This is a genomic window from Patescibacteria group bacterium (assembly GCA_004297735.1).
Taxonomy (GTDB): Bacteria; Patescibacteriota; Saccharimonadia; order UBA4664; family SCTI01; genus SCTI01.
Window position 1 is genome coordinate 115344 of record SCTI01000002.1, and the last position, 230686, is coordinate 346029.

Genomic DNA, 230686 nt, shown 5'->3' on the forward strand with positions numbered 1-230686 from the left:
CCGGGCGACGAGTCTTGGTTTTAATCTCACCCTTACCGTCCAGGGGCCGCCCCAGCGGATCAACCACTCGACCCAACAACGCCTTGCCGGCCGGAACTGTTAGCAGTTGATTGGTTGAGGTAACCCTCGCCCCCGCCATAATCGCTTGATCATCGCCAAGTACCACCGCGCCAACCTGATCCTGCAACAGGTTGAGCACCAAAGCCTGGACGCTGCCGGCAGCGGTCTCAATTTCAACCACCTCGCCCATCCGCTGGCTGCTCAGGCCTTCGTAGCTCACCACGCCATCACCCACCTTGAGCACTCGCCCCTCCGCCTTAAGCTCGGCCGGCGCCGAAAGTCCCTTAGCCGAATCAATAAGAGCCTGTTTGACCGCTGAAACATCGATTTTGGGGGTAGATTTTTGGGTATTAGCCATGGATTGCTCCTAGTTTAGTTAGTTTATGTTGCACGGTATCACGCACGACGTGATCACCCACACGTGCCTCAAAGCCACCAATCAGCTCCGGTTTAACCTGGTTGGTGTAGCTGTAGTGGCTGAGCCCAGCCTGCTTAGCTAGAGCGGCCGCAATCTGGTCAAGCTCGGCAGGAGCCAGCTCGTGAGCGGTGGTAATGGCAATCTCGGCCGTCTGATGCCGGCGAATAATCTCTTGCTCAATCGCCTGGACTAGCGAATCAACCTGATTACTGTAACCATTATCGGCCGCCAATTGCATGGTAGCCGCCGCCAGCCCCTCCAGCGGCTGATGCTCCAACTGGTCTACAAACTGCGCCGCTAGCGCTCGCTTTGATAGTTTTGGTGTCACTACTTGGCCGCTCCGGTTAATGCTTTTTTAACACTAGCCGCATCAGCCTTAGGACTGATCTCGCCACGAGTGACCTCGGTGGTAGCGGTGGCAACCACCTCACCCATCTCTCTAAGCAGCTCAGCCTGCGCCTTAGCCTGCTGGGAGGCCAAATGGCGCTCACCTTGGGCGACGGCCGCCTGAGCGTTCCCACGAGCCTCCGCAACGATCTGCTTGGCCTCATGCTCGGCTTCCAAGCGGGCGTCGGCAATCAACTGCTTAGCCTCGGTCTTGGCAGCCGCCAGCACCTTGTCGCGCTCATCCTGAGCCTGGGCCGCCTCAAGCTTGGCCTGCTGAGCCTGCTGCAAACTAGCTTCAATTGCCTTACGGCGCTTTTCGAGCAGGTTGATGATTGGCGGAAAGGCATACTTTTGCAGCACCCAGTACAGGATGGCAAAGTTGATCAACTGGAAGACCAGCGCCCCCAGGTTAATCCCTAGTGCGCCCAGTCCCCCGGTACTTTCGGCTGCAAACATGAACTGCATCTTAAATTATTTTCTCCTTAAACCCCTTCATCCCTACAAGAACAGGATGATGAAAGCGAACAGCAAGGCAAAGATGGCTAGAGCCTCGGTAAAGGCAATACCCAAAATCATGGTCTGCTGTACCTTGCTTTGCGATTCTGGGTTACGACCGATCGCCTCGACTGCCTTAGCGGCGATTAAGCCAATGCCGATACCCGGTCCAATCGCGCCGATGGCGATGGTTAGGCCGGCGGCTAGGTTCTTCATACTTTCTGCGTCCATTATTTTCTCCTTTAATCGTTCTTTAATGAGCTGCTTCGTGGCTGGTCGACATTGCAATAAACACCATCGTCAGCATCGTGAATACCAGTGCTTGAATAAAGCCAACAAAAATCTCGAGCCCCCAAAATGGCGTGGGTCCGAGTAGCGGCAGGAGCGCCGAAATCACGATCAGAAGCACCTCTCCTGCAAAGATATTACCAAATAATCGGAAAGAGAACGAGATCACCCGGGTAGATTCTAGAATAATCTCCTGTACACCCAGAATATTCATCATCGGATTACTCGAAAAGTACCGTCGTAGGTTGCCAATGACGCCAAGCTCCCTAATCGCGTAAACCTGGGTCAAAATCACCGAGATCAGAGCCAAGGCAATGGTGGCGCTGAGGTCGGCCGTGACCGCCCGGAACAAAGGCACCTCACCAATGGTAATGGTGTTAAAACCAGGAAGTTGGGCAAACCAGTTGTTGCCCAAAATAAATAGAAAGATTGTGGCCAAGAACGGAAAGTACTGGAGGGCTCGTTGGCGACTGCCAAACACTCCCACCATCTGGTCAAGCAGGGTTTCAATCAAGGCCTCAATCGCCCCGGCAAAGCCACCAGCTGGGTGCAGCTTAATCTGGCGGGCGGCGTACACCATGCCCCCTCCTATCAGGACCGTGGTGATCACCGCGGTCAACATAGAGTTGGTAACCACAAAAGAACCGATATGCGCTATCGGTTCAGGTGCCAAACTTACATGCATTTCGGCGGCCATATGGACTCCATTACCTGGTGATTATAGCAGCTACTTGCTGTCGATGGAATATGTAGATACAATGTAGATACAATTTACATAGGTCGAGTTAAGAATTATTTAATGTCGGGGTGCTAGCATGAGATCTCAGATAACTAAATGGGGCAACAGTATGGCGGTACGCATACCAAAAGAAATCCTAGAGCAAACTGGGATCAAGGCACAGCAAACGGTCGATATCCGGGCTCAGGAGGGCGCAATCGTGATTGAACCTGCACTAAGTCGCGAGGAGCAGCTTAAACAACTGGTTGAGCAGATTACTCCTGAAAACAGGCATGAGCTGATTGACTGGGGCGAGGATGTAGGTGGGGAGATTTTGGAGCCATATGAAGGCGAAATACCAAAGTTTGACTAGAGGCGATGTCGTTTGGGCCAACTTAAGCCCTTCCAAGGGCTCGGAGCAGCGTGGGCTCAGACCGGTTATCATACTAACACCTACGATATATCATGCCAAAAGCGGCATAATTGTGGTTTGCCCAGTAACTTCTCGGAGTAAAGGGTACCCATTTGAGGTCCCGCTCCCCCTATCAGGCACAGTTAGGGGCGTGGCTCTGTGCGATCAGATAAGAAGCATTCATGTTACCTCAAGGGTGAAGGGATTTGCCGGTCAGGTATCGAGTAGAACCCTGGCTGAGATCGAAGAAAAGCTCAAAATATTATTGCAGTTTAGCTAGGACTGAGTTCTTTAGTATTCTACTGCTATAATCACCCCATGACTAAAGTATCGGTTGAGTACGCTCACATATACACGAATCAACAGATTGCTGAGGAGCATCAAGTATCGCTCCAGGTTTTGAGCGGGGTTACTCAGGAGCTAGAAAATGCGGGTAAGAGTAGTTCTCTGGTGGTTCTGGTTGATGACTACTCCTTCCCCGATCCATCATTCGACTATAGCAAGTTCTCTGAATGGCTTGAGACACAGGGCTTTAAACCTGATTTATTGTTTCGAGAGAGCCAACTGATACCTGTATGCGACGAGGTGCTTTCGCTCGTTAACGACACGCAATTGAAGACTCAGATCAATGACTACATTAGGGCTAAAAAGTACCCTTGTTCATTATTTATTGCAGCGTGGTACCTACTTCGCCTTGGCAAGATTCAATCTCAGCTCTACCCTGTAGCACTACAATCGGATGAGCTGATTAATATCCTTCCCGAGAGCTTTAAGCCATTTGAAGATAAGGGGCTGGAAATTATCAAGGCTACCAAGTTTGCTAATGCCGCAGACTCTATAAGTTATAAGTTCTTGCCCGGCCGACTTATTGCAGTTTAAATGACTTGAGCGCCTCGACCGGGGTGTCGAAGCGCTCTCTGTGGCTTAGATGGCGGCGACTCACTCGGAGTAACTACTCTCCGTTTATCGAGCCGTCATAACCGTGAAGAGACACGATTGCGTAGCCATGATCACGGTTGGTGTTGCAGGTGTCGGTAGCAGCAGCGAGAGCCGCTACTAGGCCGAGAGCCCCGGCCCCGATGAGGCCAATCATCCTCCAGGGGTGCCCCCAGATGGCACCGGTCAGACGACCAAGGATGATCATGGGCGCCACCCCGCCCCGTCTTCCTCGATGTCGACCCAGAGAAGCTCATCAGACCCCTTTGAACCGATCACCGCAACCAGGCCAATGGCCCCGAACAAGGCGGCCACGGCGGCGGCCAGCTTGCGCTTCTTGTGCGTCATGACCTGCTCTCCTCCCGGTAGGGAACGACGTTGTACTGGCGCGGCCTGATGCGATCGTGAATTGAGTATGCGATGAGAGGAGCGATGAAGTAGGCCGCTACAGCCATCAACCCCAGCTTTACTACTCTACCCATCACCTACCTCCGATCTAGTAGCCGTCGGCGTGATCGCGCTCGATCGCCCGTGAAGCAAAATGAGCTCCGATGAAGCCAAACACTGCCGCAATCAAGGCAGAGGCTATCACGATTCCGGCGCAAACGAGGACAATGTCGGTCGTACTCAGGTTTGGCACAGCACCTCCCAGGGTGAGAATTTGCTTATGCTGGGTAGAATTTAACCATAAGCCAGGAGCCAAAGCAACAAAAAACCACCCTTGGGGTGGTTTCAGCGTTGAAATCAAAGTAGTGCAGTGTAAGGGCCATACAGTTCACCCATCGTTGTGCTGATCTAGTCAGCGAGGTCTCTCATAAAGAGAGATCGACCTAGAAGTATCGCAGCCGATATCAAGAGCACGTCTTGCGACAGCTCAATTAACATCGGTCTGGCCGTAGGTCATGCCTACGGAACATGTTGCCATGTCATTCTCCCTAGAAAGGAGGTGATCCATCCGCACCTTCCGGTACGGATACCTTGTTACGACTTCACCCCAATTACTGGATTTGCCTTAGGGCCTAGCAAAGTAGGCACGTCGGGCACTCCCAACTTTCGTGGTGTGACGGGCGGTGTGTACAAGCTCGGGGAACGTATTCAACGCGGTGTGCTGACCCGCGTTTACTAGCAATTCCAACTTCATGCAGGCGAGTTGCAGCCTGCAATCCGAACTGGGACCGGTTTTTTGGGATTAGCTCCCCCTCGCGGGTTGGCGACCCGTTGTACCGGCCATTGTATCACGTGTGTAGCCCGAGGCATAAGGGCCATGCTGACCTGACGTCATCCCCACCTTCCTCCCGGTTGGCCCGGGCGGTCTCGTATGAAACATACAACATACGACAAGGGTTGCGCTCGTTGCGGGACTTAACCCAACATCTCACGACACGAGCTGACGACGGCCATGCAGCACCTGTCACCAATCCAGCCGAACTGACTCCAGTCTTTCGATAGGATGCGATTGGGATGTCAAGCCTCGGATAAGGTTCTTCGCGTATCGTCGAATTAAACCACATGATCCACTGCTTGTGCCGAGCCCCGTCAATTCCTTTGAGTTTTAAGCTTGCGCTCGTACTCCCCAGGCGGCATATTTAACGCGTTAGCTACTTAGCACAGAGGGTCGATACTCCATACTAATAATATGCATCGTTTACGGCGTGGACTACCAGGGTATCTAATCCTGTTCGCTCCCCACGCTTTCGTACCTTAGCGTCAGGTGGTGCCCAGCAAGCTGCCTTCGCCATTGGTGTTCCTACCGATCTCTACGCATTTCACTGCTACACCGGTAATTCCACTTGCCTCTGCACTCCTCTAGGTATCCAGTATGCAATACAGTCCATATGGTTGAGCCACAGGATTTCGCATTGCACTTAAACACCCGCCTACGTACGCTTTACGCCCAGTAATTCCGGATAACGCTTGGACCCTACGTATTACCGCGGCTGCTGGCACGTAGTTAGCCGGTCCTTATTCCTGAAGTACCGTCATAATCTTCCTTCAGAAAAGCAGTTTACAACCCGAAGGCCGTCATCCTGCACGCGGCGTTGCTCCGTCAGACTTTCGTCCATTGCGGAAGATTCCTTACTGCTGCCTCCCGTAGGAGTCTGGGCCGTATCTCAGTCCCAGTGTGGCTGGTCATCCTCTCGAACCAGCTAAGCATCGTCGCCTTGGTAGGCCATTACCCTACCAACTAGCTAATGCTGCGCAAGCCCCTCCCAAAGCGCCCGAAGGCTTTAATCATAAATGATCACATGTGGTATTAGCTACCCTTTCGGGCAGTTATTCCTCACTTTGGGGCAGGTACTAACGTGTTACTCACCCGTCCGCCACTAACTCTTAGTGAAACCAAGCCCTAAAAGGATAGAGATTGATTTCATTAAGAGTCCGTTCGACTTGCATGTATTAGGCACGCCGCCAGCGTTCATCCTGAGCCAGGATCAAACTCTCCAAATAGTTGATACTCCGAAGAGTATCTGGTTGTTTGAACCCGCTGCTAACTGTTGTTAACTTTGGTTATTCTCAAAAGTGAACTGATGGTTTTCGTTTACACTGCACTACTTTAGATTTCAACTTGCAGCGTCAGGCGTATGGAGCTGGTGCCACCCAAAGCGCGTGCACGCTTTGGCAGACAAAAAATAGCCGACCCTTGGGCCGCTATCTAAGTGAGCTTCACACTTTCAAGACGTTAAGCCCAATTCTACTGGAGTGTTGCAATTGTGTCAACAGGTAAGACGTGGTTTAAGACTGGGGTTGGTTCTGATCTGGTGAGCCGGCAGACGACTGCTGCTCATCGAGACGATCAAGCGGACTGTGGTGCGGAATAATGGTTGGTGCCACCGCACCATCTTCGAATGGAGCTTTTAGCTCGGTATTTGCGACCTCAATGTGGTGCTGCCCTGGCGGCTGATAGGCCTGCGGGTCGTTTGCTGGGGGCTGAACGGCCGATGCGGCGGCCGGATTATTGGTTGGATTACTGGTTGGGGTTGCCGACACTGGCGCGGCCGCCTCGGGAGTAACACCAGCCGTCATATAACTTGAGGCGTCATAGCCACTCGATTGGCTGCGGCGGCGAATGAACCAAATACCACCCGCAATTAGCAGTAGCAGTACCACTACTAGGCTGATTATCATCGGCAGCAAGTTGCTTTGCTTAACGCCGGCTACCAGTATGGTTTGAGCGGTGTCGGACTCAAAGCTAAAGCCACCGGCATCTTGGTTGTAGGCAGTATCGCTCTTTTGCCACTGATTGTCCTTGTAGCCATACAGCACCGGCTTAAGCTGACCCATAGCGTCCTTGTCTACATTAATGGTGTACTTAACCGGCTGCTTAAAGGTTTCGATGGTGTCACCGTTGGACTTTTTACAGATCAGCTTATAGGGTGAAGATTTGGCCTCGGTCCCCTTTGGCAGAGCCACCTCAATCTCTTTGTCTTCAATAATGCGACAGTCGGCCTCCTCTTCGAGGGCTCCAGCCGGGATAACCACCGCCACGGCAGCGTTTTCGCTTGAAATAGTGGTTTCCTCGTCGGTCTTGGCGTTAGGCTGGAACTGACCGGTCGCAATCTCGCCGTCAACGCTCGCGCTGGCGTTGATGGCGGCATCGTAGGCAATAACTCGGTAGTAGTAGGTCTTAGAGTAATCGGCGCCAGTGTCGGTATAGGTTGTGTCGGTAACGTTGTCGTTAAGCATGTCCCAGGCGGTCTTATCGGTAGAGCGCTCAACGCTGTAACGTGATACCCCTATATTATCGGTTGCGGCGGTCCAACTTAAAGCCACCATGCCAGATGAAGGCGAGGTGATTTTTAGATCGGTTGGTGGATTCGGTGGAGTTGAATCAGTTTGGCTCGCAGCCGGGGTCGAAGCAGCCGGGGCGGCGGCGGGAGCGCTGGAGCGAGCCGCTGAGCTCGAGGCGACCTTGGGCTTGGCCGCCGGTGCTGAAGCTGGTTTTGGTGCTGCGGCAGCTGGTGCTGGTACAGGGCAGCCGCCGTTACTGGACGGCCCCGACTGAGTTGGACAGCGATCATCTTTGTCTGACACATTATCATTGTCAGCATCAGGATAGCGAACGTAAAACTCTAGATTATTGGTGACGCCGGCGGTTATGCTTACCGGAATATTGGACTTGATCGGACTATTCGGAGCCACCTCCATACCAGCTGGAAGATTGGTAAACTGGTTAAAGAAAACGTTGAACTTCGTACAGTAGTCAATACAACCAAAACCGCCGAGCTGCCCATTGCCATTACCGTCAAAAGGCATCCACCCACCGGTTACTCCGCGTCCACTATCTTCAAAAATGCTTACATAAATATAGGTACCACTTGAAGGTGGAGCTTTTTTTTGACCGCCCGATACGTCATACATCCTCACGATCATTCCGGTGGGGTTATTGTAGGCAAATGATCCTCGCAGCCACAGATAGCCCAGGCCGGCCGACAAGACAATTAGCAGCATTGCAACTACAGCGCTAAACCTCCGGCTGCGGATTAGCTTAGCGGCGCGCTTCTTTTTAGGATGCTTTTTGACCATATTAAGGCCATTATACGATAAAAACGCTTATGCTGTAAGTGATATTTTAACGGCGTTTTTTGGCGCGGGCCTTAGCGGCGCGCCGCTTTTTATTTGGCCCCTCAAACCAGATATCCTTACTGTCCTTGTCGCTAAGTTCGGCTAGCTGCAAAGGAACGTGTGGGCCATAGCTGTATGCCAGTAAAGCAAAGGTTGCCAGCGAGACGATTAGCAGCAAGCTTGGCCACAACAACCAGTTGGCTCCGGCAATGTTTTGCGAGATTAAGAAGACCAGCCCAAAACCAATAGCTGCAAAAACCAAGGCTGCCCAGAATCCTAGATGAATTGCCTGAACAATAGCCGGAACCCGACGATACCGGCGAATCACATAAAAGCGGGCCACAAAGGCCGCCACCACGAATACGGTCGACACCAGCAGTACGGCATACTCAACCATTTGGCCAACTGGTGTTGTAACAAAATCAACGACTCCACCTAGCTGATTGGCGTTAAACAACGCGGCAAACAGCAATCCAATAATCGCTCCGGCCATTACTTCGAGCGGCTTATGCCCCAGGATTTCGCGCAGCTTGTGCGGTGGGTGCTTAACCGGCACATTCCCTTCGTTCAATCCGTCGAGAATGGCGTTAATGGCTGCCGCTTGTTCGCCGGTAGAGCGCCTCACGCCAAAAGAGTCGTACATCACGATGGCAGCGAAGATGGCCGAAAGCCCAAAGATGGCTGACTGCGGTCCATCAATCAAAAAGGCGGTAAAAGCCAGCGAGCTGACCACGGCTGAATGTACGCTGGGCATACCACCGGAGGCATAAAGGTAACGAAAATCGATGCGCCCCTGCCCGGCGGCTACTAAAAACTTGAGCACCTGCGTAATCATCCAAACCAGTAGCGGGATGACTATGTAGGGGTTATACAGGTTCATCGCCGTTCTCCTTGGCGGGCAGTGTTGCCCCGTCGGAATCGGTGCTGCCAACCGCATCGGCATCCAGTTGAACCTCGCTGATCAAGGCGATTGAGGCCACCTTGTCGCCTTCTTTGAGGCGCATTATGCGAACGCCCTGTGTTGATCGGCCAATCAGCGATACGTCCTTAAGGGCCATTCGAATAACCTGTCCTTGGGTTGAAACAATCACCATATCATCTTTGTCGCTTTGAATCGCTCGCACATCCAGAGTCTTGCCGGTCTTATCGCTAACCACCCCGGCGCGAATACCAACCCCACCGCGAGCGTGCGTGGTGAACTGATCAACCTTGGTTCGCTTACCGTAGCCGTTCTCCATTACCACCAGCAGCTGCATGCCGGGCTGAACCACGTCCATACCTACCACACTGTCGCCGCTGCGCAAACGGATACCGCGTACGCCGCGTGTAGCTCGGCCCATCGGTCGGGCATCGGTCTCTTTAAAGCGTATAGCCTGAGCCAAGGCGGTCGACATCACAATCTCGTCGCTGCCGCTGGTCTGCTTGACCCAGCGCAGCTCGTCGCCGGCATCGAGCTTAATGGCAATCAAGCCGTTAGCGCGGACGTTGGCATAGTCGGTTAAGGGCGTCTTTTTGACGGTTCCGTGCAAAGTTGCCATAAACAAGTACTTGCCGGCGGTATCCTTGTTAAAGGTGTTGAGTGAGGTCACCTTTTCGTCTGGACCCAGCTGTAACAGGTTGACGATCGCCTGGCCTTTGGCGGTGCGGCTAGCAGCTGGAATCTCATAGCCCTTCAGTCGGAAGACGCGACCCTTGTTGGTGAAGAACAGCACCATATCGTGGTTATAGGTAAGAACTAGGTGTTCAACCACATCCTCTTCTTTGGTGGTCATACCCATGATGCCCTTGCCGCCACGGCCCTGGCTGCGATAGGTGTTGGCCGGGATTCGCTTAATGTAGTTACCCTGCGTTAAGGTGATGATAACCTGCTCGTTTGGCACCAGCTCCTCTTCGCTAAACTTGCCTAGCTCTTGGTCGATAATCTGGGTTCGGCGCTTGTCGCCAAACTTTTCTTTGAGTTCACTTAGCTCTTCTTTAATAATGCGCAGAATCTCTTTTTCGTCGGCCAAGATGGCTTCGAGTTTAGCAATTAGGTCGCGCAAGAAGGCTAAGCGATCTTCAATCTCTTGGCGCTCAAGGCCGGTTAAACGACCAAGCTGCATCGAGATGATAGCTTTAGCTTGAATGGTGGTAAGTTTGAACTTCTTAACCAGGTTCTTGCCGGCCTCTTCGCGGTTTTTGCTAGCGCGGATGGTGGCGATTACCTCATCAATGTGGTCGAGGGCGATCTTGAGTCCCTCTAAGATGTGGGCCTCGTCTTTGGCCTTACGCAGCTCAAACTCGGTGCGACGTCGAACCACTTGCTGGCGGTGTTTTACAAACTCACGCAGCATCATCTCAAGCGTCATGACACGCGGCTGAATTCCGTCAACCAACGCCAACATATTCACATGGAATGAGGTCTGCATTGGTGTCAGCTTATATAGCTGGTTAAGAATCTTTTTAGGATAGCTGTCCTTTTTAAGCTCAATCACCACCCGAATACCCTTGCGGTTGGACTCATCGCGTAGATCGGCAATCCCTACCACCCGCTTGTCCTTGTGGAGTTCAGCAATCTTGGCTACTAATGATGATTTATTAACCGCGTATGGGATCTCGGTAATTACAATCTGCTGGTTACCCTTTTTATCCTCCTCAACCTCGGCCACCGCTCGGACCACGATCGAGCCCTTGCCGGTTCCGTAGGCCTGACGAATTGCGGCGGTACCGTAAATAACGCCACCGGTTGGAAAGTCCGGACCCTTAATGTACTGCATTAGGTCGTCAACGGTAGCCTCGGGATTGTCGATCAAATGAGCAATGCCGTCGGCAAGCTCAGACAGATTATGCGGCGGAATGTTGGTAGCCATACCAACCGCAATACCCATCTGGCCGTTCAGCAACAGGTTTGGAATCTTAGCCGGGAGCACTACCGGCTCTTTTTCGTTGCCATCGTAGTTAGGGCGGAAATCAACCGTCTCTTTTTCGATATCAAACAGCATCTCGGCGGCAATGCGAGTCATGCGAGCCTCGGTATAACGCATGGCGGCCGGTGGATCGCCGTCAATTGAGCCGTAGTTACCCTGGCCGTCTACCAATGGGTAGCGCGAGCTGAACTCCTGAGCCAAACGCACCATGGCGTCGTAAATGGCGCTATCGCCATGAGGGTGGTACTTACCCATTACATCACCAACCACGTTGGCACTCTTACGGTAGCGAGCCGACGGGCGCAGACCGGTGTTGTTCATTGAATACAGAATGCGGCGATGAACCGGCTTTAATCCATCGCGGACATCGGGCAGCGCGCGCGACACAATCACGCTCATGGCGTAATCGAGGTAACGATTCTCCATGACGTCTTCAATTGAGGTAGCCTCTAGGGTGCCGGCGGTGGAGTCGCGCTCAATCTCCATAAGCGCGTTGGCTTGATCGACAGACTCAGCGGTAACCTCTTCTGGAGTAACTTCTTCGGGGGTTTCTTCAATTGGTGACTGGTTTTCTTCGGGGTTCATCTTTAAATATCCAGGTTAACAACATCTTTGGCGTGAGTTTGAATGAAGTTCTTGCGCAACAACACCTCTTCGCCCATCAACTTATTAAAGATGGCATCGGCTTTTTCGGCGTCGGTAATACTAACCTTCATGAGCACCCGGTTGGCCGGGTCCATAGTGGTCTCCCACAGCTGATCGGCATTCATCTCGCCCAAACCCTTGTAGCGAGAGCTGGTTGCACCGAGCTCTTTGATTTTGGCGCCAATGGCATCAATCATTTCTGGCTCTTCCTCTTCAGCCTCTGGAGCGGTGGCACCCGGAACAATATCGGCTCCTGGCTCATCGGCTTCATCCTCGGCCGGAGCGGGTTTTGGCTCGTCCTTGATCTTGCCACTACGCTTAGCCTCAAGTAGCTGGTCAACCAGCTCCTCTCGCTCCTCGTCGCTAAAGACGTAGTGCTTTTTGCGGCCAAGCTGTACTAGGTGTAGAGGCGGTTTAGCGATAAAGAGGTGTCCTCTTTGAATAACTTCCGGCATATTACGGAAGAAAAAGGTCAACAGCAGGGTTGAAATATGAGCGCCATCAACATCGGCATCGGTCATAATCACGATACGTCCATACCGCAGCTTACTTATGTCGAACTGGTCACCAATGCTGGTGCCCATGGCGACAATTAAGTTCTTGATCTCATTATTACTAAGCATCTTATCGAGACGAGCGCGCTCAACGTTGAGAATTTTACCACGGAGCGGCAAAATCGCCTGGAACTCCGAGTCACGACCGTTCTTGGCTGAGCCGCCGGCCGAGTCGCCCTCAACAATAAACAGCTCACTGCGCATGCGATCCTTGGTACGACAGTCGGCCAGCTTGTCGGCCATCGAGATGCTGTCGAGCGCACCCTTACGCATAACGGTGTCGCGGGCGGCCCGGGCGGCCAGTCGAGCGCGGGCGCTAAGAGTCGCCTTGCCCACAATCTTCTTACCCTCATTGGGGTTTTCTTCCATGTAGTAGTTGAACCACTCGCTCATCACCTGCTCAACCACACCGCGGACCTCGGGTGAACCCAGCTTATCTTTGGTCTGGCCCTCAAACTGCGGATCCGGCAATTTTACGCTAATAACGGCGGTAATGCCTTCGCGAATGTCCTCACCGGTCAGGCTATCTTCTTTTTCTTTAAGCAAACCGTTCTTACGGGCATACTCATTAACCACCCGGGTTAATGCCCGGCGGAAGCCCTCTTGGTGCGATCCGCCACCAGGAGTTGGGATGTTGTTGGCAAAGGTCTTAACGTTATCGGTAAAGCCTTCGGTGTACTGAATTGCCAGCTCAACCGTAACCTCACCCACCTGCTTTTCCACGTAAAATGGCGGCTGGTTGAGCACGGTTTTGTCTTTATTAAGATGCTCTACGTAACTGCGAATCCCGCCCTCAAAGTAGTAGCCGTAACGCTCACCGGTGGCTTCGTTGTGGGCCTTTAAATGAATACCCTTGGTTAGATAGGCTTGGTGACGCAAGTAATCGAGAACGGTCTGATAATTAAACTCGGTGGTTTCAAAGATGCTGCCATCTGGCCAGAACGTAATGGTGGTACCGGTATCGGTTGAAGTGCCAACCACCTTAACCGGCGCCAAAGGCTTACCTACCTCATATTCCTGACGATACAGCTTGCCGTTAAGGCGAACCTCGGCAATCAGCTTGGTTGAAAGCGCGTTTGCCACGCTGACACCCACACCGTGCAGACCACCAGAAACCTTGTAGCCGGAATTTTCGCCACCAAACTTACCACCAGCGTGCAGCACGGTCAGAACGGTCTCGAGGCCGCTCTTGCCGGTGGTCTTTTGAGTGTCAACCGGGATACCACGGCCGTAGTCCTTAACGCTAACACCGCCGTCGGCCAACATGGTTACCTCAACCGTGTCGCCGTAGCCGGCCATGGCTTCGTCGATTGAGTTGTTGATGATTTCCCAAATTAAGTGGTGAAGTCCGGCCGGGCCGGTGCCACCAATATACATACCGGGTCGCTTACGGACTGGATCAAGACCTTCGAGAACCTGAATCTGATCGGCACCGTACTGCTTCTGCTCTTTTGCCATGTAAACCTAATAAACTCCTACGACGTAAATCAAAAAGAAAGGCGTTTTCGCCACCTCACCTGCTTCTTATTCAGTATAACCGTTTTGGCTCCTGGGGGCAACTCCACCTCTTCGAGAAGGTGTTGGCTTATCTTGGGCGGCTCCGTTGGTGGCTCCTGCATTCGCTACTACGCTCGTTTCGGAGGCACCAACTGCGCCTAGAATAGAGACTAAGGACGCAGCAACTGCCTCCGAAACGAACGTAGTAGTGAGTGAAGGAGCCAGTTGCGGAGTCTTTAATAAAAGGCTGAATTGGTTGCCTTAACCATAAGCAAAATGGTTTAATAGATTATGAGAAACCGGTGTGATGTTTAAAAGTATTGTTGCTAACCTCAGTCTTCACCCTGCTGCCACCGGGCGGCTAACTTACTATTGGCGGCGCTTGCGCAAAGAGCAAGTCACCCGCCAGCTATCTGTGGTCCTGGCTATATTGCTGATGGGTGTACAGGTTGCTACGATCATAGCGCCACCGGATGCGGCCACCGCGGCATCCTCAAACGACATTATTAATGGCGGGATTAACACCAGTCACCCCCAACAGACACTGCTTTCAATTTATGACGGCAGCGGCGAGCTACAGGCACTATTTAATAACTACGGTATCACCCGTAACGATATCTCAAACACCCACCATGGCACACTTAACTCAAGCAATCAAAGCTTTAAATCGTTTGGGCGCAACCCCCACTCCAAGCAAGACAAAAAGGTGGTTATTGGCAGCCACACCTACTACGCCCGCCCGCTAAGCAGCTGGGGTAGCGATGTCACCTATAAGGTACTAGAGGGCCAAAGGGCGGTAGATGGTCGTTACTTTGCCATCATGATTAAGTGTGGCAACCTGGTGCTAACCGACCTGACACCCAAACCAATCACCCAGATTCAAAAGGGCTCCAGCTTTAGTAATGTCCCTCAGCCCAAGCCGACCACCTTTACTCAAACCCCTACACCAGCACCTGCGCCAACGCCGGTTACCCCAACCGTGGTCACTCCCACGCCCACCCCTACTCCAACACCCGTAACCCCGACACCTACCCCGGTTACACCCGTGGAGAACCCCAACATCCAGCAAGCCAAAACCGCCAAGCTAACCTCGGCGGCCGATGGCTCAACCCGTAACGCCCACGGCGCCACCGCCAACGCCGGCGATAGCATCGAATACACCCTGGTTACCACCAACACCGGTACCGGCGCCGCTAAGGACTACGTTGTCACCGAAAATGTACGCGACATCCTGGAGTATGCCGATATCACCGAGCTGCGCGGCGGCACCTTAACCGACGGTATTTTACAGTGGCCTAAAACCACCATTGCCGGCAGCGCCGCCTACAGCGTTAGCTTTGTAGCCCGAGTTAAAAACCCAGTACCAGCGCGCCCAACCGCCGCATCCGACCCTCAGTCGTACGACCTCCAGATGGACAACGTCTACGGCAACGTTGTTAGTACCGGCATCACCACCCCGCCAGCCAAGCAGGTTGAGGTAGCCGCTGCCACCCTGCCAGCCACCGGCCCAGGTGAAAGTTCGCTTATTGTCATGATCGTACTGGCCATGCTGGTGTTCTTTTACGCCCGTAACCGTCAGCTCATTACCGAGGCGGCGATCTTACGGGGTGACGCTACCGGCCAAGATCCGCAGAACCTGCATCATCGCCACAGGAGGCATTCATAATGGAACGACTTAATAATTCCGCCGAACAGAACCTTAACTCAACCGAGATCGAACAAGCTGCCGCCGAGCGGCTCAAGAACCTCGAGCGATCAGCCGAACGCATTACCGGGCCCGAAGACGGCGTTGAGGCCGCTCGCGAAAAACTACGGCAGGCCGAACGGCAGAGCGCCCAGACCGAGCGTGCCAGTATTCAAGAAGACCGCCCCAAGGCTCAGCCGATTAGCCTCGAAGCCAACTACCGCCACACCATGACTACGCTGCAGCATCGCCTCAAGCCAGCTAGCCGGACCTTTAGTAAGGTAATTCACTCCCCTGTGGTCGAGCGGACCAGCGAGGTGGTTGGCTCAACCATTGCTCGCCCATCGGTTACGGTCGGAGCTACCGGCGGAGCACTAATCTTTAGCACCACTCTTTATTTGTACGCCCGCTACTACGGCTTTACGCTTAAGGGCTCCGAGATCTGGATCGGACTGTTGGTTGGCGGCGTTATTGGCCTGGTGGCTGAGTTTAGCTTACGGCTACTACGCGGCCGCCGCAGCTCTTAGTTTTATTACGATTCAAGCTTTACTGATGCCAGGTCTATGGCTCGATCTTATCCCTGGATGACATTACCGTCATCATCAACGTAGATCTCGCCTGGCTGCAACTTCGGCTTACTGGGTGAATCAGGAGCTGGTACTGCTACTGGTGGTACTGGGGCTGAAGCGGCTTCCGGCGCTGGATTCATCTTGACTGGCTCCGGTGGCACAACCGGACCGGCCTTTACGGCCTGATGATCGGGGTGAACGATATTTTCGAGCTGCTGGTTGACGGTTGAAGCAATAGTGTCGGTAGCCGATGGTTTATCTGATTGTGGTGGCGGTGGCGTTGCAGCTAGAGCTGGCGACACAACATCACCTGGAGTCGGGCTAGGAGGTGTTGGCAGTACGATGCGCGGAGTCTGGCCGGCCTGCTCCTCGGTTGCAAGCGACTCTAGCTTGGCATTGGCGTGCTTAGACCGAGCCGGGGCCGCCGCGTCCTTATAGCGAGATGATTTGTTGGCGTGCTTACTGGACTTTGAATCAGCATGCGACCGTGGCTTATCGCTATGCGCCGGCTTAGCGGTTGATTTAGGTTGATCATGAGCTGGCTTTGGATGAGATTTAGCGGCCGGTTGCTGATGCTGGCGCTCACTCTTTGGCGTAGAACCCTTTTGATGGTGACTGCGGATCTCTTCTGTATCTGAGGGCTGTTCGCCATCAGCTAACCTGTGACTGCGATGGGTGGCGATCATGGTTTTAGCCGACTGTGACGCATCTGCCTTTGGTGGCTGTGGCTTAGGTTGAGGCGCGACTTCTTGAGGCTTGGGTTGTGGTGTCGGCGGCGCTGGCGGTGCTGCAACCGGAGTGACCGGTGCGGTAGCCGGAGCTACTGGAGCTGGCTGTGCTACCGGAGTTGGGGCTGGGGCTGGCATCTGAGCTACTGGAGACTGGCTATCAGTAACACCGTCACGCTCCTCCGCTTCAATCAAAAGCGGTGAGGCGGATTGTGATGCGCTAGTCTTACCATCGGTCTCGTGGGCCTCTATCAGCACCGGCTGTGGTACCGGCTTCGGCTTGGCCGCCTCAACCCCCACCACATCGGCAATGGAGGCGCTGTCGCCACTTGAAGTATTCTTTTGTTGCTCATAATCCGGGTTGATCGACTTAATATCCGGTGCTGGAGTCGGAACAGGAGCGGGAGCGGTCGGCTGAGCAACTGGAGTTGGTACCGGTAGCTCAGGTGGTGGGGCTGATGTGACTGCTGAAGTTGGAGCGGCCATAGCCGGATCAACCCTATCCCCGAGCTTAGGCAGGGCTGGGGCCGGCGTAGGAGATGGAGTTGGCTGGGCAACTGGAGGAACCGGTGCTACGGCGGCTTGGGGAGCGGGCGTTGGAGCGGCCTGAGGCGCTGTTGGGGTGGCAGGGGCTGGCTGGGGCGTGGCTGCCGCCTTGGGCCGGGGCTGATTTTGGAGCCGGGCAAAGATATCGGCCTCCACCACACCGCGCGGAACGCCAAACTTGGCGGCACTTAACTGCTTAACCGCCAGCAGCATCTCAGCATGCGGCTCTCCCAGTGGCGGTAGCGCGGTCATACTAAACGGTTGCGACGGCAATCCGCCCACCATCAATCTCATAACGGCGTTAAAGTTGGGCAGGTTGACCAGGTCGTGAACATCAAACACCGGCTCGAACTGCTTTACCAAAAACTCGGCATCCTCTGGCCCGGTACGGTAGCTTAGCATGGTGCCAACGTTACCAAATACCGCCTCGCGAATCTCGTCGGTTAGCTGGCCAATAAACTGGTTGGCCACAATTAGATTGAGTCGATACTTACGCGCTTCGCTCAGGATGCTTGCAAAGCTATCGGTGGCAAAGTTCTGAAACTCATCAACGTATAGCGAGAAATCAACACGATCGGCCTCAGGGATGGCGGCTCGGCTCATCGCCGCCTGCTGTATCTTCATTACGAATAGCATACCCAGGAGCTTGGAGTTCATCTCCCCCACCTGACCCTTACTTAAGTTGACTATCAGGATCTTACGCTGGTCCATGATCTCGCGGATGTTAAAGGCAGAATGAGTCTGGCCGACAATATTGCGCATCATTTCGTTGGTCTGGAAAGCCCCAAACTTACTGACAAACCAGCCTAACATCTCACTCTTATGATAGTCGCTAGTCTGGCCCATCTCCTTAGTCCAGAACTCCATCACGGTTGGGTCATTGAGATACTTAAACTTATTCTTTAAATAGGTGGTGTCGGTAAACACCTTTGGCAACTCAATAAAGGTGGCGCCATCCGGGTCGGCCATTAAGGTGAGAGCGGCGTTGCGGAACCAGTGCTCAAACCGCGGCCCCATGATCCCGGTGTGACCTGGGTCGTACAGTTTGTACAACATATTAATAGCTTCATTGACGATAAAGTCTTTTTGGTCAGGGCTGGAGAACTCAAACAAGTTGATCCCGAGCGGATGCTCAAGATCGGCCGGGTTGAAGTAGACAATGTCCTCGGCCCGCTCCTTTGGAACCATACTAATCAGCTTTTCGGCGGCATCACCATGAGGGTCAATAAAGGCAAAGCCATTGCCCGCCAACATATCTTGGACCATCAGGTTTTCTAGAATGGTGGTCTTACCGGTACCGGTTTGACCAACAATGTACATGTGTCGGCGGCGATCCTCTAGGTCGAGATGTATCTCTTTTTTGGTGCCGCGGTAAAAGTTATAACCCAACAACAGACCCTTGCTTGGCATATTAGCTGGGCCATCAACTTGCTTTGAGTGCTGCCGCTCCACCTGAGTAGTGGAGTTGAACTGTGAGTCCGGTAGATGGAACAGGGTGGCCAACTCGGGAGAGCTTAGAATGTTGTTCGATACCTCTGGTGGGAAAAAGCGAAAGATAAAGGCGGTTACCAGTCCCTGGATGTCACGCGCCTCTAAAAACTGGAAGCCATTACTTCCAGGTGCCTCAAACAGCGCAAATGCGGTGGTAATACCCCGCAACAGGCTCTGCGAACGATCATAGCTTGGCGACGACACCAAGACGCGTACCAGTATTTCGAATCCGGGGTGACGAACCTTCTCTTCCACCGCCTGCATCATGGTCTCTTCGAGCTTGCTTAGCTCGTACTGAGCCTTCTCTTTATGCTGCTGCTCGGGGGCCTTAACCGCTGCCATGGCTAAATCCTTAGGTGTAAAGCCAAGTCCGGTGGAATCTTTTTGATGACGCTTACTTGCAACTAGCTTCTTTGAGGCCTTAACCCAGCCGGGTTTAGCCGGTCGCAACATGATCTGGATTGCCGCTCCATCACCAAGTTGTAATTTTGACAACGTGTTAACTAGCGCTTCCATTGGATCGCGCTCCATCTGGTCGTAAAGCGCAATTGGATACGAAAACTTATGGCGCAGAGTCAACTCACCCCCTACCGTGCCGGTCAGCTTACCCTGAGGGCTGAAGATATTATGATCCTCAACCTCCTCCACTCTCGCACCCGGGTAAGCGGTAAAGATGGCCTGCTCAACGGTACTTACTAAAGCCACCGGAACCGCCACAAAGTAGTGAATCAAGCCGTTAGAGGCAATGATTTCAAAAGCAATGTGACGTTGGCCATAAAAGCTGCTGCTAAAGCCTTGCCTAGCGGTGCCAGCAATCAAGTCATATAGGGTTTGAGACTCCGAAATACGCTCGCGCATCATGTCCCTGGCATCACGGTTGGTTTGCTCCTCGTCACGAGGCGGCGGCAAATGGATTAGCAGCGGCACCATCTTGAGGCCCCGCTCAATCCCCTTGGCTCGGCGCAGTACACGACGGTAAGCAAAAAAGGCAATTGCCCCCAGAACTAGGGCGAACATAACAAAGATAACCAGCAGTAAATAAACGCCGTTCATGCTGTACCTACATCACCCTCCACCTTACCTACTTCGAGTCCGGCTTTTTAACCTCGTGACCATACCGCTTTTTGAGGTAGTCGGCCTGGAGCGCCTCAACCGCCTCTTCCTCGGTGTAGGGATCTTGCTTGGTCTGCTCTACAATCCGGTTGGCCTGATCAACCCACTCCTTTTCGATAACGTCGACGTCTCCCGCGACAGCAGGCGCGCCAGCTACAGGGGTGGCCGGGCCGGCTGGGGGTTGAGCTGACGGCTGACCTCCCTGGTTGCCATTGGTAGCACCATTAACATCCGGCAGGACCGGGCGAGCTACTGGGTCGGTTGGACCACCGGTTGGCGCCTGCGGAGCGCGTTCGGGCGCAATTGGCTGCGGTGCAGCCTCGCTAGCGGCCGGAGCCGGCTGCTCGGGGTTTGGCGGAGTTGGTAAATTGGGGTTTTGATTCGGTTGCATCGGAGTATCCTCTTGGCTACAGTATAACACTTATGTATATCTGTGGGGAGCGCAATTTTGATGACGGCAAACGGTCGCCTACTTGTGCACCCACACCGGCGTGCCAACATCGGCCCAGCCGTACAAAAAGGCGGCGGTTGCCAGCGGCAAGTTGACGCAGCCGTGTGAGCCACCGTAATAATAATCGGAGCCGCCAAAGTTAGAGCGCCAACTAGCATCGTGCAGCCCATAGTTGCCACTAAATGGCATCCAGTACTGCACAAACACGTTGTAGTTATAGCCGATGGCGTAGCCGTTAAGATTACGGTTGGTTTGTTTGGCTTGAATCGAAAACAGCCCGGTTACGGTAGGGTAACCAGCCCCGGCCGCTCCACTGGTAACCGGCGACTCGTAAACAACCTGCTTGTCCTGATACACCCACAGATGCTGGCGACTCAAGTTGATCTCGATGTAACGTCCATAATCCAGCGTAACCACGCGATTATACTCGGTCTGGAAGGCCACCTTTTTAGTTGGCGCCTCGACCGTTAGCGGTTGGCGCGCGCCCAAAGTAGCAGCAATCTGGTTGGCCAGGCTATCTTGATCGAGCTGCGTACCCTCCTGGCCGGCGCGCTCCTCGCTCGACTGGCCGTTCTCCACCCTTACCTTACGATTAACCGGATCAACATTGATCTGCTTGGATAGGGATTGCAGGTAGCTAATAATACCGTCGCGGTTGGGCTTGGCTAGCAGACCCGGCGGCTGATCGGCAGCCGACTTATCGTAGGTGACCCAGGAGCTCATTTGGGCCGGTGTTGGCCGGAACTGTCGACCCTGGTAGGTCACAACCACCGGAACCGCCAGCAGCTGCTTGGTTTGCTCAATAGCTGGCTGTAGATGATTGGACCGGATTCGGGCTTGCTGGGTTTGAGCCGTCAGAACCTCGGTTTTGGCATCGAGATTCTGAGCCTGGTGCTGAATGGCAGCCTCAACCTGGTCCGCCGACAACGACTGACCGGGCTTATCTGGCTGAACTTTGGGTACGCCATTTTCAATGGTAATAGCGGCATCGATGGCTGGCTGACCGGTGCCAACCACCACCTTATCGATAAAAGCCTTTTGCACCACCGCATCGGTGCCAAAAGCCAGCTTGAGGTCACGGCCATTAAAGGTTTGAGCCAGACCAAGTGCAGTTAAAGGCTGGTCACGGCCCTGCAAAAAAGCGTCGTCCAAAGTGGTATTAAGATCGTACTGCACTCCAACATCAGCCGGAGGAAGTTTGTATGGCTGGCCGGCAATCACTAGATTGACTCGGTATCCGTCTACCTTGTTCGCCAGAGCCTGGCGGGCCTGCGACCGAGTTAAACCACCGACCTCGAGACCGGCCACCTTAACGCCAGGATAAATCTTGCCAGCATACCAGGAGCTGAGCGCTAGTTGAGCCGCCACGACAACAAAGAAGAGCGCCCCGCCAACCAGCCATGCGAGCTGAATCCACCTCGACTGCGGCCGACCAAAGGCGGCCTCAAGACCCGGTACCGACTTCGGCTCCGGGTTAGCAAACAGGGGCGCAGGGTTTTTGCGACGCAACGACTCCAGAATCTGGCTCCACCAATATCCCTTGTATTATACCGCTTACGCTTTGGGCTGGCCAGAGCGATTTTACCGGGATTTTACGGAAGTAAGGCGGCTCGGCCCTACCGCAGTTGGGCGTTAAACCGCTTTTTTAAGCGATTCTGAACGTTCTCTACCTCCGCCGCCACCTCAGCTTCGGTCAGGGTGCGATCGTCGCGCACCAGCTGAATACGCAGAGTTAACGACTTTTTGTCTGCCGGCAGGTCACTACCATAGTAGTCGCCGACAAAGCTAATGCGAGCATCCTTAAGCCCGGACTCTACCTCATCCTTGACCTGCTGCCAGGTAATATCACGATCAAGCAGCAGCGTCACATCACGCTCTACGCTCTGAAACCGACTCTGCATCCGATAAGTTTTGGTTTGAGCCTGAGCTACCACCGTATCCCAGCTGAGCTCCATGTAGCCTACCTCGCCCTTCAACTTGTACTGCTGCACTAGACTCGGATGAAGTTGACCAATCAGACCGGCCAACTTGCCATTAACCATGACCTCGCCCGACCGAGTTGGATGCGCAATATGCTTATCGTAAACCTTTGGCCGAACCACAACCGCAACATTGAACTCGCGCGCTAAACGGTCGAGCGCCGCCTTAACGCTAGCGTAGCCACCAGTCGGCCCAACCGTCATAACACCTAGCACCTGGGTCTCGGTTGGCAGCTTACCCTCACCTTGCTTAAAGTAGGCCTTTGAAATCTCAAAAATACCGTAACTTTTAGCGTAGGTTCGATTGCGCGCCATGGTGTTGAGATGGCTTGGCAGCAGGGTTTCGCGCAAGTAGGCCTGCTCGCTACTGAGCGGGTTCTGCAGCTTTAAAAAGTCCTTGGCATCCCAGCCCAGGCGCGCAATATCATCCTTGCTAATAAACGAGTAGGTCACCACCTCAAACAAGCCCAAAGATAGCAGTACCGCCTTAGCCTGCCACAGCTGGTTCCAGCGATTATCAAAGCTGGCTTTAGCGGGCCGCCAAGCCGGGATGGTAGCCGGCAGCTTATCGTAGCCGACCAGCTTGATCACCTCCTCGGCCAGATCCTCCTCCATGGTTACATCTGGCCGCCACCATGGTACCGATACGCTAACCGCGCCTTTAGTGCCTTCTTTTGCGCCAAAAAGCAGCTTAGCTAGTTCGGTGGTGACTTCCTTGGGCTTGAGGTTAAGACCCAGAAACGAGTTGATCCGCTCGGGGCTGGCTGTGACTACGGTTTGGGTCGGTTGCTGTTCGATAATATCGACTGGCTCACCTACCACTTCGGCATCGACCAGCTCACTCAGGAGCTTAACGGCAGCGTTTAGAGCGCGCGGCTGCAAATCAACTGGAATACCACGCTCAAACCGAGCTGAGGCATCGGTTCTTAGGCCGTGGCGAATGGCGGTCTTGCGCAAGCTGGCCGGATGGAAGCTGGCCGCCTCCAGCAGGATCTCGGTGGTACTGTCGTCGATTTCAGAGTTGCCTCCACCCATCACTCCGGCAATACCAATCACCTTTTTGGTGTCAGCGATCACGATATCGGCTGAGTCAAGCTTGCGCTCCGTGCTATCAAGGGTCGTTAGTGTCTCGCCCTTCTTAGCCAAACGAACCTGAATGTCACCTTCGACCTTGCTGGCATCAAAGGCATGCAGCGGCTGACCGTACTCCAGCATGATGCAGTTGGTGGCATCAACAATTGGGCTAATTGAGCGCACACCCGCCGCCTGGAGGTGCTGCACCAGCCACTGCGGTGAACGCTTATCGGTCTTAACCTTAAGGCGAACCAGCATAAACCGGTTGGCCAGCCCCGTCTTGGCGATTGAGGCACCCTTAGTGGTTGAACTCTTTAATTGTTCAGGGTATTCCAGCTTCAATTTTTGGTCGGTTTGAGCGGCAACCTCACGCGCCACACCAATCACACTGTTGAGGTCCCAGCGATTAGCAGCGGTTTTTACATCAATCACATCATGTTGCTGAATAATGTTGTTAATTTTACTACTAATCTTGATGTTTGCTGGCAAAACCATGATGCCGGAGTGGTCGGAGCTCAGGCCCAGCTCAGACTCACTACAAATCATGCCGTGTGAGTGCACCCCTCTCAGCACCGCTTGCTCTATCTTGGTCCCATCAGGTAGTACCGCTCCGACCTGGGCTACCGGAACCAGCTGCTCCTCTTGAATATTGGGAGCGCCACAAACAATGCTTAGTGTAGATTTTCCTACATCAACCTGCGCCAGCTTTAACTTATTGGCGTTCGGGTGCGGCTCAAGATCTACAACCTTACCGACCACAATCTTGTCATCAAATGGCTTAGCTAGCAGCACCGCTTCAACCTCGACACCGGCTAGTTCCATGGCGTCAGCCAAGGCCTGCGTTTTAAGTGACTTGGTTAAAAACTTGTTAACCCACTCGGCTGAAAGCTTCATTAAAAATGCTCCAAGAAGTTAAGGTTTGGGCGCCAGAACTCGCGCACATCCGGCACGTCATGCTTAATGGCAGCAATTCGCTCCGGGCCAAAACCAAAGGCAAAGCCGCTGTACTTGGTTGCATCAATGCCAACATTGCGCAGCACTTGGGGGTGAACCATACCGGCGCCACCCAGCTCTAGCCAACCGGTGCCACTACAAGTCTTACAGCCCTTACCAGCACAAATAACACAGGTCGCGTCCATCTCGACACCCGGCTCCACGTACGGGAAGTAGTTGGGGCGCAGGCGGACCTGAGTGTTCTCGCCCAGCAGTCCCTGCATCATGGCCATAAGTGTACCCTTAAGATCGGCCAAGGTGATTCCCTCATCAACCACCAACCCCTCAATCTGGTGGAACATCCAGACGTGGCGAGCGTCCTCATCCTCGTTGCGATAAACCTTACCTGGTGACACCACTCTAATTGGGGGTTTATTATCCTCCATAAAACGGATTTGCAGGTTAGAGGTATGGGTTCGCGGCAGGTTCCCACCCTCCAAATAAAAGGTGTCCTGCATGTCGCGGGCCGGATGACCCTCGGGAATGTTGAGCGCCTCAAAGTTGTACCACTCGGTTTCGATCTCTGGGCCATCAATCACCTGAAAGCCCATCTGCCAAAACACTTTCACTGCATCATCAATTAAGCTTAGTACCGGATGAGCATGACCCCACTCGTTCGGCTTATCAACCGGAGCGGTCACGTCAACGGTAATGTTCTTAGCCTCAGCGTCAATCTGAGCGCGCTCAAGGTCTTGCTTGGCCGCGTTTAGCGCCGCCTCAATCTGCTGGCGCACCTCATTAGCATCGGCGCCGGCCTGCTTGCGCTGCTCTAGTGGGAGCGATCCAACCTCGCGTAATGTTTGCGTTACAACACCTTGTCTACCGAGGTACTTTACCCGAGTAGCTTCAAGCTCTTGAGCGCTTGTTGCTTTTTTTACATCGGCAATAATTGCCTTAATATCAAGCTTTTTCATCGCTTTGCCACCATGTAAAACTCAATCAAGATAACAAACAGCGCCAGCAACAGAACATCTCGTATACTGAGCTGCTGCAAACTGCTCAAGCCCAGCAAAACTACCACGTAACCACCTAGCAGTAAGCCACGACGGACTGAGTTGGTAATTAACTGGTTTTTACTAGCTTTGGGGCGCAGTTTGCGCTCTGCCACAAAAGCTGCCACGGCAATCCAGCTAGCGAGGCCCACTAGCAGCGCTACAAACCATAGTGTAACCCCAAAAGGTCCGATTGCTGCCGGAGTGGTCGCTATTAAAACTAAGCCGCAGATAGCTAATGCGCCTGCTCCGGTTACCGATGCTGTTCCAATGTAGCCCTTGGCCACGCTTACCTCTCAATCTTTGATACCAATTATGGCAAAAAGACCACCAGTAAGCAATTATGTTAAACTGACCGCAAGTGAGAGCACCCCACAACCAAGAGGAGTCGTTATGGCGCGTCCGAAGAATGTACTCAACGAGGTCGAAGATCTAGACAGGATGCTTGAGGAAAACCAGGCTCGTCGAGCTAAGCTGGTCAAGCAGGTCATTGCGGGTGAAGCAACGCTCGGTGATCCTTTGAGCGACTTCGTCACCCGCCGACTTGAGGATTACAACGCCCAGATCATCAACCGCTACTTCTACCTACAAGAGCAGTTGGCGGCGCATCAGGGCGAGCTGGTTTTGATATGTCGCTGCTGGACTGAAGAGGTCACCACGCTACACGGTGGCCCCATCGACGGCAACCAGTCATACACCCACGTTCATACCGATCTAGTGATCGGCATCATCAAGGGCAAGCGACTGCGTATCGTGGAGGATTCGTTAAGGCTTGGGTTGGCGCGATATGTCGCTCGGATGCCAGCGCCCAGATTCAATGATGCTGGATCGGTCAAATGGGAGCTTTTCCAGGGGAGTCTTAACCTCAACCTGGCCTCACACGGCGTAAGAGCTCAGAGTTGGCTGACCAGAAATGAGTGGGATTGGTCTCTTCCGCTTGATGAGAAAATCAACACCGCTGGATTTCGCGGCAACAGCATGTTCCCCCAAATGAGCACCTTCCCAGAGCAACCGCTCAAGCTGAGCATCGCTATCGGTGACGAAGCGGTTGACGCCTGGCTCGAAGAGCACAATGCTCTTATGCGAACCACCGGTCTGCAGCTTGAAACTGCCTTTGGGCTTCTCAAGCGGCCGTTCCCGCCCAATATGGCTGAGGTGCTCGAAAGACGAGCTGAGCGTCAGGGCTACTAAACGACCCCTCAGGGCTTCCCTAACGGAGGCCCTGAAACCGTAATTATTAAATTTTGGCACGAAAAAGCACCCGGCACGGGTGCTTTGATAAATGCAACGTGTCGGGGCGACTAGGATCCGCCCAAAAGTATTACTTAGTTGGCGCCTGTCGCCCCGTTAGTAACCTTATGCTCTGAGTTAAGTTTTGGAGCACAAAGAAACTATTGTACTGATTGTCGTGGTAAGGAAAACTACGACAAAAGGTGCAATCACTACCATCTTTGTGGTATCTGAGATAGCTTCTGACCACGACGACATGATCGCGACCAAAACCTATCTCAGATCCGGCAAAGTGTTACCAACGATGTAACTCTTCTCAAACAGTAGGACCAGTCCGGAATTAGAAAGCAAGGGGGATACTCCTAAGTCCGGGCTGGTCCCACCGTGGATGGTGTGACAAAAAACGAGGTGCAATTGGTTTTCAAGGTTTGTCGGTCCAATAGTTCCGACTTGATCCAAGTCTAGCATAAGCACAATAAAAAAGTCAACACTTACTCAAGAAAAATCTGTAGTAACTTTTACAACTTACACTTCTCTATCTGTAAAAATATCTAGGTTTTAGAGCAAGCCGAGGGTCGACTTAACCTGGGAGAGTTTTTCTTCGGCGATCACGGCGGCCCTTTGCCGGCCGGTTTCTAAAATAGCCAATAATTGCTCGGTATCGCTCATTAACTCGTCATGACGCCGCTGGATTGGCTCTATGTGTTCAACCACCGCGTCAGCGAGACCGCTCTTAAAGTCGCCATAGCCCTTGCCGGCGTACTCCTGCTCAATCGCGGACACCTTGCGGCCAGTAATGGCCGAGTAAATTTCGAGCAGGTTGGTGATGGCCGGCTTGCTCTCACCCCCCTTTACCTCGCTGCCAGAGTCGGTCACCGCTCGCTTAATCTTGGTGCGCATCTCCTCAGGCGAGTCGGTTAGCAAAATGTTGCCCGACTGATCATCGTCGCTCTTACTCATCTTGCGGCTTGGATCCTGTAGGTTCATGATGCGCGCGCCAGCCACCGGCTTGGTAGCTTTTGGTAGCACAAAGGTTTCGCCGTACAGGTTGTTAAAACGCTGAGCGATATCGCGGGCCAGCTCAACGTGCTGAGTCTGGTCGTCACCAACCGGCACCTCGTTGGCGTCATACAACAGAATATCGGCGGCCATCAGCGCTGGATAGGTAAACATACCGACGAGCTGACCTTCGGCTCCACCCTTCTTGGACTTATCCTTAAATTGGGTCTGCCGATTCAGCTCACCCATGGTTACGTAGTTGTTAAAAATCCAGGCAAGCTCACTGTGGGCTGGGATCTGCGACTGGACGTACAGCGTTACCTTGGCTGGATCCAAGCCAGCGGCAATAAACCAGGCCGCGTTCGACAGCGTGTTGGTACGCAACTCGGTTGGGTCAGGGCGGCCAACCAAGCTATGCAGGGTGGGGATGAAAAAGAAGTACTCGGTGTCCTGTGGCGAGCCAGCGTCAGCTGGCTGCAGCGCCACCCACGGCTTGAGGGCGCCAAGATAATTACCAAGTGTCAGATCGCTATTTGCACGGATGCCAGAAAGAATGCGCTTCATAAGCCAATATTAGTCGTTTGTGTCGGGCTTGTCGACCAGAACCGGTTCAATTGCCGGCGTGGTCTCGGCGATCTTAACCACATCTTTATCAACCTTAGCCAGCTCTTTGTAGGCGGTGTTGTAGTGATTCACGGTGGTGCCAAGCGAGCCACCAAGCTTTTGCATGTAGGTCTCATGCGCTATGAGGTGCTTTCCAAGCTGCCCAACGTGCTTTTGGATATCCTTTGCCTTTTCTTCGATCTCTAAGCTTCTGAGGCCCTGTAGAACGGTCTGGAGGTAGGCCATGAACGAGGTTGGCGACACAATGATCACCCGCTTGTCGCGGAAGGCATACTCAATCAAGTCGCGCGCGTTGGTCTGCAGCGTACCAACTTTGTTAATCAGCAGATCATAATATACCGCCTCACTCGGGATGAACATGAAGGCAAAGTCCATGGTGTCTTCGTCCGGACGGATATACTTACTGGTTTCATCAATGCGCAGTTTCAGATCGCTCTTGATCGCCTTGATCAGCGCATCCTGGCGCGCCTTATCCTTCTCCTCAACCAAGCGGTTGTAGTTTTCCAGGCTGAACTTGGAGTCGACCGGCAGTAGCTTGCCGCGATCCAACTTAATCACCGCGTCAACAGTCTCACCGTCCTTAAAGCGGTGTTGCAGGGTGAACCGCTCCGGCGACAGCACGTTTTCAAGCACACTCTGCAAAAAGTACTCGCCCAGCACACCGCGCTGCTTGGGGTTCTGGAGGGTGTTTTGAAGCAGCTTGAGCTCGTCGGTGATGTTGAGTACTTGCTTATTACTCTCCTTGAGTTGAGTCAGGTCACGCGTCACCTCGCCAATCAGCTTACTGCTGGCCGCGAACTGCTGACGCACCGCCGACTGCATGGCGTCGTTCGACTTATCCAGACGCTCGTCCATGCGATCAGTCAGCTTGGCCAGCTGCTCCTGCAGGAGTATGAAGCTTTGATCCGGCTTCTGCTCCTCTGCCTTGGGCTTGCGCTGAGTCACCACAAATGCGGCCGATCCAATCACCGCCACCGCTACTATTACCGCTGCTACTATCAGTTCCATGTCATTAAGTGTACGGTATTCGTTCGGTTATGTCACGATTTTTGAACTGGAATTTTTACCATTGCCAGCGCAATCCGGCGGGTGGATAATGCAGGTATTCCCGACCAAAGGAGCACCTTTTGAGTGAACCGATCTGCACCAACTGCGGCGCCTACGACCCGAACATCTTCAACGCCCCTTGCCCTAACTGCGGACAGGAGCCAGAAGACCAGCGGGCCGAGGTTCTGATTCAGCCCCCTCCTACATCAGAGCCCACCCCAGCCGCAAAGTCTCCGCCCAAACCCAAACCCGCCAATTCGCGGCGGCGAAATCCCGGCTGGATCGCAAATGGCTCTCGTAGGGCAGCCTCAGCTCGAGGCCCGACCCGAGGTGAACGAGGCAGCGACCCGTCCACCCAGTAACACCCCATTGCATCTTGCATTGGGGTGTTCAGCTCTTATCTAGCCATCAATAACTCAATGCGGTATCATTCATCTGTTGTCGGGGTGTGGCGCAGTTGGCTAGCGCGCAGCATTCGGGTTGCTGAGGTCGGAGGTTCAAGTCCTCTCACCCCGACCAGCACTTATAATTCTGTCAAAACTGATTGACTTTTAATGCTTCTTATGGTAACATTCGGGAATATTCAGCGGTGTTGTTTATCTGTTGAATAAGCAAAGCGGCCCCGGCCGCACAACCACAACTGGAGGTAGCCGCCATCATGGCACGCTTCAAGATCGCCGTCCGACTTCTGGATGGCGAGCAGCAGCTCCCGGATCCCCTCGGTGGGAACGAGCTCACGCGTCGCGTGAGGCCGAACAGCTCAGCCGACCTCACCGAGATGGAGAAGATGGGCCTCACCGGGATCAGCGAGGCTGAGGCTCGGAAGCTGTTCTTCTCGCAGGTGACCACGACAACCGGCATCGGCTGGATCGAACGGCTCCCCGGGATCCAGCTACTCGGCTCGCGTCAGCTGACGCCGGCATAGCAGTACAACCTCCCACCCACTTTGGGGCCCGTGTTCACGGAAAGAACGCGGGCCCCCTTCACGTTTATATACCTGAAGCCTATCTGGCTTAATAATTCTTTAATATCAGCTTGATACTATCCAAAAGTCTGGTGAGTTCGTAGCAGGGGGCTACGGCTGGTGCCGCGGGCTGGCCCGCGATCTAGCCCTGTCGGGTTCGATTCCCGATAGCTCCACCAGACATCAAAAAAACAGCAGCGAAAGCTGCTGTTTTTGGTACCAATCCCCCACGTTGCATGAGCAACCCGAGGTCCGCGAACCATTGGTATGATAATACTAGCCTATCCTAACCCCTTTTTCAACCAACAAACCAGAAGGGCTTGGGAATGCCGCGCCGAATCCGGCGGCGGGGTTTTGGTGGCGCAAAATTGCGTCGAACTATCTCTGGCCAGTTGGCTTTTAGCCACTTTTGCTGATCAAGGTAGAGCTGCTCTAAGCCGCGCTCAGCATACTCTTTACGCACCACCCCTCCAGCATGCGGATGCTTGTGTAACTGGTCTAAGGGCGAGTTAAAACCGTGTGAGTAATGAATTAGTTCATGCACCAAGGTCGACTCAACCACAAAGCTGGGTATGGTTGGATCACGAAAAAGACCGTTCATAGTTATGATGGTGACGTTTGGTTCTTTGGGATCGAGTCGGATTGAACCTAGTTGGCGCTTAGCCCGTTTACCAAAAACAATCCTCACAATATTGGCTTGAGGCACTTCGCTAAAATAGCGGTCCCAGGTGTCATCGAGCAGCTGCTGCAGCCATATTTCGTCTCTAACTTCAATATTGTTGTAATTATTACCTATCTGTTGAGTCACGAATTATCGGCCTCTTCAGCTTCGCCAACGCCGTAGTAACGGATTGCGGCGCATTCATGAACATTGGATGGGTTGGGGGCGAACTGCCGCTGGCGAATAGCGGCGGAAAGCTTAATAAGCTTATCGCGATGGTTGTTTAGTATGGTACTGGACAGCTCGGCCACGCCTTCGGTCTGGGTCATTACGTAATCTAGCGCTACCGAGCTAGGGGCCTCCCCCGTCATTTGCTGGTAGGCCACCGCGTAAGTGCGCAGCTGGAAGTTATTTTTAGCCGACTTAGCCAGCTTTTCGGCGTCATTTTTGCGGCCGGTCTTAAAGTCGCGCAACTGAACGCCTGCTGAGGTCTTGAAATAAGCATCGATCCGCCCCTTAAGCCGAAGCTTGGCTTCCGGTATCTCCAGCTTGATTGGTAGCTCTGAGCCGAGGATTACTCGATCGCTCTCTTGGCGCTCCCGAGTAAAGAAGTGCTTGATGGCGGCCTGGGCTTGCTGGCGAGCCTGCTCCGACTGAGCCTGGCTACCGTAACCACGGTCGCTCCATAGCTCATCGAGGCGCGCCAACAGGTCGGCTAGCGGCACCTCCTCGCCCTTTAGCTTACCCTGGTACCAAGCTTGAATCACCGTATGAACCGCTGTCCCCAGGGCTAGCTGCGGGCCATAAGGAGCACGAATACCCAACACCTTTTCGAGGTAAAAATCGTATGGGCAAAAGTCGTAACCGCCCAGATCGTTAACACCGAGCTCCAACCAGCCATCGTCGGTCTCAAACGGCAACTTATCCGGGGCTTGATGCTGTAATGGGTAAAAGCGCTGTAATTTTGACATCGCCGTTTTTGCGCTTTTTGATGGGTTTTTCTCGGACTGAGCTATAGCCGGCTTCTGTCCCAATAACTCCTCAATAAAAGGGCTGATCGTCTGCCTGGTACCACTCGCGGTCTGGGTGGCGGAACTCAAAATTAGCTGCTGCTTGGCCCTGGTTACCGCCACGTACATCAGGCGGCGCAGCTCGTGCTCAGGTGGCAGCTCGGTGGCCGGGGTTAAAGCCTCCGGTATTACCCAGCCCCTGCCGCGACTAGGCGACCAGTTGCGTTGAGTGCAGCCAATTAAGTAAACGGTGTCAAACTCCAACCCCTTTGAGGCATGTACGGTTAGCAGCTGCACTCCTCCCTCCTCGCCAAGCGGCTCGGCCACCTCAATCGATGGCGGCTTAGGGAAGGTACCTAAATAGCCCTTAAGGGTAGGATCGGTTGCCACCGTTTCGTAATCCTGCATTTGCTCGAGTAAGCGACCTAAGTCCTCAAATACCCGAACCATTCGGGGTGAATCTTCGGCGCGCTTAATCCAGGTATCAGAAACACCTGTTTTAAAGATTAAGGTGTAAGCCAGTTGGCTAACCGGAACGCTGCGCGCCAACTGCCGCCACTCCTCCAGGTCATCTAACACCTTTTTGGCATCATCTTGATCGCTAGCCACCAGCGCTGCTTCGACCGTGGTCATCTGTTCACGGCTATCGCTTAACAGCTCTCGGTAGCGACCGGCCGTCCAGCCAAAATGATCTCCCATCAAGACATGCCCAATACTGTCATCCTCGGCCTTAAGACCCACCCACTGCAACAGATACCACAACTGGTTAAGTTCTGGCTGCTCAAAGATATTAACCTGGGTCGATAAGGCGAATGGCAGCTGGCGCTGGCGCAAGCTCTTAGCCAACTGCTTTAAGGGGGCGTGCGTTGCCGACAGAACCGCTATACCACCTGGACTCTCGCCGGCGGTGACCCTAGCTTGAATTGCCTCAGTTACACCCGCCAGCTCCTCGCTCGCCGAAGAGTACGGCTTAAACTCTACCTGGCTACCCTCAAACTGCCCCTTAAGCTGTTTTTTAAGATGCAGCTTGGCCTCGAGACGTTCGGGGTTGTTGTGCTGAATTAAGCGATAGGCGCCATCTAGAATTTCCTGCCCAGATCGGTAGTTATCGGTTAAAACTAGTGGCTGCTTGACCTTAAAGTGATCGACAAAGCTTAAAATGTTATCGATCTGAGCGCCGCGGAATCCATAAATTGCTTGATCATCGTCACCGACCGCAAACAGATTACCGGTTGGGCCAATGAAGCTGCGCAGCAACTCATCTTGCAAGGTGTTGGTGTCCTGGTATTCGTCTACCAGTACGTACTTGTACTCCTTCGAGAGACGTGCGGCCAGGTTTGGTCTTTGTTGTAATATATTCAACGGTATTTGCAGCTGATCATTATAGTCAAAGGTGCCGGTCTCTGCTTTGATCTGCTCATACAGTGAATAAAGCTTAGCTAAGTCCTGCTGTTCGGCCACATCCTGAGCGTGCATATCGCCTGGATCTTTGGTTAGTTTTTCAGCATACGCAGCATAATCACTCGGAGAGATGCCAGCGTTTTGGAGCATACCCATGTGCTCAACCAAGCCTTCAAGAAACTCAAAGATGTTGGCATGTGGTCCGTAGTATGACAGCTCAACCCGATCAATATGCTGCTGCAGTAAAAGAGCTTTCTGGGTGGTGTTGATTAAGCCACCCCGGACCGATCGGCCAATGTGATTGGCGTAGCGACCCAGCAGCTCCGAGCCAAAAGCGTGAAAGGTCATCACCGCCACCTGATAGGACCGCCAGCCAATTAAGTCGTAGAGACGTTCGGCCATTTCGCGAGCGGCCTTTTCGGTAAATGTTAGGGCCAGAATCTGGCCCGGACTGGCCTTTCCCTGCTCGATAAGGTAAGCAATCCGTGAAGTGATCACGTGAGTCTTGCCGGTACCAGCACCGGCTACAATCAAAGCTGGCCCCTCGCCATGCTCTACCGCCTGGCGCTGAACCGGGTTAAACGACCCAATATCCATATGAGTATTATACAGGGTCCGACCCAACTAGAGGTCGGACCCGTCAAAAGGTTGGACCTCTACCCCATCTTCTTGATTGGAGTGATGCCCAGTAGCTGGAAATAACGCTCCATAAAGGTGACGTAAACCTGGATTAGGGCCAAGCGTTGGGCGGCTTGCTCGGGGGCTAGATCGATGATCTTTTGGCTCTCATATAGTTCGTGGAACAGCTGAGCCACCTCTACCCCGTAAAAGCTGAGCCGGTGCACCCCGTAGTCGCCGACTATCTCTTGGAGCAGCTGTGGCAATCGAGTTAACTGGCGAATGAGAGCGGTTTCACTTGGGGTAAGATCGGTCATCTGCTCAGGCTTAAGTGGCTGCAGATCCCTCTGGGAAGCTTGCTCTAAGATTGAGTTGGCCCGCGCGTAAGAATACATTAGATAATACATCGGGTTCTTCTGGGACTGCTCCTTCGCCAGATCCAGATCAAGGTCCATCGGCGCATTATAAGAACGCATTAAGAAGAAGAAGCGTAGTACATCTGATGGGACCTGGTCGAGCAGCTCATCGATGGTGACATAGGTACCGGCCCGCTTACTCACCTTGAACTCTTTACCGTCCTTAATAAGCCTTACCAGCTGGAACAGAATAATCTTAAGCTCACCGGTCGCCCCCAACAGCTTGAGACCATGCTGCAGCGAAGGAACTTGAGCGGCGTGATCCGACCCCCACAGGTTAATCAAGGTGTCAAAGCCGCGCTCAAACTTATTCATATGGTAGGCCAGGTCGGCTGCCAAATAGGTGTAACCGCCGTCCGACTTCTGTAAAACTCGGTCGCCACTATCTTCGGCGGCCTCTTTTAGCCAGATCGCGCCATCTTTTTCGATCGCCTGCCCATTTTCAACCAACCCATCGACCAAGGCTTTTACCTTGCCGGTCTTGTGTAGGTTGTACAGCTCCGAAAACCAGTTATCAAAGTTGATCCCCATTCTGGCGACGGTCGCCTTAATTTGATCAACGATACAGCCGATTACCCCTAGCTCATCAATGTGACGATTGGTCAGCTCCTCTATCTGTTGATCGCTCAAGCTGGCCGGATTAGCATGCTGTTGTTGAATTAACACCACCACCTTATCGGCCCACTCCTCAATGTATTCGCCGCGATAGCCGCGAATATGATCGGTGGGCTTATGGGTTAAGCGCTCTAACACCACCGCATAAATGCTGCTGCGCACCAGTTTAATCTGATTACCGGCATCATTAAGGTAATACTCCCGCTCAACCTGGTAGCCGGCACTGGTAAGCACATTAGCCAGCACATCACCATTGTAGCCTCCGCGACCATTGCCAAGCGTCATCGGACCGGTCGGGTTGGCCGAGATAAACTCAACCTGAACCTTGTGGCCCTTGCCGACCTGACTTGAGCCGTAATCTGGAGTGATGGCGGCGGCCTGCTCAATCCAGTAGGCCGGAGTTAAGTTTAGGTTAATGAATCCCCCGGCAGCCTTGGCGCTGGCCACGGCAGGATGCTTAATCTTGAGCGCCAGCTGCTCGGCTATCTGGTTAGGAGCCTGCTTGAGCTGACCGGCTAATTTAAAAGCCACATTGGTGGCCAGCTGACCATGCTCAATATCGGGATAGCTTAGTTCTACCTTTACATCTGATACATCAAAGGCGTCCTTGATGGTCGCCTCGATTGCAGACTGGATTTCGTTGATTGACATAAGGCCATTATACCAATCTGATTCCAGATGTATAATAGGGTTATGAAACAGCTCGCCCAAAATCGACGCGGCCGCTACGATTACAGCATTGATGAGACTCTCACCGCTGGATTGGTTTTGAACGGCCCAGAGGTTAAGAGTGCCAAGCTTGGCCAGATTAGCCTAAAAGGCAGCTTTGTCACCTTAAAAGATGGCGAGGCCTGGCTTCATGGTGCCTATTTTACGCCATACGCGCCGGCTGCGGGCCTTAAACTCGATCCAGAGCGGTCACGCAAGCTATTACTACATAAAAAGCAGCTAGAAGAGCTTAAAACCGGTCGCGAGCAAGGAATTCAACCGGTACCACTGGCCTTAATTGAGCAAAAAGGGCTGGTTAAGCTCGTGGTTGGCCTGGGCCGCGGTAAAAAACGGTACGATAAACGCGAGACCATTAAAAAGCGCGAGCAAGACCGTGAGGCCGGACGCGCTATGCGCCAGCGCACCAAAGCGTCTTAAAACTAGCGGCTGACTTTGGGCGGAGCGTTGGCTGAGCGTTGGCCGGCAACGTCGGGCGTCGTCGGGCCGAGCGCAAACGGTCGCGAACGATGAACGCGCTTTAACGATCGTAGCGGCAACCGCCCGACAATAACTGCGGGCCGTTTTTAGTCATTGTCGCGGGTGCATTTTGGCGGCGACGCGGGCGGCTAGACGGCCTGGCCGGTCATTAAAATTAACAATAAGCATAACTTTTTTCATAAAAATCGAAAAAATGTATTGACAGAGGTTTTACACCTACGTTAATCTGTATTTAGGTACTTGAACAAAATCAGTACTCAAAACCAAAACCCACTCAAACACACGAAAATAACGGCTTTCCCAAGCCGTTATTTTTATGCTTACAAATTGTTATGGATATATTAAATGCGCGCTGGCCCAACCGCCTAGTCGGCGACGTGGAGGTCAGCGGCGTCAAGCGTGACGCTAGCACCGGGCTGAATTTGGCCACTCAAAATGCGCTGAGCAATTGTGTTCTCAACCGCCCGCTGGACCATCCGCCGCATTGGCCGGGCGCCCAGTCGTGGGTCGTAACCGCGGTCGACCAGCCAGTCAATCGCGGCGGCCGTTAGGCTCACCGAAATTTTTTGAGCGGCTAATGTGGCGTTAACGCCGCGCAGCATTAGCTCAACCACCTGCCTCAACTCGGCCTTATTTAATGGGCGGAACAAAACGATCTCATCAAAGCGGTTCAATAGCTCCGGGCGGAACTGGTGCGATTCAATGAGACCGCTAACAATTTCATCCTCAAACTCTACCAGCTCCTGGCCAGCCTCAATCTTCTGTCGGATCACATCGGCGGCGGCATTAGAGGTAGAGATGATAATAGCGTCCTTAAATGAGGCCTCCCTACCCTGTGTGTCGGTTAAACGACCCTCATCCAGCAGCTGTAGCAACAGGTTAAGCACATCTGGGTGCGCCTTTTCTATCTCATCAAACAAGACCACACTAAAAGGTTGGTGGCGAATATCGCCGATCAGGCTACTACCGGTGCGACTACCGGCACCAGGAGCCAGCAGACGGTCGGTATCCTTGGGCTGCTGGTACTCGCTCATATCCACCCGAATAATCTGGTTTTGGCCACCAAAGTAGACGTCGGCCAAGGCACGGGCCAGCTCGGTCTTACCAACTCCGGTTGGACCCAGGAACAAAAAGCTGCCAACCGGGCGGTTTTGATTACGTACACCGGCACGGGCCCGGCGTAGAGCATCGGACACCACCGTCACCGCTCGGCTCTGGTTAACCATGCGCTTATGAATCTCATCCTCCAGGTTGAGTAGCTGCTGCTTCTCGGGAGTCTCAGCCGCGGTTATCTTGGCGCCGGTCATCGTCTCAACCGCCTGCTGAACCGAGGTTTGGGTAATGAAGCCCTGCTGAGTGTAGTGCGAAGCGCTCTCGATTAAACTAATGCCCTTACCAGGGAAGGCCGACTCCGGCAGATAGCGGTCGGCCAAGCTGTAAGCCTCCTTGATGGCCTGGTAGGTTGTAACTAGGTTGGGGGCGGCCTCAATCGAGTTGGCGGCGTCGGCCATCACCTGCAGGCTGTCTTCGGGTGAAGGGGCCGGCACGGTTACTCGCTGGATACTAGCGGCCAGACCAGCGCTCGCAGCCGACAGGTGCTGCCAATCTGATGGCGCCATGGTCATAATGATCTTGAGTGGCGACTGCTGCAGCACCGGCAACAACACTTGCGACAGATCAACCGCACCGGTGCCGCTACCAAAGAACAGCTGGGCTTCATCTAGGAATAAAATGATGTTACGGGCATGCGCTGCCTCGGCCAGCAGTCGCATTACCACCTCCTCGATCTGACCACCGGCCGATAGCAGTAATGAGGCGTTGAGTTTTAAGATGTAGTTGTACTGTAACGACTTGGCTCTGTCCCCCTTTAGAATGCGTTCGGCCAACGAATAAACCAGTGCGGTTTTACCGGCTCCGGCGTCCCCGATCAGTGCCACATTGGCGCGATTGCCAGATAGCAGCTCAACCAACTGATCAACCACCGGCTCGTGAATCTGAGGTAGATGGCGGTAGGCGCCACTTTCAACCTGTTGGCTGAGGTTTTGGGCGTACTGGTTGAGTAGCGGCGTGTAGCCGCTAGCCCAGTCGCGCCCAACGCCACCAAATACCGGCCGGTTTTCAAGAGCCTTTAACTGTAGTTTAAGCCGGTGCTGCCACTGCAACACCGCTATAACATCCTCCTTGCCTAACTTGACGGCTTGAAGTGCCGCATCTAGCCCCGGAGCATTAATTAAGATTGCCGCCACCACTACCGCCCCATCTATCTCGGAGATATTGTACTGTTTGGCGGTTGCAACCACCTGATCCCAAGGATCATACGGATTTTGTTGTAGTATCTGCAACGTTATATCTTTAGGCAAACCAAGTCTCAGCAGAATGAATGATCCTTCCCAGGTAGAAGCAGCTGATGTAAAAGCTACATCGGATGTTGCTGGCCACGGCAGCTGCGACAGTAGTTGCGCTTCAATTAACTGGTCGAGAGTAACCGCTGGGCTATCGAGAGAGCCGGTGGTTGGCAGGTTACGCAACTGCCACCGATTCCATAACTGCGCCATCAAAACCAGCAACGCCAATCCTAGGGCGGTCCAGCCGAGTTGACTGCCCTGTTGCAGTGCGAACAGCCAGGCGGTTACCAATACGATAATTACGCCCCATAACACCGGTGCGCCCCACGAACCAAGTCGACGGCGCAAGCGAGCTTGCTTGATTCGACGACCAGACCGGTTGTAGTTCATCTGGCTCATCCGACAATCCCCCACACAATGCTAGCTAGGGCTAGCAACGGCATTAAGGGCCACAGCACTAGTACCAGCAAGGTGGCTAGTGATACCAGCGAAATAACAATAAAAGCGGTGAACAATACCAGTACTCGAACACTAAATCCCACCATTCGAGAAATCAGGTTATCAAAACCGGCCCGAATGCCCGAGCCAAAGCTACCATCGCGATAACTTATAATCTGGCGCCAAGGAGAAAACAAAGTTTGCAGTAAGATCGGAACCGAAAACACCGCAATCAGCCGGCTCATAAATCGCCGACTCCTAGATAGCAGCTGCCGCCACCCATCTTGATACCACCAAAGACACACCTCTATCGCAAGCATAAGCATATTTTACCACCGCTGTGGTCTATCTGGTAGTGCCGAGAGCTATCGCGTCGACGAGGAGCCGCTACCGGTACTACTGGAGCCAGTACTGCTGCTACCCGAGACGGTCGCGGCGTAGTCGGAGCCTAGAATCACCACCACATCACCCGGCTTAATCGCGCTGGCGGGTAGTCCTAGCGCCTCGGGCGTGGTTGGCTCGACCTTGAGCTGATGCTTGAGGTAGTCAACGGTCTTTGGCTTCTTGCCGCCGCTGTAGTCAATGATCTGCGTGGTGGTGTAGTCCCGCTTAAGAGCGTTAGTGATTGTTTCGAGGCCCAGTGGATATCCCTTGGTTTTAAGCTGATCCTGTAGCTTGCCAGCCAAGCCGGTAGTGGTGGTGCCATTTTCTATCACCACCCGACTGTGTTCAGCCCAGATCGGGCCCATGGTGAAGATGCTTTTTACGAACAACTGGATGTCGTCAAAGTCGCCGCTAGCCGGGACTAGGTCGCTAGAGTTATTGGATGAGATTAAGAAGCCGTCTGGGTCGAGATTGAACACCACATTTGTGATGCGCGACTGGTCCAACCCATCGGTCAACTCACGCAGTCGCATTAAGTTATTTATGCTGAGGTCGGTTTCAATATTCTTACCTGCAGCACCGACCAGCTTGCCTAAAGCTACCGGGTTAGCCAGGGTCCCAGCCGAGGTAGCCTTGTCGCGAATGGCCTGCATCACTTGCTGCTGGCGCTCGGCCCGACCAAAGTCGTTACCGCAGGTACCCTTGCGGCATCGAACATACTTAAGTGCGGTGTTGCCATCAAGCTTCTGGCGTCCGGCGGCCAAACGGAAGCCACAGCTGCGATACTGGTTTTTATCGCAGGGGTATTCGGGATCGTAGAGATTCTGCTTGTTATCGACCTCAACGCCACCAACCGCATCAACTACGTCTTTGAGACCGGTAAAGTTGGCTTTAACGTAATAGTGAATTGGTACGCCAAAGCTGTCTTCGTAGGTCTGCTTGGCTACCTTTAGCCCGCCTTGAGCGTAAGCGTTGTTAATTTTACTTTCACCATAATCAGGTATGTCGACACGTAAATCGCGCGGAATGCCAATCATGGCAACGGTGTGGTTGCGGGTATCTACACTGAGAATAATGTTGGTATCGCTAAGCTTTTCGCCGGCATGACCAGGATCGCCAACACCAAGCATCATGATGTTGACGCGGCCATCGCTCTCCCCCTTTAGCTTGCCAAAACCAAATGGATTAACCGAAACCTTTGATAGGTTGAATACCAAATAGGCCGCTACTGCAGCACCAATTACCACCGCCACTATTGCCAATCGCTTGAGCCATTTAACGTAACGGCGCGGTGGCTTGGGGCGCGGCGAACTTTCTAATTCATCCTGGTAAATAATGATATCGTCGTTCACTGAGAGCTTTCCAATGCCCCACATTGTAGCACTGAGCGGGCCGCCTCTGCCATAGCAAAATGCTTATGGTATGATAAGGAGGTAAAGTGGCGACAGTAATGACGCTTAAACCAAAAATTAAACCCATACATCCTCAAAAATTATCACCTATTATCTGGAGTGGCCTGCCTTTGGTGATGGCGGTGGTGTTTGGTTTGGCTTTAAGCCCTACTAACCCCACCGGTCCAACCGCTCCGATCGCCTCTCAAGCTGGAACGGTCACTCACCCTAGCGACAACTCAGGCGCAACGCCAAAGACGAACGGCGCCCTGACCTCAAGCACTAATGCAAGCGCCTCGGCGCTAAAGGCAGCTGCGCCTCAACCGGCGTCTAACCTGCCGCTAGCCGCTAAACAACCGGCGCCCCAACCCGGCAATAAGGGCTACACCGAGTATCCCTACTCAATGCTTGGAACCACCAACGACACTCTACTGAGCAACCAATGGCACCTTAACACCATTCAGGCCACCTCGGCCTGGGATCGCTGGACCGGCTCAAGTTCGGTCACCATTGCAATTATCGATACCGGTTTCGCCCTTAATCATGAGGACTTATCGGCCAAGTGGAAGCTCAACAGCGCGGAAATGGGCACCACCGCCAGTCAAGGGCCAGCGCCAAACTGCACCAGCCGCGGCTTAAGCTTGGATAAGCGCTGCAACAACGTTGATGACGACGGCAACGGCTACACCGATGACTGGCGCGGCTGGGACTTTGTAGCGGGCGATAACGACCCGCAGGCCGGCTCGACCAACTCGGTTGGCGCCGGAGTTAGCCATGGTAGTTTTGTGGCCGCATTGGCCGCCGCGGCCAGCAACAACGGTCGGGGCGTGGCAGGCGTTGATCGTAGCGCCCAGATTTTGCCGCTCCAGGCGCTTGACGACAATGGCAACGGATACACCAGCACGGTAGCCGAGGCAATTACTTACGCTGCCGATCAGGGGGCCGACGTCATCAACCTCAGCCTGGGCAGTGCCTACAGCGACAGCTACCTGCGCAGTCAGATTGATTACGCTCAAAGCCTGGGTGTGGCAGTGGTAGCGGCCGCTGGCAACGATGGCTGCCAAGAGTGCTTGAGTTACCCCGCGAACTTCCCCGAAGTGATTGCGGTTGGCGCCACCACCTCGAGCGATACCTTGGCCAGTTTTTCGAGCTGGGGTGCCAATCTTGATCTGGTCGCCCCTGGCGGGAGTGGCCTGTGCTCGGTGGCCTGGTCAGCCAGCAACCAAACCAGTGGCTATAGCTGTGGCGGTCAGGGAACCTCTTTCTCCTCTCCGCTAGTGACCGGTACGGTTGGGCTGATTATGGGCAGGCAGCCCGGGATATCGCTTAGCAGCATCCTCACGGCCCTCCAGAATGGCAGCGACAAGGTCGCGGCCATGAACGGAGTCTTAACCTCTACCCGCTACGGCTACGGCCGCCTGAACGTCTACCGCAGCCTGCAGCAGTTGGCGCAGCCGGTCAGCGTGGGAGGCCTGGGCGGCAACAAGGACAGCTCAACCCCAATTTCGCTATCAAGCAACCAGGATGTCGTAACCTTATGTCGCGGCACAGTTGGCAACTGCCGCCTGCGCTTTACCGGCCCACTCGGGCAGGTGGTGCTATCCCCGGCAGCTAACCTCAACTTCTGGGGCGACACCGCCATCCAGTGGCAGCCGGCCGACTTTAGCCTTACCGCTGGGACCTGGACCATGGAGCCGGCCTGGGCCGACGGAACCGCCAGCGGCTATCCTGGGGCGACCCTGGTTATATCACCTTAAACCACTCTCCCTCTACCATCCCACTTATGTTAATCTAGGAGCATGAGTGAGAGTACCGGCGCATCGCGCGCCCAAGACGAACAGTTAGCCGCCGCCTTTGCCGCCAAAAGTGGTATTCCCTACCAAGAAACCACCGACTTAACCGCGGTTATTGATCTGGGTGGTCAGCTGGATCTGGCCACGCTGCAGCAGTATCGCGTGGCACCTCTCCATCACTACAACGACCACAGTCTAGAACTGGGTATTACCGACCAGACCGACCGCAGCCGCCTCCCAGAGCTGCAAAACAAACTGCCTCACGTCCAGATGACCTTTAAAACCATCTCGCACAGCGGCTACAACTACATTCTCAACCACACCTACTACCTGCTGTTCGAAAAGGAGCGCAATGGCGACTTTAAGGCCTTTGGCAAGCGCCTGGCCGCCGCCGCGCCCAAGCAAGCATTTTCGCTGATTGCCCAGATGGCCTACTGGCTGGATGCATCCGATATTCACATTGAGCCGCAAGCTAACCAAACCCGAATTCGATTCCGGTTGGATGGCATTCTCCATCCGATTACCGACGTCGACACCAAAGCCTATGAGATTTTTTTGAGCGACTTACAGACTCGAGCCGAGATAACCTGGGGCTCGGATGAGCCTCAAAGCGGTCGAATCAGTCTGCGCTTAATGGATAACCAGGCCCTCTACTCCGACGTCAACATGCGAATTGAAACGGTTCCCACCTTCCATGGCGAGGAAATTGTGGTGCGCATCTTTAACGACCAAACCCGCGATCTAACGCTCGAGCATCTGGGCTTTAGTGATGAGCAGCTGCGCAAACTGTATGCGGTCACCGAACATCCCAGCGGCATGGTATTAACGGTTGGACCGACCGGATCAGGTAAGACCTCCACCCTTTACGCCATCATCAATCACCTCAATAACCCTGAGGTTAAGATAATCACGCTTGAGGATCCGGTTGAGTACGACCTGCCTGGAATCAGCCAGATTCAGGTGAACACCGACGACAAGGAGTCGTTTGCCGGAAAACTACGCGCCGTAATGCGTGAGGATCCCAATGTAGTAATGATCGGTGAAATCCGTGACATCGACACCGCTAAAACCGCCCTACAAGCGGCCTTAACCGGTCACTTGGTACTGTCGACCTTCCATGCCACCAACGCGTCGGCGGCAATCAGCCGTATGCTCGACATGATTGGCCAGAATCCGCTGTTTGCTAGTGCTATTCGAATGATTATTGCCCAGAGATTGGCGCGCCGTATCTGTCCTCACTGTGTTGTAGAAGCTACAGCGACTAAAGAACAGCTAGACTTCTTAACCAAATCGGTTGAACAAATTAGCCCTGAACGTCGTCCAAAACTGCCTAAGACCCTCAAGCTCAAGCACGGCAAGGGCTGCCCCGAGTGTCACGGTATCGGCTATAAGGGCCGAGTCGCGGTTGTTGAGATGATGTCGATCACCCCCGAAATTGAAAAGCTGATGATGCAACCTAAAACCACTACAGCGCAGGATATTGAAGCGGTAGCGGTACGGAGCGGCATGGCCACCCTACTAGAGGATGGTGTAACCAAGGCCCTAGCCGGCGAAACCACGGTTGAGGAGATTGTGCGGTTAAGCGAGGCTTAGCTAGCCAAGTATCTGGCTGAGTTATAGATGTACCGTAAGATTTTAATCTCCTGATTAAGTCGGTGCCTGCCAGATTCGGTGATGGTGAAATATCTTCCCTCTGACTTAATATAATCCTGCTGCTTAAGACGATTTATGATGTACCAGGTGTGAGAGCCGACTAGGTGGATTGATCCGCCAGAGTAGTCCTCGATTAATCCTATTAGACTATAGGAGTTAATTACATGTTTATTTGAAAGTGCCAACGTCATTAAGGTGTTTGGCGTCATCGGACTAAACTGCTTGCGCCGGTTTTGATAGTGATTTAATCGAGTCATTTTCCCCTTACCCTTCCCGATCCTGCGTTATATCTTGGCTGAGCAAAACACTCTAATTTAGGTAGTAAATTTTTTTACCCCCTAAATTAGAGTTAATCTTGCACTAAAAGGATCAGCCTACTTATGCTAGCAACTTAAGATTAATAAATTCTGAGCCAATATAACTACGCCAATAAATAAGTCCGTTGCGCGGCCCGAGGAGTATTTACCTCGAGCCGCCGTTTCGTCTATACGCGTGTGAGCGGCTTTCGCCTGGATTCTGGCCCGCCTTGGGGTGAGGGCGCTTGATCGCGCGGATCGGAGTCGTCACCACCATCGTTGCCTGGAACCCAGGTGCCATGGCACCTGGGGCAGCTGTGCAAGTCAAAGCCATGTGCGTCAGGCCTCATTCTGGTGCCGCAGTCCAGGCAGAGCTTGCGACCCAAAAGAAGTGAGAAGACGTAAAAAGACCCCATGACGGTCAGGAAGACCAGGCCGGCGATGGTTAAAACCACCATATACACCAGGATCGACTCACCCCACTGGTTAAGCAGGCTGGTCAGATCGAAGTCGTAGCTTTCCTCCCTAGGCATGATGCTGATTCCGCCGAAACGGGATGACGCTGAACAAACCGAGAAAGACCACGGTCACTGCCACGGCCGTCATCATGAAGGCCGCCTCGTGAGTCGCGATCTGGGTGTAGACCCAGTGCAGCACATCGGCCACGTTGTACCACAGCTGATGCAGCCAGTCGTCACCCGGAGGCTGGGCCAGCGGATCGGGCTGTGCGCCGATGCTGTCGCCATTGCTGGCAATTGAGCTTTCGTCGCTGTAACTCTCAAAACCTGTAGCTACAATGAACATCTCACTCACTCCTCGTGAAACGCTTGTAAACAGAAACGACCCATCAAGGTCGCATTAGTTATAACATAATAGTTATTATAAATCTACCTAGGTTGAGCTTTTTGGTAATGACTGGTCATAATCGCTGGGCTAATCAAAATCCCGATCGCACCCAGTACAAACGCCAATATGAGCACTGCCTGAGTAGGCAGTATAAAAGTAGCTGCAAAAAGCGTGCTAAACAAAAACAACGAGCCCAGATCGTTCATCGCGTTAAACGCCGCCACAAAGCTCACCGTGTTGTTTGAGCGGGCGTGGCGGTACAGCGTTGCCTGAAATGGAATCATGTTAAAGGTATTAACAACCCCATCAACCAGGTTAATCGCGGTGGCACTAATTGAATCGGCTGCCCCAATTCTGCCCAAGTGCATTACCGAGGTGCCGACCGAGCCACTCCAGATTGTAGCCCGCGGGTGTCGCTGCGACAGCTTTGATGCAACCTGATTGGCGATCACAATTGCCAAAAAAGATACCGTAGTAATAAAACCAACCTTGGCGTAGCCACCGACAAACAAAAATATGGCAAACGGCCAAACAATCTTAGCCACCCGAGCATCGATCGCCCGACCAAAGCTGCCTACCGCATCGCGTGCCATCTGCTTCCAGGGTAGGTCGAGCATCGAAAAGCGCTGGCGCGTAAATGGCTCACTGCTAAATGACAGTGGAATTAAGCTCGCCGATACCAGAACAATTGCCAGCAGCAGCGACACTTGCAAACCAAACAGACTAGCAATAATGCCGCCAATAAGAGGCCCTAGTGTTGTAACGGTTACAATAAGTTGAGATATGATACTAACCTGGGAGCTAACCTTTTTCTCCTCATATGACCGAGCAAAGTAGGTCATAAAGGCTAAAAAGTGGAACACGTTTAGAACCGCGTCAGCTGCTGGAATCAACCAAAATACCTGGGCGTTACCAGCCAGCATGGTTAGTAAAACCAGCGTCACAATTGTGGCCACCACAGCAATCACAAAGCCATGCTTGGGGCCATATCGCGCAATGTAGCGCCCAGCTATTGGCTGCAACATAATGCGAATTACAAAATCAACCACAAAGAGTAACAAGATTGTTCGGATGCTGTAACCCAGATTGTACAGATAGATCGGCACGAAGATACTAACCAAGCTGAGGCCTAGCCCGTTGATTCCAACTGACCAATAAATCTCCCTTACCGGCCGCAGTTGGTGATGGTGCCGGATGTGCTGATCGACGATTGAATGCATTACTCTTATGGTAACAGATTAGAAGGCCACATTGACAGTAGCTCACGGGGTCATTTCGCTTTTATAAGTCCATGCTGCGGCCCGGTGGCATGAATCCACCAGGCCGCCCCTCTCTTCCTCTCCGCTAGATAAACCGCACCCCATAGCCGCAAAAGACGACCGGGTACCGGTTGATCTTGACTAGATCTCCCTGCAGAGAGCTCAGCAGCTTTACCGCCAGTCCTGTGGCAAACTCTTGGCGCAGCCAGATATCAGGTAGCACCATCGCAACTTCTCCGTTATTAAAGAAGTAGTCGTTGTACTGCTGAACACCCGGGCAGACCTGAACGTTCAGAACCTGCTGCAGTCGGTCGAGAACATTCCCCCAGTCGGCCCCCAGTACTGATGGCTCATCCCAAGCCTGAAGCCTCTGCATCGCTAGCGACTGGAACTGGGTCAGAAAGCGACCGACAAGAGCGCCCTCAAGGCTCTCGATATAGGCCAGATAGCGGTCAACCTGTTCACGGTCGGCCAGATCGCTTGGAGGCTGGTGGTACCGATAGTGCGGATGAAAGTTCAACACCAGCCAGGTCCCCCGCTGAACATTGACCCCAACGTGAGGCTGTGGATCGAAAGCGGGCGCGTCCTTCTGCAGAATCATTTCCAGCCTTGGCTGGCGCAGCCATGCAGTCAGCTCGGTTCGAGACTGGTCGATACGCTCTTGAGCAATCACCGTGAGCTCACTTTCGTTCGAAGATGTAAGGGCCAACCTCCGCCCTGGTTCAGGTTAGTTGTATCACACCTGCTTGATCGAGTCGAACTTTGTGATTGAAAAATAAGGCTATTCTTGCTAACCTAAACAGTACAAATGGGTTTCGACCTCACCCCTGCTCCGGCAGGGGTAAAATATTTTACAGGCCAATTATTTTAGATAAACCCGAGCGTACTCTACTTATGTCATTTACAGAAACAGATCCAAGCTTACTTAATAACCGGCTTGAGTCATAGCTTCGCATCTGCGACATAAGCGCACTTACTTCCTCCCCCGCCAAAGTAATTCCTGAGTAGTATTTGCCCTCTTTTAATTTTGTAGAAAGTGGAACTCCGTAGAATAAAGATTTATTAAACTTTCTCAGCACTAATACTGGGCGCGCAAAATTCCGCCCCTTACCGTCTTCTTCATCCCCAACATTGAGACCTATGGCCACCCACCACACCTCTCGCTCGTAAAAATAGAGTTGTTGAGTTTTTTGTTGTAACTGATGCTTTTTTATGTGCCAATGCCGGTAATCTTTCATGCTCGTGAGCATAGCAAACAAACATTAACGTTTCATAAACTCTATAAGTCCTGGTGGAGCTGCGGGGAATCGCACCCCGGTCCGAAAGCTCAAACACTACTCCTCTACACGTTTAGACCGCTTTAAAAGCTTGGGTGATGGTCTTAAAACGGACCAAACAACCATCACGGCAGCCAAGTATCTTAGCGTTTAGCGTTAGGCACCACTAAACGAGCGGCCAGAAAAGTTGACACCGGTAGAATCCCTATCTGGCGTCGAGTACCGATGGCGTTACGTGGTTAGGCGTAAGCTGGTGCGAGGGTCGGAACGCTAAAAGCGCTCTTTACTCGCGAAACAAGGCTGTTGAGACTTGTTGTTGATGGATTTAACGCATGCCTGCGACGTGCCAAGTAGTGTGTGAAGGTTCTTTCGTCGAAGCTGATCAGCCCCAGGCCCCCTATTATACCAAAATCTCACAGTATTTAGGAGGGTTCATTAGTGGATGATTCGTGGGTACGCTCAATGCTAAGCCCTAGTTCAGCCAGTAGCATTAAAAGCATTAAGGGAGGACATTGTATGGCAGAGCAAGACCAACCTAAAATCGACCGCACACCGGAGCAGGACGAGATCCCGGGACAAGACCAAAAAAATCGGACGTGGAGCGAAATACCGGAGCCAGCCGGTGACGCACCACCAGGCGGGCAAAGCTTTGGTGAGCGCCTGGGCGATAACGCTCCAACCGAGGAGAATCTGGCTGAGGCAATGGCAGCCGATCAAGACCCAGAAGATGAGGAGCTTACGGCCTAGAGCGCCAAACCAACTTGTTAAATCTGAGTCGCTATAACCAACTGGAGTCTTAAACGGCTCCAGTTTTGTTTTGCGGCTTGGATCGCTTAAGTCGTATTGCCGCCAACCAGCTACTAATCAGCATGGCGATGGCGTAGGCAAACAAGATAACCCCCATGATGGTAATGACCTTGGTTACCGAAATCAGGTCGGCCAAAATTCCGGTTACAAACACCGGTATGGTACTGGAAATGTTAATTAGCATCTGCAGCGAGCTAAACACCTTGCCGCGGTTATGATCATCGGTGGTTTCCTGCAGTAAGGTTTGAGCGGTGGCATTAATGATTGAGTTCATCGCCCCTAGCACCAACATGATTCCGCCCACAATTAACCCGATGTTAACCAAATCAACCAACGGCTCACCGTGGTAGGTGCGATACAGCTGACCGCTCAAGCCCAGCAGGGTTAATACCAGTCCGGACATGAACAAGCTGGCTTCGATAATCTGGCGGCGGCCGGCTACTTTATTCAAGAAACCTAAGCAAATCACACCCACCAACATACCAACTCCAACCGGAATGATGATAAAGTGGCTGGCTTGCTGCAGCGGAACCTTAAACAGTGCCAACGACAGCGCCGGCGCCAAGGTAATCAACACAAACACAATCCCCTGCGTAATTGCCATCTGCGACAGGGCAAATGATCGGTCGGGGTGAGCGCGAATAATCTGCCAGTTTTCCTTGAGCTGGCGGAACAGGTGGAGACGTGGTAGTTTTGTTGTTTTTTTATCAACTTTATACCTGGGGAGCCAGGCGGTAAGCAAAGTCGCCAAGCCGAACATGATGGCGGTAACGTAGTAAGCTCCGTGGTCGCCAAAGGCAGCCACAGCCGGACCTGAAGCGGAGTAACCCACCATAAACGAGCCATACAGGCTGAACACAAAAAGTGAGTTGGCGGCGAGCAGGTTTTGCTTTGGCACGGTTCTAGGTATGGTAGCAGCTTCGGCTGGCATAAAGAACTGCCCCACCACCGCAATCACAAAGGTTAACACGAGGATCCAGATCAGATTATTGGCGGCCGGGATGTAAAGCAGCACCAAAACGGTGCGCAGCGCGTTGGTTGCCACCAGCACCTTCTTGCGGTCCCAGTAGTCAACGTAAGCCCCAGCGACCGGAGCCGATAGAATCGCCGGTACCGCAAACGACAGCACCAGCAGACTCACCGACAGGTTAGCAAAACGGGTTTGCTGGGTCAGATTGTAGACCAAAATAATAAGAGCAAAGTTAAGTAGATTGGCCGCTACCTGAGACAGGATTTGGGCCAACCACAACTTGGTAAAGTTGCGATGACGAATGGTCTGTATATACTCCACCAAACTATTATAGCTTAATTAGCACTAGCGAAACTGCTTGAAGTTGGTAGACCCGGGTCGGCCACTGGCCAGGCGCAAAAAGTTCTTGATGTGATACCAGGTAAACCCAAGAATACCCTGCCCCTTTACCCGCCGCGCCGAGGTATAAACCTTAACCGCTGGGTCATAAACGATTCGCCCCTGTCGCTGCAAGCGATAACCCAGCTCAACATCCTCGCCAGTTATTAACTTTCGATTAAATCCTCCGGTCTTACGGTAAGCGCTAGCACGACAAGCAAAGTTCATGCCATTTAAATTCGGGCGTCGAATCAGTAGCGAAAAGCGTAAAAACAGGGAAAACAAGCTGCGCGAAGCTAAGCGAGCGATCCAAGGACCATCGCTCAGGTAAACCGGTCCGAACACTGCCGCCACCGCTGGGTCGGCAAAAACCCGCTGCACCGCTTCGATATAGGTTGGAGGCAAGACGCTATCGGCATCGGTGGAGACAATAATATCCCCCTTGGCTACCTCAAAGCCCTGATCCCGCGCGGTCGCCACTCCCTGCCCCTGAGCCACCTTGGTGTAGCCATAGCTCATAATCAGTTGGGGCGTGGTGTCGGTGCTCTTGTCGACCGCGATAACCTCTAGCGGCGGCGCCGTTTGAGCATCAATCGAGGCCGCCAAATCAGGCAGATATTTCTCTTCGTTTAAGGTTGGAACCACAATCGATACGGTTGGGGCGGTTTTCAAGACGGGTCTCCGGAGCTACAATACTGGTAGTATATCAACAGATACCCCGCAATTCTATGAACATTGGCCTATTTAGCGACTCCTACCTTCCCAGCCTCGATGGCATCAGCTATTCGATCGAGGCTTTTAGGGTTGAACTAGAAAAGCGCGGTCACACCGTTACCGTGTTCGCGCCGTCACCGAGCATTCGCTATAAAGAAAAGTCGCCCAACATTGTGCGATTCCCGGCAGTAAAGGGCCTGTTTTATGATGACTATCTGACCAGCATGTTCTTCCCGCCCGAAGCTTTACTGCGGATTAAACGTAAAAAGTTGGATATCGTCCACTTTCATACCCCTAGCCAAATTGGCCTGCTGGGCGCCTACTACGCCCTCCGTAGCCATACCCCGCTCATTAGCACCTACCACACCGATCTGTACGAGTATGTTAGCCACTACCCCCAGGTGCTACCTGGCACCATCGCCCTGTCGCTAATGTCGCCCATGATTACCGGCGGAGGCCTGAGCGACTTCCGCAAGGCCATAAGCAGCATTAAGCCAGAACGCAACATTGATAAATGGAATAAGAAGATTGTTATGCGCGGCATTACTGCGCTGCATAACCGCTGCGACTACGTGATAGCGCCGTCGCGTAAGATTCGCACCCAGCTCGAAGGCTGGGGCACCACCGCCCCAATTCGAATTCTACCGAGTGGCGTCGACCCAATCCCCACCACCGCACGCGCCACCAGCCTGTTCCGCAGTAAGTGGGGGCTCAACCCGGATCAGCCGGTTATCTTGTTTGTCGGGCGGCTGGGTAAAGAAAAAAACATTGAGCTGTTAATCGAAGCCTACGGGCAGGTCCGCAAGCAGCTACCAGAAGCAAAGCTGGTGATTGTGGGGCGACATGAACACCAAAAGGCGCTTCAAGCCTATTCCACCAAACACAATCTAGATGATGGCGTTATCTTTACCGGCCATATTGAGCATGATCGCCTGGGAGCGGCCTACGCTAGTGCCAACGTGTTTGCCTTTCCGTCACGCACCGATACCCAAGGCTTGGTGCTGCACGAAGCCGCTAATGCCGGCTTGCCAATCGTCATGATCGACAAGGAGATAACCGAGGTGGTCCACGACAAGCAGAATGGCCTGTTTGCCCGAAATTCGGCCGGTGATATGGCGCGAAAGCTGTTAATCATTCTTAAAGACTCGGAGAAGCAGCAGCGATATGGTGCGGCCAGTCGCCAATTCGCCGCCGAATACTCCGCCTCCCACCAGGCCAAACTATTAGAAGAGCTATATCAAAAGACCATCACCAGCCATCGACGTGCTGCCGAGATGCCGCCAGCCGTTAAGCCTTGACCTTATAATTGCAACTGCCAAAAAGAAAAACCTCCAGTCGAGGTGACTAGAGGCGGATGGAGATCTCCACCCAGAGCGCTAGGCGTTGAACAGCCATTTTGGCAACTCTGGGTGGAGACCATGCTCCTGCTCGTACGGTCCAGACCTCCCATGTCTGGCGCGGTCGCTAGGGTCAAGCGGCAGCGACGGTACGGAACAAGATTTTCGAGCCAAGCGTCACAAATTGCCATGGAGAAGCAAGTGACAGCCGGGGCGCGAGCCTCTTGGTAGAGTGCTATGCCCCAATATATGAGCCTATGAGCTCAGCTCGAAACTTGGTCGACTTCCTACCCCGCACCTAATAGAGCGCGGGTTTGCCCGTTCAATACGGGGCAGGAAGACGATTTGAAGGTGCTACACGCAGTTTAAGATCAAGGTGTACCGGGAGCAAACGCCCAAGAGCGTCGCTCCCGGCTTACCCTTGATGTTCAGGTGAATGGTCCCCTGCGCGTGAGAACCACACCTGATTCCTGCTTCAGAGCTATCCGCTACCGGGCCCCGGTCAGGGGGTAACGGACGGCTCTGAAGTGTTGACCGGGGCCCTGCCTCGGTCGCCGTCTAGCGAGACGAGACAGGGCCACCGGTGATGGTGCTGAGGTGATGGGTCACTACGTCGCCATCTCCCCTCCTGTCTGTCGTTGACGTGAGTCCTGACGGGTGCGGCAGGGCCTTCAGTCGTCAGAACGGTAAAATCATAGCACTAAGTTGACATTCGGTCAACTGTCAATATTGATAATTACTTCGAGTGAGTAGGTTTATTATTGGCTGCTTCCCAGGCGAGCTCAAAGAGAGTTACCCAGGACCGGGCTAGCTCCTCACTCTTAATCACAACCCCTATTGGCTGCGAACCAACCAGCGACACCATAGCAACTCGATCACCGACAATTGCCATATCCCCATTAATTGGGTACTTTTTGGGGTCAACATATCTGGATTGGCGTAACTTTTGATCATCTTTTGAGGCCATAATGGGGCCCTTAACACTTGTGTAGATGATTTTGCTTTTAATTCCGGCCGATACCCTATCGGGATTTGACTCCGACTCGGCAACCTCTGGGAACATCGCATACAGCTGGTCAAGATTACTGATACCATAGATCTGCTCAATCCCCTCCTCTTTACTTTCAGCAATAAAGCTCCTTACCACGGTCTGGATGCCTTCAGCTCCCTCGTAAAACTTAACGCTAGGTGATTCTTTTGACATTGACTGCAGCGACCCCAGCTGTGGTAGCAGCTCATCTAGCTGGGCCTTTTGATCCTTAATGGCCTGCTCTTTTTTATCGAGCAAGCGCCGGAGGTTTTCGGGCGACTCGGCGTTAAATAAGGTCTTTTTGGCCTTGCTGGTCTGGCTGACTAACCCCAAGCCAACTAGAGATTCCAAGATAACGTAGGTGGTGACTCGCTTAATACCGCTAGCATCGGCAATCTGCTGCACGCCGGCCGGACCCAACATTAAGTTAGCCACATAGACCCTGGCCTCCTTATTACTGAGGCCTAAATCTTCAACTTGACTGATTAATTGCTCGTCCATTTGACTCAATATATCAAATCAAATTAGTTTTGTAAATATTAATTGACAACACTAATTTAATGAAATGTTAATTAAATTTTTGACGATTAACTAAGGCGCGCATATGATGCTCTCAAACAGGGGGAATTATGCTGGCAAGAGTGCAGGCACCGGCTCAAATGGGGCTGGAGGGACAGTTGGTCGAAATTGAATGCGACATGAGCAATGGCCTACCCGGCTTGGTGGTGGTCGGCTTAGGCAATAAGGCGGTCGAAGAGGCCCGCGAGCGCGTGCGCGGGGCAATTAAAAATAGTGGCCTGATGCTTCCGCCAAAGCGAATCACCCTCAACCTTGCCCCAGCCGATATACCCAAAGATGGAACTGGCTTTGATTTAGGTATGGCGATTGCGGTCCTAATTGCCAGCGAGCAGCTGCCAGAGGTAGCCAGTAGTCTTTTTATTGGCGAACTGGCGCTGAACGGTAGCGTCAGAGCTACCGCCGGGGTGGTAAGCGCCGCACACCTGGCAGGAAGGCTTGGCATTGACCGACTGTATGTACCGAGCGGCCAGGAACAGGGTCTACAGCGTTTTAATTCAACTCGCGTTATTCCAGTTAAGAGCTTGGCTCAGCTGGCGGAGCACCTACGTGGCGCGAAGCCAATCCGGACTCGAGTAAAACGCTCCTCCCCTCCTCTGCCGATCAAGCCCGAGGTTGATTTTGCCGACATCTACGGCCAGGAGGAGGCCAAGCGAGCCATGTTGATTGCCGCCAGCGGACGACACAATATACTGCTGGTTGGCCCGCCTGGGGTTGGCAAGACCATGCTGGCCAAAGCGGCGGCCGGGATTATGCCACCGCTCAGCGCCGAGCAGCAGATGGAGGTGGCGCGACTACACGAGGCGCGAGGGCTAAGTCGACCGGTAAACGCCACCGATCGTCCATTTAGATCGCCGCACCACAGCACCAGCGTTACCGCCCTGATTGGCGGTGGCCGCCACCCCACCCCTGGAGAGATCAGCTTAAGCCACCACGGAGTACTGTTTTTAGACGAGCTACCGGAGTTTCAACGGCCGGTGCTCGAAGCCTTGCGCCAGCCGCTCGAAGATGGGCGCATCACCATTGGTCGAGCCGCCGGTAGCGCCACCTTCCCGGCTCGGTTCATGCTGATTGCCGCTCAAAACCCTTGCCCCTGCGGCTACCGCGGCGACCCCGAACGGCGGTGCAGCTGCCCGGCCCACCAGATACAGCGCTACCGCAAGCAGATCTCCGGTCCGCTACTGGAGCGAATCGACATGATGGTGTCGGTTAAGCGAGCAAAATTGGACCAAGTTAATCGATCCACCACTACCAGTCAGCAGCTACAAGCCAAGGTCAACCAAGTGTCGTTGTTGCAGAAACAACGATTCAAGGATGATTCCCTCACCAACGCCAATCTCGCTGGGCAGGGACTGCAGCAGCACTGTCGATTAGACTCAGGCGGCCAACAGCTCATTAGCCAAGCGCTGGCCGCGTTCCACCTCTCGACCCGAACCCATGTCCGCATACTTCGAGTGGCCCGGACCATTGCCGACCTTGATCAATCAAAAACAATTACCAGCCAACACCTAGCCGAAGCGATACGCTATCGGGCTACAACTGAATAAGGTTATAAACCTGGTCCCCGAGCGAGGTTGAGCTAAGCAGCCACCACAGCAACAACTCGGTGCCGATACAGCCAACCGCTAGCAGCGTAATCTGTCGGACATCGCGGCGGACGTAGCCCCATTCATCGGTGACCACCGCTGCGCCAGCGCCGGCAGAGTCAGACTTAGTCGCCTTAGCGGTGGCAGGCGCCTTGGCTGAGGCTACAGCTGTATTTGCGGCCAGATTAGGTTTAGCCGCTACCGATTGCTGCGAGGTGCGAATCACCCGCTTCTTTTTACTGCGAGACTTCTTTTTAGACATGCTTTTATGCTACCACAGCTCCCCGGCTGGTTGCAGGGGCTCATCAGCCAGCTTATACTTGGTAGCAGTAAAGAATGTGGTGAAATGAACACGGTATGGTTGGTGCTTATTTTAATAGCTCTGGTATTGTCGGCGGTCAGCCTGTGGCTAGCCATCCGCTTACAACGGCGATTCCACAGCTCCCTGGCCGGTAGCGACGGCGATAGCCTGGAGCAGTCGCTATCGACCTACCACAAACAGGTTGAGGCGGTGGCGGGCCACCTCGATAAACTAGATGATGCCTACGAGCGGTTGGCCGCCACCGGCAGTCTGGCCTCCCAAAAGATCTCGATTGTCCGATTCAATCCGTTTGGTGATACCGGCGGCGATCAGAGCTTCGTGCTCGCCGTGCTTGACGCCCACGACTCCGGTTATGTGCTCACCAGTATTCACGGACGTGAGGGTACCCGGGTTTACGTAAAACCGGTAGACTATAATAAAAGCAAGTATCCGCTTTCGGATGAGGAAAAACAGGCGCTCAAGCAAGCCTCACGGCGAGTGCCCAAGTAGTTTCAAGCATAAAGGAGTAGTATGGCTAAAAAGAACGACATGTTTGGAGTATCAGGAACCGACACCATTATCGGTTCAAGCGTTAAGCTCAAGGGCAACCTAGCCAGCGAGACCGACATCACCATTGATGGCACCCTAACCGGCAACATTAAGTGCGGCGGCCACCTAACGATTGGCGTTAACGCCCACATCGTTGGTAATCTGTCGGCTACCAGTGTGGCGATCGCTGGCCAGGTTGACGGCAACGTCATTGCGGTCGATAGCGCCTCGGTGCTCGAAACCGGCCAGGTGCACGGCGACATCGCTTGCTCTCGGATTGAGATCGCCATGGGCGGTGTCTTTGTCGGTGTGAGCAAGATGAAGCCGCTTAAGGCCACCGAGATTGAGTCGTATGATGAAGCAGGATCAAATAGCTAGAGTATGTATTACTACATCCTTAACCCGATAGCCGGCAAAGGGGCGGTTTCGACGCTACAAGACAAGCTGCGAATGCGACTGCGTGAGCTGGGCATCGACGGCGAGTTTGCTAAAACCACCGGACCTGGCGATGCCACCAAGATGGCTAAAACCGCCATCGAAAAAGGTCACACCACCATCGTGGTGGTAGGTGGCGACGGTACCGTCAACGAGGTGGTTAACGGTATAACCAAGGAGAACGTAGCGGTTGGCATTATACCGACCGGCAATTCAAACATCCTGGCGCACCGCCTGGGTATCACCAGCTGGCAACAAGCCTGCGAGGTACTGGCGGCTCGTCGGCTAACCAGCTACGGCTTGATTGCAGCCGGCCAAAAATACTTTTTATCCACCCTTACCCTAGGGTTCGAAACCGATCTCGACAAACAGGTTGAAACCGCTCCCGACACCAGTTTGCGCGGCCGAATGGGCCAGTTTGCCCAGGGCTGGGGCCACGCTCGCAACTATGAGTCGCTGGAGTGCCGCATCTTAATTGACGACAATCTGGAGTTAACCGCCCCCCTGTTTAGCCTGAGTATCACCAACCAAAAGTTTGATAACCCGCTTGCCCCCAACAAGCTCCTGGTAACTTTGGTGGACACCCCAAATCGCCGACAGCTCACCTCTTACCTGTGGAGCGTGCTTAAAAAGGATGATGTCGAAGATGGCGTCAGTCGCTTTGGTGCCAAGCGTGTTGTAATTGAAACAACCCCTCCAACCGGTATCATGATTGATGGTAAGTTGAGCGGCCGCACCCCTATTGCAATCCGCTTAACCAACAAGCAAATTAGGTTTATTACCGAGAAGCAGTTCTCTACCTTCAAGCCTGAAGATTAAATTTTTATTAAATAATTCCGGTTCGGACCCCGCCGTATGGGTAACGGCAGGATCCTAGGTGGCCACTAGAGGCCTGGTTCGATCAAGGCTAGGATCGGTGTCTTCTTCTTCGTCGTCGGGTGGCTCCAGAACATACCCAACAATCTGTCCCCGATCCCTCAGCTCGCCAGACTCAAGGAGCTGGAAGGCAATCCAGAAGTATTCATCGGCCTCCGCCCAGATATGCCCAACAACATCATCGTGAACCGCATTGAGCCTGATGTTGTAAACCTTAAATACACCCTGAGCAGGAGCTGGCCTTAGGAGCAGTTCGTAAACCTTCGCGTGGCAACCTAAAATACTGATGTCCGCTGTGGCTACCAGACGAATTAGGTAGGAACGCTCGATCTTGACCTGATTCCCTGGAATGCAGTCCTCAAGCCCCTCAAAGTACTCCTGTGGTGTAATCGGCTCAAGCACGCCGACACTCTCGCCTGCGCCGCCACCGTCGGCTGAACCACGTCGGCCAACGGGCGCCAACCGGATAGCCAACCTCCATCTGGCCGCCTGGCGTCAGAAGGACGTTGTGGTCGCCCAGCATTAGCTCGAACTCAACCTCATGACCCGCAATCACGCCCTTGAAGCGAAGCTTCGTGGCGGGCTGACTGGGCCTGTCGTCGATGCTATCCAGGATGAACCACGCCTCGACGGGACCGGTAAACCCAAGCAGCAGACTCAGAGTACGGTCGATGCCGCCCAGCTTAACTTTCACCAAGGTGGGATCTAGCCACAGCTGGTAGAGGCGGTTGGACTTCAGCGATTCGGCCCATAGCCTACTATCCATCTTGCCACTACTGAACTCCTGGGGCGTCAACGTAAAGACAGCCATCACAGCTCCAAACGTTTGATTATAGGGCAAGCGTTATTATCCTCTTGCTTGTGGTTTTTTTCAACCTGAAACCCTGTTGACCACCAGGTGTAAATCTGCTATTATTGGCTGCGAAGCTTTCTTAAAGGAGAACTGTAATCGCCCAACGAACCCGCCTAAACCAAGATATCACCGCACCTCAAGTGCGATTGATTGGTGCAGCTGGCGAACAGGTTGGAGTGGTTTCGATTGCAGAAGCGTTAGAGCAAGCCAGCCAGGCCAATCAGGATCTGGTTGAGATTGCCCCTAACGCCAGCCCTCCGGTGGTGAAGATTTTGGACTGGGGTAAGTATCGCTACGAACAGACCAAACAGGACCAAAAGAACAAGCGTAACCAGCGTAACCAAGAGGTTAAGCAGGTTCGCCTGAGCCTAAAGATTGGTCAACACGATCTTGAGGTGAAGTCTAGGAAAGCTCGGCAGTTTCTCGTTAATGGCAACAAGGTTAAGGTCAGCCTGCGTTTTCGCGGCCGTGAGGTTACTCACCCCGATCTCGGTAAGGCAGTGATTTACCGCTTTGTTGAAACCATTGAGGACGTTTCGGTGGTCGAACAAGAGCCACAACTATCCGGTCGAGAAATGACCATGCTATTAGGAATTAAGAAAGAGTCACCAAGCAATGCCAAAGATGAAAACGCACAAGGGAATGGCCAAGCGGATCAAGCTGAGCGGCAGCGGCAAGATGCTGCGGCGTAAAGCCTATCGCAGCCACCTTTTGGCCCACAAGCAAGCCAAGACCAAGCGAACTTACGTTAAGGAGTTCGAGGTTTCAGCTGGTGACGCCAGTAATATTAAAAAGATGTTGGCCGGCTACCGCTAAGCCGATCTAGATAGGTTCAGGAGAGATAATGAGAGTTAAACGCGGAGTTACCACTCACGCCAAGCACAAAAAGCTACGACAGCAGACCAAGGGCATGAGCCACATGCGCCGCGCCAGTGTGCGCCAGGCTCGCCAGGCGGTACTAAAGGCGCTGTCTTACGCCTACCGCGACCGTCGCAACAAGAAGCGTGATCTGCGCCAGCTCTGGATTGTGCGCATTAACGCCGGGTTAAATGCTCATAATATTTCGTACAGCCGGTTTATTAACCAGCTAAAGAAGGCCAACATTGAGCTGGATCGTAAGATCCTGGCAGAGCTGGCCGCCCGCCAGCCGGCTGCCTTTGGCGCCGTGGTTGAGGCCGCTAAGAAGGCTAAGTAATTTTTTAGCCCTTTTACCTCGCCGAGCTCTAGCCAAACTACTACGAAAAACACTCTAATTTAGTAGGTAAATTTTTTTACTACCTAAATTAGAGTGTTTTGCTGTTACTTAAGGTCTGCGAGAACTGCTTCGGCTCAGTCATAATTTATTTATTATCTAAATATTTGAAAATTTAACTAATTCTTAACCTGTTGGTTAACAAAATTTTTAATTTTTTTGATAAATACTGATTCATCATAGCCGGCTGCGTGTTTACGGATTTTAACCGAATCGTAATCATCAGGGTTGAAATTCTTAAGCGCTTGCGCCAACGAGTCAACGGTCTGCTCCTTAAAGAAGGTGCCGGTCGTGCCCTCAACCACTGTCTCGGTCGCTCCCCCTTTGCCGTAGGCAATTACGGGCGTGCCACAGGCCATGGCCTCGAGTGGAGTTAAGCCAAAGTCCTCCTCGGCCGTAAACAAAAAGGCTTCGGCGCGAGCCAATTGCTGCGCCACTCCCTCATCATCCAGGCGTCCAACAAACCGAATGGTTGGGCCGGCCATATCCTCAAGCTTACTTAGCTCACTACCTCCACCAATCACGGTAAGTGGCAAGCCCAGCTTGGTGCAGGCCTGAACCGCCAGATCGACTCGCTTGTACGGAATTAACCGCGATACCACCACAAAGCCACTGCGGGTCTGGCGGCCGAGCTCAAAGCGGTCTAACTCGATTGGCGGATTAATCACCTCCGAATCCCGCCGGTAGTACTTGGTGATACGCTGCTGTACATACTGGGAGTTAGCGATAAAGTGATCAACTCGCTGGGCAGCCGCAAAATCCCATAGGCGCATCTTGCGCACCAAACCCGGCATAACCAGGCGAACCAGTGGCGATAGCAGGCCAAAACCGGTGGCATTGCGATATTTAGCGTAATCGCTCCAATAATAGCGGGTTGGGGTGTGCAAGTAGCAGACGTGGGCGGTTTCCGGCTTGGTAATAACCCCCTTGGACTCGGCTGAGCAGGATGAGATCACGACGTCGTAACCGCTAAAGTCGAATGACTCAAAGGCCATGGTGCGAAGTATTGGATAGAGCTGGTGCTTTCGCTTGGCTAGAGGCCAGTGCTGCAAAAATGAGGTGCGCACATCCGCATCTTTAAACTGCGGCAAAGCCTCGGCATCGTATACCGAGGTATAGATTGGTGCATCGGGGTAAGCTTGGTGCAGCGCCCACACCACTCGCTCTCCCCCTCCCTGATTGGTCAACCAGTCATGGACAATTGCCACTTTAAGATTTTTTGCTGCCACTAGTACGCCCCCTTGCCGGTCATAATAATATATATGGTCCTTAAGATAATCTTAATATCTAGCAGAAGGCTCCAGTTTTCGATGTAGTACATATCAAGCTTAACCCGTTCTTCATAACCAATATCATTGCGGCCAGACACCTGCCACAAACCGGTTAAACCAGGTCGAAGTGCCAGCAAGGTTGAGCGGTCCTTGCCGTAGCGGTCCAGTTCGTCCTTAACGATAGGTCGGGGGCCAACCAGGCTGATGTCGCCACGCAGAATATTAAACAGCTGCGGCAGCTCATCGAGGCTGGTACGGCGCAAAAAGTCGCCAAACCGGCTAACACGAGGGTCATTCTTAACCTTTTGTTCACGTTTGAACTCATCGATCAGATCCTGGCGGCCAAGCATCTCAAGCACCTCAACCGGTGTCTTGCCACGGTACTTTCCGGTAGAAAAGCGCTGGCGCATGGTACGGAACTTGTAAACGTAAATAGCCTTGCCCTCGCGGCTCAACCGACGGTGGCGGAAAAATACCGGGCCGGCGTCGGTCAGCTTAATTAACAGCGCGATAACCACAAACAAAGGCGAAAGCACAATCAGCCCAAGTAGCGATGAAGCCAGATCGAAGCCGCGTTTAACGATTCTCCCCCACCCATCAAGCGGGGTTGGCTTCATTGCCACCATGGGCATACCAGCCAGAGTGCCCAACTGGGCGTTGGTCGCAAAAATACCAAACTGGTTTGGCACAAAACGGTAGGTTATATGGTTACGAGCAGCAAACTGCACCACCTCAAACACCTCGTCGGGATTGAGGTGAGAGTCGGCCTGAATAATCTGATCGATATGTTGATTTTTTAACCGATTTTTAAGGTTGGTTAAGGAGCGATCAACCAAAACCGGGCGCATTCGTTGCGATGCCCCGCTGGCGGTATCGAGCGCGCCAATAATCTTAAAGCCGGTCTGGGCCGACCGCGACAATGTTTGAACCAGGCGCTGAGCCAAAGGCCCACTCCCGACTATGACGGTTTGGTAAACTCCGATGTTCGCCCTAAACAGGCGCCGCTGAATTGCCCGAATAATAACCCGCCCAAGCATCACTGTAACCAGGGCTATGCCGTAAGCATAAATTGGTACCGCCTTAGACGGAAAGATTGGGCTAGGGCTAACAAAATCCAACACAATCATGAACATGACGCCACCGCTAACCCCCACAAACACCTTACCGGCCTCCTGTAAGCGGCTACGTAAGCTAGATTGATTGTATAGACCGGTTAAGGCAAAGATCAGAATCCAGACCGGGATAATTAGTAAAAATACCTGCAAAAAGAACTCGATTCCCAGTGGGTAGGTTACTGGGCGAGCCTCAATCTTAACGCGAATGGCGTAGGCGGCGATAAAAGCTGACAAAATTGCCGCAAAATCGATCGGAAGAAGTAACAGACTAAACAGTAATTCGCTGCGTTTTCGCATTGTTGGGTTTTAATTACCTTAAGGTTAAATATCTAGATATATTGTAGCAGGAATTGATCAAAAAAGGCCTCTGCCGCGTATGGCGAGACCTGCTTTGATTTGAGACTACCTATAAGCCGGATTCTGTCCCCCGCAAAGCGGATGGATGATCATCTATCTTGGCTACCTGTCACCAGGTGGCTCGTGCGGTTCATGCTGGTCCAGGCGAGCAACCTATAGACCAGCCACCTTGCAGTGGACGGGGTTTACCTCCTCCCAAAGTCACCAGAGGGAGCTGTGGGCTCTTACCCCACTCGTTTCATCCTTACCTGGACGAACCAGGCGGTATCGTTTCTGTGGCACTTTCCCTAGACTTGGCAGCGATGTTCTCTCGAGAGGAACACCGCCAGCTTACATCTGGTTGCGGTTAGCAACCGTCCTGCTCTGTACTGTCCGGACTTTCCTCCCCTGCCTTACGGCTCAGGCGATCATCCAGTAGTCTCAGTGGGGATATTATACCGTTTTTGAGCCAAAAAAGCTAGGTTTTGGCTAAATATGGCCTAAGTGTTCGTCGAGCGCTTTATTAACCTCAATGTCGGCTAGCTTGTTCTCGGAGCGCAGGACGTGCTTAAAGGTGACCTCTAGGCCACCAACCTTCTTCATAATATCGGCATGCAGCGGCTGCAAATCAACATTCTTCACCTTATACTCCCCTCGCAGCTGCTTAACCACCAGCTCACTATCTAAAATAAGCTCGATTTTACTTGGCTTGTACTTTTTAGCCGCCGCCAAAGCACCAATCACCGCGGTATACTCGGCCTGATTATTGGTGGTCTCCCCAATATACCGACCAAATGACTCAATATGATCATCGTCCGGTGTAGAAATAACAACGCCAACCGCCGAAGGCCCCGGATTGCCACGGCTACCGCCATCGGTATGGATTACCAAATGCTTAATTTCGACAGGTGCGTTTAATAGATGTGCCATATGCTCCTATTGTACATGATGTGTTAGTTCGGCAAAGAATCGACTGCCGTCATACGATTGTACCAGTTTTAATAAATCCTTAACATTTGGCATGAAGTCGACACCATCAACCTCTTCTGGATGACGCCAAAAAGCCTCTCCGATATCTGATTTCTCGATTAGTTCGCCGGTTGGATTACTTCCATAAAACAGATGGAATAGAATCTCGCTCACCGGCTCGCCGTCCTCCATTGTGGTGGCGTAACCGTCACCATAGTGCTGCAAATCGGCCACCAAGCCGGTCTTTTCGCGTAGCTCCCGCTCCGCCGCCAGCTTAACGCCTTCGCCCAGATGAATCTTGCCGTAAGGGAAGCCAACCATATCAATGAGCGGCTGACGCTTGCGGCGGTAAAACAGCCAGCGCCCCTCACCGTCCTCTACTGCCATTAGGGTAACAATCCGAGGCTGCACCCTGGGAGTTAGCGACTTTAAGCTCAACCGGTCAGCGTACAGCTTGCCCTTTGAGGTCAATCGGTACAGGCCGTTCTTACCCTGCTTTTCAACCAACCCATCCCGAATCAGCTGCTTAAGGTGATACATAAACAGATTACCCTCAATCTCACGCGGCTTCAGATCGGCATAACGCAGCTCCGGGTTTAAGATGAGCTGTTGTAAAATGTGTTGCTGCAATCGATGCATCGAGTAACTCCTGGTGCTTCCAGCATACTCTTGTTTGAGATTGAGTCAAATTAATAACTCGAATGCTACTGAAATCAAAATGGGTGCAGTTAGCTTCTCTTGTTCCCAGATTGACCTGGGCCAGGAACTCTAAAGCCTAGATTATTTGCTCTTTCAATTTCTTCTGGCGTCATGCCGCATGCTTGCGCCTTTACAGCTATCGAAAGTTCCTTTATTTGCTTGGTCGCATAGTTACACGCTACCTTAGTTAACTCCAAAAGTGTAGTGACCCCATCGGTTGTTGGGAAGGTGTGACTGATAAGAAAAGGCGCTATATCTAAAACCTTCCAATCGCCTTCTATTTTTGTGCATACAATGCCAGTAGTATACTGTTCGTAAGCGTTTACCGAATGGGCAATCCGCTTACTTCTCATATCGACATAGAATTTATGCGCACCCAAAGGATCTCCATTCAAGCCTTCATAGATAGATGGTTGCAAGCTTGCCCGAACGCCACCGTCAAAACATCTGGCATAAAAAACAACAGAAGCTACCCACAATGCTTCATCAATAGGACTTAGGCTTTTATCGTCTTCTTTTAATGACTCCAAGTTACTCATAAGCAGGATTAGCCATGCAATTATTTTCTTTAAATCAACCTGAATAGAGTGCCACTCAGCTAATTCTTTAGCCTGTGGTGATTTCAACTCTTTCAATGGATGACCCTTAATCATAGCTTAGCGCCTCAATTTAATAATTCCTGGTCGGGGTGACAGGACTTGAACCTGCGACCTCCCGGCCCCCAGCCGGACGCGCTACCAACTGCGCCACACCCCGAAAAACAAGCTCCGCTACCCGGTAAGCCAGAGTTTTCTTCCCGCGATGTATGCAGGTGGGTGTCCTCAGCTACGCGGTCCTCGGACCGGAGCAATCTTAAACTCCCGTTAAAAAACTCGTAAAGAAAAAATAAACTGGCCTACCAAAGCTGCAGAGCTTACTGGTATTGTAGCGAGTTTTACCGACTAGGTCGACAGGCCGGTTAAACCTGGGACCAAGAACTGCATAATGCCGCCAACGATGGCACCGAAGATTGGCATAAAGACCGGTGCGGCCAGGAATAGTAGGAAGAAAATGATGAGCAGGCCATTTTGTTCGAGGCGGTCCATGACGTTACGGACACTTAGCGGCACAAAGGCATACAAGATGCGCGAACCGTCCAGGGGCGGAATTGGAATTAGGTTAAATACCGCAAAAGCGATGTTGATCGAAATTACGGTGATGAAGAACGGCATTATTTGAGTCGAAGGCGTAAACAGCTGCAGGGCAACCGCAGTAATGACGGCGAGCAGCAGATTCATGGCTGGACCGGCGGCGGCAACGATGGCAACGCCGTATTTACCATACTTAACGGCCCAGGGGTTAAACGGTACCGGTCGGGCCGCCCCAAAGATAACCGGCGAGCCAATAACTATGAGGATTAGGGGTAAAAGCACGGTCATGACCGGGTCGATATGGGTCAGCGGGTTAATACTAAGACGGCCCTCATTGCGAGCGGTGCGGTCTCCGAGTAGATCGCTAGCCAGAGCATGAGCAAACTCATGCAGGGTTAGGGCAAGAATCAAGCCGATAATCAAAAAGCCAATGCCAACAGGGTTAAAATCCATGTCATGATTATACGTTGGGTTATCAGCTGGCGCTAGTTGACCTAACGGGTCTAATCTGATACTATATTCGGGTTGTTACGGAATTATTAAGGAGTTCAACGACATGGCGTACGCCTGTGACATTTGCGGTAAAGGCAAGCAGTTCGGCCACAATGTTCCCTTCTCCCAGAAGAAGACGAACAAGGTGTGGAAGCCGAATCTTCAGCGTACCCGAATTGAGCTCGATGGCACCAAGGTACGGGTAAAGATCTGCACCCAGTGCATGCGCACCTTGGCCAAGTACCGCGATAAAGCGGTTGAAAAGGCCGAAGCGCCTAAAGCCGAAGCCAAGGCTTAATTAAAAAACCGCCCAGTGAGGCGGTTTTTTAATATCTGCTGGAGGCAACTAACTCTGAGGCTGCAACACCACTACGGTAGTTTCAAGCGGCAGGTCCTTGCTGGTAAGCTTGAGCTTTGGCTGTGGCTCAGGGCTAGACCCAACCTCTTTTAAGAAGGCCTCAAGAACGCCATCGTAGTTAATTGGCACCACATAGTTGGGCTCTAGTTGGCTAACAATCTTGGTGGCAGTAGCTGGGCTTAGCTCCGCCTCCCCCCCTTTGAGGGAAAAGACCAGTACATCGATGCCGCCAAGTGCCTCAATCTGCCCATTGGTCAACTCGGCCGTAACCGAACCTAGCAGCCCGACTCGAATCCCGTCAACCGATACGGCGTATAGAGTGGATTCGTCGGCGGTAGCGACAGCGGTAATCATTGAGCCCTTAATTTCGTACTCGCCTGGACCATCAAACAGGCGGCCGGCGGTCTTAACCGACTTTTCGGCGGCACGAGTCAACAAAGTGGTATCGACCACGCCCTTAACATCACCCCCGGGCTGGCCGGTTGGCGAAGGGTCGCACAATACAGTTACCTGCTTGCCAACAACCTTAACGCAGTTCATTCCAATAAATGTGACTTCCATACTATCTCCTACCTTTATTCTAAACGCCTACCGGCTTTTAATCTCTACCGGAACTGCCACCTCGGCCACATCACCCTCTAGCGCTGCCGGGGCCGGCTTAACCTTGGTGTTGGTTTCATCAACCAGCATTATCTTCTTCGCCCCCAACACATTCGACAAAAAGCGGTCGTTGAGGCGCTGGCGATAGCCAAACTCCTCTGGGGTCATAACGGTGTAGTTAATCTCTCGACCCAACTCTTGTTCCATCTCGGTAACCAACTTGGACACGCGAGATCGATTAAGGTCGCCCATTAAAAAGAGGTCGATGTTTACGCTAGGGTCACGAACAAAACTGCCGGTTTCAAAAGCCAGCTGCACCTTACCGGTGGCACGAAGCTTTTTAATTAGGTCATTATCTTGCTGAGCGTCATGTAGATCTGGCTCATCTAGCGTTACGTTGGTAAAAATAGCGCGCAGCGGGGCGTAAAACTGATAGTCTTGGTCGACCTCGTAGTAGAGCTTGTTGTTGTTACCCTCACTGCGAATGATGCCAATTGCCAGCAGATTAGATAGTTCGCGGCGGACCGAGTTAATCTGCTCGTCAACCTTACGAGTGATTTCGCGAACATAGTACGGCCGATTGGGGTTGTTATAAAACAGGCTGAGCAACTTGACGCGCGTCTTTGAGCCAAACAAACTTTCGAACACTTAAACCTCTTCGTTAATCTACCGCCTTACTAAAAAGCATTATATCTTATTGCTCACCCCACGGGAACCATCTTTGCACACAAAAGTACCTCAACCAATGTATTCAATTTAATTTAGATCTAAGATTAGTTCAGTTTAGTGCAGTAATAAGGTGGCGAGGCCTAAAAAGACAAAGAAGCCGCAGACGTCGGTGGCGGTGGTAATAAAGATGGTCGCCGAGGAGGCCGGGTCTTTGCGGAGCGCCTTCATTATCATCGGGATAGCGGCTCCAAATAGACCGGCAATTAGCAGGTTGGCCACCATCGCGACAGCCAGTACCAAACCCAGCATTGGGTTGTGATTGAACAAGATTGCTACCGCCGCCACAATAATACCGTTGATAATACCGTTGATGGTACCGGCGATCATCTCGTTGCTAATAAACCGCCAGCCGGTGCGCAGGTCGATTTCGCGCAAAGTTAATCCGCGAATAGCCACCGCCAGGGTTTGAGTACCGGCGTTACCACCCATACCGGCCACAATTGGCATGTAAACCGCCAGCAACACAAACTTGTCGAGAGTGGCCTCAAACAAGCCCACCACCGAGGCCGCCAAAAAAGCGGTGCCTAGGTTAATAATTAGCCACTTATAGCGATACTTAACCTTGGTTAAAGCGCTATCGTAGGCATCCTCTTCGCGAGTAACACCGGCAAACTTGTACAGACCGCCGGGGCCCCGATCGTGAATTAAAGGAATAATATCATCGGTATTAATGACACCGAGCACCGCGCGATCATCGTCAACCACCGCCAGTTTGTCGTGAGGGTGCCGTAAAAATGACTGCACCACCTTGTGCTCAGGGCTGTTGTAAGGCAAGGTTGAGATCTTTTTTATCTTTGGCAGAACATGCTGGGAGGGCCTTGCCCGAATCAGCTCAAACCCTGGCAGCTCCCCCAGCAAGTGACCGTCGTCAACCACCAATATGGTCGGGAACTTACCGGTGGCATGCTCCTCGCGCTCCAGGATCTTAGAAACATCGGCAAACCGGCTGTTTTCAGGAATGACGATGTAGTTAAGATTCATTAAGCCGGCGGCAGCTCTTGGGTTAAAGCGCAGTAGGTACTCTACCTTATCGCGAGCATTGACGTTGAGTTTTTCGAGGATGTGCTCCGCCCGCTTAACATCAACCCGGCGCATCAGCCTGGCCGACTGCTGCGGATCAAGGTAGTTTAAGATGTCGATCAGCTCCTGGTCGTTAATGCGCGACATGATGTAGCGCTGCACCTTAGGGCTGAGGCTCAATAGCGCCATGCCCTGATCGGCCTGCGGTATACGTCGAAACAGGTCTAAGCGGTTGCGGCGAGAGTATGATAACTCTCGCTTAATTGATTCGTGCGGTTGTTGGCTCGGTTGGCTCATATAAGTTTTGGTGCCCACTCTCTCTTGGAATAATATTACCGCTTATGGTTAGGCGTGTCTACTTTATGGGCAGTCTACTGGGGTCGGGCGGCGGCGCTGCTGGCAGCCGCTCGCTCAATGGTGTCATCAAGTGGCTCAAGCGACTGAACGCCTTGCGAACGCTTAAGCGCCGCCAAAATCAGAGCATCAGCAAAGTCCGGATTCTTGGGCAAGACCGGGCCATGCAAATAGGTGCCGTAAACGTTGTTAACCACCGCCCCCTCATTGCCGCTCGTGCCATCATTACCAAAACCGCGCACCACCGAGCCAAACGCCACCTGACCCTCTTCGAGCAAGGTTCGACCACTATGGTTTTCAAAACCCTCCAGTCGCCCAAAGGTGGTATCGATACTGACATTGCCTATCATCCGTTGCGTGCTGCCAATGGTGCGAGCCTGGAACAGCGCAATCCCGGGTATGGTCTCCCCCTCTAGGGTGGTAAAGCCACGCCCAAACAGCTGGTAAGTACCGCAAATGGCTAGCATTGGGACTCCGTCGGCAGCGGCCGCGTGCAAGGCCTTGGCGTGGCGCTGTAGGTCTTTGCCAACCGCAATCTGGCCACGATCCTGACCACCACCACCAAAGATGAGGTCGGCGCGCTTAATATCGATCTTGTCGCCCACTCCGGCCCTCACCACCTCAACCTGATACCCGCGCCATTCCAGGCGCTTGGTTAGGGTAATGATATTGCCACGATCGCCATAAATGTTCAGCTCCTCCGGGTAAAGATGAAGGATGGTGACCGATTTTTTAGCTACCTTACTCATTCCCACACCCCCGATAATTTAACCCTGCGCCCCAGTTTTTTACGCGACTCTAGCATCGCGGTGTAGGTCGGTACAATGTAGCCGGTGCCGTTTTCGGGAAGTTGATCAATAAATTGGTTCAATGCCTTAGAAAGTTGGTGATGATTATGGCGAACCGGCATATCGGCGTACTTTAAACGCAGAGCCATGTCATCGGCGCGTAAACCAGCCACGTCAATTACATGACTTTGGGCGGTAAGCTCCTCAAACGCCACATCCCACAGCCACGAAATGTCCCGCCCATCGGCAAAGTTATCGTTGATAATAAATAGAATATTTTGTTGTTTATTTTTCAACAAAAAGGTATGGATTATTTGGTTAAAGCCGGTTGGATTCTTAACTAGCAGCAAATAAAGCTGCTTGGTGCCAACACTTAGAACCTCAACCCGACCAAAAGCGGCCTGGACTCGCGACAACGATTCAAGTGCGGAATCGATTGCCACCCCAAAGCCCTGAGCCACCACCGTAGCGGCCAAAGCATTGTATATATTGTATAGCCCAGGCAGAAATATCTTGGCTTGATGGCAATCGTCGGTATCGCTCAATCTAACCTGAAAACTAGCGCTACGGTCGTTGAGTTTAATCTTATTTGCGTCTAGCGAGGGCTGGGGGCGACCAAAGTGACCAGCCGGGCAACGGTAGTGGCCGATGTGGCCAAAAAAGGCCTTGTTATAATCCAATGCGCGACCGCATACAGGGCAGGTATTTGAATCTGCGGTAACATCGTGCGCCAATTTTGTTGTAGGAACCTCATCGATTCCAAAGTAAACAACCGACTGATCCTTTGGGGCATACTGCGCCAGGCTGGCAACCAGCGGATCGTCAGCATTGAGGTAAAGTTGAGCCTCCGTGGCAGCAATTCCCTTTCCAATTAGCTTGGCAGTGGTATCAAGCTCGCCGTAACGATCAAGCTGATCACGAAAAAGATTGAGCACCACAATCGCGCGGGGCTGCAGCATCGCCGCCACCGCCGGCATGGCGGCCTCATCAACTTCGAACAACCCAACCGTGTCTTTGTAATGCCCCGAAACAGAAATGTGTTCAATTAAGGCCGAAACAATGCCGCGACTCAGGTTGGAGCCGGCCCGATTGGCAACCAGCGACTCCCCGCTGTCGCTAAGCACCTTAGCCAACATCTTACTGGTGGTGGTTTTACCATTGGTACCGGTCACGATAATGCTGCCTCGAGGGATGCGACTGGCGAGCTTGGTGCCAATCTGGGGATCTAGCTTTTCGGCCACTAAACCAGGTAGAGCCGAGCCGCCGCCGCGTCCGACCAATCGACTCAGATTGAGCAGGGTTTTAGCAATAAGGACGGTTAGGGTGATTGGCATACCGCTATTCATAACCTCATTATACCGCTTGCGCTAGGAATTCCGACACCTGTACCTCGGCTTCGGTTTGATTATGCGCCCACCGGATGTCCGAATTACGCTTAAACCAGGTCATCTGGCGCTTAGCGTAGCGCTTGGTGTCTTTAACGGTGTCATCAATCGCCTGCTCAACTGTCATCTGGCCCGCTGCGACGGCGGCAAAGCTACGATAACCAATACCGGTCATTGCCTCACTGTCTGGCTGGTAGCGCTTTAGCAGTGCTTCAACCTCATTGAGCAAGCCATGTTCAACCATCTGGTTAACTCGCGTGGCGATGCGGGCCTCCAGCTCAACCATATCAATACTCATTCCAAGGATTAAGGTGTTTGGGCGCAGCTCCTGTTTCGTAGGCGGCTGACCATTAGCCTCGATTGCCCGAATCAACCGGCGAGGATTATGCCAGTCGCTATGGTTCAGCGATATACCGAGATCTTCAGCCCGAGCCTGCAGCTCGGCCAGACTTAAAGCCACCAGCGCAGGATTTGGCTGGGCCGCCCGGCCGCTCTTAAACGAGTAGTTATAAATTACCGAATCAACATACAGGCCGGTTCCGCCAACCATAATTGGCAGCTTGCCGCGAGCCTGAATGTTGGCGATGGCCTGATTCGCTTGCTCCTGGAAATCGGCTGCCGAAAAGGGCTGGTCCGGATCAACCACATCCAAAAGATGATGCCGTATCTGCTTCTGCTCGGCAGCGGCTGGTTTAGCGGTGCCAATATCCATACCGCGGTAGATAGTCCGGGAGTCGGCGGCGATAATTTCGCCATTAAAGCGCTGGGCGAACTGCATGGCCAGAGCGCTCTTGCCGCTAGCGGTCGGGCCGACAACAACCACGAGGGAGGTCGGACCCTTGGCTAGGTCGGACCCTTGGCTAGGTCGGACCCTCACTGTGGCCACCATAGCAGCGCGTCAACATCAACCTTGTAGTCGTCGCTTACCGCCACGCCATCGGCTTCTAAGTCGCGCCGATGAGCCTCACGGCCACCGCTGGTGTAGCCGCCGGCTAGTCCTCCCTGCTTGTTTACCACTCGCTGCCACGGTAGCTCGGGCGGACCCCAGTGCGCCACCTGCCCCACCACCCTAGCGGCCCGCGGGCTGCCACATAGCGCCGCAATCTGGCCGTAGGTCATTACTCTACCCTTGGGTATGCGAGCTACAAGTTCATATACCGACTGAGCAAATTCAGCCCCAAGCTGCTCAGAGCTCATTAAATACCTTTAGACGGCGCTGGCAATCATCATCCATGACATGCTCGTTAAACAGCTGCTGATTATGCCAGTCTTGATGATTTATGGGTTTATTTGGGTTGGTAATAGTAATCACGCCATACTCCACTCCGCCAACCTCGCCTTCAGCACGAACGTCAAGGCGGCCAGAGTGGACATACATCAACTTATCGCCAGTTACCTCAACCACTAAGATATGGTGCGGAATGTTAACATTACGACCATCCATAACTATTTGATCGCCAGGCCGTATTTTATTGACCGTTGGGACAACCTCATTGGCGGCTAAACTAGTAAGAATTCGGACACCTGCTAAGCGAACCGGCTGGTTACCCCAAAACTCTTGAATTTTAGCCAGCGAAACATGCTCGGGCTGGCTCTGCAGCAAGTCTTCGGTAATATGTGGCGGATGTGTATAGGCAGGGTTAAAAAAGTCTTTGAGTAATGCGGTACGGTCCTTGTATAAATAGTCCGCCAGATTAAGGCCCTGGTCTTGCAGATACTCATCAAAAACATGAAAAATAAAGCCGGAACAATCAACTCCCAAGCGAATTGAGGCCATGAACTGACGATAATCGTTGCCGGTTTTTAGGTGACCTTTGGCCTGACCGATATGCTGCTCCAAGGCTTCCTGGATTTCATCTGGCGAGCCCTTACCGTTATACAGCCCCCTCACCGGATGCTCGCCTTGGTGGCTCGGCACCTCGTCACGCCAATACGGCGTCCAAAACTCTACCCCGCCCTCAGAAAGCTTATAGCGGTTGGCGATCTCGATTAGTTTACGCGAATCAATCACCCCAGCAACTCCTCAACTTCACGCCAGGTCCGGGCTCTGGTCGCCCCCTCGGGCAGATCTTTGTCTCCGTTCCATTCATAGCTACCAAAGGCAATCCCCCGAATACCGGCCGCGATGCAGTCGGCCAAGTAAACCGGGCTATCATCAATCATGGTTTCGGCCCCAATTTCGTTGCAGACCACCGACTTGCGGCGATCGCCAGCGTAGTTAACCTTTTCGAAAACATCCGGCATAAACCGATCGATCCAGGGCTGCGTATATGGAGCAAAATCAGCACTGCGGCCGGTCACAATCATTAAGCGATAACGCTCCTTGAGCCGACTTAAGGACTCAACCGCACCGTCGATTGGCTGCGTCGCAAGTGCCTCATCGGTCGACAGGTAATCAAAAATCCACTGCTCAGCTTGCTTGCGACTATGGTTCCAGCCGTGCTTGGGGGTGCCCACCTTTTGAGCAAAATGAATATCGTGAACTGTAATGAAATCTTCATGAGTCTGGTTGTAAGCATCAACCATTTCGTGAACATGGGTCACCAAGGTGTCATCGAAATCGATTGCTATAATCGGCTTACTCACAGAGTGCTCTCCGCCGAGCGACTGTTAATTTCGGCCTGCAGTTTAGTTACAAAATCATTAAATGACAGCGAAACCTCTCGGTCGCCAAGATCGGCTCGGAGGCGTGGGTTGAGTTGGTCGCTTTCAACCTCCTTTTCGCCCACCACAACCGTATACGGAACCTTCATCAGGCTGGCGCTGCGAATCTTTTTACCAACCGACTCGCTACTCAGATCAAGCTCCGCCCGAATACCGGCTTGCTTGAGCTGCTGTTTCCACTGCTGGGCCTTATCGACTATCTTTTCGGAATCATTAACGGTGATAAGGCGAACCTGCTCCGGCGCCAACCAAGTCGGGAAGTTACCGGCAAAGTGTTCGATGAGGATAGCCATAAATCTTTCGTATGAACCAAGGATGGCACGATGAACCATTATCGGAGTCTTTTCTTGGCCATCGCTGTCTACGTAGGTTAAGCCAAACCGCTTAGGCATGGCAAAATCAATCTGAATGGTCGAAAGCTGACGTTCATTGCCCAGCGCGTCCTTAAACATAAAATCAAGTTTAGGACCGTACAGGGCTGCCTCCCCCTCCATCCGCTGCGCATTCAACTTTAGGTCATCCGAAACCTGCTGCAACAGCTCTTCGGCCCGATTCCAATCAGCGTCCTCTCCGATATATGACTCCATATCCTGAGGATCACGAACCGATAACGAAACCCAGTGATCACCGTACATACCCAAATCGGTGTAGAAACGCTTAATTATTTCGGCAATCAACTTGGCCTCATCCTTAATTTGGTCAACAGTACAAAAAGTGTGTCCGTCATCCACGGTGATAGCCCGTACTCGAGTTAATCCACCTATCTCACCCGGCTTCTCATCACGATACTGCATGGTTGACTCCATGTAGCGAACCGGCAGGTCGCGGTAGCTCTTTGGGGTTGAGGCATACAGCTGAGTATGGTGCGGGCAGTTAACCGGCTTGAGAATAAAGTCCTGATATTTACCCTTAACGTGGAGCAACTCGTCCTTAAACTTGTCCGCATGGCCAGATGTTTTATACAGATCAAGCTTAGCTATATGAGGAATGGTTACCTCTTGCACGTCAAAGTCGTGGCTAGCATCCGCCAAGGCTCTTTTAAGCTCGTTGCGCATAGCAGTACCTCGAGGCGTCCACAATGGAAGACCGGAACCAACCAAGTTTGAAAAGGTAAACAAATCCAGCTGCTTGCCGAGCTTGCGATGGTCGCGCTTTTCGGCCTCGGCCAGTTGTTCAAGGTAGTTGTTCAAATCTTCTTTGGTCGCAAAGGCCACGCCATAAATGCGCTGGAGCTGCGGATTTTTTTCGTCGCCGCGCCAGTAAGCACCAGAAACTTTGGTTAACTTAAAGACGCCGGCCTGACCGGTATCTTCCAGATGCGGTCCGCGACACAAATCAACAAAATCGCCGGTTTTGTATAACGATACCGTTGTAACTTTTTCAGCACTTTCGGCACCCAACTGCTCGCGGTCAATGTCCTTTGCGACGGTGGTGCCATGCTTTTTGAGGTCGCTCAAAAGCTCTACTTTAAATGGCTGTTCAGCCTGTTTGAACAACGAAATAGCTTCATTTAGACCAACCTCTTGTCGCTCGAACACCATTTTTTGTTTAATGATTTCTTGCATCTTTTTGGTAACCGCTTTAAGGTCATCCGGGCTTAATGTTTTATCAATATCTACATCGTAATAAAAGCCATTATCGATAACCGGGCCAACGCCAAACTTGGCCTTTGGGTAAAGCTGCTGCAAGGCCGCCGCCATAATATGAGCCATCGAGTGGCGCATAACGTGCAGCTGATAGGTTGAATTTTCTGATTTTTTTTGAGCCATACTCGGTTACCTCTTTACTAAAATAACAAAAAACACGCTATTGCTAGCGCGTTTGGACCCCAAATTGCGCGAGGGCGGTTCCACCAAACTTCCCTGCCGGTGCAGGACTCTTAGGAGCCGATGTACGTCACCGACAAACGGAGCTACGGGGCGGTTAACTCCCGCTGCGCTCTATTCAACTCTCAATGAGGTTATTATACCTCGTTATCTCGAGAACCTTCAAGTGTCTTAAACGCTTCTGCCTCCAAGTCTCCAACCGGCTTGCCTGCCACTGCATCTTCAAGCGCCTGCACCTCAGCTGCATTTGCAAGTTTATGAAAATCAGCATTGGCCTGCTCAACCCTATCAGCGTGGGTGACCCTCTTTGTTTCTTCGGCCGACTTAAAGGATGGCTCCCCAACCTTATCGAGACCAGGAGCTTCGTTTGGTTCACCTATAAACATGTTTGCCCTCTCTTATTGTATTGAATAATAGCATGGTGGATCTGACAGGATTCGAACCTGTGACCTCTTGAATGTGAATCAAGCGCTCTAACCAGCTGAGCTACAGATCCGTATAAGTACTGGTGGGCCCTACAGGACTCGAACCTGTGACCTCTTCAACGTCAATGAAGCGCTCTAGCCAGCTGAGCTAAGGGCCCACGTACCAAGAGAATATAGCTGATTTGGACGGTTTTTTCAATCTCATAATAGCTTGGCGCAGTTGATGCCTCCGCAGTGAGCGTGATAGCGAACGCAGGAGCCATCAACGGAGCCATGTCGCTTTATGCAACCCGCCAAAAATGTAATCCGCTTACGCTTGCTGTTACAAGGTCCCCCACGGTAAGCTTTGTACAAGACGCCAAAGTGGGGATTCAGCTATGTTAACGCAGTCGATTGCCGACAAGATTCACTCAAAGGTAGCCGGTCTAGTTGGCCAGCCGCTGTCGGTGACCGATGTTAACGGCACCATTTTGGCCACCAGCGACCCGCGCGTAGACGAGAGTGCCGACATTCAGGCCATACCCTGGGCTATCGGCTTGGCACACGATAACTCAACCATTGGCTATGTGGTTTTATCGCGAGAGATGCCCAATCATCAAGAGATTGCGCCACTCATACAATCAATATCCGAACTTATCCTCCATCAATCCCTATTAATAGAGCGGCTGCCTCACCAAGAGGAGCGGCTGGACAAGTTTATTTACGACTTGGTTACCGGATCATTAACCGACTTTGCGACCATATCGGCCGAGGCTAGACTGTTTGATATTGATTTTGAGCTCCCCCGCCTCGCGCTGGTCGTCAACGTTGACGACCCAGTGTTGACCGGCGAGATCCGCGACATCAGCGATCGCGAGTTGCGAATTAGTCGCTACAAGTTCGGCCTCAACCGTGGCCTTAACTCCTACTACACCGCCACCACCAGCAACGTTGTGGCTTATTTGGGCCACAACAGCTTTTGCATCTTAAAGGAGTTGGGCGAAGAAGACATGACCACCTCGCTCGAACGATTTAAGCGCTCAACCGGCACGCTGTACGGCATTTTAAAGGGTGAAATAAAGCAGCCCATCACCATTGGAGTTGGCAACTACCATCCTGGGATCGAGGGCTTGCGCCAAAGTTATGATGAGGCGCTATCGGCCATCGAGTTGGGCTCTCAAAACTGGGATGACAACCGAGTATACCACATTGATGACTTTGGAGTGGTCGCGCCACTGCTTTCGGGAGTGGATGAGTCAAACAGCTACTTTAGCCGCGAGCTACTCGACAAGCTCAGCACCCACGAGCATGTGAACGAGACTTTAGAAAGCTTTTTTAGTAACAACATGGCCCTTACTCAAACCGCCAACGAGCTTGGTATTCACCGTAACACCCTGGTCTACCGTCTCGAACGCATTACCGAGGCACTCGACTTGGATCCGCGGGTGTTCGAAGACGCCGTTCAGATTAAGCTGGCCATGTTGTTTGCTAGATTTGTGGAGCAGAATCAAAAATGAAGCTAACTCCCAAAATCAGCAACGAGATTGTGAGCCGGGCCCAGTTGGTTTTGGGTCGACGGATTTTGGTTACCGACCAGCAGGGCCGCTTAATGGCGGGAAACACCGCCGGTTTGCCAGTTAAGGGCGCCATTCTTGATGGACTAAGGGCCTGTCAGGAGGGCAAGGTGATCCGCGGCAGCGTTGGCGAAACCAGCGTGTCTTGGTGCCCTTTTGTGTACGAGCAGCAGACCATCGGTGCCTTTGGCGTGATCGAAGAGGACGTGCAGGTTACCCCGGAGGCACTTAGCTTACTGCAGGGACTCACCGAGGTGGTAACCCATCAGCACTTTTTGTTAGAAAGAGTGCAGCCGTCTGGCGGCGTGCAGGCCAAGTTCTTGCGCGAGCTGCTCACTTCAACCCAAATCGACACCAATGAGCGCTATCGTCAAGCCGATATCCTGCAGCTTAATATTCGCGCTCCTCAAGCTGTAATGCTGGTGCGAGTTGGGGGCCTTGAGCCTACTAGTAAAAATGGCGACTCAAATCAAACCGACGAGCTAACCCCTAACGGCCAGATTGCCGAGATTATCACCACCATCCAGGCTCTGTTTGACGATGAGCCAGATAATGTAGTGGCCTATTTGGGCGATGAGGTTTTTGTGGTGCTAAAGGGTATTGGCGGCAGTGGCCTCAACACCCGCAACACCACCCGCTTTTTAAAGGATAAGGGCGCCTACCTGCATCGTAGCCTGGCGCAAAAGTTACCCAGCAATCGCGTTACCATTGGGGTTGGTCAGTACTACCCCGACCTAGGAGGACTGCGCAAAAGCTATCAGGAGTCAAAGTTGGCTCTAAGCGTAGGATCGCGAGTTTGGGGCGAAGGCCAGCTGTATCACATCCGCCAGGTTGGCATGTTTGTCACCTTGGCTAATACCGCCTACGAGCACAAGGCTGAGTTGGCGCATCAAATCCTCCACCCACTCTTACGCGACGAGCAGCTTTATAAAACGGTGCGGTTGTTTTTAGAAAACGGTTTGAACCTCACCAACGCGGCCCAAAAGCTGCATGTTCACCGCAATACTTTAATCTACCGACTCGATAAAGTAAGCCGCTTAATTGGCCTTGACCCGCGCAAGTTTGAGGATGCCCTGCAAATCAAACTTGGCTTAATGTTCTATCAAGATTCAGAGCTACCAGCCACCAATAGCTCTAATTAAAGACCCGGGTACTGCCTTCTTACAAAAACCAACTGCCATACTTGCAATTTTTTGTAAAAGTTGTAATTTGACATTTTTGTTAATAAAAACTATCCTTATAGGCAGTTTGGGCGGTCTCACAAAGTGGATCGCTAAATTTATTGGGCTTTAACCCATATTAATGAGGAGAGTTTAAATATGAGTCGCTACTCCAACCTTGACTCTTACGCCTTGTTTTACGAAAAAATTGAGGGCGGTAACCCCCATACCGTTTCGAACACCAACACCGGCAACCGAGCCACGTCCGGCGTCCCTACCCTACCAAAAGAGCAGCTAGCTGAACTCAGCCGCGACATAAATCAACCAATTGTTGAGACCCCCGACACCAACCCACACACCTCGCAGCAATAGCCGGCTGACTTAGCCGGTTTTATTGTGGCTTGCTTGTTCGCCTTTTGTTCGGTATAATAGATGTGGGGATACTTCTAAGCAGGAGGAGTTGTTATGAAGCAGCAGCTTACAACATCAAGGCATAAGTTAAGAGTTTATCAGCTAAGTCGACAGCTAGAGGACGATATTCATGAGTTGATCAAACAACTCCCCGCTTCGGAGTTCTATGGCCTCGGAGATGAGCTGAGGCGTGGTAGCGCTACGGTCGCCCATTACATCAGCGAGGCCGATCAGCGCTACAGCTACAGCCTTAAAGTCGAAACCCTCAATCTAGCTCGAACCGCCATTCGCCAGGTCAGAGAGCTGCTAAGCCAGTACCAAAAAGAGTCCTTTGGGAGCACTGCCGAGATACGCAAGCAGTACCAGGCTCTTAGCCAGCAGCTATGGGCCCTGATAGCCCACTACCGCCGCCGGCAGCAGGAGCGACAGAGCCGGGCTCGAATTAAGGCGGCCGACGCACTAGCTTTTGCCCGCAGCTAAAGCCATGGGGATTGAGCGACTGCTATCCCAGCAGCCGGTGCACGGAAGGATTATCTATATCGACATGGACTCCTTTTTTGCCTCGGTTGAACAGCAAGTAAACCCGGATTTGCGGGGTAAGCCGGTCGCGATCTGCCCCTTTCTACATAATGCCACCTCGGTTATAGCCGCTTCGATCGAAGCTAAGCGACTTGGCGTCCGCACCGGTACACCGGTTCGAATGGCTAAGCAGCTATGCCCCGGTCTAGTCTTGCTCGCCGACACCCCCACTAGCTACCGCCAATTCCATAGCGCCATCATGGCCGAGCTAGCCGAAACCCGCTGCCAGGTAGAGGTGCGAAGCATCGATGAGGCCGCTCTAACCGTGCCGTATGACTTGGTACCAACTGCTCCTAAGGTTGCCCATGAGGTGCAAGAGCGCATATTTAAGGTTGGCAGCCAGCTAAGCTGCTCCGTCGGAATAGCCAGCAACCGCTTTTTAGCTAAAATGGCCACCAAGCTACACAAACCCGGAGGCATTGCCGAGCTAAGACCGGAAGACCTGCCAGTCTACTATGAGCTGCTAGAGCTAACCGATCTATACGGCATCTCCTGGCGGATGGAGCGACGGCTTAACCGACTAGGGATTACCACCCCGCAAGGCTTCTACCAAGCCTCCCACCAGCTGCTAGAGCAGGCTTTCGGTATTGAGGGAACTCGCTGGTATCTACGACTGCGCGGCTATGAGGTTGATGGGCGCCAAACCAAGCGCGGTATGATTGGCCACCAAACCACCATAACCCCTGAACCGGCCACCGAATATGACCAGATAGCGCTAGTGGCCAGTCAGCTTTGCCATCGGGCCTCCTATCGCCTACGGCTAGCCGGACTAGCGGCGCGCTGTCTGTCGGTTGGTTTGCGCTATAGCGACCGTAGCAAGCAATATCGTCGCTACTACACCCACTATCCGTTCTGGGATGCAGACAGCTGCGTCAGGCACGCCAGCAAGCTCCTTAAAGACATACCCCTAGATCAACCGGTGCGCCTGGTAGACGTAAGCTTATCCCGGCTCTCGCCTCAAGCCGATCTAACTCTGTCTCTATTCCCCGAAAAAACCCCGTTTAAGCAGATAAGCTCGGTGGTTGATCAAATCAATGGGCGCTGGGGGCGAGGCACCATTAAGCCGGCCCTGCATCTGGGTAGCCAGCAGGCTCGAGACCGAATTGGCTTTGGTAACGCCCACCAGATGGCCTCAGAAAAGACCCTACAGACTTAAGGGCCGAGTCCGTAATGGACCCGACCCCTTAATAGCTCACGCTTACTGGTATTGCTTGAGCAAGCGTGAGCTTTCGGCCAGGAATTCGAAACAGCGCGCAATCGACAGGGTGTCTTGCTCATCACCAGAGCGTAGCCTCGACTGGGCGTCCCAGCATAGCTGCGGGTAGATATCGAGTAGCTCTTGAAGCCGATAGACCCGATCAGCATCCAGGCCACCAGTCACACCCCAGCCAAAATCGAGGCCCGAATCAACCTCGGCTTCAAGTACCGACACCGCTTCGACTAGGTCAAAAGAAATGCCCTCGCCCCCGCTCGGATCAAACAGCACGTAGTCAACAAGCCCCTCGTAAGGCTTAAGCCGTTGGATTAGGCGCGCAGGAGAGCCTCCTGCTTCACGATAAGCAAAGCGGCTTACCTGAAGAATCAGATTGGGTTGGGGGTAAACCTGCCTAAACTCAGTCAGCTGACCAGGCTCAGGCCAGCTAATGTTGAGCTGAATACCCTGAGCTCGAGGAATGAACTGCATTATCTGATTCAGCTGCTGGCAAAGCCGAGGATCTCGGCTATTAAAGTGAACCACGTTGAAGAACCGATCGTCACTCACCATTAGATCTGCGACCTGGCTGATCTGGGGGTATTGGGCCGGATTGCTTGGTGGCTCACCTACAAGTGTCTTCCGACTAACCAGAGGTCCATTCATGAACCAAACCGATTCTGGCCACCTCACTAGGCGCAAAATCTCTTGCAGCTTATAAATTTCTTCAATGCTGGTTGTAGCTGCGATTCCAACGTACTGGTGTCTAGGCTCTGTCATGGTTCCTCCGGGTGTGATAACCGGACATATTCATGGTAACGAGTTGCGACAACAGATGATAGCCACAGATGTGGTCATGCCGCTCCCGCACCCAACAGGAGTGACGAGTACTTTTCCCCATGCTAAAAGAGTTTTCCACTTGTGATTTTAATAGTCACATGACAACATATTGTCATGGATTTGAAAAAAGTCTTTACAGCCTTAGCCCCCTCGCCTACAATACTTCTTGTGGTAAGGAAGCTCTCGGTTGAACTTAAGTTTAAGTTCGTACAGCCGAGAGCACTTTTTATTTGGTTTAACCTAATTAAAACCAAGATGGAGGCCTGAGAATGAAGTGCCCCTACTGTCGTGCCGAGACTACCGATGTTTATAACAGTCGCCCGACCAAATTTGGTACTCAGATTTGGCGACGTAGGCGATGCTTGAGCTGTCATGAGTCATTTACTACTTATGAAGCAGCTGATTTAGGATTTATGAAGGTAATGAAAAAAAGTGGAAAGCGCGAGCGCTACTCTCGCGCCAAGCTGTTTAGTGGTATTTATGGGGCGTTTTTAGAGATTAGTGGTAAGCAAAATGTGGTTGATGCGGTAACCGATACGGTTGAGTCTCGCATTCTAGACACCAAGAAAGAAGAGATCCACACCGATCAAATTGCCCAGATAGTGCTTGCTACCCTAAAGCACTACAATATGGCCGCGTTTATGCGTTACCTGGCCAACCAGGCGGATGTGGTAAATGAAGCGCAGTTACGGCGGGAATTAAAGAAGTACTAATAATATCTACCCACCGGGTTTTGGGAGTGGGTAAAATCAATTTTTAACCTGAGCTTACGTGTGGGTTAGTTTTTTGAATTTGGTAAATTTTGCAAAATGTTAGCAAATTTTCCAATTATGCAAATTTCAAATATGTACCCAAAAAGTAAGACCGCTTTGGGGGCGGTCTTACAGATAGATCAACGACATCTAAAACAAATTAGCTGTTTTTAGCGCCCTCTCCTGGGGGTGTGCTTTCGGCGCCGCCAGCCTTACCTTCTGGCTCCTTGCGAGTTGGCTCGTCATCTTCGGTAACAACCTCTTCCTCGCCCTCTTCGACCGCGCCCTCAGGCATTTCGGCCTGCTCGTCAATCTCAGCATCCAGCTCCTCAAGCTCCTCGTCGCTACGAGGTGGCTCAACCTTAGCAACCAGCTCTTCGGGGGCGGTTAAAACCTCTACCCCAGCTGGGATCTTAAGGTCGGCCACGGTAATACTCTTATCAAAATCATCTAACACCGAGATGTCATACTCAATTGATTCGGGCAAGTCACCTGGCAATGCCTCGACCTCAATCGATTCCAGTGGGCGGACCAAACTACCCTCCTGCTGGTAGACCGCGGTTGACTCGCCGATCATATGCAGCGGAATCTCGGTCTTAATCTTTTCATCCATCTTAACTAGGTAAAAATCGGCGTGTAAGATTCGGCCGCTAGGGGCATCAATCTGTACATCATGGAACAAAGCGTTTTTTTGGCGAGCATCATCAATCTTAACTCCAATAATTTGGTTACCACCGGCCCGAGCGTAGGCCCGTGACAGATCGCGAGTGTTAATGGTGATACTTTGAGTGTCGCTACCGTGGCCATAAATAACGGCTGGAGTTTGACCCTGTTGGCGCAACTGGTTAACAGATTTGCCGCGCTGCTCCCGGGTGGTAGCAGTTAGCACAATCTTATCGGTTGTAGCGGTCGAAGACATAGAAAATTCCTATTTAATAGTAATTAAACCTGGGTGGAGCGAAAGCCGCCGCGACGCTTAGAGATTAGCCGATGAAACTCGGCGATTTCTTCAGCTCTAATCTCACCCATGGTGGCAAACTTGGCCTCCTCGGCTTGACGCAGATCGGTTTTAGACCGACCCCCGGCCTGACCAATTGGCACCGCCGTCAAAACCGGTAGTGAGCATTCGTGACAGTTAAGCTGAACAAAACCGTAACGATTTAAATCTCCCAGGTAGTTAATGTCGTCCAAGTGGTAGCTGGTATCACAGGAGGGGCACTTGTAGAACTCTTGCAGGTACTTAATGACATCTTGTAAATGTTTACGACTCATGGGTAGACCCCCTCTTACACCCCCTATTATACCGCAATCAGGACGAACCTGACCATTTTATTGCAACGGCTGGCGATGTCGTCCAATTCTAATCAGGCTAGCAATTAACACCACCACAACCACCAACAGCACCAGCAGAGCCACTAGTTTATGAAACCGTTCTGACATTAAGGCAATTACGCCAAATAGACCGGCCAACAGATACAGGGCGATAACCGCCAGGCGCTGCGACAACCCGGCTTGCAGCAGCAGGTGGTGCAGGTGCTCACGGTCGGCTGTAAAGGGATGGACCCCCTTACGAATTCGCCGAATAGCCGCCCACAGCGCATCAATAATGGTAAAACCAAGCACCAGCAAAATGGTGGCTAGCTTGCCGCCGGAGTAAATGGCCAGCATGGCCAGCATCAACCCCAGAAAATAAGACCCTGAGTCCCCCATAAAAATTTTGGCGGGATAAAAGTTGAATGGCAGAAAGCCCAGCGTTGAACCGGCCAGCAAAAAGGCCAGTAGAGCGACCAGCGGCTGATCAACCTGTGGGGTCAGCGATAGAGCGGCAATCACCAGGGCGGCGATACCGGACACTCCACTAGCCAAGCCATCGAGACCATCTAAGAAGTTGATGACGTTGACCATACCGACCATCCACAAAATACTCAACAGGTTGGCAACCGGTGTAATGTGAAACTGGAAGCCGATCAACTCAACCGCAAACCGACCGTAGGTTAGATCAATGGTTCCTCCGAGCGGGTTAGAGATGGCGGTAATACCAATGCCGCCGGCCAAGGCGATACAGGCTGCCAGCGTTTGCCAGCCCAATCTGGCCCAGGGGCTAAGACCCTTAACGTCATCGATCGCCCCCACCACTGCTAAAACGGTGGCGGCTAATAAAAGCGCGCCAAGCTGTCGTCCAAAAGGCAAAAACAAGGTGGCCGTAATTAAAAAGGAGCCAAATATGGCCAATCCACCCAGATACGGGATCGGCTTAACATGAATTTTACGATCACCCGGATAGGCCAGAATGCCGCGCTGCAGCGCAAACTGACGCACCAGCGGCGTAAGTGCCAGCGACAACAAAAAACTAGCAACAAAGGCTAAGAAGTAAATCATTTCCGCCGACTCTTAGGGGTTACTTGGAAGGCCAGGTATTTGCCGAGCATCAATCGGGTTTGAGCATCAATCGCGGCGGTGGCGCTAAAAGCAATCGAAACCACCGGCACCAGCACCCATTGCAGTAACAAAAACAAGCGACGGCTGCTGCGGTAGCGGGCCGGACGTGGCGGTAGCGAGATCATGCTAATGGCCACCATGATAATCAACCCAACTAGAGCTATGTTCTGCAAGTTGCTGGCAATCACCGGTAGCTGATGAGCCAGCTCTTGGCGGCTGAACCGCTCATTTAAAAACAGCGGCAACCAAGCGCCAAAGGTCACAATTAACGCGGTGGTCGACCAGGCAATGTGCCCTTCGAGTAAGCGAAAAACGTGGACCGACTTGTTCCAAAAACCAATCCGACTGTTAATTAAGCAGTGGCGTACCACATAAGGAAAGTCGGAGATGCCATAGGCCCAGCGGCGCAGCTGCTTGTACTGCGCCACAAAGGTCTTGGGATAGGTCTCGGCCAGTACCGCGTCCTGAAACACCGGAGTGTACATTGGTACCACCTGATGGTCGCCGTCAAAGGCCAGCCAGCTGCGCCAGTACTGATGGCCGTCTTCAACCGGAGTCGAAACGCTCCAAAAATCGGTATCCAACAGCGCTCGCAAACCCTGGGCATGGGCCGAAAAGTTACGCAAACGGTGCGGGCGCATGGTCTCAATTAGGTGCCAAAAAGAGTTGTTGGTGGCAATAATTCGCATCGGAGCCGGGGCGTCCCAAATGTTGTTGTAGAACATTGGAACCGGTTGAAAGCTTTTGCGGCTGCGGTTTGGATCAATGCAGTAAAGATAGGTTAAGACCGAGAAGTACTGACGACTGGCGCGGTGGTCGGAATCAAAGGTGGTTACCACCACTCGCTCCGGGTCTAGCCCCTGGCCTTGGAGCTGCTCGGCTAGTTGACGACCGGCGTTGGTAATGTTGCCGCCCTTGCCGATCACCTCACCGGCAATACCGTCGGGATGCTCAATCGCCACGCACAGCCCAAAACGGTCGGCGTAGCGATCGGCTAGCTCCCGCGCTACCTGCTTGGTCTCCTCTGGCCCCCGCTCCTCGTATGCAATCGCTAGCATAATCTTCTTAGCGGGATAATCAACATCAAATAAAGCCTTAACCGATGGCTCAATAATATCGCGCGCCTCATTATAAACAGCCATAATAACCACGTGGTAAATTGAATCGGGATCAAGCGTAGCCGTTTGGCGCCCCTGAATATCGCGCAAGGTTTGAATCTGATTATGCAGCTCCAAATAGCGCTGGCGGTACTGGCTGTTACTGCCAAAACTTTGCCATCGGCTGGCGGCGCTAGGGTGAGTTCGCAATAAATCGCGCATCCGGCGCTCTGCCTTTGCCAGATATTCGTCGGGGTGGCGCAACCAGTCCACTCGTTCCGACCAGTCGGTTCGCTCAACCTTGCCCATAGTGCGGTAACCCAAGATCAAATATGAGCTGTAACGAAAAGCCCGTAGTAGCCAGAACAGGTAAAAAGCAATAATGCCATAAACCACCACCATTGGCGCAAAAATACTTAGAACAACCGGTAAAACCAGTAGCAACCAGGTGGTTACGCCAGGCAGAATCTCAAGCGCACGGATAAACCAGCGCCGGTCAACCAGCGGCTGATACCGAACGCTCGGTTTGGTTGATTTTTTAAAGCTTGAATCGGTCGCCGAGCTACTCATACTACCGCAATAAAGGCCGAGCTAATTACCAAACACAGCACCGCAACCGCCGCCGCGCCAATCAACAAAAAGAAGCTGGCTAGCCGGTTGCGCCCAAAGGCTTTGGCCGCTAGAGCGGTGTTTAAGATTGTTACCGCCACCGCAAACAAGCCCAGACGGTAGTTCTGGTACCACGGCCCCATCTGGTCAAAGCCGACAAAACTGAGATAATGAACCGGCACCGGATAGTCCACCTGGCGTAGCTTGGCCGCCACCAAAACCAGGTTGGCGATGTTGACTCCCGCCGCAACCAGCAGGGCGGTTAGCGACACTGGATCGGCCAGAATTGGATGTTGGCGAAGATGGTTGGGGTGTAACCGTGATAAAAAGGATGTTACAGGCATGCTTGCATTATACTAGAAAAACCACCACTTTTTTGGTTAAATACCAAGGTGTTGCCCGCCGACACCATCGGCCGATGTAGCTCAGTTGGTAGAGCAATGCTTTCGTAAAGCAGAGGTCAGCGGTTCAAATCCGCTCATCGGCTCCATTTAATAAGGTCATGCGGGTATAGTTCATCGGTAGAACGCGACCTTCCCAAGGTTGAGAGAGGGGTTCGACTCCCCTTACCCGCTCCAGTAATTATTTAATAAAGCGGAACGAATTTATAAAGCCTTCTGTATCGATAGGTTCTGATTGAGAGCCGATTGAATTTATTACATACCGCTTCCCATTATAAATCGCGATGACTGCCGTGCCTGTCCCTTGTTCTTGGTGGTTAATATCAACGCGCTTAGCCGGCTGACCATCTAGCTTAACATCAGAGACCGAACCCACGGTTAACCCAGCGAGGGTCAGCCCTTCAATGGCTGAGGCATATTGTTGCTCCTGGGTCAGTGTGGCATCGAGATTGCCATCGACCATCACCCCGGTGCTATACAGCGGCCCATTATTAACTCCATATTTAGCCTGCTGATACATCTCACTACTCTGGACTGATGGTTTACCCGGAAACTTGGCACAAAAACTATCTTGCTTATAGCAGTGTTCTTTCCAAGACAACGAAGGCTTTTCTCCTATCATTGGATTTGCTAAGCCGGTAGCTGGCAGGAATATATTAATGACACTCAACTTCATAAAGACGTAGGCAAGCCACAGTCCAAAAATAATTCCGAGCATCACCTTTGGTTTATTATCTGCAATGGTCATGCCGCAAATAATAACACTTTTTTTGTATTTTACAATATTAAAAGCGGCTTAAGCCCACTTATCAGCTCCAGGAATTATACCTACACCAATGCCTTTGCTCGCCCAGAACTCTGATTAACCAGCTTTTTATCAAATGTCCAAACCGGCAGGGCGCCCTGCAGCTCAGCGTAATTCATAAGGCAGCAATCCAAGAATGATAAGGCGGGATGGTCTAAATACTCGGTGATTGCTCGGCGGAACATGATGCGGTTACAGTTAAAAACCGGCTCATCAACTACCTTATTGAGATTATCAGCCACCGTCTCTCGTGGAAGCTCATAAAACTTCTCCAGCGCGAAGGCAAGCTCCACAATAATTGCATCTGGAATCTGCAGCTCCGGCGAACGCACCAACAGCGCGTCGATTTTAGCGGTTCGATCTACGTCACGGTCAAGCAACCAGTCTAGGAGCACATTCGTATCTAACACCTTAAACCGACCCTTTTACCTGTGCAGTATACCCCGCCCCGCTAACATACTCCTTGTGAGCAGTCTTGGCTTTTGCGAGAGCCTGCTTGTTGGCGGCCCGCAGCTCTTGAATGGTCTGCTCGCGGCCAACTACATACTCTCCGTATCGATTTCGAGTAAACGAAACCAACATACCTGGTTTAATACCAAGATGATCGCGAATATCCTTCGGAATAGTGGTCGTACCCTTGTCGGTGAGTATGGTTTTATATGTCATGGTATGAATTATACATTTAATTCATACCAAATGTCAAGGGCTGTTACGCTGGTCTAGCCTTCTTCATCTTGCGCCGCTCGTGGCGCTCAGCCAGCATATCAAACTCAAACTGACTGGCAATTAGATCCTTGGCCTCCTCCAGTGTCATATAAAATAGCTGCGGATCCTCATACGGATTAGCCCTTAAATCTTTGATTTTCTTACCACGAGATCTACTCATACTCTCTTCCCCATCCATTAGTTACTGACCTCAGTATTGCAAGATAGGGCTCAATGCAACATGGCGGTTGTTACAAACCTCGCCATGTTAGTTATGTTAGTTTTAGCAGTTTGCGCTAATGCCTATTGCGCCTGCAAATAATCTTTATAAATGTAGCCGTTTTTACCCTGGTAAGTGATGCCTTGCCAGGTTGAGTTGGCGTCGTCACGGAGCTGCACCACGGTACCGGCCTCCAGGTTGGTAACGATTGCCGTAGTCGTACTCTTACCCGCCCGCACATTAACATAAGACACCGTAATAGCGGTCTTGGCGGCCGGCGCCACAGCTGGTGCCGGAGCGGCTTTAGGCGCCGCTGCCACTGGCTGAGGCTCAACCTTGGTCGGCTGAGTGGCGGTGGGCGTTGGGTCGGGGTCTGGGGCGGGAGTCGATGGCTGGCCCTGGAGCCAGCTTCGGACCGGATCAATAATTACGCTGGGTGCCAACTGCATCCAAGTAACGCCGGCGGCGCACAGCAAGGTAATGGCGCTTACGGTGATCCACTGCTTAACGGCGTTGGGTTGAGTTTGATGCATGGCTCTACTTTTGGTACATGGTCAAATAGAGGTACACTCCCCCAAAGACCAGACCCCCTAAGATGATCAAAAGCAAAATAAACCGAATAAAAGCACCCCAAAAACGCTTGCGACTGCTCTGCACCTTAACCACATCAACCGCTTCGCCGGCAACCAAGTCATCTGGTTGAGGCGCAATTGGCTGTACCGGTGGCGCCTCAGGTGGCTTAACCGGAGCTGGCTCCTCTTTGCGCGGCTTCACCTCGGGTTGAGGTTTTTTAACGGCAGCTGGTGCCGGGGTTGGCTCGGTTGGCGCCGCAATAGCCGACTTGCCGTGTTGGCGCAGGTCGATCACATGAGCGCTCGAAGCCGGTGTGGCATCCAGCCCCTTACGAGTACCGCTCTTTACCGTGGCCGCTCGCTTCTTGCCTCTAACTGGTTTATCTGGCTCCATTAGCTCCATTTTATACCCTGCCCCCACACTATTCAACTTATGGTTAATGTTTTGGGTAGTTTTTGTGTTCAGCCCACCTGATAGTCATTGCCAAAGTAGTCCAAAACTGCTACTATAAGCCAGTTCTTTTGGCGTGGGCTCGTGGTGTAGAGGCCTAACATGCCTCCCTGTCACGGAGGAGATCGCCGGTTCGAATCCGGTCGGGCCCGCCATTGCAATTATAAGTGTTTTGTGGTATAGTAATTAATCCTAATTCTGTAAAGACTCTACAGGAAGAACCTACCATGTCAGGAATCACCCCGGCACACACCAAGCGTTGGCTCGAAGAGCGGGCTTGGTGGAGCGCCAACTGGCGTAGCTGCCTTGCCACTCTCGACTCCGAGCGAGCCCTCACGTTCGTAAAGATGCATTACGGCCTAGATGACAATGGTCAGCCGAGTGCTGATCGCCAGGGATCTACGCTCAAATACCTTGGGGTCTCGTACAACTGTTCGCCCGAGAGAGTGAAGATGCAGATCAATGAGACAAAAAACCTCCTTCAGTCGCCGCTCGAGCCACAAAGCTACGTGGTAATGCGAATGCCTCGCCGCTTCAACCCACCGGTAAAGAACTTGCCGCTTTCTCAACGGCTACTCAACAGACTGGCAGAAAGGATTGGCACCCTCAATGAGCTGCTGGCTCTTACGGAGGAAGATATCCTCAAGATCCCCAGCGTGGGTGATCACCTGCTAAAGGAGCTGACTGAGTACCTCGAGGCTCGCGGCCTCAAGCTGGCTCAGCCAGTCTCGTGACTCCCAGCGCCTCGTGCGCAGCAAAAGCTCTACGGAGAGATTCCGTACCAGCCCGCTGCGTGCGGGGCGCTTTTGCTATTCTGGTGCGGAAAAGTTCTAACCTCATCCGATACGACCCATCATTGCAATTATTTAATATTTATGTTATAATATAACAATCTTTTCAAGTGTACCTGGTGCGTAAGCACTCAACTAAAGGAGCAGCCATGCCCAGCCCATTCATGGCAGATATGGGAACCGGTCCGGTGTACGGTGCGGATGAGGACAACGCGGCCACCAACATCAAGACCCTCATCGCCGACTGCGGGCTAGAGGGTGCCTCATGCGTACGTGATGCCTCGGGTGACTGCGACGGTCGCTTCACCTTCGTGATCTATCGGCCCGACGCTGGTCTCTGCGCGGTCGTGGACATGCCGGGACTCCAGCTCGAGAAGGTTCGGCGCATGGGAGACGACAACGTGGTCGGCTTCCCACGGCTCTACGTCAATGGCGGGAGCTGGATCTGGATGTACGCGGTCGACATCATCAAGATGTCGCTCGAACCGACTGAAGACGACTAGGAGCAGATCGATGAACACCCTCGTGCATATCGTGTTGGGCGTCTTCCTACTGGCGACAGGCGGAGGGCTTCTCTGGCTTGCCAGGTGGGGCTACCGCAGCTACCTCAAGGAAGCGCCGCGTGGCTACTACCACATGCTGAACCAGATGACGGTTCTCATCGTCGGAGCCTGCTTCAGTTTTACGGCGGCGATCATCTTGTTCGCCACCATCTAACCCCCATGGGTTTTCATGAAGTTTTATGAAGGCCCCTCTGGGGGTTTCTTCGTAGTATGTATGCAGAGAGACCGGCGGAGGCTTTTCATTTGTATTTATAAGAGTTTTATGCTATAAGTATGTACTTGTGGCCTCTATAAGAGGAGGCTTGTTCGACCAGGAGGTCAAAACAACATGCCAAGCACCATTTCGCTGGGGCTGACGCCATCGCTCGTACGCATGGCTCAGAAGGTTCTGGAGGCCTATAAGGCCGACTACCTCGATAGGGAGGGTCATGAGGATGCCTACTTCGAAACCGCCGAACACACGGTGAAGCATCTGATCCCCAACCTGCACGCAGCCATCCGCTTCGTCAACGAGCTGTGCGAAGCCGGCTACGGCCTGATCGTGCCGGATAGGGAGGACCAAGAGGCGCTACTCCCCACGCTCGCTGCTTGGCACCAGGAAGGTAGCTCATTCAAGCCGCTCGATCTGCTCGAGTTCATCCGTGGCGTCGCCCGGGCGCACATCTGGGATCAGCTACGCAACGAGGCCAATGCGATCCGAGTTCAGCGCGGTGAGTGCCCGGCCGGCTAGCCCCAAGCAGCAAGGAAATCCCTGCCGTTTGGGGCTCTTTCCTTTTTTATGCATTTGACCTTATCCCCTCACCCTCTCATTATCTAGACATGGAGAATAAAGAGCTACGGACCGAACTGCTAGCGATGCGTAAAGCCGATCAATCTTTGCGCCTGCAGTGGCCAGACAAGCACAATGACCCTAAGTGGGTTGAGCGGGTCAAAGAGCTTGATCACCTACACACAACGCGAATGAAGCAGATTGTCGAGCAAAATGGCTGGCCGACAGTCTCTATGGTCGACAAGGATGGCTCTGAGGCGGCTTGGTTGTTGGTTCAGCATGCCGATCATGACCTGGAGTTTCAGCTTACTTGCCTGGATTTGATGGGAAAAAAGGCCAATGATGTTGACCCGATTAACATCGCTTACCTCACCGATCGCACCTTAGTAAGCCGAGGCAAGCCCCAAATCTATGGCACCCAGTTTTACCGACCAAGCGGCAAGGGCAAGCATATCCCGCAACCGATTCAAGATCCTGAGCTTGTTGATGAGCGCCGTGCTGAGCTTGGTCTGCATACGCTTAAGGAGTATTCGCAAGTTATCAACCGAGAATAAGCCGTCTCTGGCTATTGCAATTATTTCATTTTTATTATATAATAAATAATCTTTCGTCCTACAATAGGGAGTAAAGCAATGACTACCTTCAGTAAGGTCAAAGACGTACTAGAGCAGGCCAACACCGACTGCGAGCGGCTCCGCCTGGAGGCAGATGCCCGCCTTCAGGGAGCGCAAGATGCTGAGGGCTATAGAGCAAAGCTGGTTGAACGCGCACAGATAGTCGCCGCTCTCGGCAAAAAGGTTGAACCGCTCCTCGGAAACTCTCCTGCGGAGCTGGACCTCTACCACCGCATACTCACGTTGGCGGGCACAGCAGAACATGCCCTCAAGGAGTATGAACAAGATCAGAGCGGGACTTTGGGGTTGGGCGTAATCCTCCACTATCGGGACGATACCACGAACGACCCAAATCGCCTGGAGCGTCTAGTAGAGCTCGCGGGCAAGTTGTCCTAATCACCGCCACCATACGGACCCCCATCTAGTCCTCATGCAGTACGGAAAATCCCTGCTGTATGGGGGCTTTTTCGTATTTTGTTATACTGCATTTATGTCAAACCGGTTAGAAAAATACTTTTATAAAAATAAGGGGCGCCAAATATATAAATGGGTTCATTATTTTGATATCTACGATCGGTATTTTAAGCAGTTTCGTAAACGACCAGTTACGGTTGTGGAGTTTGGGGTGCTTCATGGTGGCTCACTGCAAATGTGGAAAAAATATTTTGGGCGCAAGGCACGCATAATTGGAGTAGATATAAACCCCGGATGCAAGCAGTTTGAAGAAAAGCAGATTGAAATTTTTACCGGCGACCAGGCAAGTCGCAGCTTTTTACGAAAGCTTCGCAAAGAAATTGGACCAATTGACGTAATCATTGATGACGGCGGTCACACAATGAAGCAGCAGATTACAACCTTTGAAGAAATGTGGCCAGCTATGAGCGATGGCGGTGTTTACTTAATAGAGGATCTCCACACCAGCTACTGGAAGCTATATGGGGGTGGCTACCACAAGCGCGGTACTTTTATTGAATTTGCCAAAGATCTTATCGATCAATTAAACGCTTGGCATAGCCGAGACAAAAAACGGTTTAAAGTAAATAAGTATACCAAGAGCATAAAGGCGATTCATACGTATTCAAGCGTAATGGTTTTTGAAAAAGCCAACATTACTCGACCTTACGATGAGCAAAGAGGCCATGAAAGCGATATTGAGTTTTCTTACCTCGGCTTTAGCAAATAGCCACCTACTGCACCGGGTCTTTCTACCCGTTGAACATATTGACAATAAACATACAATTATTGTATATTTATTGTATGAAGAAACTATCAAATACTCGGACTATTAATATATCCCTGCCAGTAAAACTGGTAGACGAGATGGATAAGGCCGCCCAAGGTGAGTACTCCACCCGTAGCGATTTTATTCGTGACTCTATTTTGCGAAAACTGAGCTCAACTCAGGATCGCTGGGAGTTAGCGGCAGATTTTACCGCTGTTAAAAGGGGTGGCGTAGATATTGACGAACTTCTAAAGCGACTGTAGCACCCGCTGATGACCGATAAGCTTACGAAGCAGCTGGCCAAGCTCAGTACTAAAGAGAGAGCGATCGTGAAAACGATGTTATTACAGCTCAAAACGGGTGATATTCTTGGTTTACAGATTAGCCGACTTAAGGGTCACGAGGATATTTTTCGCCTCCGCAAAGGTAGGTTGCGTATTATTTACCGACAAGTGGATGATTCTATCCATATCCTGGCGATTGAGAGAAGGTCCGAGAAAACTTATCGCGACTTTTAATGAATTGTTAATGTTTAATATTAGACATTTTTTAGTAATTATGTTATGCTTTATCTCAACTACAGGTACTGCCACTTTATAACCAGGCAGTAGTGATGAATGTTAGACTTCTGGTCTCGACTGTTCGTCAGCCGAGTAGCAGAAAGGTATTCATGCAACGTAAATCAAGTTTTAAGTCCCCCTCTACCCGAGGCGGGAAGGTATTTCGTAATAATAAGTTTGGCGGAGGTAATCGCCGACGTAATGGTGGTGGCCAGCACGGTAAGTACATTGACCCGTCACGATTCGTAAACACCGCCGTAGAGCGGGCCGAAGAGGCACCATTTGTGCCTGAACATAGCTTTAACGACTTTGGCTTACTGCCTCAGCTAGAAAAAGCGCTGGCGGCCAAGGGCTACTCTACCCCTACTCCAATTCAGGACGGTGCAATCAAGCCGGCAATGGAAGGTCGCGATGTGATTGGTCTCGCCAATACCGGTACCGGTAAAACGGCGGCCTTTACCCTACCGATCATTCACCGCTTGGTAAATCAGCCACAACTAGGAATCGCTTTGATTATGGCCCCGACTCGCGAGCTAGCGGTCCAGATCGATGATGAGTTTAAAGAGTTCGCCAAGCATACCCACCTAAAATCGGCGCTGTGCCTGGGCGGTGTAAGCATTCACCGTCAGATTGCTCAGTTAAGGCGACGCCCACAGGTAATCATTGGAACTCCTGGGCGACTTAAGGATTTGTTTAACAATAATCACTTGCCACTAAACAAGGTTGGCGTAGTGGTACTGGACGAAGCCGACCACATGTTGGATATGGGCTTCATTCAGGACATTCGCTTTTTACTCGGTCAGCTGCCGGATAAGCGCCAGTCGCTATGCTTTAGCGCTACTCTCACACCTGAGATTAAACAGCTGATTCACGGGATTATGACCGATCCGGTTACCGTTTCGGTTCGCACCGGCGACACCAGTAGCCAGGTCGAGCAAAACGTCATTCGCGGTGGCTCGAAGGAAGATAAGTTCCGTATTCTGGAAGAGATGCTGCGCCAGCCCGACTTCGAGAAGGTTCTGATTTTTGGACAGACCAAGTTCGGCGTACAACGACTGGCCGATAACCTAACTCGGATTGGCATTGCTGCCGAGGCGATTCATGGTAACAAAACCCAGCCAAAGCGTCAGAAGTCACTGCGGGCCTTTAAGAGCGGCCAGGTTTCAGTATTAGTGGCAACCGATGTTGCCGCCCGTGGCCTGGACATTCCAAAGGTAAGCCACGTGATTAACTTTGATCAGCCGGCGACCTACGAAGACTACATTCACCGCATTGGCCGTACCGGCCGCGCCGGACGCACCGGCCAAGCTCTGACTTTTATTTAATAAAGGTTGAACTAATTAAATAATTATTATATTATCGGATATTCTGTTGTCCGATAATCAGAGGTACCAAACCCCCAACCAGGAGCGATCATGGAAGCCTCAATTGAGCTGGATCCGCCCCGCTGTACATACCTAGGTGAGGTCGGTATGGCTGGAGCAGGCATCTGCGATGAAGCTGCAGTCAGCCTGGTCGAAGCAAACGGTACCAAGCATCCACGCTGCCTGGTACATGCCGGCAAAATCAAGCCCGGTACAGAAGGTACGATCACCTGGCTGGAAAACTCTCCGCACCTGATCCCAACCCGACCGAAAGGATAGAATGCAAGACTCCTGGATGTCGCGGATGTGGCTCCCGAAATGGCGAGTAGACATCCGCAAGCTGAACGGTGGCGACATGATTCTGCTGAGGTCCAAGCGACGGTTGATCAAGCTCGAGGTCACCAACCCCGAAGCTGGATACGTGGTCGTCCTCAGTCATGACATCGTTGGGCCAACGCTGTGGGATAGGACTCCTTACCGCCTAACCGGGCGGCGGCCACAGCCTCAAAAAGGAACCTTCATCGAAACACTCGGGCCAATATGGTGGTACGGCCTGAGTATGACTTGGTCGCTTCCTCGAGAACGCTACGCCGTTTATACCAGGAAACGGCCCAGCCATTAACCCCCTTACCGCAAGGAAAGACCCTGCTGTAAGGGGGTCTTTTTGTTTACACTTAGCTGATACATTTACGCTATAATAGATCGCATGGAACAAGCAATTTTAGATTTAACCGCCTCATTTGGTTACGGCGGCATTGTTATTTTAATGATCATTGAGGTGGTCTTCCCGCTAGTCCCCTCTGAGATTGTGCTACCGCTAGCCGGTTTTGCAGCTGCCAACGGCAAGCTCTGGCTGCCTCTAGTGATTTTAATTGCTTCGATCGGGGCGACGCTTGGCTCAACCGTTATTTACGCGATTGCCCACCTAGTTCCCGATCCGGTTATCTATCGCCTGGTTGAACGTTACGGCAAGTGGTTTGGAATTGGCAAAAAGGATGTCGAACGAGCCGATGCCTGGTTTGATCGTAACGCGATTATGGCGGTGTTTATCTGCCGGATGATACCTGGCCTCCGCACCGTCATCTCGCTGCCGGCTGGATTGAGCAAGATGCACCCGGTGCCGTTCATGGTGGCGACCTTTTTGGGCACCCTGGTTTGGACTACCTTGCTGGTGGTAGCCGGCTACATGCTCGGGGACCAGTACCAAAAGATCGCCCACGCGGTTGGACTGCTAAGCTATGCGGTGGTAGCGGTTATAACGGTGGCAGTTATTTACTTTATTTGGCACCGCCGACACGTAATTAAAAAGGCGCTCGGTCGTTAACTAGCGGTTCTATTGCGTAGCCGGAGCGACCTGCTCTCTACCCAACAATGCACTAGCATAACGGTTGTACTGATCAACCTTGGCGTTATAGGTGCTAATTTTAGCGTTAATGGCTGGCACCTGAGCGTTGTAGGCAATCACCTGGCCGCGGGCGAGCTGAACGTTCATTTTAGCCCTGGTCGCCTCAATCTCTTGGTTGAGCGCATCGATTTCGGCGCGCAGACCATCAAAGGTGCGGTTAAAGCGGTCGTTGGCGGCTACGACGACGGTGCGGTCATTAAAGTAACGGGAGTAATAGCGTTCTAGCTGCGGCGATAACACCGCGCGCTCGGTACCCAAAATAGAGTGCAGCTCATTAAGCTGGTCGCCGGCATCCAGCTTGGCATAAACCGCCAAGCGCTCCTTGAGCTTGGGGTCGACAATGGTTGAATAAAACCGGCGCAACTCGGTATTGAGTTGGTCGCGCTCCTGACGGCTCAGCCGGTCGTAGGCAGCATGTAGCATCTCATGAGCGGCGGTAACCGGCATCTCATCGGCTAGGTCCGCCTGCTGCACATCAAGCAGGTAGATCTTGTTGGTCGACAGGTAGCAGCCCAGCTCAATGGTGTTGGCGTCTTGGATCCGACAGCGTTCGGCTAACTGATTGCGATCGGCGGTAATTTCGGGGTTAGCCCGGTAAAACAGTCGCCTCCCCTGCTCATTCATTGAAGCCTGATCAGCCAGCTGCGAGATATTAGCTGGCGGCTGATAGCTACGCAGAACCCACCAGTCTTGAATCTCATCACTATAGCTGTACAGGCCGTAGGCCAGCCCGGCTAGCAGCCCAACCACGACTAGATTAATAAGAACTTTAAGTAACTTTGGCATGATCTGATTGTACTATATCTGTACACTAAAAAGCGCCCAGATGGGCGCTTTTTAGGTTCAATCTTAACTAAATTAGCTAGGGCTTAATGTACTGATTAACCTTAGCCTGCTTGAGCTGATCCTCAACGTACTGGTCGAAATCAACACCCTTAATCAAGATGTGGGAGGCACGAACTTGGTCGTCCTTCTTTTCGGTCACCTTAATAATGTGATAACCGTACTTGGTCTTAACGAGGCCGGAAATCTGACCCGGCTGCAACTCAAAGGCCGCTTTTTCGAACTCTGGCACCATCTGGCCTTTGCTAAAGAACCCGAGGTCTCCGCCATTGGCCGCACTGCTATCTTGCGAGTACTTCTTAGCTAGCTCGGCGAAATCACCGCCACCCTGCACCTGCTTAAGTGCCTCTTCGGCCTTAGCCTTGGCCTGAGCGTTCATGCTTGGGTCGTCCTGTAGCTTTTCGCTGGTCTTCTGCTTGAGCAACTGGAAGCGAATCTTCTTTTGCAAATCACCCTTATCCCAACCGTAGTACTTCTTTAAGACTTCCTTAACCTTATCTTCGCCACCGGCCGACTTGGTGATTTGATCAACCTGCTCTTTAACCTCTTTTTCGGTTACGGTCACCTTTTGCTGCTTAGCAATCTGGCGCACCACCGCCTCTTGTTGCAACTGCGTAAGAACCTGCTCTTCGAGCTGCTTTAAGCGCTTCTTGCCGTCCTCGCTGGTAAAGTCAATCTGCTGACCGCCGCTCTCACTGCTTTGACTCTGGTAGTAGTGCTTGATGGAGTTAACCTCAAACAAGTAGGTGCCGTAGGTGACCCAGGTATTATTAACCTTCTCAGCCGGATAAGGCACGATGTTTGCGACCACCTGTACAACTCGATTGTCGCTCTTATACTTGTAGATCAAAACACCAAACACTAACAGGAAGACAGCGATGATGCCTACAATGGTGCCACCAATAATCAACCAGTTACGCTTGCTAGAAGAGCTAGATTTTTTAGAGTTTGAATCGGTTGGCGGCATTACGGTAGCGCTTGAAGCAATCCCTGAACCAACTTCGGGTGATGCGACAACCGGCTGAGCGGCCTTTGACTCATTAGTTTTTGTTGCTTTATGTGATGATGACTTTTTAGGAGCCGCCTTACGCGCAACTGCCCTCTTAGCCGGTTTCTTGCTGTCGTCCAAAACCAAAACTCCTTATGCTACTAGTTATCCTACCTTAATTCGTTGGGGGTGTCGAGGTGATGTGATGAGCCACCTCCATCATCTGGGAGTGGACCTCTTCGGGGTGCATCACGCTACGCAAAACCCACTCTCCGGTATAGGTTTGAACGTTAATATCGCCAAACTTAAGCAGGGCCGCCTGCAAACCCTTAATGTGGTAGTTAATTGACTGTACTTTTTCGAAGCCAACCTCACTAACCTTGCGGTTGAACAGGCCGTGCTGAGTAATGTCGATAAGTCGGCGATTGGTCACAATATAAACGCTGTAATACCAGCCAATCCAGTAATAAAACCAGTAGGCCAAAACCAGGAACGGTGTGCCGATCATGATGTACAACGCGATATCGGAGAGTGGCCAGATTAGCAGTGGCCCAATCCCAACAAGTATCGCCAGCATGCCATAAATTAACTGTCGGCGAAGCACCACCGGATGCTGCCGAAACACCAATACCACCTCCTCTCCGGGATGCTGCCCGGGAAACTCTTTTGGTTGGCTGTTTTTAGTGTCTTTAGCGCTCATGTTTATATTGTAGCAGGGTTAAAAAATATTGAGTTGACAGCGTTCGGTTTTTGTATGGTACACTTTCGGCAGGAGATGACCATGTTACATAATAAACGTCACACAACTTGGTCGAGTTTTAGCGGGACAAACCATCCGTCGTAGGTTGGTGTGCTTGTTTGCTGTCGCGAGCTGCCAACCGGCAGCTTTTTTGTACCCTACAACCAGGAGTCAGCATGTTTGAGATCTTTGATCGCAACTTCATCAGCCTGATCGACCAGCTGGTGATCGAGGCGGCGCGTCACGGCGCCAGCTACTACCCGCAAGCGCTCAAGCCGTCGGTGTGGCAGGGGCTGGCAGACGAGGTGGCAAACGACCAATTCACCACGCTGACGCCGGATCCGTCAAAAACGGTGGTTGAGGACATGGAGATCCTCAAGATTCCGCTTGGAGACGACAACCACCCCCTGATCAACATTGTTGGGGGCCGGCTGCGGGATTTGGTTCAGCCGGCCGTCAAGCGGTTGTGCCTCACGCAATGGAAGCCCAACGAAGCAGCCGCTCACCGCTACCACGCTGGGTCGCAAGCACTGGGTGCGCACCGCGACTTTTCGACCGACAAGGTCCTGATTGCAGTGTTCACCACCGGTGGCAGCGGCGACTTTGAGCTGCTCAATGACGACGGCAGCCTGCACACCCGGTGGGAGTCGAACCCGGGTGGCCTGTGCTTGATGCGAGCCCCCGGCCTGAACGTCGACGCGGTTGATGACCGACCGCTCCACCGCGCTCTTCCGCCCAAGAGCGGCACCCGCCAGGCGGTTATCTACCGCCAGGTTCAGTAGCCATAACGGTACCGGGGTCGTAAAGACTCCGGTACCTCAACCTAATAATGCAAGGACTACCCTAATGAAAGATGAAAATATTATTAAAAAGCTTTTACAAAATATTGGTGAAGATCCTGAGCGTGAAGGCCTGGTTAAAACACCGGTTCGCTATCTTGATTTTATTCGTCAAGCAACTAGCCCGAAACCAATCGATTTTACTACCTTTGACGCCGAAAACTATGACGAGATGATCGTCCAAAAACAGATCCGGTTTTACAGCTTATGCGAGCACCACCTTCTCCCCTTTTTTGGCACCGGTGTAATTGCCTATGTGCCCAACAAACGAATCGTGGGGCTGTCTAAGCTGGCTCGCACCCTGGATCACCACAGTAAGCGACTGCAAAACCAGGAGCGCATCACCACACAGGTGGCCGATGAACTCGAAGCGGTGCTCAAACCTAAGGGAGTGGCGGTGATTTTGTCGGCCCGCCATATGTGCATGGAGATGCGCGGGGTTTGCCAGCCCGAAGCGGTTACAACCACCTCGCGATTAACTGGAGTGTTTAAGTCGCGGCCCGAAACTCGAACCGAACTGTTGAGGTTGGCTTCCATATAATTACTTCGCCCCTAGGGGCTAATCTGCAAGCCAGATGGTATAATCTGGACGTACTTGCCTGCCCCGATAGCTCAGTGGATAGAGCGCCTCCGTCCTAAGGAGGGCGTCGGGAGTTCGAATCTCTCTCGGGGCGCCAGGAATTATAAATGCGAAACCCCGCCCCAGAGTTAGACTCCAGAGCGGGGCGAAAGGTTCGAGCCGATCCACGTTGTCAGCGAACTACCGAGAGGCTGCTCTTGCCTTAATGGCTTGGTACAGGCTCTCGAGCTCGTCAACAAGCGATTCATCGTGAGGCACTTCGCACTCATGGTGGTTCCTAGCCAAGTCGCATACCAACATTGGTACGGTCACCACCAAGACGACAACAGCACCTATGACAAGCCCCAGCATCACGGGAAGCGGGCGGAAGCCTGATTGACCGCTGACTTGGCGTCGTTCCACGCCCTGATGTCGAGTCCCCTCATCACATCGATACCAGGTGAGCTATTCAGAGAGCGCGCCATGGCGTCCCCGGCGGCAGTCAGCTTCCGATACAGCTCCTCATCGATGAGGAGCTTCCTGGTGGGCGGCGTTTCCGGATCTGAGGATTGAACTGGGATGTCGCCTGGCTCGTCTTCGTGCTTGAAGCCGGCGACTCGGAGTGCAGCAGAGATCGCCGCCGCCATGCGAACATCACGAGGACACATGTCCGGAGGGTCATCGAACACCGCTAGCGCTTCGGCGATGGCCTTTTCGTTGTTGGATAGCTGCGCGACATCAGATGCGTTGATGATTTTGACTCCAGCCCCAAGCAGAAGCCATTGCTTGGACATCTCGATCAGGTTGAGAATCTTCCCTGGATCGATCTCCATCGACTGACCTTCATTCCACAACATGTTCGCGATCCTGCTCAACTCATCAAGGTCGAGGGGTCTGCGAACGGGAGTTTCAGCTTCGTCACTCATTCTGCCACCTAATTGGTCGACATTTACATTTCTTGCCGCCAGTAACAACTAGCGCGCATGGCAGTAATAGTAAAATGCCACCAACCAACTAGCAAGCTTAAGGGTTACTGCAGCCCACATCGTCATCTTGCTCTGATAGATTTTCAATATTTGACTTTTTGTTTAAAAATAGATACAATTGTAACTACTATGAGTATTTACGATGTCACAGTAATAAAAACCGGTAATTCCTATGCGCTTCGGGTTCCTAAGCGCTATATTGAAGATGCTCAGCTGGAGCTTGGCCAAAAGACCGCCATTCAACTGCCATCTCCTCAGGTCAAGCAAGACCGAAAACGGGTTCAAAGCTTGCTTGGACAGCTTCAACACATCGGCGCCTATAGCACTATTTCCGACCCGGTTGCATGGCAAAAAGCTGCTCGGGCTGATCGCAAACTTCCCGGCAGAAAGTAGGACGCATGATCCTGCTTGATACCAACGTATTTATCTACCTTGCCAATGGAACGCTTGACCCTAAGCTGATTGCTAAAACAGATATTGCCCACTCGAGCATTACCGAAATTGAGGCGTTGGGATATGGCGCCATCCCAGCAAACGAGCTGCTCCTGCTCCAGTCGCTTTTTGATGAATCATACGGAATCGAGCTATCTCAGCCGGTAGTTGAGACGGCTATTCGCTTACGACAGGCTAAGCCAATGAGCCTTGGCGATGCCATAGTAGCGGCATCAGCCCAGGTGAATAATCTGCCGCTGTGGACCGCAAACACCGATGATTTTCGCCATATCGAGGGACTACAGCTCGTAAATCCGCTTAAACTTTCTTAAGAAGTTAATTCTGAGTGTGCTTCTTGCGGCGTTGGGTAAAGGCCTCGTGCGGGGCCTCATACTCAAACAGCTCAGCCTCGCTAAACCAATGGGCAATCTCTTCCTTAGCCTCTTTAGGGTCGCCTGAAGCATGCAGGATGTTAACGATCCCAATCCCCTCGCCATCACCGTGACCGTAACTCATGTGAGCATAGTCGCCGCGGATAGTACCTGGTGCAGCCCCCTTTGGCTCGGTACTACCAACCATCTTGCGGACCAGTTCCACCGACTCAATACCTTCGAGCACCGCCGCGATAACCGGACCGGCCTGCATCATATCAACGGTGTTATCAAATATTTCCTGACCATGTCGGCTAACCATGGTGCCAATGGTTTCGTAGTGATGATGATAATGCTCACGATCGGGGTTGAGCATCTTCATGCCGACAATCTTGAGGCCGGCGCGCTCAAACCGAGTTAAAACCTCGCCGACAATGCCGCGCTGAACCGCATCCGGCTTAAAAATAATTAAGGTTCGTTCCATAATGTTTCTCCTGTCAGGTTATCTAATTTCTATGATCTGGTACCGGTAGCGGCGCGAAAGGCCTTAACCGCGGGAGCTGGATCAGGCGAGATAATGCCCAGTCGCAAACGATCTGGTGCCAGCATCTCAGCCGCCACTCGCTGAATTTCGGCGGCGGTAACCGCATCTAGCTCGGCCAGGGTCTCTTCGACACTACGAATACTCCCCAGTAATGTCAGCTGGGTTGATAGCCGATCAACCACGGCGCTGTTGTTTTCCATGGCCATTTGCAGTCCACCACGAATCTGGTTCTTGGCCTTATTCAGCTCCCCCTCTGGTACCGGCTGAGCAATAATCGTCCGCAGCTCTTCGCAAATAGCGGCGATGGCTTCGGGCACCTTGTCGTGACCAACGCCGGCGTACACCTCAAAGGCGGCGGTGTCGGTAAAGGTCTCTAAGCCGGCGTTCACTCGGTAGGCCAAGCCCTTGCGCTCACGCACATTTAAAAACAGGCGTGAACTTAAGCCGCGACCGAGAATGGCCGCCATTAAACGGCTAGCCGCCTCCTTGGGGTGACGATACGGATAGCCGACCGTGCTTATAGCCAAATGGGTTTGAGCGGTATCTTGGGCCAGGGTTTTGGTACGGTTACCGGTTAAAATCTGCTCAACCTTGGGCGAGACTGGAGCCGGCTGGTCGGTCATATCGCCGTACAGCTGCTCGGCCATGGCCACCAGCTTATCGTGATCAACCCGGCCGGCCGCGGCCACCACCATGTTGCCCGGTCGATAAAAAGTATCGCGGTGAGCAATGATTTCATCACGCTTAACCCGCTTGATCACCTTTTCGCTACCAATTATCTCCTCGGCTAATGGATGCCCCGGCCATAACAGATGTGGCGTTAAGCTGTGCACGTGGCTGGCTGGATCGTCGCGGTAAACATTCATCTCCTCGAGTACCACCCCTCGCTCACGATCGATTTCGCTGGCATCAAACAGCGAGTTGCGCATCATGTCGGCCAAAATATCCATGGCTAACTGCACCTGCTGGTACGGCACCTTAATGTAAAAGTTGGTTAGCTCATTGCTAGTGTAGGCGTTGGCGTAACCACCCACCGCATCAACTTGCTCGCTAATAATCTTGGTACTGGGTCGCTTTTTGGTGCCCTTAAAAAAGAGATGCTCTAAAAAGTGCGACACCCCACCGTTGGTCTTGAACTGCTCGTAGCGACTACCGACCCCGGTCGTCACCGACACGGTTGCACTATAAGCCTGAGGCATGGTTACACTAACCACTCTCAAGCCGTTTTTTAATGTCGTAATTTGATGGTTCATGGGGTGAGTTTACTGAATTCCGAGCATTAATAGCAATACGCCCACCGCGATGCGGTAGTAAGCAAACAGCGCTAGACCATGCTTGGCCAGATAGCGCAGCATAAACCGAATGGCAAAGTAGCCACTAATAAAAGCTCCTAAAATGCCGGCAGCATAAATCACCGGCTCAGATAAAAGCTGATGCATATTCTCTGGCTTGAGCATAACCTTGGCGGTGGCGCCAAAGATAACCGGAGCCGATAGTAAAAACGAAAAACGGGTGGCGGCGGGGCCGGTCAATCCGGCAAACAACCCGGCGCTGATGGTGATGCCGGAGCGAGAAACGCCTGGAATTAAAGCGATCGCCTGTGCGCACCCAATTGAGATAGCCCGCCCAAAACTCATGTCGGTTAGCTCTAGCTTACGCTTAGCAAAGCGGTCGGCGGCCAACATCACAAAGGCCACCAAAATTAAGTTAGCGGCCACAATCTGGGTTGAGCGCAGGGTGGTTTCGACGATTGGCTGCAGCAGCACACCGGCCAACACCGCCGGTACAGTTGCTGCCGCCATCATCCACGACAAACGGGTATGGTCGGTTTTTTTAACCAGCCCAATCAGCAGCTCCTTAATGTCATGGCGGAAAAAGATCAGCAGGGCAGCTAGCGTACCAATGTCTAAGGCGATATCAAAACCTAAACTACTGTACGGAAAGTTGAGTAAGTGACCAACAATTATCAAATGTCCGGAGCTGGACACCGGTATAAACTCGGTCAGGCCCTGTACACAGCCTAAAATGAATGCCTGAATCACGTTCCATAGTTGCATAGCGACTATTATACCTTATGACGACGGTAGTTGTGACTGAGTTTGTTGTTGGATCTGATCCTTGAACATACGCAACTGCTCAACCGCCGGTTTCAGGCGAGTATCGGCGCTGCGATTGGCAATTACCTGATCGGTAAAGATGGTAAGGGCGGTATCGACGGTTTGTCGCGCGCCGTCCAGGTCGCCCTGCGATAGCTGCAACGCCACCAGATCAGCATAGTACTCGGCGTGGTTGTAGCGGTCGAGCTGCAAAGTGCGCTCAAAGGCCTGCTTAGCGGCCTGCGGGTTGCCGGCCAGTCGCTCAACTCGACCTAGCAAAAAGTAGTGTTGGGCATCAAGTGGATCACGCTGTATTGCTTGATTAGCCAGATCGCGCGCCTTGGCTAGATTGGCCTGACGGTCGTTGTTGATTGAGGCCAACACAAAATAGTCGATTCCTTCGGCGTTCCACGAATCGGGGTCGTGAATAACAATTTGATGCGACTGCTGGTTGGCTTGAGCGGCCAAATCGAAGTCGCCATTATCGTTGTGAATCTCGGCATTTTGGCGGGCATGAACGCTTAAATAGTTAGCGCTGACAAGACCAAGCGTTAGGGCTAACAGCAGCATTATGGTTGGCCGAGCATGCCGCGGCGCGTCACTGCGAATCAAAGGTTGATAAACCAGGGCCAACAGAACTGCAACCAGTACCAACAGCGCCGGATAGCGCCCGTTAATATCGAGGCCAAAGTGAATCAACAGGGCGCCAGCGGCCAAAGCCAGAGGCGCGCACTGTGGGTGGCGACTAACGCCGTTGATCACCCCGGCAATTATAAGCAAGAGCACCCAAGCCAGCAAACAGGCCCCCACAATCCCCTGCTCGGCCAAAGCTTGAACATAAATATTATGCGGATCGGTACTGGCATTAGTAGCGCTGGTTTGATACTGCGGGTGAACCGTAGCAAAGGTACCGGCGCCGGTACCGGCGAGCGGATGATCCCACCAAATTGCCAGACTATCCGACAGGTAGCTCAGTCGGTCTTTGCCACTGGTAGATTCACCCTGCGCCGCCTCGACATAACGTGAGCCCGGCTGAACCGCCTGATGGTTGCTTTTTAGTAGCGTTACGCCCCAGGCAGCCGCAAAACTCAGCACCGCCACCAGCAGTATGCCCTTCCACCGCTGACGCACCCTTTGACTGGCTGCAAAGCTCAGGCCTGCCACGAGCGCCAAGGTTAAGGTAGCGCCCCGTGAGTCGGTTAACCAAAAGCCGGTAGCGGTAATTAGCGCGACCACCATCATCCACCACCAGCGGTAGCGCACGCCCCACCAGGTTGCTAGCAGCACCGCCGGCAGCAAATAGGCGGCCGCTGGGTTGGCCCAGTAAAAGGTGCTGGTAAAGCGGTCGTAGTCGCCGGTTAAGTACATATACAGGCCCGCCAAAACCATGATGGTCGCCATAATTAGGTAACCCCCAATTAGCCACTGGCGATTTAATCGGGGCTGAACCACCGTAATTATGGCTGCCAGCGCCGCTAGCAGCATCATCATCAACCACAACTGGCTCTGGTACCGGTTTACCGACCACAGCTGCGACAGCGCTCCCCAACTCAACCACACCCCGATTGAAATCGCTAAAACCGGACTCGATACCCCGTTTAAGCTGTAGCGGCGTAGGGCTAGCATCCCAGCCACCGCCAATCCGGCGGCGCTAATTAGCATTGCCAGGGCGTCACGACCCCCGGCCATCCAGGGGACAAAAGCCAGCAACAGGCCAAACACGATCAGCAAATCAGGAGCGCTGAGCTTTTGAGGCGTTAGCGCCTGAGGTGTAATTCGCTTAAAATCCGTCTGCCAAAATCTATTGGCGCTTTGACCGCTCAACCTACTCTCCTCCACATTGACTCTTCTTACCGATCCTACCAAAGCGTAACCATAAACACCAGTAATCCAGTTCTGGCTGGTACAATAAAGACATGGGCTTACGCGACCTCATTACCGACTTTTTAGAGCATATGGAGATTGAGCAAAACCGCTCTCAAAAAACGGTGGCCAACTACGACCGCTACCTACAGCGATTGGTTGAGTTTGCCGGTGATATTTCAATCGATAAACTTGATGCCGAGCTGGTGCGCAAGTGGCGGCTGTGGCTCAATCGCCTAACCGATAATGGTGGCGAGTCAATTAGTAAAACCACCCAGAATTATCACTTGATAGCCTTACGTAGTTTTTTAAAGTACCTGGCTAAGCGCGACATTCCGGCCTTAACCAGCGACAAGATTGAGCTGGCCACCGTTCAACGGCCGCAGGTAACCTTTTTAGATACCGACGAGCTCGAGCGCCTAGTGGGCGCCATCGATGTTTCGACCCCGGTCGGCCTGCGTGACCGCGCCATTATTGAGCTGCTGTTTAGTGGCGGATTACGCGTAAGTGAACTGGTGTCGCTCAACCGCGACCACATTAATTTAAAGCGACTGGAGTTTAGCATTCGCGGTAAGGGCCAAAAGGATCGGTTGATCTTTATCTCCCCCACCGCCGCCGAGTGGCTCGATCAGTACCTCCACAGTCGTAAAGACAACTTTAAGCCCCTGTTTATTCATTACTCCGGCAGCAAAGACGGGCTGGACGACGGCGCCTATACCCGGCTGACCGCTCGCAGCGTGCAGCGGCTGGTTGGCCGATACGCGCGGCTGGCCGGCATCACCAAACACGTTACGCCTCACACCCTGCGGCACTCCTTTGCCACCGATCTGTTGAGCAACGGAGCCGATCTGCGTAGTGTTCAAGGGTTACTGGGCCACGCCAACGTCTCAACCACCCAAATCTACACTCACCTCACCGACCCCCAGCTCAAAAAGGTTCACGAAAAGTTCCACCGAAAGCGCTAGTTTGATGGGCGGGATTAGCTTGCCGGGATTAGTTTAGCTTGCGGACGAGGCTAGTTGATCGGGCAAATATTTTCAAAGGCCTGCTCAAAGGTCCCTGGAATAGACAATACCTCTTGATCTTTGCAGATCGGGCCATCAGAGTACAGTACATTGGCAGAATCTAAGGGGCTAGATTTAACCGGCACTCTGACCTCCACCCGGCGGAGTGACGATCCAACTCTAGCAGTAATATCGGCTACTGCATCTGGCATTGGAATGGCATTTAGTTCAGTGGAGCCATTAAACACTCTTACGAATACTCTTGCGTCTTTTTCGCGAGCAGTCAGCCTCAAAACAGAGTTGTATGGTTGAGCTAAGCCTATATCCGATGCGCTAATGTGAGCAATTTTGGTCGCATTAGGCAGATTGAAAGAAGCCTTGTTTTCGCCCCCTAAGCGCTGGACACCAAAGGTTAATGCGTCGGTGTCGGGCTCCGGCAGACTTGAATCAAGCGGGTACAACGTATAGAACATGGCTCGAGCCACACACGGATCTTCCGCCCTAGCCGCACAATTAATGCTGGGGTCTAATATCGCCCCGCCTATACCGGTCGTAGTTGGGTTATCTGCATTAATATTGAAATTAGTTAATGTCGCTTCCAGCTTTGGATCTTCGGAACGAGGCGTGTTGGTGGGATCGTTGCTAGTGGTTTTCAAACCCCAGTAAACATCAATGTGGCTATAGTTTAAACCAGTAAGATCTAGCTCGAGCGTCTGGTTCTTCTTAAGATCAGTCGGGCTGTTAAAATTAACAGATCGGACACTTAGGCAGGTTACATCGCTTAGACCAAAAGCCGAAGCACTTAGGAAAGGGTCGCTTCCAGTTAAGTCCGAACTCTCTCCGCTGCCTGGCTGACAACCCTGGTTTAAGCCGGTAAGCTTAATATTTGGGTTAGGATCGCGCATATAATTTTTAATGTAGAGGGTAGCTAGGTCTGCACCACTTTCGGCAGCGTAATAGCTCTTTATACCACTCTCCAGGTCACTTGAATGTCTAAGCTCGCCCGTCATTAAACGAGCCAGTGAAACTATTAAAAGAGCCATGATCGTGCCGGTAATCGCAACCGCCACTAGAGAAGCTCCTCCTCGCTGACTTTTTAGAGCATCATTAAGTAAAATCACCGATTTACCCCCCTCAACGCTATACTCGTAGACACATTAGTAATCGAGCACCATTGTGCCGCAAACACTCCTCTACAGATAACATTATTTGGGTCAACCGTGGAGGGGTCTAGGTCGGCGGGCTGCAGGGCGTTTGTTGAAGCAACTGTCATCCTAAAGGTAACCAAATCCGAACCGGTTGCTACCACTTGAAAACGAAGAAACGATACGTTATCAGCGTTGGCAATTCGCTCACCCGAGCTAGAAGCTGGACGTTGACATGAATCATTTTTACCCAAGCTCTGCTTCCATATCTCCTGTTGATTCTGACCTGTACTCAAGGTGTAAAACATCACCCCTTGCTCCCTATCGTCAGAAGTGTAAAAACAAACAACATCATGCTGTGTACTAACCGTGCCGCTAGATGCCGTTGTCTGCCCATAGCCAGCGGGTCCATTAACAACCGTTAATGCAGCTGCACCCCTGCTCTCCCGAGCCAACTCCTCAACCACCAAGCGGGCAGTCTGCTGAGTATTACGAATACCGACTGTAGCCTGGTAAATTTTATATAGCTGCAAGATTGTGCCAGAAATAATTACCAATACAAAGCTAAAAAGCGCCATCGCTATAATTAGCTCGATAAAAGTAAATCCACCTTGTTTTTTTAGCTGGGCTTTAATAACTCTCATGATCAATTATCACTCGTAAATACATAGCCAAGTCGATACGGGAATAGGGCGGGACTAATGCCCCCATTCACGTAGCCGCGGAAGCTTGCCCGCGCGCCATCAAGTTCGGCGGTAAAGCGAGAGTAGAAATGGTCAGGATAGGCTGAAGAGTACATGCGGTAAAACGGTACACTACCGGCAACATTGGTCGTCGGTATGTATCCTAGAACACCCTCTCGGGTGTACCCATAACTATCTCTTAAAGTATTGGCTTCACTATCGCCAACAACATATGCGTGATCGTTGCGCGCACCTGAATACATCTGAATCAAAGGTGATGTACCGGGTTCGGGGTACAAGTAGACATACCCAGCGATTCCTTCGGCATTATACCCAGTCTGTAAGACATACCCTGCCGAAGATATTGCAACATCCCGATTTGAGGTACTGGTGGTATAGTAGTGGTCTGAAGTAACATTGTTCCACAGCTGGTATAACGGTATCCGCTCAGCCACATAAGGCTCAGGCTCGGGAAGCTCAGCCGCAACATAAGCACAGCGCTTATTCTCCGGGTCGTAAGCCCCTCTCTTAGCAGTACAGTCGGCCAGAGTGTTACCGCGACGATCGGCCAACTCAACCGGAAAGCTTATGGTATCGTTGATCGAAGCCCCCGCCCCATCAGAAACAATGCTTTGCCAGTTAGCACGCACCGACGCACGTAAACGCACATCTGGATTGTTTAAACTAGCCACCACATATGGGCTGCGGGCGACGGTTGAACTAATTGAAACATTATAATTCCCACAATCTGCGGGAGGGCAGGTGCCGCTACGCAAGTTAAGATTCTGATCAACATAGTAGGCTGCACCCGTCCTTACATTAACCAAACCACTAAATACAGAGGCTGGATCATTAAATAGGCTTTGATTTGTGGCGTAAGGATCAGTATCCCTTAGTCTAGACATCTCTCTATCACGCAAAGCGGTTAGCCGCTCAGCCTGAAGTTGAGCAGCTTGAACCGCTTCGGTACGCTCCCTCGCCTCCACCCCAATCCTGAAAGTTAAGTTAGCCACATTAAGCGCACTAAATATTAATGTCCCCAAAATTGTAATAGATAGAACAACCTCAATTAAGGTGTCTCCGCGTTGGTGAGAGAGTTTTGGCCAGCGCATCAGAACGTAATACTCCTAGTAAGCTGGTTATTTTGTGGATTAACCTGTATCCTTCCAGTTCTTCCCCCGGTATCACCAGTGAACTGCAGGTCGATCTGAATTTGCGCGTTAAAATTTGGATTCTCGACAGTGTAGTTAGCTGGATTAAGAATATCGTTGGTGAAAGTAGCTGCATATACCTGACCTACCCCCAGCCATGCCAACACCCGGCCAACCCAGGATGGACCAGGCCTAACAACCTGACTGCTGGCAGGAAGTGTTTTGGGTTTAGGTGTGTTGTAGGTAGTACCGGTAGGGTGACTCAATAAGTACCCAACGGTTTGAATGTCGGAATACTGGCGAAAAGATGCAAGGGCGCTCAAAATAGCGTTGTAATCTTGTGAGTAAAAATAGTCCGGATAGGTAGAAGAATAAACCTGGTATAGAGGGATTGTGCCCGAATAAACCTCCGGCATGATGTAGCCAATGATCCCCTGCGACTGCCATCCTTCAAACGCCAAATCAAAGACCTCAACAATATCCTTAGTGAGGTAGGTTGCCGTTTTTTGCGGATTATACAACCTGTACAGCGGCACCGAACCTTCGACCGATGTTGTGTATAGATATCCAATTGGATTGCCGCCGTTTTGCAACACATATCCGGCGGCAATCTTACTATCACGATCGGCCGTATCAACGGTGTAGTAGTGGTGAGAAACGACATTATCCCACAACTGCCATAGGGGCACACGTGTTCCGGCAGGCGGCGTCGGAGTTGTTGTTGGCGGAGGAGCGCCCTCGGCGGGAGGCCCGGGTGGAGTAGGAGGAGGCGGGGGGCCACTTTGGCCGGTTTCGAGGGCGGAATTGGTGTAGGCTGTTTGAGGGCAGGTTGATGAGGTGTCAGGATAATTGCCCTGTACAGTAAATATTCTATCTGGCTGGCGTGTAAAAATAATGGCCTGGCGCTGGGTACCGGAATACTGCATCCCCTGGCTAATGCTCAATGGCGCCTCTTCGCATCTAGACAGCTGCGCTGTTGGGTCGTTATCGGCAGCAATGAGAGCCGACACTCTAATTTGATTTGGTGTGGCGGGATCAAACTCAAGAATCTTGCCAAATACGGTACTAGTAGATTGGCCGGTTCCTGTCGAGGTTACGCTGCTAATTGCCTCTGCGCGAACACCTTCTATTTTATTTTTTAGCTGATCCACCTCCGCCATAGAAGCATTTCCATCACGAACACTGCCAATACCGGCAATTACAGCCGCAATGAGTAAAGCCGAAATCGCCATAACAATGGTGACTTCAATTAAGGTAAACCCTCTCCTGCCCTGTCCCGTCATAGCTTGATTGTAGCATAACCGTTATGTTACCAACAGGTATAATCCTGCTGAATTTACATACCAGTGGATAATGTCGCCGCCCCACAAATAAGCCACCGTGGTCCCAGCCATCAAAAAAGGTCCAAAAGGTATATGGTCAGCCCTTTTTTTGCGTTTTACTAAAATTAGAAACACTCCCACTATGGCAGCAGCATTAAAGGCTACTAGCATGGCAAGAGCTGTTTTCTGCAAGCCTAATATCAATCCCATTATGAATGCTAGCTTAATATCGCCACCTCCCATCCACCTACCTCTGGATACCGCGGCTAAACTATAAAAAAAGCCTCCAAATATTAAGCCCGCGAGCAAAGGACCTATTAATACCTGCCAGGAGCCAGCTAAGTACGCATGGATGGCAGCCAATACTAATGCTGGTACGATTAACGGCAAAAGTACGCTATCCGGCAACAGATACCACTTAAGGTCGTAGATGGACAGGATAATAAAGCTTGAAAGTATATATAGCCAAATTGCAAAAAGGGCCAACTCAAGTAAACCGGAAGGATGAAGCGCTAAATAAGATATGGCAAACAATATAGCTGTTGTTAACTCCGACAATGGATATTGGGGTGAAATTGGCTTTTTACATCCCCTGCACCTTCCCGATTGGGCAAGCCAACTGAATAGCGGTATTAATTCCATAGCGCCAAGCTTTTTATGGCAGTACGGACACTGTGAGCGCCCCCTTACAAAGTCTTTTCCTGCGTGAAGTCGCTCTACTACTACATTTAGGAAACTCCCAACAAAGAGTCCGCACGCGAACCATATTATCGTTATTAAAAGCATAACAATATTGTATACTAAAAACCGCCCGAAGGCGGTTTTTAGAAAAAATACGTAAGTTGTTTACTACTGGTTGTCTTGGCAGTAGTTCACACCACTTTCGAGGCGAGTTACAACAGCGTATCGTCGGTTCTGGCCAGCGGCAGCCTGAGCGGCAGTACCAGCTGCGTTACAAACGTTAGCGGTTAGATATTGAATCTGACCGGTAGCGGTTGGTACAGCGACTTGACCCGTATAGGCTGCACCGGTGGTTGGATCAACATCAGTAAATCCGTTTGGAATACTACCGTTTGCTGGATAGTTACCGTTAGCATTTGCGGCAGACTGCTCAAGCTGAGATACAAATCGGCCAACTGCGGCGCGCCGTTCTTCGTCGCGGCGTGATTGCTGTGCACCACCAACCGCAATCAGAATACCTGCCAGCACTAAGGCCGCAATCGCCAGTACGATGACGATTTCGATCAATGTGAAACCTTGTTTATTTGCTTTTACCATTATTTTATTCACCTCCTTAGTGATAGCAAAATTACTACTAATTACTCTTATGTTATCAATACGGTTATGCTTGTCAAGCTTTTTGTTGGTTTGGCTTGACTAGTTGCCGCCTGGAGCAGGGGTACTGCTGCCAATGTCTCCGGCGCCGACCAGGCTATAAACCGGCCCCAGAACCGCCACCAACACCAAAGCAACTATTACACCCAGAACCACCATCATAACCGGCTCAAGTGTGGTGGATAGGTTTTTAACGGCCTCATCAACATCATCCTCGAAATAGCGGGCGCAGCGATCGAGCATATCGTCAATAGCCCCTGACTCCTCTCCTACACCAGCCATCTGGGCCACCAAGGGATGGAAGTGCGGCCTACGCTGTAGCGCCTTTGACAGCTCCTTACCGCCCCTAACATCCTTAATCGATTCGCCTATTTCGGAAGCTATTACTCGGTTTGACACTGCACGTTGAGTCGTCTCCATAGCTTGCAGCATTGGTATTCCGCTTGCAAGCAAGGTGTTCATTGTTCGACTAAAGCGTGCCATGTAAACCTTTTGAAACAACACTCCAAAAACCGGTATTTTTAACCTCATCCTATCAAGCTCCAACCTAACCCTTTCTGTAGCCAAAACCTTTGACCCAAGATAGCCTAAAATGCCGAGCGCAATAAGGGCCGCCCACCAATACCCTAATAGAAAGTCTTTACCCCAAACCAGAAGCTGCGTATAAATAGGCAGGTCTTTATGCAGGTCTTTGTAAAGTTTTTGTACTTGAGGCACAACCGTAACCAACATAAACCCTACCACCAAACCAATTACCACCAATACGATAACCGGATAGACTAGGGCGCTACGAATCTTTGAAATGATTGCAGCATCTTTTTCCTGCTGATTAGCCAAACGTAGTAGAGCCTTATCGAGGGTACCAGATGTTTCGCCGGCAGCTACTAGGGCAATATAAATTTCATTAAAGACTTTTGGGTGTTTTGAAAAAGCATCGGATAGTGTGGATCCCCCTTCTACCGAAGCTATAACCTCAGCTATAACGCTTTTAAACTTTTTATTTGACAGCTGCTCTTCGGCTGAACGTAAGGCGCGAGTTAGCGGTAGCCCAGCATTAATCAGGGTTGAGAGCTGGCGCGTAAAAATGACTCTGTCTTTAAGAGTTATCCTCCCACCGAAACCTAAGCGCGATAATATGTTGCTTTTATCCTCAGGTACAATACTGACCGCAAACAATCCCCTTTCCGCCAATAGCTTAGCGGCAGCCTGGGTACTTTCGGCTTTAACATTCGCCTTAACAACCTCTCCCGTTTGGCGATTTTTTGCGGTATAAACGTAGGTAATCACGTCTTAAGCCTTCATTAGGCGGTCAAGCTCTTGCATATCAACAGCAAAGTTCTTGGCCTCATCATAGGTGATCTTGCCTTCGTGAATCAGCTTGACCAAGGTGGCATCCATAGCCTGCATCCCCTCTTTGCCGCCGGTTTGAATCACCGATTCCAGCTGATGGGTCTTGCCTTCACGAATAATGTTGCGAGCGGCCGGGGTAACCACAAAGATTTCGGAGGCAGCAATACGACCCCCGCCAATGGTCGGGACCAGGCGCTGTGAGCAAATCGCCTGCAGCATGCCGGCAACCTGAACTCGAATCTGCTGCTGCTGATGAGGTGGAAACACATCGATCATACGGTCAACCGACTGGGCGGCGCTGTTGGTATGCAGGGTCGCCAGCACCAAGTGACCGGTCTCAGCTAGGGTAATAGCCGCGCTGATGGTCTCGAGGTCGCGCATCTCACCAACCAGTACCACATCGGGGTCTTGGCGCAGGCTTGAGCGCAGGGCGGCGCCAAACGAGTAGGTATCGTAGTGAATCTCACGCTGGACCACAATCGACTTCTTGGAATGATGAGCATACTCGATTGGATCCTCAATGGTAATAATGTGCTTTGAGGTGTTGCTGTTAATCTGGTCAACAATTGCCGCCAGCGTGGTCGACTTACCCGAACCGGTCGGACCAGTTACCAACACCAAACCTCGGGGATAGTTGGCGAAGGTGCTAACCACCTTTGGCATACCCAGCTCCTCGAGAGTACGAATCTTGGTTGGAATTAAGCGCATCGCCGCCGCGACATTCCCCTTTTCGTGGAAAGCGTTGACGCGAAAACGACCATAGTCGCCAAAACTAAAGCTAAAGTCGACCTCTTTGTCTTTTTCAAAAATCTGCTTTTGATCATCATCCATGATCGAATCAACAATCTTGGCGGTGTCGTTGTCATCAAGTACCGGCGTATCATCAACCGGTTTAAGCGCCCCATCGATGCGCAGCATTGGCGCTAGACCGACTTGAATGTGCAGGTCGGAGGCGTCATGCTTGACCACCTCTTCGAGTAACAGTTCGATTTTGGGAGTTCGTTTTTCCATATGATTCCTTTTAGAAGTCCGATGCCACCCGCGCTACCTCGCTCAGCGTGGTAACACCGTTGAGCACCTTAAGGTAGCCATCTTGCTTCATTGTGACCATGCCCTGCTCCTGAGCCAGGTTCTGCACCTGAGTGGTAGTTGCCTGGCTGGTAAGCAGCTTCTCCATCTCTGGCGTCATGGCAAAGACCTCGTAGATACCGACTCGACCTTTGTAGCCGTCTTTACAGTCCTTGCATCCTTGGCCCTCAAATAAAGTATAAGCGTTTTGACCGGGAGAGGGCAAGACATCATAGCCAATATCTTTTTTGGCTTGATCGGGATCCTTCTTTACCCGCTCGATAATAGCCGACAAGGTCTTGTTGATCGACTCGGCTTCGGCCTGGGTGGCTTTGCGCTCTTTCTTGCAGGTCGGGCACACCCGCCGCACCAAACGCTGGCCAATCACGGTGTTAACGGTTGAACCCACCAGGAATGGCTCCACCTTCATGTCGAGCAGACGCGGCAGCACTCCGGCGGCGCTGTTGGTGTGAATGGTCGACAGCACGATGTGGCCGGTCAAAGCCGCCTGAACCGCCAAGTTGGCGGTCTCGCCGTCGCGAATCTCCCCCACCATCACCACGTTAGGGTCCTGGCGCAGGATTGAACGCAGTCCGCTGGCAAAGGTCAGCCCTACATCGGAATTAACCTGAATCTGGTTGATTCCATCCATTTTGTATTCAACCGGGTCTTCAAGAGTGACAATATTAACCTTAACGTCCTTAATTTCCATGATTGAGGCATACAGTGTGGTCGACTTACCGGAACCGGTCGGTCCGGTGGCTAAGACCATGCCGTGTGGCTTGTGAATACCCTCCTTGATTCGCTGATAAGCAATTCCAGAAAAACCAAGGTTTTCCAAGGTCAACAGTGTGTTGTCCTTATCGAGCAGTCGGATAACCACCTGCTCGCCAAAGGTGATTGGGGCAATAGCAATACGCAAGTCAACAAACTTTTTGCCAGCATGAACCTGAAAACTACCGTCTTGCGGAATGCGATGTTCATCGATTTTGAGATTAGACAGAATCTTAATGCGCGAAATTAGGGCCGGCTCAATGCTCTTGGGTAGCTTCATTGTCTCTTGCAGTACGCCATCGATGCGAAAGCGAATACGCAGATCTTTTTCGCGTGGCTCAATGTGAATATCGGAGGCCCGGCTGTTAACGGCGTATTCCAAAATAGTACTAAGCGCGCGACTGATTGGCGCATCTTGTACCAAGGTTTGAATCGAAGTTGTTCCCTCTCTCTTAGCGTCAGCCAGGTTTTCAGCATCAACGGTTTGAATCGCCTTTTTGATGTCACCCGAGATTTCGGCACTGTACTGCAGCAACACCGCATCAATGCTGGCTTGCGAGGCCATAAAGGTCACAATCTGCTCGCCAACCTTGCGGCTAAGGAAGTCGACTGCCTGGATGTTGGTCGGGTCCAGCATAGCCACCGCTAAGCGACCCTGCACGCGCCCAAACGGCACGCTGTGGTAGCCCTCTGCTACTTCGCGATTAAGCCGATTGAGGACATCAGCGGAAACTACAACTCCAGCCAGGTTAACGTACTGCAAGCCGTTCGCCATGGCCTGGTATCGAACCATGGTCTCCTCGTCAATGATGCCGGCTTTCTGAATAACAGCCAAGAGGGGCTCATTATCTTGAATTGCCTGAAGTTTAAAATCATCGAGCTGCTTCGAAGTTAGCACGTTGCGTTCAAGCAGCAGCTCTTCTAAGTTTTGCTGGGTTTTAGCCGAAAGCATTTCCGCCCCCGATACTACAGTCCGCCAAATGGCGACCGGTTACCAACGCCATTCTTCAGATCTGGCTTGGCATAAAAGTTCTTAGCCTCATTAGCATCTTTTAACTTACTCATTGCACTACTGCTGTAGTCCGACTCAATCATGGTAATAACCTCGTAAGTCATCCCCTTGTTTGCTGCGGCTCCCTTTTTAGGTGTAAGTTGAGTGAAAATAAGCAGGCCGGCCACAAACAGTATGGCAATCGCAACAAAGAGCTGAATAATTTGTTTGGTCTTCATTATTGCACCACCTTCTCTTTATCACTGTAGTCGGCCTCGCCCTGATAGAAAGTCTCGAGCGTGATATCTCCCTTGAGGGAACCGCTGTTGCCTTTTAGGTTGAACGACTGGACCCTGATCGGGCGCACCGACAGCTCAAGATTGCGGAAGTACTGAGTAAATTGTGAGTAGTTACCCTCAATTACGGCTGCCGCCTTAACCGACTGGGGAGCATTATTTGCCGACTGCTGACCACTACTATCCTGAGTCGTTGCTACTGCCGGCTGAGCTGAAGCGGCTGCACTTGAACCGGTTGTACTCGCATCGGTTAAGATGTTGGTTATTGATTTCATCCTGGTACCCGCGCTAGTGTTAGCGGTCTCCATTAAGCTCATTAGCTGAGTGAAGTCAGGACTGTCGGGAAGCGCAGCCTCGATTAAATCTTTGTCTTGGCTGCTCATTCTGCCGTAGTTATCAACTAGGGAATGAGCATTTTCTAACTTTTTACCAATTTCTGACTGAGCCTTCAATTTACCCACTAAAACCTGCCCGTTACGAATATTCTCCTTAACCATAACGTAGCCAAAGTAGCCACCAGCAAAAATCACCAATATAGTAATAGCTGCCATCGCCATTATGTAATTAGTCACTGAAAGCTCTTTCCTGGATTCAATATGCTTAGCGGTTTTAGCTTGCGCTTGCTTAGTTGCCATTGGTCACCTCTTCCGCTAACTGAGCAGTTAGCTCAAAGCTAATTTTGCCGTCTTCCTCTGAGGCAGAATTTACAGTTACCTGAGTGAATAGTGGGTTGTTTGTGCTTGAAGCATTCGGCCCAATTTCAATATTTGCCGCCTCAAAAGCCTTAACCATCTTATCAACCAAGGCATAATTCCTTGATTCGCCGTTAATTTTTAGCAGGGTTGTGCCAGAAAGTTCAATCTGCGCAATGCGAATTCCCTGTGGTTGAAACTCCTCTAATATGGCAAAGAAGCGGCTAATGCGAACCTTCTTGCTAACCAATTCCTCCCAGCTGTTAAGGTGATACTGAGCGGTAACCGCTTTCTTAAGATCGGGAATATTGTTAATTTCATTTTGCTTAGACTTAATGTCATTCGAGGCTAGTGCAATAGCCCCCTTTTGGGCGCCAAGGATTAGCAGCATGACTAAAACGAAACCGCCAACAGCGATACTGGTTATGGTTGCAACCGAAGCTGCAATTCGCTTGTTGCGCTTGTCGCTTTGGTGTTTTTGATAAACCTCTGGAGCAAGGTTAATTCGAGCGCTCATCCCAACATGTCCCTTTCTGCTAAGCCCGCCGCCACGCCGTACTGCGTAGAAATACCCATAAGCGTATCCTGCAACTGAGCTTGATACCCAATCTTAATCCAAGCGTTGCCGATCTCAACACTCAACCCGGTAGCAGTCGACAAATAGGTCGGTAGTTCCGGTAGGGCGGTTGCACCTCCGCTAAGAACGATTTTCTCTAATTTTACATCTGGATACTGACCAAGAAAGAACTTAATTGACTTATCAATTTCGGAGACAAGCTGGTCAAGACTGGGCTTAATCGACTTATAAACCTGGCCCTCTAGTTTGGTTTGCGTCAGCCCAAACTTCTTAGTAAACTGGTCGGCCTGAGCTTCATCCAAGCCTAAATTTTGCCCAACCGACTTGATAAAGGTTGTGCCTCCTACGTTTACTGAGCGAAGTAGTTTGGGTAGATTTGAGTGGACTATCGTAATATCCGTTGCGATACTACCAATATCCAGTACTAGCACCGCCAGATCACTTGGCTGCACCACAGCCCTAGCCAGGGCAACAGCGTTGGGCTCTAGGGCCATTAACTCAAGTCCAGCTTGTTGAAAAATACTAACGTATTTTTCAGTCACCGTATTTGGAGCAGCTACTAGTAAAACCTCTTGCTCTTGCTCGCTCTTACCAGGGCCGATAACCACCCAATCGATCTTAATATCCTTATAGTCCATTGGGATGTACTGATCAGCCTGCAACTGGATCGCCTTAGCTAGCTCAGAGTGATTAAGCTTTGGTGTAGTAATAACACTAGAAAAAACTTTCGAGGATGGAACTCCAGCTATTACATACTTAGTGCTAACTTGAGCGTCTTTGACCAACTGTTTAACCGCGGCGGCAACCTCTGCAATATCCGAAGGCGAATCGCTTGTGGTCAAACCTGTGCGCAGCTCGATATGACCATAAGTTACAAGTGCGGGTTTTTGGCCAGCCTTCTTAAGCTGGACCAGTCGTATACCGCCCGAACCAATATCAATACCGAAATATTCAACTTCTTGTTTGAATAGCCCCATTTGACTTCAGTATAGCAATAGCGCTTACGCTTGCAAAGGCTTTTATACTACTTCCCTTCTAGAACCGAGGCTGTCGTTCGCCCTGATAGTTAGTGCGCACATATTGGGCCGCGAGATCGCTAAATGCGGGTGGCGTTGCTAGAATTAAGCGATTTGAGAAAACAATTTCCTCTGACTTAATTGATGGTTGATCGGGAGCGCTCTTAGGCACTCGGTTGAAGCGGAAAGACCGCCCAAACATGATGCCGTTAACTCTCAGGTTGTTACTGCATTGAGTAACACTATACCCAGCTGTAGGCGGGATCTGTAAATCTGCAACCCCATCCACCTTGTAGCCACGACTCAATGTTTTAATGTTGGTTCCAGCGGTGACTGGTGGGGTTACCTGGGCGGAGCAGGTATTAATAGTCCCACCCGTCAAGGTTCGTCCCTGTGCATAATAATAGCCGTCCAAGCGCGTAACCGCAGGATCAACGTAGATATTTCCTGTAACTACCACCCCAAATGAAGGGCTCACTCCAAATTTATTGCCATCTGCATCCTGGTACCTGACATTACCGGCGATATAGAGGTCTCCATCAACATAAAGTGTCCAGCGCTTGTTAATCACTGTGTCGCTACTACTACCCACCGAACCATTGGTAAGACCAGATCCATTTAGGGCGGTGTTGCTTCCCAACACAAACCTGGAACCTGGTGACGGAGAGTTAAAGGTCATGATTTTGTTATTGATATCCGGCAGGCTTGTATCTGATCCACTAAAGCTACTGCGTGCTGGCCCCCTATAGGCGCCGCCAGGCCTTACTAGCAAAGACTCAGACCGCTGGGCCAAATCAGGGCGGCACTGGGCGGCAGTTGGGCCACTCGCGGTTATTCCCGATAATGAATCGAGGTTAATTGGGCCATCCGGATCCACCGTGGATACCATAAACCAGCCGTTGCCCCTGCCTCCACTTGGGTTATTTTTAAGCGTGTAATCACCAATTGAGTCAAGCGTACAGGGACCTGCTGTATTAGCGCTTACTCCCCCACCAGCTTGAATTCCACCTAAAGCTGTATCGTAAAATGGCTGGTCAATTTTTACTCGCCGAAAATCAACCGTATTAGAAGTAGCGCATGACTCTGGATACCCGGATGGCACTGGCGAAAGCCAGTACTCCTTCCAGCAGACTCTGGCATTGTTGCTAATTACTGAGCCGTATGGCAGATTGTTGCTATTGTTAAATGCGACCCTAAAACGATACTCGGGTGTGTCAAAGCTTTCCAGCGGCGTTGCGGCGGCGGCGCAGTTATTTTCCGGCCAGCGCTGCAAACAAGTTATACCCCATCTCAATAGTCCACCAGGATTATCGTCACCGGCGCTGTAGTTATAGTTTCTGTCTGGCTGATAGCCGCCTGCCATAGCCGACATATTAGTACTTAGTCCGCTAGTCGCCTGATCGCGCACATAGTACTCGATTGGTCCAGCGGTTAGGTCTGGAAATGCCCTAATCTTCATAATTGCCTGGCTATAACTTGGCAAGTCGGTTCGCTCAGACCATATGTAGCTTTGATACGGGATGCCGCATGCGCTACCCGCACTGGTTCCATTAGGGTCAAACTCCGCCAATGCCGATTTAGATACACAGCTAACAGCGCCTGGTATGGGGTGGTACGTATTATTAGATAGGGATGAAGATGGCGGATCGCTGGCTAAACTAGAAATTGCTGAATTATTGTTCATCTGTACGGCAGCCCAGTTGGTTACCCCCTGCAAGCCTACCGATTTGTTTTCGCACCCGGCATAGACTCCCGGCTGACTAAAATCGGCTCCGTACTCGGGGTGATCCACGCCAAGCCACCAGGCGCCCTGGTAAAAACGAGTGGTAGTACAGTAGTTACCGGTCGAAGTAGACATATACACCCCTACGTCTTTAGCCTGTTTGACAAAGCCATGCCAGCGAATCGTCAATGTGCTATAAGCCGGCATTTTGCTTAGTTGAAAAGCTATACGAGGTGGACTATTCACTCCACCCACCGAGGTGGCGCAGCTAGCGCTAGCAAGGTGAGTTGGTGAGCCATCACCATAGACTAAAGGAGTACCCAGTGACGGGCAAACACCGAGCCCAGTACCGTATGGATTAGCACTCCACCCTCCGGGCCTCTCAGTGCCAGTAGGACCGTTATTGGTCGCTAAATCTATACCATCAATAGCTATATTTTGGCGCATATTGAGCGGAACCCAATCGTCAAAACGGACGTTCGGTAGGTTAGCATCAAGGTTATTGGTTAGCGTTACGGTGTAATCAATTCTATCGCCCGGCTTTACGCTTGTGCCGGTGCCAGGTGAGGCGGTTTTCGTAATACCAGGATTTTGTGCTATTGGCTCATAGACAAAATTGAAGCCACCGCAAGGGTTTATGATACATGCATTGACCGAATTCCCTAGATAAGAGGAGGGGCTTGGTGAATTATAGTTTGTACCCCCCGATGAGGTACTACCCGGTGGTGATAAACAGGTATTTTGGCCAACTGTGGTATCAAACTGATAAACTCCGGCCGAATTAGTTGTGGCTGTTTGATTATGTGCCGGATCAAGATCACAATTCCTATTGTAGGTAATGGGTATTCCACCTAGGCCTTTACCGGTAGCATTAGTGGTAGAAGATGTGGCCTGGCCCTGGACCGTACGCCTCACAACTTTATAGCATTGTCGCTTCGATTTCTTAGCAATCTGGGCAAGTGAGGTTGTGTAATCATATCCGTCATATTGGACGCTTATATTTGTACGTAAACAAAATAAACCATCCACTCCGCCCGGTATTTTATTAGATAATTTCATCCTAAAATGAAAGCGTGGATTTTTTTGATTAAAATTAGCAGGCAGGTTGTTAAGCTTCCATACCATCATTTTACCCTCGGCGCCACAGTTGACCTGGGCTTCGTCCGAAGCAAGCGTTGAGTACGGACTGGCATTTTGTGATCCAGTAGCAATACCGTCATAAGGCAAAAGCGGATTTATTATACGAGTTGAACTGTATACTGCACCGGGGGTATTGGTATATTGTCCACTAATTGGAGTGCCAACTGGGAACGCCGACCCAGAACCAGGACAGGCATCGTATTTTCTTTCTACTATATTACCCCCACCATCATTATCTTGTGATGGTAAGAACTGTAGGCTTTCAATCATGTCATTATCAATGTCAATTGTAGTGAATACATAAACATTCTTACTCGACATGCTTCCTTCGCTTGAGCGCCCAAACGCATTTGTGGTAAACCCAGTCATAATATCCATATTTGAATCACCAGGTACAACTGTGTAATCAGCGCCCGTTAGCGTTTCTGTTTCATTTCCATTTGGTGTTCCATTCGCTCCCTGCAAATATACATGTGTATAATCATCACCCTGACCACCGCATATGAAGCGAAATGGAAAATATTCCTGATCATTTGGCGCAGGTGAAGACCCATCCGTGCAGTTACCGCCGCCACCACGAGCAGCATAGACGTTCGCACCCTTAATAGCCACCACAGAACCCACCACAAGAACTGTGGCGGCAAGAAAAATAATACTTAGCCTTTTCACACCCATATAGTGCTTATGCTATATGAATTGGGTGATTGTTGCAATTTTATAAATCCGCTCATAGCCCAACCTGACGGTCAGGCTACAAGTTCACAGCTACGGGCGGCGGGCCCAAACTACGAGCTGGTTGAACCTTACCGGCCCGTTAAGAACGTAGTCGTAGTAACCCCCAGAGGAATCGACGTAGGTGGCCTGGACTGAATTCATGCCATCAACGTAAATCCTGTACTTACAGAGGACGTTTCCGTTAAGTAGCGCCCAGCTGAAGCGAACATTGGAGGGTGTATCCCGCTGTTCCAGGCTCAGGCGAATCTGTGAAAGATTGCCATACCTGTCATCTGTTCCAGTAAACGACGCCTTGTAGGGATTGTCGCAGGAAGAGCCCACGCCACCAGACTGAGAGCCTGAGTTTGCCGAGCTTTTTGCTGCCTTGCGACTCCATACCCTCACTTCTCGGTATGGGAACCGGCTCCCCTTCTTGGCGCGGAAGGAAATGGTTCCACCGGACGTCTTGATGCGCACCAACCTGTACACGCCGCGACGAGTGCGGACCCGCACCTTGGTGACGGCGCAACCCGGCTTGGGCGTGACGTCAACGCGGAACTTGCCGCTGAGCGACGGCAGAGGCGGTGCCTTAATCGACACCACACCCTTATCGCCCCTTGATGAGACCTTCTTGGTCGCTGGATCGCCGACCTTGCGGTCTTTGGCGTAGACGGTCCAGGACTGATAGGTCTTGCCGGCAACAGAACAGCTGGAGGCAACCGCCTGGCTGGCCAAGCAGCTGCCAGTCAAACCCAGCAGCGCGGCCAGGATCGAGATGAGGCCAAAGCGCTTGAACACGCTCCTCACCCTTCCTTTCTCTTCCGGGCGCGCCCGGGTAGTGTGATGGTACTTTCGATTATTGTCACCATTATTGATGGCAACGAACGCTATTATTATACACTATAATAATGCTTTTGTCTACTTATAGTGCTGGTGGAAAATAAAAAACCGCCGTAAAGCGGTTTTGCAATAATTTCGTGATGGTGTGGGGCGGTCCGAAGACCGCCCCACACGCTGACCCTCCGCCTCATCAATGGCTGTAGATGATGAGCCGAAGCCGAGAACCGCGAAGGCGGTTGAGCGGCTGACCCGGCGGGGCGGGCAGGTCGCTGGGCTGCAGCGAGGAGACCGTGACACCGGTCTTCTCGATCCGCAGCTCGCCCTTCTTGGGCGGCGACGTGCGCTGGGCGGGGGTCCGGGTGGAGAGCTGTCCGGGAACCACGATGGCCGTGGCGCCGGTCTTCTCCACCCAGGTGTTGCTCTTGGCCTCGGCCGCAGATGCGGCGAACATCGCGCAGGCGATGGCCAGGAGCAGAACGAGCAAGCGCGGCGAACGCATGATCGCTTCTCCTTTCCGGCCGAGGCCGGGTTTGAGGGGACTGATTCTGAGGGTTTGTATTTGGTACTTCTATTGTAGCCACAGTTTCCTGCAACCACAATAATGTTATACACTATTTTTTTGTTTTTGTAAAGGCTTTTGTTTAAAATTGGTGGGTAGAACGTGCTGTGCTCTATCCCCTTTATCAGGTAAATGGTATAATTTTCCAGATATGAAGATCGGAATCGTGGGTCTGCCCAACGTAGGCAAATCGACCCTATTTAATACTTTAACTAAAAACAATGTACTGGCAGCCAACTACCCCTTTGCCACCATTGAGCCTAATGTAGGCATGGTGCCGGTGCCGGATCCGAGGTTAGCTAAGCTAGCTGAGCTTTATGGTGCCAAAAAGACGATTCCAGCCACGGTTAGTTTTGTCGATATTGCCGGTATTGTCCGTGGGGCTAGCGAGGGCGAAGGCTTGGGTAACAAATTTTTGGCCAACATTCGCGAATGTAATGCGATCGTTCAGGTGGTGCGAGCCTTTGATGATAGCGACGTGACGCACGTTGATGGGTCGGCCGATCCCGCCCGCGACATCGAAACCATTAACACTGAATTAATTCTGGCCGACCTACAGAGCTTAGAAAAACGCCAACAACGCCTCGCTGGCGAGATGAAATCAAACCCTAAGGTGGTCGGCCCGATTAAGGCTACCGTGGACATGGTGGCAAAAGCGCTCGATGAAGGCAAACTGGCTTCGCAGCTTGGCTTGAGCGATGACCAGCTGGAGCACATTCGCGATTTACAGCTTTTAACCGCTAAACCATTTATTTTTGTTTTTAACGTCAATGAAAGCGATTTAAGTAATGACGCCAAGCACCAAGAGTTGGCGGCGTTGGTGCCAGGGCTACCGGTAATCTTGGTTTGCGCCAAGGTTGAGGCCGAGCTAATGGAGCTTCCCGAAGATGAGGCCGCCGAGTTACTGGCTGAACTAGGTCAGAAGCAATCTGGGCTAGAACAGTTAATCGGTGAAGGCTACAAGGTGCTTGGGCTACAAAGCTACCTCACGGCGGGCCCCAAAGAGGTGCGAGCCTGGACAATCACAGCAGGCGCTACCGCTCCCCAGGCAGCCGGGGTAATCCACACCGATTTTGAAAAAGGCTTTATTCGAGCCGAGGTGGTCGGCTATCAAGATCTGGTTGCCGCCGGCTCATTGGCCGCCGCCCGCGCCGCCGGCAAGGCTCGACTGGAGGGCAAAGACTACATTATGCGCCCGGATGATGTGGTTGAGTTTCGTTTTAACGTTTAGGCGGGGCGGTATGCTCAGACCTTACAAAGAGGTGGCCGTCATCGCATAAAAACGTTCGCGGTTGCCCTTAGCCCCAGCAACTCCCGAGTCGGCCGAAGCAATGATATTAAAGCTGCCGGTTAAGGCCTTTTCGAAGGCGGCCAAGATCTCTTGGCGCTCATTCTCGTCATCAATAATGCCCCGAAATCGGTCGGCGGTTTCTTTGTCGGTTTCAAACTGTGGCTTCATCATAGCCACAATCAAACCGTTGGGTTTTACCAGTGCGGCCACCGAGGGTAAAATCTTTGATAAAGAAATAAATGACACGTCGGCCACCGCCATATCTGGCAGCGGATTAAGGTGATATGGCATAACGTCGCGAATATCGGTGCGCTCCATGCTAACAACTCGATTATCCTGGCGGAGCTTGTAGGCCAGCTGAGCGTTACCGACATCAACCGCGTAGACCTTTCGGGCGCCGTTCTGCAGAGCAAAATCGGTGAATCCTCCGGTTGAAGAACCGGCATCAAGTACGACCTTATTCTTAAAATCAAGGTTGAGCGACTGTGCTACTGACGCCAGCTTCTCCCCCGCTCGAGAAACATAGCGAGACTTTTGAGTCACTTCTAGCGGAATATCTTCATCAAAACTTTGGCCCGGCTTAAGCAAGACCATGTCGTTGCTACGCACCTCGCCCGCCATTATCATTGATTGAGCTTGAGTGCGCGAATCGGCTAAGCCGCGCTGTAGCACCAGTTGATCTAGTCGGACTTTAGCCACGACCGGACGGCCTACTTGTGTCGTTCGAGGTAACGACCATCACGCGTATCAACCTTAATAGCGTCACCCTCATTAATAAACAGCGGCACCATAACTTCGAGGCCGGTTTCGGTAATAGCCGGCTTTAGCGCCGTAGTAGCGGTATCGCCCTTAACGCCCGGCTCGGTTTGAGTAATGGTCAGAACAACGTTGTTACCAATATCGATACCAATCGGCTGGTCGTTAAAGTGTAGAATTATCACCTTTGCCTCGCCGACCAAGTACCGAGCAGCGTCACCAACCACATCATGGTTTAGGCCAACCTGCTCAAAGCTGTTTTGGTCCATAAAGTAGTGAGCGTCGTCGTCGCTGTAAAGATACTGCATGTTCACGCGCGACATGTCGGCGCTTTCAATCTTGTCGGACGCCCGGAAAGAGCGGTCAAAAATGGCGCCGTTAACCAGGTTTTTAAGCTTGGTTCGCATAACCGCGCCGCCTCGACCCATTGCAATATGAGACGACTCTAAAACCAAGTGTGGCGCTCCATCAATCTGAATCGCAACACCTTTCTTAAGATCGGTATGACCGTACATCATCGCTATTAGCCTTTGCCTAAATTAACGAACCACAAACGGCAGCAAGGCTAAATGACGTGAGCGCTTGAGCGCAACCGCCACGCGACGCTGGTGCTTCATGCAGGTACCGGTTCGCTTCCGGGTTTCGATTTTACCGTAGCCATTTAGGTAGCGCTGCAGTAGCTTAACATCTTTGTAGTCAACCTCATCCACCTTTTCGGCGCAAAAGCGGCAGACCTTTTTACTGTAAAAATTTGCCATAATCTTCCTTCGTTTCTCTAATTAAAATGGGATCTCATCTAGGTTGACTGGCTCGTCATCCTTAAGATCTTCAATTACCACATCCTTCTTCTTGGCCGGTGCTGCGGGAGCTGATGCAGCCGGTTCGGCTGGAGTATAATCGCCGCCACCTTCGCCCGGACGATCCAAGAAGTTGATGTCGCTAGCCACGATCTCGGTACGCTGTCGCTTTACACCATCCTTTTCCCAACTCTGGGTCTGCAGACGTCCAACCACCATAACCTTGCGGCCCTTGCCTAAGTATTGATTGGCCAGCTCACCGAGCTTACCCCAGGCGACGATTTCGTGATATTCAACCGCCTCCTTACGCTCCCCGCTACCATCTACCCAGTTTCGGTTGGTGGCGACCGCAAAAGAAGCTACCGCTTGACCACTTGGGGTGGTCCGCAGCTCCGGATCGCGTGTTAAGTTACCCATTACAATTGCTTGGTTAAAGCTTTTTGCCATACTACTTTCCCTCTTCTGCAGCTGGCTCTGCCGCTGCGGTTACCTCTTTCTGCTTTGGTGTATCAAGTGGCTTACGATGCTCAACAACTCGGTTCACGATTAGGAATCGCATTACCTCTTCGGTGATACGAAGCGCCGCCTCAAGCGGGCGAATTTGTTGTGGATCAAGCTCTACCTCAAAGTAAATATAGATACCAAACTGTTGTTTGCGTACTGGGTAAGCTAGTCGCTTTTTACCCCAGTTGTCACGCTTTGAGATTGTACCTCCGACGCCTTTAATCAGCTTTTCGACAGCTGCAATTGGCGTATCAACGTCAATCTCTAGATCAGGGTGCAATAGCACCACTAGTTCATACGGTTTCACACACACTCCTTTCTGTGGTACCTGCCGTAAACAGGTGCCGCTTGCTTAAGGCAAGGGGCAAAAAGGTTGTTAATCTTCCGTACGAGAATACCAGTTTATACCTGATACGTCAAGGTGTGCCGCCATGACACACTCCTATGCTAACAACTAAATATTAAATAATTCTAAACCGATTGGCCCAAAAGCTATTTTTAAAGATAATAGAGGTATGTATATTCTGCAAAGTCAACTGCGCAACCTGCCAATCATGAGCCTGCAAACCGGTAAAAGTGTGGGTATAATGCGCGAACCAATTATTAATATGGCGACGCTTGAGGTAATGGCGGTAAGCTGTCAACCGGCCGATAACAAGCGCCAATTACAGATTTTGCTTATGCGCGACATTCGGCAAATGTCGCCAGATGGCGCCATTATTGACTCTTTTGAAGACTTTTCTGATCCGCAGGATATTGTTCGGCTTCAGCCAATTCTGCAACAGCACTACAACCCGCTGGGGGCTCGCGTGATCGACCAGCACAGTCACCGTCTCGGCAAGGTTGAGGACTACACCATCAGCCTAAAGACGAATCAGGTTCAAAAGCTGTATGTCCACCAGTCATTAATCCGGAGTATGGTTTTTAACAACGCCATTATTGATCGATCGCAAATTATTGATGTAAAGCCAAAACAATTTGTGGTCAGCGATACCGCAACACCGCGGTTGTCTCCGGCTGTGAAAACCGTGCCCAAACCCGCCAGCAGTCGCCCATAAAACCATTGCCGCTTTGTGGCATAAGCGTTAACATAAAATCAGTAAGTAGGTGGAACGAGTTGCTAACAACAGCTTTATGGATTTTGGCATTTGGTATTGCCTATCGAGTGCTCGCAACCAACGTGCGCTAAGCTATTTTTGCGCAATCGCTTGTTTAATGGCAGTGTAGCCAAACCCTTTGCGGCGCAAATAACCAATTAAATCCTGATCATCCGGGTACCGTTGTCGCAAACCGTACAGGTCAACGCACCGCTTAACAACCTCAATCTCCTCCTGGTCGGTATACTCGGCCAACGCCGCCGCAATAATATCGCGAGCAATACCCTTGCGCTGAAGTTCGACTTGAATCTGCAAGCGACTACGCTTGGCCGAGCGGATCCGATCTTGCACCCACAGCCGCGCGAACCGGTCATCGTTGATTAAATCGTGCTCTTGCAGCTGCTCAAGGGCCTGCCTCACAACCTGGTTACTAAAACCCTTACGAGCAAGTGCCTGCTCAAGCTCATACCGACTGCGCGGCCGGTATGAGAGTAAGTTAGAAGCCGCCACCACCGCTTGCTGCAGGCGCTCTGAATCAGCCAAGGCCTTGCCCTAAGCGGCTACCTTACGTACCGCCGCGTCCAACTCCTTTAGGGCTTTGCCGTTTTCCTCTAAAAAGGCTTTGGCGGCCTCTCGCCCCTGACCCATCTTTTCACCCTTGTACTCATACCAGGAGCCACTCTTTTTAACCAGGTCGTACTTAACGGCTAAATCAAGTAGCTCGCCGGCAACCGAGATCCCGCGATTGTACATAATGTCGAACTCGGCCACACGGAACGGCGGAGCGATTTTATTCTTTACTACCTTGGTACGAACTCGGTTTCCAACAACCCGATCTCCCTCTTTAAGCTGCTCGATTCGACGGATGTCGACACGAACCGAGGAGTAGTACTTAAGCGCATTGCCGCCAGCGGTAACCTCAGGGTTTCCAAACATAACGCCAATCTTCATCCTTAGTTGGTTGATGAATACAACGGTGGTGTTTGACTTGTTTATAACGCCGGTAAGCTTACGTAAAGCCTGTGACATCAACCTAGCCTGCATGCCCATTTGAGCGTCGCCCATGCTGCCCTCGAGCTCAGCCCTAGGCACCAACGCCGCTACCGAGTCGACCACGACAATGTTTACTGCATTAGAACGAACCAGGGTTTCGGTGATCTCCAGCGCCTGCTCACCGGTATCCGGCTGCGAAACCAAGAGGTTATCGAGATTCACGCCAATTTTTTTAGCGTACTCAGGGTCAAGAGCATGCTCGGCGTCAACGTAGGCTGCCAAGCCACCGTTTTTTTGAACTTGCGCTACCGCATGTAGGGCTAAAGTGGTTTTACCGCTTGATTCTGGACCATAAATTTCAACTACTCGACCTTGAGGATATCCCCCTCCGAGAGCTAAATCCAAAGATAGGCTGCCGCTAGGGATGGTTTTAACGTCAATCTTATGGGTGTCGCCCAGCTTCATAATTGAGCCGCTACCAAACTGTTTTTCGATTTGGCTGACCGCTAAGTCAACGGCTTTTAAACGAGCAGCTTTGTCATCCTTGCCAGCTGTTTCCACGATTCCGGATGCCTCCTTAGATGTTGTTGTGGTTGATGTTGTCATTGTACCATGTCCCTTCTGTTGATTTGCTATGGGCCATACTATAATCAATCATTATTAAATTATTCTTTACTTTATTAGGAAGACCGGATGGGATGCGCCCCAGCACCAACGACGCATCCCGGTTTTGGAAGCTCAATGTCTGTGTTTGCCCCGGTCTGTATTAAGGTTAACCGAACAAAAAGCGAACGTCAAGCTATTTATGCTTTTAGCGAAACTCGGTATCGCGAGCAAACTCCAAATTGTTGCGTGACTGCCCGAGCTGCCCAATTGCCCCCAGGTTTACCGCGGCACTTAAAGTATTACTGACGCTTAACTGAGTGGCGCCGGCATTGCTGGTTGAAACAATAATTTTATTGGTGGCACGAAAGTTTTGAACCGTACCCGGCAACATGGTGCCCTGAAAAACCTGCTTACCATCGGACCTGACGGTCACCGAGGTGGTAGCATCCTTAATCTTGATACTAACCGCCACCCCGTCAAAAGTACCGGCCGGTAAATTAGTGGAGGCGTCTGCGGCCGGCACGCGTGCCAAAATGTTACGAGTAATCGTGCTGGTCTTACCAAGCTGGTTTTTGGCGGTAACACGAATAACATTAACCCCCTCTTGCAGCGCAATCGGGCTCTCAAAGTTACCTTGAGCGTCACTTAAAATTGGCGTGTCATTAATAAAAACATTGGCCCCGCCATCAACCTGGCCCTTAACTGTTAGCAAGCTGCCATATAAAACCTCATCCTTAACCGGCGAGGACAGCTGTAGCTTTGGTGGCGCGGTTAAAGCACTGAACTGCCAAAAAAAGTAGCCAACCACCATTAGGACTACCAGGGTAATAACGGCCAAGGTGATTTTGCGGGGCGAAATGGTTGAACCCAAACTAATGCTACCCATTGGATGCCCCAACTGGGGTTGGTGCTGGCCTAGTTCCTCTTGGTATCGTTCAACCAGCGGCTGGCTGTCAATTTCGAGTAGCTCGGCATAGCTCTGAATAAAGCCTTTGGTGTAGGCCAGATGCGGCAGGGTTTGGTAATCACCTTGTTCTAGCGCGGTCAGGTATTTGCCACGAATACGAGTGGCTTGCTCAACCTCGGCTAGCGATAGGCCTTTATCGGTTCGGGCCTGGCGCAGGATCTCGCCGAGCGGCTTAGCCTTCCGACTCGTCATCGTCGGATCCTTCGGTCTCACTTAAGCTAGAGACTAGAACCTGTCGTGGGCGGGCGCCATCGGCGGGGCCAACTATCCCCCGCTCCTCCAACAGGTCAAGCAAACGGGCGGCGCGAGCGTAACCCACCCGCAAGCGGCGCTGTAGCAACGACGCCGACGCCTTGCCGGTGCGAATAACCGTCTCGGCGGCATCCTGGAATAGATCGTCATCGGCATCGCCCAAGTCGCCGGCACCATGGTGGCCACCGCCAACGTTAACCGGCTGGGCCAGCACCTCTTCGTTATAAAGTGGCTGGCGAGCCTGGCGCAAGTAGTCGGTTACCGGCTTGGTCTCTTTTTCTTCGGTAAATATGCCTTGGATACGACGCGGCTTAGGCGTGTCGGCGCTACTAAACATCATATCGCCCCGCCCGAGCAACTTTTCGGCTCCACCGGCATCAAGAATGGTGCGAGAATCAACATTTGAGGCCACACGGAAGGCAATTCGGGCCGGAATGTTGGCCTTGATCAAACCGGTAATTACGTTAACACTTGGTCGCTGAGTGGCCAGCACCAAATGAATTCCTGCAGCGCGAGCCAACTGGGCCAAACGTACGATTAAAGCCTCAACCTCGGCTCCAGCCAGCATCATCAGGTCGGCCATCTCATCAATCACGATAACGATATAAGGCATGCTCTCTTCTTGCTTAATCGAGTTGTACTCAGCGATGTTGCGCTTGCCAACCTCGGCAAAGGTTTTTAAGCGGCGCTCCATCTCGGCCACCGCCCACTTAAGCGCCGAGATAGTTTTTTCTGGCTCAACAATAACCGGGGTGAGCAGATGTGGAATGTCATTGTATAGATTCAACTCCACTCGCTTTGGGTCGACCAAGATCAGTTTAAGCTGGGCCGGCGAGTTACGGTACAGCAAGGTGGTTAACAAGGTGTTAATCATGACCGACTTACCTGCTCCGGTGGCACCAGCGATCAAAAGGTGTGGCATGGTGGCTAAATCGGCCATAGCGGTGGCACCGGCGACATCCTGGCCCAGGATTATGTTTAGCGGTGAGGTGGTAGATTTATACTCTGGCGTGTCCATTAGCTGGCGCAGACGAACGGTGGCAATCGATGGGTTGGGCAGCTCAACACCAACCGCACCTTTACCCGGAATTGGTGCCTCAACTCGAATTGCAGGAGCGGCCAAGGCTAGTGCCAGGTTGTGTTCGAGGCCGGTAATTTTGGTTAGCTTAACACCGCTGGCCGGCTTCATGGTGTATTGAGTAACCGTAGGGCCAACGTTGACCTCGCCCATGGCCACATCCACCCCAAAGCTAGCTAGAGTATTTTGAATGATGGCGGCGTTCTCTTTTACGTTACCGGCATCAGGATTAGAAGAGCTTTTGCTAAGCAAGTCGAGCGATGGTGGAACCCAATCGGGGTCATCAACGCTGGTGAGGGCGACCAATTCCTTAACCTTTTCTTTCTTGGATCCCTTTGAGCCACTACCAACGTTTAAGGCACCCTTAATCTCTAGGGTCGGGACTCCAGCCGGCTGGTTGATGGTAATTTCCTCTTGTGGCTCCGGACGCTTAAACAAGCTCATAATCTTAGCGATCAGGGCGCTCAAGCGAGTGTTGGTGGCGATTACTACCGCGATAATTAATAGCGCGGTTAAAACTATGGTTGAGGCGGGTACATTCAGAACCGTCAAAAAGGCCGATGATACTCCGAGGCCAACCATGCCTCCCCCGTCACCATCGCTAGCAAAGGTGGGGGCTTGAGCCTGTGGGATGCCAATGTGGAACAAGCCACTTAAAATCACGATAAAACCAATGAATCCAAGGTAGTTGTAAAAATGCAGCTCATATTTGGCGGGCTGGAACAGCATAAAGGCCAGCAGTAAAAGTACCGGCGCTAGTAAAAAGGCGCTGTAACCAATTAGCCACCGTAGACCTTCAAACAGACTGGTGGCAAGTACACCGCCAAAGTTAAAGGTAGCGAACAGTAAAATAATTGCTATCGCCACCAATAAAATGGCGATAATTTCGCGTGCTACCCCCTCGCTCAGCTGAGGCTTGAGACTGAGGCTTGGTACCGACTTTTTTTTGCTTTTACGTCGCGCCATACTCCTGATAGTATAGCGCTTACTCCAAGAGTTGTATAGCAATCGCTTTCGTTTTAACCAGGCTTATTGCTGGGGTGCACCCGAAGGCTGATTTTTAGAAGAGCGTGAATCAACCTCGTGTACCACCGGCAGAACCATTGGGCTACGCTTGGTTTTAGCGTAAAGCAGATCGGACACCTCATCGCGCAGCTGGAGCTTAAAGCGCTGCCAGTCAGCTGGACGGCCCTTATCGCGGCGTTCAAACGACTTGCGAATTTCTTGGCGCATGCGGCCAATTAGCTCCTCGCTCTCCTTCATATGAACAAAGCCGCGCGAAATGATATCGGGGCTGCCAAGTAAGCGGCCGCTGCGCTTATCGACCACCGCCACTACCACTACCATGCCGTCGGAACCCAGGGTCATGCGATCGCGCAAGACCAAGTTTTCGACATCGCCGACACCGGCACCGTCAACAAACACTACGCCCGATGGTACGCGCTCCTTGCACTCAGCCTTATCGGCGGTTAGTTCTAGTACGTCGCCAATATCAAGAACAAAAATGTTCTCTTTCTTAACGCCATTTTCAATCCCAACCTCGGCGTGGCGAGTTTGCATTGCAAAGGTACCGTGAATTGGCATCAAGAACTTGGGGCGGATAATCGAGATTAGCTCACCAATATCATCACGGAAGGCGTGACCCGATGTATGCAGCATACCCGAACCGTCAATCGCCTGCGTGCCAGCCTGGTAAACCTTGGCACCCTCACGCATCAGCTGATCAACCAAATCTCCAACCTGAACGATGTTTCCACCAATTGGGTTAGAGGTCAGAATCACGGTGTCATTGGACTTAATCTTAACGTGTGGATGGTCACCGGTGGCCATCCGGCTAAGCGCGGCGTTAACCTCACCTTGCGAGCCGGTACACAAAATAACCATTTTATCGCCTTCTTGCTTTACGCCATCCTGCACCCTGGTAATCATCCCTGGCGGAACCTTGATGTAGCCAAGTTTGACGCCCAGCTCAACGTTGGCCAGCATGCTTCGCCCAACAAAGGCCAGCTTGCGGCCAGCCTTTTCGGCGGCGTTAATGATTAGCTGAACGCGGTTTACCGAGCTAGCAAAGGTCGAGATGATAATGCGGCCGTTGGCGCGATCAAAAAGATCATCAAAGGTCGGAGCAATTAAGTGCTCTTCGGGAGTCTGGCCGGCACGAGCGGCGTTGGTACTATCACCAAGTAGCAGTAATACACCTTCGTCGCCAATCTCGCGCAAGCGATCAATATCCATTGGCGGCCCAATGATTGGATTGGGCTCAAAGCGCCAGTCTCCGGTATCGATAACCGTACCGACTGGGGTCCGAATTACCACTGCGGTGGCGTCAGGAATTGAGTGTCCGACCCGAACCAGCTCAATGTTAAAGGCGCCGATCTGGACTCGTTCGTGCTTATCGGGATCCATAATCGTAAAACGAGGCTGGACCTGGAGCTTAAACTCCTCAATCTGCTTTTCGAGCATAGCAATGGTGAACCGTGAGCCGTAAATTGGGGCCGGTAGCTTGGGTAGTAAATAGCCAGCACCACCGATGTGGTCCATGTGACCGTGGGTAATAATTACACCCTTAATCTTGTGCTTATTCTTTTCTAAGTAAGTAATGTCAGGAATTAGGTGGTCAACGCCTGGCTGATTCTCATCGGCAAACTTGGAGCCAACGTCCAATACGATGATGTCATCACCATACTCTAACGCGGTCATATTTTTACCGATTTCACCAAGACCACCGAGCGACATAACTCGCAAACGGGTCTGGCTATCAGCCTGGTTAGCCACACGGGACTTAACCTGGGTGCGCTGCTCGCCCGAAGCACCGTTAAACTGTGATTTGTTAACCGGTATTGCCGGCTGGTTCATCAAGCGGACGGCCATGGGGTTGGCCTGCTGCTGTCGCCGACGATTTTTAGCCGAACCATTGCCATTTGGACGACGACGTTGATCGCCGGCCGTCTTGGGTTGCGGCTTAGATGTTTCTTTATCCATATTAATTTAAACCTTTTTTAGTAGTTGTGGAATAACGCTAAAATCTTGCAATAACGTCTGTCTCATCCCGCCGTTATAGAGGGCGGCAGCTGGGTGATAAAGTGGCAGGTAAACCTTGCCATCTTTACGGAACGCTCGGCCGTGGGCCTGGCTTATCCTCAGCTCAGGTAGGAACACGTTCATCGAGTGCCTACCTAAGAAGACGATCAATTTGGGCTGAATGATATCCAGTTGCTGCTTGAGATATGGCATAAAGGCCTGGATCTCTTGGGGCAACGGATCACGGTTACCGGGAGGGCGGTATTTGACGATGTTGGTAATGTACACCTTACTGCGCTCAAGTTCAATGCTTGCCAACATCTCATCGAGGAACTTGCCGGCAGCGCCAACAAAGGGGCGACCCAGCTCATCCTCCTTGGCACCGGGTGCCTCGCCAATAAAGACCACCTCGGCATCTAAGCTGCCCTCCCCCATTACCAGCTGCTTGGCACCAGCCGCTAAATCAGGAGTAACTCCCGACGAAACTATCTCTTCCGCCATGGCGCCGAGTCGCTCAGCTTTGGTCTTAGTTTTGGGCATGCTCCTTTACCGCTTTCATACTTAAGTTTAATCGGCCCTGGGTATCAATTTCCATCAATTTAACCTGAACCTCATCACCCTCCTTTAGCACGTCTGAAACCTTTTCGATGCGCTTATCGGCGATCTGAGAAATGTGAACCAGACCGTCTTTTCCAGGTAGAACTTCGACAAAGGCGCCAAATTCCATGATCTTAACCACCTTGCCGGTGTAGACCTTGCCAACCTCTGGCTTAGCGGTAATCTGCTCAATCCACTCGATAGCTTTTTTAGCAGCCTCGCCGTCGCTACTGGCAATCATGATTAAGCCGTCGTCATCAATATCAATCTCTACCCCAGTGGCATCAATAATCTTATTAATGGTTTCGCCGCCCTTACCAATAACCTCGCGGATCTGATCTGGCTCAATCTTGAGCTTAGAAATACGGGGGGCATGATCGGCTAATTCTGGTCGCGGCTTACTAATGATCTCCATCATCTTACCCATAATGTGAGCCCGCCCCTCTTTGGCCTGAGCCAAAGCTTGATCCATGATCTTGGCGGTAATACCCTTAACCTTAATGTCCATTTGCAGGGCGGTGATACCATCATCGGTACCGGCCACCTTAAAGTCCATATGCCCAGCAAAGTCTTCCGCGCCCTGAATGTCGCTTAAGATAACAAACTGATCGCCCTCGCCCTTAACCAGACCCATGGCAATACCGGCCACCGGCTTACTAATTGGCACTCCGGCATCCATTAGGCTGAGGGTTGAACCGCAAACGCTAGCCATCGAGGTAGAACCGTTCGAAGCCACTGCTTCCGACACGGTACGAATGGTGTACGGGAAGTCCTCAACCGGAGGTATAACCGGTAGCAGGGCGCGTTCAGCTAAGGCTCCATGACCAATCTCGCGGCGACCGGGGCTGCGCATTGGGCGAGTCTCACCGGTTGAATATGGAGGGAAGTTGTAATGATGCATGTAACGCTTGGTGGTATCTAGCTCCATGGTATCGAGGATCTGAGCATAGCTAGTCGAAGCCAGTGTGGTGATGTTAAGAATCTGGGTGCTCCCACGAGTAAACAAGCCCGAACCGTGACTGCGCGGAATCAAGCCAACCTGACCAGAAATCGGCCGAATCTCGGTTGAAGTACGCCCATCAGGGCGCGCCCCTTCCTCTAAAATGGCGCGGCGAACCTCGTTGTCGATAACTTGCTCAAAAGCCTGCTCGAGCTCATCGCTATCGTGCTGGCTGTCCTCACCGGCATAGGTGTCCATTAGCTCACGGCGGAGATTCTTAATAGCATCATGTCGCTGGTACTGATCTTGGTGACGAATTGCGGCACCAAGACGATCTTTAAGGAAATCCTGCACCAAAACCACTACCTCATGGCTGGGCTTGACCAGCTCAAACTCTTTAGCGGTTACACCAACCTCTTTAATTAGGCGCTCCTGCAACTCAATCACCGGCTGAATCGCCTGATGAGCCAGCTCAATCGCCTTAACCATGGTAGCTTCGTCAACCTCATTGGCGCCGGCCTCAACCATCATAATGGCCTCTTTGGTTCCAGCCACTACGAGGTCGAGCTGGCTGTCTTTCATCTGGTCGGCGGCTGGATAAGCTACCAGCTCACCGTCAATCAAACCAACTCGTACGCCGGCAACTGGACCCTCAAACGGCGCTCCCGACAGCATTAAAGCGGTCGAAATGGCGGCCATAGCGATAACATCGGGAGTGTGAACCAAATCGGCGCTTAAGACCGTGGCAATACCCTGGACATCATTACGGAAACCCTTGGGGAACAGCGGCCGAATTGGACGGTCAATCAGACGAGCGGTTAAGGTAGCAGCTTCGCTGGCACGACCCTCTCGCTTAATAAATCGACTACCGGATATCTTACCGGAAGCGTACATGCGCTCTTCGTAATCGATCATCAGCGGGAAGAAGTCGATACCAGGACGAGGGCTGTTTGATACCACCGCGGTACCAAGTACCATGGTGTCGCCATAGCGAACGGTCACAGCGCCATCGGCCAAAAAGGCCATGGTGCCGGTTTCAATACTTAATGTTTTGCCACAAAACTCGGTTTCGAGGCGAACGGTTTTACCACCAAACGGGTGAATAATTTTGGTAACTGACATACTCTCCTTTACGGAAACCATACGTGGTAGGGTTAAGATTCCAATGCCTGATTGGAGTCAAAGCTCTAACACGTAATGCCGTTGTTAGTTATAGCTGCGCGCTAGTGTGAGCGCAGTTAGGCGCTGCAGTTACTGAAGCACCCGGGTGCGATCAAACTAACGACGAAGGTTGAGTTTTTGGCGCAGGGCTTCATAGCGCCCAGCGTCGGTACGATGAAGGTAATCAAGCAAACGACGTCGCTTACCTACCATCTTTAAAAGACCTCGGCGAGAGTGTTCATCTTTTTTATGCACCTGAAGGTGCTTGGTGAGCTCTTGGATTTTTTGAGTAAAAATACTGATCTGAACCTCCGGTGAGCCGGTGTCCTTTTTATGAGTCTGGCTAGAGCCAATAATCTTCTTTTTTGCTTCGGTCTTTAACATAGTGCCTACACTCTAACAGATTAGAGTCGAAAATGCAATGCCTAAGCTCCAGATTGATTATCTGATCGTTTATTCTCTAGTCGAGCCAAGCGAAAGCCGTGCTCGCTCACCATTTGTTTAACTACGTGTAGATCCTCACGCGTAACCGCAATGTCGGTAAAAACGGTGTGAAACTTACGATTGGTGGCTGCGGTCAAGTTGTCGACGTCAACCTTAAGCTGGCCAAAACGCTCCTCGATTCGCTGATTGGTCAGCTCGAGGCGCTTGTGAGTTTCGGCAAAACGAGGCTCGACCACATCTACGACGCTGGTCTTGATTTGTTGGATGTCATTTGCTGTTAGTGCCATACGTTGTCCTTGTGGTTAATTGTATCGTACTGCCCTCACTGTCGTCTATGCTACCGAACAAAAGGTGAACAAACAAGTCTGTTTCTTCTGTTGGAGGGGGTATATAATGAGGTGATGTTAGGGCGATGGTTTCATTAAATGGGACGAAACAGCGGCCGGATTCACATCATCAAGCTTGATAGCCTGCTCGACGGTGTAATCGCCGATTGACAGCCGCCGGAGCGCGGTTAGGTATGCTCCTGTTCCTAGTTGTCGGCCAATATCTTCGGCCAGAGTTCGAATATAAGTTCCGCTTGAAACATTGGCACTTACCGCCAAGTTTGGGTAAGAAAAGTCCAGAATCTGCAAATCATGAATGGTAACCTGCCGTGACGGGATCTCAACCTTCTCGCCACGACGAGCCCTTTTATAAGCCGCTACGCCCTTGATCTTGATAGCGGAGTAGGCGGGCGGCGTCTGGGTGATCAAGCCGGTATGATGCGAGATTGCCTGGTCCAGCTCTGCAGGCGATGGCACGCGATCGGATACCGGGGTAAGCTCGCCCTCGGCGTCCCCAGTGGAGCTGTTTGCTCCAAGCTGGATGGTCGCGCGGTAACACTTGTCTAGCTTTAAAAATCGATCGGCCTGCTTGGTGGCGGCACCAATTAATACAATCATCAAACCGGTCGCCATCGGGTCGAGCGTACCAGCGTGGCCGGCTTTAGCTACTCCGCCCTCACGACGAAGGTGGCGGATTACGTCAAACGAGGTGATACCTTGCGGCTTATCAACCAGTAAAATTCCTGCTTGATCCGAGTGATTAGCTACCACGGTAAGCGGTTGGCAAATACTGGATTATTGGTTGGATTGGCTGAAACGTGGTGGGCAGCAGGTTGCGCGGCCGGATTATCCGGAGCGGCCTGATTGGTGACGGTTGGAGCGGGCTCGCTACCGTTAATCAACGGCTCGGGCTGCGAACTGGCCTGAACCAGCTCCTGGATTGCCTGGCTTACCGCCGCTGGCTCCGAGGGTGCCACTTCAGGGTCGGTAACTACCGGTGCCTCAGGGTCAATTGCGGTATCGGCCGGGGGGTGAATAATTTCTAGCTCTGGGGCGGGTTCAAAGGCAGCAGCCGGCTGAACCGGCTCAGGCAAAATCGGCTGGGCTGGTACCGTGGGGGCTACCGGCTCAGGAGTGGCTAAAATACGGGGCGGCTCAACCACCGGCTCTTCGGGGTTAACTGGCTGGGTTTGGCTAGCCATTTGGGGAGCGTCATGGACTGGAGCTTCAACTGGCTGAGCAATCGGCTTTGGCGACTGAATAGGCTGCTCGACCTTAGCTATAGGAGCCTGAACCGGCTGAGTCGGTTTTTGACTCCCCTGCTGAGCTCGAACCGAACCTTGCCCCTGCCTGGTGCGGCTATCGCTTTTATCGCCCTTATCCTGTCGATACAGGCCACGGACCACAGTTTGTTGATCGGCGCCCATTGCCATCATCTGGGCGGCAACAGTTAGCGCTTTGCTGGTGGTATGGGTAGCGGTAAACCGATCGGTACTGGCCATGATGCCGGCTAGTATGGTGGTGGCAATTGGCTGATCAATCAATCCAGTCTGAAGTGACTCAGACAAAGCTACCAGAATCTCGCCCAGACCGGCAGCGGTGGCGTCAATTAAGTTGACTGCGCCATACTGCTCGTTGCTACGGTGGTAGTCGATATTAACAATTGGGATATGCTGTAGAACCGCTTGGTTTTGCGCAAACACTTTATCGATGCGAGCATACGAGGCCACTCCCAGCACAACGATTAAGTCATAGTGGAAGTCGCCATAATCAAAACTTACATCTTGAGCCGAAAAGCCACCGGCAAACGGCGAAACGTAAATGTTGAGCTTACCATCCTCAACCATCCACTTAAGCGTATCGACCTCTCCCCGATCCAGGCCAATTCGTAAGATAAAATCACGCAAGCCATCAAGGTTTTGCTCTAAATAAGGGCGGGGTAGAAAACGGGCGCCAGCTGGAACCTCATCGCTAACAACGGTGGTAACCTTCTTGCCAAACTTGCGCAGCACAGCACCTAGCGCCACGGTTGATGCAACCTGGTCGATTGAGGGACGTTGGCCGGTTAAGATTAAAATGCTATCGGCCTGGCGGATCGCCTCAGAAGTCTGTTGTTTGGGGGTTAATTCTCTATCCATAGTGAAACTCACAAGATTACATATCTTATCAGATATAGGCCTTTTTGTCAACAGATATATTGTTCTTATGGTTGGGACACAAATCAACCTCTTTACAGGTCGATGTTTTTAGCGTATAGTTCTTCGAGTTATGCCAATTATTAAATCTGCAATGAAACGAGTACGACAGGCCGCCAAGCGGCGCAGTCGTAACCTGCAAATCAAGCGGGCGGTCCATCAGGACGTTCGTAGTCTTAAGGATGCAGTGGCAAGTGAAGACTCTAAACAGACCACCGAGGCTCTACGACAAGCAATTTCTGAGATTGACCGAGCGGTTAAAAAGGGTGTGCTCCACAAAAACACCGCGGCTCGGCGTAAATCGCAATTAACCAAGCTATCAAACACGGTTGCTAAGCCGGTAAAAGCCAAGGCAACTGCCAAGGCCAAGCCAAAGGCTACTGCAGCCGCCAAGCCGGCCGCCAAAAAGCCCGCTACCAAGAAAGCCGCTAAATAGCGGCTTTCTTTCTGATAAACTAAAGGCATGGCCCAAACCGAAGACACCTCCGTAATTATTCATCAGCAGTGCGAAGAGCTGATCGCCCAAGTTAAACAGTTTCGAGACTACGCCACCACGCCCAACAGCACTTGGTTGGCCAAGAGTGAGCTAAACCGTATTCAAGCCTTAATTAGCGAGATCGAGCAGGTTTTGCAGCGGATTGACTCACCTGCTTCATAAGGGCGGCCACGTCGGTAATTAAGCGCTCAATTAAAGCATCTGGCAAACCATCGCCGGTTTTAATCCGATACTCGGTTTCGACGGTCAGCAAAAAGGCCTGTTTTAGCTGCTGATCGCTAAATAAATGGCGCCGAGCCAACATTTTTTCGGCGACATATGGTGACATCCCCGCTTGCTTGGCTAGCTGAGGCGCGGTTACTCTTCCGGCCGACTTGGCAAGCAAGAGATTGCGCAGCTGCCAGGTAATCATACTTAAAATATATAATTGATTATGCCCATCGGCCCGCAGCGTATGGTAGCCTTCAAGCGCCTGACTTAAGCGGCCGGCCGTAACCGCCTCAATTAAGGCAAAGACGTTGTCGTCGGGACTAGACTCAACCATCGACTCAACCGACTCAACGGTTATTGCCGGGTTATACTGGCTGAGCTTGGTCAGCTCATTATCCAGTCGCCACTGGTCATCCCCTACGATCTCTAGCAATTTACCTAAAGCTGGTCGGCTTATAGTGGCGCCAAGCTGCTCAACCCGCTGACTCACCCATCGATGCAACTGGGCGGTGGCCAAGGGCTTAAACTCCACCGACTTAGTCGCCTGCGCCTGCATCACCTTGGTGTAGCTGGTTCGCTTGTCGAGTGATGGCTCGTAAAAAACCGCTACGGTGGTACTGGGTATATCATCCAGTAATTCCGGTACCTTTGGTGCTACCGACTTATTGCCACCCACACCCTCAATAATAGCTAGGCGACTGGCTGCTAAAAATGGAACCGCCTGCAATGACGCTCGTAGCTGAGCCATCGTAACGGTACGGCCATCAATACGCTCAATGCCTAAGTTGCTACCGGTCTTAGACTCGTACTGCGCCACAAGCTTAGCCAGCTGCTGCCGCGCCTCGTAGCTATTAGACCCGTAAAAAAACAAGATCATGGTCGCCAGCCCCGTGGTGGTTTTTGGCAGACCGTGCAGTAATGCGTCCCCCTGCCGGCCACTCGAGTTTTAATGATAACGGTGCCGCAGACTGGGCAGGTTAAGCCCTGGCGCCTAAAGACCCGAGCGTGATGCAAGTAATCGCCGGTGCCGCCAAGCGCATTAACGTAGTTGGTAAAACTGGTACCACCATGTTCAACCCCAAGAGCAATAATGGTCTTAATGGCCTCATAGAGGCGCTTAATCTGTACCGGCTTAAGGTCTGCGGCTAATGTAGCAGGATGAATTTTAGCTAAATGGAGCGACTCATCAGCATAAATATTACCCACACCAGCCACCACCGACTGGTCTAAAATCACCGCTTTAATGGGTGACTTTGGTCGTCGTGCAAGGGTTTGCGAGAAACCTTTTAGCTCAAACTTTTCGGTTAATGGCTCCGGACCAAGGCGAGCGATGAGCGTATCGTTTAACACCTCCGAATTGGGTACCAATTTTACCCAACCAAAGATGCGCTGGTCGTTGAAGTACAGGGTTGAGCCATCGTCTAGGCGGAAAATAATCTTGGTGCTTTTATCTGGGAGCTTATCGGCCATACTCCTGGTGGGATGTCCGCCGGCATGTCGGGCACCATCGGGGCCGACCAGTACAATTTGACCGGTCATTTTTAAGTGAAACAGCAGACTCCAGCCACTACTTAAACGCATAACTAGCACCTTGCCAAAGCGCTTAAACTCAACGATGTCTGAACCAATCGCGTGTTCATCAATTAATTCAGCGCTGGTCTGGAGCGACTTGGGGTGGAGTGATTCAACATCAACGATCCGCCGACCGATAACGGTCTGCTCAAGCCCACGACGAATTGTTTCAACTTCTGGCAACTCCGGCATGGGGCTATTATAGCTGATTATCAGGTTAGCGGGTTAAAACTCATCCTTGGTGTAATGGTGAGTTTCTTCGACAAAGACGCCCTTAGTACCCAGAATCATCTCCAGCTCGGTTTCAAAGCTGGTGTAGCGTTTCTCCAGCAGGCGGGCCTCATCGACGGTCATCCACTGGTTGATTCCCCCTTCGAATTTCTCGATCAGCTCGCCGCTGGAGTTGGTACAGTGCACCACAAAGAAGACCTTGTCCTCAACCGCCTCTTCCTCGCCCTCTAGATAGGCGTGCTCGTGGTAAACACCGGCAATTCGGTAGTCGGCGGCAAGGCCGGTCTCCTCGTCGAGCTCGCGGGCGGCGGTTTGGGTGATGGTCTCGCCCCAGCGCATCTTGCCCGACGGAAAGCCCCAGTAGCCGAAGTACGGATTCTTGGTACGTTGCTGGAATAATAGCTGGGTCTTACCGTCGAGCTCACGCTCCACTGCGAGCAGTACCGCTACCTTAGGCTGGCGCTCGATGGTTTTGTTGTCGGTATCGAGCTTGTTGGCGTACTCCTTGCCCTTGTGGGTCAGGCGGTAGCGCCCCCGGTTCACCTTTTCGACTAGCTTGAGGTCAACCAGGCGGCCAATGTGAAAGTTGAAATGATCACTGGTTAAGCTGGTTGGTTTTTGCAGCTCGGCATAGGTCGCCTCAGGTACAAATAACAGCTCCCGCAAAATACTGGTCTGGGCGTCATGGATTTTAACTTCGTGGCTCATTGGTAACTCCGCTTTGCATCTGACTGTAGCGAAGCTTACAGCCGGGCGCTAGTAAAGTCGAGTTTAGTATTACAGTTCGCCCCAGTTGGTACCAACGGCGGTATCGACGGCAATCGGAACGCCAAGATCATAGACATTTTCCATGGTGTCTTTGAGGATTTTCTGAACCTTATCGGCTTGGGATTGATCGCATTCAACTATTAATTCGTCATGAATCTGGAGGAGGAGCTTGGCGCCCTCTGGCAGCTTTGGCGGCAGCGCAATCATAGCCAGCTTCATAATGTCGGCGGCGGTACCCTGGATCGGAACGTTAACCGCTACCCTCTCGGCGGCGGTACGGATCATAAAGTTATTCGAGTTAATATCAGGGCATGGCCGGCGGCGACCCAGCAGAGTCTCGGTGTACTGATTTTTGCGCGCAAACTCTTTAGTCTCTTCGATGTACTTTTTGAGGTCACCACGGATCTCAAAGTAACGCTCGATAAAGGCATTGGCCTCATCGCGAGTCATGCCGGTGGCGACCACCAGACCATGAGGACTCATACCATAGAGCACACCAAAGTTGATGGTCTTGGCGCTGTAGCGCTGTTCCTTCGTTACCTCTTCTAGTGGGATATTAGCCATCTGGGCGGCGGTTTGTTGATGAAGGTCTATTCCGTCTTTAAAAGTTTTAATCATCCCTTCATCTTTACTGAGGGCGGCGGCTACACGGAGTTCAATCTGGGAGTAGTCCGCTGAAACCAGGACACGGCCTTTGGGCGCGACGAAGGCTTTGCGGATCTCGCGGCCGAGTTCGGTGCGAACGGGAATGTTCTGCAAATTGGGATCGTTTGAGCTGAGGCGGCCGGTTTGAGCAATGGTTTGGCTGTAACGGGTGTGCAAACGACTCTTGTCGTCGACCATGAGTGGGAGTGTATCAACATAGGTACTCTTCAGTTTGGTCAGCTCACGATATTCCGAAATAAGTGGAATAATTTTGTGTTCGTTGCGCAGCTTTTCGAGCTCATTAGCGGCCGTGGAGTAGCCGGTCTTACCCTTTTTAACCGTGGCGGTGCTGAGTTCGAGCTTGGTGAATAAAATCTCCGAGAGCTGTGCTGGCGAGCTGATGTTAAACTCCTCCCCCGCCGCTTTCCAAATGGCTTTTTGGAGCTTATCAATCTCTTTTTCAATAGTTGAACTAAATTTTTGCAAAAAATCGGTGTTCAATTCAATGCCAGCTAGCTCCATGTCACCCAAAACCTCAATCAGCGGCCATTCGGTAGCTTCGGCCAGCTTGGTTGCACCGGCCTTTTTGAGCTGAGGCTCCATAATTTCATACAAGCGCCAGGTCATATCGGAATCCTCAGCCGCGTACGTAGTGGCCTCATCGATTGGGACGGTTGCAAAGGTGGTTTGGCTCTTACCGGTGCCAATCAGTTCGGTGATCGGTATCATCTCGATGCCGAACTCACGATAGGTCAGGTCATCCAGGGATTGTGAGCGACCAATTGGGTTTATAAGAAAGGCGGCAATCATGGTATCGAAGCTGATTGGACTGGGAGTAATGCCGTGGCGTTTAAGAATTTTGTAATCGAACTTGGCGTTATGCGCGACTTTACCGATCTTTGGGTCCTCAAAGGGGGGCTTGAGGGCTTTGACCACTTCTTCGAGCGATAGTTGCTCGCCTTCATCGTGCCTAACCGGGATGTAATAGCCCTCTTTAGCCTTAAAACTAACTGATATGCCTACCAGTTCGGCAGTAATCTCATTAACACTGGTGGTCTCAGTGTCAAAGGCGAAAACCTTTTGCTTACTCAAATCATTCGCCAGCTGGTTAAGCTGCTCGACGGTAGTAACCTCGTGGTATTTCACCTCTTTCAGGTGATCACGAGCCTTGGTTACCGGAGCTGCATCGTCAAACAGAGTTGGCGTGGCACTCATTTCGGGTGGGAGCTTTGAAAGCAAGCTCTTGAACTCAAGTCGGCGGAACAGGTCATGGATATGCTGACGAATATACTGCCCCACTTCGGCCGGCTTGAGGTCGAGCTCAACCGGCGCATCAAGCACAATGGTTGAGAGTTTTTGGCTAAGGTAGGCTAGGTCTTTATTCTCCTCAATCCGCTCCTTGAGCTTGCCTTTGAGTTCATGGGTGTTCTCATACACGCCATCGAGGCTGCCATATTTTGTAATTAGATCCTTGGCGGTCTTCTCCCCCACTCCTGGTACGCCCGGAATATTGTCGCTGGCATCACCCTTGAGCGCCTTCAGATCGATGAACTGCTGTGGGTCCACCCCGTACCGCTCCTTTAAGGCATCGAGGTCGTAAATCACCGTATCGGTGAAGCCTTTGCGCATGGTGTAGATCTTGGTGTTATCATCGATCAGTTGCAGCTCATCCAGGTCACCGGTGACGATAATGGTTTCAAGGCCGCGCTTTTCGGCCTGGCGACCGAGCGTGCCAATTATGTCGTCGGCCTCATACTTGTCGAGCTCAATCCAGGGCATGCCCATGGCCTCGGTAACCTCGCGGGCATACGGCATTTGCTGATACAGATCGTCGGGCTGCTTTTTACGATGAGCCTTGTACTCCGGGTAGATGTCCTTACGGAAGGTGTCGCCGGACTTGTCCCAGGTCATAATAGCGTATTTGGGTTTGAGATCGGCCAGTACCCGCAGCAAAATAGTGGTAAAGCCAAGAGTGGCGTTGGTCGGAATGCCCTCAGCGTTACTAAGTGGTGGAATAGCGTGATACCCACGGTGAAACACCGCGCTACCATCAACTAAAACTAGGCGATCTTTTTTGGCCATAAAGCCATTATACAGGTTAGATCAGTGGTTTGGATCCGGAAGTTTATCTTCGGGGTTGTCGGTGTCGGGGTGTGGCTGATCGTGGTCAATTTCTGGTTGAGATTCGGCCACTGCGGCATCAACGGCTTCACGAGCATCTTTAATAGCCTCGCGACGAGCAATCTCTGCATTTACCTCATGTAGTTCCGCCTTAGGGTCTCGGCCCTGTAACTCGGAAACACTGCCGGGGGCATACGACTTGTCATCTTCACGCTCAGCGTTACCTGCTGCCGCCAATGCTGCCTTTTGCTCCCAGCGAAGCTCACTTAACTTTTGTTCATCTGTAGGAAAGTTTTTTTCTGGTGTACTCATGCCACCATCATACCAAAAAGGCCTGCGAAGAGCAGGGCCTAGTTGGTGGTTGAGGGTCCGACCTTTTGATGGGTCCGACCCGTAAAGAGGTCCGACCTCTTTTAAGCCAGGTAGTCCTTCAACTTCTTGCTCTCGCGGTGCTTGCGCAACTTGGTCAGGGCCTTGGCCTCAATCTGACGAATACGCTCACGAGTAACGCCAAACTCTAGTCCAACCTCTTCCAGGGTATGGCCGCGACCATCCTCTAGACCAAAGCGCATGCGCAAAATCTTCTGCTCCCGCGGGGTCAGTAGGGCTAGAACGTCAGCCACCTGTTCTTTGAGCAACTGGTTGGCGGCAATTTCGGGAGGAGTCATGTTGTCCTCGTCCTCAATAAACTCGCTCAAGCTAGAATCACCATCATCACCAACTGGCGACTCAAGCGAAACAATGTCCTGCTTAATCTTTAAGATATGGTTAACCTTTTCAACGTCCAGCTCCATCTCGGCAGCAATCTCTTCGGGCAGCGGCTCACGGCCCAGCTCCTGAGTCAGGCGACGATGGGTGCGAATCAGCTTGTTAATGGTTTCAACCATGTGAACCGGAATACGAATGGTTCGAGCCTGGTCGGCAATGGCGCGGGTTATGGCCTGGCGAATCCACCAGGTTGCATAGGTACTGAACTTAAATCCCTTGGTGTAATCAAACTTTTCGACGGCGCGAAGCAAGCCACTCGAACCCTCTTGGATCAGGTCGAGCAGATCCAGACCGCGGCCAATATACTTCTTGGCAATTGAGACCACCAGACGGAGGTTGGCTTCAACCATGGCGTCCTTAGCGGCTTTATCTCCCTTGGCAATTCGCTTGGCTAACTCGATCTCCTGATCGGCGGTCAGCAAAGGTACGCGACCAATTTCGCGCAAGTAAAGACGTACCGAGTCGTCGGCAATATCCTTGGCGTAATCTTCATCGGCGGCGCCTTCGGCATTCTCGCCTTCGTTGTTGTCCCAGATTAAACGATCTTTTTGATCGGTTAATTGAACGCCATTTTCAAGCAAGGCAGCATAGAGCTCATCAAGCTCCTCAAGGTTATCTTCGGCATCCGGAAAGACCTGCGACACCTCTTGTTGGGTCACAAATCCTTGCTCTTTACCTTTTTGAATTAGTCGTTCGATTTCGGGGCTATATTTTGCATCTTTTTCTTCGGGCATGGGGGCGGGGGCGGCTTTTTTGGGCAAGACAACTTCCTTTCAATATAATTAACTGTCGTGCTCTCCGAGTAGCGCTTGGTACTGGGTGAGCAAAGTATGAACAAGCTGCTGGTCGCCCTTATCTTGGGCTTCACGCAACTTGCGGCTGAGCTTGGTTTTGGTGTCTTTATTGGAAGCAATTTGCAGTCTTCTTGCCAGCTCGAATACTTCGAGACTGCGATCTGCGGGAGCGAATGAGCCATATTCCTCTTCACCCCGTAATGCCAGGATTTTAACATAATCTGCCTGATTTGGCAACCGAGCGGCTACGGTCTCTAAATCAGCGTTACCCACCCTCTGGAGGGTTTCGACAATCAGCTGGTGATCGGGATCACTAAAGTGGGCGGGGGTTAGATCTTCTAGGCTCAGTCGCAGCTCGGGGTAACAAAGGTTGAGCGCCAGCACCGACTCCTCCAGCAGCAGCTTGGCTGGCTTAGCAACCGGCACGGTTTGAGTGGCTGCTGGGCGGGGCGGTTCGGCCACTGGAGCAATCGGAGCTGTTTTGGCGGTTTGAGATAATTTACGCTGAATCACATCTGGTGAACTATCCAACTTATCGGCCAGGCGCTTTACATAATGATCCTGCTCCACCGGGTCGGCCAGCCGTCTAATGCTGGTTACCAAGTGGTCGCTATACTGTCGTTTGCCCTGAGCCGTTGATAAATCATACTCATCCGCCAACCGATCAAGCAGGTAATCCATGGCCGGCTTAGACCTAGCTATCACCTGCTTCCATTCGGCTGGTCGCTGAGCTAAGTCATCGGGGTCGCTGCCGGATGGCAGTTCTACCACCGATAAATTAATTGGTAACTTCTGACTCAGCTCAATCGCGCGCTCGGTTGCCTTTAGTCCAGCAGCATCGGCGTCAAAACACAGCTTAATGTTGCGAGTTAGTCGGCTTAGAGTCTTAAGCTGATCAGCGGTCATAGCGGTGCCACTCATCGCTACCACCTGGCGTACACCCGCTTGATGGCTCGAAACCACGTCCATGTTGCCCTCGACAATCACCACCTCATCCTGCTCGCGAATGGCCGGCTTAGCCAAGTGCAAGCCAAAAATCACCCTGCTCTTATCGTATAGCGGGGTTTGTGGAGAGTTTAAGTACTTCGGCTCCTGCTCTGGCGCTAGCACTCGGCCGGTAAAACCCACCGTACGGCCTTGGTCGTCACAAATCGGGAACATCAACCTCGCCCGAAACAAGTCGTAAACGGTGGACTTGCCAGCTTTTTGACCAGCCAGGCCAGCCTGCTTAAGTTGCGCTTGGCTAATACCTTTCTTTTCTAAGAAGTTGGTTAACGCGTTCCAATCATCGGGAGCATAACCAATCTCAAAATCTTTAATCGTCGGTTTGGTTAACTTGCGCTGCTTAACGGCATATTCCAGCGCGCCTCGGTTTTTTGCCAAACTGGCGTGATAATACTGAGTGGCCAGCTCCATTACTCGCAGTAAATCTTCTTGCTGCTTTTTTGCCTTGGCGTCCTCGCTTGAACGTGGCTTAAGGCTGACACCGGCCTGGCGGGCCAGCTTTTCGAGGGCCTGACGGAACTCAATGCCCTCATACTTCATTACAAACTTAAAAATGTCGCCACCCTCGCTGCAACCAAAACAGTGCCAAATGCCCTTTTCGGGACTAACCATAAAACTAGCACTTTTTTCATTATGAAACGGGCAGGGCGCCTTTAAGTTACGTCCGGCCGGTTTAAGCTGTATGTAGCTGCCAACCACCTCCGCTACATCAAGCCGCTCTTTAATCTGCTCGACGTCGGTCATAGTCCTATTATACACCGACAGAACCAAACAAAAAGCGAAACTATAAAGACGAATACGGGCCGCCCCCTGGTTGGGGCGGCCCTCACACACGTGCGGGCTAGAACGGGATGTCGTCCTTCTTTTCTTTCTTGGGCACGAAGGGGTTGAATTCAGTGAAGTCGACAACCACGAAAGGCCTCATCCGGCCGACCTCGTAGTATCTTCTTCCCCTTAGGTCCTCGATGTACACCTCGGCTTGCGAGGTGCCGAAGTTCATCCTCATGTAGGGTCCAATCAGTCCGCGAAGACCACTCGCCATTACGGCGGCGTACTTACGATCGGAATCTTCCTTCTTGCCGAGGACGTAGGCCTGGGTGCGGTTGAACCAATTTCCAGACTTTAGGTCAAACCCCCAGCCGAGAGAGGTAACACCATCAAGCGGCGAGTTGTAGTGATCCGACCACGTCTCCTCGCTGACCACCCCGTAGGGGCCAAGATCTACAACCAGTTCACGAAAGACCTGCTCGGAAATCTGACCCATCTTGGTGCGAGTAAGGCCAGGGATATTGCTTGAGCTGCCCTTTTTTAGAAGGTTTTGGCGCTCGGCCTCCTCCAGGTCAAGTTCATGACCAAGAGGGCACTTCGCAATCGGCTTGAGCATCTCCGCAACCGGCATAAGCGAGCCGCAGAATGAACAGCGACTAAAGCCTTCCGGGGCATCAGAAAGGGAGGCTGGATTGGTACGCCGACGACGAATTGTGTGGTATCTGCCCTGAGGCTCAGAAAGGGCGGCGGTCGCAAAAGTTGCTGCACCCTCCCCCTCATTGCGAAGTCGAGCACGACTAATAACAACCATTTGTCCCCTCCTCTCTAGGGCGGACGTGTGTTAAAGATCGTCAGGTAAGATTACTCCACCTCACCATAACAACTTTCATTATGCTCTGGCTTAATTGAAAGCTCAAGAGGAAACTGTTCGGAATAAGTTCGGTATAAGTCCTAGTGGGAGGTGGCGCAGCGTGATGCCGCGCCACCCGTTCACGATCGAGGGGCCTTGGGGCGATAGGAGCGAACCGGTGCGGGTGGACCGGTACGACCCGGCTTTGGGCGCGGGCGGATCAGAGCGATTCGTCTAAATCCGTTGCCAGCAGCACGAACCGCCTCCACACTTGGACCCCTGCCCTGCGAATCCTTCTTTGAAGCAGAAATTTTGAACTCCTTGCTCTACGCAAAACCTTCTGCGCAAGTTGGTGCAACCGTGCCCTCTATTTATATGATGGTGACGCTTTTAAAGCAACCAACGCATAAATGCTTTTAAGCAAATTTAAGCATTATTAATTGGAAGTAATGCCGAAGCTTAATTCTAGTGATATAAACCCGGGTTGGCGCCATGTGGCTGCATGTGGATACTCATGACCGGCTGGGTATGAGCCACCGGACCATGCTGGTGCAAAAAGGCCTCGGTCATCTTAATTTTGTCGCGAACGGCAATACTATGGCTGCCTTCAATATGTTCAACCGCTGCGCCAATGCCGGGATGACTCATGGTCTCCACCACCCTAAAGCGCTGACGATCCATAATACTGTTATGCCCCTGAACTTCAACTAAATCCCCCACCCGAATTTGCTGATGATGAATATCTTGCATCCGCAGCACGACTGGGGTGGAGTGCTTAAGCAGCAAATCATGTGGCTGCTTAGTGACGGCAATGGTTCGCGCCAATTGAGACATGGTTAGTTCTCTTTATATAGGTATTATAGCGCTAAAATAATTTCTGGCGGAGAGAGTGGGATTCGAACCCACGATACGGTTGCCCGCATACACGCTTTCCAAGCGTGCGCCTTCAGCCACTCGGCCACCTCTCCAGACCTGGAAATTATACCTGAGCCTGGTTGATTTTGGTAGTTGCTGTAATATTAACGTATGGCCTTAATCGAATTAAAGAAAATTCATAAGCACTACGTTACCGGCGACACCGAGACGGTGGCGCTTGCCGAAATTAATCTCAATATCAACGAGGGTGAGTTTATCTCGATAATTGGCCCCTCTGGATCCGGCAAATCAACACTAATGCATATACTGGGGCTGCTTGATTCCCCCACCAGCGGCGAATACAAGCTAAACGGTGATCAAATGGTCAATCGCAGCGATAAAGAGTTGGCTCGGTTGCGACGCGACTCGATTGGCTTTGTGTTCCAATCATTCAACCTATTAAATAAGTTAACCGTGCTCCAAAACGTCATGCTACCAATGGCTTACGCTGGGCTCTCAACCCGAAAGCGTAAAGAAAAGGGCCACGAGCTGCTGCGCCGAGTGGGAATCGAAGATAAAGCAGCCAGTCGAATCAATCAAATATCGGGCGGTCAGACTCAGAGAGTGGCGGTGGCTCGGGCGCTCGCAAACGATCCCAGCTTGATCCTAGCGGACGAGCCAACCGGCAACCTTGATACCAAGTCTAGCGCCAAGGTGATTGAGCTACTAAAGGGGTTGAACGACGAAGGTCACACCATCGTGATTGTGACTCATAACCCCGAGATTGCCGAGATGACCGACCGGGTAATTGAGATTAAAGATGGCGCTATTGTAGCCGATCGCAAAGCAGGATCGCTTAAGCGCCAACGAAAGGCGGTTGTATGATCTGGGAAAATCTCAAAATGGCCGGCCGTTCAATTATGAACAACAAGCTGCGCAGCTTCTTAACCATGCTGGGTATTATCATTGGGGTTGGAGCGGTGTCGGCGGTGATTGCGATCGGCAATGGCGTTAAAGCCTCAATCACCAATCAGGTAGATGAGCTTGGTACCAATCTGATTCAAGTTAACCCCGGGCAGGGCTTTACCGAAGAGGGCGGTGGCGGGGCGGCCAGCTTTGCTTCGTCGCTGGGTGCCTCAACCCTGACCGAAAAAGACGTAGCCACCATCAGTGGTATCGACGGCGTAGCGGCGGTGGCTCCAGCCATGCTGGTATCTGGTGCCCCAAGCCTTAATGGCAAAGTTGCGGCCGGATCGATCGTGTTCGCCACTACCGGTGACTACGATGAGGCGGTTAAAACCGAGATGGAAAATGGCCACTTTTTAGATACTGGCGAGACCAAGCAAGCGGTAATTGGCAGCAAGGTTGCCGAAAGTCTATTTGGCAGCTTAGATGTTGCTGGCAAAGAGATAACCTTGCGCAACCAGCAGTTCCGAGTGGTTGGCGTAACCAAAAAGCCTGATAGCGAATCCTTGAACTTAGGACCAAGCCTCGATTCGGTGGTTTATATCCAGTTTGAGGACGGTAAGACCTTTAATAATGGCACCGCCAACATCAATGAGATTGAGGTTAAGGCGGCCGACCCCAACCGGGTTGGCGAGATTAAGCAGGCGATTAAAGATAAGGTTAAAGTTAACCACGACGGCGAAAGCGACTTCTCGGTCTCTGACGCCAAGGAGCAGCTCAAGGTGTTTGACAGCATCCTGGCAATCATGACTAGCTTTGTGGCGGGTATTGCTGGTATTTCTCTACTGGTTGGCGGCATTGGCATTATGAACATTATGCTGGTATCAGTGACCGAACGTACCCGTGAGATCGGCTTACGCAAAGCGATTGGCGCCACCAGCGGTATGGTACTAAGCCAATTTTTGATTGAGGCGGTGGTGCTTACCCTGCTAGGCGGAGTTCTGGGGCTCGGTTTTGCCTGGCTGCTTGGTTTAATTATGGAATTAGCGGCCAACATCAAGCCGGTCTTTACGGTTGAAGCGGTGGTGGTGGCCTTTAGTATCTCAACCATAGTTGGCATCATTTTTGGTATTGCGCCGGCAATTAAGGCGGCTCGAATGAAGCCGATCGACGCGTTGCGCTATGAATAGGTTACCGATCTGGTTTGAGCGAGTTGAGGGCGGCCTGATTTTGTTTGGTGCCAGCGCGCTCTACTTTACACTCGGCAATAACTGGCTGACTTTCGTGCTACTCTTCTTTATTTTTGACCTATCCTTTGCTGGCTACCTGGCCGGCCCGCGAGTGGGAGCGATTATCTACAACCTGGCTCACACCTTAACCTTTCCAATTATTTTGATCGCGCTAGGTATTACAGCTCAGACACTACTACCAGCTGCCAGCTTCGGCCTGATTTGGCTGGCTCATATTGGTTTTGACCGAGCTTTAGGCTACGGGTTGAAATATCCCGATGGCTTTACTCACACCACCCTTGGTTGGATCGGTAAAGATAAGAGCAAGAACCGGGTTTAACCCAGCTCTTTTTTAAGCTTCTCGATTAACTCAACCGGCACCGGATCTACCTGGTTAAGCATTGCCAGATAGGTTGCGACGAAGTCGCCTAAGAGCATGCTCCACAACATCTGCTGTAGCTTGGTTTGACCCTGTGCCGTCACAATAATTGGCGCCGGCATGGTTCCGCTAAGCAAGCGGTTACTGACCTCAAAGCGTTTAGCAACTCGATCGTTATCGAGGCTGGAGTGAAGCTGAACCACTCGCATTAAGCTGTCTTTCGGGTTGCCCCACCCGATGAACTCATTGTGATTAAACTCCGGCAGTTGATTCCAGAAAGCAATATTCTTGGCGTTCTCGTTAAAATCAATCTTCCACTTCATAGCGGGCATAGCAAGAGTCGGGCCACCATACATCACGACTGGATGACCAACCAGTTGCTTGGCAATCTGCTTGGCAACATTGTCATCCTCTGGAATATTTGGCGCAAAGTGCGAAATCTCATCAAGCAGCCACTTGGCGGCGGCTTCAAGCTCTGCCACCACACCTTCAACCAACTTAAGCTGTTCGAGCAGTACAGCAATTGCTTTGGCCTCATACAAAACTGCAAATCGGGGCTGCATGCCGGCTGGGACCTCAATAAGAGTGCCGGCGTCACTGCTTTCGGCCAGCTTGCCCCCGGCAGTCATTCGCACCATGGTCGCTCCGGTTTGTGTCACCTGCCTTAAGCAACTCAGCGTCTCTTCGGTGTTACCGGAATAGCTCGATACAATCACCAAGCTATTTTCGCCAACATAGGCGGGCAGATCATAACCGCGCACAATCTCAAACGGAACGGCTAGTCGGTCGCTCAACCAACTGCGAATAAACTCGGCGGCCAGGGCTGAGCCACCCATGCCAGTTAAAACAACATTATGAATCTGGTTGGCTGCCGGCGCCTCAAATTTATACTGATAGCGCAGTTGTTCCGGTTGTCCCGCCACCATGGCAAAGCCATCGGATCGATCAAAACGAGCAATATATTTTGGGTCGTCGAGCATACAATCTCCTTTCCCCTATTGTACAAGATGAGGCTCCGGAAAGAAGTATAAAAGCGCTTAGCCAACAAAAAACCGGCCTGAGGCCGGGGTTCAGCGGTTAAGCTGGAAACAAGATAGAACGTAGGGCGCTACGCACGGGACGGCCAAGGCCGACCGCCCCGTTGCGTAACTGCCGCGAGTATGTAGTTTTTGGCCGAAGCCATCTAACCGGGCATTAGCCCTCCTTCATCGAGGAACAGTGGGCGTTCCAGCACTACGAGGTAGTGCTTTTTGCGCCCTGGTAGAAGCTTGGTCTGATGCGGGGGCGCGAGACCGGTCGGCTCGTCCACTAGGAGTTGCCTCCTTTTTGGCGAGTTAACACAGCGCCTCGCGCCTCTCACCGCGTCAGTTGTCCGCGCGTACTCGAGGGAGGCAGTCAGACTGCGACTGTCGAGCGGCGGAACGTCCCGGTTGGGGCGCAAGATACTTCGTGTTCGAGTACTGCCCGGGAACGGCTCTCAGCCTAGGGCTGATCGAGCCGTTCCCGGCGCCGAGAGGTTCCTACGTGAGCGGGACGACCTCGGGCGCGCCACGCGAGCCGGTCGAGGTGCGGCCGGCGGTGCCGCCGCCGTCGCCGGCGACGTAGCCGGCATCGAGGGCGATGTTCGTCGCCGCGCGCTCGTGCTCGAGGGCGGGGCCGACGGAGAGGTCCTGCGAGGTGTTGCAAAGCCACTTCTCCGAGCCGACGTCGGTGACGGTCGGCGGGGCGTGCGTCGTGACGCGGATACGCATCAGTCCTTTCGGGCACTGCGATGGAGTGAATGGACTATAACGGCTCTTTGATGGAAGGGGTTTGGCATTCTAATGCCGGAGCTGGTGTGCTCCACTTCCACTTTTGAGCGTTTTTTGCAGAGAGACCCGCTCGGGGCAGAGGTGTTGAGAGAGAACCTCTCGCAACCTACAGCCACCGTATCGGGTGACATTGCGGGTGTCTCGGGCAGTAAATCACCGTTCATGCGAACCGTAACTTGCTGCCCGAGACATTGTCTACGTTCTATCTTGTCAAAGAAATAGTTCCGAGCTGGTGTTGGTTAAGCTCACAACTATATGGTTATGGATTCTAACAAAAACTGTTAATTTTGTCAATAATATTTATGGTTTAAATGTGAAACGATTGAACTTATACCAAAAGGAGGCCCTGCTAGGCCTCCTTTTGACTTGAACAAAATCTTTTTGGTTTGAGTCTAGTACATCCCGCCCATATCAGGTGCTGCCGGTGCGGCCGGCTTGTCTTCTGGAATCTCAACAATGAGGGTTCCCATGGTCATAGCGGTACCAGCAATCGAGACCGCATTCTGAACCGCCTCACGTGTCACCTTGGCTGGATCAACCACGCCTTCGGCCTTTAGGTCGATTAACTTAGCTGGATTGTTAACGTCAAAGCCAAGACCAGGCTTGGTATCATCAAGTACCTTGGCCAACTTTTCTTCGGCATTGAGCCCGGCGTTGCTCATCAACTGCTTAAACGGCTGCTGTAGGGCATTCTTGAGGATCAACCTACCGGCATCGGCCGAACTACCAACTCGGGTGGCTTCAATGTCGATGTCGCGGCTTAGATCAACCAGGGTCACTCCTCCACCCGGGACAATACCTTCGGCGACGGCCGCCTTGGTGGCAGCAACGGCATCATCAACCCGGTACTTCTTTTCCTCGATCTCGGTCTCGGTAGCACCACCAACCTTAATGACGGCAACCTTACCGGCCAGAGCCGCCAGGCGCTCTTCCAGCTTTTCTTTATCGAACTCGCTGGTAACATTCTCGAGCTGGGCCTTGATCTGGTTGATTCGCTCGGTTACCTCACCGGACTTGCCACCGCCTTCGATGATGGTTGAGTCATCCTTGGTGGCAATGATCTTGCGGGCGGTACCAAGCATATCAATATCGGCATTCTCAAAAGTAATACCCTGCTCGTCACTGATAACGGTAGCACCGGTCAGGATAGCGATATCCTCCATGATCTCTTTGCGACGATCACCAAAGCTTGGAGCCTTAATGGCAACGGCGTTAAAGACTCCCTTAATGCGGTTAAGGATAAGCGTCGCCAGTGCCTCGCCATCAACGTCTTCAGCAATGATGACCAACTCTTTCTTGCCGGTCTGAGCCACCTTTTCGAGTAACGGTAAAATGTCCTGGATTGAGCTAATCTTCTTATCGGTCAGCAGAATGTATGGCTTGTCGTAAGCCGCCTCCATGCGAGTGGTATCGGTAACCATATAGGGACTGACGTAACCACTGTCGACAGTAAAGCCATCTACGATTTCTTTTTCCATGCCCAATGCCTGAGACTGCTCAACTGTTACCCTTCCGCTCCCTCCAATCGTAGAAATTACATCCGCAATTAACTCGCCAATTTGAGAATCACCAGCAGAAATAGTAGCCACCTGGGCTATCTTGGACTTATCGCTAGCAATTTTTTCACTGAGATTGGTAATTCTTCCGGTAATGGTGGTGGCAGCTTCGTCCAGGCCCTTCTTAAGGTCCATCGGATTATGACCAGCCTCAATCATTCGATTGGCCTCGCTTAAAATGTGGTAGGTCAGCACGGTAGCAGTAGTAGTACCGTCACCAACATCATCGCCAGTCTTGCTGGCAGCTTGCTTGACTAGCTCGGCGCCAACGCCACGACCAAGTGTGTCATCGTCCTTTGCCTGCTCAATGTCAACTGCCTTTGCCACCGTCACCCCATCATGGGTAACCGATGGGCCACCGTAGCTTTTGCCAATAACCACGTTACGACCTTTTGGACCCATAGTGACGCGAACTGCATTGTAGAGCTCCTCAGCACCTTCTAGTACGCGCTTACGGGCTTCGCCTTCAGCAATAATTCGTTTTGCCATTATACTCTCTACTCCTAAAAATATTTAGTTTGCAACAATTGCCAGAACATCTTCTTCTTTTAGAAGAATGAGTTCTGATTCATCAAAATTTACACTTCTTTTTGAGCTTGAATGATGATCATCATAAATAATGCTGTCATCTACCTTAACATTCTTAACTTCCGGCCCTACTGCTATAACCTTTGCCACAACTGGTTCTTGCTGTGATGATGGTGGGATAAAAATACCTGATGCAGTTTTCTCGGGAGCTTTAAGCTGCTCAGCAACTATTCTGTTAGAAAGTGGCTTAATTTTCATGAAACTCCTTTAGTTATTTAGATTAGCAATCATGCAACTTGAGTGCTAATTTATGATAGCGATAAGCAATAAAAGCTTCAAGCATATCCTTTAACATACTTCTTGGCGGACTCAGTCAAGCGAGTATAATATCCTGCATGAGCAAAGCAATTCTAATGTGCCCACCCACCTATTTTGAGGTGGCCTATGAGATTAATGCTTGGATGCACGTAGGAACTGTAATCGATGTTGAGCTGGCCAAGCGACAGTGGCAGGCACTCTACGATACTTATCAGGATCTCGGTTATAAGGTTGAGCTAATTGAACCGGTTCGCGGCCTGCCCGACATGGTGTTTGCTGCCAACGGCGCCCTGGTAATCGAGGGCAAGGTGTTTTCAACTCACTTTGGCGAGCACGCGGCTGAGCGACAGGGCGAAACACCGGCTTATGAGGCATGGTTTCGGGAGAATGGGTTTACCAATATTTATCAGCCCAAGCACCCCAGCGAAGGCGAGGGCGATATTTTATACGGAGCCGGTTGCGACACCATCTTTGCCGGATATGGTCAGAGACGATCAAGCAAAACCTCTCATCCCGAACTGGCCGAGTTCTTTGGCAAGGAGGTGGTAAGCATGCACCTGGTGGATCCGTTCTTTTACCACCTAGATACGGCCATGTCGCCAATAGATAATGACACCGTTATGTACTACCCCGGAGCCTTTACCGAAGAGGGCCGAGCCGAACTTGAGAAGCGATTCAAGAACAAGATCTACGCCACCAGAGAGGATGCCATGGGCTTTGGGCTGAACACGGTTAGTGATGGCGAGAATGTGGTCCTGAGTGAGGCCGCAACCGATTTGATACAGCAACTTAAAGACCGAGGCTACAATCCGATCGGTCGTGATATGACAGAGTTTCGTAAGTCGGGCGGAGCGGTTAAGTGCTGCTCGTTAGAGCTGCGGTATAAATAAGGGTTAGCTCTCTAGAGCCGCCTGAATCGCGGTCTTGGCCTCGCCCACCTCATCCCATAAATGCTCGCCGTCGGCGCGCTCAATCGTCTTTTCGTGACCCTTGCCTAGTAGCATTACAGTGTCGCCCTTCTTAGCCTGAGCAATGGTGTAATTGATCGCCTCAACCCGATTGTGAATACAGAACAAGTCCTTATCGCGCACCTTGCCGGAGCTCTCCGCCCCTTCGGCAATCTGCTGCATAATAGCCAGACCATCGGCGTCACGGTCGTCCTCTTCGGTGACAACTACTAGATCGGCATACTTTCCGGCGATAGCACCCTGCTTGGCGCGCTTGGTTTCATCGCGGCGGCCAGCAGAACCAAACATGACGATGAGTCGTCCAGGTGCTACAGTGGCTTTCTTCATATCACTCAGTAGTTTCTCGAACGAGTCGGGGGTGTGAGCGAAGTCGACCACTACCGAAAAGTCCTGACCCTCATCTATGTAGGTCATTCGCCCCTCAACCGCTTTGAGCGAGGCTATGCCATCTTCAATCTGTTTACTGGTAAGGCCCAGAGCGAAGCCTACACAGATAGCGGCCAGTGAGTTAGAGACGTTAAATCCACCAGGGATATTTACTTTTATCTTGAGCGTATCGTCGCCACGCTTTACCTGGTAGGTGCTACCGGTGCCGCTGGTTTTAACCTTGGTGGCGTGAATATCGCCGTAACTCACCCCGTAGCGCATAGGCTTAGGCACCTCACCACTAAACTGGGGTGCTGATGGGTCGTCGGCGTTCACCACGCCAACCTGGCGCCCTTTTTTATTGGCGGCGGTCAGACGGAATAGCTTGCGCTTGGCATCCAAGTAGCGATCAAAGGTGCCGTGGTAATCAAGGTGTTCATGGCCAACATTGGTCATAACGGCCACATCAAAGGGAATTCCCCAGACTCGGTTTTGGGCCAGAGCGTGGCTGGTGACCTCAAGCACCAAATGGTCAATGCCATCGGCTCGGAGCTCTTTGATGCGGCGCATCATCGGGAACGCCTGCATGGTGGTCATATGTACCTTGTTGGGAATTTGGCGCTTGGGTGAGCCATAGCCGATAGTGGTCATATAGCCAACGTTGTAGCCAGAATCCTTAAGTAGGTTCCAGATCATGGTGGTGGTAGTAGTCTTGCCGTCGGTGCCGGTAACGCCAATCACCTTGAGGCCTCGAGCCGGGAAGCCATAGCGGACCTGGGCTAAGAAGGTTTCTACCAGATGACCATAGGGCTCAACCTGCTTAAACAGTTTATGAGGAATAAGGGCTTTGACCAGCTTTCTCATGTGACTATTATGTCTCAAGAGGTCCGACCTGGCAAAGGGTTTGGGGGCGAGGTTAAGCCCCTAATACCACAGTCGGTGCCGGAAACGATACTCGTATGCCACAACCACGCGCTCGCCAAGCCGGCGGAACCAGGAGTACTTGGACTGGTTCAGTACAATGTCGTAAGTGCCAATGTATTCGGTGATCTCTTTGTTAAAGCCGGTTTTAAAACGAGCCAAGCCGGCTAGTGGATGCTTTGGGTCCTCAATCTTGTCGGCCGGGGGCGTGCCGTGCAGGTCGTATTCAGTGACACCGTGCTGTTTGAGCCACTGCATGACCCCCCACTGCAACGCGTAGGGCGCCTGGACCTCAGAGTGCAACCGCAGCGAGCCTCCGTCCTTATACAGCGCCTTACGGCCAATATGAGTCACAAAGGCGCCGGCCAAAACCTGACCTTCATATTTTGCAAAAAACAGCTGCCCGGCCCCTCTCGCAGCGTGAGCCCGGTAAAAATCAACAAAGTACTGCTTATCGCGCAGGTAGACCCCGGCGCGCTCGGTCATGGCCCGGGTCAGCTCATACATAATGTCGATGTTTTCCGCGGTGCACTCAACCGCCTCCACCGTGACACCCCTTTTAGCTGCCAACCGAATGTTGTAGCGAGTCTTCTGCTTAAAGCTGGCTAAAATATCATCCTCGCCCGGGCGCAAATCAATAATGGCGGTATTGGTGTTGTACTGAATATCACGAGGCGCCTTAACCATGCCAAGGCGCTTGAGTTCCGCTGGCTTAATAGCGCCAGTCGCAATCTCTGGATCAACTCGCACCGCAAAAGGACCATTGGCCGGCAGTGCCTTAATAAACTTTTTAAGCTCGGTTGCAGTGCTGACACCCGGTCCTTTTGGTACGTACCAAAACCGACCCAGCAGCGGAACCTGACGCTCCAGTACCAGCACCGCTAGCTTATCAGCCATAAAATAGCGCGGCGTCCAACCATGCTTACCCTTGGTCTCACCAAAAGCCTTAGACTGCAGTACATTTCCGCCGTCAGGGTTAGCGACAATCAACTCGTCCCAACCAGCCAATTGCTCCTCGGTTGCCGGCTGCATTTACTGACGCCCCCGCAAACGGCGATACACCGTATACAACCGATACTTTTGGGGTTTGAGCGGAATGTCCCAGGTACCGGCGTACTCAACCTGAGCCCCACCATAACCCTGCTTGAACCGAGTTATCCCAGCCCAACTATGCTTAGGATCATCGGTTGGTGCTATCCCCCACAGATCAAACTTAGTCATTCCAGCATCCTTGGCGTCCATCATCGCCTGCCACACCAGCGATACCGATGCCTTAGCCTGACGATTTTTTTCCTGCCAAGCGCCGGCATACAGATAAGAGCGAGTCTTACCGCAATCCAAAAAAATAGCGCCGGCTACTGGCTGCCCATCAACACTAGCGACATAAAGCTTAGCTACATCGGCAGGCTGAAGCGTCGACCACAGGGTTTGAAAGTAGTAGTCATCCTGAAACACGGTGTGCGAGCGACGAGCGGTATCCTTAAGCATCTCAATAAACTTGTTAAGGTTATGGCGGTCGCTCACCTGGGCGATACTTACACCTCGACGTTCGGTGCCATTAATTAGGTTGCGGTGCCCCGAAGCTAAATCGCCACGCAGCTCATCCAGGCTCTTAGTTAAATCGACCACTTGAGTATGCGATGGCTGGTTGTCGGCAATATGCCGAGCGCCCTTAGCCTTTAACTCTTTAGCAAAACGATGATCTTGCGGATCTAGTCGAATAAAATCAACCCCCAACTGGCGACCGGCATCAATTAACGACTTAACTGCGGGCGCAGGATCAGCGCCCTTAGCCAACACCGGTCCGTAACTGCAAACCAAGTAACGCAATCCGTGACTGGTCCAAACGCTCCCCAGCCACTGGTAGTCATCTTCTTGCTGCCATACCGGCTGGTGACCCAAGGCATCCTGAAACTCAGCCCAATGCCTCGACTGCACAATACTGCCCCCATTACGTTCCAGCTGCTCATCCCACGAAAGGGGCGGTATTCCAGTCTTCATATCGCCTATTGTACCGTACTCAGCTCCAATCGGTGTATACTGAGCGGCATGAAGATCTTAGGAATTGAGAGTAGCGCTGACGAAACCGCCGCCGCCGTAGTCCAAGACGGCACCGAGGTGCTAAGCAGCGTGGTGGCCAGCCAGATAGACATCCACAAAGAGTTTGGCGGCATGGTACCAGAGGTAGCTGCCCGCTCACACCTAGAGGTTATTTTACCGGTGATCCAAAAGGCGCTTAATGAAGCCCAGGTTGAGCTAAATGATATTGACGGCATTGCGGTAACCTACGGGCCCGGTCTGGTTGGCTCGCTGCTGATTGGCAGTCTAACCGCCCGTACGCTGGCCGAGCTTACCGGCAAGCCCCTCTATGGCATCAATCACGTTGAGGCACATGTGTATGCTAACTTTCTAACCGAGCCACTCCCCTCTTTTCCGCTGCTAGCATTGATCGTATCTGGCGGTCACACTCAGCTGGCACTGTTCAGTGATCACGGTAGCTACAAGTTGCTTGGCCAAACCAGGGATGACGCTGCTGGCGAGGCCTTTGACAAGGTAGCCCGAATCATTGGACTCCCCTACCCTGGAGGCTCTTCGGTTGCCGAGGCGGCAAAGACTGGGGATGAGCATGCTTTTGCCTTTCCTAAGCCACAATTAGGTAAAGAGAGTCTTGATTTTAGCTTTAGCGGGCTTAAAACCGCGGTACTACGTACCGCCCAAGCCGAGGTTGGTGGTGATTTCCGTACTAAATCGTATGAAATTCCGGCTCTACTAAGCCAAAAACAGCGTAATGACATTGCCGCCAGCTTTCAAAAGACGGTGGTTGGTATCCTGGTTGGGCGCGTTTTACAAGCATATGAGAAGTACCAGCCGGCTTCGGTAGTTATATCCGGAGGGGTGGCCGCCAACCTATCGCTCCAAGAGGCGCTCCAGAAACGACTCCCTTCCCCCATACATTACGCGCCAATCAAGTACTACACCGACAACGCCGCCATGATTGCGAGTTTGGGGTATTTTTACTCGCTTGACCGCAAGCCAATAAGGCCACTAGATTTAACCGTCGACCCTATTCTTTCAATGTAGCCAGTGCTAATATTTGCTTATGCTAAAAAAGCTTTCACTATACTTAATTGCCGGCTTAACAGCACTCTATGTTAGCGGAACTTCTTGGCTTTTATTTCGTACAATATTTGAAGAAATGCTTAAACCATCCGTTCGTTTTGGTGGGCTTGCAATTATGATTTATCTTGTAATGTGGGTGGCTAGTCTTGGTGTTCTCATTACAGTAGCCGCAATAAGCAAGCTTAATTGGTGGGTCGTAACTTTAATGGCAGCCATAGCTACCTTGGCCGGGTTGGCATTATCCACATTTATCGCTACAAAAAATGCCACTCTAGCAACCGTAGTAGTTTTTCCAGTAATCTTGCTAGATAACCTGAGCGGGCAAGTTTTCATTATCATTATGGGACTTATTGCTGTTGCCGCTTCGGTCGCGTTTCGCTCACCCAGGTAATCTACTCCTAATATGCTAAAATAACCTCAAGATGAGGATGGAAAAAGCCTACGAGCCCGGTAAACACGAGGCCCGCATTTATAAGATGTGGGAAGATTCTGGCGCCTTTAAGCCAGCTGGGGATTCCAACAAAGAGCCGTTCTCGATCATCATGCCACCACCCAACGCCAACGGCAGCTTACATACTGGTCACGCCATGTTTACGGTTGAGGACATCATGGTTCGCTACCATCGGATGCAGGGCAACCCCACTCTATGGCTTCCGGGGACCGATCACGCCGGCATCGAGACCCAGGTGGTGTTTGAGCGCGAGCTAGAAAAAGAGGGCAAGGACCGCTTTGATCTGGGACCAGAAGAGTTTTACAAGCAAGTTATGGCTTACACCAAGGATAACCAGGGCACTATCATTGGTCAGCTCAAGAGCCTGGGCTTTAGCGCCGACTGGAGTCGCCTCAAGTTCACCCTGGACGACGACATTGTTGATACGGTTTACGACACCTTTAAACGCTTACACGATGATGGGCTGGTATACCGTGCCAACCGAATTGTAAACTGGTGCCCTCGCTGCAACGCCGCCTTTGCTGATATTGAGATCAATCATCGCGAGCAGGCTGATCCCCTCTACTACCTGAAGTACGGGCCTTTTGTGCTGGCTACGGTTCGACCAGAAACCAAGTTTGGTGATACCGCTGTCGCGGTTCACCCAGATGATGAGCGCTACCAGAAGTACATTGGTCAGGAGATAGAGGTTGAGGGACTGCTTGGTGCCTTTAAGCTTAAGGTAATTGCTGATGAGCATGTGAATCCTGAGTTTGGTACCGGAGTGGTTAAGGTTACCCCTGCTCATGATCCTAACGATTGGGAGATTGGCCAACGTCATAACCTAGAGGTCAAGCAAGCTATTGGCACCGATGGTCGCCTAACCGAGCTAGCTGGGAAGTACGCCGGAATGAAGGCTTCTGAGGCTCGTGAGGAGATTGCTCGAGATCTAGAAGTGATGGGCCTAATGGATCACATCGATATGAACTACACCCATAGTGTCGCCTATCATGGCCGCTGTGGAACCCAGATAGAGCCGCTGGTAACCGAGCAGTGGTGGCTTAAGGTAAAACCTTTGGTTGAACCAGCTATTAAGGCGGTTGAATCAGGTGAAATCCAGATAGTCCCCTCTCGCTTTAAAAAGGTTTATATCGATTGGCTTAACAACCTTAAGGACTGGAATATTAGCCGCCAGATCTGGTGGGGCATCCAGATTCCGGTGTATTACAACGCCGACGAAAGCAATGGCAAGGATAAGTACCGAGTGTTTTCACGTGAAAACGATGCTATTGAATACTACGGCAAAGACGGTTACGAAGCAGATGTCGACACCTTTGATACCTGGTTTTCTAGTAGCCAATGGCCATTTGCCACGCTGATGGCAACCGGTGACTTTGACCGGTTCTACCCTACTTCGGTTATGGAGACCGGTCGGGACATCCTCTTTCAGTGGGTTACTCGTATGGTTATGCTCGGGATATATCGCACCGGCAAGGTGCCATTTAAAACCATATATCTACACGGCTTGGTAAATGACGCTAAAGGGAAAAAGATGAGCAAGTCCAAGGGCAATGTAATCAACCCCTTGGAACTAACCGGGAAGTACGGTACCGACGCCCTGCGCTTAGCCCTTTCTATTGGTATTACTCCTGGGAATGACGGTTCTTTAGGTGAAAAAAAGGTTGAAGGTTATCGCAACTTTGCTAACAAGCTCTGGAATGTGGCTCGGTTTATCTTGGATAAAGCCGGGGACGACTACTCCTCTACCCCACCTAAAGCTGAGACGTTGGCAGACACCTGGATTATGGATACGTTTTCACGTGAAAACGCGGCTATCACCAAGGCAATTGAAGGTTATAGGTTTAGCGAAGCTGGCGAAGGGGTCTACTCCCTACTCTGGAACGACCTGGCCGACTGGTATCTAGAGGCCTCCAAAGATCAAGCTAATACTCCCCTATTGGTTTGGTGCTTAGAGAACATTCTGAAGCTAGCCCACCCCTTTGCTCCGTTTGTGACCGAAGCAATTTGGCAAGAAATGCCTTGGCAAAAGCAAAATCTAATTGTTAGTCGATGGCCAGAATTAAAAGAAACCAGTAAAGAAGCGGCGCAATTTACCGGTATTATGGCTTTGGTAAGCCAGATTCGTAGCTTAAAGACTGAGTTAAAGATGGCCAAGCCAACCGTTCTTTACCTGAAATCTGATGCACTAACCGAGAACTCTAACCTAATTAAACGCTTAGCCGGAGTAGGGGAGTTAAAGGTAGCCGAAAGGGGAAGTGGGCTGCGTATACCGGTAACCGAGTTTGATGCTTGGCTCCAGGTGGATAATGAAACTTTGAACTCATACCGGGCCTCCTTGGAAAGCCGCCGCAAGGAAGCAGGGGAGTACCTTAAGCGGCTTGAGGGCCAGCTCAAGAATGAAAGTTATCTTAAAAATGCTCCAGCTAACCTGGTAGAAGAAACCAAGGATCGCGCCAAAGAGACCAAGCTGCTACTATCAAAGTTAGATGAACAGTTGGCTGCAATCGAGTAATAAGAGTTTTTGGGCAGTAGCGATAAGCACTCTGGTGGTGGCTGCCTGCACCATGGTAGCTGGGGCAAGTCTTGGCCAGCACTATATTCATAATCGCGCTCACGATTTAGCCGTACTAAGCCAGCAACAACAGATTGAGCCAGAAGTAGGTTACCAGGCGGCACTACTGCTCAATCCCAATGAGTCAACCGCTTTAAGCGGCCTTGGGGAGTACTACATTAGCCGTTGGCAGCCCGCCAAGGCGCTTGAGAGGCTGCCAGAAGCTTCGAACACCGCTGAGCTGCGACTTACTCGAGCCAAAGCGCTTATGGAGCTAGGAAGGGCCGAGAATGCGGCAGAGGCAACTCAAATTAGCGCCGAGGAGCAACAAGCGATTAAGAGTGGGGGAGTGGCTGCGGCTGAAGTGTTGCTGCAAAAGGGAATGCCTCAATCGGCTTTACGGGTATTGCAGTCAGATAGCACCGACTCAGCCCGACGCTATATGGTAGAGGCTTCAATTTGGATCAATAAGCCTGGGGCTACCAAGGAGGAGCAGGAGCGCGCTATCTCGGTACTTAATGACGGCATTAAACGCCACCCGGTTAACCTGGCGCTGCAGAAACAGCTCTACCAGACTTATCTTGATTTGGGCCAGGAAGACGAGGCTAACCGTCAGCTGGAGCTGGTGCAAAAATTAGAAGCGGGCAAGTTTTAATAATTCCTGGCGGAGAGGGAGGGATTCGAACCCTCGCGGGAGATTGCTCCCCCCTACCGGTTTAGCAAACCAGCCCCTTCAGCCACTTGGGTACCTCTCCGTGTTGGTGGCTACAACCGATGATTATACGCAAAAAAGTCCTATCTGGGAACAGTGTTGTCTTGGTATTCGGGCGTTTGGTAACGGTCAGGATAGTAAAGATCCATAATCTGATAAGCAAATTTTGGGTTGGCGCCCCTTTTGATAAAGTTTTTCTTAATGTCATCTTCAATTTCTTTTGGAGTTGGAGGCTCCTCGCCTTCTCGATAAGGACGATAATTATCCATGGCATCAAACTTATCACCAGCTTCAAGAAACTGCTGCAAAATTCTAATCTTTTTGCGATCCTCTTTACTGTGGATACCTAAATCAACCATTACCGATTCAGCGTCACTTGAGGACAAGGTGGGGTATTCTTGAAGCTGGTGATGTAGAGCTACCAGAGCTAAGATTCGGGGATCATCTACTGGGTGCTCCCGCTGTAAACGCCTTACACTTAGCAGGGGATGGGAGTGGAGCTTAACTTTTTTACGCTCATCAGATTTAAACCGTCGCTTTACCTGGTGAGCCAAAACCATTTCGTCAGTTAGATTGCCTTTTTTGTCATTTTGTTGAAGTTTTGGCAGATCGAGCTTGCCGATATCGTGCAGGAAGCCTGCTTGAGCAAGAATCTTAATGTCCTCAGCTGTTATTCCCTCTAGGTGACGGTTGATCCAGGCTAATGCTACAGCATTCTGGGTTACTCCCATGGTATGCTCATGGGTTTCTGGGTCTAGCTTTTTTAGGTCTGCTAAGTGAAAACGAGTTTCTGGACGATGAAGGGCGTGCTCATATAGAGTGTACGGCTCCCGCGGAAGAACCATGTGTCTTTCGTCCCCCTCGCCTTCAACTCTTGGAGAACTTCCGCCAAGCTGCTGCTCAAGCTGGCGGAGGGAATCAGATTTATCACGCTCTTCTAATGGAGAATGGAACTTGGATTCTTCTGATTCTTCGGGGTGAATAAGTAATTCTGGCATAGCGGTTGTGCTTTCTATGCTCAGTATACCGCATCTAATAAGTCCTGGCGGAGAGGGTGGGATTCGAACCCACGATACCCTTTCGGGCATACCGCTTTTCGAGAGCGGCGCCTTCAACCACTCGGCCACCTCTCCAGGTGGGGCTGGGGCAAGGTCCGACCCGGCAAAAGGTCCGACCTCTTTATAATTCCTGGCGCGCTCGGCAGGATTCGAACCTGCGACCTCCAGTACCGCAAACTGACGCTCTATCCAGCTGAGCTACGAGCGCACGTACCAAGGAATTAACTGCTAAAGATTAGCACAAATCAGGTGTGGTGAAAAGCCTAAAACCGGAGGTAGCGAGTTAGGCTTTCAATCCAATCGGGATCGCGATCGACTCGCGGCAAATGCTGGCTCAGAATTTGATCGATTGTTTGAATGTCATCATTTTCGCAAATAAGGGTCAGGCGGGGAACAAAGCGCTTGATTGGCTCGAGGTCAACGCTGTACCAGCCGGTGTCCTGCATCACGCTATAGGAGTGAAAGGAGGAGTAGGCGGTGATGTTGCCATGGATATTGACCCCGCTTGCATCTAGCTGGTAGCTGAGGGTTCGTGGCTGCTTACGGGAGTAGATCATAACTGCGAGCGCCATAACCACCACCACAGCAATACTCAGCCACTGCTGAAAAAAGCCCAGTACTGCAGCAATTATGGCTGTGGCAAGCCATAAACCCAAATACCAAAAGGCCGGCTTTTGGTGGTAAATATACTCGGAGGCCTCCCAGGTATAGCTTTGGGGGAGGTTAGGGTCAACGACCGGAGCGGCTGGAGGAGGAGGGGTGGCTGCTGGTTTATCGCCCTCGGGTTGAGGCTGTGCTTCCGGTTGGGGAGCTGGAGCCGATGGGGGAGTTGGCGGCTGCGGAACGGGTGGTACAGCTGGAGTCGGTGGGGTCGGGAGGGGTGGCACCGGAGTAGGGTTATTTGGTTGTCCGGTTTGTGGATCCACGCTCGCCTCATTTAGGTTATCTTTATTATAACTGTTGGCGGTGAGCTGGCAATGAGCTAAAATGAGGTCCGACCCGGCAAAAGGTCAGACCTTCAGCTAGGTCAGACCTCTACGCGGAGGGGTGGCCGAGTGGTTGAAGGCACTGGTCTTGAAAACCAGCAGGCCCGAAAGGGTCTCGTGGGTTCGAATCCCACCTCCTCCGCCATTGCAATTATTAGAATATAAGCTCAATAACAAAAGAAGCCTTGCGGAAGGAGCATACTGCTCCGTGCAGGATTCGTATCTCTTGTTGACGCTATGACGTCATAGCGCTATAATGGCTATATGAGTAATCTAACCAATAAAACCACTATTTATCTTGATGCTTCTGTGAAGAAATTTATGCAGCATAAAGCTGTAGCTGAGGGGCGCTCGGTGTCTGAAATTGTTAATGAACAGTTTGCCGACATGATGGAGGACTTACACGACATTAAGGTTGTCCATGAGCGGCGCAATGAGCCGACATACCCATTTGAAAAGGTTATGCAGGAGCTCGGTATAACCTATGACCAGTTACGAGATTGAGTTCACCAAAAGCGCTCAAAAGGAGTTATCTAAGCTACCTTCAAAAACCCGTCTCCGAATAGCAAAGGCCATTTATCAACTGCGAGAGAATCCTCGAACCGGCAACACTCGCTCCATGGTGGGCATACCAAGTTGGCGACTCCGAGTTGGTGATTACCGTGTGGTATATGACATTACCGATCAAAAACTTACTATTTTGGTGGTGAGGGTACGTCATCGTCGCGATATTTATAAGCAGCTTTAGTCGAGTAATTATCTGCCAGTACGGCCGCCCAGACCTGGGTGGCCCCAGCTTGGCGTAGCAACTCGGCCCCAGTCGCCAGTGTCGCACCAGTTGAGATAACATCGTCTACCAGAAGGACCCGTTGACCAGCGAGGTTAGCCGTCGTGCCATAGTTAGCCCGGGCCTGCTCCATTCGCTTAACCCGCGAATGCCCCAACTGCCTTTCTTGTGACCTGCGAAACAACAGCTGGCGATAGGGGAGCCGAAGCTCATGTGCAACGTGAAGCCCAAGCAGCTTACCGTGATCAAAACCCCGCTGCCGCACACGTTTGGTAGCGGTTGGTGTTGTGGTAACTACATCAAAGTCGCGATGGGGGAGAGCGGCAATAATTAGCCCCGCAATAACTTTTGCGGCCTCTCTTTGGCGCTCAAATTTGAGCCGATGAACAAGCTGCTTACCCAAACCGTCATAGCTAAAAACGGCCGACAAGCCGGTGAGCGGAAATTGTGTTCGCCTAGCAACGTTCGCTCGCTGCGCAGTCGCAATGCAGTTTTGACAGACCACAATACCCGGCTTTTTACAGCCAACACAGGCAGGCGGAGCTAAGAGCCGGGCTAAGGGTTGGAGCATATTACAAGTTTAGATAACTTAAATTAAATATTGATGAACGCGCCAGCGGTTGCGTAAAAATAAGGAATATGGCTATAATGAGCCAAAGGCAGTGGGGAACGCAGAGGGTGAGAGCCGTATCCAGCTGTTCGCTAATCTAAGGAGAGGACCGTGGCAAAAAAGAATCCGACCAACGATGAAAGCGTTTTGCAGGACGAGTTCCTACAGGACGAAGAGGTTAACACCAACTGGCTCAACGATGATGAGGGTGCTGGCATTGAAGGTCAGCTAGCCGTTGACGTTTACCAGACCAAAGAGAGTGTGGTTATTAAGGCCCCGATTGCCGGCGTTGATTTCCGCAACCTCGATGTTGCCATCGCCGAAGACGTTGTAACCATTCGGGGTGAACGAGTCGAAGAAGAATCAATCAGCCGTGAAGACTACTACGTGGCTGAATGTTACTGGGGAGCCTTTAGTCGCTCAATCATTATGCCGGTAAGCGTTAATGCCGATAAGGCGGAAGCCAGCTTAAAGAACGGCGTACTGGTTATTACCATCCCTAAGGTGGTGCAGGATAAGGTTAAGAAGATCAAGGTTGTTGCTAGCTAAGATTTATTAATCGACCATTAAAAAAGAGCCTTAACGGCTCTTTTTTAATTACTGAGCTTAAACTTAGCTAGTTGGGCTAGCGGTTAATGAACCGGTGACAAAACCGACCACGGCGTAGGCCAAAATAGCGACTACGATACCAACGATTGAGTAAATGATGGTGTTTTTAGCAGCGGTTACTTGGTCGGAGTTACCGGATGAAATCACGTACCGGAATCCACCGTAAATCAACATGATAACCGAAACAGCACCCACCAAGAAGATGAGGATGTTTGAGATTTGCGAGAAGACGCCGTTGGCGCCAAACAAGCTGTCGGCACTACTGGTACCCTTGGAGCAGTCTACGCCCTGATTGATCGTGGAGTTGGCCGGATCAATGGTGGCGGGGCAGTCCGGGCCGGCGGCACCCATGGCGGTGGCTGGCAAAAAGGTGCTAGCAACCACACTGGCGCGCAGGGCGGTGTGTGCAATTGGATTTGATGTTAGTGATTTCACAAGTCTATTCCTGCTTAATGCTTATACTTAGTTTCTGAGGCGAGTATATACCATCTGGCCTTCAGGTTGCAAATCTGTCTAGCCCAGAGCGCCTACAACAAAGTTGACGACCGCGTAGGCCAAGATTGCAACCACAATCCCGATGATGGCATAGAGGATGGTACTTTTAGCGTCCTCAACGTTCTTGGAGTTACCGGCGGATGTAACATACCGGAACCCACCGTAAATCAGGGCGATGACAGCCACGGCCCCAACCAAGAAGAGAACGGTGTTGGTAATGTCGCGGAATGATGTAGTAAGGTCGGCTGGAGTGGTACCCTTAAAGTCAGTGCCAGCACCCTCGCCAGGACGGGACGATTGCGCCCCTTGCTTAATTGGCGATACAGGCTCGTCAGCAAAAACAGCCGGTGTGTATGCTGTTAATATCGCAGCCGCCATTAAAAGTTGATGTTTTGCCTTACGAAACACAATTATCCTCCTAACCAATTCTACTTATGATGAAGTTTACTATAGCGTAAGCCAGAATTGCCACCACCAGACCGGTTATAGCATAAATGATGGTATGCTTGGCGGCCTCAATTTGGGCAGAATTACCGGTTGAGGCAACGTAGCGGAATCCACCGTAAATCAAGGCGATAACTGCGATAGCTCCAACCAAATAAAGCAGGACGTTGGAAGCTGTACGAAAGGTTTTCTTGAGTGAGTCATCGGAGGTACCTGGGCTACCACTGCAAGAATTACCTCCACCAATGTTCGCCCCATTACAAATCTCGCTTTCGGTAGTGGCATGAGCTGCAGGAGCAACAGTCACAGCGACTGGCGCAGAAAAAATAAGCGCCAAGAACACAATATGCAGAGAAGCAATAAATCGTCTCATTAGAATAAACTCCCAATCACAAAGCCAACGATCTGTCGTGCCAACAGCGCTACAATTAGGCCGGTAACGGCGTAAACAATGGTGTTTTTAGCCTGCTTAATCCGATCTTGGTCGCCGGTAGAAGTGACATAACGTACCGCGCCTATTAGCAGAGCAATGACAGCAAGCGCGCCAACTAGGAAGAAAACCGAGTTGAGAATGTTTCCCAGGGCACCCTCAAATCCGCTCTTGTCACAAGGGGCACCAGCTGCACTGGCGCCTTTGCAGGCTGGACTCGGAGTATCTTCTGCCAAAGCGGCGAGGGGGGAGGATAAGACGGCTACTTGAACCGCAACCGTTACAGCAAGTAATTTTTTATTTAATGGCTTCATTGCCCTAATGTTCCAATTACAAATCCAATAATAACACGTGCTAAAGCTACCACCACCAGGCCAGCTACAGCGTAGGTAATGGTTTTTTTAGCCGATTCAACTCGGCCTCTATCGCCAGTTGAGGTTATGTAGCCGATTCCACCTATAACCAGAAAGACAACCGATACCAGTCCGCCAATATAGATAAAGGCGTTGGTGAGGGTAGTAAGGTAGGCCGGCGTGCCGTCCTCTTGATTTTGAAGGTCACCAGCTTTGGTGCAGCCGGCCACGTCGCCACCAGCCTTCTTAATGTCCTCGCAAGCCGGCTTGGTAAGCAGGTCGGAGGGAGTGGCGGCTTGCGCTGTGTCCATATGTAAAACTTGAGGCATTGCCACTACCGCCACGACGGCTAGCACAAGAGTGATAATTCCGGTAAGTATAAGCCGTTTCATGGCTTGCATTGTATCTGATGTCAGATGGGGTGTAAAGTTAGCCCGACGGACTACTGGCAATAACAAAGCCAACTATTGCTCCGGCGGTAATTGACACAACCAGACCAATAATGGCGTAGGTTATGGTATTTTTGGCACTTTGAATCTTTCCGCTATCCCCATTGGAGCTGGAGTATTTAATTCCACCAATAACAAGGTAAATTACCGATAGGGCACCGGCAACAGTCGACAACACACCCACAGCGGTTTTAGCAATATTACTTAAGCTAATAACAGGTATTCCGAGTGGGTCATGAGACCTCTCGCCAGCTGGCTTTTGCGAAGGGGAGTCGAGACAGTTTTTATAGTCTGCATCCTTACAGCCAGTGATGCTTTCGGCAGCCATGGTTGGCTGAAAAGAAAAACCGAGAGCTACGATAAGAGTAGTCGCTAAAGTTAGGCCTGTTGCAAAACGCTTGAGCTTCATACTGATCATCCTATCTCATTTAGACATTGCTATGCTAGTCGAACTGCCGAACAAGGTATTCAACAATAAGGTATGAGCCGCTAGCCAAAATAAGACCTAGCACCGCGTAGGTGATGGTATTTTTAGCTTCGGAAACCTTTCTAGGGTCACCCTGCGAGGTGATGTATTGAATACCTGCCCAGGTCACAATAATAACGGCTACCACGCCGCACAGAGTAGTTATTAGTTGGATGGCGTTGGCCAACAAAATTCCAAAAACATCAATATTATCAAACTTAGGTGGATTGGACAGACCATTATATAGACTAGGCAGGACATCGCGGCGATCCTGATCGGCCAATTTAACGATTAAACTCATCTAAACACCTTTGCCCCTTCTGGTAGCAGAAACTGCAGAATTGAGAACATAAGTAAGTATAGAACCAAACCAGTAACCGCTCCCTTTAATCTATCTTTAGCCCCTTGAACCTGACTTGAGTCTCCGGCGGAGATAACATACTGGAATCCAGCTATCGCCACTATTAGTATGAGAATGAGGCCAAAAATAGCACTAAACCAGCGAATGGCAGCAGATAAAAAGGCGAAGATAGGGTTTTGCGAACTGTCGCCAATGCACTCGTCGCCCAGGGTGTGGTTAGGGGTCCCGCTCTTATCCCTGCCATTCCATATTGTACTAACCGGCACCCCACCTTTATCTTTACAGGCTTTTTGCAAATCGGTATCAGCATAGGCTGGCGCGCTAAAGCTGCCAAGCATTGTGACTAGCATGGCGGGAACCATAAGAATGAGAGCAAGTCGTTTCATCTGCGCCCATTCTATAAACCTAAAGCATATCCTGTCAAAGCTAACGCTTATTGAAGATGGTGCAATTCAGGTAGAAATCTATTAAACTTATGCTTATGAAGGTGGGTATTTACAAAAGATTTTCAATCGCCCTTATTTTAATTGCAGCGACTGCTAGCCTTGGCTTGCCATTTTTTAGTGAACCTGCTCATGCCGCCAGTGAAAGCTACCTATTCTTTTTTAAGGATGGTGACAAGAGTGATGTTCAAAAAGGGCTAGACGGCAAAACGGACCTAGATCGAAACAACCTCACAAAAACAACCGTTTACATAAAGGATGGCATTTTTGGGGATAATAAGGTGCCTTTATATTATGATTCCTCCGGATCATCGGTAGCAGGAAAGCCGCGTTATACAACCACTTATTACTGCTTTAACAATAAGCCGGTGACTTCACTGCCCCCAAATCAAGCAATCCCTTCTTACCAGACCATTGAATTAACTGCAACGATCACGGGGAGTCCAGATGTTACAAAGAGTGGTATAAGCTCTCATATTTTACCAGCAAAACTAAGCTATGATGCCACTTATATAGGAACGGGTCCCGGTTCAGTCCCTCGCTCCTGTCTACCTTCAGCCGTCAGTCCGAGTAGTAGTCAAGGTAGTGTGGGCTTAGAAAACTATAATCAGCTTACGTCCGGCGGCAAAAGAGCGTGGGGTAGCCTACAGACGAGTACTGAGGCTAGTGCCGCCTCCAACCCAAGCACAAGTGCTGGCACTGGAGAGGATGACGACGAGCCAACCTGTCAATCCGAAGGCGGCGCATTAGCCTGGGTTTTCTGCCCAATGATTGAAATAATTCATGACACTGTTGGCAAGATGATGAAGGATTTCATTCTTAACCAACTAGAATATGACCCCCTGAGCGTCGTACCGGGCGACGGAAATACAGCGGCAAATAATTTATACAACGTGTGGGGCAACATCCGTGCTCTTGCCAATATACTGTTTGTGCTAATCTTCTTGTTCATTGTATTTGCTAACACGGTCGGTATGAATATCAATGCCTACACCGTTAAAAAAATGCTGCCCCGTCTGGTCGCTGCGGTTGTACTGGTTCAGGTTTCATTTATTATCTGCTCCTTAGTTATTGATGCTGGAAATATAGCCGGACAAGGACTAGGTAGCCTTATAACCACCGCTCTTCCAGGCGCAGTAACCGAAGGGGCGGGTAGTGGAATTGGGGTAGGCTGGTCGGTTTTGAGTGGAGCTATTTTAGCCATTTTAGCGGTGGTCATCATTACAAAAATTGGTATTGCTGCGGTTCTTTTACTCGCATTAGGAGCGTTTTTCTCGGTTTTGTCGGTGGTTATAACGCTAATACTGCGCGACCTCATTATTAGCGTACTAGTAATTACCTCGCCACTTGCCTTTGCCGCCTGGGTCCTGCCAGGAACTGAGAAAATATTTAAAACTTGGTGGCGATTGTTTGTTCGCATAATTGTAATGTACCCAATGATTGTGCTGCTGTTTTCAGTGAGTAGCGTTCTGTCGGCAGCCAGCGCCGGTACCACCGGAACGGCCGGTTTTGTTCAATCGGTTATCGCTGGAATATTCCCAATTATTGCCTTCTTTATGGTGCCATGGACCTTTAAGTGGGCCGGTGGCGCCATGGCAATGACGGCGGGTTATGTGGATGGCTGGACTAGCCGAGCAGGCGCGGCAACCGACAGAGGTCTTAGGAATAGCAAGCCCTACCAAGCTAACCAGCAGCGCCTCCAGGCACGGCGCGATTTAAGAAGCAGCCAGAAGCTCGGAAATCAATTAGGTAGCAGTAATGCTGCCAGGAGGGCCTGGGGAACTTTTATGGCTACGGGGGCGCCATTTGGGGGAAGGCTTAACCCAAATGGTGGATGGGGCAAAACAAGTCCTGCGGTTCAGCAAAAAGCCGATGACGCATTAAAGCAAGCCCGGGAAACCGCCCAAAATAATCTCCAGAACACCGGCACACAAGACCTTAAAGATAAGTTTGCAGCAACCGATGCTAGCGGCAAACTCAAGAACAAGACAATGGGTGTGGCAGCAATTGGTGAGCTTGCAAAGCGGGGTCAGCTTACCAGTCAACATTTGGCGGCAATTCAAAAGACGTACGGAGCTGGCAGCCGTGAGGCAGGAATAGCCATGAAGTATGCACAGGGTCAGATGAGTGATAAGGCTAAAGATAATCACCCAATTTTGGCTTATGCGGACGCCGGCGCCAAGATTGATGCTGCCGGTAACTTTACCGAAATCAGCAAGAGCACTCATGACAGAATCACACAGAACACCTCTCCAAAATCGCTTGGTAGTCTGACTCAGCAGGGCCTGGCGGACATGCTGAACGCCACTGTTAAAGATGAAAAAGGCAACGACATGACATATACAGATAGTCGAGGAAATACTCGGAAGAGAAATGGCTTAGATGCTGTAGCCACGCACACCCTAAATGCCGCGGTTAATGATCCGAAGATTACTCGCAACATGCATCCAGACGTCCTTCGTGACCTTAGGGCTGAAGCGAGGAATCGCTAAAAGCCGACTTACCTTAACCCGCTTATCCTTGTATCTGTACACCAGATGGGATACGATGTTCTATTCGTCTTTGTATAAAGGTAGAGCAAATTATCATGCAGACAATCAGGCGAGCAGTACTGGCGGCGCTGCTGGCATACACCATGCTGATCGGTATTATTGGACCGCTCAGCCAGATGTCGTTGACCGCTGGTGCCAAGCCCGCGGCTTTTAGCATTGGTAAGCCCGCCTACGCCGCCACCGCGCAAGAAGCATGTAGCTCTTATACGGGCAAAGATAAGTCTGCCTGCGAGTCCGGGTACAGGGGTGGCGATGACGGTAAGACCCGTTCTGAAACTTGTGACAGGTATGCCAATAGCAATCAAAGTGCCTTAGCCTGCTCGGCTGGATTTGATGCGGCGTTGATGTTGCACAATGGTAATCCAACCACCACTAGTTCAAATGGCGAGTCTGGCTCAACCGATCGCGAAGAGGGCTGCGCTAAGGCTCAGGGGCCAGCGGCTTGGTTTACCTGTCCAATGTTTGATCGCATCACCAACTTTATGGTTGAGGGCGGCCAAGAGATTATTAGGCAGTTCTTGGTAATTGAGCCGCTTAAGTTTGAGGGTCCAATGTATGACACCTGGAATACGGTTCGTACGCTTACAAATGTGCTGTTTGTATTGATCTTTTTGGTGGTTATATTTGGCAACACAGTCGGTATGAGCGCCTACCATATTCGCAGCATGATACCAAAGTTGGTTGTGGCGGTTTTACTGGTGCAAGCATCATTCTTAATCACCGCGGTAGGGGTTGATATTGGCAACATTCTTGGAGCTGGGGTGGTTCAGTTGATATCGGGCGTAATGAACCATGGAGCGACCGTTAGCGGGCCCAGTGGTGACGCCTTAGCGGGTAACCTCTTTTTAGCGGCCGGGTTGGTTGTTTTGGTAACAATCGGGTGGGAGATTGCCGGACCTTTGTTGCTATTGGTGTTTTTGAGCGCCATCGCCATGATTGTAACTTTAGCTTTTCGCTACTTTTTAATTGGCGTACTGATTGTTGTTTCTCCGCTAGCCTTCGCGGCGATGGTGTTGCCAGGAACAGAACAGTACTTTGACCGCTGGCGCAGCACTTTTATTAGACTTATTTTAATGTACCCAATCATCATGGCGTTACTGGCTCTGGCCGCAAATGTAGGGGCATTAATGCCGGTGTCGGCTGACAGTGGTGCGTTTGGCGGCGATGCCGCCCAAGCCCTGGCGCCAATTGTAATTAAGGTCTTGGTTTTAATTGCCTGTTTTTCGGCCGTACCAATGACCTTTAAGTGGGCCGGCGGTTTTATGGAGCTGGCTGCCAGTCGGATAGATGATATTCGCAAGGGCGGTCACCGCGCGGTTAGAGGTAGCGATGCGTGGAAGGCGGGGCGTCACCGTCAGGCTAGTCGGGCGGCCAACCGGGCCGATCGAGCGGCGGCGTTTGCCAACGAAGGAGCCGGTAAAAACATTTTTGGCCGCGACAACTCGGCCAGCAGGTTCTTACAGGGGGCCTTGGTTGGAGTGGCTGGTGCGTCGGCAGGTGGCGGCCTGGATGGCGCTCTAACACGGGAACGACGCAAGCAAGCGGCCATTGGTAAAATTATGGATGACTTTAAGAGTCTGAACGTGTCGCGCGGAGACAAGCAAAAGCTGGTGGCGGCCCGGTCTAAGCGAGAGGTGCCGGCCAGCCTGCAGCCTTACTACTCAACACTTGGGCAAGCGGCGGCGTTTCGTTCGCTCAACAAGGATAAGGCCCGGGGTGAGGCGGCGAGCAGTGAGGCGGCTCTGGCGGCAATGGCGGTTACCGCCGAAGGAAAGCGGCGAGCCGAAGAGATTCGCAAGCTGGCCTACCAAGGTGAAGGCGGAGCAATGTATGGCGCCGACCCGGCTCTGGCTAATGGTGGTCTGGGCGGTAAACAAGCGCTTAAGCCCGGTTCTGGTAGCAAGATTAAATCGAGCGATGTAGCTGGCATTATGTCGAATGTTGATTCGGTCCGCCGCAACTTTGGCCACAGCCTGAGTGGTGGGGTAGAAAAAGCCACCCGTCAAATGGGAGCGGTTAATGCAGCAGGCAAGGTAACCGGCCCCGATTTTGTTGAGCAGCACTTGCAGGCCCACGGCCTGGTTGGCGGTCTGGCCACCGACTTAAGTGTTCAGGCCTTTAAGGACTCCTTAAAAGGTCGGCATTTCTCGGAGACATCGGGTGATGCTAGACGTGAGATGAAGGACGTATTAACCAATGCCGAAGCTGGCCGGCGAATTATGGTGCTGCAAAACTTTGAGGCGAGCTTGCGGGCAGCTGGTCGCACCACCGAAGCCAACGAGGTACAACGGCGCCATACCAATCTGCAAAACCTACGTAACGAAGCCAATACTTTAATTACCGACTAACTCCTTACCGGTCGACAACCATAACCATTTTTTATAAGATAGGGTCAGGAGAGGTATGGGCACATATAAGGTTCCACAGAACGTTGAGGCCGAGGATAAAATCCTAGGGCCGTTGTCGCTCAAGCAGTTCATTTATGCACTGATTGGCTTGGCGTGGGGCTTTTTAACCTTCGCGCTGTTTCGCCAGGTGATTGTGCTGTGGGTTTTAATTGGTATTCCACCGGCACTTTTCTTATTGGCGCTTGGACTCTACCAGAAAGAGGATCAGCCGCTTGAGACCTTTGTAATTGCCATTTTCCAGTTCCTGGTTAGACCAAAGACCAGACTATGGCACAAGGAGCCAATTGCCGAGGTGTTTCGCCTAGAGCCACCCCCACCCAAGGCCGAGATCGCTCACCGAGATCCACGCGAAGTTAGGGGACAGCTGCAGCGTTTAGCCGAGCTGGTTGATACACGAGGTTGGTCGGCCAAGCAGCCAGAGCTACAAGAGGCGGGGGACGAAGCTCCGGTAATCGACTTAATGGACCGGATTGGTGCCGGTGCGCTGGTGCCACAACAAACCCCTTCACTGGGTGGAGCAGCGGTACTAACTCCAGCGCCAGCCGGCATGGTGGCGGCACCCGCTACTACCGACGCCCCCGCCGCACCTAATCCTGGCGACCCAGGTATTACCGAAGAAGATGACATCTTGGCCGAAGGTGGCCAGGTCAGCCAAAACCTTAACACGCTGATTCAAAACAGCGTTAAAAGTATGCGCGCCGAAGCGGTTGAACGCATGAAAAAACCGACCGCTCCGGTTGCAGCGAAAAAGGTTTCGCCCACCACTCCAAGCACAAGCGGATTAACAGCGCCTCTATCTGGTGATATACTTAAGCTAGCAACTGAAGGTGGAGATCTGACGGTGGCTCAAATTGCCGCTCAGGCTCACAGGAAACAAGATTTAGTAGAGGGTCAAACGGTACAAGTTCGGAATGGCAACACCACAACCACAACCAGCTAAAAAGGGCCCAAAAAAGAACGGGACCCAGGACACCATTTTAATTTCGGAGATCCGAGATGGAATTGTGGTGATGCGTGATGGCAGCTTACGGGCCGTAGTTATGGCCAGCGCAATTAACTTCGACTTAATGAGCCCTCAAGAACGCGACTCGGTTGAGTACGCCTACCAGAGCTTTTTAAACTCGCTTCACTTTCCAGTTCAGATCCTAATTAAGTCACAGAAGCTCGATTTAGATAACTACATCGCCAAACTGGCTCAGCTGCGCCAAGACCAAGACAACGATTTGCTCGGTCTACTAATGGACGACTACATTGCCAACATTCAATCGCTGGTTGACGAGGTGAACATCATGGATAAGCAGTTCTATGTGGTGGTTCCGTTCTTCCCGCCAGCAATGACCAAGGTTAAGAAGGGTAATTTGGCTACCGGCTTAATGGGTGCCTTAAAACAGCAAGACGTAACCACCGTAAACGAAACCGATTTTGCGGCGTTTAAGGAAGAGTTAACCCAGCGGGTTCAAATGGTATCATCGGGACTCAGTCAGATGGGGGTACGCAACATTCCACTTAACACCCAGGAGCTAATTGAGCTTTATTACAGCAGCTACAACCCAGATGTGGCCCAAAACCAGCGCTTAACCGAAGCAGCGCAGCTGCAAACCGCCGCGGTCACCAAGGGTGAGGGGCAGGCTCCAACTCAACTAGCTCAAGGAGGACCTTTCTAGTGGGGCTTTTTGGTAAAAAACCAGATCAAGATCCGGTAGCGCTGGCCGAAGCCCAGCGGTTACGCGAACAACAAGAAGCCGAGGCGATCTACCGCCAGGGCATTGTGAGTCTACGCGACCTAATCGCGCCTCCATCACTCGAAATTGCTGGCGACCACCTGCGAGTAGGCACCCGGTTTGCTCGTACCTTATACGTGTACGGTTACCCGCGACAGATTTACACCGGCTGGTTGAGCCCAATCATCAACCTCGATGAGGTGCTCGACATCAGTATGTTTATCTACCCGGTTGAGAGCCAGGTGGTTCTAAACAACCTACGCCGAAAGGTGGGTCAGCTCGAAGCCAGCTACGCCATCAACCAAGAAAAGGGGAGGGTTCGTGACCCAGCCCTAGAGGCAGCCATTCTCGATGCCGAAGAACTACGTGACAAGCTGCAGGTGGGCGAGGAGCGATTCTTCCGCTTTGGACTTTACGTTACCATCTACGGCGATAGCATGGATGAGATTAAAAATGTTCAACGAAAACTTGAGGGAATCTTTGGTCAGTCGCTGGTATACAGTAAGCCGGCCAGCATGCAAATGGAGCCAGGCTTTAACTCAACCCTGCCGATGGCTAACGACCAGCTTCAGGTTAGCCGCAACATGAACACCGGGGCGCTATCGACCAGCTTCCCATTTACCTCGGCCGAACTCAGCCACAACGAAGGCGTGCTTTACGGCGTCAACCGTCACAACAACGGCTTGGTTTTGTTTGACCGCTTTACGCTCGAAAACGCCAATATGGTGGTATTCGCTAAGTCCGGTGGCGGTAAGTCGTTTGCGGTTAAACTAGAGGCCTTGCGCAGCTTAATGATCGGTACCGAGGTATTGGTAATCGACCCCGAAAACGAGTATCAAACCCTGTGCGAAGCGGTTGGTGGTAGCTATTTGCGACTGAGCCTAGCCTCACAGAACCGCCTTAACCCGTTTGATCTACCGCACGTACTCGATAGCGAGGATGCCGATAACGCCCTGCGGGCCAACATCATCACCCTGCACGGCCTGCTACGGCTAATGATGGGTGGTGACGCCGCGCCGCTCAGCCCGGCCGAAGACGCCGACTTAGATGTGGCCATTATTAATACCTACGCAAAGGCCGGTATTACTAACGATCCGCTAACTCATAGCGCCACGCCACCAACCATGAATGACCTTCATAAAACTTTAAGTGAGATGAGTGGAAACGGTCCGTCATTGGCCCAGCGCTTACGCAAGTACACCACCGGCACCTTTGCTGGAATCTTTAGTGAGCAGTCCAACGTTGATTTGTATAACAAGTTCGTGGTGTTTAATATTCGCGACCTCGAAGACGAGCTGCGCCCGGTCGGTATGTACATTGTGCTCAACTACATCTGGAACAAGGTTAAATCCGACAAGCGCCGGCGTATCTTGGTGGTTGATGAGGCCTGGCAGTTAATGAAGTATGAAGATTCGGCCAACTTTATGTTTAGTATTGCCAAGCGAGCCCGTAAATACCAGCTGGGCCTAACCACGATTTCGCAGGACGTTGATGACTTTTTGAGCTCACGTATGGGTCGAGCGGTGGTCAGTAACTCTTCGCTACAACTTCTACTTAAGCAAGCGCCGTCTTCGGTCGACATTGTGGGTGAGACCTTTAAGCTGACTAGCGAGGAAAAGAGCCGGTTGACCAGTTTTCCGGTGGGCGAGGGGCTGTTCTTTGCCGGGTTGAACCATGTGGTTATGCGAATTTTGGCCTCCCAAACCGAGAGCCAGTTGATTACCACCAGCCCGCAACAGGTGGCAGCCCAGCAGGCGGCCCAGCAGTATCAACAGGAGGCCCAACAAGCGGCTCCTCCACCGGCAAGCCAACCACTGGAGACAGGAGAGCAGGAGCTAAACAGTGCCGGTTGAGGAACGTGATCGTCAAATTGCCGGTGGGGCATCTGACGATGCTGCGGCAGCGAAACGAGCAGCTAAAGCCGAGGAGGCTCGTGAACTTGGTTTATATATTCCAGAAGATTTTGTCGATAATCCACAGAATCCAGGTAGCAACACTGGTATTGCAAAGCCCGATAGCACTGAAGAAAATCTAAAGGGTAGTGATGACTCCCAAATGCGGCGGGTTGGCCGAATGCGCGGTCTGGCTGACCGGGCGGTCACGCAGTTTAGGGGACTGAGCGGTAATCGGCGGGTGGTTGCCGCCGTACTGGGTGGCGGCGGAATTGTTGGCATTATGATAGCGCTGTTTTTAACCTTTGCTCAGTTTAAGCTCATTCACATGATGGAGAATATGGCTGATCATTTATTTTCGCGCAACCAGCACATGTTTGAGGTTCGCCGTGACGTTTATATGCGCGAGTTTTACAATAACTACCTTGGTGCGCCGGATAGCAACATCGACGATAGCACCGCCACTCTCAGCCAACAGATTATGCGTCGAATGAAGGATGGGTTAGAGCCTCGGCTAAACGAAAAGTACAAGGTTGAGGTTAAAGCTGATCCAGCTAGCCCGCGCTACAAACGCGTAAAGTTTACCGACAAGCGGACCGGCCAAGTGACCGAGTTTAGTACCGCGTTTACTAATAGTGAGGACCGGCGCCGTGCCCGGGAGTTCAATAAGCAGGTTAGCCGTGAAATAACCCGAGACGATGGCTGGCTCAAGCGAGTCTGGTTTAAGGGGCGGATGACTAGAATAACCGGCACTAAATGGAACTGGCTTGATCCAATCAAGCAGCCATACAATAAAGCCAAGTTGGCCGCCTCCAATCAAGTAGCAAAGTTTCTTTTAAGCGACCAGAGTAAGGCGTCTGGACTGCGTAAGCAGTTGATTTCAAAACTCTTTGGCGACACCGATATTGAGGATAGCGTGAATTCAGAAATTAGCACGGCCGCGAGCGCCGATGACGCCCAAAAACTTTTATCTGAAAAAATAACCTCGGCGGCCTCAAAGGGGGTTAGCACTGTCGGTTTGGCGGTATTGGCGGTTCAGGTTGGTTGTTCAATCGACGACCTATTATCTAAAGACACCTTCAATAAGGCTGTGCGACAAAAGATGGAGATTGAGTATATGACTCAATACGCCTCAATGATTAGTAAATCTAGTCAGCTAAAACTCGGTAAAACCGACGGCAATACGGTTAATGCCCACATGGCTATGATGACCTTTACCGATAAAAACGGTAGGCCCCATGATGTGGCGGAAAGTAATAATTACCGCCGGGCTACCGGAGAAAAGGTCGACTACCACCCAACCGATAACTGCAATGATTATTCTGAACTATGTGAAGCAAAGCTACCCGGTAAAGCCACCAGCGACCACGCCATTGCTGGTAACTTTTTGGCGGGAGCAGGAGCGGCTAGCTCAGCCTACAACTCCACCGCTTACCAGGTTGCAGCTAAGGTTATACCGTTACCTGGAATTCCAGGCAGTTTTGGTACCGATGCGGTTTGTTACGCCTGGGATCACGGAATAAAGCAGATATCAAATGGTGTTGCTGACGTTGTTGATCGCTTACTTAGCGCAGTACCAGTTGTACGTACTGTGTGGGGGGAGATTAAGGGAGCTAGCGCAGATGTTGTCGGCGCAATTAATGATAAGTTTATGGGCTGGATAGCGGTGTCGGTGGTTGATGCGGATACCACGGGTCCATTCTTAGCTAGCGCCACTGGCGCAGGCGGTAGCCTAGCGGCGGCTTCAGCGGCTGGATCACCGGTAGGAACCGATGCGACCGGAGATGACAGCCAGGCTTGTCACAATAAATCAGCCGAGGAAAAAGCCCAAGATGATAGCTTTTGCGGCAAACCATTAAGTCGAGATCAAATCGCCCAGACAGATCGTGTGATTGCGCAGGAAGAGTATGAAGACGCTAAAAACGCTCCTTTCATGACCAAGATTGCCTCGCTCGACACACCTTACTCTCTAGCTAGCAAAGTGGTGGACGCAATCCCTGCCTCACCCCAAACTCTTACCGATCGCACCAGCCAGTTTATTATTGCTGCCACCAATCCACACTCGCTAATGAAAGCCCTGCGTAACCTACCTAACGCGCTGTCGCCACAAGCCATAGCCTCCCAGGGCCAGGGTTCGCTGGTAGTAAACAGTGATGGCACCGATCAGTACAACACCCGCATTTACGGTCATACCGAAGAAGATCTACAAAAACCCCTCGATTCACCCGGCTTAGAGAATCTTGATAGGAATACGGGGTGTAGTATTATCGCTGGACTAAAAGGTAAAAAGGACAAGCATGGTGATCCAATAGAACTGCCTGAGAAATGCGAGATAGATGGTCAAAGTGGAAACTACAGTGTTAATAGCCCAGATACGCCAGACAACCCTGGAGATGTTACGGGTGATGCTAAAACTATTGCCCAACACATACTTGACGAAGCTGATAAAGATAATCCAAAAATAATTTTTAACCCTACTATGTATAACTCCCAAGATGAGGCGGATGGATCTACCCCCCGTAAAAATGTTGAGCAAATTGCCCACGGCCAAAAAGCAAAAACCACTACCACCTGTGGGGGTAGCCGCGGGGGAGCAGTACCGCCAGTATCCGAAGTTGTACTTAACACAAGCCTACTTAAGTTTATACTTGAGCTTAGTGGTAGAACCACCATCCATATAAACGCACTGGCCGGGCAATGCCACCATGATACATCGTCAAATCATTACAAGGGCAAGGCTATTGACTTTGGTTGTCCATTAAATGCAAGTGAGGCTGATGCAGTGGGGCGAAAATACGGAATATCGGACGGTACGGGTGAGTACTGCTCAAATACATCACACTACCACTACTCGGTCGGGGGTCACTAGGCGTGAGAAAGCTTTGCTATATATTTATATGCATTATTACCCTACTTACAGTACCTATGCAGGCTTTTGCCGCTGAAAGTATTTCCGATGAAGACTCCGTGTTTTACGGCGCAGAGTGGTATGACCCAAATGGTACATGTTCCGGTAGTGGTAGTGCTGTTTTTGGACCAGGAACGCTGCCAAGCTCTGTACCTGAACCCTATAATCGGATATTTACCGCAGCCGCCAGGAAATTTAATATTTCTGCAGCATTTCTTGCTGCAGTGTTTTACGGTGGAGAACACGGGAATAGCTTCCCCGAACCCCCTCCACCATATGGCCACGGTGCACCATGGGCTACTTCTTGGGCTGCTGCTCAAGGACCTTTTCAATTCCTAGAATCAACATGGCGTAGCTATAAGGTTGACGGAAATGGGGATGGTCGAGAGGATATTCAAGATCTAACAGATGGTGCTTTTGGTGGAGCTAAGTACCTTGCGGCACTAGGAGCCAAAAACACCACTAGTGAAGCTAAGCTTCGCAAAGCCGCCGCCGATTACAATGGCATACATGATCCAAGCGCATCATATCCAAGTAATGTATGGGCTGCTTACCAGAAGTTTTCTACAGGCTCTCCATCACCCAGCGCCACCTCTTCGCCCTCTGGAGCCACGCCAGATCCAACCGGTGGTGGTGAGGGGTCGGTGTATATTTTAGGAGATTCATTAATGGTGGGTTCCTACTATGAAGGTAATAAGTATCTAAAAGGCTTTTTAGATACTAAAAACATCAACGCTTATGTTGATGCGTCGGTTGGCCGGGGAATAAAAAGCGGGGGGTCGGATCCATCAAATAATAGGCCTGCTGCAGAGAAATCAGGAATCGATGCAGTTGAAATCGACAAAGATGTTATTAAAGATGCCGGAACTATTGTGATTGAGCTTGGGACAAATAAAAGCAGTTCTACTAATGCCTTTAAGCAGGATATGAAGGATTTGATTAATAAAGTCAAAAGTATAAATGGGGATGCAAAAATATATTGGGTTAATATTGTATCGGAAAATGACTCCGATTATACGACATACAATACAATCATTGAACAAGTCACATCTGACGAAAATATTTATTTTATTGATGAAAAATCCAAAAATATTAATTTAGACGGATCAAAATTACACCCAACCGATGATGGTTATAAAAAATACTCACAAACAATCGCCGATGCAGTTGGTGCAGCTGGTAGTCAAAATGCGGCTGAGTGTACTAGTACGGGTGGTGTTGGGGCATCTGGGTATAAAAACCCTCTTAGGGACATTAGGGGTCTCACCCGAATGCGTATTGATATGGGTGTAGATTATGGTGGTAGTGGTCCTTTTTATGCAATCGGTAATGGTAAAGTAGTGTCAGCTACAACAAGTAGCGGCTGGCCGGGAGGGAATTGGGTTAGCTACCAGCTAACAGATGGGCCGGCAAAAGATAAGTATGTATATGTGGCGGAAAATTGCAGTATAAAAGTTAGCGTCGGTGATGAGGTTACCTCAGACACGGTTTTATGTGAATTACATGACTCATACCCCTACTCAGAAACTGGTTGGGCAGTGCCGCCAGACCAAGGGACTACTGCTGCTGCTCATAATGTATATGTTGAGGGTGATGTGACTGCATATGGTGTTAACTTCTCCGATCTAATGAAGAGTATTGGGGCACCACCAGGTGTAGGTAATCGTAATGCTGCGGTTGGTAGCTTACCTGATGGGTGGCCATCTTGGAGGTAATAAGCGAGACGTGATGATAAGAAGAGTAATAACATACATAATTGCTACTACTATTGTTTTAGTGGTTGGGGTGTTTATTTATAACTTTTTCACAACCGGATCAATAAAAATAACTACAAATGATCCAGAAAACATTATTACACTCACACCGGTTTCAGATGATGATGATATTAAAGCCAAAGATGCCGAAATAAAACAGGGTAAAGGTAGTTTAAGTGTCACGGTTCATACGGGTAAATATATTGCATCGGTCGACGGCGGGTCTATTGCAATAACAAAAATAATCAACCTATCATCGCATAAGACGATTAGGGAATATTTAAATCCTCAAAAAACAAGCGCCATAGAGCCAGTTGCTAATGAGCCTGGTGTAAATGTATCTGCTGACGACTCTTCACTTGTATACGTCAATTCCCTTAATAACACACTAAATCGCATATCATCATCAAATAACATTATAAAGTTAAGCGATGTTAAGTTTAAGGTTATTAAGTGGGCTAACCCAAACTTTGGTTTTGGCCAGGGTGTAGACAACAGTTTTTATATTATTAAAAATGGATCTGTATTAAAATTATCAACTCCGGCTGATGTGGGTGATAGTAATATAGTAAACTTTGATGTGTCGCCAGATGAAAAAATATATTTTTCGTGGAACGGTAAAATTTATAAATATTCAGGTAAAGAATTTATTGAGATATATAAATCAAAAACATCACACCCCAACCTTATAGCGTCGGTAAATGGTGTGATTGCTTTAGATAGTAGTGGTGACGCCCGTGCTGGAAACACTGAGCCAATAATGGCTTTTATTAAAAATAAAGGTGTTAAAAAGCAAAAAATTGAAGCCTATACCGGATCTTGGTCACCCAGCGGTAAGTACCTTGCCACCAGTAGTGATTCTGGTAGTAATATTTATGATGATAACCTTAGGGAGGTTGCGGTCATACCTAGCCAAAATATCAACTCTCCTACATGGTTAAACGATTACACGTTATTATATGGTATTCAAGATGGTCTATGGTCGTATAATATCCAAAATCAGCAGGCTCACAAGATTGCCAATATACCTCTAGCTGAGCCAATATCGGAAATACAGATTAGTCATAATAAAGAGTATGCCTATGTGGTGGTTGGCGAAGAAGGAACCGCTTCCATTAAAAGAATTGGTATTAATAACCAAACAACCCCTAAGGTTGTTTTAGCACTACAAAACCTTTTACCATTAACCTTAAGTCAATCTACTATACAACTAATAAATTTTTCTGGTAAGCCGGCGGTTGTTGTTAAGCCTATACCCGGAATACCCCAAACAAACTATCAGCAAGAAGCTCAAAATGAACTTAAATTAGACGGCATAGATCTTAATCAAATAGAGTTAAGGTTTGGTGGTTAGTAGTTAATATTTATAACTAAGTGTTTCACCTTATTAAATTTACCCTTAATCTCAACCTGCATAAACCTTAACTCACTAGCGATACTAGCGCTTTTTGTGGTAACTCGTAATACGCCATCGTTGATACTAACGGCTCGACATTTACCAGGAAATACCTTGTCCAGATAGCATTGAACCTCACTTAAAGTATCACCGCGCTCTAAGCCCAGCTGACTGGCTTTGCGCTGTAGGTAATCATTTATACCATCCATACTAAACTCGCGCCTTAGGATTGGTGTAAATGGTGTGAGCATCAAGCTGGCTAGCCATATCGCCATCGGTGGTGGTGATAATTACCTGGTGACCGTCAAACGCCTGAGTGAGTAGGGTACGGCGCTGGTCATCAAGCTCACTAAACACATCGTCTAGTAATAAAATAGGGGATATACCGGTGGCTTGTTTAATATAAGTTAACTCCGCTAATTTAAGAGTTAATACAACCGTACGAATCTCGCCACGAGAGGCTACCGTGGTTATGTCGCTATCCTTGAAGTTAACTTCCATATCATCTCGGTGCGGGCCGATAGTGGTAAAGCCGGCACCGAGATCGCGCGCCTGATTTGCTTCTAGTAGTCTAATAAAGTGACTAGGATAATCTAATGGATCTGCGGCGCCAAGATAATTAAGTTCAACCGGCTCAGCTTTGCCGGCGATTTTAGCGTAGCTTGATTCGGCTAATTTATTAATGTGATCCACCACCTGACGCCGCGCCGCATCAATATCGGCAGCTAGTTCTGCTAATTTAACATTCCAGGCAAAAAGCTCTGCGGTATCACCGGTCCAATCTGATAATAAACGATTACGCTGCTGCAAAACCCGGCGGTAACGATGAGTTAAGGTTAAATAGTTGGGGTTGGTTTGAGTTAAGATAAAATCAAGATAACGGCGGCGGCGATCTGGGGCACCAAGAATAAGTTGAGTATCGTTCGGTTCAAATAGTACCACCTTAAGCCGACTAAGGTGTTTTATTAACGACTGTTTATTGCCCTGGTGGTAGGCGCGCTTTTCGGTGTTTTGGTCATTTTTTTGATACCCTAAACCAATCTCACCATCAGTTGTGTCGGCGGTTAAACGGTAAAAAGATTCACCGTGGCGAATTAACTCGGTGTCTTTGGCACGGAATGATTTCGTGGTAGCGAGCACGAATACGGCTTCGAGTAGATTGGTTTTACCGGTAGCGTTTGGTCCAACCACCACGGTTAACTTTGGATTAAGATCGGTTGTAAATTCCGAATACGAACGGAAGTTGGTTAGGGTTAAGCGTGAGATCACAATGCCTCACGTTCGAACCGGCATAATGATGTGTAGATAGTTCGGCGCATCATTACCATCAGGTTTAATAACCGTAGCATTTAACTTTCCACTCATACTAATCGAGACCTTCTTGGTTTTAATAGCAGTTAGGGCGTCAGTTAAGTATGAGGCGTTTAATGATATCTCATTATCATCGCCGGCCACCTCACAGGGGGAGCTAGAGGTGTTATCACCAACCTGAGCTGCCGAGGACAATATCCTCAACTCACCCTCAGCTTGGACCTCAATCCGGATATTGCCACCGTTCTCACGAGCAAACAGGTGGGCCATCTTTGTTATTCGAGTAAAATCTACGGTAGCGAGTGTGGCGCGAGTCTCTTCGTTGCTAGGGATGATCTGTTGATAATCTGGGAACTTACCCTCAATCAGCCGAGATACCAACTCGGTGTCATCAACCTGGAACATCACTTGATTATCGGCGATATACATCGCTACATCGCCCTCACTTTCACCCAAAATACGTACCAGTTCCTGCATGGTTCGAGTTGGAATGATGGCCTGTAGTTCGGTATCGGCTTGTTTTGGTAGTGGTAGTTTATACTCGGCCAGGCGGAAACTGTCGGTGGAAACCAACACCAGCTGCCCCTCGTCGATATACATATAAACTCCCGCCAAAACCGGGCGGCTTTCGTCGGGGGCGGCAGCAACCACCACCTGAGCAATCGCCTCGCGCAACAGTTCGGAGGGGAGTGTAAGGATAGGTTTGGTTGAAACTTCCGGTGTGGCTGGAAACTCCTCGGCAGCAATACCGTTCATATGGGAGTTATAGTTGGGTGTGGTAATGGTAAGGTTGGCATCGGTGGTTTCAAGATCAAGGTTCTTACCACTTGGAAGGTTAGCAACAAACTCACCTAGAAGCTTAGCCGGAACGGTAATTGATCCTTCTTGCTCTACTTTGCAACCAATCCAGTGTGTAATACCTATTTCTAAATTGGTTGCCGAAATCTTAAGTCGATTACTATCGGTACTTATTAGGACGTTAGCTAGGACCGGTAGACTGGTACGACTTCCAACAATACGTCCAGTGACTTGTAGGGCTCGAGCTAGATTTTCTTGAGTGATTCTAACTTTCATAATTCTTTCCACATCCTCAGGTTCTTATTAGTATACTTTAATTTTTTAAATAGATTGAAGTGGTAGTAGGGCCTGGGGAAACCGGGGAAGTTGAATAATTTTAGTGTTCTTAAGCCAAAATACTTATGTTCATCTTGGTGAAAACCCGGGAAAACCATGCTTAAAACGGTTGTGATTAAATTTGGTTTTTGGGTAAAAAAGTTACTACTTAAATTTAATCTGCGGATAATATTTTTATTATTCAAAGCCTGTACCATAGTTTGCCCCCTATCTTTCCCCATGATATCCCCAGCCTAAGCCGACAATCTCTCTCTTAAAAGATTAACTTCCGAGCGAATTGCATGATCACTTTCGATAGCTTTTTCGATTTTAGTAACCGAATGTACCGCTGTACTATGGTCGCGTCCTCCAACTTGCTTAGCGATCTTAGGGTAACTTAGCCCAAGCTCGGTACGCATTAAGAACATCGCAATTTGGCGCGGCACCACAATCTCGCGATCACGGCGGGTGCCTAAGATATCGCTACTCATTAAGTCGTAATAAGCGGCGGTTTGATCGATGATGAACTTAGGGGTGATCGAGCGGGCCCGCTTAGGTGACACACTACCAAGTAGGCCGGCCACAAACTCAATTGTGGGGGCTTGGTTCTTTAATTCACACTGTGCCAAGATACTGGTTAAGGTGCCTTCGAGTTCGCGAATGTTTTGGTGGCAGTTTTTAGCTAGGTATTCAACCACATCCATGGTTAGCTCGGCGCCAAGCACCGCCGCCTTGCGCTCAATGATTGCCTCGCGGGTTTCAAGGTCTGGCTTTTGAACATCAGCAACCATGCCTGACTCAAAACGAGATCGAAGCCTTGCTTCGAGGTTGGGGATAGTGGAGGGGGGCTGATCGCTAGATAAGATAACCTGCTTGTTGGCTTGGTAGAGAGCGTTAAAGGTGTGGAAGAACTCCTCTTGGGTTCGCTCTTTTTTACCCAAAAACTGGATATCATCAACAATTAATACATCTAAGCTTCGGTAGCGATCGGTAAAGCTCTTGATGGTTTTATTTTGAATTCCATCAAGAAACTCACGAGTAAAGTCCTCACTGGTGACATACGCCACCCGTTTATTGGAGTCTTCAGCCAAAATTCGGTTACCAATAGCCTGCATTAGGTGGGTTTTACCGAGTCCAACCCCTCCATATAGGAATAAGGGATTGTATTTGGTACCTGGGTGTTTGGCCACAGCTAAGCTAGCGGCGTAGGCCAGCTCGTTACTTGGTCCAATCACAAAGTTTTCGAAAGTATATTTTTGATTAAGCCGGCTGGATCCAAGATTACGACTAGAGGTAGAGGTTACAGTGGGTGAGGCGGTTGCCGGTGCAAGTAACTGGTCCTTGTGGCTGCTTGTTGGCGCGGCGGTCTTGGCTTTGGTTGATTTTTTTGAGTTGGTGGGTGGGTTGGTAATTTTATATTCGATCGACTCAACCGGAGAATTAACTCGTTTTAAAATGTCTTTAATCTTTTCGCCATAGGTTTTTTCTAGTCGGTTCTTGGTGAAGATGTTTGGCACGGCAACTACTAATCGCCCATTAGCATCATCAAGTAGCGCGGTTTGTTTAAACCACGTCTTAAATGCTGCGCGACTAACACTCAGCTCAAGCTCGCCCAAGACGGCTTGCCATACCTTGCGGGAATCCATAAACCTCCACCAGTTTTAGGTTTGCGATAGATCAATCATAACCGGTTTTTAGGGTTGTCCACAACCTCTAAAATTCACCGTTTTTTATCCACAACCACCATAATACCAGGTTATATTTTGGGGAAAACCCCTTGAAACTAGTGGAAAACCAATTTTTTTGTTCAGAAATATTTAATCTAACAGATTGACTTTTAAGGTAATTTTGCGTATCATGCTGCAGTATGTCAAAGCGAACACATCAACCCAAAAAATCACGACGCCAGCGAGTCCACGGCTTTTTAAAGCGAATGAGTACTCGAGCTGGTCAGTCGGTGTTACGTCGACGTCGACTTAAGGGTCGCAAGCGAGTTGCGATTTAGTCGATATGCTCGCGCGTCAATACCGGCTTAAGAGCTCCCGCGATATATCGCGGGTTTTTCGCACCGGCCGATTTGGTCGATCGGACAGCTTACTGGTTAAGGCGGCGCCGAACCACTTGGCGTACAGTCGTGCCGTGGTGGTTGTTAGTAAAAAAGTCGATAAGCGGGCGGTGGTCCGAAACCGGAATCGCCGCCGACTGGTAGCCGAGCTAAATAAGCGCTGGCAGACAGTTCGCCCCGGATACGATATAGTTATAACAGTACGCGCCGATCTAGCCGAGACGGACTTAGCCGAGCTGCAGCAGCAGCTTAGTCGCTCCCTAGCAAAGGCGCAGGTAATAGCAGAGGATTAGAAATTTATGTTTACAACCCTGTTTGTAGAGCCGCTTTTTAACATACTTTTTATTATTTATGGGCTGTTACCAGGACATGATTTTGGTGTAGCGGTAATTTGTTTGACGATTTTGGTGCGCTTGGCGTTATGGCCGCTAGTCACCCGACAGCTTCATTCGCAGCGAATGATGCAACAGATGGCCCCCGAGATTGCGCGGATTCGCAAAGAGACCGAGGGTGATCGCGAAAAGCAGACCCAAATGCTAATGGAGCTATATAAGGAGCGGGGGACCAGTCCTTTTGCGCCACTGCTGCCAATCTTAATTCAGCTGCCAATCTTTTTTGCGCTATACATTGTGTTCCGCGATAGCGTTCATCCCGAAAAGCTAACCCAACTACTTTACCCGTGGGTAGAGCAGATTCCGGCGGTTGCCAACGTAATTGCTAACAACAGCCAGTTTAGCCCAACCCTGTTTGGCCTGGTTAACCTAACTCAGCCAAGCCTGGTGCTAGCGGTGTTGGCCGGTGCGGCCCAGTGGTACCAAACCAAGATGCTGCAGCCAAAAGTTAAAAGCGAAGACCCACAGGCTCGCATGATGCAGACCATGACCAAGGTCTTTCCAATCCTAACGGTAGTGATTGGCTTGACTCTACCGTCGGCTCTAGCGTTGTACTGGGCGGTAACTAGCGCGGTCGCGATTTTGCAGCAGCACTTAGTGCTAAACCGGGATGCGCGGGAGATGGAGGAGATTAAGTCCCCAGCCATAACCGCACCTAAGAGCGTCACCACGGTGTCTGGCAAGGGCGAGGATGCGGTTAAGATCACACAGACCACAGTTGATGCGCCTGCCGGTTCAAAGAAGCCTAAAAAGGCCAAGGGGCGCAAAAAGCGAGGCAGCGCGTGAGCGCCCTGGCCGCCCCCGAGTTTGCCCGCCAACGGCTAGAGGATTTATTGACCTTTTTTGGGGTTAACACCGAGGTTAAGGTGAGCACCAACGACAACACTATTGAGTTGTCGCTTGATTCAGATTTAAGCGGCACCCTAATTGGTCACCGCGGCGAAACCCTGCTCGCGCTGCAGCACATGGTCAACATGTTGGTGCGCACCGAGTATCCCGAGCGATGGTACGTGCATGTTGATATCGGTGGATATCGCCAAGCCCGTATGGAGCGGTTAGAGGCCAAGGCGGTTAAAATTGCTGAGCGGGTGGTTGAAAGCGGTAAAGAGGTGGTGCTGCCGCCAATGACCGCTGCCGAGCGCCGTCACGTCCATTCAGCCCTGGCCGATCGTGAGGGAGTGGTGACCGAATCGCGCGGCGATGGCAACCGGCGCAGATTGGTGATTCGAGTAAGCGAGTAGAACCTCTACTCGGATTTGAGAGCTTGCTGGTAGACCTTGAGAGTTTGTTCAGCGGTTCGCTTCCAGTTAAACTGTCCGGCCCGCTTTGGTCCGGCGGTTTTTAGTTTGGCTAGCAGCTTCTTATCGGCCAGAGTGGTTTTAATAACTTTAGCCATCTCGTTAATATCTTCTGGGTCAAAGTAAACCGCGGCGTCGCCGTAAACCTCTGGCAGACAGGTAGCGGTTGAGGAGGCCACCGGTAAACCATAGCTCATGGCTTCAAGACCGGGCAATCCAAAACCCTCCGAAAGCGAGGGGAACACGTAAAGCTCGGCGTTTTGGTATAACCAAGCTAGCTCCTCGTCGCTAACAAAGCCAGCGAAGTAAACCGAAGAAATATCTCTTTGCTGAACGTACTCGGCCAGTTCTCCGTAAAAAAAGTCGGGCTTGCCGGCAAGGACGAGCTGGTAGTCTTTAAGTTTAGCAACCGCAAAGGCGTCAATTAGAGCCCCAAGGTTTTTATAAGGAAAAGCATTGCCAACATAAAGGATGAATTTCTTACCCTTGAGCTTGGGTATAGGGGTGATTTTAGTGGAGGGCGGTTCGCCTGCCAGGTAGGTGGTGGTGACCTTTTGGGGATCGGCTTTGTAACTTGATACCACCTGTTGGCGGACAAAGTTGGTTATGGTGATGAGCTGGTCAGAACTACGGATAACCCGGCGCACTAAAACTTTAAAAACCAACGGCTTAATGGTGTGTTTGTAAAAGTTTTTTAATGGCCCCTCTTGGCGCTTATTCACAAAGTTAACGAGCGTTAGATCAAGTATGCTGGTTGTTTTTTTACCAAAATAAAGCAAGGGTTGTTGTGGCCCAGTAAAGTGAACCAGGTCGGGCTGCAGGCGGTATAACAGCCAGGCAAACTGGATCTGCTCGCGGAAGGTGTATGGTGGGTAGTCGGCAACCGCCTTGGTAAAGTTTGGGTTGGTGGGCTGCCAGCGATCAAAATCATCGGCGCGTAACAACACAACATACTCATTATCGGTGTCAATCTGCTGTAAATATTCCAGTAGCCGATCAATATATCGGCCGGTGCTGGTGTTGATGATACGAGCGTCGATGGCGATCTTCATAGTACTAGCTTACCTTTTTGGCGCCAACAGTAACTCCCGCCAGCAGCCCAATATAAACCCATATATGGGTTATATATAGAGTTGAAAACAGTTGATACTGGAAGGCAATACCAGCCAGCCCGACAAGCAGTCCTAGGGCAACCAGGCGAAGGCTCCGATCTGATCCAGACAGAATAAAGCTAGCCGCCAACTTAGCCAGACTAAGGCTAAACAGGAGAATTAAGATTAAACCAATAAAACCTTGTTCGGCGGCAATTTCGAGGGTTTCGTTGTTAACAATTGTTTCTGACGAAGGGAACTTAACCGGCTCCTGTTGATTGGCGTAGTAGCCGTAGTTGCCGGCACCAATACCGATGAGCGGATTTTCTACTACCGCCATTGCGGCGAGCTTGCGGGCTAGGGCTCTGCCCTCAGCCGATTCACCCTTGTTTACATTGGTGGCCTGATCAGTAAACTCCTCAATGTTATGTTGTACCGACGGTTTCTTATTAACCCCGTAAACATCACCGTATAGAAAGCTACCCAGCCCAATACAGGCTAGGGTGATAATGGTAGCGCCAAGGCCGGTAGCCACCACCTTGAGTGCTGGCATGGTGCGCTTTCGGTATAGTCCAATGGCTATCAAAACTATCACAATAATAATTGCTGCAACCTGAGCCCCACGCGACAACGACAGGAGTATGACGGTTAAAACTAAAAGGGAGAATGGCCAGCTACGTAGCTTGGTAAACAGTTGGGAAACAACTAGGAGCGCAAGCGGGACAAGCAGGTAGTTGGCAAAGAACAGCGGCTCCAGGGCGGTTGACTGGATGCGTGGAAAGGGGAAGATGCCGCCTTTCATGTAGTTTTGACTTAGCCCAGTGAGCCACCCAGGCAGGTCGGCCAGATCGCCAAAATACTGGTAAATCCCAAATAAGCAGCTCATGACCACGCCAATTAAACCATAACTAAGGTAGCGCTTAAGGTGATTTGGATCAAAAACCGTCGCTATAGTAAAACTAAGGACCGACACAAACCCAATAAAGGCGGCAATAGTCAGACTTTCTTTGGGGTGTTGGCTGACTGCCGCAGAAATAACTACAACTACATTAAATAGCACCAAAAAAACCCAAGGCAACTGCATCAATTTAGCTCGGCTGCTCCACAGTAGTTTGGTGCTTAATAGGATCAGAGCTAAACCAAGTAGCTGGCTAATTCTAATGGTGGTGCCATTTGCCCCAACAGATACCGACGGTATGCGCTCAAGGGGTAGCGTTAGCAGTATGCCATACAGTAAGTACTGGCGAATGTTGGCAAGTTGAAGCGTTTTCATTCTCTCTATCTTAAACAATGATTGCCCCTGGCTCAAATTTAATCACAGCTTTTTAGCTAACGGTGAGACGAGGCGGGTTCTAAGTGGCCAATGGTCGGTTAGCAGATCCTCTACCTGTCTGCTGGTCAGCTTGCGTTTTGACTGGATCTGGCGGCGCTTGGCTAGGGTCTTGGGTAGTTTTAGCAAGCACTCACCATAGGCACTCAGAGCTACCGTAATTGCCCCGGCCTTAATGGCGGCCAAGAACAAAAGAGTCTGAACAAACATAAAGCGGGGAAGCAGCTTCCAAAATAATGGCGAAGGCATATTTTTTAGGTACAAGTAATTGGTGTTTTTTAACGACTGCCTGCGGGCAAAGTGACCCAATTTGCCGGATGTAGCACCAATATGATGATAGACGCGAGCCTTGGGGGCAAGCACAATCTTGAAGCCCGCTAAACGCGCTCGAAAGCCAAAATCAACGTCCTCCGAGTAGGCAAAAAAGTCTTCGTCGAGCAGGCCAATGGCGTCGTATACCTCTCGTTTACAGATATTGGCGCCACCGCTGGCAGCAAATATTTCGGGATAGCCGGTATATTCAACATCATCTTTTTGGTCGCGCTGGCGAGGGTAAGATAGACCCCATTTCGAAACAAAATCTCCAGTGGAGTCAACTAGGGTGTGATCATCGTAGTGCAGAATTTTAGCTGCTGCCATGTCAGCGTGCTTCATGGCGTCAATTAGTTCCTCAAGCCAGGTGGGCTCCGCGATAGCATCGTTGTTAAGTAGCGAGATATATTCGCCTCGCGCAATCTTAATACCAGAATTAACTCCCCCGGCAAACCCAATGTTTTTAGGTAGGCGAACTAGCACAACATTGGGGAATTTATTTTCGATGAGAGCAACCGAGCCATCGGTCGAGCCGTTATCAACCACAATGGTTTCAAAGTCGGTAAAGGTCTGTTTTTTAAGTGCGTTTAAGCACTCGGTTAGATGCTCCTCACCGTTCCAGTTGGGAATTACGACGGAGGCTTTCATGAACGCTTAAAGGTAATTTTGTAGGCCTTACTAGCAACATTGGTCATAACCGGCCAGACGCCTTTGGCGTCCTTAATGTCTTTGAGGGTGTGACGATAAATAGCGAGAATATGCTTAAATTCAGCGTAGGTAATTTTTTTACGGGCATGGGGGTGCTCAATCATGCTACGAATGGGCGAGACCACCTTTTGCCAGCGATACTCCTCACGAATCTGCTTAATATTATTCTTAATTTCTTTGGCGAACTTTTTATCGTCGGCAAGCTTAATGATTGCTTCCGCCAGGGCGTCAATATTTTCATACGGAACGGTTATGCCAAGGTTGCGGGCGGCGATAAGCTCGGCCATACTGTCGCCTTCGGTGGCAATAATTGGTAGTTCGGTCCAGAAGTAGTCGAGTACTCGGGTGCGGAAGGAGAAGCGGGTTTCGACGTGGTTAAAGTGAGTTGAAACGCCAATGTCGGCTTCTAGAAAGTGGTTTTGGCGCTCGCCATAAGGCACCCAGCCATAGTTAAAGAAAACTTGCTTATCGTACAGATCAAGCTCCTTGGCCAGATTGACCGCCTCGGTAGCCATCTCCATTTCGGGGACGTCGCTGTTAGGGTGCTTAAGGCCCATAAAGACCAGCTTAATATCGTCACGCTTTTGGCTGACCTGATGAACCGCCTTAATAAGAGTGAGCGGATCAAACCAGTTCCATATACCTCCTCCCCACAAGAGTACGGTGTCATCCTTGGCAATACCCAGCTTTTTGCGAAAGCCTTCGCCGGTTTTCTTTGGCTCGTCGTCCTGCAAGCCAAACGGAACCACGTCAATCAGTCGATTGAGTGACACGTCTTGGGCGTAGGCGTCGGGGGTGAGGCGCCCGAGGCCCATGAGTGAACCCAGCCACAGGTCACGCTGCTTTTGGCTGGCACAGATGACCGAGTCGGCAAATTGTAGTGACAGCTGAAGCTCAGCTAAAAAGCGACTGTTTTTATTGGCTTGAGTCTGCATGGGCTGGTGCTTATAGATTTCAAGACCCTCTAGCAAGATTGGATCGTAGTAGTCCAGAATCACTCGAGTATTATTGCGCCGAGCCAAATAAGCCATGGTAGGGGAGATAGATTGAGAAATAATAACGTCGTAGCCATCTAAAAACTTACCAATCGCCTTATTGTTGTATGACACAATTTTAAAGCCCTCGCCGGTGACGTCGGGGTGGTTGGGGGCGGCTAGCGTGACCTGGTGGTTTGCGCTTAAAGCCTTGGCAAACTCCCAGTAGCGAATACCGGGACCGGCCATGGTTTTGCCAATAACATCTTGAGAAAAAATCAGTACTTTTGACATAACAGGTGTTTACGTACTCATAGATTGTATAATAGGGGACATGAGTTCTGCAAAACCTCCCGAGTTAACCCTACGCCAAAAAGCGGTCAAAGGGGTATTTTGGATTGGCTTTGTGACAATTGGCGCCAAAATCCTAAGCGTGATAACCACCCTAATATTGGCGCGGCTACTTGTACCGGAAGATTTTGGCTTGGTAGCAGTTGCCGGTATTGTTATGAACGCATTAACTATTTTTACCGACTTAGGCCTGGGTACAGCCATTGTCCACAGTAAGCATGATCGAGACAAGGTTGGTTCAACCGCCCTTGTGATGATGCCGGCAATTGCTACTTTTCTATACATTATTACCTTTATTTTTGCTCCGTCTATAGCAACAGCTTTAGGAAGTAGCGAAGCCACAAACATTATTAGAATCCTGGCCATTAACCTGCTATTTACCAGCCTGAGTATTGTTCCAAGTGCGCTGATGGAGAAAGACATGGCCTTTAAGCGCAAGGTTGTACCCGAACTGGTACCAATTTTGGTGTACGTGGTTGTCGCAATTAGTTTAGCGGCCTTTACTCAGCTTGGTGCCTACAGTATTGTATTTGGTCAGCTGTCCCAGGGTGCCGCTGCCTTTATTTTGTACTGGGCGGTATCAAGCTGGCGGCCAGTTTGGCGATTTAGCACCGAGGTCGCTAAAGAGTTGATCGGTTACGGTAAGCACGTATTAGGGGGTAGCCTGCTCTTGTTTGCCACCACCAATCTAGACAACGTGTTTGTGAGCCGTATTCTTGGAGTGGGATCGCTTGGTTTTTACACTTTGGCGTACTCAATCGCCAATATGCCGGCCACGCACGTGGCGGATGTTTTGGGTAGAGTTCTGTTTCCGGCTCTTGTGCAGATGAATGACGATTTTGAGAGAATGCGTAAAAACTACATCCGTAGCCTTAAGGTCTTGGTGTTTTTTACCTTTCCATTGCTCGCCGGTTTGGCGGCTATAGCACCGATTTTTGTGCCGGTGGTACTGGGTGAAAAGTGGATGCCCATGACCGCCGCCTTGTCGATTCTGGCGGTGTTTGGGGCAATTAGGGTGCTTTCGGGCGCTACCGGCAGCTTGCTGCTGGCCATGGGTAAACCACGCGTCATTTTTTACACCGGAATTACAGGACTAATTTTGCAGGTATTTTGGTTAAGCTACTTTTTGTTTTATCACCACTTTGGCGTTGCCGGCGCTGCGCTGGCGGTAAGTATCGGCTCAATGATGAATGCCTTGATCGTGTTTGGTTTTGTGCAAGCATTTATGCAGTTTTCGTATTCACGTATTGGTCTAAATATTGGCAGATGGGTGATTCCCTCACTAATTATGCTGATAGTAGTTTATGGCCTCGCTATTACGCTTCAACCATCGGTAACGGTGCTTATTTCGCTGGTTGGCTTGGGTGTGGCATTATATCTAGGCAGCTTCGTTATAATTAATGGAAAGAAGCCGTTAGTACAGATAGTGAACATTGCCCGCCACAAGGGTCGTGGCCAACTAGATTTTTAAGGAGGAATAAGCCTTGTCGCAAAGAGATACAAATAAGTTTTATGCCGACCAAGTGGTACGCGTAGCCCCGGGCCAAATGGAATTTATTAAAAAGTATGCAGGAAAGCAGATTTTAGACGTGGCGGCGGCAACTGGCGACTATGTTGAGGCTCTAAACCAGGAGGGGTATGAGTGTACCGGCAGTGACCTTAATAAAGAGTATGTTGCTATTGCTAAAAAGCGAAATCTACCAGTAATAGTGGCTGATGCGAGTAATCTTAAGCTTAAAGACAACAGCGTGGACACCGTTATTTTGTTTGAGCTGCTTGAGCACATTAAGGACTCCCAAGACCGTATTGCGATCATGAAAGAAGCAAAGCGAGTGGCTCGTAAAAACGTTTTAATAACCACTCCAAACTCTCATCACGTTGAGATGTTGCGCCGGTGCGGTCTCACCTACGAACATATGTTGGAAGTTGACCACAAAGTGTTCTTTACGGATGATCAGATTAAGTCAGATGTGGAAGCCGCTTTTGAGCGCTCCGATATAATCCCTTCGGAACAAATTGATAATCGTTTATTTGAAGAGTTATTTAATCTTAATCAGAGAAAGTGGCTGCGCCGAACATTTAAGTTCTACCCGTACACTCCCAAGCTTTTTTTCCGCTACTACGTGGTTGGCGACGCTAGCTAGATCAGATTAATTTATATTTGAACCGGTTGGTACAAGATTTAAGGTGAAGTCAGGTATTCGCCGCAAGCCGTACTGGGCGTAGCTTGATTGGTAGGTTACCGGATTTGCAATCCAGCGCTTGGTGCCATTTTCAAAAGTGTAGATCTTAGGGTCGGATCCGTTCGCTACATTGGGGGCTAAGCCATTCACAGAAAATCGATTAAAGATACTATCGGAAACCTCAAGAGGTGTTGAGGCGCCCACCCAGTTTTGCATGATGGTCAGGTCGCCAAAGGCATAGTATCCCGTACCATTAAGTACAACTGGGCTCGAACTAGCTTTTTTGATTAGAAGCGGATTAAAAGCGGAGTTGTTTGTTGGAATACTGTTAAGGGTAGCGGGCTTAAGGATGGTAATGGGCGGCCCACTTCCAGCAAATCCAAGCGTATAAAGCTTGTCCATAGTGTCGATATAGGTTTTTGTGCCTTTATTGATAAACCAAATTCTGCCATCACTAACATCTAGGCTTTTGGCAAAATAGGTGGCCTGCCCCAAGGAGCCTAGGTACTGATCATCTAGAACCACGCTGCTACCGCTTGCCCCGTATGCATCACCGCTACTATCGAGGTCGAAGCCAACGTCTCCGTCTACCAAGAAATAACGATTGTTAATCTTGGCGGTTGTGGTTAGGGTTCCACCGCTTGGAATTCGACTGGTTGTGGCGGCATCAACCGTAAAGGGGTTATTGAGTAGCCACTGGTTGGCTATTGCGGCGGAGGGGGACAGATACTTTTTGCCAGCGTTGAGTAAATACGTGTTGGTGCCATCGGATACAACATTACCAACAACTCCCTTGGTCGGTAGTTGGTTGCCAAGACTAATATCTATGTAGCTAATGCCGCTAGTGCGACCATAGCCCCAGGCATAAAGGGCGGTAAACGAAGGGAAGTAGACCTTTTGGCCTCGATCCATTGCGAAGATTAAGTGGTTGCCGATTACCTGATTAATTATCCCTGTGTCTGGTCCGCTTGGCAGTATATTAACAAGATCATTAATGTAGGTTGGTATGCTTTGGCCGGAAGCAGTCCACGCATCGAGGGTTTGCTGATCTGGAACCGCGTGTCTGCGCCCATCAATGGTAAATTTTTGGCCGCTTGTATTTTGAATAACAACCTTGTCGGCTGCTGCGCCGGTTGCAAACCCGCTCATATCATCCGACTCTAGGGCGGTGTAAGGTATATTCCAGCCACCCCACGCCCTCACCATATCAGGCGACGACAATAGATGCTTGGTGCCGCCATTCAGTAGGTAAACCTGAGACGATCCCGCCTCCGTCACAAACTGAATACCGGTTAGATTCGGCATAAAAGCGATGACCTGCGGAACGGTTTCAACCTTGCTGGTTAGGTTCCAAACATTCTTCATATTTCCACTTATCTTGAAGGCTATTCCGCGAGTAACAAAATAGTCATCCCCGCCAACAGATATTTTAGGTCCTGCCAGTGCTCCTTCGGTTTTACCATTAATATAGCCTGGTGACATACTGGTAATGTTATTGTTATATCCCCATTTTCGCAGGATATCGGCATTGGGAATGTAGTTTTTAGTACTTCCATTCATCAGCCAGACCCGGGTGTCTGAGGTGTCGGTACTACGTACAAAGCGTCCCAGCGGATCACCTTCGGGAATAGTTTCGGCGGTCCAATTTTCCACCCCAACAGCGCTATTAACGTCATGACCCCAAATCAAGCCAACATCTCGATTTGCAATCCAGTGTCTCTTCCCGCCATCCATGTAATAGGTTGTATAGCTGGTGCTGGTAATGCGCGAGATAGCGGCTCGTTCTGGCAGGGAATTAAAGTATGAGTCGTCCACCGCTTGTACCGGGTATGTATCTAGGCCCCAAGCGGATAGCACGTCGGGACTTGGAATCCAGCGCTTGCCCCGGCCGCCCTCATTGAGGTACAAGCGGTTATCCCCATTCTTCAGGATTACCGATAATTGCGGAGTGGTTGTGCTGCCAAACCAGTTGGTGAAGTCACGCCAAAAGTTACGGTTGCCGTATGAACTACAACCATCACCTAAGCCGTACATATTAGCGAGCGCTGCGGCATTGGGCTGGTAGGGGGTATAAGAGTATAGAGCGGAGGTGCCTTTATTGATATTTAAAGTCGATGTTCCGCAAGCCGCATTGGGGTTAAACTTTACATTGTTAATGCCGGCTCGGTGTGGGATAAACCAGTTCGGGTTTTGGTCGAAAAAGTTCTTAAGGTGACGAGTTCCTTGGTCTACCTGATTAGCGAAACCGTAGTACTGGGCGTCACAGGGGGCTCCATCAGGGCACCCCATACCCATAGCGGTACGGTATTGCCATCGATATGGCCAGGTGTCGGTAATAAGACCGTTCTCTTTCTGTAGGGTCACCAGAATAACCTGAGGGTTAACGCCGTAATATTGAGAGGTATCATAAATTATCTGAGCGGCACTCCTGCCATTCTCGTTATAATCTTTTAAGCAGGTCCACGGTGGCTGTTCGCCCTGTGAGCCTGATCCGGCGGCATGCCAGGTATCGCAAACCGGAACCTTACTGTTAAGGAAGTTTTGAATTGCACTAACCGACATGGTGTTTTTGTTGGTAAAAACACTGTCGCTAATAATGTTGTTCGGATCAAATGCAGCATGAGCCGACCCTGCCCATGAGCCGGTTGCCAGACACATAACAGCAGTCAAGAGCGTGAGTCGTCCCATATTTTTGAGAAGTCGAGAAGCCTTCATGGTTACTGCAGGGTTATCCTTTCGGTTGGTGATGAGCCAGTGGTCGACCCGTTTACAAACTCAATTTTAACATCCCAAGATCCCTTGGCTGGAAACTCAGTTTTAGTAATAGTGAATCCCTGGCAAGCATAATAGTTTGTTACTAAGCCAAGGGGTGCTGTTTTGGTTATTGTTTGTGAGCCAGAGCTTAAGCGAGCGGTGCAGGTTCCTTTGGTTTGGCCGTCAACAACACCCGAAACATAAACATTAGTGGCATCCTGGGTAAGTGAGCTGATTGATACGGACGCGGTGGCCGAGCTTGAGGCGCTTGAGGACTGCGTTTGTGATTGTTGTTGTCTTCGGTAGGCCTCATTGTCGGTTTTAGGATCGGTGGGTCCAGCCTGGCGTTCCTCCTCCTGAAGTTTTTGCTGGTCGGTGGGTTGAGTATCTGGGCGACTTAACTTAATGTAGACAGCACTACTCACAGCTACAATAGCAACTGCTAGAAGGAGGAATAGGACTTTTTTGTTTTTAGCGAGTTTTTTGGCCAATTTTTGCCCCCGTATGGCTTGAATTATAACGCAGGCTTACCCTGGACACAATCCCTATAGACCACCTTTTAAAATCATCATATTATTAATCTACATGAAAAAGCTTATGTTCACTCTTGAGCCGCGCTTTTGGGCTTCATACAGGTATATTAAGGACAATACCGCTAAGGTTTTTGCATTAGCATCAATCGCAATCTTTGGTTTTTATTTTGCATTAAGCTTGCCGCTTGGCTTTGCGGCTGATGAACCAACGCATGCCTACAGGGCTTATCAATTTACTCAAGGCGACTTACTTCCCAGGATTGTTGATGTACCAAAGTCACATCTTAACGACCCGGGTAAAAGAGTAGGTGGTGAAATTTCAACCGGTTTTGCAGCCGTAGCGCAGCTGTCGGGCGATAAGGTCGCAGATATAAAGCCTGGCTATGTTTACCCAGTTAGTTTCTTAAAGGAGCATCGTTGGGACAAGCTAGAAAATGGACCAAGAGCGTACATGCATTTTGAAAATACGGTTTTGTACTCACCGGCAAACTATGTTCCTCAAACAATTACATTTGCCATCGCCAGAATACTCAATATACCGGCTGTAGCCACACTATTTTTGGGTCGCTTCTCGGTGGTTATATTTAGTCTGATTTGTGCCTGGTTAATATTTCGATTTTTACCCAAACAGTGGCACTGGCCATTGGCTTTTGTATTAACCATACCAACGAGCTTGACGCTAGGAGGTTCGCTATCGCCCGATCCTATTATTAATGGGGTTACTGGGGTGCTGGCTGCGTATACGGTGTATCTGGGCTTACAGATTCATAGGAAGCAGCCTATTACGAATAGGCAATACCTGGCATTAGGCATATTAATTTTTTGGACCTGCCTGCTCAAGCCCCCTTACATCATTATGATTGGGTTTCCTTTTTTGGCGGTAGCTGTACCCGGCTTAATTCACAAGCTAGTAAGTATCCGAAAGTTATTACTGGTGTTTTTACCTGGACTAATTACCGGTGTAGCTTGGAACGCAATGATTTCGGCTTATACCGTACCCTATCGTAACGTGGCTTTAATCGATCCCGTGGTTCCTGATGCTCATGCGCAAATGCAGTATGTAGCGCACCATCCACTAGCCTTCTTTGCTGCTACGCTTAAGACAATTCCAGATACTTACACCGGGGTTATGGTGGGGGCTCATGGCTTAGTCGGACAGCATTTTATTCCGGCATTTTACGGTATTATGTTGGGCTTGGTATGGTTTGCGCTACTAGCCGTTATAGTTGTTATTTTGCCGATTAATATTAAGCCCAGCCGAATTATAAGAGGTGCAAGCGGCCTAACCGGACTTGGCTTATTTGGAGCTGTTTATTTTTTGATTTATCTTTCGTGGAGCGCGGTGGGGGCGCCAATTGTTGACGGTATTCAGGGTAGGTATCTCATACCGCTACTACCTCTCTTAATTTTTATTGGACTTGGCTTATGGCGCGGTATTACTAATAAATGGGTGATTAATACGGTTTTGGCAGGGATGGTATGCGTTACGATCATGGGCGCATCACTAGCGGCTCAGGATAATGCTAAAAGTAACTACAATAATGCTTATAACACCCTGCTTATACCCAAGGCGGTTCTTGGGCAGCTACTTAAGCCATAATGCATTGAAGCTATGCTTTCTTCATGGTAGGTTAATTAAGTGAATTTAAAACGCTTAATTAAAAAGCATATAAGCTTTATTCGCTATGTAGTGGCGGGCGCATTAACGGTAGGGGTTGATGTTGGGTTGCTGTATATTCTGGTAAGCTTTTTTCAGGTTGAAGTTTACATTGCAGCCACGGTGTCATTTGTTACTTCGCTGGTTGTAAACTTCACCCTAAACAAGCTATGGAGCTTTGGCGCAAGAAGCAACACCCCCCAGCAAGTAATAGTTTACTCGTTGGTCATACTTCTAAACTATTTGGTAGGCCTAGCCATGATTGCGTTGGCAAAAGACCTTCATCTCGGCTATATGGTGGGTAAAGTTAGCGCTCTAATTATCACTACTTTGTGGAATTTCTTTTTATATAAGTATGTGGTATTTATTAACAAACAAGTTAGATTGGGTGGGCTCAACGACGCAACTAAGGTTGAGCCACTTTCAGTGAAAGGAGAGATTTGAAAACCATTAAGACCGAAACTCTGATTATTGGAGCCGGCCCCGCCGGCCTCGCTGCCGCGATGGAACTATCGCGGGCGGGCAAAGACTTTATCGTGATCGAAAAGGATGATCGCGTTGGCGGTCTGGCTAAAACGTACACCTTTAAAGAAGGTAAGGATGTCTTTTTGACCGATAATGGTCCGCACCGCTTCTTCTCCAAAAACCAGTATCTATATGATTTTATTGAAGACTTAATCGATGAAAACTGGATTCAGGTTAACCGTCAGACTCGCCAGCACATTGACGGCAAATTCTACGATTATCCGGTTAACGCCAAGCAGGCCTTGGGTAATTTAGGCCCGGTTAAGTCGGCTCGAATTGGTTTTGACTACGCCTTGGCAAAACTGCAGTACGGCGTATTTGGCAAAAAGCCAACCAACTTTTATGAATACACCGTGGCTAACTTCGGCAAAACCCTTGGTAACTTTAACATGATTAACTACACCGAAAAGATTTGGGGGATTCCAGCTAAGACAATTCATTCCGACTGGGCCGGCCAGCGCATTAAGGGGCTGAGCCTCGGCGCTTTAATGAAGGACACCTTGCAACAAACCTTTAAGTTTGGTTCGAATGCCGATAAACCCAAAACCCTGATTGATACCTTTTACTACCCTGATACCGGTACCGGGTTGATCTACGACACTATTGTCCGACGCATTACCGAGCAGGGCTACAAAGTGTTGCTCAAGACCCAGCCGGTTAAGATTGAACACAAAGGTTCAAAGATCACCCAGGTGATCGTGAAGGGGCCTGAGGGCGAGTACGCCATTGAGTGCACCAACTTAGTTGAGTCGGTACCAATGAAAGACTTTTTGCCAATGCTGGCACCAAAGATGCCCAAGAAGGTTGAGGAGCTTAACCAGAAGCTGCGCTATCGTAGCCAGGTTTACATCTTCTTAACTCTGGACAAAGAATCAATTTCACCGGATCAATGGATCTACTTCCCGAGTAAAGAAACGCCAATTGCTCGTATTAGTGAGATGCGAAACTTTAGCACCAAGATGTCGCCAAAAGGTAAGACCTCAATGTTTGTGGAGTTCTTTTGCTTCGAGGGTGATGATATTTGGAATATGAAGGAAGAGGAGCTTTACGATCTGACCATCGACTACTTTGAGAAGATCAAGTTCTTTACGCGCAAAGATGTGCGCAAGTACTACGTGATGCGCCAACGCAACGTCTACCCGGTTTACGATATTCACTACAAGGAGTACCTGGGCGAACTTAAAAAGTATATGGATGGCTTTAAGAACTTGCTGTACATTGGTCGCCCTGGCCGCTTCCGTTACAACAATCAGGACCATTCGCTCGAGATGGGCATTTTGGCGGCCAAGTGCATCATTGATGGTAAGCGCTACGATATTGAAAAGATTGGGTCAGAGACCGAGTACTACGAATCAGGTAACTTGGAGCCAAATAAGGCTACTAAAAAGCCAGCCAAAACTAAAAAGGTGGCTTCCGGTAAGGCAAAAGCTAAGGCTTAGCCTTTAAGCAAGCTCAGTAAGTACTGGCCGTAGCCGCTCTTTTTAAGACCTTCGCCCAGTTCGCGCAGCTGGTTGTCATTAATCCAGCCCTGGTGCCAAGCGGTTTCTTCGGGCGACCCGACTTGTAACCCTTGGCGCTGCTGGATTACGCGCACAAAGTCGGCGGCTTGCATCATTGAATCGAAGGTGCCGGTGTCGAGCCAGGCGGTACCACGATCCATGACCGCTACCTGTAGCTTTTTGCGACTGAGGTATTCTTGGTTGACGGTGGTGATTTCAAGCTCACCGCGTTCGCTTGGCTTAACGTTTTTGGCGATCTCAACCACATCATTGTCGTAAAAGTAGAGACCGACCACGGCGTAGTCAGACTTGGGCTGCTTGGGTTTTTCTTCGATCGAGATAGCTTTCATATTGTCGTCAAACTCAACCACGCCGTAGCGTTCGGGGTCGGCTACGTGGTAGGCAAACACCACGCCGCCATCGGGATCGGTGTTGTCGCGTAAACTGTCCCCAAAGCCATGACCGTAAAAGATGTTGTCGCCCAAAATGAGAGCCACCTTGTCGTCGCCAATAAACTCCTCCCCTAAAATAAAGGCTTGAGCCAGGCCGTCGGGTGAAAGCTGAACCACATACTCAAAACTGCAGCCCCACTGTGAACCGTCGCCAAGTAGGTTTTTAAACTGGGCTTGGTCATGCGGCGTGGTGATGATTAGAATTTCACGAATGCCGGCTTGCATTAGGGTGGTGAGAGGGTAGTAGATCATTGGCTTGTCAAAGATTGGCATGATCTGTTTACTGATGCCCTTGGTGATGGGGTAAAGTCGGGTGCCGGATCCGCCAGCTAAAATGATTCCTTTCATGATTGGGTCTCCTGCTGAATGTAGTTGGAAAGTGAACTCCTCCAGTCTGGCATGCTTATGCCAACCTCTTCAAGAGCTTTAAGCGATAGCGCGCTGTAGGCTGGGCGCGGGGCGATACCGGTTTTGCCCTTGGTATACTCGGCGGTTGAAATGGGGTGAACAGCGCAGTCAAGGTTGGTCTGGCGAAAAATTTCGGTGGCAAATTCGGCCCACGAAATGACTGGGCCATCATTGGTGGCGTGATAGACCCCGTACGGAGCCTTAGTTTTGAGGAGTTGCACTAGGGCACGAGCCAGGTCGCTGGCATTGGTTGGTCGTCCATGCTGGTCGTCAACTACGGTGAGGTGGTCACGATCTTTCCCCAGCCTTAACATGGTGCGAACAAAGTTATTGCCATCGCCGTAGACCCAGCTGGTCCGAACAATGTAGTGCTGTGGTGCCCGGGCGGCAGCTTGTTCGCCGGCGGCTTTGGTGGCACCGTAGACGCTTTGTGGATTGAGGGGTGCAGTGGTCTCGTAAGGAGTGGTGGCGGTGCCGTCAAACACGTAGTCGGTAGAGATGTGGACGAGCGGAACCGAGTGCTTGGTGGCCGCCGCCGCCAAATTGGCAACCCCATCGGCATTAACTTTTTTGGCGGTTTCCTTGTCGGCTTCGGCGCCATCAACATTGGTGTAGGCCGCCGCATTGATAATGGCTTGAACATTGCTCCAATCAAAGTTTTGTACGGCAGAAGAGTCGGTAATATCAAGCTGGCTGGAGTCGGTAAATATGCCTTCGGGCAACAGTTCTTGGATTGCTCGCCCCACCTGCCCATTAGCACCGGTAACCAAAACTTTCACGCGCTAAACCTTAAACGGAGTTACGTTTTTAAGTAGGGGATGTTGTTTGTCTTTGTCGCTCAAGATGGCTGATTTTTGGGCAATTGGCCAGTTAATAGTAAGCTCTGGGTCAAACAGATTTACAAAGGTGTATTTAGCATCGGGTGACCAGTGCGCGTTCACTAAATAGGTGTAGGCGGTGTTCGGCTCCAGCGTCTGGTAGGCGTTGCCAACACCTTTTGGCACAAACACCGCTTTTTTGGGGCTTAACTTAAAACTAACGACCGTGCCAAAGTTATCGCCCTCGCGCAAATCTACCCATACACCAAAGACTGTGCCATAGGCCATGGAGATATACTTGTCCCAGGGCTCAGCGTGAATGCCGCGGGTAACACCCTTTTCGTTGTTGAATGAAATATTGTTTTGGATAACCTCAAATTCAGTCGGGAAGCCGAGAGCTTGAAGCTTGGCCTGTTGAAAATTTTCTTTAAACCAGCCCCGGTTGTCACCATGCACCGGCAGATCGATTTCGAGCAAGCCCGGTATGGCGGTTTCATGAATCTTTAGTTCTTGATTCATGAATGTCCTAATTTTTTATACTTGGCTTCGGTGGCCGCCTTTTGTGGCTCCCACCAATCGCGATTTTCTTCGTACCATTTGATGGTCTGTTTGAGGCCATCTTCAAAGGTGGTGTACTGAGGCTCCCAGCCTAGCTCAGTGCGCAGCTTGGTGGCATCGATGGCGTAGCGCAGGTCGTGACCAGCTCGGTCCTTAACTTGATCGTAGGCGTCGGCCGGCTGACCCATATCGGTCAGTATTAATTCGAGCACCTCTTTATTGTTTTTTTCACCATTGGCGCCAATCATGTAGGTTTCACCACTGGTGCCGTTATCGATGATGGCATGCACCGCGCTGTTATGATCGTCGACGTGAATCCAGTCGCGTACGTTTTGGCCGGCGCCATACAGCTTGGGTCGTTCTCCGGTTAAGATGTTGGTAATTTGTCGGGGAATAAACTTTTCGACGTGCTGGCGAGGGCCGTAGTTGTTGGAGCAGTTGCTGATAGTGGCATGAATCCCAAATGAGCGAACCCAGGCTCTTACCAGCATGTCGCTACCGGCCTTAGTTGAGGAGTAGGGGCTAGAAGGGTTATAGGGAGTTGTCTCTTTAAACTTGTTTGGGTCGTCGAGCTCGAGGTCACCGTAAACCTCGTCGGTACTAATGTGGTGCAGGCGTTTTTGGTGTTTTCGCACCGCTTCTAAAATATGGTAAGTGCCAACGATGTTGGTTTCGACAAATGGCCAAGGCCCAGCCAGTGAGTTGTCGTTGTGTGATTCAGCGGCAAAGTGAACCACCACGTCGGTGTCGGCGACCAGCTTATCGACGAGCTCGGCGTCCTGAATTTCTCCCTTAACAAACTCAATTTGATCACGAATCGGATCAAGTGTTTTTGGATTACCAGCGTAGGTCATGGCATCTAAAACGGTCAGTTTATAGCTGGGGTGATGTTTGAGGGTGTAGTGCACAAAGTTTCCCCCAATAAACCCGGCGCCTCCAGTAATCAGCATCTTCATATCAGAACCTAGTATAGCAGCACTGCGGCGTGGCTCAACCACTCAGACAATTATTCTCAGCTACGTTATACTAAAGAGGTATATAAAGGCAGCAATGATAGATTCTCGCGCAATTAAAATTGGCTTAGGCGGTGCTTTGGCGGTTATCGTATTGAGCTTTGTGGTGTCGTTTGGTTTTTATAGCAACCGAATTCTCCCCGGTGTTAAGGTGAATGGCGTTAATGTGGGCGGACTAACCAAGCCGGCCGCCCAAAAGTTGCTCGAGCAGGAGCTGGCGCAGTACCAAACCAAGGAGCTGCTGGTGCAGTACAACAAAACCACCTTGCGCATTCCAATTAGCGCTCTCAAGCCGCAGCTGGCCGGTAATGCGGCGGAGTTTGCATATAGTTATGGTCGGACCGGTTCGCCCGGTGAGCAGTTCCACGCCCGGGCGCGCAGTTTGGTGAATCGCCCTACCATGGTAACCGCCTACAGTTACGATAGTTCGGCCTTAACCCCATTTGCGTTACAGGTGGATGAAGACGTTAATAAACCGGTCGCCAATGCTGCCCTTAGCTTTGATGGCGGGCAGGTTGTGGTTAGCCCCTCGCAGCCAGGACGGCGCCTAGATATTGGTCTGCTGGCCCGAGAGGTGGGTCAATACTTGGGTCGTAGCCAGGACGGGTTGTTAACCGCGCCAACTTATTTGGTTGAGGCTACCATCGACGAAGACACCTTGGCGGCCGCTCAGCAGCAAGCCACTAAGTTGACCAGCGCTCCGCTAACGGTCACCGCCGGCTCAACCAGCCGAACCGTCGACCAGTCGACCATTTTGGGCTGGCTGAGCGTTACGGCACAAAGTTATGCTACCGATATGGCCACCGGTAACCTAATGGGCTTTTACCGACTGCCAACCGAAGAGGTGGCCGATAGCCACCTTGATCCAGGTCGAGTGGAGTCGTTTGCGCAGAGCTTGGCTAAGTCGGTTAACACCGAGCCGCAAGATGCCGGGTTAACTATTCAGGATGGCAAGGTGGTGGTGGCCTCACCGAGTCGAGACGGGTTACAGCTTGATGTGGCCAAGGCGACTCAGCAGATCATCACGGCGCTTAATCAGGGCACTACCGGTCAGACCTTGGCGCTGGCAACCAAGGTGGCAAAGCCAGCGGTGTACGAGGGCAACTTGGACCAGCTGGGCATTAAGGAGTTGATTGGCGAGGGGGTTAGCTACTTCCCCGGATCATCGCGTGATCGCATCACCAATGTGGCGGTTGGGACGCGTCGGTATCAAAACGTGCTTATTAAGCCAGGTCAAACCTTTTCGTTTGGGGCGCAGCTGGGTGATGTGGGGCCGGCTCAGGGTTATAAGCCGTCATTGGTTATTATTGGCACTAAAGAAGAAAAACAGTACGGTGGCGGTTTATGCCAGGTCTCAAGCACGCTGTACCGAGCGGCCCTGACGGCTGGTTTACCAATCGTGCAGCGTACCAACCACGCCTTTGCCATCAATGAGTTTTACACTCAACCCTATGGTGTACCGGGTGTGGATGCGACGGTTTATTACCCGGCGGTTGATCTTAAGTTTAAGAACGATACCCCCGGCTACATTTTGATTCAAACCAACATGCAGGGCACCACGCTCAAGTTTGATCTGTACGGCACCAAGGTAAAGAGCGGGCGAATTCGCGGTCCGGAATTTATAAGCGGCAGCATGGACGCGACCCAGCCATCGCACACCGTGTTTTATCGTGATGTTTTAGATTTAAACGGTAACGTCACCAAGACCGACACCGTCCACACCTACTACAAGTCGAGTAAGGACTTTACGGTGGTGGAGAGCAAGCAGTTTAACTAAGCGCTTGTAACCAAAACAATTTTAGGCTTGACCTTTCGCTTTTTGTTCGCCATACTAAAAACGAACAAAGCAATAAGGAGGGGCCATGGGCGAGCCACTAACCAAGCGACAAAAAGAAGTTTTAGATTACGTTTCGCAGTACATCGAGCTGCACGGCTACGCGCCAAGCTATCGTGAGATTGCCGAGGCTTTTAATCTGGGTTCGGTAGCGACCGTGGCCGATCACGTTGATACCTTGGTGTCCAAGGGTCTGCTGCGCAAAAGTGATAACTCGGCCCGCTCATTGCAGCTGGTTGACGAAGAGGACTTTGATGACGAGCACGCGGTTGGTTTGCCAATCATGGGTATGATTGCGGCCGGCCAGCCAATTCAAGCCATGACCGGCCACGCCGAGACGCTGGAGGTGCCACCGTTTATGGTTGGGACCCGTAACAGTTACGTGTTACAGGTAAAGGGAGACTCAATGATTAATGAGGGTATCTTTGAAGGCGACTACGTGGTAATTCAAGAAAAAGATACTCCATCGCAGGGCGAGATGGTGGTAGCGCTAGTAAATGGCGAAGAGGCCACTCTTAAGCGCTACTACAAGGAAAAAAACCACATCCGATTGCAGCCAGCCAACGATGCTTACGACCCAATTATTGTGCCAAAAGATACGCCAATAAAAATCCAAGGTGTCTGTATTGGGGTGATTCGCAAATACTAGCTTTTTAGCGGTCCGGAAAGATAAAAACAAAGGGGGACAATATGAATATCAACAAACGTGCATTACGACGAAGCTATCGTAAGTATCTGTTTTCGTACAGCTTCGACGTGATTGAGCCAAAGCGGCGCGGGATTCAGCAGGTGGAGCTGACCAGCACGCCACGGCTACCGCCAACCAAAGAAAACTCGAAGCAACACGCTTAAAACAAACATATGTGGTAAGGAACACGATTGCAGGAGGCCCGGTTAACGGGTCTTTTTGCGGTTTTGAGTACTAGAGTTGTACAAAAACTCGCGGGTAAGTGGCAGGCCATTGTTGACGCCCTTGGTAAACACAAACTGCGACAGGTCCAAGCCGCCATACCTAAAGTTACCGGCGCAAACTCCAAGATACATCTGCCACATGCGGTAAAAGCGTTGGTCAAACATTTTGACTACCTTAGTCTTATTGGCCTCAAAGCGCCGCAGCCATTCGTCCAGGGTCATGGCGTAATGCAGGCGCAAGCTTTCGTAGTCGGTGAGGTAAAAATCGTACTTAGCTAAATCGCGAACCACCTCGTTAATGGCTGGCACGTAACCGCCCGGAAAAATGTAGCGATCCATCCAGGGATCGGTGCCACCCTTTAGTTCATCGCCGCTAATGGTATGCAGTAGCGACACGCCGCCATCAACCAGCATATCCTGAACCGCCTTCATGTAGGTGCCGTGGTTGCCTTTGCCGACATGCTCGTACATCCCAACACTCACAATGCGATCAAACTTTTCGCCCCGCGCCGGTAGATCCTGGTAGTTGGCCAGCTCAAACCGAACCAGCTTATCAACCCCGGCCCGTTTGGCCGCTGCCTGACTGTGCTTTAACTGCTCTTGGCTCAGAGTTATGCCAAGACCGCTCACCCCATACTCCTTTGCGGCGGCAATCAATAAATTGCCCCAGCCGGAGCCAATATCCAGCAGCGACATACCCTTATCCAGCTGCAGCTTACGTAAAATATGATTAATTTTTTGGCGTTGGGCCGTCTCTAAAGAATCATCGGAACTCTTGTAGTAGGCACAGCTGTAGGCCATCACCTCCCGATCTAACCACAGCTTATAAAAATCGTTACCGACGTCATAGTGATGCTGGATCTGCCGCTTTTGGGCGCCTTTATGATTGAGCTGCGGCAGGTGGGCTAACTGGCTTAAACGCATTTTACTAAACAGTTTTTGGTTGTCGCACAACACCTGGATAAGATCTTGAAACCGACCTTTGAGCTTAATGTCGCCACTCATGTAGGCTTCGCCAAAACCCAGCGACAAATTTTTGGCCAAAGCTCGAATCACCTTGGGCGAAGCAATGGTTAGCGTCACCTTGGCGCGGCCGGCTCCGTAGGTTACGGTTGTGCCGTCCCAGTAGCGAATCGTCAGCGCATGAACCTTGATTCGCGACAGAATGGTGTGGAGTAGCTGTTTTTCCACCATAATGCCCTTACTATACGCCTGGTTTGATCGGTTGACCAGATGGCCCCCAGATCGTATAATCGGCTGGTACTCAATAGTCCGCGGTAGCTCAATGGTAGAGCATTTGACTGTTAATCAAAGGGTTACAGGTTCGAGTCCTGTCCGCGGAGCCAGGAATTATAGACTTTTATATATTAATATGATATAGTATCGCAAAAGTTGTTTCCGAACAGATATGAATACCATCCTCTGGAGGTTATAAATGTCGGACATCAAACTTGCACCTCGCAACAATTCCAAGGGGTTGACGGTCCGCCGCGCCTGGAACGGTCGGGTCAAGCTCACCGGTCACTTCGGTGTCGAGGCGCCTGACAAGACCATCATCCTGACCGCCAAGCAGATCGAAGACGTCTGTGGGGGCAGCAAGGTGACTGCCGCCAAGGCAGTTCTGCCCCGGTCGCTCCGCAAGCGAGTCGGTGATAAGTCGATTTGCAAGACGGGCAGAGTCGTTCCCGGAGAGGACACCACGAGCATCTTTTTCCCCTCCTGGCCTGGCGCCACGAACGACTTGGTGCTCGTTTCCACAGGCGAGCTCGCGCAGGCGCTCGTTTAGCGTCTATCCCAAGAGCCTCATGAAGGAGACACCGAGCTCCCTCGTGGGGCTCGTGTCATTTCTGAGTAAAGTTCTAACATCCTCCACCGCCCGGAGCCATAGACTTAAGTACATAAATATGGTATTATATTGATGAAATCAGAGCGGTGTGTCCGTTCTTTTTTGTTCTTCGACCAAAGGCTTCAGATGCTTTTTAATAATTTTTTGCTCCAACGGGGCTTGGTTGGGCAGGAGATCATTACCTTCCTTGTCTCGATTCAAGCCTGTTCGCGGATTTCTACGCCCATCGCGCTCAAGAGTTACAGTCGCTCGCTTACCCAGAATGAACGGCAGCGGTATGCCGGGGCCCACCAGGCCTTACTGCAGTCCAACCGGCTGGCTACAACTAGCAACCCAGATGATGTTCGGCCGTTGCTGAGAGAGTTAAGCAACTACTTGCTCTCCCTGGAGAACTCGCCTTTATGCGAGGCTGATGGCTGCGGCTCCTGCAGTGCCTGTGAGGACTGGGAGCTTCGCCGCCAGGTTTTCTACAAGGTGTTACGGGCGGCTCGCGATGAGGATGACCTGCTGCCTGACGATGCGCCGGCCTTTTATCTCCTCACGGACAGCTGCGAGATCTGTCGTGAGCACTATCCTGGTGCATTGACATTTGAGGGGCTGGTTGAGGAGATTGAGCGGCGACATAATCGTCACTACGACCTCCCGCTTTTGGATGGGGCAGTCAGATGGGCAGTGAGCATGATGTTCATTGATCGCCTATCGAATAGGACCTATCGCTATCACCGAACCTCCGGTACCCGCCAGGGGGGATTGAGTTCAACGGATTGCACCGCCGGATTCCTGCGTGGTCCCCGTCCCGTTCACTGAGTCACACATCGCGCCTCGCTAGAGCCCCCGCTCCGGCGGGGCGCTCTGCATTTGGTATGATAGTTAAATATGAAGACATTTATTGCGTATCGGCATACAGGGGAAGATCCAGCTGCTCTAGAGAAATTATTGGGGTCGGTTCGAAGTGCGTTTGATCAAGCTGGGGTTAGCGCATACGCTACTTTTTTTGATGAGACAGTATTTCAGGCTAAATCAATGGGCGCAAAGGAAATTATGAGTCATGCGTTCGCAGTTATTAATGAGTCGGATTTCTTGTTTGTAATACAATCCTCTGATAGCAAGAGTGAAGGCTTATTAATGGAGGTAGGATATTGTCTTGCAAAGGGCATTCCCGTGGTTGTCGCGACGCACCAAAATGTTAAACATACTTACCTGCCCGAGATGGCAACATTGAGCATTAGCTGGGTTGGCCCTCAGGACTTGATCAGTAAAATTGCGGAAGTTGATTTTAGCAAACTAAAGTTCTAACTTCCTCCACCGCCCGGAGTCAGGAATTATTACCAAAATATGATATAGTATCGTCGAAGTGAGAGCACAAAAAGGCAGATTTGTATTTCAACTCCAAATGAGGTGTTATGCAGTATGCTACGCAGGGCGACAGGGCGTTTTGGGAAAAGACGCTGAAGCGCTCAATCTGTGGCGCCATTCACCCTCGTCACCAAGAATCGATGACCTTCGTCTGCACTCTGCCGCCGGATCATCCCGGGCCCTATCACCATCAGCAGGGAACAATGAGGTGCTTTGCCTGGATGGGGCAGGGTCCTAGCTATCGCCCTCCGGAGGAGAGCTATGCCGGACAAGCGATCAAGCATTGCCGCTTCTGCAACCGCTGCAAAGAGTGCGGAGGTCGGCTGAAGAGGTGGCGAAGAAAGGGTGTTTGGCGAGGTCATCGCTCGGGGTGCTCGCTGATAAATGTTGCTACTGAAGTAAAGTGACTTTTCGCGCCTCGCTAGAGCCCCCGCTCCGGCGGGGCGCTCTGCATTTGGTATAATCGAACACACTATGTTCAACCAACTCATTACTGATGTAAAATCGCTCAACCTGCCTACCGGTAGCTACGCTCTGTTTGGTAGCGCGCCCATTATTGTTCGCGGCATCCGCGAGGCCAGTCATGATATTGATATAGTCGTTAAGCAAAGCGTTTGGGATGAATATAAAGGTAAGCCTGAATGGGTAACCAAACCCATGGATGATAGCGATGAGTATTTAGAGTGGGATGGTCACAACATTGAGCTGTGGCGCACATGGGGTCCGGGAGAATGGGACCTAGAGGAAATTATTGGTTCCGCCGAGATAATTGATGGCCTACAATATGTGAAGTTAGAAACCGTGCTTGCCTGGAAGCAACGTAACGGCAGGCCCAAGGACGTGAAAGATATTGAATTAATTACGAATTATTTGAGAAAGTAAAGTTCTAACATCCCCCACGACCCTGAGCTGTTAATTATTACACCTGCATCGCTCAGGACTGATAGTATGCGTATATGGAAGTTCGTGAGGCAACCCCAAAAGACCGGCGCGCGATAGTTGATTTGTATAAACGCTCGCAAGTGGCAACTCACATACCCGACCCTAATTTTATTCCGCCCGAAGAGCTGAGTAATTATTTGTATGCGCGAAATGCAATTATCAGGTATGTAGCGACAGAGGGTAATGAGATTGTTGGGCATGGGCTCATTGAACATGCAAACCCTGAGCACATAAGTGAATGGCGCCTGGCGACTCAAGCTCAAGAAAACAGCTTTATTGAGCTGGGTGGCGCTTTTGTTGATCCAGCCAGAATGGGTAGGGGTATTTGGTCTCTGCTATTAGAGCGCCGTCTACATGCGGTAAGGCAGCTTGGGGCTATTCCGGTTAGTGTGACCTGGTCGGCAAGTGAGCACGTCAAAAACCATTTTGTAAAAGTGGGCGGGCGCGAGATTGCCCAAAAAGAAACCGGCGCCGGCAGCGTCAGTCTATTTGTATTTTGATGTGATCATTGGCTTACTCGTAACTAAGCCTTCGCGCCTCGCTAGAGCCCCCGCTCCGGCGGGGCGCTCTGCATTTTGCTATACTTAATAAATGAAGGGTGCATTAACTACAGCTAAGCCGGTATTAGTGGCAGACTTTGGCGCACAATACTCCCAACTGATAGCCCGACGAGTGCGTGAAGCGAACATATATAGTGAAATCGTGCCGCATACTATGCCTCTGGCGGAAATGCTGCAAAAGCACCCAGCAGCCATTATTCTTTCCGGCGGGCCCGCGAGTGTGTATGCCAAAAATGCCCCCAAGATAGACAAAAAGCTGTTTGAAGCCGGCATTCCGGTTCTTGGCATATGTTATGGGTTTCAAGCTATGACGCAGGCGCTTGGCGGCACGGTGGCCCAAACCGATTTAGCGGAGTTTGGACGGACACAGGCCACAGCACAGGCAGATTCGGTACTCTTTTTAAACACACCGGCAAAACCTAATGTATGGATGTCGCACCGCGATGCCGTTCAGACTGCACCAAAAGAATTTACGGTAACAGCGTCGTCACCAGGGGCGAAGATTGCGGCATTCGAGCACCCGCGAAAGCAACTGTTTGGGGTGCAGTGGCACCCAGAGGTGCTCCATACCGAGGCCGGACAAACTACCTTAGAGAACTTTTTATACAAAGGTGCCGGTCTCAAGCCCAATTGGACCACTGCTAACATCATTGATGAAACGGTAGAACGGCTCAGACAGACGATTGGCAGTAAACAGGTACTGTGCGGTTTGTCTGGAGGGGTGGACTCGGCCGTTGCTGCCGCTTTAGTTCACAAAGCCGTAGGGGATCAGCTAACCTGTGTGTTTGTTGATCACGGATTACTGCGTAAAGGGGAGCGAGAGCAGGTTGCCAAAGATTATGTGCAAGCGACCGGCATTAAACTCAAGGTTGTAGATGCCGAAAAGCGTTTTCTTGAAGCACTTAAGGACGTGTCGGACCCAGAAATCAAACGCAAGATTATTGGGCGGGAGTTTATTCGCGTCTTTGAGCAGACCGCCCGAGAGGTAATGAGTGAAGAGCGGCATGGTGAGGATATTGAGTTTTTGGTGCAAGGCACGCTTTACCCTGATGTGGTGGAGTCTGGCGGCGGCACCGGAACCGCTAGTATTAAAAGTCATCATAACGTAGGTGGGTTGCCGGACGATCTTACATTCAAGTTGGTTGAGCCACTGCGATCCCTCTTTAAGGACGAGGTTAGGGCGGTTGGCAGCAAGCTCGGTTTGCCCGACGTCATCGTTCAGCGCCATCCGTTCCCGGGGCCCGGCTTAGCGGTTCGTATTGTTGGCGCAGTTACCGCCGAGCGCCTAAAAATTCTACGGGAGGCCGATGCTATTGCTCGAGACGAACTAGATAAGGCAGATTTGAATCAAGAGGTATGGCAGTTCCCGGTAGTCTTATTGGCGGATGTCCGTACAGTAGGGGTGCAGGGCGATGGCCGTACCTATGGCCATCCAATTGTTCTACGCCCGGTAAGTAGCGAGGACGCCATGACGGCTGATTGGTCGCGCTTGCCCTATGAGGTACTCGAGCGCATATCTACGCGCATAACTAACGAAGTCGAACAGGTAAATAGAGTGGCTCTTGATATTACCAGCAAACCCCCCGGCACTATAGAGTGGGAATAGGCTTTTAGTGGGGCCATTTAGCTTATAGCCTATTGCATATGCGCATCCTTTGGCGCAGAATGTTGCTGAAATAATCGGGAGGGCTAAAATGAAAAAATTTATACTACTCTATCGGGGTCCAGCTACCCCGGCAGGCAAGATGGACCCAGGCAAAGCCAAGGAAGTTATGCGGGCATGGGGCGAGTGGATGGAGCGCGTAGGCAAAAACCTGGTTGATGTGGGGCAGCCCATGGAACCGTGTAATAGTGTTGCACTCTTGGATGATGGTTCCGAGGCAGAGGCAGAACAGCTGAATGGCTACTCGGTTATTGAAGCTGAAAGCCTAGACAACGCCAAAGATATGGTCAGGGATCATCCATTCTTGTCGGATAAAACCGGCAAGTTTTCGGTGGATGTCTACGAGCTTTTGCCAAATCCAGAAATGTAGGTGATCTGCATTTGGTATGATGGAGGCATGCAAAAAATAGCCACGCGTATATTTATTTACTCTTCAATTGCCTTTGGGGCTATTGGAGTTTTGTTGGCGCTGGTTTCGGGACCAAATCAGGATGATAACGCTCAGCCCAACCTTATTTTAATGCGACTGCTAATGATTACGGTGTTTATTATTCTGCCTTCTTTCGCCCTCAGCATGGCGGGCAAGTACTTAGACGGAAAGCTTTAATCTAGCGCTTATTGCTCTCTTTGTTTACGTTCAGCTCTACGGCTTGTTGAAAAAGTGCCTTTATTCCATCCTGATCAACGGGGTCGCCTTCGTGAAGCTCGATGGCGCGGTCGGTTTTACTCATTAAGCGAGCATTAAATAACTTCTTTGGGTCGCTGAGGTTTACACCCTTAGTAAAGACCAACTTAATGTCGTTTTTAAAGGTCTCAGTTAGGCAGACTATGCCGTCGTGATACCAAACCGGTAGCCCTTCCGGACGGGTGGCCATGCGCCACTTTACCGCTTCAACCACATCGGGGTCAGCTTGCTTGATAGCGGATCGAATTTGAGATAATGTTTCGCCTTTCCAGCCGCCATATAACTTAATAATGTCGTCGATTTGCTGAGAAGGTGTTTTATCTGCCATGTACAGCTCTTATTTTAGTCGGTCCAACACGCCACGTTTTTTAACAATGTTTTTATAATCCCACTGGATATTTTTCGATTTCTCAATCCAGCGTTTAAGGTCGTCGGCGTCTATTTGACCGGCGCTGGTGTAGCGAATTTCGGCGGCCTTAAAGCTACCCTCATTTTGGAGCTTTGGTTCACTAAACGACTGTCCGCTCCAAAACAGCAGCCGCACGCAGTCTTTTAGCACACTGTATCCAGCAACCGGGTTGCCATCTAAAAACCAAACCGGTGAGCCATGCCATTTTTTACTCTCCGCTTCCGGGAGATTCAAGTTGATCTCTTTGGCCAGAAGCTCACATATCACCTGGTTTTCACCGGTTTGAGCTTGGTTGTAGCTTTGGATGTCTTGATTCATAACCACATCATACACTAAAAGGCCCGGCAGGACGCTTTGCGTTTGGTGTAAAATAAAGGCATGAAGACGATGACTAAACAAATTTCCGAAGGCGTGGTTCACAAGCTGCCGGACGACCTAAAAAAGGCTCTTTTGGCCAACCCGGATGCGCTTGAGCAGTGGGAGGACATCACCCCGCTGGCGCGTAACGAATGGATTTGTTGGGTAATCACACCCAAGCAAGAGAAGACCAGGCGTGAGCACATTGTGCGCGTGCCGCAGGAGCTGGTGCAAGGCAAGCGCCGCCCGTGCTGCTGGGTTGGCTGTATTCATCGTCAGCGAGGGGGAAAGTAATTATTTTTGCTACCACCTAGCCTCTTTGCCTGGCGAGGACTATTATAAAGTTAAGTAAACCGGAGGCGACATGAAAGGATTTTTTGGTAACCTTGAGGATCAAACGGTAAAGAATACCGATTTTCGGCGGGTGTTGTACACCGGTAAGCACACCCAGCTGGTACTAATGAGCCTACCTCCAAACGGTGAGATCGGTACCGAAACTCATGCCGACAACGATCAGTTTCTGCGGTTTGAGCAGGGCAGTGGCAGGGTAGTGGTTGATGGTAATGAGTATGAGGTTGGGGATGGAAGCGCGGTGGTAGTGCCGGCTGGCGCTGAGCATAACGTTGTTAACACCTCGAGCTCGGAGCCACTCAAACTATATACACTGTATTCACCGCCTCACCACAAAGATGGAATTGTCAGAGCTACGCGTGAAGAGGCCGAAGCCAGCGAAGAGGAGTTTGAGGGAACTACCACCGAGTAGCGGTTTGCTATACTAATAAGCATGAGCAGAATGAGGGTAGCGGGAGTAGTAATTGTACTTATAGTGCTTGCAGCGCTAGGAGTATTGGCATATTTAATGCTCAACAATCAATCAGACTCAACCAGTACTAGTTCGTCGGCGCAAAGCAGCGGATCAAGCAGCCGGTCGGCGGTAACTTACCTTAAGGTGCAGGATTTGGGGATCAAAATCCCGGTTAATTCAACCAAGATTAACCAGCTCAGCTACAGTTTAAGCGACGGTTATGGGTCTAATAGCACCACCCTGAGTTTAACCAACGATCAGATTAAGGCGATTGGATGTATTGATGACTCTAGCACCAAGGGCACGTTTAAGCAGGATATCTACGTGTTTGATTCGCAGACGGCGGCTACCGAAAGCCAGCCCAACAACTCGGTTGGGGCGAAACGAGTTGGTAATAAATATTACGTATTTAATGAGGTCGAGGCGCAGCGCACCGGTTGTCAGCTAAGCAGTCAGGACCAGCAGACTCTCAATTCCTTCCGTGATGCCATGAAGGATAGCTTTAAGAGTATTTCGGAACTATAGCCGGTCGAATTACCTTAAATAAAGCCAAATTTGGTATGATGTAGGTATGGCCGATGCAATTAAAGTCGCAAAAGTTACCAAGGCCTTTGGCGCAAAAAAGGCTTTAGATAACGTATCGCTGTCGGTACCGACCGGCAAGATTTTTGGTTTTCTGGGTCCCAATGGGGCGGGTAAGACCACCTTGATTCGCTGCATGATGGATTACATTAATACCACCAGTGGTCAGATTACTCTTTTGGGCCAGGATGCCCAAGCCGATAGCGCGCAGGTTAAACGTTCAATTGGCTACCCATCATCGGATATGCAGCTGCACGATAATTGGAGTGCTCAAACCCACATCGACTTCTTAAGTAGCATTAAGGGCCGCGGGCGGGCCGATGAGTTGGTGCAGCAGTTCGGGCTGGATACCAAGCCCAAGGTGCGCCACCTATCATCTGGTAACAAGCAAAAGCTGGCAGTTATCTTGGCCTTTTTGGGTGACCCCAAGCTGCTTATTATGGACGAACCAACCAGGGGGCTTGACCCGCTGCTGCAAAACCAACTTTATGAGTTGTTGCGTGATTTTGCTGCAGGTGGCGGGACCGTGTTCTTGTCGTCGCACAATCTGTCGGAGGTGCAGCAGCTATGCGATAGCGTAGCGGTTATCCGCGAGGGCAAGATTGTGGCGGCCGAGGCAATGAAGGATATTTTGCAGCTTCGCGTTCATATTGTGCAAGCGACGACGACCAAAACCATCAACCCTAAAGATTTTGAGCTAAAAGATGTTGAGGTGATTGGGGGAGATAAAAATACCATCAGCCTAAAGGTCCGCGGCAAGATTGATCCGGTGCTAGCGGCCTTAACCAAGTACAACATTTCGGCGCTAGAGGTTAGTCACGCTAATCTAGAAGACGTGTTTATGGAGTACTACTAATGAAGCAAATTGTTTGGCGTGAGTTAAGAGATCGCAAGTGGTCGCTGCTAGCCTACTGCCTCGGCTCTTTGTTGATGCTATGGCTGTACGTGGCCACTTATGAATCGTCAAAAAATAGCTCCGCTCAACTGCAGGAGCTGGTTAAGACCTACCCCAAAGCCTTTTTGGAGGCGGTTGGCCTGGGCAACCTTACTCTAAACACGGTTGAGGTGTACCTAAACGCCAAGCACTTTAGCCTGCTTTGGCCTTTGATAGCAATTGTGTTGGCCCTGTCGCGGGCTGGTAATCAAATAGCGGGTGAGGTTCAGTCGGGAACGATGGGCCTACTCTTGGCTTTGCCGCTAGAGCGCTGGCGAATCTTTGCAGCCAAATATGCGGCTGGTTTAGCCACCATTATTATATTTACGGGAGTTTCGGTATTCGGGGTGATTCCGCTGGCCGCTGCTTACAATATTCCCACACACTTAAACATTTTATTCCCGGCCTGGATCATAACCACCCTGTTTATGTGGGTGGTGTACAGTGTGGCTTTGATGGTTTCGTCATGGGTCAGCGAAAAGGCACAGGTTTATGCGGTGGTTGGGGTGGTGCTACTGGCAACCTACTTGGCCTACATTGTGTCATTGATCGAAACCAGTGTTGATTGGCTTAAATACTACTCGCTGTTTTACTACTTCAACACTCAAGAGGTTTTAGCGACCGGTCATATCTCAAAAGAAACCTACCTGGCTTTTGGCGTGACAATTATACTGTCTACCGCGATTGCAGCCTGGCGCTTTAACAAGCGCGACGTGAGCGTATAGCCAGACACCCCTGACTTACTACAGTTAATTGGCGTGGTAGTATGTAGGGGTCTTAAGGGATGCACATCTACACCGACTCTAAGGAGTTAAAATGCCACTATTCCCTGGTGTTGCCGTGGTTTCGACCGAGGATGATCAGCCACTTGTTGAGCGTTCGGGCATGCTGGAAGTGTTTGAGCAAATCTCAAACCACTGGCTTACGCTCGAAGATGAGCAGCCGCCCCGCCCAAGGCTAGACTTCCTGGTGCTGGATAGAGACCTGGAGAGCACCCTTGGTCAAAACTGGGAGAGATTTTCGGAGCAGTTGCGCCAAGCGATGGAGAACGGCGTAAAAATCTTCGTGGTGGTGGTCGCCAGCGACTTTGATCTTCCGCGAGCCGTCACCACAAGCCTTAAAGTGTGGCAGCCAATAATCTTGGTTGCCCCGGCGGCTCCCTTCGCTGACCCGCTAGGAATGTTCGCGGCGGAGATTCCTACCCTGATTGGCCCCGGTGGACCGGTCGACATGTGTCGTGTGGTGGCGGCTGCATACCGAATTGCAACGCTGCGTGATCGCGACGCTGAGCTGGCAATCGCTAGGTATTGGTCAACCAACCCTTTGCCGTAATGCTAGGAGTAGGTAGCAAAAAGTGTTCAGTTAATCTCCGTCCCTGCGCCTTGTGGGGACGGAGAAGAAGTTTTTATTTAACATAAAAAGTGTTGAAAATTTCTGACAACAATGCTATTATAGATCCATGCAAATCACCGATTTAGCAGCAAAACTTCAATCTCTAGGGCTGGCCGACAAGGAGGCTCGGGTTTACGTTGCCGCTTTGTTTTTAGGTCCCTCCTCGGTTCAAAAGATTGCTAGTCATGCCGATGTTAACCGCGCGACGGCTTATGTGATTTTAGATCAGCTGGCGGATTATGGCTTAATTAGCCAGTCCCAAGAAAAAAACAAAACGGTTTTTGTGGCTGAGCCACCCGAAGCGCTAGAGGCCTTGTTTGCACGCCAGCAGCAAGAGATTGAAGAGCGTAAGCAGGAGCTGAAGCGTATTCTGCCTGATTTAGAGATGTCGGCCCGTGGTAATTCTGCTTCTGGTGCCCCGGTTGTTCGGTTCTATAAGGGGCAAGAAGCTTTAACCAATATTAACCTCCAAATGCTCAAGAAAACCAAGCCAAACTCTACGCTGTATGCATTTGCTAACTATGACGAAATTATGCGATTGGTCCCAAGTGAGATAAAGACCACTCCTGGCGCCCGGTTGAAGAAAAATATTGGTTCACGCCTGTTTTATTCTTCGAGCGGTGAGATTCCAAGTGATCCTAAGCTACTGCGAGAAACCAAAAAGCTCGATAAGCCGGTGGCTGCCGATGTGATGTTTTATGAGGGGATGGCCGTAATGCAAAGCTATCCGGACAACCCAAGCGATACGGTTGGAATTATTATTGAAAGTCCTGAGATCGTAGCGGCGTTGCGACAGATTTTTGAGTTGGCCTGGGATAACTGCAGCTCAAAATAGTGTTAAAATAGATTGACAGTTTAAGCTACTTATGCTATAATTCAGAACGACCGTCAACCTCGACACAAGGAAAGGAGGCGGTTAATCGTGATCAGCCACATCGATGGCCTTCCGTTCACGCCGCAGCCGGGGGAGCACATGCCCTGCGCCGTCGGCGGCGCCTAGGCCCCGACGGCACATACGCGCCCAGTGGGCGTTATAAGTACCTAGCCGCCAACCCGGCGGCATTTGCGACTTTAGTTGCAAACTTGCGGTAACAGGCTCGACACGCTGTCGTAAGAGTAGGCCTTGAGTCTCCACGGCACATGAGCACTCCGCTTCGGTGCGGGCACCTCGGCAACTCGGCCGAGGTGCTCCACCTCAACACTTTAAATTCAACCACCCGCCACCGGCGGGCTTTTTGTTTGCGTTTATTAATCGATTGTTTTATAAAGTGTTAACAATATTAGGCACTTTTATAAGCATTATGTAAGCTGTTAACAGATAAGAAATCGTTAAAATGTTGAAAAGTATTGACAGAAAGTTATATATCCGCTATGCTTCAAACAGATCGCAAAGAGATGAGGCGGTCGGCACCACGAAGAGGGTTTATCGCTCTCATACAACAAGGAGGGAGGTGGCTTATAAGCTGTAACGGTTCGGTCGTTTGCAAGTCTCCGCAGCGCTTTGTAA

The 230686-nt window shown here is 51.1% G+C and carries 237 protein-coding genes, 14 tRNA genes, 1 rRNA gene, 3 other RNA genes and 2 pseudogenes (1 of these 257 running past the window's edge); 99 read left to right on the forward strand and 158 right to left on the reverse strand.

Translation table 11 applies throughout. The features are described from left to right. The 5 genes in view from EPO04_02215 to EPO04_02235 are tightly spaced (at most 33 nt apart) and all read right to left on the reverse strand, a layout consistent with a single transcriptional unit that may run on beyond the window. A protein-coding gene (locus EPO04_02215; GenBank protein TAK88906.1) for a F0F1 ATP synthase subunit alpha crosses the window boundary here: on the reverse strand, positions 1–418 show its beginning. The gene continues 1148 nt to the left of window position 1, outside the view; only the first 418 of its 1566 coding nucleotides appear in the window; it begins with the start codon at positions 416–418; its stop codon lies beyond the left edge, outside the window. Beyond that, on the reverse strand, positions 411–827 hold the full coding sequence (locus EPO04_02220; GenBank protein ID TAK88907.1) for a hypothetical protein: 417 nt from the start codon (positions 825–827) through the stop codon (positions 411–413). The genes EPO04_02215 and EPO04_02220 overlap by 8 nt, the downstream gene beginning before the upstream one ends. Then, a complete protein-coding gene (gene atpF / locus EPO04_02225; protein TAK88908.1) occupies positions 806–1330 on the reverse strand; it encodes an ATP synthase F0 subunit B in 525 nt (174 codons plus the stop codon). The genes EPO04_02220 and atpF overlap by 22 nt, the downstream gene beginning before the upstream one ends. Before the next feature lie 33 nt (positions 1331–1363). Continuing rightward, the gene (atpE, locus tag EPO04_02230) at positions 1364–1591 is read right to left on the reverse strand and encodes an ATP synthase F0 subunit C (GenBank protein TAK88909.1); all 228 of its coding nucleotides are present in this window, start codon (positions 1589–1591) and stop codon (positions 1364–1366) included. Positions 1592–1613: 22 nt separating this feature from the next. Next, positions 1614–2345 (reverse strand): F0F1 ATP synthase subunit A, encoded by a 732-nt coding sequence (locus tag EPO04_02235; GenBank protein ID TAK88910.1) that lies wholly within the window; start codon positions 2343–2345, stop codon positions 1614–1616. A gap of 118 nt (positions 2346–2463) precedes the next feature. Between EPO04_02235 and EPO04_02240 the strand changes: the two genes are divergently transcribed. From EPO04_02240 to EPO04_02250, 3 genes are read left to right on the forward strand one after another with little or no spacing between them, the layout of a single operon-like run. Beyond that, a complete protein-coding gene (locus tag EPO04_02240; protein TAK88911.1) occupies positions 2464–2739 on the forward strand; it encodes an AbrB/MazE/SpoVT family DNA-binding domain-containing protein in 276 nt (91 codons plus the stop codon). Continuing rightward, positions 2711–3058, forward strand: coding sequence for a type II toxin-antitoxin system PemK/MazF family toxin (locus EPO04_02245; protein TAK88912.1), 348 nt, complete (start codon positions 2711–2713; stop codon positions 3056–3058). Before EPO04_02240 ends, EPO04_02245 begins: the two co-directional genes overlap by 29 nt. A 38-nt stretch (positions 3059–3096) precedes the next feature. Further along, positions 3097–3657 (forward strand): hypothetical protein, encoded by a 561-nt coding sequence (locus EPO04_02250; protein ID TAK88913.1) that lies wholly within the window; start codon positions 3097–3099, stop codon positions 3655–3657. Positions 3658–3730: 73 nt separating this feature from the next. Here the strand turns inward: EPO04_02250 and EPO04_02255 are convergent, their stop codons facing one another. From EPO04_02255 to EPO04_02280, 6 genes are all read right to left on the reverse strand, one after another. Then, a complete protein-coding gene (locus EPO04_02255; GenBank protein TAK88914.1) occupies positions 3731–3922 on the reverse strand; it encodes a hypothetical protein in 192 nt (63 codons plus the stop codon). 727 nt (positions 3923–4649) lie between these two features. Next, positions 4650–6158 (reverse strand): 16S ribosomal RNA (locus EPO04_02260). 289 nt (positions 6159–6447) lie between these two features. Further along, on the reverse strand, positions 6448–8238 hold the full coding sequence (locus tag EPO04_02265; GenBank protein TAK88915.1) for a hypothetical protein: 1791 nt from the start codon (positions 8236–8238) through the stop codon (positions 6448–6450). A gap of 46 nt (positions 8239–8284) precedes the next feature. Then, positions 8285–9220 (reverse strand): divergent PAP2 family protein, encoded by a 936-nt coding sequence (locus EPO04_02270; protein ID TAK88916.1) that lies wholly within the window; start codon positions 9218–9220, stop codon positions 8285–8287. Beyond that, entirely contained in the window at positions 9144–11669 is a 2526-nt protein-coding gene (gyrA, locus tag EPO04_02275; protein ID TAK89289.1) for a DNA gyrase subunit A, read from the reverse strand. The genes EPO04_02270 and gyrA overlap by 77 nt, the downstream gene beginning before the upstream one ends. Positions 11670–11770: 101 nt before the next feature. Next, positions 11771–13840, reverse strand: coding sequence for a type IIA DNA topoisomerase subunit B (locus EPO04_02280; GenBank protein ID TAK88917.1), 2070 nt, complete (start codon positions 13838–13840; stop codon positions 11771–11773). Between the two features lie 346 nt (positions 13841–14186). On the opposite strand from EPO04_02280, the gene EPO04_02285 reads away from it, so the two are divergent. Continuing rightward, complete coding sequence (locus EPO04_02285; protein ID TAK88918.1) at positions 14187–15545, forward strand: DUF11 domain-containing protein; 1359 nt, start codon at positions 14187–14189, stop codon at positions 15543–15545. After that, the gene (locus tag EPO04_02290) at positions 15545–16090 is read left to right on the forward strand and encodes a hypothetical protein (GenBank protein ID TAK88919.1); all 546 of its coding nucleotides are present in this window, start codon (positions 15545–15547) and stop codon (positions 16088–16090) included. Before EPO04_02285 ends, EPO04_02290 begins: the two co-directional genes overlap by 1 nt. A 1442-nt stretch (positions 16091–17532) precedes the next feature. On the opposite strand, the pseudogene EPO04_02295 reads toward EPO04_02290, so the two are convergent. The 6 genes and pseudogenes from EPO04_02295 to EPO04_02320 form a co-directional block, all read right to left on the reverse strand. Beyond that, positions 17533–19950, reverse strand: a pseudogene (locus EPO04_02295) (DUF87 domain-containing protein). A 28-nt stretch (positions 19951–19978) separates the two neighbouring features. Continuing rightward, positions 19979–20401, reverse strand: a complete 423-nt coding sequence (locus EPO04_02300) for a hypothetical protein (GenBank protein TAK88920.1) — start codon at positions 20399–20401, stop codon at positions 19979–19981. A gap of 78 nt (positions 20402–20479) precedes the next feature. Further along, on the reverse strand, positions 20480–21970 hold the full coding sequence (locus tag EPO04_02305) for a hypothetical protein (protein ID TAK88921.1): 1491 nt from the start codon (positions 21968–21970) through the stop codon (positions 20480–20482). A gap of 107 nt (positions 21971–22077) precedes the next feature. After that, positions 22078–24408 (reverse strand): phenylalanine--tRNA ligase subunit beta, encoded by a 2331-nt coding sequence (locus EPO04_02310; protein TAK88922.1) that lies wholly within the window; start codon positions 24406–24408, stop codon positions 22078–22080. Then, a complete protein-coding gene (locus EPO04_02315) occupies positions 24408–25421 on the reverse strand; it encodes a phenylalanine--tRNA ligase subunit alpha (GenBank protein TAK88923.1) in 1014 nt (337 codons plus the stop codon). The genes EPO04_02310 and EPO04_02315 overlap by 1 nt, the downstream gene beginning before the upstream one ends. After that, positions 25418–25786 (reverse strand): hypothetical protein, encoded by a 369-nt coding sequence (locus tag EPO04_02320; GenBank protein TAK88924.1) that lies wholly within the window; start codon positions 25784–25786, stop codon positions 25418–25420. The genes EPO04_02315 and EPO04_02320 overlap by 4 nt, the downstream gene beginning before the upstream one ends. Positions 25787–25892: 106 nt before the next feature. Here EPO04_02320 and EPO04_02325 point away from each other — a divergent pair, with 106 nt between their 5' ends. Further along, the gene (locus EPO04_02325) at positions 25893–26690 is read left to right on the forward strand and encodes a hypothetical protein (GenBank protein TAK88925.1); all 798 of its coding nucleotides are present in this window, start codon (positions 25893–25895) and stop codon (positions 26688–26690) included. Between the two features lie 597 nt (positions 26691–27287). On the opposite strand, the gene trpS is transcribed toward EPO04_02325, so the two are convergent. Continuing rightward, positions 27288–28292, reverse strand: a complete 1005-nt coding sequence (gene trpS / locus EPO04_02330; protein TAK88926.1) for a tryptophan--tRNA ligase — start codon at positions 28290–28292, stop codon at positions 27288–27290. A 9-nt stretch (positions 28293–28301) separates the two neighbouring features. Beyond that, positions 28302–29360: a DNA recombination protein RmuC gene (locus EPO04_02335; protein TAK88927.1), complete on the reverse strand. Its 1059-nt coding sequence runs from the start codon at positions 29358–29360 to the stop codon at positions 28302–28304. Between the two features lie 481 nt (positions 29361–29841). Here EPO04_02335 and EPO04_02340 point away from each other — a divergent pair. Then, positions 29842–29918, forward strand: a tRNA-Pro gene (locus EPO04_02340). Between the two features lie 139 nt (positions 29919–30057). Further along, entirely contained in the window at positions 30058–30324 is a 267-nt protein-coding gene (locus tag EPO04_02345; GenBank protein TAK88928.1) for a hypothetical protein, read from the forward strand. A 337-nt stretch (positions 30325–30661) separates the two neighbouring features. On the opposite strand, the gene EPO04_02350 is transcribed toward EPO04_02345, so the two are convergent. From EPO04_02350 to EPO04_02360, 3 genes are read right to left on the reverse strand one after another with little or no spacing between them, the layout of a single operon-like run. Next, a complete protein-coding gene (locus EPO04_02350) occupies positions 30662–31171 on the reverse strand; it encodes a hypothetical protein (GenBank protein ID TAK88929.1) in 510 nt (169 codons plus the stop codon). Then, a complete protein-coding gene (locus tag EPO04_02355) occupies positions 31168–34032 on the reverse strand; it encodes an ATP-dependent helicase (GenBank protein TAK88930.1) in 2865 nt (954 codons plus the stop codon). Before EPO04_02355 ends, EPO04_02350 begins: the two co-directional genes overlap by 4 nt. Before the next feature lie 59 nt (positions 34033–34091). Continuing rightward, positions 34092–35735 (reverse strand): arginine--tRNA ligase, encoded by a 1644-nt coding sequence (locus EPO04_02360; GenBank protein TAK88931.1) that lies wholly within the window; start codon positions 35733–35735, stop codon positions 34092–34094. A 27-nt stretch (positions 35736–35762) separates the two neighbouring features. Here EPO04_02360 and smpB point away from each other — a divergent pair, with 27 nt between their 5' ends. Then, the gene (gene smpB / locus EPO04_02365; GenBank protein ID TAK88932.1) at positions 35763–36230 is read left to right on the forward strand and encodes an SsrA-binding protein SmpB; all 468 of its coding nucleotides are present in this window, start codon (positions 35763–35765) and stop codon (positions 36228–36230) included. Positions 36231–36655: 425 nt separating this feature from the next. Here the strand turns inward: smpB and EPO04_02370 are convergent, their stop codons facing one another. The 3 genes from EPO04_02370 to EPO04_02380 form a co-directional block, all read right to left on the reverse strand. After that, positions 36656–39034, reverse strand: coding sequence for an ATP-dependent Clp protease ATP-binding subunit (locus EPO04_02370; protein ID TAK88933.1), 2379 nt, complete (start codon positions 39032–39034; stop codon positions 36656–36658). Next, positions 39031–39318 carry a hypothetical protein gene (locus EPO04_02375; GenBank protein ID TAK88934.1) on the reverse strand — a complete coding sequence of 96 codons (288 nt, stop codon included), beginning with the start codon at positions 39316–39318 and terminating at the stop codon, positions 39031–39033. The genes EPO04_02370 and EPO04_02375 overlap by 4 nt, the downstream gene beginning before the upstream one ends. 120 nt (positions 39319–39438) lie before the next feature. Further along, a complete protein-coding gene (locus EPO04_02380; protein TAK88935.1) occupies positions 39439–40833 on the reverse strand; it encodes a LytR family transcriptional regulator in 1395 nt (464 codons plus the stop codon). A 62-nt stretch (positions 40834–40895) separates the two neighbouring features. Between EPO04_02380 and EPO04_02385 the strand changes: the two genes are divergently transcribed. Next, complete coding sequence (locus EPO04_02385; GenBank protein ID TAK88936.1) at positions 40896–42605, forward strand: hypothetical protein; 1710 nt, start codon at positions 40896–40898, stop codon at positions 42603–42605. A 42-nt stretch (positions 42606–42647) separates the two neighbouring features. Further along, a complete protein-coding gene (locus EPO04_02390; GenBank protein TAK88937.1) occupies positions 42648–44234 on the forward strand; it encodes a type II/IV secretion system protein in 1587 nt (528 codons plus the stop codon). On the opposite strand, the gene EPO04_02395 is transcribed toward EPO04_02390, so the two are convergent. From EPO04_02395 to ssrA, 7 genes are all read right to left on the reverse strand, one after another. Then, on the reverse strand, positions 44231–44551 hold the full coding sequence (locus EPO04_02395) for a hypothetical protein (protein TAK88938.1): 321 nt from the start codon (positions 44549–44551) through the stop codon (positions 44231–44233). The two genes, EPO04_02390 and EPO04_02395, sit on opposite strands and share 4 nt — an antisense overlap. Before the next feature lie 227 nt (positions 44552–44778). Continuing rightward, positions 44779–45123 (reverse strand): hypothetical protein, encoded by a 345-nt coding sequence (locus tag EPO04_02400; GenBank protein TAK88939.1) that lies wholly within the window; start codon positions 45121–45123, stop codon positions 44779–44781. Continuing rightward, complete coding sequence (locus EPO04_02405; GenBank protein ID TAK88940.1) at positions 45116–45394, reverse strand: hypothetical protein; 279 nt, start codon at positions 45392–45394, stop codon at positions 45116–45118. Before EPO04_02405 ends, EPO04_02400 begins: the two co-directional genes overlap by 8 nt. Positions 45395–45477: 83 nt before the next feature. Continuing rightward, entirely contained in the window at positions 45478–46656 is a 1179-nt protein-coding gene (locus tag EPO04_02410; protein ID TAK88941.1) for an MFS transporter, read from the reverse strand. Between the two features lie 124 nt (positions 46657–46780). Continuing rightward, positions 46781–47368 carry a hypothetical protein gene (locus EPO04_02415; GenBank protein TAK88942.1) on the reverse strand — a complete coding sequence of 196 codons (588 nt, stop codon included), beginning with the start codon at positions 47366–47368 and terminating at the stop codon, positions 46781–46783. 178 nt (positions 47369–47546) lie between these two features. After that, positions 47547–47954 (reverse strand): type II toxin-antitoxin system PemK/MazF family toxin, encoded by a 408-nt coding sequence (locus EPO04_02420; GenBank protein ID TAK88943.1) that lies wholly within the window; start codon positions 47952–47954, stop codon positions 47547–47549. Positions 47955–47984: 30 nt separating this feature from the next. Continuing rightward, positions 47985–48362, reverse strand: a transfer-messenger RNA (tmRNA) gene (gene ssrA / locus EPO04_02425). A gap of 126 nt (positions 48363–48488) precedes the next feature. Here ssrA and EPO04_02430 point away from each other — a divergent pair. Then, entirely contained in the window at positions 48489–48719 is a 231-nt protein-coding gene (locus tag EPO04_02430; protein TAK88944.1) for a hypothetical protein, read from the forward strand. A gap of 49 nt (positions 48720–48768) precedes the next feature. Here EPO04_02430 and EPO04_02435 read toward each other — a convergent pair whose 3' ends face one another. Both EPO04_02435 and EPO04_02440 read right to left on the reverse strand, forming a co-directional pair. Continuing rightward, positions 48769–50073, reverse strand: coding sequence for an MFS transporter (locus EPO04_02435; GenBank protein ID TAK88945.1), 1305 nt, complete (start codon positions 50071–50073; stop codon positions 48769–48771). Positions 50074–50094: 21 nt separating this feature from the next. Next, on the reverse strand, positions 50095–50799 hold the full coding sequence (locus EPO04_02440; protein TAK88946.1) for a glycosyltransferase: 705 nt from the start codon (positions 50797–50799) through the stop codon (positions 50095–50097). A gap of 56 nt (positions 50800–50855) precedes the next feature. Between EPO04_02440 and EPO04_02445 the strand changes: the two genes are divergently transcribed. After that, entirely contained in the window at positions 50856–52139 is a 1284-nt protein-coding gene (locus tag EPO04_02445) for a glycosyltransferase family 4 protein (GenBank protein ID TAK88947.1), read from the forward strand. Positions 52140–52914: 775 nt separating this feature from the next. On the opposite strand, the gene EPO04_02450 is transcribed toward EPO04_02445, so the two are convergent. Continuing rightward, positions 52915–53709, reverse strand: coding sequence for a hypothetical protein (locus EPO04_02450; protein ID TAK88948.1), 795 nt, complete (start codon positions 53707–53709; stop codon positions 52915–52917). Between the two features lie 128 nt (positions 53710–53837). Here EPO04_02450 and EPO04_02455 point away from each other — a divergent pair, with 128 nt between their 5' ends. Then, complete coding sequence (locus EPO04_02455) at positions 53838–55331, forward strand: ATP-binding protein (GenBank protein ID TAK88949.1); 1494 nt, start codon at positions 53838–53840, stop codon at positions 55329–55331. On the opposite strand, the gene EPO04_02460 is transcribed toward EPO04_02455, so the two are convergent. Next, entirely contained in the window at positions 55318–55632 is a 315-nt protein-coding gene (locus tag EPO04_02460; GenBank protein TAK88950.1) for a hypothetical protein, read from the reverse strand. The two genes, EPO04_02455 and EPO04_02460, sit on opposite strands and share 14 nt — an antisense overlap. 6 nt (positions 55633–55638) lie before the next feature. Here EPO04_02460 and EPO04_02465 point away from each other — a divergent pair, with 6 nt between their 5' ends. Genes EPO04_02465 through EPO04_02475 form a run of 3 tightly spaced genes read left to right on the forward strand, consistent with a single transcriptional unit; the run spans position 55639 to position 57474 of the window. Next, positions 55639–56181, forward strand: a complete 543-nt coding sequence (locus tag EPO04_02465) for a DUF4446 family protein (GenBank protein ID TAK88951.1) — start codon at positions 55639–55641, stop codon at positions 56179–56181. A 21-nt stretch (positions 56182–56202) separates the two neighbouring features. Beyond that, on the forward strand, positions 56203–56598 hold the full coding sequence (locus EPO04_02470) for a polymer-forming cytoskeletal protein (GenBank protein TAK88952.1): 396 nt from the start codon (positions 56203–56205) through the stop codon (positions 56596–56598). Between the two features lie 3 nt (positions 56599–56601). Next, on the forward strand, positions 56602–57474 hold the full coding sequence (locus EPO04_02475; protein TAK88953.1) for a hypothetical protein: 873 nt from the start codon (positions 56602–56604) through the stop codon (positions 57472–57474). A gap of 54 nt (positions 57475–57528) precedes the next feature. Here the strand turns inward: EPO04_02475 and EPO04_02480 are convergent, their stop codons facing one another. Both EPO04_02480 and EPO04_02485 read right to left on the reverse strand, forming a co-directional pair. Continuing rightward, positions 57529–57933, reverse strand: a complete 405-nt coding sequence (locus tag EPO04_02480; protein TAK88954.1) for a hypothetical protein — start codon at positions 57931–57933, stop codon at positions 57529–57531. Then, entirely contained in the window at positions 57926–58342 is a 417-nt protein-coding gene (locus EPO04_02485) for a hypothetical protein (GenBank protein TAK88955.1), read from the reverse strand. Before EPO04_02485 ends, EPO04_02480 begins: the two co-directional genes overlap by 8 nt. A gap of 137 nt (positions 58343–58479) precedes the next feature. On the opposite strand from EPO04_02485, the gene EPO04_02490 reads away from it, so the two are divergent. From EPO04_02490 to EPO04_02500, 3 genes are read left to right on the forward strand one after another with little or no spacing between them, the layout of a single operon-like run. Beyond that, complete coding sequence (locus EPO04_02490) at positions 58480–59076, forward strand: translation initiation factor IF-3 (protein TAK88956.1); 597 nt, start codon at positions 58480–58482, stop codon at positions 59074–59076. Next, the gene (locus EPO04_02495; GenBank protein ID TAK88957.1) at positions 59000–59200 is read left to right on the forward strand and encodes a 50S ribosomal protein L35; all 201 of its coding nucleotides are present in this window, start codon (positions 59000–59002) and stop codon (positions 59198–59200) included. The genes EPO04_02490 and EPO04_02495 overlap by 77 nt, the downstream gene beginning before the upstream one ends. 25 nt (positions 59201–59225) lie before the next feature. After that, entirely contained in the window at positions 59226–59579 is a 354-nt protein-coding gene (locus EPO04_02500) for a 50S ribosomal protein L20 (GenBank protein ID TAK88958.1), read from the forward strand. A gap of 176 nt (positions 59580–59755) precedes the next feature. On the opposite strand, the gene EPO04_02505 is transcribed toward EPO04_02500, so the two are convergent. The 9 genes from EPO04_02505 to EPO04_02545 form a co-directional block, all read right to left on the reverse strand. Further along, positions 59756–60865 (reverse strand): glycosyltransferase family 4 protein, encoded by a 1110-nt coding sequence (locus tag EPO04_02505; protein ID TAK88959.1) that lies wholly within the window; start codon positions 60863–60865, stop codon positions 59756–59758. After that, on the reverse strand, positions 60865–62319 hold the full coding sequence (locus EPO04_02510; protein ID TAK88960.1) for a sugar transferase: 1455 nt from the start codon (positions 62317–62319) through the stop codon (positions 60865–60867). Before EPO04_02510 ends, EPO04_02505 begins: the two co-directional genes overlap by 1 nt. 96 nt (positions 62320–62415) lie before the next feature. Further along, positions 62416–62802: RNase P RNA component class A (gene rnpB, locus EPO04_02515), an RNA gene on the reverse strand. Between the two features lie 45 nt (positions 62803–62847). Beyond that, positions 62848–63288 (reverse strand): ribonuclease HI family protein, encoded by a 441-nt coding sequence (locus tag EPO04_02520; GenBank protein TAK88961.1) that lies wholly within the window; start codon positions 63286–63288, stop codon positions 62848–62850. Between the two features lie 6 nt (positions 63289–63294). Beyond that, on the reverse strand, positions 63295–63966 hold the full coding sequence (locus tag EPO04_02525; GenBank protein ID TAK88962.1) for an NUDIX domain-containing protein: 672 nt from the start codon (positions 63964–63966) through the stop codon (positions 63295–63297). A gap of 89 nt (positions 63967–64055) precedes the next feature. Then, positions 64056–64679 (reverse strand): hypothetical protein, encoded by a 624-nt coding sequence (locus EPO04_02530; protein ID TAK88963.1) that lies wholly within the window; start codon positions 64677–64679, stop codon positions 64056–64058. 27 nt (positions 64680–64706) lie between these two features. Continuing rightward, a tRNA-Pro gene (locus EPO04_02535) sits at positions 64707–64782 on the reverse strand. A gap of 4 nt (positions 64783–64786) precedes the next feature. Further along, a non-coding RNA gene (ssrS, locus tag EPO04_02540) (6S RNA) lies at positions 64787–64942 on the reverse strand. Positions 64943–64967: 25 nt separating this feature from the next. Beyond that, positions 64968–65609, reverse strand: coding sequence for a site-2 protease family protein (locus EPO04_02545; protein ID TAK88964.1), 642 nt, complete (start codon positions 65607–65609; stop codon positions 64968–64970). A 103-nt stretch (positions 65610–65712) separates the two neighbouring features. Between EPO04_02545 and rpmB the strand changes: the two genes are divergently transcribed. Beyond that, on the forward strand, positions 65713–65946 hold the full coding sequence (gene rpmB / locus EPO04_02550) for a 50S ribosomal protein L28 (GenBank protein TAK88965.1): 234 nt from the start codon (positions 65713–65715) through the stop codon (positions 65944–65946). 48 nt (positions 65947–65994) lie between these two features. Here rpmB and EPO04_02555 read toward each other — a convergent pair whose 3' ends face one another. From EPO04_02555 to EPO04_02615, 13 genes are all read right to left on the reverse strand, one after another. Continuing rightward, on the reverse strand, positions 65995–66567 hold the full coding sequence (locus EPO04_02555; protein ID TAK88966.1) for a hypothetical protein: 573 nt from the start codon (positions 66565–66567) through the stop codon (positions 65995–65997). Positions 66568–66594: 27 nt separating this feature from the next. Then, on the reverse strand, positions 66595–67254 hold the full coding sequence (locus EPO04_02560; GenBank protein ID TAK88967.1) for a transcriptional regulator: 660 nt from the start codon (positions 67252–67254) through the stop codon (positions 66595–66597). Positions 67255–67389: 135 nt separating this feature from the next. Further along, positions 67390–68652 (reverse strand): magnesium transporter, encoded by a 1263-nt coding sequence (locus tag EPO04_02565; GenBank protein ID TAK88968.1) that lies wholly within the window; start codon positions 68650–68652, stop codon positions 67390–67392. Positions 68653–68726: 74 nt separating this feature from the next. Further along, a complete protein-coding gene (locus EPO04_02570; GenBank protein TAK88969.1) occupies positions 68727–69458 on the reverse strand; it encodes a glutamine amidotransferase in 732 nt (243 codons plus the stop codon). Continuing rightward, the gene (locus tag EPO04_02575; GenBank protein ID TAK88970.1) at positions 69455–70843 is read right to left on the reverse strand and encodes a DUF1727 domain-containing protein; all 1389 of its coding nucleotides are present in this window, start codon (positions 70841–70843) and stop codon (positions 69455–69457) included. The genes EPO04_02570 and EPO04_02575 overlap by 4 nt, the downstream gene beginning before the upstream one ends. A 7-nt stretch (positions 70844–70850) precedes the next feature. Further along, positions 70851–71771, reverse strand: a complete 921-nt coding sequence (miaA, locus tag EPO04_02580; protein TAK88971.1) for a tRNA (adenosine(37)-N6)-dimethylallyltransferase MiaA — start codon at positions 71769–71771, stop codon at positions 70851–70853. Next, complete coding sequence (locus EPO04_02585) at positions 71756–72079, reverse strand: cysteine methyltransferase (GenBank protein ID TAK88972.1); 324 nt, start codon at positions 72077–72079, stop codon at positions 71756–71758. Before EPO04_02585 ends, miaA begins: the two co-directional genes overlap by 16 nt. Then, positions 72069–72893 (reverse strand): hypothetical protein, encoded by an 825-nt coding sequence (locus tag EPO04_02590; protein TAK88973.1) that lies wholly within the window; start codon positions 72891–72893, stop codon positions 72069–72071. Before EPO04_02590 ends, EPO04_02585 begins: the two co-directional genes overlap by 11 nt. After that, a complete protein-coding gene (locus EPO04_02595) occupies positions 72890–73468 on the reverse strand; it encodes a hypothetical protein (protein ID TAK88974.1) in 579 nt (192 codons plus the stop codon). The genes EPO04_02590 and EPO04_02595 overlap by 4 nt, the downstream gene beginning before the upstream one ends. Then, positions 73465–75315, reverse strand: a complete 1851-nt coding sequence (thrS, locus tag EPO04_02600; protein ID TAK88975.1) for a threonine--tRNA ligase — start codon at positions 75313–75315, stop codon at positions 73465–73467. Before thrS ends, EPO04_02595 begins: the two co-directional genes overlap by 4 nt. A 194-nt stretch (positions 75316–75509) precedes the next feature. Further along, positions 75510–75758 carry a hypothetical protein gene (locus EPO04_02605; GenBank protein TAK88976.1) on the reverse strand — a complete coding sequence of 83 codons (249 nt, stop codon included), beginning with the start codon at positions 75756–75758 and terminating at the stop codon, positions 75510–75512. A gap of 33 nt (positions 75759–75791) precedes the next feature. Further along, a tRNA-Val gene (locus EPO04_02610) sits at positions 75792–75868 on the reverse strand. A gap of 10 nt (positions 75869–75878) precedes the next feature. Next, positions 75879–75955: transfer RNA gene (locus EPO04_02615), tRNA-Val, on the reverse strand. A gap of 219 nt (positions 75956–76174) precedes the next feature. Here EPO04_02615 and EPO04_02620 point away from each other — a divergent pair. From EPO04_02620 to EPO04_02640, 5 genes are all read left to right on the forward strand, one after another. Continuing rightward, positions 76175–77293: a hypothetical protein gene (locus EPO04_02620; GenBank protein ID TAK88977.1), complete on the forward strand. Its 1119-nt coding sequence runs from the start codon at positions 76175–76177 to the stop codon at positions 77291–77293. Continuing rightward, the gene (locus EPO04_02625) at positions 77290–78492 is read left to right on the forward strand and encodes a hypothetical protein (GenBank protein ID TAK88978.1); all 1203 of its coding nucleotides are present in this window, start codon (positions 77290–77292) and stop codon (positions 78490–78492) included. The genes EPO04_02620 and EPO04_02625 overlap by 4 nt, the downstream gene beginning before the upstream one ends. 177 nt (positions 78493–78669) lie before the next feature. After that, positions 78670–78882 (forward strand): hypothetical protein, encoded by a 213-nt coding sequence (locus EPO04_02630; GenBank protein ID TAK88979.1) that lies wholly within the window; start codon positions 78670–78672, stop codon positions 78880–78882. A 93-nt stretch (positions 78883–78975) separates the two neighbouring features. Then, entirely contained in the window at positions 78976–79401 is a 426-nt protein-coding gene (locus EPO04_02635) for a four helix bundle protein (protein TAK88980.1), read from the forward strand. A gap of 4 nt (positions 79402–79405) precedes the next feature. Further along, positions 79406–80656 (forward strand): DNA polymerase IV, encoded by a 1251-nt coding sequence (locus EPO04_02640; GenBank protein ID TAK88981.1) that lies wholly within the window; start codon positions 79406–79408, stop codon positions 80654–80656. A 42-nt stretch (positions 80657–80698) separates the two neighbouring features. Here EPO04_02640 and EPO04_02645 read toward each other — a convergent pair whose 3' ends face one another. Next, positions 80699–81472 carry a hypothetical protein gene (locus EPO04_02645; GenBank protein TAK88982.1) on the reverse strand — a complete coding sequence of 258 codons (774 nt, stop codon included), beginning with the start codon at positions 81470–81472 and terminating at the stop codon, positions 80699–80701. Positions 81473–81801: 329 nt separating this feature from the next. On the opposite strand from EPO04_02645, the gene nrdR reads away from it, so the two are divergent. Further along, entirely contained in the window at positions 81802–82245 is a 444-nt protein-coding gene (nrdR, locus tag EPO04_02650; protein TAK88983.1) for a transcriptional repressor NrdR, read from the forward strand. A gap of 199 nt (positions 82246–82444) precedes the next feature. Here nrdR and EPO04_02655 read toward each other — a convergent pair whose 3' ends face one another. From EPO04_02655 to EPO04_02675, 5 genes are read right to left on the reverse strand one after another with little or no spacing between them, the layout of a single operon-like run. Continuing rightward, a complete protein-coding gene (locus tag EPO04_02655) occupies positions 82445–83203 on the reverse strand; it encodes a 50S ribosomal protein L25 (protein TAK88984.1) in 759 nt (252 codons plus the stop codon). Positions 83204–83226: 23 nt separating this feature from the next. Continuing rightward, positions 83227–83556 carry a hypothetical protein gene (locus EPO04_02660; protein TAK88985.1) on the reverse strand — a complete coding sequence of 110 codons (330 nt, stop codon included), beginning with the start codon at positions 83554–83556 and terminating at the stop codon, positions 83227–83229. A gap of 57 nt (positions 83557–83613) precedes the next feature. Further along, the gene (locus EPO04_02665; GenBank protein ID TAK88986.1) at positions 83614–84663 is read right to left on the reverse strand and encodes an undecaprenyl/decaprenyl-phosphate alpha-N-acetylglucosaminyl 1-phosphate transferase; all 1050 of its coding nucleotides are present in this window, start codon (positions 84661–84663) and stop codon (positions 83614–83616) included. After that, on the reverse strand, positions 84660–86390 hold the full coding sequence (locus EPO04_02670; GenBank protein TAK88987.1) for a hypothetical protein: 1731 nt from the start codon (positions 86388–86390) through the stop codon (positions 84660–84662). The genes EPO04_02665 and EPO04_02670 overlap by 4 nt, the downstream gene beginning before the upstream one ends. After that, complete coding sequence (locus EPO04_02675; protein TAK88988.1) at positions 86387–86773, reverse strand: hypothetical protein; 387 nt, start codon at positions 86771–86773, stop codon at positions 86387–86389. The genes EPO04_02670 and EPO04_02675 overlap by 4 nt, the downstream gene beginning before the upstream one ends. A 70-nt stretch (positions 86774–86843) precedes the next feature. On the opposite strand from EPO04_02675, the gene EPO04_02680 reads away from it, so the two are divergent. Both EPO04_02680 and EPO04_02685 read left to right on the forward strand, forming a co-directional pair. Further along, positions 86844–86919, forward strand: a tRNA-Thr gene (locus EPO04_02680). 14 nt (positions 86920–86933) lie between these two features. Continuing rightward, positions 86934–87007: transfer RNA gene (locus EPO04_02685), tRNA-Gly, on the forward strand. A gap of 4 nt (positions 87008–87011) precedes the next feature. Here EPO04_02685 and EPO04_02690 read toward each other — a convergent pair. The 5 genes from EPO04_02690 to EPO04_02710 form a co-directional block, all read right to left on the reverse strand. Next, entirely contained in the window at positions 87012–87578 is a 567-nt protein-coding gene (locus EPO04_02690; protein TAK88989.1) for a hypothetical protein, read from the reverse strand. Between the two features lie 80 nt (positions 87579–87658). Further along, a complete protein-coding gene (locus EPO04_02695; protein ID TAK88990.1) occupies positions 87659–88045 on the reverse strand; it encodes a PIN domain-containing protein in 387 nt (128 codons plus the stop codon). Position 88046: 1 nt separating this feature from the next. After that, positions 88047–88301, reverse strand: coding sequence for a hypothetical protein (locus tag EPO04_02700; protein ID TAK88991.1), 255 nt, complete (start codon positions 88299–88301; stop codon positions 88047–88049). A 342-nt stretch (positions 88302–88643) separates the two neighbouring features. Beyond that, a complete protein-coding gene (locus EPO04_02705; GenBank protein ID TAK88992.1) occupies positions 88644–89093 on the reverse strand; it encodes an SH3 domain-containing protein in 450 nt (149 codons plus the stop codon). A 4-nt stretch (positions 89094–89097) separates the two neighbouring features. Beyond that, positions 89098–89526, reverse strand: a complete 429-nt coding sequence (locus EPO04_02710) for a hypothetical protein (protein TAK88993.1) — start codon at positions 89524–89526, stop codon at positions 89098–89100. Positions 89527–89661: 135 nt separating this feature from the next. Here EPO04_02710 and EPO04_02715 point away from each other — a divergent pair. The 13 genes from EPO04_02715 (at position 89662) to EPO04_02775 (ending at position 96790) form a co-directional block, all read left to right on the forward strand. Then, positions 89662–89738, forward strand: a tRNA-Asp gene (locus tag EPO04_02715). A gap of 72 nt (positions 89739–89810) precedes the next feature. Further along, a complete protein-coding gene (locus EPO04_02720) occupies positions 89811–90317 on the forward strand; it encodes a hypothetical protein (protein ID TAK88994.1) in 507 nt (168 codons plus the stop codon). A 206-nt stretch (positions 90318–90523) separates the two neighbouring features. Next, positions 90524–90877: a hypothetical protein gene (locus EPO04_02725; protein TAK88995.1), complete on the forward strand. Its 354-nt coding sequence runs from the start codon at positions 90524–90526 to the stop codon at positions 90875–90877. Positions 90878–90887: 10 nt separating this feature from the next. Next, positions 90888–91091 (forward strand): hypothetical protein, encoded by a 204-nt coding sequence (locus EPO04_02730; protein ID TAK88996.1) that lies wholly within the window; start codon positions 90888–90890, stop codon positions 91089–91091. A gap of 174 nt (positions 91092–91265) precedes the next feature. After that, positions 91266–91667 carry a hypothetical protein gene (locus tag EPO04_02735; protein ID TAK88997.1) on the forward strand — a complete coding sequence of 134 codons (402 nt, stop codon included), beginning with the start codon at positions 91266–91268 and terminating at the stop codon, positions 91665–91667. Positions 91668–91756: 89 nt separating this feature from the next. Then, positions 91757–92260, forward strand: coding sequence for a hypothetical protein (locus EPO04_02740; protein ID TAK88998.1), 504 nt, complete (start codon positions 91757–91759; stop codon positions 92258–92260). 78 nt (positions 92261–92338) lie between these two features. Continuing rightward, a complete protein-coding gene (locus tag EPO04_02745; protein TAK88999.1) occupies positions 92339–92716 on the forward strand; it encodes a hypothetical protein in 378 nt (125 codons plus the stop codon). Between the two features lie 34 nt (positions 92717–92750). Beyond that, positions 92751–93503: a class I SAM-dependent methyltransferase gene (locus tag EPO04_02750; GenBank protein ID TAK89000.1), complete on the forward strand. Its 753-nt coding sequence runs from the start codon at positions 92751–92753 to the stop codon at positions 93501–93503. 74 nt (positions 93504–93577) lie between these two features. Next, entirely contained in the window at positions 93578–93805 is a 228-nt protein-coding gene (locus EPO04_02755) for a ribbon-helix-helix protein, CopG family (protein TAK89001.1), read from the forward strand. 350 nt (positions 93806–94155) lie between these two features. Continuing rightward, a complete protein-coding gene (locus EPO04_02760; GenBank protein TAK89002.1) occupies positions 94156–95427 on the forward strand; it encodes a DEAD/DEAH box helicase in 1272 nt (423 codons plus the stop codon). A gap of 90 nt (positions 95428–95517) precedes the next feature. Continuing rightward, entirely contained in the window at positions 95518–95745 is a 228-nt protein-coding gene (locus tag EPO04_02765; protein TAK89003.1) for a hypothetical protein, read from the forward strand. A 1-nt stretch (position 95746) separates the two neighbouring features. Next, positions 95747–96088 carry a hypothetical protein gene (locus EPO04_02770; GenBank protein TAK89004.1) on the forward strand — a complete coding sequence of 114 codons (342 nt, stop codon included), beginning with the start codon at positions 95747–95749 and terminating at the stop codon, positions 96086–96088. An 84-nt stretch (positions 96089–96172) separates the two neighbouring features. Then, entirely contained in the window at positions 96173–96790 is a 618-nt protein-coding gene (locus EPO04_02775; GenBank protein ID TAK89005.1) for a DedA family protein, read from the forward strand. A 9-nt stretch (positions 96791–96799) separates the two neighbouring features. On the opposite strand, the gene EPO04_02780 is transcribed toward EPO04_02775, so the two are convergent. From EPO04_02780 to EPO04_02790, 3 genes are all read right to left on the reverse strand, one after another. Further along, positions 96800–97657 carry a hypothetical protein gene (locus tag EPO04_02780; protein TAK89006.1) on the reverse strand — a complete coding sequence of 286 codons (858 nt, stop codon included), beginning with the start codon at positions 97655–97657 and terminating at the stop codon, positions 96800–96802. 76 nt (positions 97658–97733) lie between these two features. Then, positions 97734–98843 carry a hypothetical protein gene (locus tag EPO04_02785; GenBank protein TAK89007.1) on the reverse strand — a complete coding sequence of 370 codons (1110 nt, stop codon included), beginning with the start codon at positions 98841–98843 and terminating at the stop codon, positions 97734–97736. Positions 98844–98877: 34 nt separating this feature from the next. Continuing rightward, positions 98878–99402 (reverse strand): PH domain-containing protein, encoded by a 525-nt coding sequence (locus tag EPO04_02790; GenBank protein TAK89008.1) that lies wholly within the window; start codon positions 99400–99402, stop codon positions 98878–98880. 158 nt (positions 99403–99560) lie between these two features. Here EPO04_02790 and EPO04_02795 point away from each other — a divergent pair, with 158 nt between their 5' ends. From EPO04_02795 to EPO04_02805, 3 genes are all read left to right on the forward strand, one after another. Continuing rightward, the gene (locus EPO04_02795; GenBank protein TAK89009.1) at positions 99561–100223 is read left to right on the forward strand and encodes a hypothetical protein; all 663 of its coding nucleotides are present in this window, start codon (positions 99561–99563) and stop codon (positions 100221–100223) included. Next, positions 100147–100821 carry a GTP cyclohydrolase I FolE gene (gene folE, locus EPO04_02800; GenBank protein ID TAK89010.1) on the forward strand — a complete coding sequence of 225 codons (675 nt, stop codon included), beginning with the start codon at positions 100147–100149 and terminating at the stop codon, positions 100819–100821. The genes EPO04_02795 and folE overlap by 77 nt, the downstream gene beginning before the upstream one ends. A 60-nt stretch (positions 100822–100881) precedes the next feature. Next, positions 100882–100957: transfer RNA gene (locus EPO04_02805), tRNA-Arg, on the forward strand. A gap of 253 nt (positions 100958–101210) precedes the next feature. Here EPO04_02805 and EPO04_02810 read toward each other — a convergent pair. Continuing rightward, positions 101211–101765: a hypothetical protein gene (locus EPO04_02810; GenBank protein ID TAK89011.1), complete on the reverse strand. Its 555-nt coding sequence runs from the start codon at positions 101763–101765 to the stop codon at positions 101211–101213. A 189-nt stretch (positions 101766–101954) separates the two neighbouring features. Between EPO04_02810 and EPO04_02815 the strand changes: the two genes are divergently transcribed. Together EPO04_02815 and EPO04_02820 are read left to right on the forward strand one after the other, a co-directional pair. Beyond that, on the forward strand, positions 101955–102218 hold the full coding sequence (locus EPO04_02815) for a hypothetical protein (protein ID TAK89012.1): 264 nt from the start codon (positions 101955–101957) through the stop codon (positions 102216–102218). Between the two features lie 5 nt (positions 102219–102223). Beyond that, positions 102224–102589, forward strand: a complete 366-nt coding sequence (locus EPO04_02820; protein TAK89013.1) for a type II toxin-antitoxin system VapC family toxin — start codon at positions 102224–102226, stop codon at positions 102587–102589. A gap of 4 nt (positions 102590–102593) precedes the next feature. On the opposite strand, the gene EPO04_02825 is transcribed toward EPO04_02820, so the two are convergent. Genes EPO04_02825 through EPO04_02840 form a run of 4 tightly spaced genes read right to left on the reverse strand, consistent with a single transcriptional unit; the run spans position 102594 to position 107107 of the window. Continuing rightward, positions 102594–103112, reverse strand: a complete 519-nt coding sequence (locus tag EPO04_02825) for a nucleoside-diphosphate kinase (protein ID TAK89014.1) — start codon at positions 103110–103112, stop codon at positions 102594–102596. A 29-nt stretch (positions 103113–103141) separates the two neighbouring features. Continuing rightward, positions 103142–104425 (reverse strand): insulinase family protein, encoded by a 1284-nt coding sequence (locus tag EPO04_02830; protein ID TAK89015.1) that lies wholly within the window; start codon positions 104423–104425, stop codon positions 103142–103144. A 9-nt stretch (positions 104426–104434) separates the two neighbouring features. Next, a complete protein-coding gene (locus EPO04_02835) occupies positions 104435–105229 on the reverse strand; it encodes an undecaprenyl-diphosphate phosphatase (GenBank protein ID TAK89016.1) in 795 nt (264 codons plus the stop codon). 15 nt (positions 105230–105244) lie between these two features. Then, complete coding sequence (locus EPO04_02840) at positions 105245–107107, reverse strand: hypothetical protein (protein ID TAK89017.1); 1863 nt, start codon at positions 107105–107107, stop codon at positions 105245–105247. 77 nt (positions 107108–107184) lie between these two features. On the opposite strand from EPO04_02840, the gene EPO04_02845 reads away from it, so the two are divergent. Then, positions 107185–108096, forward strand: coding sequence for a hypothetical protein (locus EPO04_02845; GenBank protein ID TAK89018.1), 912 nt, complete (start codon positions 107185–107187; stop codon positions 108094–108096). A 50-nt stretch (positions 108097–108146) separates the two neighbouring features. Here the strand turns inward: EPO04_02845 and EPO04_02850 are convergent, their stop codons facing one another. From EPO04_02850 to EPO04_02925, 16 genes are all read right to left on the reverse strand, one after another. Then, positions 108147–109256, reverse strand: a complete 1110-nt coding sequence (locus EPO04_02850) for a hypothetical protein (GenBank protein ID TAK89019.1) — start codon at positions 109254–109256, stop codon at positions 108147–108149. Continuing rightward, positions 109253–109924: a prepilin-type N-terminal cleavage/methylation domain-containing protein gene (locus EPO04_02855; GenBank protein ID TAK89020.1), complete on the reverse strand. Its 672-nt coding sequence runs from the start codon at positions 109922–109924 to the stop codon at positions 109253–109255. The genes EPO04_02850 and EPO04_02855 overlap by 4 nt, the downstream gene beginning before the upstream one ends. A 2-nt stretch (positions 109925–109926) precedes the next feature. Further along, complete coding sequence (locus tag EPO04_02860; protein TAK89021.1) at positions 109927–111075, reverse strand: hypothetical protein; 1149 nt, start codon at positions 111073–111075, stop codon at positions 109927–109929. After that, on the reverse strand, positions 111075–112397 hold the full coding sequence (locus EPO04_02865) for a prepilin-type N-terminal cleavage/methylation domain-containing protein (GenBank protein TAK89022.1): 1323 nt from the start codon (positions 112395–112397) through the stop codon (positions 111075–111077). The genes EPO04_02860 and EPO04_02865 overlap by 1 nt, the downstream gene beginning before the upstream one ends. 21 nt (positions 112398–112418) lie before the next feature. Next, entirely contained in the window at positions 112419–113222 is an 804-nt protein-coding gene (locus EPO04_02870; GenBank protein ID TAK89023.1) for a prepilin peptidase, read from the reverse strand. A gap of 63 nt (positions 113223–113285) precedes the next feature. Continuing rightward, positions 113286–113714, reverse strand: a complete 429-nt coding sequence (locus EPO04_02875) for a type II secretion system protein (protein ID TAK89024.1) — start codon at positions 113712–113714, stop codon at positions 113286–113288. A 99-nt stretch (positions 113715–113813) separates the two neighbouring features. Then, positions 113814–115058 (reverse strand): type II secretion system F family protein, encoded by a 1245-nt coding sequence (locus EPO04_02880; protein ID TAK89025.1) that lies wholly within the window; start codon positions 115056–115058, stop codon positions 113814–113816. Positions 115059–115061: 3 nt separating this feature from the next. Further along, a complete protein-coding gene (locus tag EPO04_02885) occupies positions 115062–116132 on the reverse strand; it encodes a type IV pilus twitching motility protein PilT (protein ID TAK89026.1) in 1071 nt (356 codons plus the stop codon). A 10-nt stretch (positions 116133–116142) separates the two neighbouring features. Beyond that, positions 116143–117915, reverse strand: coding sequence for a type II/IV secretion system protein (locus EPO04_02890; protein ID TAK89027.1), 1773 nt, complete (start codon positions 117913–117915; stop codon positions 116143–116145). Between the two features lie 14 nt (positions 117916–117929). Further along, entirely contained in the window at positions 117930–118193 is a 264-nt protein-coding gene (locus tag EPO04_02895) for a hypothetical protein (protein ID TAK89028.1), read from the reverse strand. Continuing rightward, positions 118193–118885 carry a hypothetical protein gene (locus EPO04_02900; protein TAK89029.1) on the reverse strand — a complete coding sequence of 231 codons (693 nt, stop codon included), beginning with the start codon at positions 118883–118885 and terminating at the stop codon, positions 118193–118195. Before EPO04_02900 ends, EPO04_02895 begins: the two co-directional genes overlap by 1 nt. Then, the gene (locus EPO04_02905; protein TAK89030.1) at positions 118875–119459 is read right to left on the reverse strand and encodes a hypothetical protein; all 585 of its coding nucleotides are present in this window, start codon (positions 119457–119459) and stop codon (positions 118875–118877) included. Before EPO04_02905 ends, EPO04_02900 begins: the two co-directional genes overlap by 11 nt. Further along, positions 119456–120496: a type IV pilus assembly protein PilM gene (gene pilM / locus EPO04_02910; GenBank protein ID TAK89031.1), complete on the reverse strand. Its 1041-nt coding sequence runs from the start codon at positions 120494–120496 to the stop codon at positions 119456–119458. Before pilM ends, EPO04_02905 begins: the two co-directional genes overlap by 4 nt. A 58-nt stretch (positions 120497–120554) precedes the next feature. Then, entirely contained in the window at positions 120555–124073 is a 3519-nt protein-coding gene (locus EPO04_02915) for a DUF11 domain-containing protein (GenBank protein TAK89032.1), read from the reverse strand. Between the two features lie 90 nt (positions 124074–124163). Further along, positions 124164–124910: a hypothetical protein gene (locus EPO04_02920; GenBank protein ID TAK89033.1), complete on the reverse strand. Its 747-nt coding sequence runs from the start codon at positions 124908–124910 to the stop codon at positions 124164–124166. Between the two features lie 232 nt (positions 124911–125142). Beyond that, entirely contained in the window at positions 125143–125451 is a 309-nt protein-coding gene (locus EPO04_02925; GenBank protein TAK89034.1) for a hypothetical protein, read from the reverse strand. A gap of 211 nt (positions 125452–125662) precedes the next feature. Here EPO04_02925 and ychF point away from each other — a divergent pair, with 211 nt between their 5' ends. Then, positions 125663–126742, forward strand: coding sequence for a redox-regulated ATPase YchF (gene ychF, locus EPO04_02930; protein TAK89035.1), 1080 nt, complete (start codon positions 125663–125665; stop codon positions 126740–126742). 21 nt (positions 126743–126763) lie between these two features. On the opposite strand, the gene EPO04_02935 is transcribed toward ychF, so the two are convergent. From EPO04_02935 to rpsF, 5 genes are read right to left on the reverse strand one after another with little or no spacing between them, the layout of a single operon-like run. Next, positions 126764–127501, reverse strand: a complete 738-nt coding sequence (locus EPO04_02935) for a TlyA family RNA methyltransferase (protein ID TAK89036.1) — start codon at positions 127499–127501, stop codon at positions 126764–126766. 11 nt (positions 127502–127512) lie between these two features. Then, positions 127513–128076: an elongation factor P gene (efp, locus tag EPO04_02940; GenBank protein ID TAK89037.1), complete on the reverse strand. Its 564-nt coding sequence runs from the start codon at positions 128074–128076 to the stop codon at positions 127513–127515. A gap of 21 nt (positions 128077–128097) precedes the next feature. After that, positions 128098–128316 (reverse strand): 30S ribosomal protein S18, encoded by a 219-nt coding sequence (gene rpsR / locus EPO04_02945; protein TAK89038.1) that lies wholly within the window; start codon positions 128314–128316, stop codon positions 128098–128100. A gap of 21 nt (positions 128317–128337) precedes the next feature. Further along, positions 128338–128802 carry a single-stranded DNA-binding protein gene (locus EPO04_02950; protein TAK89039.1) on the reverse strand — a complete coding sequence of 155 codons (465 nt, stop codon included), beginning with the start codon at positions 128800–128802 and terminating at the stop codon, positions 128338–128340. A 1-nt stretch (position 128803) separates the two neighbouring features. Next, positions 128804–129172: a 30S ribosomal protein S6 gene (gene rpsF, locus EPO04_02955; GenBank protein TAK89040.1), complete on the reverse strand. Its 369-nt coding sequence runs from the start codon at positions 129170–129172 to the stop codon at positions 128804–128806. A gap of 202 nt (positions 129173–129374) precedes the next feature. Between rpsF and EPO04_02960 the strand changes: the two genes are divergently transcribed. Continuing rightward, positions 129375–129917: a hypothetical protein gene (locus EPO04_02960; protein ID TAK89041.1), complete on the forward strand. Its 543-nt coding sequence runs from the start codon at positions 129375–129377 to the stop codon at positions 129915–129917. Positions 129918–130049: 132 nt separating this feature from the next. Here the strand turns inward: EPO04_02960 and EPO04_02965 are convergent, their stop codons facing one another. From EPO04_02965 to EPO04_03015, 11 genes are all read right to left on the reverse strand, one after another. Next, positions 130050–130499 (reverse strand): regulatory protein RecX, encoded by a 450-nt coding sequence (locus EPO04_02965; GenBank protein TAK89042.1) that lies wholly within the window; start codon positions 130497–130499, stop codon positions 130050–130052. Positions 130500–130508: 9 nt separating this feature from the next. Further along, positions 130509–131555 carry a recombinase RecA gene (gene recA / locus EPO04_02970; protein ID TAK89043.1) on the reverse strand — a complete coding sequence of 349 codons (1047 nt, stop codon included), beginning with the start codon at positions 131553–131555 and terminating at the stop codon, positions 130509–130511. 205 nt (positions 131556–131760) lie between these two features. Further along, positions 131761–132714, reverse strand: coding sequence for a helix-turn-helix domain-containing protein (locus EPO04_02975; protein ID TAK89044.1), 954 nt, complete (start codon positions 132712–132714; stop codon positions 131761–131763). Beyond that, on the reverse strand, positions 132695–134818 hold the full coding sequence (locus EPO04_02980) for a DNA translocase FtsK (protein ID TAK89045.1): 2124 nt from the start codon (positions 134816–134818) through the stop codon (positions 132695–132697). The genes EPO04_02975 and EPO04_02980 overlap by 20 nt, the downstream gene beginning before the upstream one ends. A gap of 63 nt (positions 134819–134881) precedes the next feature. After that, positions 134882–136834 (reverse strand): ribonuclease J, encoded by a 1953-nt coding sequence (locus EPO04_02985; protein TAK89046.1) that lies wholly within the window; start codon positions 136832–136834, stop codon positions 134882–134884. Positions 136835–136840: 6 nt separating this feature from the next. Continuing rightward, positions 136841–137413 (reverse strand): uracil-DNA glycosylase, encoded by a 573-nt coding sequence (locus tag EPO04_02990; GenBank protein ID TAK89047.1) that lies wholly within the window; start codon positions 137411–137413, stop codon positions 136841–136843. Continuing rightward, the gene (locus tag EPO04_02995) at positions 137400–139532 is read right to left on the reverse strand and encodes a polyribonucleotide nucleotidyltransferase (GenBank protein ID TAK89048.1); all 2133 of its coding nucleotides are present in this window, start codon (positions 139530–139532) and stop codon (positions 137400–137402) included. The genes EPO04_02990 and EPO04_02995 overlap by 14 nt, the downstream gene beginning before the upstream one ends. Positions 139533–139688: 156 nt before the next feature. Next, the gene (locus tag EPO04_03000; protein TAK89049.1) at positions 139689–139955 is read right to left on the reverse strand and encodes a 30S ribosomal protein S15; all 267 of its coding nucleotides are present in this window, start codon (positions 139953–139955) and stop codon (positions 139689–139691) included. A gap of 41 nt (positions 139956–139996) precedes the next feature. Further along, complete coding sequence (locus tag EPO04_03005) at positions 139997–140302, reverse strand: hypothetical protein (protein TAK89050.1); 306 nt, start codon at positions 140300–140302, stop codon at positions 139997–139999. A 117-nt stretch (positions 140303–140419) separates the two neighbouring features. Further along, complete coding sequence (gene truB, locus EPO04_03010; protein TAK89051.1) at positions 140420–141130, reverse strand: tRNA pseudouridine(55) synthase TruB; 711 nt, start codon at positions 141128–141130, stop codon at positions 140420–140422. Beyond that, complete coding sequence (locus tag EPO04_03015; GenBank protein TAK89052.1) at positions 141106–142479, reverse strand: hypothetical protein; 1374 nt, start codon at positions 142477–142479, stop codon at positions 141106–141108. Before EPO04_03015 ends, truB begins: the two co-directional genes overlap by 25 nt. A gap of 130 nt (positions 142480–142609) precedes the next feature. Here EPO04_03015 and EPO04_03020 point away from each other — a divergent pair, with 130 nt between their 5' ends. Next, complete coding sequence (locus tag EPO04_03020; GenBank protein TAK89053.1) at positions 142610–142972, forward strand: 30S ribosomal protein S20; 363 nt, start codon at positions 142610–142612, stop codon at positions 142970–142972. Between the two features lie 27 nt (positions 142973–142999). Continuing rightward, complete coding sequence (locus tag EPO04_03025) at positions 143000–143194, forward strand: hypothetical protein (GenBank protein ID TAK89054.1); 195 nt, start codon at positions 143000–143002, stop codon at positions 143192–143194. Here the strand turns inward: EPO04_03025 and holA are convergent. From holA to EPO04_03075, 10 genes are all read right to left on the reverse strand, one after another. Beyond that, positions 143145–144119 carry a DNA polymerase III subunit delta gene (holA, locus tag EPO04_03030; GenBank protein ID TAK89055.1) on the reverse strand — a complete coding sequence of 325 codons (975 nt, stop codon included), beginning with the start codon at positions 144117–144119 and terminating at the stop codon, positions 143145–143147. The two genes, EPO04_03025 and holA, sit on opposite strands and share 50 nt — an antisense overlap. Next, positions 144116–145006: a bifunctional DNA-formamidopyrimidine glycosylase/DNA-(apurinic or apyrimidinic site) lyase gene (gene mutM, locus EPO04_03035; protein ID TAK89056.1), complete on the reverse strand. Its 891-nt coding sequence runs from the start codon at positions 145004–145006 to the stop codon at positions 144116–144118. The genes holA and mutM overlap by 4 nt, the downstream gene beginning before the upstream one ends. A 33-nt stretch (positions 145007–145039) precedes the next feature. Further along, positions 145040–145753, reverse strand: a complete 714-nt coding sequence (locus EPO04_03040; GenBank protein TAK89057.1) for an NUDIX hydrolase — start codon at positions 145751–145753, stop codon at positions 145040–145042. Positions 145754–145822: 69 nt separating this feature from the next. Next, the gene (gene polA / locus EPO04_03045; GenBank protein ID TAK89058.1) at positions 145823–148540 is read right to left on the reverse strand and encodes a DNA polymerase I; all 2718 of its coding nucleotides are present in this window, start codon (positions 148538–148540) and stop codon (positions 145823–145825) included. Between the two features lie 21 nt (positions 148541–148561). Next, on the reverse strand, positions 148562–148891 hold the full coding sequence (locus EPO04_03050) for a hypothetical protein (protein ID TAK89059.1): 330 nt from the start codon (positions 148889–148891) through the stop codon (positions 148562–148564). Positions 148892–148992: 101 nt separating this feature from the next. Next, the gene (gene rpoD / locus EPO04_03055; protein ID TAK89290.1) at positions 148993–150081 is read right to left on the reverse strand and encodes an RNA polymerase sigma factor RpoD; all 1089 of its coding nucleotides are present in this window, start codon (positions 150079–150081) and stop codon (positions 148993–148995) included. Between the two features lie 48 nt (positions 150082–150129). After that, positions 150130–151890, reverse strand: a complete 1761-nt coding sequence (dnaG, locus tag EPO04_03060; GenBank protein ID TAK89060.1) for a DNA primase — start codon at positions 151888–151890, stop codon at positions 150130–150132. A gap of 97 nt (positions 151891–151987) precedes the next feature. Further along, complete coding sequence (locus EPO04_03065; protein TAK89061.1) at positions 151988–152725, reverse strand: hypothetical protein; 738 nt, start codon at positions 152723–152725, stop codon at positions 151988–151990. Between the two features lie 504 nt (positions 152726–153229). Continuing rightward, entirely contained in the window at positions 153230–153598 is a 369-nt protein-coding gene (locus EPO04_03070) for a hypothetical protein (protein TAK89062.1), read from the reverse strand. A gap of 44 nt (positions 153599–153642) precedes the next feature. After that, positions 153643–153732: transfer RNA gene (locus EPO04_03075), tRNA-Ser, on the reverse strand. A gap of 58 nt (positions 153733–153790) precedes the next feature. Here EPO04_03075 and EPO04_03080 point away from each other — a divergent pair. Genes EPO04_03080 through EPO04_03090 form a run of 3 tightly spaced genes read left to right on the forward strand, consistent with a single transcriptional unit; the run spans position 153791 to position 156094 of the window. Continuing rightward, the gene (locus tag EPO04_03080) at positions 153791–154504 is read left to right on the forward strand and encodes an ABC transporter ATP-binding protein (GenBank protein TAK89063.1); all 714 of its coding nucleotides are present in this window, start codon (positions 153791–153793) and stop codon (positions 154502–154504) included. Then, positions 154501–155715 carry an FtsX-like permease family protein gene (locus tag EPO04_03085; GenBank protein TAK89064.1) on the forward strand — a complete coding sequence of 405 codons (1215 nt, stop codon included), beginning with the start codon at positions 154501–154503 and terminating at the stop codon, positions 155713–155715. Before EPO04_03080 ends, EPO04_03085 begins: the two co-directional genes overlap by 4 nt. Continuing rightward, entirely contained in the window at positions 155708–156094 is a 387-nt protein-coding gene (locus EPO04_03090; protein TAK89065.1) for a DUF4260 family protein, read from the forward strand. Before EPO04_03085 ends, EPO04_03090 begins: the two co-directional genes overlap by 8 nt. On the opposite strand, the gene EPO04_03095 is transcribed toward EPO04_03090, so the two are convergent. From EPO04_03095 to EPO04_03110, 4 genes are all read right to left on the reverse strand, one after another. Beyond that, the gene (locus tag EPO04_03095; GenBank protein TAK89066.1) at positions 156091–157113 is read right to left on the reverse strand and encodes a bifunctional phosphoglucose/phosphomannose isomerase; all 1023 of its coding nucleotides are present in this window, start codon (positions 157111–157113) and stop codon (positions 156091–156093) included. The genes EPO04_03090 and EPO04_03095 overlap by 4 nt on opposite strands. A 540-nt stretch (positions 157114–157653) precedes the next feature. Continuing rightward, entirely contained in the window at positions 157654–157884 is a 231-nt protein-coding gene (locus EPO04_03100) for a hypothetical protein (protein ID TAK89067.1), read from the reverse strand. 452 nt (positions 157885–158336) lie between these two features. Further along, a complete protein-coding gene (groL, locus tag EPO04_03105; protein ID TAK89068.1) occupies positions 158337–159989 on the reverse strand; it encodes a chaperonin GroEL in 1653 nt (550 codons plus the stop codon). A gap of 24 nt (positions 159990–160013) precedes the next feature. Next, positions 160014–160286 (reverse strand): co-chaperone GroES, encoded by a 273-nt coding sequence (locus EPO04_03110; protein ID TAK89069.1) that lies wholly within the window; start codon positions 160284–160286, stop codon positions 160014–160016. Positions 160287–160441: 155 nt separating this feature from the next. On the opposite strand from EPO04_03110, the gene EPO04_03115 reads away from it, so the two are divergent. Then, on the forward strand, positions 160442–161236 hold the full coding sequence (locus EPO04_03115) for an amidinotransferase (protein ID TAK89291.1): 795 nt from the start codon (positions 160442–160444) through the stop codon (positions 161234–161236). A gap of 3 nt (positions 161237–161239) precedes the next feature. Here EPO04_03115 and murE read toward each other — a convergent pair whose 3' ends face one another. The 3 genes from murE to EPO04_03130 are packed head-to-tail and all read right to left on the reverse strand — an operon-like array spanning position 161240 to position 164602. Next, positions 161240–162544 carry a UDP-N-acetylmuramyl-tripeptide synthetase gene (murE, locus tag EPO04_03120; protein ID TAK89070.1) on the reverse strand — a complete coding sequence of 435 codons (1305 nt, stop codon included), beginning with the start codon at positions 162542–162544 and terminating at the stop codon, positions 161240–161242. A gap of 60 nt (positions 162545–162604) precedes the next feature. Next, entirely contained in the window at positions 162605–163633 is a 1029-nt protein-coding gene (locus tag EPO04_03125) for a peptidoglycan bridge formation glycyltransferase FemA/FemB family protein (protein TAK89071.1), read from the reverse strand. Then, complete coding sequence (locus tag EPO04_03130; protein TAK89072.1) at positions 163634–164602, reverse strand: peptidoglycan bridge formation glycyltransferase FemA/FemB family protein; 969 nt, start codon at positions 164600–164602, stop codon at positions 163634–163636. 48 nt (positions 164603–164650) lie between these two features. Here EPO04_03130 and tsaD point away from each other — a divergent pair, with 48 nt between their 5' ends. Genes tsaD through EPO04_03150 form a run of 4 tightly spaced genes read left to right on the forward strand, consistent with a single transcriptional unit; the run spans position 164651 to position 169378 of the window. Then, entirely contained in the window at positions 164651–165682 is a 1032-nt protein-coding gene (gene tsaD, locus EPO04_03135) for a tRNA (adenosine(37)-N6)-threonylcarbamoyltransferase complex transferase subunit TsaD (protein ID TAK89073.1), read from the forward strand. A gap of 19 nt (positions 165683–165701) precedes the next feature. Further along, positions 165702–166112 (forward strand): hypothetical protein, encoded by a 411-nt coding sequence (locus EPO04_03140; GenBank protein TAK89074.1) that lies wholly within the window; start codon positions 165702–165704, stop codon positions 166110–166112. Positions 166113–166143: 31 nt separating this feature from the next. Further along, a complete protein-coding gene (locus tag EPO04_03145; protein ID TAK89075.1) occupies positions 166144–168684 on the forward strand; it encodes a valine--tRNA ligase in 2541 nt (846 codons plus the stop codon). Further along, the gene (locus EPO04_03150) at positions 168659–169378 is read left to right on the forward strand and encodes a hypothetical protein (protein TAK89076.1); all 720 of its coding nucleotides are present in this window, start codon (positions 168659–168661) and stop codon (positions 169376–169378) included. The genes EPO04_03145 and EPO04_03150 overlap by 26 nt, the downstream gene beginning before the upstream one ends. A gap of 7 nt (positions 169379–169385) precedes the next feature. Here EPO04_03150 and EPO04_03155 read toward each other — a convergent pair. The 5 genes from EPO04_03155 to EPO04_03175 form a co-directional block, all read right to left on the reverse strand. Then, a tRNA-Ser gene (locus tag EPO04_03155) sits at positions 169386–169478 on the reverse strand. 40 nt (positions 169479–169518) lie between these two features. Continuing rightward, complete coding sequence (locus EPO04_03160) at positions 169519–170523, reverse strand: HD domain-containing protein (GenBank protein ID TAK89292.1); 1005 nt, start codon at positions 170521–170523, stop codon at positions 169519–169521. Further along, a tRNA-Ser gene (locus tag EPO04_03165) sits at positions 170479–170568 on the reverse strand. The genes EPO04_03160 and EPO04_03165 overlap by 45 nt, the downstream gene beginning before the upstream one ends. 56 nt (positions 170569–170624) lie before the next feature. Continuing rightward, positions 170625–170701, reverse strand: a tRNA-Arg gene (locus tag EPO04_03170). A gap of 55 nt (positions 170702–170756) precedes the next feature. Beyond that, positions 170757–171419 (reverse strand): hypothetical protein, encoded by a 663-nt coding sequence (locus EPO04_03175; GenBank protein ID TAK89077.1) that lies wholly within the window; start codon positions 171417–171419, stop codon positions 170757–170759. Positions 171420–171534: 115 nt separating this feature from the next. Here EPO04_03175 and EPO04_03180 point away from each other — a divergent pair. From EPO04_03180 to EPO04_03190, 3 genes are all read left to right on the forward strand, one after another. After that, positions 171535–171624 (forward strand) — tRNA-Ser (locus tag EPO04_03180). A 119-nt stretch (positions 171625–171743) separates the two neighbouring features. Further along, complete coding sequence (locus EPO04_03185) at positions 171744–171983, forward strand: CopG family transcriptional regulator (GenBank protein TAK89078.1); 240 nt, start codon at positions 171744–171746, stop codon at positions 171981–171983. Beyond that, a complete protein-coding gene (locus tag EPO04_03190; GenBank protein ID TAK89079.1) occupies positions 171964–172227 on the forward strand; it encodes a type II toxin-antitoxin system RelE/ParE family toxin in 264 nt (87 codons plus the stop codon). The genes EPO04_03185 and EPO04_03190 overlap by 20 nt, the downstream gene beginning before the upstream one ends. Here EPO04_03190 and EPO04_03195 read toward each other — a convergent pair. Beyond that, positions 172175–172837: a ComF family protein gene (locus EPO04_03195; GenBank protein TAK89080.1), complete on the reverse strand. Its 663-nt coding sequence runs from the start codon at positions 172835–172837 to the stop codon at positions 172175–172177. The two genes, EPO04_03190 and EPO04_03195, sit on opposite strands and share 53 nt — an antisense overlap. Before the next feature lie 150 nt (positions 172838–172987). Here EPO04_03195 and EPO04_03200 point away from each other — a divergent pair, with 150 nt between their 5' ends. Beyond that, on the forward strand, positions 172988–173425 hold the full coding sequence (locus tag EPO04_03200) for an Hsp20/alpha crystallin family protein (protein ID TAK89081.1): 438 nt from the start codon (positions 172988–172990) through the stop codon (positions 173423–173425). A 63-nt stretch (positions 173426–173488) separates the two neighbouring features. On the opposite strand, the gene EPO04_03205 is transcribed toward EPO04_03200, so the two are convergent. The 8 genes from EPO04_03205 to EPO04_03240 all read right to left on the reverse strand — a co-directional run bounded on the left by EPO04_03205 (position 173489) and on the right by EPO04_03240 (position 176869). Next, complete coding sequence (locus tag EPO04_03205) at positions 173489–173920, reverse strand: hypothetical protein (GenBank protein TAK89082.1); 432 nt, start codon at positions 173918–173920, stop codon at positions 173489–173491. Positions 173921–173998: 78 nt separating this feature from the next. Beyond that, entirely contained in the window at positions 173999–174388 is a 390-nt protein-coding gene (locus EPO04_03210; protein TAK89083.1) for a hypothetical protein, read from the reverse strand. A gap of 10 nt (positions 174389–174398) precedes the next feature. Next, entirely contained in the window at positions 174399–174797 is a 399-nt protein-coding gene (locus EPO04_03215; GenBank protein TAK89084.1) for a hypothetical protein, read from the reverse strand. Then, positions 174797–175168 carry a hypothetical protein gene (locus EPO04_03220; protein ID TAK89085.1) on the reverse strand — a complete coding sequence of 124 codons (372 nt, stop codon included), beginning with the start codon at positions 175166–175168 and terminating at the stop codon, positions 174797–174799. The genes EPO04_03215 and EPO04_03220 overlap by 1 nt, the downstream gene beginning before the upstream one ends. Further along, positions 175165–175599 (reverse strand): hypothetical protein, encoded by a 435-nt coding sequence (locus EPO04_03225; protein TAK89086.1) that lies wholly within the window; start codon positions 175597–175599, stop codon positions 175165–175167. The genes EPO04_03220 and EPO04_03225 overlap by 4 nt, the downstream gene beginning before the upstream one ends. 37 nt (positions 175600–175636) lie before the next feature. Further along, positions 175637–176065 (reverse strand): hypothetical protein, encoded by a 429-nt coding sequence (locus EPO04_03230; GenBank protein TAK89087.1) that lies wholly within the window; start codon positions 176063–176065, stop codon positions 175637–175639. Between the two features lie 34 nt (positions 176066–176099). After that, positions 176100–176423, reverse strand: coding sequence for a hypothetical protein (locus EPO04_03235; protein ID TAK89088.1), 324 nt, complete (start codon positions 176421–176423; stop codon positions 176100–176102). After that, positions 176420–176869: a hypothetical protein gene (locus EPO04_03240; GenBank protein TAK89089.1), complete on the reverse strand. Its 450-nt coding sequence runs from the start codon at positions 176867–176869 to the stop codon at positions 176420–176422. The genes EPO04_03235 and EPO04_03240 overlap by 4 nt, the downstream gene beginning before the upstream one ends. A 95-nt stretch (positions 176870–176964) precedes the next feature. Between EPO04_03240 and EPO04_03245 the strand changes: the two genes are divergently transcribed. From EPO04_03245 to EPO04_03280, 8 genes are all read left to right on the forward strand, one after another. Next, complete coding sequence (locus EPO04_03245) at positions 176965–179418, forward strand: hypothetical protein (GenBank protein ID TAK89090.1); 2454 nt, start codon at positions 176965–176967, stop codon at positions 179416–179418. Positions 179419–179513: 95 nt separating this feature from the next. Beyond that, on the forward strand, positions 179514–181826 hold the full coding sequence (locus tag EPO04_03250; protein ID TAK89091.1) for a hypothetical protein: 2313 nt from the start codon (positions 179514–179516) through the stop codon (positions 181824–181826). A 55-nt stretch (positions 181827–181881) separates the two neighbouring features. Then, positions 181882–182826, forward strand: coding sequence for a PrgI family protein (locus EPO04_03255; protein ID TAK89092.1), 945 nt, complete (start codon positions 181882–181884; stop codon positions 182824–182826). Further along, a complete protein-coding gene (locus EPO04_03260; protein ID TAK89093.1) occupies positions 182798–183550 on the forward strand; it encodes a hypothetical protein in 753 nt (250 codons plus the stop codon). The genes EPO04_03255 and EPO04_03260 overlap by 29 nt, the downstream gene beginning before the upstream one ends. Then, positions 183550–185460 (forward strand): DUF87 domain-containing protein, encoded by a 1911-nt coding sequence (locus EPO04_03265; GenBank protein ID TAK89094.1) that lies wholly within the window; start codon positions 183550–183552, stop codon positions 185458–185460. Before EPO04_03260 ends, EPO04_03265 begins: the two co-directional genes overlap by 1 nt. Further along, entirely contained in the window at positions 185450–188368 is a 2919-nt protein-coding gene (locus EPO04_03270) for a hypothetical protein (protein ID TAK89095.1), read from the forward strand. Before EPO04_03265 ends, EPO04_03270 begins: the two co-directional genes overlap by 11 nt. Positions 188369–188370: 2 nt before the next feature. Further along, positions 188371–190122 (forward strand): hypothetical protein, encoded by a 1752-nt coding sequence (locus EPO04_03275; protein ID TAK89096.1) that lies wholly within the window; start codon positions 188371–188373, stop codon positions 190120–190122. Next, a complete protein-coding gene (locus EPO04_03280; GenBank protein ID TAK89097.1) occupies positions 190076–191515 on the forward strand; it encodes a hypothetical protein in 1440 nt (479 codons plus the stop codon). Before EPO04_03275 ends, EPO04_03280 begins: the two co-directional genes overlap by 47 nt. Here the strand turns inward: EPO04_03280 and EPO04_03285 are convergent. The 4 genes from EPO04_03285 to dnaA all read right to left on the reverse strand — a co-directional run bounded on the left by EPO04_03285 (position 191512) and on the right by dnaA (position 195627). Beyond that, complete coding sequence (locus EPO04_03285) at positions 191512–191832, reverse strand: DUF721 domain-containing protein (GenBank protein ID TAK89098.1); 321 nt, start codon at positions 191830–191832, stop codon at positions 191512–191514. The genes EPO04_03280 and EPO04_03285 overlap by 4 nt on opposite strands. Beyond that, a complete protein-coding gene (locus EPO04_03290) occupies positions 191768–192829 on the reverse strand; it encodes a DNA replication/repair protein RecF (protein ID TAK89099.1) in 1062 nt (353 codons plus the stop codon). Before EPO04_03290 ends, EPO04_03285 begins: the two co-directional genes overlap by 65 nt. A gap of 3 nt (positions 192830–192832) precedes the next feature. Next, entirely contained in the window at positions 192833–193942 is a 1110-nt protein-coding gene (gene dnaN / locus EPO04_03295) for a DNA polymerase III subunit beta (protein ID TAK89100.1), read from the reverse strand. A 293-nt stretch (positions 193943–194235) separates the two neighbouring features. After that, positions 194236–195627 carry a chromosomal replication initiator protein DnaA gene (gene dnaA, locus EPO04_03300; GenBank protein TAK89101.1) on the reverse strand — a complete coding sequence of 464 codons (1392 nt, stop codon included), beginning with the start codon at positions 195625–195627 and terminating at the stop codon, positions 194236–194238. Between the two features lie 221 nt (positions 195628–195848). Between dnaA and EPO04_03305 the strand changes: the two genes are divergently transcribed. Genes EPO04_03305 through EPO04_03320 form a run of 4 tightly spaced genes read left to right on the forward strand, consistent with a single transcriptional unit; the run spans position 195849 to position 197679 of the window. Beyond that, a complete protein-coding gene (locus tag EPO04_03305; GenBank protein TAK89102.1) occupies positions 195849–195986 on the forward strand; it encodes a 50S ribosomal protein L34 in 138 nt (45 codons plus the stop codon). Between the two features lie 5 nt (positions 195987–195991). After that, a complete protein-coding gene (rnpA, locus tag EPO04_03310; GenBank protein ID TAK89103.1) occupies positions 195992–196339 on the forward strand; it encodes a ribonuclease P protein component in 348 nt (115 codons plus the stop codon). A gap of 6 nt (positions 196340–196345) precedes the next feature. Then, on the forward strand, positions 196346–197224 hold the full coding sequence (locus EPO04_03315) for a membrane protein insertase YidC (GenBank protein TAK89104.1): 879 nt from the start codon (positions 196346–196348) through the stop codon (positions 197222–197224). Further along, positions 197221–197679, forward strand: a complete 459-nt coding sequence (locus EPO04_03320) for a KH domain-containing protein (protein ID TAK89105.1) — start codon at positions 197221–197223, stop codon at positions 197677–197679. The genes EPO04_03315 and EPO04_03320 overlap by 4 nt, the downstream gene beginning before the upstream one ends. Before the next feature lie 5 nt (positions 197680–197684). Here the strand turns inward: EPO04_03320 and EPO04_03325 are convergent, their stop codons facing one another. From EPO04_03325 to EPO04_03340, 4 genes are read right to left on the reverse strand one after another with little or no spacing between them, the layout of a single operon-like run. Further along, on the reverse strand, positions 197685–198788 hold the full coding sequence (locus EPO04_03325) for a glycosyltransferase family 1 protein (GenBank protein ID TAK89106.1): 1104 nt from the start codon (positions 198786–198788) through the stop codon (positions 197685–197687). A 4-nt stretch (positions 198789–198792) separates the two neighbouring features. Next, positions 198793–200100, reverse strand: a complete 1308-nt coding sequence (locus EPO04_03330) for a hypothetical protein (GenBank protein TAK89107.1) — start codon at positions 200098–200100, stop codon at positions 198793–198795. Positions 200101–200142: 42 nt separating this feature from the next. After that, positions 200143–201117: a glycosyltransferase family 2 protein gene (locus EPO04_03335; GenBank protein TAK89108.1), complete on the reverse strand. Its 975-nt coding sequence runs from the start codon at positions 201115–201117 to the stop codon at positions 200143–200145. Continuing rightward, complete coding sequence (locus EPO04_03340) at positions 201114–202445, reverse strand: glycosyltransferase (protein ID TAK89109.1); 1332 nt, start codon at positions 202443–202445, stop codon at positions 201114–201116. The genes EPO04_03335 and EPO04_03340 overlap by 4 nt, the downstream gene beginning before the upstream one ends. A 40-nt stretch (positions 202446–202485) precedes the next feature. Here EPO04_03340 and EPO04_03345 point away from each other — a divergent pair, with 40 nt between their 5' ends. Beyond that, positions 202486–203973 (forward strand): lipopolysaccharide biosynthesis protein, encoded by a 1488-nt coding sequence (locus EPO04_03345; protein TAK89110.1) that lies wholly within the window; start codon positions 202486–202488, stop codon positions 203971–203973. A gap of 13 nt (positions 203974–203986) precedes the next feature. Continuing rightward, entirely contained in the window at positions 203987–204646 is a 660-nt protein-coding gene (locus EPO04_03350; GenBank protein ID TAK89111.1) for a class I SAM-dependent methyltransferase, read from the forward strand. A gap of 6 nt (positions 204647–204652) precedes the next feature. On the opposite strand, the gene EPO04_03355 is transcribed toward EPO04_03350, so the two are convergent. Both EPO04_03355 and EPO04_03360 read right to left on the reverse strand, forming a co-directional pair. Further along, positions 204653–207343, reverse strand: coding sequence for a hypothetical protein (locus EPO04_03355; GenBank protein TAK89112.1), 2691 nt, complete (start codon positions 207341–207343; stop codon positions 204653–204655). A gap of 59 nt (positions 207344–207402) precedes the next feature. After that, entirely contained in the window at positions 207403–207930 is a 528-nt protein-coding gene (locus EPO04_03360; protein ID TAK89113.1) for a hypothetical protein, read from the reverse strand. A gap of 94 nt (positions 207931–208024) precedes the next feature. On the opposite strand from EPO04_03360, the gene EPO04_03365 reads away from it, so the two are divergent. The 3 genes from EPO04_03365 to EPO04_03375 are packed head-to-tail and all read left to right on the forward strand — an operon-like array spanning position 208025 to position 211593. Beyond that, complete coding sequence (locus EPO04_03365) at positions 208025–209572, forward strand: DUF2142 domain-containing protein (protein ID TAK89114.1); 1548 nt, start codon at positions 208025–208027, stop codon at positions 209570–209572. Positions 209573–209611: 39 nt separating this feature from the next. Beyond that, positions 209612–210073 (forward strand): GtrA family protein, encoded by a 462-nt coding sequence (locus EPO04_03370; protein ID TAK89115.1) that lies wholly within the window; start codon positions 209612–209614, stop codon positions 210071–210073. Beyond that, positions 210070–211593, forward strand: a complete 1524-nt coding sequence (locus EPO04_03375) for an FAD-binding protein (GenBank protein ID TAK89116.1) — start codon at positions 210070–210072, stop codon at positions 211591–211593. The genes EPO04_03370 and EPO04_03375 overlap by 4 nt, the downstream gene beginning before the upstream one ends. Here EPO04_03375 and rfbA read toward each other — a convergent pair. The 3 genes and pseudogenes from rfbA to rfbB form a co-directional block, all read right to left on the reverse strand. Continuing rightward, positions 211590–212453, reverse strand: coding sequence for a glucose-1-phosphate thymidylyltransferase (gene rfbA / locus EPO04_03380; GenBank protein ID TAK89117.1), 864 nt, complete (start codon positions 212451–212453; stop codon positions 211590–211592). The two genes, EPO04_03375 and rfbA, sit on opposite strands and share 4 nt — an antisense overlap. Then, positions 212450–213850, reverse strand: a pseudogene (gene rfbD, locus EPO04_03385) (dTDP-4-dehydrorhamnose reductase). Before rfbD ends, rfbA begins: the two are co-directional and overlap by 4 nt. Next, positions 213847–214845 carry a dTDP-glucose 4,6-dehydratase gene (gene rfbB / locus EPO04_03390; protein TAK89118.1) on the reverse strand — a complete coding sequence of 333 codons (999 nt, stop codon included), beginning with the start codon at positions 214843–214845 and terminating at the stop codon, positions 213847–213849. The pseudogene rfbD and the gene rfbB overlap by 4 nt, the downstream one beginning before the upstream one ends. Before the next feature lie 94 nt (positions 214846–214939). On the opposite strand from rfbB, the gene EPO04_03395 reads away from it, so the two are divergent. Continuing rightward, entirely contained in the window at positions 214940–216679 is a 1740-nt protein-coding gene (locus EPO04_03395) for a hypothetical protein (GenBank protein ID TAK89119.1), read from the forward strand. Positions 216680–216764: 85 nt separating this feature from the next. Further along, entirely contained in the window at positions 216765–217385 is a 621-nt protein-coding gene (lexA, locus tag EPO04_03400) for a transcriptional repressor LexA (protein TAK89120.1), read from the forward strand. 245 nt (positions 217386–217630) lie between these two features. Here the strand turns inward: lexA and EPO04_03405 are convergent, their stop codons facing one another. Continuing rightward, entirely contained in the window at positions 217631–218842 is a 1212-nt protein-coding gene (locus tag EPO04_03405) for a class I SAM-dependent methyltransferase (protein ID TAK89121.1), read from the reverse strand. 77 nt (positions 218843–218919) lie between these two features. On the opposite strand from EPO04_03405, the gene EPO04_03410 reads away from it, so the two are divergent. The 9 genes from EPO04_03410 to EPO04_03450 all read left to right on the forward strand — a co-directional run bounded on the left by EPO04_03410 (position 218920) and on the right by EPO04_03450 (position 224622). Continuing rightward, positions 218920–218994, forward strand: a tRNA-Asn gene (locus EPO04_03410). Positions 218995–219083: 89 nt separating this feature from the next. After that, complete coding sequence (locus EPO04_03415; GenBank protein ID TAK89122.1) at positions 219084–219434, forward strand: hypothetical protein; 351 nt, start codon at positions 219084–219086, stop codon at positions 219432–219434. 186 nt (positions 219435–219620) lie between these two features. Next, positions 219621–220301, forward strand: a complete 681-nt coding sequence (locus EPO04_03420; protein ID TAK89123.1) for a hypothetical protein — start codon at positions 219621–219623, stop codon at positions 220299–220301. A 69-nt stretch (positions 220302–220370) separates the two neighbouring features. Beyond that, positions 220371–220790 (forward strand): hypothetical protein, encoded by a 420-nt coding sequence (locus EPO04_03425; protein ID TAK89124.1) that lies wholly within the window; start codon positions 220371–220373, stop codon positions 220788–220790. Positions 220791–221324: 534 nt separating this feature from the next. Next, a complete protein-coding gene (locus EPO04_03430; protein ID TAK89125.1) occupies positions 221325–221732 on the forward strand; it encodes a hypothetical protein in 408 nt (135 codons plus the stop codon). A 74-nt stretch (positions 221733–221806) separates the two neighbouring features. Next, positions 221807–222292 (forward strand): GNAT family N-acetyltransferase, encoded by a 486-nt coding sequence (locus EPO04_03435; GenBank protein TAK89126.1) that lies wholly within the window; start codon positions 221807–221809, stop codon positions 222290–222292. Positions 222293–222383: 91 nt separating this feature from the next. After that, a complete protein-coding gene (locus EPO04_03440; GenBank protein TAK89127.1) occupies positions 222384–223958 on the forward strand; it encodes a glutamine-hydrolyzing GMP synthase in 1575 nt (524 codons plus the stop codon). An 88-nt stretch (positions 223959–224046) separates the two neighbouring features. Continuing rightward, entirely contained in the window at positions 224047–224385 is a 339-nt protein-coding gene (locus EPO04_03445) for a hypothetical protein (GenBank protein ID TAK89128.1), read from the forward strand. Positions 224386–224412: 27 nt separating this feature from the next. Next, entirely contained in the window at positions 224413–224622 is a 210-nt protein-coding gene (locus EPO04_03450; protein ID TAK89129.1) for a hypothetical protein, read from the forward strand. 1 nt (position 224623) lies between these two features. Here EPO04_03450 and EPO04_03455 read toward each other — a convergent pair whose 3' ends face one another. Beyond that, positions 224624–225028, reverse strand: coding sequence for a DUF1801 domain-containing protein (locus tag EPO04_03455; GenBank protein ID TAK89130.1), 405 nt, complete (start codon positions 225026–225028; stop codon positions 224624–224626). A 9-nt stretch (positions 225029–225037) separates the two neighbouring features. Beyond that, on the reverse strand, positions 225038–225427 hold the full coding sequence (locus EPO04_03460) for a DUF1801 domain-containing protein (protein ID TAK89131.1): 390 nt from the start codon (positions 225425–225427) through the stop codon (positions 225038–225040). A gap of 69 nt (positions 225428–225496) precedes the next feature. Between EPO04_03460 and EPO04_03465 the strand changes: the two genes are divergently transcribed. The 7 genes from EPO04_03465 (at position 225497) to EPO04_03495 (ending at position 230014) form a co-directional block, all read left to right on the forward strand. Continuing rightward, positions 225497–225760, forward strand: a complete 264-nt coding sequence (locus EPO04_03465; protein TAK89293.1) for a hypothetical protein — start codon at positions 225497–225499, stop codon at positions 225758–225760. Positions 225761–225830: 70 nt separating this feature from the next. Continuing rightward, the gene (locus tag EPO04_03470; GenBank protein TAK89132.1) at positions 225831–226229 is read left to right on the forward strand and encodes a cupin domain-containing protein; all 399 of its coding nucleotides are present in this window, start codon (positions 225831–225833) and stop codon (positions 226227–226229) included. 21 nt (positions 226230–226250) lie between these two features. Beyond that, positions 226251–226796: a hypothetical protein gene (locus tag EPO04_03475; protein ID TAK89133.1), complete on the forward strand. Its 546-nt coding sequence runs from the start codon at positions 226251–226253 to the stop codon at positions 226794–226796. Positions 226797–226842: 46 nt separating this feature from the next. Continuing rightward, complete coding sequence (locus tag EPO04_03480; protein TAK89134.1) at positions 226843–227709, forward strand: ABC transporter ATP-binding protein; 867 nt, start codon at positions 226843–226845, stop codon at positions 227707–227709. Further along, positions 227709–228512: a hypothetical protein gene (locus tag EPO04_03485; protein ID TAK89135.1), complete on the forward strand. Its 804-nt coding sequence runs from the start codon at positions 227709–227711 to the stop codon at positions 228510–228512. The genes EPO04_03480 and EPO04_03485 overlap by 1 nt, the downstream gene beginning before the upstream one ends. Before the next feature lie 91 nt (positions 228513–228603). After that, complete coding sequence (locus tag EPO04_03490) at positions 228604–229119, forward strand: hypothetical protein (GenBank protein ID TAK89136.1); 516 nt, start codon at positions 228604–228606, stop codon at positions 229117–229119. A gap of 127 nt (positions 229120–229246) precedes the next feature. Then, complete coding sequence (locus EPO04_03495; GenBank protein TAK89137.1) at positions 229247–230014, forward strand: hypothetical protein; 768 nt, start codon at positions 229247–229249, stop codon at positions 230012–230014. Positions 230015–230686: the final 672 nt, after the last annotated feature.

Bases quoted from the DNA above. Each gene is read 5' to 3' on its own strand.
- atpF (TAK88908.1), bottom strand. From the start codon at position 1,330: ATGCAGTTCATGTTTGCAGCCGAAAGTACCGGGGGACTGGGCGCACTA.
- atpE (TAK88909.1), bottom strand. From the start codon at position 1,591: ATGGACGCAGAAAGTATGAAGAACCTAGCCGCCGGCCTAACCATCGCC.
- EPO04_02235 (TAK88910.1), bottom strand. From the start codon at position 2,345: ATGGCCGCCGAAATGCATGTAAGTTTGGCACCTGAACCGATAGCGCAT.
- EPO04_02240 (TAK88911.1), top strand. From the start codon at position 2,464: ATGAGATCTCAGATAACTAAATGGGGCAACAGTATGGCGGTACGCATA.
- EPO04_02245 (TAK88912.1), top strand. From the start codon at position 2,711: ATGAAGGCGAAATACCAAAGTTTGACTAGAGGCGATGTCGTTTGGGCC.
- EPO04_02250 (TAK88913.1), top strand. From the start codon at position 3,097: ATGACTAAAGTATCGGTTGAGTACGCTCACATATACACGAATCAACAG.
- EPO04_02255 (TAK88914.1), bottom strand. From the start codon at position 3,922: ATGATCATCCTTGGTCGTCTGACCGGTGCCATCTGGGGGCACCCCTGG.
- EPO04_02265 (TAK88915.1), bottom strand. From the start codon at position 8,238: ATGGTCAAAAAGCATCCTAAAAAGAAGCGCGCCGCTAAGCTAATCCGC.
- EPO04_02270 (TAK88916.1), bottom strand. From the start codon at position 9,220: ATGCCGATGCGGTTGGCAGCACCGATTCCGACGGGGCAACACTGCCCG.
- gyrA (TAK89289.1), bottom strand. From the start codon at position 11,669: ATGGAGATTGAGCGCGACTCCACCGCCGGCACCCTAGAGGCTACCTCA.
- EPO04_02280 (TAK88917.1), bottom strand. From the start codon at position 13,840: ATGGCAAAAGAGCAGAAGCAGTACGGTGCCGATCAGATTCAGGTTCTC.
- EPO04_02285 (TAK88918.1), top strand. From the start codon at position 14,187: ATGTTTAAAAGTATTGTTGCTAACCTCAGTCTTCACCCTGCTGCCACC.
- EPO04_02290 (TAK88919.1), top strand. From the start codon at position 15,545: ATGGAACGACTTAATAATTCCGCCGAACAGAACCTTAACTCAACCGAG.
- EPO04_02300 (TAK88920.1), bottom strand. From the start codon at position 20,401: ATGCAACCGAATCAAAACCCCAATTTACCAACTCCGCCAAACCCCGAG.
- EPO04_02310 (TAK88922.1), bottom strand. From the start codon at position 24,408: ATGAAGCTTTCAGCCGAGTGGGTTAACAAGTTTTTAACCAAGTCACTT.
- EPO04_02315 (TAK88923.1), bottom strand. From the start codon at position 25,421: ATGAAAAAGCTTGATATTAAGGCAATTATTGCCGATGTAAAAAAAGCA.
- EPO04_02325 (TAK88925.1), top strand. From the start codon at position 25,893: ATGGCGCGTCCGAAGAATGTACTCAACGAGGTCGAAGATCTAGACAGG.
- trpS (TAK88926.1), bottom strand. From the start codon at position 28,292: ATGAAGCGCATTCTTTCTGGCATCCGTGCAAATAGCGATCTGACACTT.
- EPO04_02335 (TAK88927.1), bottom strand. From the start codon at position 29,360: ATGGAACTGATAGTAGCAGCGGTAATAGTAGCGGTGGCGGTGATTGGA.
- EPO04_02345 (TAK88928.1), top strand. From the start codon at position 30,058: ATGGCACGCTTCAAGATCGCCGTCCGACTTCTGGATGGCGAGCAGCAG.
- EPO04_02355 (TAK88930.1), bottom strand. From the start codon at position 34,032: ATGGATATTGGGTCGTTTAACCCGGTTCAGCGCCAGGCGGTAGAGCAT.
- EPO04_02360 (TAK88931.1), bottom strand. From the start codon at position 35,735: ATGTCAATCAACGAAATCCAGTCTGCAATCGAGGCGACCATCAAGGAC.
- smpB (TAK88932.1), top strand. From the start codon at position 35,763: ATGTATAATAGGGTTATGAAACAGCTCGCCCAAAATCGACGCGGCCGC.
- EPO04_02370 (TAK88933.1), bottom strand. From the start codon at position 39,034: ATGAGCCAGATGAACTACAACCGGTCTGGTCGTCGAATCAAGCAAGCT.
- EPO04_02375 (TAK88934.1), bottom strand. From the start codon at position 39,318: ATGAGCCGGCTGATTGCGGTGTTTTCGGTTCCGATCTTACTGCAAACT.
- EPO04_02380 (TAK88935.1), bottom strand. From the start codon at position 40,833: ATGTGGGGCATTGGAAAGCTCTCAGTGAACGACGATATCATTATTTAC.
- EPO04_02390 (TAK88937.1), top strand. From the start codon at position 42,648: ATGAGTGAGAGTACCGGCGCATCGCGCGCCCAAGACGAACAGTTAGCC.
- EPO04_02395 (TAK88938.1), bottom strand. From the start codon at position 44,551: ATGACTCGATTAAATCACTATCAAAACCGGCGCAAGCAGTTTAGTCCG.
- EPO04_02400 (TAK88939.1), bottom strand. From the start codon at position 45,123: ATGCCTAGGGAGGAAAGCTACGACTTCGATCTGACCAGCCTGCTTAAC.
- EPO04_02405 (TAK88940.1), bottom strand. From the start codon at position 45,394: ATGTTCATTGTAGCTACAGGTTTTGAGAGTTACAGCGACGAAAGCTCA.
- EPO04_02410 (TAK88941.1), bottom strand. From the start codon at position 46,656: ATGCATTCAATCGTCGATCAGCACATCCGGCACCATCACCAACTGCGG.
- EPO04_02430 (TAK88944.1), top strand. From the start codon at position 48,489: ATGGCAGAGCAAGACCAACCTAAAATCGACCGCACACCGGAGCAGGAC.
- EPO04_02445 (TAK88947.1), top strand. From the start codon at position 50,856: ATGAACATTGGCCTATTTAGCGACTCCTACCTTCCCAGCCTCGATGGC.
- EPO04_02450 (TAK88948.1), bottom strand. From the start codon at position 53,709: ATGGACGAGCAATTAATCAGTCAAGTTGAAGATTTAGGCCTCAGTAAT.
- EPO04_02455 (TAK88949.1), top strand. From the start codon at position 53,838: ATGCTGGCAAGAGTGCAGGCACCGGCTCAAATGGGGCTGGAGGGACAG.
- EPO04_02460 (TAK88950.1), bottom strand. From the start codon at position 55,632: ATGTCTAAAAAGAAGTCTCGCAGTAAAAAGAAGCGGGTGATTCGCACC.
- EPO04_02465 (TAK88951.1), top strand. From the start codon at position 55,639: ATGCTACCACAGCTCCCCGGCTGGTTGCAGGGGCTCATCAGCCAGCTT.
- EPO04_02470 (TAK88952.1), top strand. From the start codon at position 56,203: ATGGCTAAAAAGAACGACATGTTTGGAGTATCAGGAACCGACACCATT.
- EPO04_02475 (TAK88953.1), top strand. From the start codon at position 56,602: ATGTATTACTACATCCTTAACCCGATAGCCGGCAAAGGGGCGGTTTCG.
- EPO04_02485 (TAK88955.1), bottom strand. From the start codon at position 58,342: ATGGCTGTCTTTACGTTGACGCCCCAGGAGTTCAGTAGTGGCAAGATG.
- EPO04_02495 (TAK88957.1), top strand. From the start codon at position 59,000: ATGCCAAAGATGAAAACGCACAAGGGAATGGCCAAGCGGATCAAGCTG.
- EPO04_02510 (TAK88960.1), bottom strand. From the start codon at position 62,319: ATGCGAAAACGCAGCGAATTACTGTTTAGTCTGTTACTTCTTCCGATC.
- EPO04_02520 (TAK88961.1), bottom strand. From the start codon at position 63,288: ATGGCACATCTATTAAACGCACCTGTCGAAATTAAGCATTTGGTAATC.
- EPO04_02525 (TAK88962.1), bottom strand. From the start codon at position 63,966: ATGCATCGATTGCAGCAACACATTTTACAACAGCTCATCTTAAACCCG.
- EPO04_02530 (TAK88963.1), bottom strand. From the start codon at position 64,679: ATGATTAAGGGTCATCCATTGAAAGAGTTGAAATCACCACAGGCTAAA.
- EPO04_02545 (TAK88964.1), bottom strand. From the start codon at position 65,609: ATGGATTTTAACCCTGTTGGCATTGGCTTTTTGATTATCGGCTTGATT.
- rpmB (TAK88965.1), top strand. From the start codon at position 65,713: ATGGCGTACGCCTGTGACATTTGCGGTAAAGGCAAGCAGTTCGGCCAC.
- EPO04_02555 (TAK88966.1), bottom strand. From the start codon at position 66,567: ATGGAAGTCACATTTATTGGAATGAACTGCGTTAAGGTTGTTGGCAAG.
- EPO04_02565 (TAK88968.1), bottom strand. From the start codon at position 68,652: ATGAGCCAACCGAGCCAACAACCGCACGAATCAATTAAGCGAGAGTTA.
- EPO04_02570 (TAK88969.1), bottom strand. From the start codon at position 69,458: ATGAGTAAGGTAGCTAAAAAATCGGTCACCATCCTTCATCTTTACCCG.
- EPO04_02575 (TAK88970.1), bottom strand. From the start codon at position 70,843: ATGAATAGCGGTATGCCAATCACCCTAACCGTCCTTATTGCTAAAACC.
- miaA (TAK88971.1), bottom strand. From the start codon at position 71,771: ATGGTGGCCACAGTGAGGGTCCGACCTAGCCAAGGGTCCGACCTAGCC.
- EPO04_02585 (TAK88972.1), bottom strand. From the start codon at position 72,079: ATGAGCTCTGAGCAGCTTGGGGCTGAATTTGCTCAGTCGGTATATGAA.
- thrS (TAK88975.1), bottom strand. From the start codon at position 75,315: ATGGCTCAAAAAAAATCAGAAAATTCAACCTATCAGCTGCACGTTATG.
- EPO04_02605 (TAK88976.1), bottom strand. From the start codon at position 75,758: ATGTTTATAGGTGAACCAAACGAAGCTCCTGGTCTCGATAAGGTTGGG.
- EPO04_02620 (TAK88977.1), top strand. From the start codon at position 76,175: ATGTTAACGCAGTCGATTGCCGACAAGATTCACTCAAAGGTAGCCGGT.
- EPO04_02625 (TAK88978.1), top strand. From the start codon at position 77,290: ATGAAGCTAACTCCCAAAATCAGCAACGAGATTGTGAGCCGGGCCCAG.
- EPO04_02630 (TAK88979.1), top strand. From the start codon at position 78,670: ATGAGTCGCTACTCCAACCTTGACTCTTACGCCTTGTTTTACGAAAAA.
- EPO04_02635 (TAK88980.1), top strand. From the start codon at position 78,976: ATGAAGCAGCAGCTTACAACATCAAGGCATAAGTTAAGAGTTTATCAG.
- EPO04_02640 (TAK88981.1), top strand. From the start codon at position 79,406: ATGGGGATTGAGCGACTGCTATCCCAGCAGCCGGTGCACGGAAGGATT.
- EPO04_02645 (TAK88982.1), bottom strand. From the start codon at position 81,472: ATGACAGAGCCTAGACACCAGTACGTTGGAATCGCAGCTACAACCAGC.
- nrdR (TAK88983.1), top strand. From the start codon at position 81,802: ATGAAGTGCCCCTACTGTCGTGCCGAGACTACCGATGTTTATAACAGT.
- EPO04_02655 (TAK88984.1), bottom strand. From the start codon at position 83,203: ATGTCTTCGACCGCTACAACCGATAAGATTGTGCTAACTGCTACCACC.
- EPO04_02660 (TAK88985.1), bottom strand. From the start codon at position 83,556: ATGAGTCGTAAACATTTACAAGATGTCATTAAGTACCTGCAAGAGTTC.
- EPO04_02665 (TAK88986.1), bottom strand. From the start codon at position 84,663: ATGATTTACTTCTTAGCCTTTGTTGCTAGTTTTTTGTTGTCGCTGGCA.
- EPO04_02670 (TAK88987.1), bottom strand. From the start codon at position 86,390: ATGAGTAGCTCGGCGACCGATTCAAGCTTTAAAAAATCAACCAAACCG.
- EPO04_02675 (TAK88988.1), bottom strand. From the start codon at position 86,773: ATGCCTGTAACATCCTTTTTATCACGGTTACACCCCAACCATCTTCGC.
- EPO04_02690 (TAK88989.1), bottom strand. From the start codon at position 87,578: ATGACCATTGCAGATAATAAACCAAAGGTGATGCTCGGAATTATTTTT.
- EPO04_02700 (TAK88991.1), bottom strand. From the start codon at position 88,301: ATGACATATAAAACCATACTCACCGACAAGGGTACGACCACTATTCCG.
- EPO04_02705 (TAK88992.1), bottom strand. From the start codon at position 89,093: ATGCATCAAACTCAACCCAACGCCGTTAAGCAGTGGATCACCGTAAGC.
- EPO04_02710 (TAK88993.1), bottom strand. From the start codon at position 89,526: ATGGAGCCAGATAAACCAGTTAGAGGCAAGAAGCGAGCGGCCACGGTA.
- EPO04_02720 (TAK88994.1), top strand. From the start codon at position 89,811: ATGTCAGGAATCACCCCGGCACACACCAAGCGTTGGCTCGAAGAGCGG.
- EPO04_02725 (TAK88995.1), top strand. From the start codon at position 90,524: ATGCCCAGCCCATTCATGGCAGATATGGGAACCGGTCCGGTGTACGGT.
- EPO04_02730 (TAK88996.1), top strand. From the start codon at position 90,888: ATGAACACCCTCGTGCATATCGTGTTGGGCGTCTTCCTACTGGCGACA.
- EPO04_02735 (TAK88997.1), top strand. From the start codon at position 91,266: ATGCCAAGCACCATTTCGCTGGGGCTGACGCCATCGCTCGTACGCATG.
- EPO04_02740 (TAK88998.1), top strand. From the start codon at position 91,757: ATGGAGAATAAAGAGCTACGGACCGAACTGCTAGCGATGCGTAAAGCC.
- EPO04_02745 (TAK88999.1), top strand. From the start codon at position 92,339: ATGACTACCTTCAGTAAGGTCAAAGACGTACTAGAGCAGGCCAACACC.
- EPO04_02750 (TAK89000.1), top strand. From the start codon at position 92,751: ATGCAGTACGGAAAATCCCTGCTGTATGGGGGCTTTTTCGTATTTTGT.
- EPO04_02755 (TAK89001.1), top strand. From the start codon at position 93,578: ATGAAGAAACTATCAAATACTCGGACTATTAATATATCCCTGCCAGTA.
- EPO04_02760 (TAK89002.1), top strand. From the start codon at position 94,156: ATGAATGTTAGACTTCTGGTCTCGACTGTTCGTCAGCCGAGTAGCAGA.
- EPO04_02765 (TAK89003.1), top strand. From the start codon at position 95,518: ATGGAAGCCTCAATTGAGCTGGATCCGCCCCGCTGTACATACCTAGGT.
- EPO04_02770 (TAK89004.1), top strand. From the start codon at position 95,747: ATGCAAGACTCCTGGATGTCGCGGATGTGGCTCCCGAAATGGCGAGTA.
- EPO04_02775 (TAK89005.1), top strand. From the start codon at position 96,173: ATGGAACAAGCAATTTTAGATTTAACCGCCTCATTTGGTTACGGCGGC.
- EPO04_02780 (TAK89006.1), bottom strand. From the start codon at position 97,657: ATGCCAAAGTTACTTAAAGTTCTTATTAATCTAGTCGTGGTTGGGCTG.
- EPO04_02790 (TAK89008.1), bottom strand. From the start codon at position 99,402: ATGAGCGCTAAAGACACTAAAAACAGCCAACCAAAAGAGTTTCCCGGG.
- folE (TAK89010.1), top strand. From the start codon at position 100,147: ATGACCGACCGCTCCACCGCGCTCTTCCGCCCAAGAGCGGCACCCGCC.
- EPO04_02810 (TAK89011.1), bottom strand. From the start codon at position 101,765: ATGAGTGACGAAGCTGAAACTCCCGTTCGCAGACCCCTCGACCTTGAT.
- EPO04_02815 (TAK89012.1), top strand. From the start codon at position 101,955: ATGAGTATTTACGATGTCACAGTAATAAAAACCGGTAATTCCTATGCG.
- EPO04_02820 (TAK89013.1), top strand. From the start codon at position 102,224: ATGATCCTGCTTGATACCAACGTATTTATCTACCTTGCCAATGGAACG.
- EPO04_02825 (TAK89014.1), bottom strand. From the start codon at position 103,112: ATGGAACGAACCTTAATTATTTTTAAGCCGGATGCGGTTCAGCGCGGC.
- EPO04_02830 (TAK89015.1), bottom strand. From the start codon at position 104,425: ATGAACCATCAAATTACGACATTAAAAAACGGCTTGAGAGTGGTTAGT.
- EPO04_02835 (TAK89016.1), bottom strand. From the start codon at position 105,229: ATGCAACTATGGAACGTGATTCAGGCATTCATTTTAGGCTGTGTACAG.
- EPO04_02845 (TAK89018.1), top strand. From the start codon at position 107,185: ATGGGCTTACGCGACCTCATTACCGACTTTTTAGAGCATATGGAGATT.
- EPO04_02855 (TAK89020.1), bottom strand. From the start codon at position 109,924: ATGAGAGTTATTAAAGCCCAGCTAAAAAAACAAGGTGGATTTACTTTT.
- EPO04_02860 (TAK89021.1), bottom strand. From the start codon at position 111,075: ATGCGCTGGCCAAAACTCTCTCACCAACGCGGAGACACCTTAATTGAG.
- EPO04_02865 (TAK89022.1), bottom strand. From the start codon at position 112,397: ATGACGGGACAGGGCAGGAGAGGGTTTACCTTAATTGAAGTCACCATT.
- EPO04_02870 (TAK89023.1), bottom strand. From the start codon at position 113,222: ATGCTTTTAATAACGATAATATGGTTCGCGTGCGGACTCTTTGTTGGG.
- EPO04_02875 (TAK89024.1), bottom strand. From the start codon at position 113,714: ATGGTAAAAGCAAATAAACAAGGTTTCACATTGATCGAAATCGTCATC.
- EPO04_02885 (TAK89026.1), bottom strand. From the start codon at position 116,132: ATGGAAAAACGAACTCCCAAAATCGAACTGTTACTCGAAGAGGTGGTC.
- EPO04_02890 (TAK89027.1), bottom strand. From the start codon at position 117,915: ATGCTTTCGGCTAAAACCCAGCAAAACTTAGAAGAGCTGCTGCTTGAA.
- EPO04_02895 (TAK89028.1), bottom strand. From the start codon at position 118,193: ATGAAGACCAAACAAATTATTCAGCTCTTTGTTGCGATTGCCATACTG.
- EPO04_02900 (TAK89029.1), bottom strand. From the start codon at position 118,885: ATGGCAACTAAGCAAGCGCAAGCTAAAACCGCTAAGCATATTGAATCC.
- EPO04_02905 (TAK89030.1), bottom strand. From the start codon at position 119,459: ATGAGCGCTCGAATTAACCTTGCTCCAGAGGTTTATCAAAAACACCAA.
- pilM (TAK89031.1), bottom strand. From the start codon at position 120,496: ATGGGGCTATTCAAACAAGAAGTTGAATATTTCGGTATTGATATTGGT.
- EPO04_02915 (TAK89032.1), bottom strand. From the start codon at position 124,073: ATGGGTGTGAAAAGGCTAAGTATTATTTTTCTTGCCGCCACAGTTCTT.
- EPO04_02925 (TAK89034.1), bottom strand. From the start codon at position 125,451: ATGCGTTCGCCGCGCTTGCTCGTTCTGCTCCTGGCCATCGCCTGCGCG.
- ychF (TAK89035.1), top strand. From the start codon at position 125,663: ATGAAGATCGGAATCGTGGGTCTGCCCAACGTAGGCAAATCGACCCTA.
- efp (TAK89037.1), bottom strand. From the start codon at position 128,076: ATGATGTACGGTCATACCGATCTTAAGAAAGGTGTTGCGATTCAGATT.
- rpsR (TAK89038.1), bottom strand. From the start codon at position 128,316: ATGGCAAATTTTTACAGTAAAAAGGTCTGCCGCTTTTGCGCCGAAAAG.
- EPO04_02950 (TAK89039.1), bottom strand. From the start codon at position 128,802: ATGGCAAAAAGCTTTAACCAAGCAATTGTAATGGGTAACTTAACACGC.
- EPO04_02960 (TAK89041.1), top strand. From the start codon at position 129,375: ATGTATATTCTGCAAAGTCAACTGCGCAACCTGCCAATCATGAGCCTG.
- recA (TAK89043.1), bottom strand. From the start codon at position 131,555: ATGACAACATCAACCACAACAACATCTAAGGAGGCATCCGGAATCGTG.
- EPO04_02975 (TAK89044.1), bottom strand. From the start codon at position 132,714: ATGACGAGTCGGAAGGCTAAGCCGCTCGGCGAGATCCTGCGCCAGGCC.
- EPO04_02980 (TAK89045.1), bottom strand. From the start codon at position 134,818: ATGGCGCGACGTAAAAGCAAAAAAAAGTCGGTACCAAGCCTCAGTCTC.
- EPO04_02985 (TAK89046.1), bottom strand. From the start codon at position 136,834: ATGGATAAAGAAACATCTAAGCCGCAACCCAAGACGGCCGGCGATCAA.
- EPO04_02990 (TAK89047.1), bottom strand. From the start codon at position 137,413: ATGCCCAAAACTAAGACCAAAGCTGAGCGACTCGGCGCCATGGCGGAA.
- EPO04_02995 (TAK89048.1), bottom strand. From the start codon at position 139,532: ATGTCAGTTACCAAAATTATTCACCCGTTTGGTGGTAAAACCGTTCGC.
- EPO04_03000 (TAK89049.1), bottom strand. From the start codon at position 139,955: ATGTTAAAGACCGAAGCAAAAAAGAAGATTATTGGCTCTAGCCAGACT.
- EPO04_03005 (TAK89050.1), bottom strand. From the start codon at position 140,302: ATGGCACTAACAGCAAATGACATCCAACAAATCAAGACCAGCGTCGTA.
- EPO04_03015 (TAK89052.1), bottom strand. From the start codon at position 142,479: ATGGATAGAGAATTAACCCCCAAACAACAGACTTCTGAGGCGATCCGC.
- EPO04_03020 (TAK89053.1), top strand. From the start codon at position 142,610: ATGCCAATTATTAAATCTGCAATGAAACGAGTACGACAGGCCGCCAAG.
- EPO04_03025 (TAK89054.1), top strand. From the start codon at position 143,000: ATGGCCCAAACCGAAGACACCTCCGTAATTATTCATCAGCAGTGCGAA.
- holA (TAK89055.1), bottom strand. From the start codon at position 144,119: ATGATCTTGTTTTTTTACGGGTCTAATAGCTACGAGGCGCGGCAGCAG.
- mutM (TAK89056.1), bottom strand. From the start codon at position 145,006: ATGCCGGAGTTGCCAGAAGTTGAAACAATTCGTCGTGGGCTTGAGCAG.
- EPO04_03040 (TAK89057.1), bottom strand. From the start codon at position 145,753: ATGAGCCACGAAGTTAAAATCCATGACGCCCAGACCAGTATTTTGCGG.
- polA (TAK89058.1), bottom strand. From the start codon at position 148,540: ATGGCCAAAAAAGATCGCCTAGTTTTAGTTGATGGTAGCGCGGTGTTT.
- EPO04_03050 (TAK89059.1), bottom strand. From the start codon at position 148,891: ATGAGTACACCAGAAAAAAACTTTCCTACAGATGAACAAAAGTTAAGT.
- rpoD (TAK89290.1), bottom strand. From the start codon at position 150,081: ATGCCCGAAGAAAAAGATGCAAAATATAGCCCCGAAATCGAACGACTA.
- dnaG (TAK89060.1), bottom strand. From the start codon at position 151,890: ATGACCGACGTCGAGCAGATTAAAGAGCGGCTTGATGTAGCGGAGGTG.
- EPO04_03065 (TAK89061.1), bottom strand. From the start codon at position 152,725: ATGGTTGTTATTAGTCGTGCTCGACTTCGCAATGAGGGGGAGGGTGCA.
- EPO04_03070 (TAK89062.1), bottom strand. From the start codon at position 153,598: ATGTCTCAATTGGCGCGAACCATTGCCGTCACTAAGCAGCCACATGAT.
- EPO04_03080 (TAK89063.1), top strand. From the start codon at position 153,791: ATGGCCTTAATCGAATTAAAGAAAATTCATAAGCACTACGTTACCGGC.
- EPO04_03085 (TAK89064.1), top strand. From the start codon at position 154,501: ATGATCTGGGAAAATCTCAAAATGGCCGGCCGTTCAATTATGAACAAC.
- EPO04_03090 (TAK89065.1), top strand. From the start codon at position 155,708: ATGAATAGGTTACCGATCTGGTTTGAGCGAGTTGAGGGCGGCCTGATT.
- EPO04_03095 (TAK89066.1), bottom strand. From the start codon at position 157,113: ATGCTCGACGACCCAAAATATATTGCTCGTTTTGATCGATCCGATGGC.
- EPO04_03100 (TAK89067.1), bottom strand. From the start codon at position 157,884: ATGCGTATCCGCGTCACGACGCACGCCCCGCCGACCGTCACCGACGTC.
- groL (TAK89068.1), bottom strand. From the start codon at position 159,989: ATGGCAAAACGAATTATTGCTGAAGGCGAAGCCCGTAAGCGCGTACTA.
- EPO04_03110 (TAK89069.1), bottom strand. From the start codon at position 160,286: ATGAAAATTAAGCCACTTTCTAACAGAATAGTTGCTGAGCAGCTTAAA.
- EPO04_03115 (TAK89291.1), top strand. From the start codon at position 160,442: ATGTGCCCACCCACCTATTTTGAGGTGGCCTATGAGATTAATGCTTGG.
- murE (TAK89070.1), bottom strand. From the start codon at position 162,544: ATGAGAAAGCTGGTCAAAGCCCTTATTCCTCATAAACTGTTTAAGCAG.
- EPO04_03125 (TAK89071.1), bottom strand. From the start codon at position 163,633: ATGCAGCCGGCAACCGAGGAGCAATTGGCTGGTTGGGACGAGTTGATT.
- EPO04_03130 (TAK89072.1), bottom strand. From the start codon at position 164,602: ATGAAGACTGGAATACCGCCCCTTTCGTGGGATGAGCAGCTGGAACGT.
- tsaD (TAK89073.1), top strand. From the start codon at position 164,651: ATGAAGATCTTAGGAATTGAGAGTAGCGCTGACGAAACCGCCGCCGCC.
- EPO04_03140 (TAK89074.1), top strand. From the start codon at position 165,702: ATGCTAAAAAAGCTTTCACTATACTTAATTGCCGGCTTAACAGCACTC.
- EPO04_03145 (TAK89075.1), top strand. From the start codon at position 166,144: ATGAGGATGGAAAAAGCCTACGAGCCCGGTAAACACGAGGCCCGCATT.
- EPO04_03150 (TAK89076.1), top strand. From the start codon at position 168,659: ATGAACAGTTGGCTGCAATCGAGTAATAAGAGTTTTTGGGCAGTAGCG.
- EPO04_03160 (TAK89292.1), bottom strand. From the start codon at position 170,523: ATGCCCGAAAGGGTATCGTGGGTTCGAATCCCACCCTCTCCGCCAGGA.
- EPO04_03185 (TAK89078.1), top strand. From the start codon at position 171,744: ATGAGTAATCTAACCAATAAAACCACTATTTATCTTGATGCTTCTGTG.
- EPO04_03190 (TAK89079.1), top strand. From the start codon at position 171,964: ATGACCAGTTACGAGATTGAGTTCACCAAAAGCGCTCAAAAGGAGTTA.
- EPO04_03195 (TAK89080.1), bottom strand. From the start codon at position 172,837: ATGCTCCAACCCTTAGCCCGGCTCTTAGCTCCGCCTGCCTGTGTTGGC.
- EPO04_03215 (TAK89084.1), bottom strand. From the start codon at position 174,797: ATGAGACGATTTATTGCTTCTCTGCATATTGTGTTCTTGGCGCTTATT.
- EPO04_03220 (TAK89085.1), bottom strand. From the start codon at position 175,168: ATGAAGCCATTAAATAAAAAATTACTTGCTGTAACGGTTGCGGTTCAA.
- EPO04_03225 (TAK89086.1), bottom strand. From the start codon at position 175,599: ATGAAACGGCTTATACTTACCGGAATTATCACTCTTGTGCTAGCCGTC.
- EPO04_03230 (TAK89087.1), bottom strand. From the start codon at position 176,065: ATGAAGCTCAAGCGTTTTGCAACAGGCCTAACTTTAGCGACTACTCTT.
- EPO04_03235 (TAK89088.1), bottom strand. From the start codon at position 176,423: ATGAGTTTAATCGTTAAATTGGCCGATCAGGATCGCCGCGATGTCCTG.
- EPO04_03240 (TAK89089.1), bottom strand. From the start codon at position 176,869: ATGAAACGACTTGCTCTCATTCTTATGGTTCCCGCCATGCTAGTCACA.
- EPO04_03245 (TAK89090.1), top strand. From the start codon at position 176,965: ATGAAGGTGGGTATTTACAAAAGATTTTCAATCGCCCTTATTTTAATT.
- EPO04_03250 (TAK89091.1), top strand. From the start codon at position 179,514: ATGCAGACAATCAGGCGAGCAGTACTGGCGGCGCTGCTGGCATACACC.
- EPO04_03255 (TAK89092.1), top strand. From the start codon at position 181,882: ATGGGCACATATAAGGTTCCACAGAACGTTGAGGCCGAGGATAAAATC.
- EPO04_03260 (TAK89093.1), top strand. From the start codon at position 182,798: ATGGCAACACCACAACCACAACCAGCTAAAAAGGGCCCAAAAAAGAAC.
- EPO04_03280 (TAK89097.1), top strand. From the start codon at position 190,076: ATGCTGCGGTTGGTAGCTTACCTGATGGGTGGCCATCTTGGAGGTAAT.
- EPO04_03285 (TAK89098.1), bottom strand. From the start codon at position 191,832: ATGGCGATATGGCTAGCCAGCTTGATGCTCACACCATTTACACCAATC.
- dnaN (TAK89100.1), bottom strand. From the start codon at position 193,942: ATGAAAGTTAGAATCACTCAAGAAAATCTAGCTCGAGCCCTACAAGTC.
- dnaA (TAK89101.1), bottom strand. From the start codon at position 195,627: ATGGATTCCCGCAAGGTATGGCAAGCCGTCTTGGGCGAGCTTGAGCTG.
- EPO04_03305 (TAK89102.1), top strand. From the start codon at position 195,849: ATGTCAAAGCGAACACATCAACCCAAAAAATCACGACGCCAGCGAGTC.
- rnpA (TAK89103.1), top strand. From the start codon at position 195,992: ATGCTCGCGCGTCAATACCGGCTTAAGAGCTCCCGCGATATATCGCGG.
- EPO04_03315 (TAK89104.1), top strand. From the start codon at position 196,346: ATGTTTACAACCCTGTTTGTAGAGCCGCTTTTTAACATACTTTTTATT.
- EPO04_03325 (TAK89106.1), bottom strand. From the start codon at position 198,788: ATGAAGATCGCCATCGACGCTCGTATCATCAACACCAGCACCGGCCGA.
- EPO04_03330 (TAK89107.1), bottom strand. From the start codon at position 200,100: ATGAAAACGCTTCAACTTGCCAACATTCGCCAGTACTTACTGTATGGC.
- EPO04_03335 (TAK89108.1), bottom strand. From the start codon at position 201,117: ATGAAAGCCTCCGTCGTAATTCCCAACTGGAACGGTGAGGAGCATCTA.
- EPO04_03340 (TAK89109.1), bottom strand. From the start codon at position 202,445: ATGTCAAAAGTACTGATTTTTTCTCAAGATGTTATTGGCAAAACCATG.
- EPO04_03345 (TAK89110.1), top strand. From the start codon at position 202,486: ATGAGTTCTGCAAAACCTCCCGAGTTAACCCTACGCCAAAAAGCGGTC.
- EPO04_03355 (TAK89112.1), bottom strand. From the start codon at position 207,343: ATGTGTCTGGCAACCGGCTCATGGGCAGGGTCGGCTCATGCTGCATTT.
- EPO04_03365 (TAK89114.1), top strand. From the start codon at position 208,025: ATGAAAAAGCTTATGTTCACTCTTGAGCCGCGCTTTTGGGCTTCATAC.
- rfbA (TAK89117.1), bottom strand. From the start codon at position 212,453: ATGAAAGGAATCATTTTAGCTGGCGGATCCGGCACCCGACTTTACCCC.
- rfbB (TAK89118.1), bottom strand. From the start codon at position 214,845: ATGAAGATGCTGATTACTGGAGGCGCCGGGTTTATTGGGGGAAACTTT.
- EPO04_03395 (TAK89119.1), top strand. From the start codon at position 214,940: ATGATAGATTCTCGCGCAATTAAAATTGGCTTAGGCGGTGCTTTGGCG.
- lexA (TAK89120.1), top strand. From the start codon at position 216,765: ATGGGCGAGCCACTAACCAAGCGACAAAAAGAAGTTTTAGATTACGTT.
- EPO04_03405 (TAK89121.1), bottom strand. From the start codon at position 218,842: ATGGTGGAAAAACAGCTACTCCACACCATTCTGTCGCGAATCAAGGTT.
- EPO04_03415 (TAK89122.1), top strand. From the start codon at position 219,084: ATGTCGGACATCAAACTTGCACCTCGCAACAATTCCAAGGGGTTGACG.
- EPO04_03420 (TAK89123.1), top strand. From the start codon at position 219,621: ATGCTTTTTAATAATTTTTTGCTCCAACGGGGCTTGGTTGGGCAGGAG.
- EPO04_03425 (TAK89124.1), top strand. From the start codon at position 220,371: ATGAAGACATTTATTGCGTATCGGCATACAGGGGAAGATCCAGCTGCT.
- EPO04_03430 (TAK89125.1), top strand. From the start codon at position 221,325: ATGTTCAACCAACTCATTACTGATGTAAAATCGCTCAACCTGCCTACC.
- EPO04_03435 (TAK89126.1), top strand. From the start codon at position 221,807: ATGGAAGTTCGTGAGGCAACCCCAAAAGACCGGCGCGCGATAGTTGAT.
- EPO04_03440 (TAK89127.1), top strand. From the start codon at position 222,384: ATGAAGGGTGCATTAACTACAGCTAAGCCGGTATTAGTGGCAGACTTT.
- EPO04_03445 (TAK89128.1), top strand. From the start codon at position 224,047: ATGAAAAAATTTATACTACTCTATCGGGGTCCAGCTACCCCGGCAGGC.
- EPO04_03450 (TAK89129.1), top strand. From the start codon at position 224,413: ATGCAAAAAATAGCCACGCGTATATTTATTTACTCTTCAATTGCCTTT.
- EPO04_03455 (TAK89130.1), bottom strand. From the start codon at position 225,028: ATGGCAGATAAAACACCTTCTCAGCAAATCGACGACATTATTAAGTTA.
- EPO04_03460 (TAK89131.1), bottom strand. From the start codon at position 225,427: ATGAATCAAGACATCCAAAGCTACAACCAAGCTCAAACCGGTGAAAAC.
- EPO04_03465 (TAK89293.1), top strand. From the start codon at position 225,497: ATGACTAAACAAATTTCCGAAGGCGTGGTTCACAAGCTGCCGGACGAC.
- EPO04_03470 (TAK89132.1), top strand. From the start codon at position 225,831: ATGAAAGGATTTTTTGGTAACCTTGAGGATCAAACGGTAAAGAATACC.
- EPO04_03475 (TAK89133.1), top strand. From the start codon at position 226,251: ATGAGCAGAATGAGGGTAGCGGGAGTAGTAATTGTACTTATAGTGCTT.
- EPO04_03480 (TAK89134.1), top strand. From the start codon at position 226,843: ATGGCCGATGCAATTAAAGTCGCAAAAGTTACCAAGGCCTTTGGCGCA.
- EPO04_03485 (TAK89135.1), top strand. From the start codon at position 227,709: ATGAAGCAAATTGTTTGGCGTGAGTTAAGAGATCGCAAGTGGTCGCTG.
- EPO04_03490 (TAK89136.1), top strand. From the start codon at position 228,604: ATGCCACTATTCCCTGGTGTTGCCGTGGTTTCGACCGAGGATGATCAG.
- EPO04_03495 (TAK89137.1), top strand. From the start codon at position 229,247: ATGCAAATCACCGATTTAGCAGCAAAACTTCAATCTCTAGGGCTGGCC.